Source organism: Streptomyces gilvus, assembly GCF_022513565.1.
Lineage (GTDB): Bacteria > Actinomycetota > Actinomycetes > Streptomycetales > Streptomycetaceae > Streptomyces > Streptomyces gilvus.
The window spans coordinates 1-230686 of the sequence record NZ_JAKWBE010000006.1 but is presented as its reverse complement, the minus strand read 5'-3'; the positions used below and the strand labels follow the sequence as shown (position 1 = coordinate 230686).

Sequence of the window (230686 nt, the reverse complement as noted above, 5' to 3'; positions counted from 1 at the left end):
CGCACAAGGCCGCCCCGCATCTGGACGCCCTGGTGGAGATCACCGAGACCGGCCTCGACGAGGACTCCTCCTTACGGACCCTGCATCTCGCCGGTCCCCCTGAGTTCACCGCCGAGCGGGCCCTGCCCGCCCTCACGGAGCTGACCGGCGAGGACGGCCAGGGGTTCGCCCTGCGCGCCTCTTTCGGGAACGCCGAGGAAACCCTGGAAGGACTCGCCGCGGGCCATCACGATCTGGCCATCAGTACGGCCCGTCCGCGCGGCGCGCTCCTCACGGCGACTCCGCTCTGCGACGAGGAGCACGTCCTGGTCGCCTCCCCGGCCCGGGCCGAACAGACCGGTCCCGGATCGCGCGGGAAGGCGGCGCCCGCCCTGGAGGACGTCCCGGTGATCGAGGTGCACGAGTCCCTGCCCTTCGTCTCCCGTTACTGGGCCTCCGTCTTCGACTCGCGCCCGGCCTCCCCGGGCACGGTCATCGTCCCCGACCTGCGTGCGGTCCTCGCCTGCGCCGTCGCGGGCGCCGGGCTCGCGGTGCTGCCCCGCTATCTGTGCACGGCCGCCCTCAAACGCGGGGACGTCGTCGCCCTGCACGAGCCCCCGGTGCCGCCCCTGCGGACGTACTTCCTGGTGGTCCGCACCGGCACCCTCGCGATGCCGCATATCGCGCGGGCCCACGAATGGCTGCTCCAAGCCGCTTCCGACTGGTGCTGACCAGGGCTTTTGTCGCGGTCACCGGGTGAGCTCGGCCAGTGACGTGCTGCGATGTTTCACGTGGAACCATCCGGGCCACATTCCCCCCATGACCGTCCGACCCGTGGTCAAGCGCACCGCCCGCGCCGTCCTCCTCGACGGCGACGACCTGATCCTGATCAAGCGCACCAAGCCCGGTGTCGATCCCTACTGGGTCACTCCCGGTGGCGGGGTCGAGCCCGGGGACACGACCGTCGTCGACGCCCTGCACCGCGAGGTGCACGAGGAGCTCGGCGCCAAGATCACCGACGTGGTGCCCTGCTTCGTCGACACCGTCGAGCACATCGGCGAGGACGGTGGCGCGACCGGCGTGAAGGTCCAGCACTTCTTCGTGTGCCGCCTGGAGTCGATGGACACATCCCAGCGGCACGGCCCCGAGGTGGATGAGCCGGCGGGCGAGTACGAGATCGTCCGGGTGCCGTTCACCCGTGTCGGGATCGCCTCCGTCCATCTCGTCCCGCTCTCCCTGCGGCACTACCTCGACGGCAACATCGAGGGCGTACGCGCCATGCACGCCCCCGACCTGGGCTGAGACCGGGATCAGATCCCCACGGCGACGAACTCCTCCACCGAGTCGTGCCGTATCCGCTCCGACGGAATGCCGAGACTCCTGAGGACGTCCACACCACTGCGGATCATGCCGGGCGGTCCTGAGAGATACGCGTCGTACCGGTTCCAGGGGCCGTACGACCGTACGGCGTCCGGAAGGTGGGAGTGGGCCTGTCGGTCCACGACCGCGCGGACCGAGAGCCAGGGGTGGGCCTGCTGGAGCCGGAGCATCGTGTCGAGGTCGTAGAGGCCCAGGTCGGTGCGGGCGCCGTAGAACACCTCGACGGGCCGTCGGTGGCCGTGTTCGGCGACGTCCTCGACAAGTGCCTTGATGGGCGCTATGCCAGTCCCTCCGCCCAGACAGAGCAGACCGTTGTCGGTGGTGTGGTCGACGGTCATCGAACCGGCCGGCGGCCCGAGCCGGACGACGTCGCCGGAACGGGCGCGGTGCACCAGGGCGTTGGAGACCCAGCCCGCGGGAACGGCCTTCACATGGAAGGTCAGCAGGCCGTCCGAACGAGGTGCCGAGGCGAAGGAGTAGTGCCGCCAGATCCGCGGCCACCACGGCGTCTCCACACTCGCGTACTGGCCGGCGAGGAAGGGGTAGGGCTGGTCGGGGCGGACGGTGACCACGGCGACGTCCGGCGTCCTGAGGTCGTGCGCGACGATCTCGCCGTTCCACCAGGCGGGGGCGACGAGGTGGTCCGCGGCCGAGGCGTCGATCATGACCTGTGAGATCGTCGTGTACGCCCGGACCCAGGCCGTTTCCGTCTCCGCGTCCCAGATGTCGGGGGCGTACTTGCTCAGCGCGCCGATGAGGCACTCTCCGACGGCCGGGTAGTGCTCGGGGCGGGTGCCGTACTTGCGGTGACCGCGGCCCAGGTTCTGCAGGTAGGGGACGAGGACCTCGGCGTTGTCGATGTGCTCGGCCGCGGTGAGCAGGGCTCTGAGCAGCCGGTCCCGCTGGGTGTCCATCGCCGCCGGGAACAGTGAGCGCAGTTCGGGGTGGCGAACGAAGAGCAGCGCGTAGAAGTACGAGGTGACCTTGTCGGCGATGGGAGTGACCTCGGCCATCGTCCGACGGATCAGGGCAGCGGCCGACGTGGGGGCCGGAGCGTCCATGATGTGCCTCGTCTCGAACCTTTCCGTGGACGGCCTGCTTTCCTGTTTCGTTCAGGGGCAGCACTCTCGCCGCAGCATCCCGCCCCTACGGATGCCGCGACCGGGTAACCGGAAACGCGGGTCTTCGATCTGTCCGTCCCGTTAGGCTGCATTGCCCTGCCGCGTCGCGCAACCGAGTCCGGTCCAGCGAACCACCGATTCCCTCGATTACCGGGCCTGGCGAACCAATTCATACGCTTCCCACAGATCTCCGCCCATGTACGAGTGAGTGGCGATGCCGGACAGATGACGGTCCGCGTTGACCGCGACGGAGACCGGCACCACAGCGAACAGATCCCGGTCCGAGAGGGAGTCGCCGTAGGCCACGCAGTCGGCCGCCGTCACCCCGAACTCCTCGCACAAGCGAGCGGCGATCTCGACTTTCGCCGCCGCACTCAGAACTCCGGCCGGATCCACGGGCTCGGTGAACGGCACGGCGGGAAAACGCGACCCATAGGCCGCGTGCGCCCCCCAGCCGATGAGCCTCTCCACGAAGAAGGAGGGGGAGAGCGACACCACGGCACAGTAATCGCCCCGCTCCCTGATCTCCGCCCAGACCTCGCGAATACGCTCCAGCCACGGGGCTCCTTCGAAAGCCGCCGTCACATGAGCGTCCGTGAGATCCGCCCACAAGGCGTGCACACGGGTCGCATATTCGGGAGGGGCTATCAGCCCTGTTGAGATCGCCTCGTCGAGCGCAACCGTCTCGGCTTCCAGCCCCAACTGCCGTGAGATCTCGACGGGCGACGAGGTGCCGCGCAGCAATGTGCCGTCGAGGTCGAAGAGATGAAGTCGCGCCATGGCACCGAGGCTAACCGGCTGGTGCCGGGCCGCCGTTGGGGCCGGCTGCCGGGCGATCGTCGTTGGCCTCTGTTTCACGTGAAACATCGGGTACCGGCCGCAGGCTGCGCGCCTGCCATGACATGGCCAAAAGCCCTTGTTCCTCACCGGAAAGAGGTGGACGGCGAGTACACCCGTCGGACAGCCTGACCTGCGTGCCGATTCCTTCTCTTGCAGATCTTTCCATCCGCCGTCTGGGCTTGCGCGATCTGAGCGCCTGCGCGGACCTGTCCGAGGATCGGGGGTGGCCACGCGAGGAGCACAAGTGGAGCTTCCTTCTCACGGCGGGTAAGGGATACGGCATCGACGACCCGGAGGGCGGTCTGGTCAGCGCCTGTGTCGTCACCGAGTACGGGCTGCTGGACCGACCCGATCTCGCGGCCATCGGGATGGTGTTGGTCGCGGAACGGCACGCCCGCAAGGGCATCGGGCGCCGCCTGATGCGGCATGTCGTCTCGGTGATGGGTACCACCCCGCTGACACTGCACGCGACTCCGTACGGCCGGCCGCTGTATGAGGAACTCGGCTTCAAGGTCACCGGCCGAGCCGAGATGCTGCGCGGACGCTTCACCCACGATGGGTCGGCTCTCCAGGGCGCGACACGGGCAGCAACCGCCGAGGACCTCGGCGGCATCCTCCGGCTCGACGAGGAGGTGTTCGGAACCGATCGCACTCACATCGTGACCAGGTTGCCCGCCCTCGCCGACCGGCTGTGCGTCGCCGAGGAGGACGGCAGAATCGTCGGCTACGCGGCCGCCTGGCCCAACATGGACACCCATGTCATCGGTCCGCTGATCGCACGGGACACCGAGATGGCGAAGGCGCTTCTCGCCTCCCTCGCCGCCCACACCGACCGGCCCCTGCGCACCGACATCGACGTACGCCATGAGGAATTGCTGGCCTGGGCGAAGGAACGGGGACTCGCCTCCGTCGCCATCAGCTCGGTCATGACCTACGGGATCCCGGACCTGCCCGGCGACTGGACGCGGCGTTTCGCCCCGGTCACCGTGGCGGCGGGCTGAGCCTCCCTGGCTGCCACCAGGTCTGGACTGCCCACGTAGGGTGCCGGTCATGGGAGACCTTGACATGCGGGCCGCGACGGCCGCCGATGTGCCGGCGATCGTCGCGATGCTCGCCGACGACCCCCTCGGCGCCCAGCGCGAGACTCCGGAGGACCTGGCCCCCTATCTGACCGCGTGGGAGCGCCTGGCGGCCGACCCGAACCAGCACCTGGTCGTCGCCGTTCGCGAGGGCCGGGTGATCGGCACCCTTCAGCTCACGATCATTCCCGGCCTGTCGCGCCGGGGTTCCATCCGGTCGATCATCGAAGCCGTCCGTGTCCATGCCGATGAACGGGGCAGCGGCCTGGGAACGCAGCTCATCGAGTGGGCGATCGAGGAATCCCGGCGTCAGGGCTGCCAGTTGGTCCAGCTGACCTCCGACCGGACTCGGACCGACGCACACCGTTTCTACGAGCGGCTCGGCTTCACCGCCTCACATGTGGGTTTCAAGCTGCAGCTCTGAACCGGGCGGGCCCCCGCTCCGGCTGAGAGAAGCGCCTGCGGTGCTCAACCGATCCCCCGCCACCCGTCAGGGTCCACCCCACCCGGCACAGGAGCATCCTCGTCGTACGGCTGACGCGTGAACACGAACGACTCGAGGTCCAGATGACTCACCGTCCCGTCGGACCGTCGTACGGCCCTCAGTAGCTCTCCGGCGTAGTAGCCCTCAATTCCGGTCCAGGTGCCGTCCCCGTTCGCCCGGAAGCGCGAACGGCGGCCCGAGCCGGACAACGGCTCCAGCGCCACACTCCCGTCCGACGTCAGCCGCAACGCGAACGCATACGTCCCCCAGTACCAGGGCCCGACCAACTCCAGTACGCCTGCGTCGACTTCGGTCAGCGGACGCCATGGCTCCGGGATGCGCGGCTCGGCCTCGGCGACGATGCGCACGAGATCGGCACCGACAGTGGACAGCAGCGGACCTGAGGTGCAGTTGGCCAGCACCACCGACGTGACATCCTCGTCGATGCCGATGGTCAGGTTCGCGAGAAATCCGGGCAGTGACCCGGAGTGCCCGATGAGCAGCCTGCCGTTGCGGTGCTGGATCTGCAGCCCGAGCCCGTAGGAGGTTCCGTCGGCCACGTCCGCCGCCTCCACCGGCGCCGCGGGGATCCGCATCTCCCGCACTGTCTCGGCGCTCAGGACCCGCTCGTCCCCCTGCGCCAGGAACACCGCGAACCGAGCCAGGTCGGCCGTGGTTGACCAGAGTTGGCCCGCCGGGGCCATCCGTCCGAGGTTCTCGCTGGGTTCGGGCAACAGGACGTCCGCCCAGGGGTGCACGGCCCAGCCACCCGCGTGGGGTGCCCGCGGCTGGGCGCTCGTGCCGTCGAGCCCCAGGGGCTCGAGCACTTCACGCCGCAGTACCTCCTCCCAGGGGGCTCCACGCAGCTTCTCGACGAGTGCGCCGAGCACTGTGTAGCCCGGGTTGGAGTAGTGGAAGCGGCGACCGACCGGATGCAGCAGCGGCTGCTCGCCCAGGACGTCGGCGAGTTCGGGGCGCAGCGATCCCGGGGTGCGCTCCCACCACGGGCCCGGCGACTCGGCCGCCAGTCCGCCGGTGTGGGCGAGCAGGTCGGCGATGGTGGCCTCCCCCGCACCCGTGCCCGGCAGGTGCTTCTCCAGGGGGTCTCCGAGATCGAGCAGCCCCTCGTCGCGCAGCCGCAGCACCAGGACAGCCGTGAACGTCTTGGTGATCGAACCGATGCGGTACTGCACGTTCTCGTCCGGGCCGTGTCCGTCCACCGAGGTCCGCGCCCCGTACCACACCGTCCGCCCGCCCCGGACGACCGCCGCGACCAGCGACGGCGCACGCCCTTCGGCCTGGGCCACGGCGATGCGGTGCAGCAGGGCCCGACGCGTAGCGGGAAGCAGCTCTTCCTGAGAAGTCGTCATGCCCCCCAGTCCATCCCGGGGGACGCCCGGCCGTCGAGTTCATTTGCCCCGAAGGCCCGGGCGGGCGGATCAGGTCTGCGCCATGTCCACGAAACGCGAGTAGTGGCCCTGGAAGGCGACCGTGATCGTGGCCGTCGGGCCGTTACGGTGCTTGGCCACGATCAGGTCGGCCTCGCCCGCGCGCGGCGACTCCTTCTCGTAGGCGTCCTCGCGGTGCAGCAGGATGACCATGTCGGCGTCCTGCTCGATGGAGCCGGACTCACGCAGGTCGGAGACCATCGGCTTCTTGTCGGTGCGCTGCTCGGGACCACGGTTGAGCTGGGACAACGCGATCACCGGGATCTCCAGCTCCTTGGCGAGGAGCTTGAGGTTACGGGACATGTCCGAGACCTCCTGCTGACGGTTCTCGGCGCGCTTGGAGCCGCCCGACTGCATCAGCTGGAGGTAGTCGATGACGACCAGACGGATGTCGTTGCGCTGCTTGAGGCGGCGGCACTTGGCGCGGATCTCCATCATCGACAGGTTCGGGGAGTCGTCGATGAACAGCGGTGCGGCGGAGACGTCGGGCATACGGCGGGCCAGGCGTGTCCAGTCCTCGTCCGTCATCGTGCCGGAGCGCATGTGGTGCAGGGCGACCCGAGCCTCGGCGGAGAGCAGCCGCATCGCGATCTCGTTGCGCCCCATCTCGAGGGAGAAGATGACGCTCGGCAGGTTGTGCTTGATGGAGGCGGCCCGGGCGAAGTCCAGGGCGAGCGTGGACTTACCCATGGCGGGACGCGCGGCGATGACGATCATCTGCCCGGGATGCAGGCCGTTGGTGAGCGAGTCGAAGTCGGTGAATCCCGTGGGCACACCCGTCATCTCGCCGCTGCGGGAGCCGATCGCCTCGATCTCGTCGAGCGCACCCTCCATGATGTCGCCGAGCGGCAGGTAGTCCTCACTGGTGCGCTGCTCGGTGACCGCGTAGATCTCGGCCTGGGCCCGGTTGACGATCTCGTCGACGTCGTCGTCGGCCGCGTATCCCATCTGGGTGATCCGCGTGCCCGCCTCGACCAGCCGGCGCAGCACGGCGCGCTCGTGGACGATCTCCGCGTAGTACTCGGCGTTGGCCGCCGTCGGCACCGTCTGGACGAGGGTGTGGAGATACGAGGCGCCGCCGACCTTGTTGATCTCACCGCGCTTGGTGAGCTCCGCGGCGATCGTGATCGGGTCTGCGGGCTCGCCCTTGGCGTAGACGTCGAGGATGGCCTGGAAGATCGTCTCGTGGGCCGGCTTGTAGAAGTCGTGTCCCTTGAGGATCTCGACGACGTCGGCGATGGCGTCCTTGGACAGGAGCATGCCGCCGAGAACGGACTGCTCGGCGTCGAGGTCCTGCGGCGGCACGCGCTCGAAGGACGTTCCCCCGCCGTCCCACGAGCCGTTGTCGCGGCCTCGGTCGTGCTGCTCGTCACGGCTCCGGCCTCCGTCGCCGCGTCGGCGGGAGGCGGGCAGACGATCGCTGGGCCCGCTGTCGGCCCACGGATCGTCCAAGGGCTCGGAAATGCTCACCGAGCCACCTCCTCCCGTCCGCGGAGCGGACCTAGCCATGCCCTAAGTTCTACGGCACGGCACTGACAAATGAGAGGCCCAACTCCGGTTGTGGCGCGTCGGGTTTGTGAGGGTTTTCCAGCCGACGAACGGAGCGGGCGCCGGACCACCGTAGGCCCGCGGGCACCGTCAGCCAATCTGGTTATCCACAGGCCATGTGGACGACGGCCCGGATGCTGTGGAGAACTCCGCAAAACCTGTGCACGACCCGGTGGACAGGCCTGTGAACAAGCTCTGACACCTTCTGTGAAGAACGGTCTGACCTGCGCCTTTCCCGTCCACCGGCTGTGCAGAAGAAAAACTTCCCCAGCCAGAGCAAGATCGCTTCGAACTGCGCGCGAAAGAGTGCACGACGAAGCGAGAGGTAAGGGTCACTAAGGCTTTGCATCTCTTACCTGTGGACGATTACATTGATGCTCATGACACAGGCTTCAGCGACCCCCAAGGCCACCGGGCGACAGCACGACCGAGAGATCGTCGCGCTGGCCGTGCCGGCCTTCGGCGCACTCGTCGCCGAGCCCCTGTTCGTCATGGCCGACAGCGCGATCGTCGGGCACCTGGGCACCGCCCAACTCGCCGGCCTCGGCGTCGCCTCGGCCCTGCTGACGACAGCGGTCAGCGTCTTCGTCTTCCTTGCCTACGCCACCACGGCGGCCGTGGCCCGGCGCGTCGGCGCCGGCGACCTTCAGGCAGCCATACGGCAGGGCATGGACGGAATCTGGCTGGCTCTCCTTCTCGGTGCCGCCGTCATCGCGGCCGTCCTGCCCACCGCGCCGGCCGTGGTGAACCTCTTCGGCGCCTCCGACACGGCCGCCCCCTACGCGACCACCTATCTGCGCATCTCTGCCCTCGGCATCCCGGCCATGCTCGTCGTCCTGGCCGCGACCGGTGTGCTGCGCGGCCTGCAGAACACGAAGACTCCCCTCTATGTCGCCATCGCGGGCTTCGTCGCCAACGCCGCCCTCAACGCGGGCCTCGTCTACGGCGCCGACCTCGGCATCGCGGGCTCCGCCTGGGGAACCGTCATCGCACAGTGCGGCATGGCGGCGGTCTACCTCACGGTGGTCGTCCGTGGCGCCCGCCGACACTGCGCCTCCTTGCGCCCCGACCTGGGCGGAATCAGGGCCTCGGCCCAAGCCGGCGTGCCGTTGCTGGTCCGGACCCTTTCCCTGCGGGCCATCCTGATGATCGCCACCGCGGTCGCCGCCCGGCTCGGCGACGCGGACATCGCGGCCCACCAGATCATCCTCTCCCTCTGGAGCCTGCTGGCCTTCGCCCTCGACGCGATCGCCATCGCCGGACAGGCCATCATCGGCCGCTATCTCGGCGCCGATGACGCCCAGGGAGCCCGTCAGGCCTGCCGGCGCATGGTGGAGTGGGGCATCGCTGTGGGCGTCGTCCTCGGCGCGTTGGTCGTGATCGCACGGCCGGTGTTCCTGCCGCTGTTCACGAGCGACCCTGTGGTCAGGGACGCCGCTCTGCCGGCTCTGGTGATCGTCGCCCTCTCACAGCCGATCTGCGGGGTCGTCTTCGTCCTGGACGGTGTGCTGATGGGCGCGGGAGACGGCCGCTATCTGGCAGGAGCGATGCTGGTCACCCTTGCGGTGTTCGCCCCGGTGGCCCTTCTCGTGCCGACGCTGGGCGGCGGGCTGACGGCCCTGTGGGCAGCAATGACGTTGATGATGGCCATACGCATGCTGACCCTGTGGCTCCGTGCCCGCTCGGGCCGTTGGCTGGTGACCGGCGCGACCCGTTGAGCAGCCAGTCGGCCCCCCGTATGCCCGTTTCACGTGAAACATCGCGAGCCCGGGCTCGGCGACCGCGACGCCGAGCCCGGAGACGAAGAGGGGCCGCCCCGACCAGGGCGGCCCCTCTCTCAGCTACTCGAGCCGAGCACGGCGTCAGGCCGCGACGACCTCGATGTTGACCTTGGCGGCAACCTCGGGGTGCAGACGCACGGACGTCTCGTGGGCGCCCAGGGTCTTGATCGGAGCGGTCAGCTCGATACGGCGCTTGTCGACCTCGGGGCCACCGGAAGCCTTGATCGCCGAGGCGATGTCGGCCGGGGTGACGGAACCGAAGAGACGACCGGCGTCGCCGGAACGGACGGCCAGACGGACCTTGACACCCTCGAGCTGGGCCTTCACCTGGTTGGCCTGCTCGATGGTCTGGATCTCGTGGATCTTGCGAGCGCGACGGATCTGCTCGACGTCCTTCTCGCCACCCTTGGTCCAGCGGATAGCGAACTTCCGCGGGATCAGGTAGTTGCGAGCGTAACCGTCCTTGACGTCGACGACATCGCCGGCGGCACCGAGGCCGGAGACCTCGTGGGTGAGGATGATCTTCATGAGTCGGTCACCCTTCCCTTAGCGCGCGGTGGACGTGTAGGGCAGCAGCGCCATCTCACGGCTGTTCTTGACGGCCGTGGCGACGTCACGCTGGTGCTGCGTGCAGTTGCCGGTCACGCGGCGGGCACGGATCTTGCCGCGGTCGGAAATGAACTTCCGCAGCATGTTCGTGTCCTTGTAGTCCACGTACGTGACCTTGTCCTTGCAGAAAGCGCAGACCTTCTTCTTCGGCTTGCGCACAGGCGGCTTCGCCATGGTGTTTCTCCTGTGTGATCAAGAAGTTTGGGTACGACCCGCCCTCCGGCCCGAGGCCTAGAAGGGGGGCTCGTCCGAGTAGCCGCCACCGCCGCCGGAGTTTCCACCCCAGCCACCGCCGCCGCCCTGGTTGCCACCGGCGGGAGCGCCGGTCGCCCACGGGTCGTCGGCAGGAGCGCCGCCGCCCTGCTGGCCGCCACCGGGGCCACCGCCCCAGCCGCCGCCACCCTGGCCGCCACCGCCGCCGTAACCGCCCTGACCCTGCCCACCGCGGCCGGCGGTCTTGGTGACCTTGGCCGTGGCGTTGCGCAGGCTGGCGCCGACTTCCTCGACGTCCAGTTCGTAGACCGTGCGCTTGACGCCCTCACGGTCCTCGTAGGACCGCTGCTTCAGTCGGCCCTGCACGATGACGCGCATGCCTCGCTGGAGCGACTCGGCGACGTTCTCCGCCGCCTGACGCCAGACCGAGCAGGTCAGGAACAGGCTCTCGCCGTCCTTCCACTCGTTCGTCTGGCGGTCGAAGGTGCGGGGGGTGGACGCGACACGGAACTTCGCGACCGCCGCACCGGAAGGGGTGAAGCGCAGCTCGGGGTCATCGACAAGGTTGCCGACGACCGTGATGACGGTCTCGCCTGCCATGGGGGAACCTCTCGGCGGGTTTGCTGCTGGCTGCTTGTGCTGCTACTCGAATCCCGGGATCCGACTGAGCGGGAGAGCTCAGTGGGTCTCGGGGCGGAGGACCTTGGTCCGGAGGACCGACTCGTTCAGGTTCATCTGGCGGTCGAGCTCCTTGACGACCGCAGGCTCGGCCTGCAGGTCGATGACCGAGTAGATGCCCTCGGGCTTCTTCTTGATCTCGTACGAGAGACGACGACGGCCCCAGGTGTCGACCTTCTCGACCTTGCCGTTGCCCTCACGGACGACGGAGAGGAAGTTCTCGATCAGGGGGGCGACGGCGCGCTCCTCCAGATCGGGGTCGAGGATGACCATCACCTCGTAGTGACGCATGTGGAACCCACCTCCTTTGGACTCAGCGGCCACGGTCGTTCCGTGGCAGGAGGGTTGTGATGCGTACGCAACGGTATCGGCCGCCACTGACAATCGGGGGTGACCTCGCGGTTTACCCGAGCTGGCCTGGGCAGACACCAATGCAGACGGTACAGACTACCCGCACACCGGCTTCCGGTTGAAATCCGGCCCGGGGGACCGTCAGTCTGTACACATCGGGTGTGTATGGCGCTACGATGCGCCGCCTTTCGCAGGAGGTGCCCCATGGCACAGGCATTGCGACCCAACACCGCCGGAGGCCTTTTCGCCACGGACGGCAAGCCCCACCCGCTCCAGGACACGCTGCTCGCGGTGACCCTGGTGCTCGGCGTGATCGCGTTCGTGACCGGCTTCTTCCACAACCTGCACCTGCTCAGCTCCTGGACCGGCCTGGTGGGCATCCTCACCGGCGCGTACGGGCAGTGGATCTCGGAGACGACCCGCGAGCGCTTCGGCCTGATCCTGGGCCTCGGCGCCTCCGGAGTCGGTTTCTTCCTCGGCATGGCGCACGGCGGCCTCTTCGGCGGGGTCATCAGCTGACGCCAGGGACACCGTTCTCCCTAACTCGACACAAAGCACTGCGGAACGCCTCGGCGGCCCATGAGCCGGGGCGCGGCTTCCGTACGCCCAGCCAGGGCGCTCGCAAGGCGCAGTAGGCTTCGGCGCGAGAGCCGGAGCCCCTGTACCCATGGGGACACACCAGCCCGAGGAGCGCCCCGAATGAGCCTGACCCTGAGGACGATCAGTCGCGAGCAGCATCTGGCGTACATCCAGAGCCTGCCGTCGGCGAGCCACATGCAGGTTCCGGCCTGGGCTGACGTCAAGGCGGAGTGGCGCTCCGAGAGCCTCGGCTGGTTCGACGAGCGGACCGGTGAACTCGTCGGCGCGGGCCTCGTCCTCTACCGCCAGCTGCCCAAGATCAAGCGCTATCTCGCCTATCTGCCCGAGGGCCCGGTCATCAACTGGTTCGCGCCAAATCTGACCGAGTGGCTGGAACCGATGCTGGCGCACCTCAAGCACCAGGGCGCCTTCTCGGTGAAGATGGGCCCGCCGGTGATCATCCGGCGCTGGGACGCGAACTCCATCAAGCAGGGCATCCAGAACCCGGACGTGAAGCGGCTGCGCGACATCGAGGCCGACTTCATCGAGCCGCGCGCCTTCGAGGTGGCGGACAAGCTGCGCCGCATGGGCTGGCAGCAGGGCGAGGACGGCGGCGCCGGCTTCGGTGACGTGCAGCCGCGCTACGTCTTCCAGGTGCCGCTGGCCAACCGCTCCCTGGAAGAGGTCCACAAGAACTTCAACCAGCTGTGGCGCCGCAACATCAAGAAGGCCGAGAAGGCCGGCGTCGAGGTCGTCCAGGGCGGCTACCACGATCTCGAGGAATGGCAGCGGCTGTACGAGATCACCGCCGTGCGCGACCACTTCCGGCCCCGCCCGCTCTCGTACTTCCAGCGCATGTGGACGGCCCTCAACACCGAGGACCCCAACCGCATGCGGCTGTACTTCGCCCGCCACAACGGCGTGAACCTCTCGGCCGCGACCATGCTGATCGTCGGCGGCCACGTCTGGTACTCCTACGGTGCCTCCGACAACATCGGCCGTGAGGTCCGGCCCTCGAACGCGATGCAGTGGCGGATGCTGCGCGACGCCTACGCGCTCGGCGCGACCGTCTACGACCTGCGGGGCATCTCCGACTCGCTGGACGAGACCGACCACCTCTTCGGCCTCATCCAGTTCAAGGTCGGCACGGGCGGCCAGGCGGCCGAGTACCTCGGTGAGTGGGACTTCCCGCTCAACAAGCTGCTGCACAAGGCGCTCGACATCTACATGTCGCGTCGCTGACGTCGCGTTCTTCGCTTCAATAGCTTCCATACCTCTGATACACCGCAGCGACCAGAAAGGTTCCAGGTCCGGCCATGGCGCTCACGCTCTACGTCGACACCGCGCGCTGGCGGGCGCACCACAAGCACGTGCAGGAGCAGTTCCCGGGTCTCGTCCCGGTCTGCAAGGGCAACGGCTACGGGTTCGGGCACGAGCGGCTGGCGGAGGAGGCCACGCGGCTGGGGTCGGACGTCCTCGCCGTGGGCACCACGTACGAGGCCGCGCGCATCAAGGACTTCTTCGGCGGTGACCTGTTGGTGCTGACGCCGTACCGGCGTGGCGAGGAGCCCGTGCCGCTGCCGGACCGGGTCATCCGCTCGGTGTCGTCCATCGACGGCGTGTACGGCCTCGTGGGCGCCCGGGTGGTGATCGAGGTGATGTCCTCGATGAAGCGCCACGGCATCAGCGCCCAGGACCTCCCTCAGCTGCACGCCGCCATAGAGAACGTGCGCCTCGAAGGCTTCGCCATCCACCTGCCGCTGGACCGCACGGACGGCTCGGACGCCGTCGAGGAGGTCATCGGCTGGATGGACCAGCTGCGCGCGGCCCGGCTGCCGCTGCACACGATGTTCGTCAGCCACCTCAAGGCCGAGGAACTCCACCGTCTGCAGCAGCAGTTCCCGCAGACCCGCTTCCGCGCCCGTATCGGCACCCGGCTGTGGCTGGGGGACCACGAGGCCACCGAGTACCGCGGAGCCGTTCTGGACGTCACGCGCGTGGCCAAGGGGGACCGTTTCGGCTACCGCCAGCAGAAGGCGGCCTCGGACGGCTTCCTGGTGGTCGTGGCGGGCGGTACGTCGCACGGGGTGGGCCTGGAGGCCCCGAAGGCGCTGCACGGCGTCATGCCGCGCGCCAAGGGCGTCGCCCGGGCGGGTCTCGCCACGGTGAACCGGAACCTTTCGCCGTTCGTCTGGGGCGGCAAGCAGCGGTGGTTCGCGGAGCCGCCGCACATGCAGGTCTCCATTCTCTTCGTCCCGTCGGACGCGCCCGAGCCCAAGGTCGGCGAGGAGCTGGTGGCCCATCTGCGGCACACCACCACGCAGTTCGACCGCATCGTCGATCGCTGAGCCACAGGCCGGCGCAGCCGAAAGGCCGTACACGGGCACTCCGTGTACGGCCTTTGACATGGGGCCCTAAGCTCCGTTCGCTCAGAGCGAACTGTCCCTCGGTGGTGTGGCGCCGTGACTGCCCCACTCCACCTGCGGCCCGTCGAAGGGGGCCGCGTGCTGCGGAGGATGGGCGGCGGCTCCCAGGGCGAAGACGTCCTCCGCCCCGTCGAGTACGCCTCCTGAGGGGTCGTCGTCACCCGATCGGCGCACGGGGTCCCGTTCCGGCATGAGGATGTCGCGCACGACGACGGCGCACAGGAAGAGCGTCCCCAGGATGTGTACGCCGATCGCCCACTGGTAGCCGACCTCGGGCAGGCCCTTGTGGGCGTTCCCGCTGGTCGTGTACGCGAGGTACATCCAGATGCCGAGGTAGTACACGACCTCGCACGCCTGCCAGATCAGGAAGTCCCGCCACTTGGGCCGGGCCAGCACAGCCAGGGGGACGAGCCACAGGACGTACTGCGGCGAGTAGACCTTGTTGGTGACGATGAAAACGGCGACGATCAGGAACGCGAGCTGAGCGAAGCGCGGGCGGCGGGGAGCGGTCATCGTGAGCACCGCGATGCCGATGCAGCCGAGCACCACCAGTGACGTGGCCAGGTTGTTGACCGTGTCGGTGGAGAGCGGACTGGTCGAGTGCTGGGCCAGGATCAGCCAGAAAGAGCCGAAGTCGACGCCCCGGTCATGGCTGAACTTGTAGAACTGCACCCAGCCGTCCCAGGCGAAGAACATGACCGGAAGGTTGACCACGAGCCAGGAGACGACCGCACCTGCCAATGCCTTTCCGAAGTGCCGCCACTTGCCGGCACGCCAGCACAGCAGGAACAGCGGCCCCAGGAGGAACACGGGATAGAGCTTGGCGGCCGTGGCAAGGCCCAGGAGGACGCCAAAGGCGACGGGGCGGCTCCGGGACCACATCAGCATCGCCGCGGCCGTCAGAGCGACCGCCAGGAGGTCCCAGTTGATGGTCGCGGTCAGCGCGAAGGCGGGCGCCAGGGCGACCAGCAGACCGTCCCAGGGGCGGCGGGCGTGCGTGCGGGCCACGCAGACCGCGATGACCGCCGCGCACACCATGAGCATCCCGGCGTTGACCATCCAGTACCACTGTTCCTGGTCCTGGATGCTGCCGTTGCCGGGCGTGAGCCAGGCGGCCACCTCCATGAACACGCCGGTCAGCACCGGGTATTCGAGGTACGGCATGTCGCCGGGAAGCTTGTCGAAGTACGGCACGAGCCCGTCGGCGAATCCGCGTCCCTGGTAGAGGTGCGGGATGTCCGAGTAACAGGCCTTGGTGTACTGGGAGCTGGCGCCGAAGAACCAGGCGCTGTTGTAGCAGGGCGCCTTCTGGATCATTCCGAGGGCGAACATGCCGATCGCGACGAGCGCGACGACCCGGACGGGGGTCCACCAGGACGTCCCGAGCAGGGCGCGCCGCCCGAGGGGGCCGCCGATCAGCTCGCTGCCGGTCGTGGCGACCTTGTCCTCCTTGGTCGGCCGCACCAGGTCCGCTCCGTGCACGCTCGCTTGCGTCGATTCTGCGCTGGGCATGTCGCACATCCTGCCGTACATGTCTGGGAATACGCCGAGGGCCGCCCCACCCTCTCAGGTGCGGCGGCCCCTGTTTCACGTGAAACATGTGCACGTTTCACGTGAAACACCCGTGCTGGGCGTTTTGACGGCTAGCCGCCCCCGCCTCCGAAGAGGCCTCCATTGCCGTTGCCTCTGCTGTTGCCGGTCCCGGACGTGTCCGTCGCCGTCGGCGTCGAGGTCACGCCCCCGTCCGTGCCGCCGGTGTCGGTGCCGCCCGTGTCCGTGCACTGCCAGCTGAACCGGCAGGTCTCGCTCGGCGAGGGACTCGGGCTGGTCAGCGTCTGGCTGGGCGTCGGGCTCGGGGTCGGGCTCGACTCCGGGGTGTTCTCGACCGTCGGAGTGGGGGTCGGGCTCGGCACGTCGTTGACGACCTCACCGATGGGCTCCGGCGTCGGGAAGTCCTTCGCCGGCTCGTTCGCCAGCGCCTCGGCCATGTAGTCGTGCCAGATCTCCGCCGGGAACGACGCACCGTGGATCTTCTTCTGACCACCCGTTCCGTACATCTCCAGGAAGGTGCGGTTCTTCTGGGTCTCGTCGTCGTTGTAGCGGAACATCGTGATCGCCGTGGACAGCTGCGGGGTGTAGCCGATGAACCAGGCGGACTTGTTGCCGTCCGTGGTACCGGTCTTACCGGCGACCTCGCGTCCGGGCAGCCTCGCGGCGGTACCCGTGCCCTTGTCGACCACGGTCCTCAGCACGTCGGTGACGTTGTTGGCCACCGCCGGAGTGAAGGCCTCAGTGGGCTTGTCCGTGTGGGTGAAGACCGTGCCGTCCTTACTGGTGACCTTGGTGACGGAGAAGGGGTCACGCTGCTGGCCGCTTGCCGCGAAGGTGGCGTACGCGCCCGCCATACGGATCGCACTCGGGTCGGAGATACCGATCGAGAAGGACGGGAAGCTGGTGCCGGCCAGGCTGTTCGTCTTCAGACCGGCTGCAACGGCCGCGTCCTTGACCTTGTCCAGGCCGACGTCCATGCCGAGCTGCACGTAGGCGGAGTTCACCGACTCACGCATCGCCTCACGCAGGTCGATCTGGTAGTCGGGGGGATTGCCGTACGACTCGTTGCCGTCGTTGGTCTGCAGCCATTCCTCCCCCTTCTCGTTCTTCCAGATCGTGCCGTCGTAGTCCTTGATCTTCAGCTTGTTCTTGCCGCTGTACAGACTCTTCGGAGAGACCTGCGTCCGCTCGTCCTGCGCCTGTTCCGCGCCGAGGCTCTTGTCCCGCACACCCCACTGCATGGCCGCCGCGAGCACGAACGGCTTGAAGGTCGAACCGACCTGGGCACCGGTCTGGTCGGCGTTGTCGGTGAAGTGCTTGGTCGCGTCCTCACCGCCGTAGATCGCCTTGATGGCGCCGGTCGTCGGGTCCACGGAAGCGCCGCCGAACTGGACGTGGGTGTCGGTGTCCGGTCGCTGCTTGGGCTTGATGTTGGCCTTCTGGACCTTCGTGATCGAGGTCTGGAGTTCGTTGACCTTCTTCTTGTCGAAGGTCGTGTAGATCGAGTAGCCACCCTTCTGCAGGTCGTCGGCCGTGATCTCGGTGTTGTTGATCAGGTACGCCTTGGCGAGGTCGACGAGGTAGCCGACCTGGCCGCTCAGCTTGTTGTTGGACCGGGGGTTCTGCCAGGTGGGGAGCGTGGTGTACTTGGCCCGGTCCGCGGCGCTCAGATGGCCGTACTGCACCATCTTGTTCAGGGTGTCCTGCATCTGCGCCAGGGCCCGCTTCTGGTTGGCCTCAGGGGTGGCGGCCGGGTCGAGGGACGTCGCGCCGGCCGGGTCGTAGTACGTGGCGCCCTTGAGCATCGCGGCCAGGAAGGCGCACTCGCCGGGGTTCAGGTCGACGGCGTCCTTGTTGAAGTAGGCGCGCGCGGCCGCCTGGATGCCGTACGCCCCGCGCCCGTAGTACGCGGAGTTCAGATAGCCGGCCATGATCTCGTCCTTGGAGATCGTGGTGCCCACCTTGATCGAGACGAAGATCTCCTTGAGCTTGCGGGAGATGGTCTGCGACTGGTCGTTCAGCATCGCGTTCTTCACGTACTGCTGGGTGATGGTGGAGCCGCCCTGCGTCTCACCGCCCCTGGCCATGTTGAACACGGCCCGCGCGATGCCCTTCGGGTCGATGCCGCTGTCGGTGTAGAAGGTCTTGTTCTCCTGGGAGATGACGGCGTACTGCATCTCCTTGGGGATCTGCGAAAGGTTGACGATCTGACGGTTGGTCTCGCCACCCGTGGCGACCATCTCGCTGCCGTCGGACCAGTAGAAGACGTTGTTCTGGGCCGTCGCCGTCTTCGCGAGGTCCGGAACGCCCACCATGGCGTAGGCGATGCCCGCGGCGGCCACCAGGCTGCCGAAGAACCCGATGAAGAGCCCGCTCACCAGCTTCCAGGACGGAACCCAGCGCGCGGCGCCGTACTTACCCGCACGCGGGTAGTCGATGAACCGCTTCTGGGCGGGAGCGGCTGCCCGTCCGCGCCCGGGTGCGGGTCCGCCGCGTCGACCTCCGCGGGCGGGCTCGGCCGCTCTGCGGCGGCCTCCTGCGCTTCTCTGTGCGGCGCGGCGGGTGTCGGCTCGCCCTCCGTACGACCGTTCCTCGCCACCCAACTCCTGGCCCAGTCCGTAATCGGCCGGGGACCCGGTGGCGCCTCGCGGTGCCGCACGGCGGCCGGAGGGCAAGCCGGACTGGCCGCGTCGGGCCGCGGCACGTCCGCCTCCCTGCGGCTGCGGCGGTTTGCGACGGTGCTCGCTCATCGAACGACTACTCCTCGGGCAGGCGCACCCGTGCGCGCCTGGAAACGGCGGCTGGTTTCCGGTCCCCCCGAAGTACGGATGTGGTCGATCCCGCATTCATCCGTACGGCACCCAGGACGACGACGCTCCCTCGCGTCACTCGGCTCCCGGTGGTGTGCATGGCGCACAGACTACGCACCGTCAAAACCCGCCGAGTTCCCAAGTTCGCCCTAAACCAGACAACTTGCCTCGCATGAATAAGTGGTGTGATCCCGTTCACCGTTTCCCCACTTGTCCCATCCGGACGGTCGTTCTATCGTCGTGATGTATCGAGTCGATACATCGGAGCGAGATAAAGACGAGGAGGCGAGGGGATGAGCCGCAGGTCCGGGATCCTCGAGTTCGCCGTCCTCGGCCTGCTCCGCGAGTCCCCGATGCACGGATACGAGCTGCGCAAGCGGCTCAACACGTCACTGGGCGTGTTCCGCGCGTTCAGCTACGGGACGCTGTACCCCTGCCTCAAGACGCTGGTCGCCAACGGCTGGTTGACCGAGGAGTCGGGGAACGCTCCTGAGGACGCCCTCGCCGCACCACTCGCAGGGCGTCGCGCCAAGATCGTCTACAGGTTGACGGCGGAGGGCAAGGAGCACTTCGAGGAGCTGCTGTCGCAGACGGGCCCCGACGCGTACGAGGACGAGCACTTCGCCGCCCGTTTCGCCTTCTTCGGGCAGACGTCACGCGACGTGCGCATGCGCGTGCTGGAGGGCCGCCGCAGCCGGCTGGAGGAGCGTCTGGAGAAGATGCGTGTCTCCTTCGCCCGCACCCGGGAGCGCCTCGACGACTACACACTCGAGCTCCAGCGCCACGGGATGGAGTCCGTGGAGCGCGAAGTGCGCTGGCTGAACGAGCTCATCGAGAGCGAGCGGGCCGGACGGGACCTCAAGGGTCCTGAATCCGGGGGGCCCGCTCGGCACGACACCACATCTGGAGCGCCGGGCGTCCTGCCCCGGCCCGGGGACACCCCCGGGCCGGATACGCCCGACGACACCGCCACGTGAGCGCCCGGTCAGGGCCTCACTCGTACACACAGGGAGCAACCGGAATGGGTTCGGTTCGCGTAGCCATCGTCGGCGTGGGCAACTGCGCCGCGTCGCTGGTGCAGGGAGTCGAGTACTACAAGGACGCCGACCCGGCGTCGAAGGTCCCCGGCCTGATGCACGTGCAGTTCGGTGACTACCACGTCGGTGACGTCGAGTTCGTCGCCGCGTTCGACGTCGACGCCAAGAAGGTCGGCCTCGACCTCGCGGACGCGATCGGCGCCTCCGAGAACAACACCATCAAGATCGCCGACGTGCCGCACACCGGCGTGACGGTGCAGCGCGGCCACACCCTCGACGGTCTCGGCAAGTACTACCGCCTCACCATCGAGGAGGCCGCCGAGGAGCCGGTCGACGTCGTCCAGGTCCTCAAGGACAGGCAGGTCGACGTCCTCGTCTGCTACCTGCCCGTGGGCTCCGAGGACGCGGCGAAGTTCTACGCCCAGTGCGCCATCGACGCCAAGGTCGCCTTCGTCAACGCCCTTCCGGTCTTCATCGCCGGCACCAAGGAGTGGGCCGACAAGTTCACCGAGGCGGGCGTCCCGATCGTCGGCGACGACATCAAGTCCCAGGTCGGCGCCACCATCACGCACCGCGTCATGGCCAAGCTGTTCGAGGACCGGGGCGTCATCCTGGACCGCACGATGCAGCTGAACGTCGGCGGCAACATGGACTTCAAGAACATGCTCGAGCGCGAGCGCCTGGAGTCCAAGAAGATCTCCAAGACGCAGGCCGTCACCTCCCAGATCCCCGACCGGGACCTCGGCGAGAAGAACGTCCACATCGGCCCGTCCGACTACGTCGCCTGGCTCGACGACCGCAAGTGGGCCTACGTCCGCCTCGAGGGCCGCGCGTTCGGCGACGTCCCGCTGAACCTGGAGTACAAGCTCGAGGTCTGGGACTCCCCGAACTCCGCCGGCGTCATCATCGACGCCCTGCGCGCCGCGAAGATCGCCAAGGACCGCGGCATCGGCGGCCCGATCCTGTCGGCCTCCAGCTACTTCATGAAGTCCCCGCCGGTCCAGTACTTCGACGACGAGGCCCGCGAGAACGTCGAGAAGTTCATCAAGGGTGAGGTCGAGCGCTAAGCGGCTCGCAGCGCCACGCACTGAAAACGCTCCTGCCAGGGCTCCAGAGGGTCCCCGGGCCACGTGCCCGGGGACCCTCCCCGTATGTGAGGCTGTGCCCCATGTCCGTCGTCCGCGACCTGCGCGTCCTGCTCCGCTTCCGGAACTTCCGACGACTGCTGGCCGTACGACTGCTCTCCCAGGGAGCCGACGGGGTCTACCAGATCGCGCTCGCCGCCTACGTGGTCTTCTCTCCGGAGAAGCAGACCTCGGCCGCCGCCATCGCCTCCGCGATGGCGGTCCTGCTGCTCCCGTACTCCTTGGTCGGCCCCTTCGCCGGCGTTCTCCTGGACCGCTGGCGCCGTCGCCAGGTCTTCCTCTACGGCAACCTGCTGCGCGCCCTGATGGCCTCGGCCACAGCCGTCCTGATCCTCACCCACGTCCCGGACTGGCTCTTCTACGCCTCCGCGCTCTGCGTCACCGCCGTCAACCGCTTCGTCCTCGCGGGACTGTCCGCCGCCCTGCCGCGCGTCGTGGACGAGGAACGGCTGGTCATGGCCAACTCCCTGTCGCCGACCGCCGGAACGCTCGCCGCGACCGTCGGCGGAGGTCTCGCCTTCGTCGTGCGGCTGGTGGTGGCCGACTCGGACGCCGCCGTGGTGCTGCTGGGCGCCCTGCTCTACCTGTGCGGGGCGTTCGCCTCTCTGCGCCTGGCACCCGGGCTGCTGGGGCCCGACCAGGAGTTGGTACAGCCGCGCCTCCGTACGGCACTCGCCGGGACCGCTCGCGACCTGACGGCAGCGGTACGGCACCTGACCGCTCCAGCGCGCCGGGAGGCGGCCTGGGCGCTCCTGACGATGACGCTGATGCGGTTCTGCTACGGCGCCCTCCTGGTCATGCTGCTGATGCTGTGCCGGTACGCCTTCTCCTCGGACACGGACGACGGACTGCGGCTGCTGGGACTGGCCTTGGGGACGTCCGCCGCCGGCTTCTTCGCGGCCGCCGTCGTGACGCCGTGGGCGGCGGGACGGCTCGGTCCCGGCCGCTGGATCGTCGTGTGCGCGGCGAGTGCCGCGGTGCTGGAGCCTGCGCTCGGGCTCCCGTTCGCCGTCGGTCCCATGCTCGTCGCGACGTTCGTCCTGGGTCTGACGACGCAGGGGGCGAAGATCGCGACGGACACGATCGTGCAGTCCCGCGTCGACGACGGCTTCCGCGGGCGGATCTTCTCCGTCTACGACGTCCTGTTCAACATCGCCTTCGTCGGCGCCGCCGCGGTCGCCGCACTGATGCTGCCACCCGACGGCCGTTCCACGACCGTGGTCGTCGCGGTCGCCGTTGGCTACGGAGCAATTGCTGCGACTATGGCCCGCTTTGAGCACCGTAAGTGTCACATGAAGGCCACAGAGTCCACCTGAGTCACAGCAGTGTCAGTGGCGGCCGGTAACTTACCTCCGTCTTACGCGTCTCTTATGTGCGCAGCTCATTCACTTTCAGGGGGACACCCACATGACCACTCCGCCTCAGGGCCAGAACCCGTTCGCCCAGGACCAGCAGCCCTACGGCCAGCCGCAGCCCCAGGCTCCGTACCCGCCGCACGCCGCCTACCCCCAGCAGCCGGGTCAGCCCGGGCAGCCCGGGTTTCCCCCGCCGGGGGCCGCGCCGTACGCCCCGGTTCCGGCGCAGCCTCGCCGCAAGCTGAGCTTCAAGACGATCAAGAACATCGTCATCGTCGCGGTCGTGGCCGTCGCGGCCATCGTGGGCTACATAGCCAGCCAGGACGACGCCAACACCGCCAAGGTCGGTGACTGCATGCACCGCGGCAGCACCTCCGACACCAACCCGGACCTCGAGGTGGTCGACTGCGGCTCGTCGAAGGCCCAGTACGTGGTGCTGGCCAAGGTGAAGGGGTCGTACTCCACCGAGCTCTCGGCTTCGACGAAGTGTGAGGCCGCGGCCAAGGACTTCCAGTACACGTACACCGAGTCCGGCGACAGCAGCGACTTCCTGCTCTGCCTGAAGGACTACAAGTAACGAGGGCGTGCAGCGCCGGGGCGGTGTTTCACGTGAAACACCGCCCCGGCGCATGTCGTGTGGCGGCATGTTTCACGTGAAACATGCCGCCGGTTCACAGAGGTTCAGCTCTGTTCGGCCCACCACTCCTTGAGCGCGGCCACCGCCGTGTCGTGCTCCATCGGTCCGTTCTCCAGCCGCAGTTCCAGCATGTGGCGGTAGGCACGGCCGATGACCGGCCCCGGGGCGACACCCAGGATCTCCATGATCTGATTGCCGTCCAGGTCCGGGCGGATGGCGTCCAGCTCCTCCTGCTCCTGGAGTTGAGCGATGCGCTCCTCCAGACCGTCGTAGGCGCGGGACAGTGCCGCCGCCTTCCGCTTGTTGCGGGTGGTGCAGTCCGAGCGGGTCAGCTTGTGGAGCCGACCCAGGAGGGGGCCGGCGTCACGGACATAGCGGCGGACCGCGGAGTCCGTCCATTCACCCGTGCCGTATCCGTGGAAGCGCAGGTGGAGTTCGACCAGGTGTGAGACGTCCTTCACCATTTCGTTGGAGTACTTGAGTGCTGTCATGCGCTTCTTGGTCATCTTCGCCCCCACCACCTCGTGGTGGTGGAACGAGACCCGTCCGTCCTTCTCGAAGCGACGGGTACGTGGCTTTCCGATGTCATGCAGGAGCGCCGACAGACGCAGGGTGAGATCGGGACCGTCCTCCTCCAGCGCGATCGCCTGTTCCAGGACGATGAGCGTGTGCTCGTAGACGTCCTTGTGGCGGTGGTGCTCGTCGCTCTCCAGTCGTAGGGCCGGCAGCTCGGGCAGAACGTGGTCGGCGAGGCCGGTGTCGACGAGGAGGGTCAGGCCCTTGCGCGGATTGCCGGACAGGATCAGCTTGTTGAGCTCGTCCCGCACCCGCTCCGCCGAGACGATCTCGATCCGCCCCGCCATCTCCTTCATGGCCGTCACGACCTCGGGAGCCACCTCGAAGTCGAGCTGAGCGGCGAAGCGCGCCGCGCGCATCATCCGTAGCGGGTCGTCCGAGAAGGAGTCCTCGGGAGTGCCAGGGGTACGCAGCACACGGGCGGCGATATCGGCGCGTCCATCGTGGGGATCGATGAACTTCTGCTCGGGAAGCGCGAGAGCCATCGCGTTCACGGTGAAGTCCCGCCGGACGAGATCCTCCTCGATCGAGTCGCCGTATGCCACCTCGGGCTTGCGGGAGGTACGGTCGTACGCCTCGGACCGGTAGGTCGTCACCTCGATCTGGTAGCCGTCCTTCTGCGCACCGACCGTGCCGAAGGCGATGCCGACCTCCCACACGGCGTCGGCCCAGGGCCGGACGATCTTGAGGACGTCCTCGGGGCGGGCGTCGGTCGTGAAGTCGAGGTCGTTGCCGAGCCGTCCCAGCAGCGCGTCCCGGACCGAGCCGCCGACGAGGGCGAGTGAGAACCCGGCCGCCTGGAAGCGGCGGGCGAGGTCGTCTGCGACAGGGGCGACCCTCAGCACCTCGTCCGGTGTGCTGGACGGAGCCTGGTTCAGGGCACGGGCGTTGTCTTCGTTGGCGTTCGGCACAACAGAAGAGGGTACGTGGCCCGAACGACCGTGGGCGCCTCCATTGAACGTGCACAACCCCGCGGTCCTTATACAGCCACATATGGGACGGCACGATCTTGTTCCCCGATCTTGCGGAGCAGTCCGCGGCACTTACCCTCAGCGCGCATCGTTACCATGCGTGGACGCACATTGCGACGACCACTGACGACGACGAGGGACGGGCGAGCGCGTGGCCGAGGCGGCAGACTTCCAGGGGACGAGTCCCTCACCTGCCCGCCGCTGGCTGCGGCGCTCCGGGGCGCTGCTCGCCGGGGCGCCGCTGCTGGCCGGTCTGTTGCAGCTGCCCGTCGCGGGCCACGCGGACGCCGTGGGCCGGACCGCCCTGCAGGACGCCTCCGGTTCCGGCTCGGTGGCCATCTCCCTCGACTCCCTGAGCCCGACCGCCCCCACGGACGGCGACACCCTCACCGTGTCCGGGACAGTGACCAACAACGGCAAGCAGGCGGTCACCGACGCCCATGTGGGACTGCGCGTCGGCCCCGAGCTGACCACGCGTTCCGGCATCGACAGCGCCGCTCAGAACAGCGACAGCCTCCAGGGTCCCAGCGGCACGGAGGTCGGCGGGAAGTACATCGAGGACTTCGCCAAGCTCACTCCGGGGGTCGCCGAGCCCTTCAGCATCTCCGTTCCGGTCGACAAGCTGAACCTCGGCGACGACGGGGTGTACCAGTTCGCCGTCTCGCTCTCCGGCCAGACCTCCGCCCAGCCGTGGGACCAGGTGCTCGGTGTCCAGCGGACCTTCCTGCCCTGGCAGCCCGACACCGCGGACACCAAGACGAAGACGACGTTCCTGTGGCCCCTGATCTCCGACGTCCACATGACGGCGGAGACCGGGTCGAACCAACAGCAGACGCCGGTCTTCCTCAACGACGACCTCGCCAAGGCGATCTCTCCCGGCGGCCGCCTGGACGAGATGCTCTCACTGGGCAAGAACCTCGACGTGACCTGGGTCGTCGACCCCGACCTGCTGGCCTCCGTCGACGCCATGACCGGCAGCTACAAGATCCAGACCGCGAGCGGCACCACGGCGGGCACGCACCAGGCGATCGCGAAGCAGTGGCTCGACGAGCTGCAGCAGGCGGTGGCGGACAAGGAGGTCGTCGCCCTCCCCTTCGCCGACCCGGACCTGGCCTCCCTCGCCCACAACGGCACCAGCGTCACCGGCTCGCTGAGCCACCTCAAGGAAGCCACGGACGTCGCCGCCACCACGGTGAAGACGGTGCTGCACGTCACCCCGACGACCGACTTCGCCTGGCCCGTGGACGGCGCCGTCGACCCGTCGATCGTGAAGGTCGCCACCTCCGCGGGCGCCGACCAGATCATCGCCCGAAGCGACAGCCTCCAGGAGACCGGCGGCCTGCCGTACACGCCCTCCGCTGCCCGTCCGATCGGTGGCGGCATCACGGCGGTGGTCGCGGACTCCCGTCTGTCGACGGCCTTCCAGGGCGATCTGAGCAGGGCCTCCGCGTCCACATTGGCCGTGCAGAGGTTCCTCGCCCAGAGCCTCGCCCTGAACACCCAGACGAACAAGCAGCGCACCATCGTCGTCGCCCCGCAGCGCATCCCGACGACCCGCCAGGCCCAGGCCATGGCCGAGGCCGTGACGGACCTCGAGGCCGGGAACTGGTCCCAGACCGAGAAGCTCACGGCGGCCGCGAAGGCCAAGCCGGACCCGGGCGCCACCACCAAGGTGCCGCCGGCTTCGGAGTACCCCTCCTCGCTGCGCAAGCAGGAGCTGCCGCGCTCGGCCTTCGAGCAGATCGCGGGCACCGAGGACAAGCTCGACAACTTCAGGGTGATCCTGAGCAACGAGTCGCGGGTGGTGACCCCCTTCGGGCGGGCCATGAACCGCGAGATGTCCACGTCGTGGCGCGGCCGCCGGTATGCCGCGCAGAGCTTCCGCACCGACGTGGACACCTACCTCACCGGCCTGACCGGCCAGGTCAAGCTGATCGACAAGTCCGACACCAAGCTGTCCGGACGCAGCGCCACGATCCCCGTCACGGTCCAGAACAACCTGGTGCAGGGCGTCCAGCACCTGGTGCTGCGGCTCACCTCGAACAGCCCCACCCGCCTCAAGATCGGCGACGGCGCCTACGACGAACAGCCCATCGCGGTCTCCGGCGGCCACAGCCAGACGGTGAAGTTCACCACGACGGCCAAGGCCAACGGCCAGGCGACCGTGACGGCCCAGCTGTACACGGAGGACGGCCAGAAGTACGGCGGCCCGGTCTCCTTCGAGGTCAAGGTCACCGAGTTCACGGCCACCGTGATGCTGGTCATCGGCGGCGGCTTCCTGCTGCTCGTTCTCGCCGGTTTCCGCATGTACACCCAGCGCAAGCGGGCAGCCGCCCGCGAAGCCGCGGAGAACGGTCCCGACGACGCGGCGGCCGAGGGCGGTGAGGGACCGGAGAACCCCGAGGGCCCGGACGGCCGTCTCAAGGAGGAGTCGGGCACCGATGCCCGGGCAGACGACCCGCAGCAGCCGAGTGACCCGACAGCGGACACCGCAGCGGAAAGCACGGACCCGTCCGGCACGGGTGAGAGAGTGGACCGTTGAGGATGTCGTGGCCGTGGGCCCGGGACTATGAGGTGGGGTAACCATGAACGCGCCGTACGACGGTGACCGCGGCCAGGCCGTGGGCAGCTCGGGGTACCCCGAGGGCCCGCCGCCCGAGCCCGGTCAGGTGCCGCCGCAGCCGCCCGCCGACATGTACCTCCAGGACACCTACGACCAGGACCCCTACCGCGCACAGGACCTGGCGGCGCAGGATCCCGTCGCCGAGGCGCTCTACGACCGTGCCGCGCACCCTCCGCCGCCCCCGGGCAGCTACCAGCCGCAGCAGCCGCTGTACGCCCAGCCGCCCCAGTCGCCGTACGCTCCCGACCCGCGCATGTGGGCCCGGCCCCCGGCGCCCGAGCCGGACGGCGCGACCCAGTACCTGCCGCACGGCGACGACCCCCGCACCACCCAGTACGTCGGTGTCGACGACCTGGTGACCCGGGCCGGCGAGGAGCGCCCCGAGCACGACGCGTTCGCGCATCTCTTCCGGGACCAGCAACAGGGCGCCGGGCCCCTGACCCCCGAACCCCTGATGGTGCCGGCCCCGGCGACCGCTCCGGGAGCGCAGACCCCCATGTCGGCGCCGGTCGACGACCAGACCATGAACCTCACTCCCACGCCCGCCGCACCCCCGGCCGCCGCCGCGGCTCCGGCCGTGAAGAAGGGCGGCCGGGCCTCCGGGCTGCTGCAGTCCAGTGCCGTCATGGCCGCGGGCACGATGGTCTCCCGCCTCACCGGCTTCGTCCGCTCCGCGCTGATCGTCTCGGCGCTCGGCACCGCTCTCCTCGGCGACACCTTCCAGGTGGCCTACCAGTTGCCGACGATGATCTACATCCTCACCGTGGGCGGCGGTCTCAACTCCGTCTTCGTCCCGCAGCTGGTGCGTTCGATGAAGGAGGACGAGGACGGTGGCGAGGCCTTCGCCAACCGGCTGCTGACCTTGGTGATGGTCGCGCTGGCCGCTCTCACCGTGGTCGGTGTCCTCATCGCGCCGCTCCTGGTGCGGATGCTGTCGAACCCCGTGGCGAGCGATCCCGCCGCCAACGAGGTCGCCATCACCTTCACCCGGTACTTCCTGCCCTCGATCTTCTTCATGGGCGTCCACGTGGTGATGGGTCAGGTCCTCAACGCCCGCGGGAAGTTCGGCGCCATGATGTGGACGCCGGTCCTCAACAACATCGTCATCATCGTGACGCTCGGCATGTTCCTGTGGGTGTACGGCACCTCCAGGGACTCGGGCATGAGCGTCACCACCATTCCGCCGGAGGGCCAGCGGCTCCTCGGCATCGGCGTCCTGCTCGGCCTCGTCGTCCAGGCACTGGCCATGATCCCCTACTTGCGTGAGACGGGCTTCCGGCTGCGGCTGCGCTTCGACTGGAAGGGCCACGGTCTCGGCAAGGCGGCGATGCTCGCCAAGTGGACCGTGCTCTTCGTCCTCGCGAACCAGGCGGGCGCCCTCGTCGTCACCCAGCTGGCCACCGCGGCCGTCAAGGACACGAACCTCGCCGGTACCGGCTTCTCCGCCTACGCCAACGCCCAGCTCATCTGGGGCCTGCCGCAGGCCATCATCACCGTCTCCCTGATGGCCGCCCTGCTGCCGCGCCTCTCACGCTCGGCTGCCGAGGGCGACGGCGGCGCCGTCCGTGACGACATCTCCCAGGGCCTGCGCACCACGGCCGTCGCGATCGTGCCGATCGCATTCGGCTTCCTCGCCCTCGGCATCCCGATGTGCACGCTCATCTTCGGCACCTCGGGCACCGGCGCGGCCACCAACATGGGCTACATGCTGATGGCCTTCGGGCTCGGACTGATCCCGTACTCCGTGCAGTACGTCGTCCTGCGCGCCTTCTACGCCTACGAGGACACCCGGACCCCCTTCTACAACACGGTCATCGTGGCCGCGGTCAACGCTGGGACCTCCGCCCTCTGTTACCTCGTGCTGCCGGCCCGCTGGGCGGTCGCCGGCATGGCCGCCGCCTACGGCCTCGCCTACGCCATCGGCGTCGGTGTCGCCTGGAACCGGCTGCGCAAGCGGCTGGGCGGCGACCTGGACGGCACCCGCGTCCTGCGGACGTACGCCAGGCTCGGCATCGCCTCGGTGCCCGCGGCCGCCCTCAGCGGCGCCGCCTGCTACGGGATCGGCCACACGCTCGGTCAGGGCGTCGTCGGGTCCTTCGCGTCGCTGCTGGTCGGTGGGGCGGTCCTGCTCGGGACGTTCTTCCTCGCGGCTCGCAAGATGCGCATCGAGGAGCTCAACTCGCTGGTCGGCATGGTCCGCGGGCGTCTGGGGCGCTGACGCGGGGGTACGCGCACAACCATCGTCCGCCACCGTGTGTCGTGCATAGCGGCGGACTGTGGGCACAATTGGTTTCGGCGTCGGACGGCGCGCACGGATGGCGGTCGGCGCGCGCAATGGATGGGGAGGCAGGGACGACGGTGGCGGAACGGAGCACGGCTGCCGTCGACGTGGCAGACAACAGCGGCGACGAGCCGCTGACCGCACAGGCGGACCAGTCCACGGCCGACGGGGTGGCCCAGAACCGGGAGCGGGACACGGAGATCGACGAGGCACAGGGGAGTGGCGGGACCGAAGGTTCCGGGGAGGCCTCGGCGCCCGAACTGCACAGCGGCCACAAACTCGCCAGACGGTACCGCCTGGAGGAGTGCGTCACCCGTCTGGACGGATTCAGCAGTTGGCGTGCCGTGGACGAGAAACTCCGCCGCGCCGTCGGCGTCCACATCCTGCCCGCCGACCATGCGCGGGCGCGTTCCGTACTGGCCGCGGCCCGTTCCTCGGCGCTGCTCGGTGATCCGCGCTTCGTGCAGGTGCTGGACGCGGTCGAGGAGAACGACCTCGTCTACGTCGTCCACGAGTGGCTCCCCGACGCCGTCGAGCTGACCACCCTCCTCGCGCCGGGCCCGCTCGAGGTGTACGAGGCGTACCAGATGGTCAGTCAGATCGCCTCCGCGATGGCGGCCGCGCACCGTGAGGGACTGGCCCATCTGCGCCTGAACCCCAACGCCGTGCTGCGCACGTCGACCGGCCAGTGGCGCATCCGCGGCCTCGCCGTGAACGCCGCGCTGCGCGGCATCAGCTCCGCCACCCCGCAGCGCACCGACACGGAGGCCATCGGCGCGCTGTTGTACGCGGCGCTCACCCAGCGCTGGCCGTACGAGAGCGACGCCTACGGTCTGTCCGGGCTGCCCAAGGACGTCGGCCTGATCGCGCCGGACCAGGTGCGGGCGGGTGTGCACCGCGGCCTCTCCGAGCTCAGCATGCGCGCGCTGGCCAACGACGGGGCGACCGCTTCCCGGCACGAGTCCCCCTGCACGACGCCGGAGGAGCTGGTGAAGGCGATCGGCGAGATGCCACGCATCCGCCCGCCGGAGCCGGCGTTCACCGCCCCGCCGGAGTACCAGCGCACGACCTACCAGCAGGGCACCTACGGCCGTCCGGCACCCCACCCGGGCGCCACCCAGCCCGTCCCGTCACCGCCTGCCCCGCTGCAGAGCCGTACCGGCAGGGCACTGAAGTGGGCCGTGTCGGCGCTCCTCATCGCCGCGCTGGGGCTGGGCAGTTGGCAGCTCGCGGAAGTCCTCATGGACAGCGGCAACAAGTCCGACGACACCAACAAGACCCAGACGACGGACGGCAACGACAAGAACAGCAAGGCGCCGAAGCCGGTCAGGACCCTTGCCATCGAGGGAGCGCAGGAATACGTCGCCAAGGGCGACGCACAGCACCCCAACGACGTCGACAAGACCTACGACCACGACAGTTCCACGTACTGGCGCACCGCCAGCTACAAGGACGGTCCGAACATGAACCCCCTCTTCAAGCCCGGCGTCGGTATCGTCTACGACTTCGGCTCGCAGCAGGAGGTGTCCGCAGCCTCGATAGGGCTTCTGTTCGGCGGCAACCACACGACCGTCACGCTGTACGCGACCGATTCCATGAGTTCGTCGGTTGCGCTGACGTCGATGACGAAAATGGGGTCGGTGACGACGACGGGAACGACCGCCAAGGTGACGGTCACCAAGCCGGTGAAGAGCCGGTACGTGCTCGTCTGGTTCACGGCCCTGCCGTACGCGCCGGGAGACGCGTACAGCGACGCGGGATACAAGCAGGCCATCACCGACCTGAAGTTCACAGGCTGAGCACGTCGTACACGGGAGGGGGTCCGATGGCAGATGAGAACGCATATGGCGACGCAAGTGATCAGGACCTTCTCGCCCGCCATGTAAAGGGCGACCCGGACGCCTTCGGTGAGCTCGTGCGCCGGCATCGGGATCGTCTCTGGGCCGTGGCGCTGCGGACGCTGGGCGACCGTGAGGAAGCCGCCGACGCCGTCCAGGACGCGCTGGTGTCCGCCTACCGGGCCGCCCACACCTTCCGGGGCCAGTCGGCTGTCACGACGTGGCTCCACCGCATCACGGTGAACGCCTGTCTGGACCGCGCCCGGAAGGCTGCCTCGCGCAAGACCGCTCCCGTCGACGACACCGAACGACTGGAGCAGCTGCTGGAGCCACACGAGGAGGCGTCGGCCCCTGCGGAGCGCAACGACCTGCACCGCCAGCTGCTGGAGGCGCTCGGCACCCTCCCGCCCGACCAGCGTGCTGCCCTCGTCCTCGTGGACATGCAGGGCTACCCCGTCGCCGAAGCCGCCGCCATGCTCGACGTCCCGACCGGAACCGTCAAGAGCCGCTGCGCCCGGGGCAGAGCGAGACTCCTGCCGCTGCTCACCCACCTCCGGCCGGAAGGCGCCGGCACCGGAAAAGAACAGGGTGAGAGGCGGAACCGGACTCAGGGGACATCCGTCCCACCGGCAGCGGGGCCGCCGACTGCCGGTCCACGTGATACCGGGCCAAGCGATTCAGCTGCTGTGAAGGGCGGAGGTGGGCGAGCGTGACATCCACGACGGACATGGCCGGGCACCCGGACGTCGCCGAAATCTCCGACCTCACCGAGGGTCTCCTTCCCGCGGCCCGTACCGCCGACATACGGCAGCATCTCGACGGGTGCGAACTCTGCGCGGACGTCTATGCGTCCTTGGAGGAGATCCGGGGACTGCTCGGCACGCTTCCCGGACCGCCGCAGATGCCCGCCGACGTCGCCGGTCGCATCGACGCCGCCCTCGCCGCAGAGGCACTCCTGCGTTCCACAGCACCTGACTCCGACGACACCGCTCATGTTTCACGTGAAACGTCGGCCACCGCAGATCGCCCCTCCGGGCGGGCACGGGTCTCGACGACCGGACCGGGCCGCAAGAACCGCAAGAGGGCGGGACGTCGTAGGATCGCCGTTCTCGGTGGCGTCTTCGCCATCGCCGCTCTGGGACTCGGATCCGTGCTGATCGCCACACTCGACGACGGCAAGCCCTCCAGCCCGGAGGCAGGCGGCCGGCAGACCGCGACGGCGGACACCTTCTCCGACACCCGGCTCGAGAAGCAGGTGACCGACCTCCTGGCGAAGGCGCAGACCCAGGGACGCGGTTCCTCCGCGCCGCACAGCAGCGTGGGCATGCAGAGCGACCCTGGCATCGTCTCGCCCAAGCTCGACCGTGCGCCCTCGGTGCCCCCCTGCATCCAGAACGGCATCGGCCGCAATGACGTGGCGCTGGCGACCGAGGAGGGCACCTACAAGGGCACCCACGCCCTGCTCGTCGTTCTCTCCGATCCCTCGGACAGCACCAAGGTGAACGCGTACCTCGTCGACACGGCGTGCGTCTCCCATCCGCCGACGAAGGCCAAGGTTCTGCTGAGGCAGTCCTACACCCGGCCGTAGCGCCGAGGCTTCGTCTGCGTCTCCCGTGGTATCCCGTACGGTGTCGCGTCTTCCCATGCTCCGGCGCCATGCTCCGTGTGCCCGGACACAGCGGGAATGCGCGCCCCTTAGGATCCGTTGGGTGGGGTGAGCGTTCCGAAAGGCGCTCCCGCCGGTCCAACGACGCAGACCAGAGACGAGGAACTAGCCGTGAGCGACGTCCGTAACGTGATCATCATCGGCTCCGGGCCCGCCGGCTACACGGCGGCGCTCTACACCGCGCGCGCGTCGCTGAAGCCGCTGGTCTTCGAGGGCGCCGTCACCGCCGGTGGTGCGCTCATGAACACCACCGAGGTGGAGAACTTCCCCGGCTTCCAGGACGGCATCATGGGTCCCGAGCTCATGGACAACATGCGCGCCCAGGCCGAGCGTTTCGGCGCCGAGCTCGTCCCGGACGACGTCGTCTCCGTCGACCTGACCGGTGAGATCAAGACCGTCACGGACACCGCCGGCACCGTCCACAAGGCGAAGGCCGTCATCGTCACCACCGGCTCGCAGCACCGCAAGCTCGGCCTGCCGAACGAGGACGCGCTCTCCGGTCGCGGTGTCTCCTGGTGTGCCACCTGCGACGGCTTCTTCTTCAAGGACCAGGACATCGCCGTGATCGGCGGCGGCGACACCGCGATGGAGGAGGCCACCTTCCTCTCCCGCTTCGCCAAGTCCGTGACGATCGTCCACCGCCGGGACACCCTGCGCGCCTCCAAGGCGATGCAGGAGCGCGCGTTCGCCGACCCGAAGATCAAGTTCGTGTGGGACAGCGAGGTAGCCGAGATCCAGGGCGACCAGAAGCTGGCGGGCCTGAAGCTGCGCAACCTCAAGACCGGCGAGCTGAGCGACCTGGCGGTCACCGGTCTGTTCATCGCGATCGGCCACGACCCGCGCACCGAACTCTTCAAGGGGCAGCTCGACCTGGACGAGGAGGGCTACCTCAAGGTCGACGCCCCCTCGACCCGCACCAATGTGACCGGTGTGTTCGCCGCCGGTGACGTCGTCGACCACACCTACCGCCAGGCGATCACCGCCGCCGGCACCGGTTGCTCCTCCGCTCTCGACGCCGAGCGTTTCCTCGCCGCCCTGGCGGACGAGGAGCAGGCCGAGCCCGAGAAGACCTCCGTCTGACCCCCTTCTGCCCCACCGCACACCAGTTAAAGGAGCCCCCGCCGTGGCCGACCTGAAGAACGTGACCGACGACTCCTTCGAGCAGGACGTCCTCAAGAGCGACAAGCCTGTTCTGGTGGACTTCTGGGCCGCCTGGTGCGGTCCGTGCCGCCAGATCGCCCCGTCGCTCGAGGCGATCGCCAAGGAGTACGGCGACAAGATCGAGGTCGTCAAGCTCAACATCGACGAGAACCCTGGTACGGCCGCCAAGTACGGCGTCATGTCCATCCCGACGCTGAACGTCTACCAGGGCGGCGAGGTCGCCAAGACCATCGTCGGTGCGAAGCCGAAGGCCGCGATCGTCCGTGACCTCGAGGACTTCATCGCCGAGTGACGTTGCCGAGTGACGTTTCACGTGAAACATGAGGGGCCGACCCGGACGGGTCGGCCCCTTCGCGTTGACGCGGCCTGTCAGGCCCCTCAGAGGGGACGGAGCGCCGGTTCCTTCTGTACGGCCCCCAGGAGCCGGTCGAGCGCCATCTCCACGTCTTCCTTCCAGGAGAGCGTCGTACGCAGCTCCAGCCGTAGGCGGGGGTACGTGGGGTGCGGCCGTACGGTCTTGAAGCCCACCGCAAGGAGGTGGTCGGCCGGCAGCACACACGCGGGCTCCTTCCACCGCGCGTCTCCGAAGGCTTCGATGGCCTTGAAGCCCCGGCGCAGGAGATCCTTGGCGACCGTCTGGACCATCACCCGTCCCAGCCCCTGCCCCTGGTACCCCGGCATGATGAACGCGGTCATCAGCTGTACCGCGTCCGGCGACATGGGGCTCGTGGGAAACGCGGTGGAGCGGGGGACGTACGCGGGCGGTGCGTAGAGCACGAAGCCCACCGGTACGTCGTCGACGTACACGACCCGGCCGCACGATCCCCAGTCGAGGAGGACGGCCGAGATCCATGCCTCTTTCTCCAGCGCGGCCGTGCCCGCGTTTACCGCGGCCTCACCGCTGACGGGATCCAGTTCCCAGAAGACACACGAGCGGCAACGCTTGGGAAGGTCCTGAAGGTTGTCCAGCGTGAGCGGTACGAGCCGACGCCCCATGAAGGCTGTTCCTCGCTTCCTTCGCCCGCAGCGTCACGAGCGGCTGTCAGAGCGCTCCGTTCCCTCAGCAGGCTACCGACGAAACCGCCGACCGCGCCGAGTCCAAGGCCCGCGCCCACCAGCCCGGTGCGGCTCATCGTTCGCATGGCCCCTGCCCCCTCTCAGAGGTACTGCCAGGCGGATGCGCCATACCTGAACGCATCGTATCCACACAGCCATTTCATCGATACCGCCTGAAAGCAAAGAGCGGGCCGTGTCCGTACACACCGGACACGGCCCGCCACTGACTGCCTAGGCCTCGGACTCCTCCGAGTCACCCTCCGCAAGGCCCTTCTGCAGAACTGGACCCTCGCCCGGGGCGAGCGTGTCGAGGATCCGCTCGAGGTCCTCCATGGAGGCGAACTCGACTGTGATCTTCCCCTTCTTCTGCCCCAGGTCGACCTTCACCCGCGTCTCGAAGCGGTCCGAGAGCCGAGTCGCCAGGTCGCTGAGCGCCGGGGAGACCCGGGCCCCGGCCCGGGGGCCCTTGGAGCGCTGAGCCGTCTGCGGCCGCGAGCCCATGAGGGTCACGATCTCCTCGACGGCCCGGACGGAGAGACCCTCGGCCACGATCCGGTGGGCGAGTCGGTCCTGCTCCTCCGAGTCCTCGACGGACAGCAGCGCCCTGGCGTGACCGGCGGAGAGGACTCCCGCGGCCACCCGCCGCTGGACCGCCGGCGAGAGCTTCAGCAGACGCAGGGTGTTGGAGACCTGCGGACGGGATCGACCGATACGGTCGGCCAGCTGGTCATGCGTGCAGTTGAAGTCCTTCAGGAGCTGGTCGTAGGCCGCGGCCTCTTCCAGTGGGTTCAGCTGCGCGCGGTGCAGGTTCTCCAGGAGGGCGTCCAGGAGAAGCTTGTCGTCCTCCGTGGCCCGCACGATCGCCGGAATCGCCTCGAGACCGGCCTCACGGCTGGCCCGCCAGCGCCGCTCACCCATGATGAGCTCATAGCGCGCGGGGCCGACCTGCCGTACGACGACGGGCTGGAGGAGGCCGACCTCCTTGATGGAGGTGACGAGTTCCTGCAGTGCGTCCTCGTCGAAGACGTCACGCGGCTGGCGAGGGTTCGGGCTGATGGAGTCGAGGGGAAGTTCCGCGAAGTGGGCGCCCACGGGAGGTGCGGGCGTCTCCACGGCGCCGTACAGCGACGGCTCCTCGGTTTCATGTGAAACAGGCGGCAGTGTGGCCACCTTCGCCGCCGCCACTCCGCGGTCGGTCGTCAGCACCGGAACCGATGCGGGTGACGCGGGAGCCGCGGCCGGGGCCGGCGTCCTCTCCGTCGGGGCTGCGGGGATCAGTGCGCCGAGACCACGGCCCAAACCCCTCCGTCGCTCGCTCACTGAATCCCCTCCACCATGCTCGGGTTGCTCTGGGCGCCGATATGGGCCTGCGTCGGGTCGTAGCTGACGCCGACGCCCTTCAGAGCGATTTCTCGTGCCGCCTCAAGATAGGACAAGGCACCGCTGGACCCCGGATCATAGGTCAGCACTGTCTGTCCGTAGCTCGGCGCCTCAGAGATGCGGACCGAGCGGGGAATGCTTGTCCGCAGCACCTCGTCGCCGAAGTGGGTGCGCACCTCTTCCGCGACCTGCGACGCGAGCCGCGTCCGGCCGTCGTACATGGTGAGCAGAATCGTCGAGACATGCAGGGCGGGGTTGAGGTGCCCCCGCACCAGGTCGACATTGCGCAGCAGTTGCCCCAGGCCTTCCAGCGCGTAGTACTCGCACTGGATCGGGATGAGCACCTCAGCACCGGCGACCAACGCGTTGACCGTCAGCAGGCCGAGCGAGGGCGGGCAGTCGATGAGGATGTAGTCCAGCGGATGCTCGTACGCCTGGATCGCCCGCTGCAGTCGGCTCTCACGCGCCACCAGGGACACCAGCTCAATCTCCGCACCGGCGAGATCGATGGTGGCGGGCGCACAGAAGAGTCCTTCCACATCAGGGACGGGCTGGACGACTTCGGCCAGAGGCTTGCTGTCGATCAACACGTCGTAGATGGAGGGCACTTCGGCATGGTGGTCGATTCCCAGGGCCGTGGACGCGTTGCCCTGGGGGTCGAGGTCGACCACGAGGACACGGCCACCGTGCACAGCCAGTGAAGCGGCGAGGTTGACCGTAGTCGTCGTCTTCCCCACGCCGCCCTTCTGGTTGGCGACCACGATGATGCGGGTCTGCTCGGGCCGTGGCAGGCCCTCGCCGGCGCGATTCAGCGCCTCCACCGCCAGTTGGGCAGCACGACCGATCGGAGTGTCGTCCATCGGAGGCGGTGTTTCACGTGAAACATCCTCCCCCATCGACTCGGTACGGGGACCGGGGACCGGATCGGTCATCGGTCCCGCGATGTTGGCGTCGGACCGCAAGGATTCACTCTCCTCGACTTCAGGCTCGCAATGAACAGAGCCTCCCATGTCTTCGGGGTTGTGAACCAGTGAGGCCTGTTGTTCTGTGGAGAAATCCACCTCTGTGGACAACTCCACACCCTCATCGAGTGAACCAAGAGGCTTTCGGTCGCGGGGTTCGGCCGCAGCGCGGCCCCGGCTGATGATGCCGTGCAACAGTGAGCGACGTTTCACGTGAAACACGATGCACAGCAGCGGTGATCGAACTGTCGCGACACTCCGGCGTGCGTAGGTTTGGCAGCTTGTGTGGAGTACGTCTCGTCGTCAGGACGGATCAGCGGCGTCGACGCGCGCGACCGGTGCGGGCGGCCTTCGCACGCTTGGCCGCGAAGCGCACACCGCCGGGGCTCTCCCCGACCTCGACCCGGACGACCGTGGACAAGGGATCCACCACTCCCTCACCCACATGCAGGATGGAGGTCTCCACGGCGCCGAGCTTGCTGAGCGCCGTAGCAGCGCTCTTGAGCTCTTCCTCCGCCGTATCTCCCTTGAGCGCCAGCATCTCGCCGTAGGGACGCAGCAGGGGGATTCCCCAGGTGGCCAGCCGGTCCAGCGGGGCCACCGCCCGCGCCGTCACCACATGGACCGGAGTGAGCTTGCCCATGACCTCTTCGGCGCGGCCGCGGACGACCGTCACGTGGTCCAGGCCCAGCAGCTCCACGACCTCGGTGAGGAAGTTGGTCCGCCGCAGCAAGGGCTCCAGCAGGGTGATCTTCAGGTCCTCCCGGACGAGCGCCAGGGGGATGCCCGGCAGGCCGGCCCCCGAGCCGACGTCGCACACGGTGACGCCCTCGGGTACGACCTCCGAGAGCACCGCGCAGTTCAGCAGATGCCGCTCCCACAGGCGGGGCACTTCTCGTGGGCCGATCAGACCCCGCTGCACACCCGCCTCGGCGAGCAGCTCCGCATAGCGCACAGCGTCCGCGAAGCGATCGCCGAACACCTCACGCGCATGCTCGGGCGCAGGGGGGAGCTCCGCTGCCTCCGTCACGGGGACCGTCCTTCCATACCACACCGGCGCACCGGCACCGACCACCAGAACTATCAGGCTGACAAAGACCGGCCCCGTCTGCTCAACAGACGGGGCCGGAGGGACGTGGGGGACCGATCAGGCGGGAAGCACGACGACGAAGCGCTGCGGCTCCTCGCCCTCGGACTCGCTGCGCAGGCCCGCGGCCTTGACCGCGTCGTGCACCACCTTGCGCTCGAACGGCGTCATCGGCTTCAGCTTCACCGGCTCGCCGGTGTTCTTCACATCGGCGGCGGCCTTGGCACCCAGCTCGGACAGCTCGGCACGCTTCTTGGCCCGGTAGCCCGCGATGTCCAGCATCAGCCGGCTGCGGTCCCCGGTCTCCCGGTGGACGGCCAGGCGCGTCAGCTCCTGCAGCGCCTCCAGCACCTCGCCGTCGCGGCCGACCAGCTTCTGCAGGTCTCGGCTCCCCGCGTCGCTGATGATCGAGACAGCGGCGCGGTCGGCCTCGACGTCCATGTCGATGTCGCCGTCGAGATCGGCGATGTCCAGCAGACCCTCGAGGTAGTCCGCCGCGATCTCGCCCTCCTGCTCCAGGCGGGTCAGGGTGTCTGCACCCTCGGCGGCGGCGGAGGTGGTGCCTTCCGTCACGGGATGGGCTCCTTCTTACTTCTTGGACGGGGACTTGGGGCGCTGCGGGCCTTTGCGCTGCCCGGACTGGGCCTTGCTGCGGGTGCCGGCGCCGGGCTGTGGAGCGGCCTTCTCGGCAGGGGCGGCAGGCTTGGCGTCCTCGGGCTCGTCGGACTTGCTCAGCGAGGTGGTCTCACCGGCCGGCTTGGCGCCGCCGGACTGCCGCTGGGCCTTGGTCTGACGCTTGGGCTGCTGGCGCTTGGGAACGGCGGTGCCGGTCGTCGTCGTGGGCGTACCGTCCTCAGTCTGGACCGCCACGGCGCTGTCGCTCCTCACCACGGTGCCGTCGGCCTGGGCCGCGAGGCCCGCCTTGTTCAGACCGTTGATGAACTTGCGCTCGAACTCGTTGCGGTCGCGACCCTTGGTGACGATCGCCTTGACGATCGTCTTCTCGCTGCGGCGACGGACCTTGCCGTGCTGCGTGACGTGCTTGCTCAGGCGCTCCAGGTAGGCGGCCTGGGCCTTGGAACCCGGGGTCGGGTTGTTGTGGATGACGTACATCTGCTGGCCCATGGTCCACACGTTGGTGGTCAGCCAGTAGACGAGGACACCGACCGGGAAGTTGATGCCGAAGACGGCGAACATGACCGGGAAGACGTACATCAGCATCTTCTGCTGCTGCATGAACGGCGTCTTCACCGTGGTGTCGACGTTCTTCGTCATCAGCTGGCGCTGCGTGTAGAACTGCGAGGCCGACATCAGGACGATCATGAGCGCGGTGACGACCCGCACGTCGGTGACCGTGGCGCCCAGGGCGTGGACGGTGGCGGCGCCGTCCTTGAACTTCGCGGCGAGCGGTGCCCCGAAGATGTGCGCCTTACGGGCGCTGGCCAGCAGCGAGTCGTTGATGACGCCGATGGTCTTGCCCGAGGCGATGCCGTTGAGCACGTGGTACAGGGCGAAGAAGAACGGGGACTGCGCCAGGATGGGAAGGCACGAGGAGAGCGGGTTGGTGCCCGTCTCCTTGTACAGCTTCATCATCTCTTCGGACTGACGCTGTTTGTCGTTCTTGTAGCGCTCCTGGATCTTCTTCATCTCCGGCTGGAGCGTCTGCATGGCCCGCGTCGACTTGATCTGCTTCACGAAGAGCGGGATCAGGCAGATACGGATCAGGATCACCAGGGACACGATCGACAGGCCCCAGGCCCACCCGGTGTCGGGGCCGAAGATGGCGCCGTACATCTTGTGGAACTGGACGATGACCCATGAGACGGGTGTCGTGATGAAGCTGAAGAGGCTGGCAATCGTGTCCACTAATCATGCTCCTTGGGCATGGGACGAGGTCTCTGCGGCCGGGCTCGAAGGAGGATTCTCTTCGGTGCTCGAAACAGGATTCTCTTCGGTGACCGGTTCGGCGGCGGAGGGCCCGCCCCTGCGTGCGCGCCAGGCGTCACGCAGCATTTCGTGCCACCGCGGGCGCTTGCGCTCAGGGACATGGTCCACACCGCCCAGCGACCACGGATTGCACCGCAGGATGCGCCAGGCCGTGAGCGCCGTGCCCTTGATGGCGCCGTGGCGGTCGATGGCCGTGTAGCCGTAGTGGGAACACGACGGGTAGTACTTGCACACCGGTCCGAGCAGCGGACTGATCGTCCACTGGTACAGCTTGATCAGAGCCAGCAGCGGGTACTTCATCGCGCGCCCCCTCCCAGCAGCCGCTCCAGGGCGGCATCCAGGTCTCGGGCCAGTTGGGCATGGTCGGCGTCACCCGCACCGGGCAGCGCTCGTACGACTACCAGGCTACCGGGGGGAAACAGGGCGACTCGGTCGCGCATCAGATGACGAAGCCTGCGCTTCACCTTGTTGCGGACGACCGCTCCGCCCACGGCCTTGCTCACGACGAAACCCGCACGCGTCGGGGGAGCGCTCTCCCCAGGCGCGTGCGGGTCCGTGGCACCGCTACGAAGATGGACGACGAGGGACGGGCGGCCGGCCCGGCGCCCTCGTCGTACCGCGGTCGCGAAGTCCTCGCGCCGCCTCAGCCGGTTCTCGGTGGGCAGCACGACGGCATGACCTGACCGGGATCAGGCGGACAGACGGGCGCGACCCTTGCTACGGCGGGACGCGAGAATCGCGCGGCCGGCACGGGTGCGCATACGCAGCCGGAAGCCGTGGGTCTTCGCGCGACGACGGTTGTTCGGCTGGAAGGTGCGCTTGCTCACTCGGGGGCTCCAGAAATCAAATCGGTGGTTGCGGGTGCCGTCCTGGCTGTCACCGTGCGCCCACGAGTAGCTCGCAGTTACGCCCGAGTGCACCGCTTCCCGATCACCTGACGCGATCTGTGCCCTTCGGAGGCAGGCGGCAGCAGCCATCGACAACTCGACCTGGTTACGGTACGCGCGGCTACGCCATCCGGTCAAACCAGGAGTCACGGAGAGACACTGTCCACAGCCTGGGGACAACAACTTGAACCGCACCCGTCGCCCTGACTACCGTGGCTGAACTCCGATTCGTTCCCTTGACCCCTTGTTCTTGGCTCCACCCCATTTGAATCCCGACCCGTCCCACAACCACACGTTCGTGGGACTCGTGAGAGAGCGTGCCCTGTGGCTGACGTACCTGCCGATCTTGCCGCAGTGTGGCCACGAGTACTGGAGCAGCTTCTCGGCGAGGGGCGCGGGCAGGGTGTGGAGACGAAGGACGAGCACTGGATCCGGCGCTGCCAGCCGCTCGCGCTCGTCGCGGACACCGCCCTGCTCGCCGTACCGAACGAGTTCGCGAAGGGGGTGCTCGAGGGACGCCTCGCGCCGATCGTCAGCGAGACGCTGAGCCGCGAGTGCGGCCGCCCGATCCGTATCGCGATCACGGTCGACGACTCCGCCGGCGAACCCCCGGCCCCGCCGGCGCCTCCGGTCCGCTCCCAGCCGCGCTACGAGGAACCGGAACTGCCCTCGGGCCAGTACGACGGCCCCTACGACAACCAGTACGAGGGCTACGGCCGCCACCGCGCCGACGATCGCCGCCAGACCCGCACCGAACAGCTGCCCGGCGGCGCCGGCGACCAGTTGCCGCCCCCGCGCGCGGACCAGCTGCCCAGCCCGCGCCCGGCCTACCCCTCCGAGTACCAGCGTCCGGAGCCCGGCGCCTGGCCGCGCCCCTCCCAGGACGAGTACAGCTGGCAGCAGCAGCGCCTCGGCTTTCCGGAGCGCGACCCCTACGCCTCTCCGTCGCAGGACTCCTACGGCTCCCCGCAGGACTCGTACGCCCCGCCGTCCCAGGACTACCGTCCGCAGCCGATGGAGCGGCCGCCCTACGACGGCCAGCGCCCCGACTACGACCAGCCGCGCCCGGACTACGACCGCGACGGCCGCGGCGACTACGACCGCGACGCCCGCCGGGAGCTGCCCGAGCCGCCGTCCGGCTCGGGACACGTCCACCGGGGCGGCCCCGTCGGCCCCAACCTGCCCACCACCGGCGCCCCCGGCCCGCTGGCCGCGAAGCCCGCGCCGGCCACCGGTCCCGGTGAGCCCACCGCGCGCCTGAACCCGAAGTACCTCTTCGACACGTTCGTCATCGGCGCCTCCAACCGTTTCGCGCACGCGGCCGCGGTCGCCGTCGCCGAAGCGCCGGCGAAGGCCTACAACCCCCTGTTCATCTACGGGGAGTCGGGCCTCGGCAAGACGCACCTGCTGCACGCGATCGGGCACTACGCGCGCAGCCTCTATCCGGGCACGCGCGTGCGTTATGTGAGCTCGGAGGAGTTCACCAACGAGTTCATCAACTCCATCCGCGACGGCAAGGGCGACAGCTTCCGCAAGCGGTACCGCGAGATGGACATCCTGCTCGTCGACGACATCCAGTTCCTCGCGGACAAGGAGTCGACGCAGGAGGAGTTCTTCCACACCTTCAACACGCTCCACAACGCCAACAAGCAGATCGTGCTCTCCAGCGACCGGCCGCCCAAGCAGCTGGTCACGCTGGAGGACCGGCTGCGGAACCGTTTCGAGTGGGGTCTGATCACCGACGTCCAGCCGCCCGAGCTGGAGACGCGCATCGCGATCCTGCGCAAGAAGGCGGTGCAGGAGCAGCTCAACGCCCCGCCGGAGGTACTGGAGTTCATCGCCTCCCGCATCTCGCGCAACATCCGCGAGCTGGAGGGCGCGCTGATCCGGGTGACGGCGTTCGCCTCGCTCAACCGGCAGCCGGTGGACCTGGGTCTGACGGAGATCGTCCTCAAGGACCTGATCCCCGGCGGCGAGGACTCCGCCCCCGAGATCACGGCCGGCGCCATCATGGCGGAGACCGCGCAGTACTTCGGGCTGACGGTGGATGACCTGTGCGGCACCTCGCGCGGCCGGGCCCTGGTCACCGCCCGGCAGATCGCCATGTACCTGTGCCGTGAGCTCACCGACCTCTCGCTGCCGAAGATCGGCGCGCAGTTCGGCAACCGCGACCACACGACCGTCATGCACGCGGACCGCAAGATCCGCAATCTGATGGCCGAGCGGCGCTCCATCTACAACCAGGTGACGGAGCTGACGAACCGCATCAAGAACGGCTGAGCCGGCCACTCACAGCCACGCTCACGCCGTCGAGGGCGCTCCCGGGACCGATCCCGGGGGCGCCCTTCGTCGTCCCGCGGACACCCGCTGTTCGATTACCTGCCGGGTTACGGCCTCTCTCCACAGATCCGGTGACTTTTTCCCGTCCACATCCTGGGGACCGCGAAGTTGTCCAGATCACGGTCCACAGGCAGCCTGTTGAAAGACGATCACCCCAGCTCAGGTGGTTGTGGATTCGTGGACAGAGGATCTCCACAGACTGTGGACAGGCGGAAGATCCACAGGCTGTGCATCGAGTTGTCCACCGGCAACCCACAGGCCGGACCCTGTTGTCCCCAGCGAATCGCCACTTCTCCACATGCCTGTCCACTGTTCGGCAACCCGACGCGCCTGATCACCGCGTCGAGTGAAAGGCGTCACACGAAGGTGCCGGGTTGGGCTGTGGGAAACGTGGGTAAAGCTGGGGACGGCACTGGGGAGAACTCGCCTCAGGCTGTGCACGGGGTGTGCAGAACTTTCTGTTCTCCACAGAACCCCGGAGTTGTCCACCGCCTCCGCCCACAGGGCCAGTGGACAAAATCTCGCCTCTGAGCTGGGAAAACGGGGTTATCCACGGTATCCACAGCCCCTACTACTACTCCCGACTAGAGAGAGCGAGAAGTTCGTTTCGAAGGGGGCCCTGTGCACAACTCGCCGTCCGGCTCCCGGCTGCCCCTCGTCACGACTTGACCCCGACGGGCACCTACTGTCAGTGCCGTGCGTCAGACTGTTCCCCGGTGTCCTTCCCGTCACAGGGGCCGACGACACCGAGACAGACGACGAAGCCAGGCAGGCCGTAGAAGCGCCGGCAACAGCAGGAGGCGGCAACAGTGAAGATCCGGGTGGAACGCGACGTACTCGCGGAGGCAGTGGCCTGGGCGGCGCGCAGCCTCCCGGCCCGTCCGCCGGCGCCTGTCCTCGCCGGCCTTCTGCTGAAGGCCGAGGACGGAGCCCTGAGCCTGTCCAGCTTCGACTACGAGGTCTCCGCGCGGGTGTCGGTGGAGGCGGAGGTCGAGGAGGAGGGCACGGTCCTCGTCTCCGGCCGGCTGCTCGCCGACATCTCCCGTGCGCTCCCCAACCGCCCGGTGGAGATTTCCACAGACGGTGTACGGGCGACGGTGGTCTGCGGCTCCTCGCGGTTCACGCTCCACACCCTGCCCGTGGAGGAGTACCCGTCCCTGCCGCAGATGCCGAACGCGACGGGCACGGTGCCGGGCGAGGTCTTCGCCTCCGCGGCCGCCCAGGTCGCCATCGCCGCCGGCCGTGACGACACGCTGCCCGTCCTCACCGGTGTGCGCATCGAGATCGAGGGCGACACGGTGACGCTGGCCTCCACCGACCGCTACCGCTTCGCGGTCCGCGAGTTCCTGTGGAAGCCGGAGAACCCGGAGGCCTCCGCGGTCGCCCTGGTGCCCGCAAAGACGCTCCTGGACACGGCCAAGGCGCTGACCAGCGGTGACAGCGTGACCCTGGCGCTGTCCGGCTCGGGCGCGGGCGAGGGCCTGATCGGTTTCGAGGGAGCCGGGCGGCGCACGACCACCCGACTCCTCGAGGGCGACCTCCCGAAGTACCGCACGCTGTTCCCGACGGAGTTCAACTCGATCGCCGTGATCGAGACCGCCCCCTTCGTGGAGGCCGTCAAGCGCGTGGCCCTGGTCGCCGAGCGCAACACCCCGGTGCGGCTCAGCTTCGAGCAGGGCGTGCTCATCCTGGAGGCCGGCTCCAGCGACGACGCACAGGCTGTGGAGAGGGTCGACGCGCAGCTGGAGGGCGACGACATCTCGATCGCCTTCAACCCGACCTTCCTGCTGGACGGCCTGAGCGCGATCGACTCCCCCGTCGCCCAGCTCTCCTTCACCACGTCCACCAAGCCCGCTCTGCTGAGCGGCAAGCCGGCCCTGGACGCCGAGGCGGACGAGGCCTACAAGTACCTGATCATGCCGGTCCGGCTGAGCGGCTGACGCCGGGGAGTTGTCCACAGGCCGTGGAGGAAGAACGCGCGGCCTGGGGAAACCCGCAGGTCGGGGCGTACATCTGAGCGTGTATGCCCACAGCTGTGCGTGAGCGTCCGGGTTTAGGCTCGGACGTGGGTACGAACAGGTGCCTCACACGCCACACAGCAACCTAAGGATCAACTGATGGAGCTCGGTCTCGTCGGCCTCGGCAAGATGGGCGGCAACATGCGCGAGCGGATCCGCCGCGCGGGCCACACCGTCGTCGGATACGACCGCAACCCGGACCTCGCGGATGTCCACAGCCTGAAAGAGCTTGTGGAGAGCCTCGCGGCCCCGCGCGTGGTCTGGGTGATGGTCCCGGCCGGTGCCCCCACCCAGTCGACCATCGACGAGCTGGCCGAGCTCCTCGAGCCGGGCGACGTCGTCGTGGACGGCGGCAACTCCCGCTGGACGGACGACGAGAAGCACGCCGAGGAGCTCGCGGCCAAGGGCATAGGCTTCGTCGACTGCGGCGTCTCCGGCGGCGTCTGGGGCCTGGAGAACGGCTACGCGCTGATGTACGGCGGCGACGCGGAGAACGTCGCCAAGGCGCAGCCGGTCTTCGACGCCCTCAAGCCGGAGGGGACGCTCGGAGCGGTGCACGCCGGCAAGGTCGGCGCGGGGCACTTCGCGAAGATGGTCCACAACGGCATCGAGTACGCGATGATGCAGGCCTACGCCGAGGGCTGGGAGCTGCTGGAGAAGGTCGACTCCGTCACGGACGTGCGCGAGGTCTTCCGCTCCTGGCAGGAGGGCACGGTCATCCGTTCCTGGCTGCTGGACCTGGCGGTCAACGCCCTCGACGCGGACGAGCACCTGGACAGGCTGAAGGGTTTTGCACAGGACTCCGGCGAGGGACGCTGGACTGTGGAAGCCGCCATCGACAACGCCGTGCCGCTCCCGGCGATCACGGCCTCCCTCTTCGCGCGGTTCGCGTCGCGCCAGGAGGACTCTCCGCAGATGAAGATGATCGCGGCGCTGCGCAACCAGTTCGGCGGCCACGCGGTCGAGACGAAGTAATCCACAGGGCCGCACGAGCGGTCCACAACCTGGGGGAGGTCGGCGACCGACCATGCACGTCACGCATCTGTCGCTGGCCGACTTCCGCTCGTACGCCCGGGTCGAAGTCCCGCTCGACCCGGGCGTCACCGCCTTCGTCGGCCCCAACGGCCAGGGCAAGACCAACCTCGTCGAGGCGGTCGGCTACCTCGCCACCCTGGGCAGCCACCGCGTCGCCTCCGATGCCCCCCTGGTGCGCATGGGCGCCGACCGCGCGGTGATCCGGGCGCAGGTCAGGCAGGGCGAGCGGCAGCAGCTGGTCGAGCTGGAGCTGAACCCCGGCAAGGCCAACCGGGCCCGCATCAACAGGTCCTCGCAGGTCAGACCCCGTGACGTGCTCGGCATCGTACGCACCGTGCTGTTCGCGCCCGAGGACCTCGCCCTGGTCAAGGGCGACCCCGGCGAGCGGCGCCGTTTCCTCGACGAGCTGATCACCGCCCGATCCCCGCGCATGGCCGGCGTCCGCTCCGACTACGAGCGGGTGCTCAAGCAGCGCAACACCCTGCTGAAGTCGGCCGCCCTCGCCCGGCGCCACGGCGGCCGTTCCATGGACCTGTCCACCCTTGACGTCTGGGACCAGCATCTCGCCCGCGCGGGCGCCGAGTTGCTCGCCCAGCGTCTGGACCTGATCGCCGCGCTCCAGCCGCTCGCCGACAAGGCGTACGAGCAACTGGCCCCGGGCGGCGGTCCGATCGCCCTCGACTACAAGTCGTCGGCGCCCGGTGAGGCACACACGCGTGAGGATCTGTACGGGCAGTTGACGGCGGCGCTCGCCGAGGCGCGCAAGCAGGAGATCGAGCGGGGCGTCACCCTCGTGGGACCGCACCGGGACGACCTGCTGCTCAAACTCGGCCAGTTGCCCGCCAAGGGGTACGCCTCGCACGGCGAGTCCTGGTCGTACGCGCTGGCGCTGCGCCTGGCCTCCTACGACCTGCTGCGCGCCGAGGGCAACGAGCCGGTGCTGGTCCTCGACGACGTCTTCGCCGAGCTGGACACCAGCCGCCGGGAGCGGCTGGCCGAGCTGGTCGCGCCCGGCGAACAGGTGCTGGTGACGGCCGCGGTCGACGACGACGTACCGCACGTGCTGGCGGGTACCCGGTTCTCCGTGGCGGACGGGACGGTGGAGCGCGTATGACGGACCAGGACCCCGCCCCTGACAAGCCCGCGGAGCCGAGTGGCGTCGACCTCGCGCGCGTGGCGCTCAGGGCGGCGAAGGAAGCGGCACGCGCGCGCGGGGACGCGGCGCAGCAGAAGAAGCAGGCGCGGCGCGGGGGGCTGCGCTCCGGCGCGCGCGCCGACGGACGCGACCCCATGGCGCTCGGCGCCGCGATCAACCGGCTGATCACCGAACGGGGGTGGGAGACGCCGGCCGCGGTGGGCGGGGTGATGGGCCGCTGGCCGCAGATCGTCGGCGAGGACGTGGCCAAGCACTGCGTGCCGGAGAAGTACGACGAGGACGAGCGGGTGCTCTTCGTGCGCTGCGACTCCACGGCCTGGGCGACGAACCTGCGCCTGCTGGCCCCCACCCTGGTCGCCCGGCTCAACGAGGACCTGGGACACGGCGCGGTGCGGGTGATCAAGGTGAACGGCCCCGGCGGCCCCGCCCGTCGCTACGGCCCCCTGCGTGCCCCGGGCAGCACCGGACCCGGCGATACCTACGGGTGACAGACCTCACATTCGAGCCTTCGCGGCGGTGCCGTCGTACCGCCGCGGGGCGTCCTGTCGTATGACCGCGCGCGGTCGCGCATCGCGACCTGACTCCCAAGTAGCCAGGGGTTGACAGCCGAAAGGGCTGAGTGCCTGCGTGAGCCTCTTGGAGCCCCGCTCCGCATATGGGGAGTCGGACGAGACCGGTTGAGGGCGCCACATGAGGACTCAGGTACCGGCAAACCCCCATCACTGTCGGCGCTACCGGTAGACTGGGAGCTAATCCCGCCCCATTCGTGGGGACCGTCCGGGAAAAGCTGAGCAACGCTGATCAAGGCTTACCAACGCAACATGCCGCAGCCGCTCCGGCAACCCCGCCGACGAGCCCGGCTCGTGCTGTGCCAGAAAGGGCGCTTCGTGGCCGATTCCGGCAACCCCAACGAGAACATCCCGTCCACCGACGCCGGCGAGAACGGCGCGGTGACCTCGTCGAACGGCGAGGCCACCGCCTCGTACGACGCCAGCGCCATCACCGTCCTCGAGGGGCTGGACGCGGTCCGCAAGCGCCCCGGTATGTACATCGGCTCGACCGGTGAGCGGGGGCTGCACCACCTCGTGTACGAGGTCGTCGACAACTCGGTCGACGAGGCACTGGCCGGCTACGCGGACACCATCGACGTCACGATCCTCCCGGACGGCGGCGTGCGCGTCGTCGACAACGGCCGTGGCATCCCGGTGGGCATCGTCGCCTCCGAGGGCAAGCCGGCCCTCGAGGTCGTGCTGACCGTGCTGCACGCGGGCGGCAAGTTCGGCGGCGGCGGCTACGCGGTCTCCGGCGGTCTGCACGGCGTGGGTGTCTCCGTCGTCAACGCGCTGTCGTCGAAGGTCGCCGTCGAGGTGAGGACCGACGGCCACCGCTGGACGCAGGACTACAAGATGGGCGTCCCGACGGCGCCGCTGGCCCGGCACGAGGCCATCGAGGAGACCGGCACCTCGGTCACCTTCTGGGCCGATCCGGACATCTTCGAGACCACCGAGTACTCCTTCGAGACGCTCTCGCGGCGCTTCCAGGAGATGGCGTTCCTCAACAAGGGTTTGACGATCAAACTCACTGACGAGCGCGAGTCGGCGAAGGCGACCTCCGGTGCCGACGAGGCCGGTGCGGACGAGAAGGCCGAGGTCAAGACCGTCACGTACCACTACGAGGGCGGCATCGTCGACTTCGTGAAGTACCTCAACTCCCGCAAGGGAGACGTGGTGCACAACACCGTCATCGACCTCGAGGCCGAGGACAAGGACAAGAGCCTGTCCCTCGAGGTCGCGATGCAGTGGAACAGCGGTTACAGCGAGGGCGTGTACTCCTTCGCCAACATCATCCACACGCACGAGGGCGGCACCCACGAGGAGGGCTTCCGCGCGGCCCTGACCTCGCTCATCAACAAGTACGCGCGCGACAAGAAGCTGCTGCGCGAGAAGGACGACAACCTCACGGGTGACGACATCCGCGAGGGTCTGACCGCGATCATCTCGGTGAAGCTGAGCGAGCCCCAGTTCGAGGGGCAGACGAAGACCAAGCTCGGCAACACGGAGGCCAAGACCTTCGTGCAGCGGGCGGTCTACGAGCACCTCAACGACTGGCTCGACCGCAACCCGGTCGAGGCGGCGGACATCATCCGCAAGGGCATCCAGGCGGCCACCGCGCGCGTGGCGGCCCGCAAGGCGCGCGACCTGACCCGCCGCAAGGGCCTGCTGGAGTCGGCGTCGCTGCCGGGCAAGCTCTCCGACTGCCAGTCGAACGACCCGACCAAGTGCGAGATCTTCATCGTCGAGGGTGACTCCGCCGGCGGCTCGGCCAAGTCCGGCCGCAACCCGCAGTACCAGGCGATCCTCCCGATCCGCGGCAAGATCCTCAACGTCGAGAAGGCCAGGATCGACAAGATCCTGCAGAACCAGGAGATCCAGGCGCTGATCTCGGCCTTCGGCACCGGAGTCCACGAGGACTTCGACATCGAGAAGCTGCGCTACCACAAGATCATCCTGATGGCGGACGCCGACGTCGACGGCCAGCACATCAGCACCCTGCTGCTGACCTTCCTGTTCCGCTTCATGCGGCCGCTGGTCGAGGCCGGCCACGTGTTCCTGTCGCGTCCCCCGCTCTACAAGCTCAAGTGGGGCCGGGACGAGGTCGAGTACGCCTACTCCGACCGTGAGCGCGACGCCCTGGTGGAGCTCGGCCGGCAGCGCGGCAAGCGCATCAAGGAAGACACCATCCAGCGCTTCAAGGGCCTCGGCGAGATGAACGCCGAGGAGCTGCGCGTGACGACCATGGACCAGGAGCACCGCGTCCTCGGCCAGGTCACCCTCGACGACGCCGCCCAGGCCGACGACCTGTTCTCGGTGCTGATGGGCGAGGACGTCGAGGCCCGCCGCCAGTTCATCCAGCGCAACGCCAAGGACGTCCGCTTCCTCGACATCTGAGTCGGTCTCAGCTGACCGCACCAGGAAGGATCTTCACCAGCAATGGCCGACGAGAACACTCCCCCCACGCCCGAAGAAGGCGGCGACATCGCCCAGCGTGTCGAGCCCGTCGGGCTCGAGACGGAGATGCAGCGCTCGTACCTGGACTACGCGATGTCCGTCATCGTGTCCCGCGCGCTGCCCGACGTCCGTGACGGTCTCAAGCCCGTCCACCGCCGGGTCCTGTACGCCATGTACGACGGCGGCTACCGCCCCGAGCGCGGCTTCTACAAGTGCGCCCGTGTCGTCGGCGACGTCATGGGCAGCTACCACCCGCACGGCGACTCCTCGATCTACGACGCGCTGGTCCGTCTCGCGCAGCCGTGGTCGATGCGGATGCCGCTGGTGGACTCCAACGGCAACTTCGGCTCTCCGGGCAACGACCCGGCGGCGGCCATGCGCTACACCGAGTGCAAGATGGCGCCGCTGTCCATGGAGATGGTCCGTGACATCGACGAGGAAACCGTCGACTTCATGGACAACTACGACGGCCGCTCCCAGGAGCCGACCGTCCTGCCCGCCCGGTTCCCGAACCTGCTGATCAACGGCTCGGCCGGTATCGCGGTCGGCATGGCGACCAACATCCCGCCGCACAACCTGCGCGAGGTCGCGGCCGGCGCGCAGTGGTACCTGGAGAACCCGGAGGCCTCGCACGAGGAGCTCCTGGACGCCCTGATCGAGCGCATCAAGGGCCCCGACTTCCCCACCGGCGCCCTGGTGGTGGGCCGCAAGGGCATCGAGGAGGCCTACCGCACGGGCCGCGGCTCGATCACCATGCGCGCGGTCGTCGAGGTCGAGGAGATCCAGAACCGCCAGTGCCTGGTCGTCACGGAGCTGCCCTACCAGGTCAACCCCGACAACCTCGCGCAGAAGATCGCCGACCTGGTGAAGGACGGCAAGATCGGCGGCATCGCGGACGTCCGCGACGAGACGTCCTCGCGCACGGGCCAGCGACTGGTCATCGTGCTCAAGCGGGACGCGGTCGCCAAGGTCGTCCTGAACAACCTCTACAAGCACACCGACCTGCAGACCAACTTCGGCGCCAACATGCTGGCGCTGGTCGACGGGGTGCCGCGCACCCTGTCGCTGGACGCGTTCATCCGGCACTGGGTGGCGCACCAGATCGAGGTCATCGTCCGCCGTACGCGCTTCCGGCTGCGCAAGGCCGAGGAGCGGGCGCACATCCTGCGCGGCCTGCTGAAGGCCCTGGACGCCATCGACGAGGTCATCGCGCTGATTCGGCGCAGTGAGACCGTCGAGATCGCGCGCACGGGCCTGATGGACCTCCTGGAGATCGACGAGATCCAGGCCAACGCCATCCTCGAGATGCAGCTGCGCCGGCTTGCGGCCCTGGAGCGGCAGAAGATCGTCCAGGAGCACGACGAACTCCAGGCGAAGATCAACGAGTACAACGAGATCCTGGCCTCCCCGGTCCGCCAGCGCGGCATCGTCAGCGAGGAACTCGCCGCGATCGTCGAGAAGTACGGCGACGACCGCAAGACCATGCTGGTGCCCTACGACGGCGACATGTCCATCGAGGACCTCATCGCCGAGGAGGACATCGTCGTCACCGTCTCGCGCGGCGGCTACGTCAAGCGCACCAAGACGGACGACTACCGCGCCCAGAAGCGCGGCGGCAAGGGCGTGCGCGGCACGAAGCTGAAGGAAGACGACATCGTCGACCACTTCTTCGTCTCCACCACGCACCACTGGCTGCTGTTCTTCACCAACAAGGGCCGGGTGTACCGGGCGAAGGCGTACGAGCTTCCCGACGCCGGCCGTGACGCGCGCGGCCAGCACGTGGCGAACCTGCTCGCCTTCCAGCCGGACGAGGCGATCGCCGAGATCCTCGCCATCCGCGACTACGAGGCCGCGCCCTACCTGGTGCTGGCCACCAAGGGCGGTCTGGTCAAGAAGACGCCTCTGAAGGATTACGATTCGCCGCGTTCCGGAGGCGTCATCGCCATCAACCTCCGGGAGACGGAGGACGGTTCCGACGACGAACTGATCGGTGCCGAACTCGTCTCGGCCGAGGACGATCTGCTTCTGATCAGCAAGAAGGCACAGTCGATCAGGTTCACCGCCACCGACGAGGCACTGCGGCCCATGGGGCGTGCCACCTCGGGTGTCAAGGGCATGAGTTTCCGTGAGGGAGACCAGCTGCTCTCGATGAATGTTGTTCGACCCGGTACGTTCGTGTTCACTGCCACAGACGGTGGGTACGCGAAGCGGACCGCCGTCGACGAGTACCGCGTCCAGGGTCGCGGCGGCCTGGGTATCAAGGCCGCCAAGATCGTCGAGGACCGCGGCTCGCTCGTCGGCGCGCTGGTGGTCGAGGAGACCGACGAGATCCTCGCCATCACACTGTCGGGCGGTGTGATTCGTACGCGAGTCAACGAGGTCAGGGAGACGGGCCGTGACACCATGGGCGTCCAACTGATCAACCTGGGCAAGCGCGATGCCGTCGTCGGCATCGCTCGTAACGCCGAGGCGGGACGCGAGGCGGAGGAAGTCGACGGCGACGTGGCCGTGGACGAGACCGCGGAGGGTGCCGTGACCACCGGCACGGACGAGGGTGAGGCGCCCTCGGCCGAGTAGCACGAGGAGAGAGTCATCGTGAGCGGAGCCACGGGCGCCGGATCGGCCGGTACCCCCACGGGTACGGAGACGGACGGCGGCGGCCGTGGCTCCGCCGCGCGTGCGTCAGATCCGCACACGACTCAACTGCGCAAGGTGGAGGCGGAGCCGAGCAGTCCGCCCTCCGCCGACGCGCATGGATCACAGGGGGGAACTGTGACGGACACCCAGGCCGCCGGCGGTGCGCAGCCGAAGCACCAGCCTCCGGCCCAGCCGGCTCCGCCGCAGCAGTCGACTTCACCGCTCCCCGGTGAGCGGCAGCCGCAGCAGCCCGCCGGGCCCTACCACCCGCCGCAGGCCTACCCGAGCCAGACGCAGCCGGCCACCGGCGCCGTACGCCGTCCTCGCACCGGCGCGCGCACCACGCCCCGCATCCGCAAGGCGCGTCTGCGCGTGGCGAAGGCCGATCCGTGGTCGGTGATGAAGGTGAGCTTCCTGCTCTCCATCGCGCTCGGCATCTGCACCATCGTGGCGTCCGCCGTGCTGTGGATGGTCATGGACGCGATGGGCGTGTTCTCGACGGTCGGCGGCACCATCTCGGAGGCGACCGGCTCCAACGAGTCCAACGGCTTCGACCTGCAGTCCTTCCTGTCGCTGCCGCACGTACTGATGTTCACGTCGATCATCGCGGTCATCGACGTCGTCCTCGCGACGGCGCTCGCGACGCTCGGCGCGTTCATCTACAACCTGTCCGCGGGCTTCGTCGGAGGCGTCGAGCTGACGCTCGCCGAGGACGAGTGAGCGTCCCGCTCCGCGGAGCGGGACTATCGATTTTGGGACTGCCCACGTCGTGCGCTAATCTTCAGGAGTCAGCGCGCGGGACACACACCGCAGAGCGCGGCGGGGCTATAGCTCAGTTGGTTAGAGCGCATCCCTGATAAGGATGAGGCCACAGGTTCAAATCCTGTTAGCCCCACCAGCGAAAAGACCCCCAACCGATCATGGTTGGGGGTCTTTGACATCAACGGTTGACATCAACGGCAGCGATCAGCCGATAAGCGGGTCTTCCAGGAGTTCGGCGAGCATCGAGACGGCTTCCCGCTCACTGTCGCCGACCACGTGCGTGTAGACGTCCATGGTCATGCTGATCTGGCTGTGCCGGAGGATCGCCTGAGCGACCTTGGGGTGTACCTTCAGGAAGGCGAGCAGGGTGCCGCAGGTGTGCCGGGCGAGCCGGACTGTGATGCGGCGGACGCCAGCGCGCTTGACGAGCCGATCGAAGGTCCGAGAGAAGCCGACCGGGTCGATCATCCCGCCGTGCTCCGAGGAGAAGATCAGGTCATGGTCAGGTTCCTGCGACCAGTGGGCACCAGCGATCTTCCGTTCCAGCTCTTGGAGCTCCCGGCGCTCTTCCAAGGCCCGGGCACAGAACTCAGGTAGGGGGAGCACCGCCTGTGACGACTCGGTCTTGAGGTCTTTGAGGACCAGGCCGACGCCCTTGACCCGCTGGACCTGTTTGACCGGGGTGAACTGCCGAGCCTCGAAGTCAATGTCTTGCCAGCGCAGGCCCAGAAGCTCACTGCGACGCAGACCCAGCACGAGGACGAGGACACAGGCCGCGTAGAGGCGGTGAGCCTGAGCAGCCCGAAGGAACGTGATCGCCTCACGCGCGTTCCACGCCTTGCCCTTGTCCTTGCTGACCTTGGGCATGTCGACCAAGAGGGCGACGTTGCGGGTCAGCAGCTCCTCGCGGATCGCACGGTTCAGCGCGTTGCGAAGGACGCGGAGCACCTCGAACCGGGCGGACGCGCCGACCTCTTCGCGCTTCAAGGCAGCCATGAAGGTACGAATCTGGGCGGGAGTCAGCTTGACCAGCGACTTCTTGCCGAGGTGCGGCAGCAGGTACAGCCGCACCTTCGACTCGTACTTGACGAACGTGTTGTGCTCGCGCTCCGGCTTGACGATGTGCTCAAGCCAGTAAGCCAGCCACTCGCCGAGCGTCCAGGAACGTGCCGGCACAGGCACGCCGTTTCGCTCCTGGTCCTGAAGCTTGCCGAGCTTCTCGTTGGCCTCGTCATAGGTGGCCCCGTAGACGAATTTGCGGACCCGGCTGCCGTCGGTGTCGGTGACGTAGGCAGCGCCCATGTAGCGGCCATCGCTGCGCTTCGTGATCGTTCCCCCGCCGTTAGGGCGACGCTTGGCCATCAGGCAGCCTCACCCAATCCGCGGCGGATGAAGTCCCGCACGGCCTCAGCGGGGATACGACGACAACCGTCGACCTTCAGGGAGACCAGGCGGTTCGTTCGGATCAGGTCGTAGACCTTGGTCCGGCCGACCTTGAGCCGCGCCATGACGTCCGGCACGGTCAGCAACTCGGGGGCAGCGGTAGTCACGTAGCGGCTCCTTCCAGGTCGAGCAGGGCGGGTAGTTCCTCGCGGGCGATCTCGCGGTTGTGCTGGATGTCGCGGCGGATGTTGGCGGCGAGCCAGGATTCGCCGGGGGTGTGCCCGTGTCCGGCGTAGGTCCAGTGGGCGAGGGTCAGGGTGGTCGCCTCCGGGCTGTCGTCGGGGTCGGGCAGGCCGAGGGCGGCGCGTTGCTGGGCGGCGCGGTAGTCGGCGCGGACCTGGCGTAAAGCGCCCAAGGTGGTGGAGTAGCGGCGGGACTTGGTGGAGAAGTGGCCACGGAAGCCGAGCATGTGAGCCCAGTCCCGCAGCTTCCGGTCCGGGTAGAGCGCGTGCAGGTCGAGGCACGCGGCGATGAGCCGGGCGGGGTGGTCGGGCACGTCGAGCAGGACCAGGGCCTCTTTGTTGCCGATCCGGCGGTCGACGGTGCCGGTGGTCTCGGCTGCTTTGGTGGCGTACTTGGCGACGTAGGAGGCGACCGCCTGTTCGGTGATCTCCTCGCCGTGGCCGAAGGCGCCGATCGGCTGGACGTCGAGTTGGGTGCCCCAGCGCAGGGTGCGGGCTGGGAGCTCCCCGGCGGCGGGTACGTCGACCGCGACGCGGGCAGCGGCGGCACGGATCGAGTCGCTGAGCAGATCGAGCGTGGCCCAGGCCGGAGGAGGATCGTCGGGCCCGTCCGGTCCGTCGAAGCGGATCACCGCATGGAAGTGCACGGCCCCGCGCTTCTGATACTCGGCAACCTTGCCGAAGGAGACGCGCGATTGTTCGTGGGCTGCCTTCTGCGTGAGTCCGGCCCGTCGGGCGATCTCGCGGCGCAGGTAGATCGTGAAGTAGCGCCACAGTTCGGAGGCGTGGTTGTTCCACAGCACCGCGCTCGCGTAGTCGTACGTGTCGGGGTCGAGCGGGGTGCCGAGTTCGGGCGCGTCCTCGCCGTGCCGGGTGCCGCAGCGGCAGGGCCGGGTGCCGGGCCGGTTGTGGACCGGGCCGAACGAGGGCGCGGTGAGGGTGGCGAAGACGCGCGGGTGATCCCGGATGGTGTGCGAAGTGCCCTTGTCCGGGTCGCCGACGAGCCCGGCGCGGATGAGGTGGTAGGTGTCTCCGGCATAGGTCCAGGCGCAGGCCGGGCAGCGGGAGGCACGGCGGTTGCCGCAGGCGATGCGGAGCATGCCGCCCGGCTCGGTATCCGTGGAGTACGCGTGCAGCACGGTCTTCGTGGCGGGGTCGATCGTCTTCGTACCGCCGATGAGCCGGATGGGGTCGGAGCAGCCGCCCGTGCGCTTGATCTGTTCTTGCCAGCGGTCGAAGTCGGCCGAGTTGGCCACCCTCAGCACGTCGCCGAGGGTGGCCGCATCGAGGCCCGCCAGGGTGGCGGTGTCAGTCACCTGGTCACCTCCGGTTGTGGGCGGGGCCGTGGTGGGCGGTGTAGCCCTCGACCAGTGCCTTGACCTGGGCGTCGCCCTTGGCGGTGGCGGAGGCGCCGCAGTGGCAGAGGGCCGATGCGGTGGCGGGGGTGTTCGGGGACGGCTTGCTGACGTGCAGGCCGGGGCGGTCCGGGGTCGGGGTGAGGTCAGCCATGGCTGGTCACCTCCGCCGCGTCGTCGGCCATGGCGTCCAGGGTTCCGGCAGCTTCGATGGCCGCAGCAGCGAGAGCGCGCAGCGCCTCCGAGCTGCCGACACGTGCGATCAGCGCGAGCTCGACGGAGTCACCGCCGATGCGGAGGCAGACGAAGGGGTTGGTGCGGTCGGCGAACGGGGTGACCCGGAAACGGGTGTCCGGCTCGATGTGGGCCGAGGCGGTCAGGGTCTTCACGTCGTCACCTGCCGATCCGGGCGAAGATGGCGGCGCGGGTGGTGTGGCCGGTGCCCTGGCAGGCAGGGCAGGCGACGCGGAGGGTGACGCGGGTGCCGTCGTCGTGGCGGCCGCCGGTGGTGATGGCGACGACGGGGAAGCCGTCGCAGTCGCGGCAGGCGGGTGTGTTTGAGGCGTGCTGGGGCATGATGGGGCTTCCCTTTCGGGTCCGTTGGATCTGGAAGAGGTGCAGGCGTCCGGGGCGGCGGTTCTTTGGCGAGAGAGCCGCCCCGGGGGCCGTTAGCGGTGCTTGTCGAGGTCCTTGAGCAGCGAGCGGAGGACGACCGCGACCACGGCCACGGACATGCCGGTGATGGCGAGCGCGAGCAGCAGCGAGACCAGGACCGCACCGACGACGAGGACCACGGCGCCGCCGCCAGCGGCGAGGGCGAGCGCGCTGCCGGGGGTGAGCTGGATGGTCGGCCGGTTCGAGGCCGCGGCCGCCGGAACCGGGGCCGGGGCGGACGGCTGGACGGGTGCCGGGGTGTGGGCGGCCGGCACAGGGGCTGCGGCGGGCGGGGCGGTGTCCTGGGGCGGGTACTTGGGCGTGAACACGAGGCGGTTCCCTTCTACTTGAGGACGGTGCCGAGGGCGGGGGCCAGGAAGCTTCCGGCGACGAGGTAGCCGCCGACCAGGAGCACGGCGACCAGCCACCACGGCGGGCGGGCGAGCTTGACGCCGAGCCATCCGACGACGAGCAGGGCGAGCCAGAGCGGTACGTCCATGGCTGATCTCCTCTCAGGCCTTGCAGCGGTGGGTGCGGGCGGCGAGTTCGGCGCCAGCGCGGGTGTCGTAGTCGGCGGCGAAGCCGCAGCCGGGGGCGGTGCAGGCAGCCGTGTGCTTGTCGCGGCCACGACCGTCGTAGGCAGTGGCGACCTGCACGGGGCCGATGCGAATCACGTTGCGGAAGCGGCGGTAGGCGGTCACGGGCGTTTCTCCTCTCGTCTCAGGTGAGTTGGAGTTCCGCGGCGATGGCGTCGGCCATCGGGGCGGGCAGTTGGAGCCGTGCGGACAGGGCGGCGGCGGGCATCGCAGAGCCCGTGGAGGCGCGGTGGGCATCGGCGATCTTCCGGGCGTGGTCCAGCAGCGCGGACGGAACGGCGGGGGCGGGCTGCGGCGGTGCGGGAGTCAGTTCCGGCACGGTCGCGGCGGGGGCTGGTTCGTCGGTGCGGTGCACCTCGACTTCCGGCGTCGCCGGTTCGTCCACAGCCTGTGCAGGAGCAGCCGGGGCGTCGGGCGAGTGGACCAGGAGCGTGCCGCCGAGGAAGGCCAGAGCGGGCCAGCCAGCGACGAGAATGCACAGCCAGGCGGGCACGCGGGCCAGGTCGAGGAGCCCGGCGGTCGCGATGTTCGCACCTAGCGAGGCGAACAGCGCGATCACGAACCAGATCCAGGCAGAACGGTCGCGGCGAGCCGTGCGCAGCCGACGCCAGGCAGCAACAAGAAGCAGATCGACCGAGACCGGGTAAGCCCACGCCTTCCAGCCGGTCTGCCCAGCCGCTTCGGCCAAGTCGTGCAGGTGAGCGAACGACAGCGCACCAGCGATGACGGCCTGGATGAGTACAGCGTCGAGACGGACGGAACGAGACATGCGGGGGCACCTCCCTTCAGGGGGTTGGGTCCTAGCCGGGCGCTACTCGGTGACCGGGCGGGGCTTGACCAGCGACGGACCGGACGTCGGCGCAAGAGCGGGCACGTAGGGGCGGAACGGTTCGAGGAACGGCAGATCCGGGACCAGGTGGGCGAACTCCCGGCAGACCGCCACGACTTCATCGCGGGACGTGTTCGGGGTGCGGATCTTCGACCAGCCGCCGGTAGAGTCCGCCGCGACAGCGGTACCGGGGCGATTCATCGGGATCAGGCTCGCGGCCGGCACCGCGTCCGGGGCCACGTCCGCCAGACCCATTTCGGCGGTCTGCTTGTCGTTGACGCGGTGCACCACACGGCCGGTGAGCTGAGCGCGGAGCATCGTGGCGCCCTTGCCCAGGTCGGAGCCGAAGCGCTGCCCGCAGATCTCCAGGTAGATGCCGATCGCGCGGGCCATCTGCGCGAGGCGGATCAGCGCGGTGACGATCCGCTCCCGGCGCTCCTCATCCTTCTTGGAGGAGATCAGGAACAGTTCCGCCACCTCGTCGACGAGGACGACCACCGGCACCGGCCGCAGCTCTGCGGGCAGTTCCCACAGGTCCGAGACGCCGTGACGGCTCAGCAGGTCGAATCGGTCTTCCATCTCGGCGACCAGGACGCCGAGCAGGGAGGCGGCATCGTCGGGGGTGGTGACCAACGCCGACAGGCGGGGCGCGAAGGCGGACTGTTCCACCCCGCGCTTGCAGTCGATCCCGACCAGGGCCACCGGCAGTTGCGCCAGTCCCTTGATCAGGTTGCGCTGATACATGGACTTGCCCGAGTGGTTGGCGCCCAGGGTGAGCGCCATCGGAGCCTTGCGGTAGTCCCGCTCGAACGCGGTCCCGTCCTCCCGCACCGCGACCGGAACGGCCATGTCGTGCGGCCGGGCCTTGCGGGGCATCCGCACCCGGCGCAGCACGTCATAGCCGGTCAACCGCAGCTCGACGAAACCGGGCTTCGTCTCGACCACGGTCACGGAGTGGACGCCCCACGCGTGCCGGAGCCGTTCCGAAGAGGCCATCAGGTCGGCGGGCTCCAGGCCGGCGGGAAGCCGCAGGGTCACCCGCAGCCCCGTCGACGTGCCGCGTACCCGGCGGATCTTCGGCGGGACCGGCTGGACATCACGGCGTGCGACATTGCGGGTCATGAACGCCCGCAGACCCGACGGCTGCACCGTCAGCCCGCACACGTCCATGGTCGACCGGTAGGAGAAGGTGAAGCGGCCCCAGGTGACCGGCATCCCGACCAGCGACCAGTACACGCGCGGTGCGCGTACCTTCGCGTAGCCGAGACCACCGGCACCGGCCAGGGCTCCCGCACCCTCCAGCCACATCGTCAGGTCGGTCATGGTCAGGCCGCCGGGGTGATCGCGACCGCGCGGAACGAGATCCCGTGCCGCTTCTGGCCGTTGAACTCGTTCTCCCAGTCACGCGCCTTCAGACCGATGACCTTGACCGGCATGCCCGGCGCCAGGCCCTCGGGGAGGCCGGTCTCCGGGACGGTCACCTGGTAGAGGTTGCCCTCCCCCTCGTCCGAGACCAGCAGACCCACGGTCGACAGGCTCGCGTTGGTCTCCCGGTCCACGGCCCGCTCACCGGTCTTCTTGTTGACCATCTTCGGTTCCGGCGCGGTCGCCACGAACACCACAGCAGTCGAAGTGTCGATCTTGAAAGACGGCATGAGCACATCCCTCGTTCTCGGAGGCCGCCCTACGCGACCTCTCTAGACATCTCCAATGGGAGCACATCTCTAGAGACGTCGTCAAGGGAGATGTCTAGAGAGGTTGTCGGCGAGGGATTCGGGTTACACGCACAGAGCGACCGGCCAGCCCATGGCCTAGGCTGTCTAGAGAAGAGAGGAGGGCTCCCGAATGACCACCACCGACGACGACCGTCGGCCGAAGTACCAGCGGATCGCGGACTCTCTACGCGAGGCGATCCAGTCGGGCGAGTACGGTCCCGGTGATCGGCTTCCGGGAGAGAACGACCTGATGGCCGCGCACGGCGTGGCCCGGATGACAGCCCGTCAGGCCCTGAGCGTGCTCAAGGACGAGGGGGTTGCCGAGTCCCGCAAGGGTGCCGGCGTGTTCGTCCGGTCTTTCCGCCCGCTGAGGCGCCGAGGCATCCAGCGGCTTTCGCAGGAACAGTGGGGCAGCGGTCGATCCATCTGGTCTGCGGACATCGAGAACCGGGCCCTCGTGGTGGACCAGGTGACGGTGTCGGAGGAGACCGCGCCTGCGCAGATTGGGCAGGTGTTGGGCCTGGCCGACGAGGACACTGTCTGCGTGCGACGCCGGCGGTTCGTCCTGGACGGCAAGCCCGTTCTTCTCGCAACGAGCTATCTCCCCACGTCGGTAGTCGCAGGGTCAGCGATCACCCAAGAAGACACGGGCCCCGGCGGAACTTACGCCCGTCTCGCCGAACTTGGGTACAAGCCAGTGCACTTCCGCGAGGAGATCCGCTCACGCATGCCCACGAAGCACGAAGCGGCGCAGTTGAGCATCTCCGCAGGCACACCCGTGATCCTCGTTTGCCGGACCGCGTTCGCGGATGAAGGGCGCCCCGTCGAGATCAACGAAATGACGCTCGATGCCGCCTCCTACATCCTGGAGTACGACTTCGACGCCTGACGGGTCGGCGTGGCACCTAGCAGCAAGGTGTAACCGATCATTCCTTCCATTTCGAGCCTTGCGACTCGGGGAGGCGCGAGACGCTGCTAACGTCCGCGCATGGTGAGCATTCGGATCGGCTTCCCCGGGATCTCCGTCGGGGTGGAAAACATTACGCTCCCAGCGTGGCGGAAGAAGAGGACCGATCCGGCTGGGCCGTTCCTGATCATTGCGCGCGACTGCGGGCTAGCTCTCGACACGGCGTGGCGCAACCAGCCTGGGGAAGAGCCCCACTTGTGGGCACCACATGCGGAGAGGCAGCAACTGTGGTTTCTCCGCCCGAGCGGGGTACAAGGGGAAGTGCTCATCGTGTCGGCAGATAACGGACTCGCGCTTGACTCCACACGTGACTCTCAGAGGCCAGACCTTCTGATGGGGGAGCCCAACGCGGAAGCTCACCAGCGCTGGCGGCTGAAAAAGTCGCCCGACGGGGCCGCGTTCGAAGTAGAGGCAGTACACAGCCAACGGCTACTGACGGCTGCCGGAGACTTTGTGCCAACGTGGAAGCCATGGTTTGACAAGCGCCGAGCCGTACGGGCTCAGCAATGGCTCTTTGTTCTTCCACACGGCGGCGACCCCGCCACGGTATAAGCGGACGACGCCGCTCTCACAACATCAGTGCCCTTCCCCGCTGACGCCAACGCCTGCCGGACCACCACGGAAACACGCAGCCGAGCCAGGGCTCTTGGCCATCGAGCTGTTACAGGTTTCTCTACCTCATCAAGCCCCGGCTGCGCTCCGCTCCGCCGGGCGCGCTCCCGGCTCCGCTGCGGGCGCCGCTCCTGCCTCCGGCCCGCTCCGCCCGCGCTGCGCCGACGCGCGCCCACATGTGGATAGGGCCGGTGGCCATGAGTCGATCACCGCATAGCGCGGCCCCGGTCAAGACGATGCCTCCGGCGGGGGCTCGGCCGGCACCGGGATGGAGGGGGCGCCGTTCTCGACCGCGGGTCCGTAGTGGCGTGCGCGGGGAGCTGCCATCCCGACCACCGTCGACCCAGGCAGAGCCGAGCAGACGCGGCCCCTGGCGTCCAGGTCGTTCGTGCAGTGGCGCGCTCCACCTGGACGCCAGGAACCACGCCCGCTCCACGGTGTGTGGGTCGACGGCGGACGGGATGGCAGCTGGGGTAGGTGGTAATTGAGGCAGATGGATCGGTGACGGCAACGTGAACCTTGAGGCTGTCCCGGTAGTCGCTCCACTCAATCCAATTGCTCCCTGCCTTGGATTTGAAGGCAACAGTGCTACAAACAAGTATCACAGGTTGCGAAACCAAGGTGAAGTGGCTATCTGACCTTGGAAGTTGCCCTTGCGGGGCGTGTGGGGCAAACTGGCGACCACAGGTTAAGCGACGTCGAGCGGCCATCTGTACGACTGTGCCTACCTGGATTCAGCCAAGTTAAGAATCGAGCGTCTGGGCTGGATGGGCGGTCCCACGTACCCAGCGTGTACCCAACAAGTACTCATCGTGTACCCAGCGCGGCCCCAACGATCTCTGGAGTCGGAGGAGACCGTTAGCTGGAACTGAGCGGCCGTCGAGCAGTCGGGCAGAAAGGAGCAAGGTGCGCTGCTACCGTCACAGAGCAGGGCAGAGGTTGCAGTTGGTGTTTCACGTGAAACCCTCTCTCCATGCCATCGATCCCGGAGCAAATCTCCATGCGTCATAGCCGCATAGCCTCATGGGATCTAGGGCTGGATTGCAGAATCGTGCGAGCGTCGGCGCTAGGAACAACTCCCTGACCTGCATGGATGGCCAGTAGCACCTACTGTCAAACGCGACCGGTAAGATAAGCAAAGCTACTTCACGGAGCTCTCACTGAACTACGCGTTTGGGGGCGCGAGTTCACAGCCTCCGGTCCGCTCGGGGCCGGTCTTGAGGGCGAAGGGAAGGGCTAGATGAAAGAGAACCCTAGGAAGCGGCGGCGCAGGTGGACCGGCCCCGAGAGGTGGCAGGTTGCTGTTGCAGTCGTTGGACTAGCGTTCGTGATCATCGATCACGCGGGTTGGATCCACTGACCCGTTAGACGTCCGGTCGGAGGCGACACGTGATGAGCTGTGAATGCAGCGAGTCCGGTCGGTATCAGCTCGACCGGACTCGCTAAGGCAAGGGGTTTGGTCCTGGTTGCCGCCGGGGCCAAACCCCCTCTGTCTACGGTTGTTGTTAGAAAAGCCCTGTTCAGGGCCCTATCCGGAGACAATCTGTCTACTACAATACCTCTGCTTTGACCTCGCTGGCCAGCCAGGATGGGGCTCCGTGTAGCTACACAAGGCCCCTCTCTGTAGCTACAGCCGTACAGCTCTATCTCCAATTAGGCAATCATCGTCCCCTCAGATCAGACGGGCCGGGATGTGTCAAGAGCGCCAAGACAGGCTGACATCAACGGCTGACATCAACAGGGGCGGACAGCCGCGGTCAGCGGAAGACACAGGCGCATGGTTCATCGAGGCCCAGGGCGAGTTGACCGACGTCCACGACCCCCATGATCGACCTGATAAGGATGAGGCCACAGGTTCAAATCCTGTTAGCCCCACCAGCGAAAAGACCCCCAACCGATCATGGTTGGGGGTCTTTTGCATCTCCCGGTGACACCAACGCGTCCCCGGATGAGATCGACCTGGGGCGGGTACGAAAACGCCCGGCCGCTGGCGACGGGGGATGCACCAGCGGTCGGGCTATGGCCAAGGGTAACAAGGTCGGTTGTCCGGCGGGAGCCAACTGCTCGGGGCGAACCGAGAGTTGTGATCCGGATCACCGGGTTCCGCTGTCACTGCTCCGCGCACGGAGGGTCGTACGAGAGCCGGGGCAGGTACTCGTGCCACTTCTGCGGCGTCAGTACGCCCCGGGTGGTGGAGCAGATATGGCGTACCGCCGCGTCGACGTCGAGGTTCCACAGGCGGACCGTGTCGGCGCCGCTGGAGACGCCGAGGAGGTGACTTCTGGGGCTGAAGGCAAGGAAGTTGCCGGTCTTGGCGTTCGGGCTCATCGACTGGCCTATGGGGGCCGCGTCCGAGGGGTCGCCGACGTTCCACAGCCGCACCGTGTTGTCGTTGCCGCCGCTGGCCAGGGTGCGGCCGTCCCGGCTGAACGTCAGGGACACCACCGCCTCGGTGTGACCGGTGAGCGGGGAGCCCAGGATCCTCGCCCGGGACGGGTCGGCGACGTTCCACAGGCGGACCGTGTCGTCGTCGCTGCCGCTGGCGAGGGTGTGGCCATCCGGGCTGTAGGCGAGCGTGTTGACCGGGCCCAGGTGCCCGGTGAGCGGAGAGCCGATCAGGTGCGGTCGTCGGGGGTCGATGACGTTCCACAGCCGTATGGTCCCGTCCGCGCTGCTGCTGGCGAGGGTGTGGCCGTCGGGGCTGTAGGCGAGGGCGTTGACGTAGCCGGTGTGGCCGGTGAGGGGCTTGCCCAGTCGGCGGGGGTGGGGTGGGTCGCCGATGTCGAGCAACTGGATGGTCCGGTCGTCGAAGTCGACCGCCAGCGTGCGCCCGTCGGGGCTGAGGGCCAGTGCGTCGGCGCCCGCGTACCGGGTCAGCAGTTCGACGGCCGGGCCGTACGGGACGGGATGCGCGAGGTCTGCGACGTTCCACAGCTCGACCGAGTTCGTGGTTCCCGTCAGCGCGATGAGAGTGCGGTCGTCGGGTGAGAACACCATCGAGCGGGGGGTGCGGTCCTTGGTCGCGAAGGGCTCGCCCAGCGCCACGGGGCGGGCCGGCTCCGTGACGTTCCACAGGCGGATCCTGCCGTCCTCCGCGGCGGTGGCGAGGACCTTCCCGTCCCGGCTGAACGCCCCGATCCGGCCGGTCATGTCCGACGCCGGTATCGACCACAGGCGGACCTTGCTGTCACCGCTGCCGGTGGCCAGCGTCCGCCCGTCGGGGCTGAAGCCGACGGCGTACATCTCACCGCTGCTGCCCGCGAGCGGCTCACCGACTTGCGAGGGGTAGGCGGGATTGCTCACGTTCCACAGACTCGCCGTGCTGTCGGCGCTGCCCGCCGCGATCATCGACCCGTCCGGACTGAAGGCCACGGACCAGACAGGGCCGGTGTGGCCGATCAGAGGCTCACCGAGGGAGCTCGGGTGCTCCCGGTCGGCGACGTTCCACAGGCGGACCGTGTCGTCCGAGCTGCCGCTCGCGAGCGTCCTGCCGTCGGGGCTGAAGGCGACGGAGTGCACGGTCTGGGTGTGGCCGGTGAGGGGCCTGCCCACAGAGCGTGGATCCCGCGGGTTGCTGACGTCCCACAGGCGGACCGTGTCGTCGTCACCGCCGGACGCCAGGGTCCTGCCGTCCCGGCTGAACGCGATCGAACGAACCGAGTCGGTGTGACCCTTCAGCGTGGTGAGCGAGACCGGGCGGTGAGGGTCGGTCACGTTCCACAGCCGTACGGTGTGGTCCTCGTCGGCGGTCGCCAGTGTGTGCCCGTCGGGACTGAAGGCGGCCAGGAAGATCGTGCCGTCGTGTCCCGTCACCGGCGGACCCAGCGAGCGCGGGTGGCGCGGGTCGCCGACGTCCCACAGGCGCACGGTGCCGTCGTCCCCGGCGCTGGCCAGGGTGCGGCTGTCCGGGCTGAAGACGGCGCTGCTCACCCAGCTGGTGTGACCGGTGAGGGGCTTGCCCAGCGGCTTGGGCCGGGTCCGGTCGCTGACGTCCCACAGCCGGACCGTGTGGTCGTAGCTGGCGGTGGCCAGCAGCCGCCCGTCCGGGCTGAAGGTGGTCAGGTAGACGGCGCCGGTGTGGCCCAGGAGCGGTGTGGCCAGGGGCGCGTTCACGATGGAGATCAGGCGATTGTTCGTACCGGCGTCGTCCTTTCGCAGCCGGTGGGCGACCAGGTCGAGCTGGGCCGACAGCGAGGGATCCGCGGCCTGGACGCGGTCGGCCTCGGCGAGCACCTGCTGGAAGACGGCGTCGTCGCGCTGCTGACGGGCGACGACGGCGGAGCCGACGGCCACGACGGCGAGCACGACCAGCGCCGAGACGGCGGCGCGGCTGATCAGGAGCGTGCGCTTGCGCAGCCGCACCGAGGCGGCGAGGAAGTCCACCGCGCTGCGGGTCAGGAACGTGTCGCCCGCCGATCTGGCCCAGCCGCGGGCCTGCTCCAGCCGGGAGCCCCGGTACAGCAGCGAGGAGTCGCGGGTGGAAGCCTCCCAGGCCCGACCGTCCTCCTCCAGTTGCTGGCGCAGCAGGTTGCCGTTCCTGTCCTCGTCGATCCAGTCCCGCAGTCGCGGCCAGGCGTGCAGCAGGGCCTCGTGGGTGATCTCGACGGTCTCCGCGTCCAGTGTCACCAGCCGGGCGCGTACCAATGCCTCGAGCGACTCCTCCGTCGCTTCCGGGTCCGTCGACTCCCGCGCCAGCTGGCGCCGGGTCCCGCGCCGCCGGGTGGCCTGGGTGTCCTCACCCAGCCGCACCAGCCTCAGCAGCAGCAGTCGCGCGGCCGCGCGCGCCGCCGGGTCCAGATCGGACCAGGCGCGCTCGGCGGTCGCCGCCACCGCGCCCTGGATGCCGCCGGCCGCCCGGTAGCCGACCAGCGTCAGCCGCCCCGCCTTGCGCCGCTGCCAGGTGGCGAGCAGGGCATGGGACAGGAGGGGCAGCACACCGGCGTCGTGCGCTCCACGGGGCCCGTCGGCGCTCACCTCGCGGACGATCAGCTCCGCGAGCCCCGGCTCCAGCTCCAGTCCGACCGCCTTGGCGGGACCGGTGACGGCCTCGCGCAGTTCCGTGGTGGTCAGTGGGCCGAGCACCATATGCCGGTGTTGCAGGGAGTCGGCCAGCTCGGGATGGGAGAGGCACTGTTCGTAGAAGTCGGCGCGGATGCCGAGGACCACGAGGACGGGCGCCGGTTCGTCGGGGCCCGAGGGTGAGCAGGCGGCGTCCAGGGTCTGCACGAAGGTGCGGCGGGCCGTTTCGTCCGAGCAGAGGGTGAAGGACTCCTCGAACTGGTCGACGATGACGACCGGGCGGCTCATGCCGGAGCTCTCCCGTTTGCCCCAGACCGCGACGGCTTCCCGCACGTCCCGGGTGAACTCCTCGGTCCCCGGTTCCGCCGCGGCGAGGACGTCCGCGAGCTCGGGTATTCGTCCGGTCAGCTCCCCGAGGGGGTCCGCCCCCGGCACGAACTGGACGACCGTCGTCGTGCCGATGCCGTGGTCGCTCAGCGCGCCGTTCTGCAGCGCGGGTACCAGGCCGGCATGCAGCAGGGATGACTTTCCCGCCCCGGAAGCGCCGACGAGCATGATCAGGCCGCCCGTCCGCTCCACGGCGCGGAGCTGGTCGACGAGGGAGTCGGTGCTCCGCTCCCGGCCGAAGAACCAGCGGGCGTCCTGCTCGCGATAGGAAGCCAGACCCCGGTACGGGCACACCCCGGCGATGGCGGGAACCTCGGCCGGCGGGCCTTCCTCCACGGCTGTCGGTGGGGCGGGACGCTCCCCGGCCGGGTCGGCGACGGCGCGCTCCCACAGGCGCTGCCACTGAGCCATGTCGTACAGCCCCGCAGACACCGGAGCGGGCCGGGCTCGGCGGGCCTGGGGGATCAGGATGTGCAGCACCGCGGCGAGGGCGGCGAACTGAGCCGGCACGTTCTTCGCCCGCCGCCAGTCACTGATCCGCTGGGCGGACACCCGCACGGGCCGCCCTCGCTCGTCCACTCGCTGCAGCTGTACGACCGCCTCGGCGACCCGCGTGAGGGGAGGATTTCCAGCCTCCTTGTACAGCAGCGCGAGACGTTCCGCGAAGGCTGTACGCGCCCCTGAGTCGGGACTCAAGGCCTCCACCCCTAACCTCCTCCGCGTTTGACATCCGGACCGGAAAACTCACTTTATACGGCTGACCTGCGGTTTAAGGGAGCGGCAGGTGGCCGGAATCTCCTCGTCGCCGCATCGAACTGGCAGGATCCCGACCGGGTGGCCAACCCATCACGCTTCGTCCACCCGGGCCATCGGCTCAGCGTTCGGAGGGGCGGCGCATGGCGCCATCGGTTCTCGGCCAGCTTCCGCCGGGAGATCCGGAGGGCGGCGCCGGCCCGGCCGGCTGAGTCCGAGAGATCCGTGACGTTCGGCGCCGGTCCCCACGAGGGGAGGGACCGGCGCCGAACGGCGCGGCATCCGGGAACGCCCGCCACTGTTTCACGTGAAACCGATGTTTCACGTGAAACACGGTCTGGCTCCGGGTGTCCCGCTCTACATCCACCACGGCCTGGCTCCGGGTGCCCGACCCACAGCCACCGCGCCGCGGAAGCCGCGACCACCGCGAGTTCCTCGGCTTCGTCGGCAGCCGCATTGAGCGCGATGTCTCGGCCCGCCGCTGCTCCGTCGGCCGCGACCGCTGCGGCCCGCGAGGCGGCGAGTGCGGCTCGCAATGCGGCGAGGGATCCGTCACCGTCCGCCGCTCGGGCCACCTGAGGGGCCGGTGCGGCCGTGGCGGCGACGTTCCGTGCGCAGCGGGCATCGGCGGCCGGTTCGCCGGTGCCGACGGTGAGCGCGTCGAGCGACTGGGAACAGAGGCGCAGGGCGTGGGCGGCCCGCCCGACAGGGCTCTTCGGCACGAGCTCGGTGTCGGACTGGGCCACTCCGGCGTGCCGGCATGCGGCCTGCGCGGTCGTACGTGCTCCGTGCGCGGACGCGGTGTGCCGTACGGAGTGACTCCGCGGACGTCGTCGTACCCACCTCTTCGACTTCGCTCATCTCCGCCTCCCTGTCCAGGGCGGCCACTCGACTGCCCGCGACTGCACGTGTCTGCCCGCCCCCGAAGCCGCCATCGCCGGGTGCGGGGGCCGCGGGCGCAGGCAGGGTGACACGCCGGGCATGAAGAGGACAGGCGGAGGGGCAGCCTGGTTATCTGACGGGTCGTCAGCTATGGTCACCCTGCCGTGCAGCCTCCGAAGGGGTGATTCCGTGGCGACACGTCCCGAGAGTCCTCAGCCGACCGGCGCCCCGCGCTGGGTCGCCCTCTCCTACCGGCCCGCCTCGGCCTCCTGGCAGACGTGCGCGGAATCGCCCCACCGCGCCCCCGTTCAGTACGCCCTCGGCGAGATGGCGCACACCGTACGCGCGCGTGGCGAGGACCTGACGGTGAGCCTGTGGGGCCCGAAGGACGGAGCCTGGCAGCGCTACGACGTCTCCACGGCCACAGCGCCCGTCGCGACATCCGAGACTGCTCCCGCGGGCCCGGAGAAGCCGAGCAGGCTCACGGAGCGCATGGACGACCGTCGGCAGCAGGTCATCATGGCCGGCCTGGGCAAGGCCGGACTCTACGACCTCACGCAGGAGGACTGGGCGGCCGTGGAGGCCGTCGTGGACGGGCTCGACGAGACGACCGTGCGCCGGCTCGCCCAGTGGCTCGCGTCGGCGGGACGGGCGCAGGGCGCTCAGGGCGCCGAATAGCTCCAGCCCAGGGAGGCGAGAGCACGTGCCCTCTCCTCCACCACCGCCATACGCGCCGCCCGCTCGGCCGGGTCCACATGCGCCGCCTGCCCGGTCACGTGTCCCGCCCACTTCCGGTAGAGCAGCCCCGGCTCGCGGGTGAACCAGCCCCGGCTTACGCAGTTCAGCGCCAGCAGCAGTCCCGTGTCCTCGGAGGCGGGCAGGGCCATCCATCCGCCGAGCGCCAGCAGCAGGTCGCGTCGGACGAAGAGGGTCGCGGGGTGGACCTGGGCGCGGAAGTCGTTCGCCCGCCAGAAGTCGAGCACGGTCCCGCGCTCGACGGGGCCCTCGTCGGGGTCGTCCGGGAAGCCGACGGTCGAACCGTCCGGCAGCAGGTCCAGGGCGCGTGACGTCGCCCAGCCGAGGGTCGGGTCGGCTTCGAGGGCCGCCAGATCGCGTGCCAGCGCTCCCGGCGTGAGCAGGTCGTCGGCGTCCAGCACTTTCACGTACGCGGCCTCGGTGTGCGCGAGGGCGATGGTCCGGGCGACTCCCGGGCCGCCGGGCCGCCCCTGGAGAAAGGTCACCCGCTCGTCGTCGGGTACGCGGGGGGCGCACCGCGTCCGTCCTGCCGTCCTCCTGGACCACCCAGTGCCACTCCCAGCCCTCCGGGAGCTCCTGGGCGTACAGGGACTTGTACGCGTCCTCCAATAACTCGGCCGATGGGGATGGACGGCGGTCACGACGAGTATGTGGGGCATGGGCCCAGGCCACGGGCCGCCCAACGGGGTCGATCAAGGGTGCACCACGACGTGAAGACCTCCGGCCGGCATACGGCTGGAGGTCTTCCACAGGCGGTTGTGTGTACGCAAGGTCGCCGTTACGTCGGGTGCGGTGGGGGAAGTGAAAGGGGAGCTGATTCTCAGTGCTGAGGAGGGGCGGCCGGTATCGCAGGACGATCGGCCCGTAGCGAAGAGGACCGGTGTCTCAGCGCTGGAGGGGAACGGTGGCGCGGTCCGCCGGGGCGCACAAGGAGGTGGCCTGTTCGGACAGAAGGGTCTCCGCGCTCGCGTCGGCGTCCGTGCGGGGACGGTGCCGGCAACTCGGGGACTTGCCGTGGGCCTCGGCCCTGATGCGCTGCTTCATCGTGGGCGGCAGGGCTCGTGCGAAGAACCAGGACCAGTGCTGGGACGTTGTCGGCATCGTCACGGGGTGCGCGGCGCCGCCCGTGCTGTTGCCGGTCGCCTCGGTCTGCGCTACGGCCGCGGTGGCGGTCGAGGTGGCGAGTCCGAGCGCCGCACACAGCGCGAGGAAGACGGTGACGATGGTGGTCCACAGCTTCATGACCTGGTTCCGGGCCATGGCCCCTCACTTTCGGCTTGGGCGATTTGCGTACTTTCCTCATGATGTGTATGGGGGCCGGGAAGTGGTGGACCGACGCCCGTGGCGCGTCGATCTTCGGATGAACACCACTCGGATGGGTGCAAACAGCCATAAAAGTGCAGAAGAGTCCCCTAAGGAGGATGAAAGTCACTGTCCGTGGAGGTGTGATCACCCTCAGATCGGAGCGGTCGGCTCCGGTTCTACCGCCGTACCGGGGCCGGGAGTTGAGGCCGGACGCAGGTCACCGATCGGTATCGGTCGGTGTGTATAGTCGGGCGCCAGAGGTCCCCTACGTCAAGGAAAGACGAGGTCGCGCGGTGAAGAAGCTTCTCCTGGTCGCACTGGCCGCCATCGGCGGGCTCCTCGTGTACCGCCAGATCCAGGCGGATCGCGCCGAGCAGGATCTGTGGACGGAGGCGACTGACTCCGTGCCCACGGGTTCGTGAGCACCGACATCCGATTCTGAAAAACCCCGGCCGTCAGAACGGTCGGGGTTTTGCGTTGCCCGGATGACGCGCCGTCTCCCGGGGCAGGATGGGCGACGGTCCCACGGTCCGGGCAACGACGAGGGGTGGCGCGTGATGCGGCGGCGTACGGGGTGGTGGCGCACGAGACCGGGACACGGCCGGCCTCCGGTACGCGCGCGCGTGACTGCCGCCGGAGCGGTGCTGTGCGTCTCGGTGGCGCTCACGGCGGGGCCGGCCTCGGCGGCGGACTCCTCCTACGCGTTCGCCGCGGATGCCCGGACCGTCAAGGGAGCGACGGGCACCACGGACGCCGCCCTCCTCGACGCCGGCAGAAGCTACCGCAGTTCCCTCCCCAAAGGCGCGAAGCTCTACTACCGTCTCGAACCCGACGCCTCCACCAGCGCCTACGTCGCCGTCACCGCCGTACCGCGCGGCAGCGGCAAGCTCTCCGTGAACGACGGCATCAAGGTCTCGGTGCAGAACTCCCAGGGCAACTCCTGCTCCTACGAGAGCGCCAACTTCGGGATCACCGGCAGTCCGCATCCCATCACGGCCTGGGGCGCGCGGACGACGTCCCCGCGCATGCCCCTGTGCGAGGGCGGCGGACCGTACTACGTGGTCGTCCAGCGCGCCGACGCCGACGACTCGACCTCCGGCACCTGGGACCTGGAACTGGCCACCGCCACCGAGCCGCGCCTCGCCGGGACCGCCGCGACGAACCCTCCCACGACCTGGAACTCCGCCACACCCACCCCGCTCACCGGCGAGGCCACCACCCGCCAGGGCGGCGCCGGCTTCGCCCGGGCGGCCTCCGTGAAGCAGGGCGTCTGGCGCGCCGGCATCTCGCCCGGGCAGACGCTGTTCTACAAGGTCCCCGTCGACTGGGGCCAGCAGCCGTCCGCCGTGGCGGAGCTGGGCAGCCACGATGGTGGCGACAGCAGCGGTTACGCGGTCGGCGCGCTGCAGATGACCCTCTACAACCCCGTGCGCGCCGACGTCGAGGACATCGAGATCGGTTACGACGGCAGCCAGAACACGGCCTCCCTGGCCCCGGTGCCGCCCGTCGCCTACGCCAACCGCTACGCGCCCACCGACCAGGTCAACGGCATGCGCTTCGCCGGCTGGTACTACCTCGCGATCCACCTCTCCACCGCCGTGGCCGACGACTTCGGCGCCGGGCCGTTCGGACTGACACTGCGGGTACGGGTCACGGGTGCGGCCCAGAACGGCCCCGGCTACGCCGGGCAGCCCGTCCCGCAGAACGTCTTCGGCGTCACGGCCCAGGACCGCGCGGTCGCCGGGGACGGCGGGAGCGGCGGCGATTCCGCGATGAAGGCACTCGCCGCGGGCGGCATCGGCGCGGGCACGGTGGTGCTGATGGTGCTCGGGGTGTGGACGGTCGTGGGGCGAGGGCGGGTTCGGGCCTCGTGAGGCGTCAGACGCGGGTCAGGGCCCAGAAGCCGACCGCGTAGCTGACCAGGGCGAACAGCAGGAGGGGCAGGGCCACCTTGGCGGGCGGACCGCCGGGGCGGCGGGCTCGGCGTGCGGCCCGGTGGCCTCGGCGTGCGGTGCCCGGCGCGACGCCGTCGACCGGGTGCGGAGCGATCGTGACGCCGTTGACCAGGTGCGGTGGGATTTCCTGCGCAGAAGGTGGAACCTGTCGGTCCTGAGCGGTGTACGAAGCAGTAGAGGCATCGTCGAGCAGGTGCGGAGCCGGAGGCACGGCACGGGGGGAGGACAGGACGTGCGTGGGGTCGTGGGCGGAGACGTGGGCGGGGTAGGGCTGACCGCCCTGAGGTGTCTGGCCCTGTGGCTGCTCGTGTACGGGGGGCGGTGGCTGCGGGGCGGACGGCGTCCGCGGAGCGGGAGTCCGGGGGGAAGCGGCGGAGGTGACGGTGGCCTGGGGCGGCGGCAGATGGAAGCTGCCGGTGTCCGACATGCCGGGCGGCTGAGCGGGGACGGCCGATGGGGGCTGGGAGCCGGTGTCCCGGCGCGGGTCGACGGGTGGAGCAGGTGGAGCAACACCCGTGGCGGGTACGGCTGTTGTACGGGCAACGGTCGGCACGGAATCTGTACCGGGTCCGGACGGCACGGATCCTGCGCCGGACCCGGGCGATATGGAACCAGCGTCGGGCCCGGGCGATACGGAGATTGCGTCGGACGCGGGCGGCACAGAACCGTCGCCGGGCCCGGAGGGCCGAGATCCCGTGCCGGGTGTGGACGACGAATCGCCGGGGGAGGCGCTTGCCTTGACCTCGACTCCGGGCGCCGGCTTCAGGGGCCCCTCGGCGGCGAACCCCGGTGGCAGCGGCCCGATCTGGTCGAAGATCTCGATCAGCTCGTCGTCGGGGCCGGGCTCCGGCAGCAACTCCCTGGCCGCGGCAAGCGCCTTGCGCGCCCCCGTGGCGGTCCGGAACCGCGCCCGCGGGTCCGGCTGCAGCAGGGTCGCCACGACCTGCCACAGCGGCTCGGGAACGCTCTTGGGCGCGCTCGGCGTCCCGTGCGCCGCGAAGTACTCCACGAGCGCCTTGGTGTCCGGCTTGGCGCCCTCCAGCAGATACAGCGCGACCAGGCCGACGGCGAACAGGTCCGCCGGGAAGTCCGGTTCCGCGCCCATCATCTGCTCGGGAGCGAGATAACCGGGCGTTCCCACCACGAGGTTGGTCTCCGTCAGCCGCGGCTCACCCAGCCGCATGGCAATGCCGAAGTCGGACAGCCGCAGCCGCGGCCGGCCCGTACCGGTGGCCTCCAGCAGCACGTTGGCGGGTTTGATGTCCCGGTGCACCACGTCCTCGGCGTGCACCGCGGCCAGCCCCGACAGCAGCTGGTCGAGCAGCGTGCAGACGAACGCGGGCGGCAGGGGACCGTAGTCGCCGATCAGATGGACCAGCGAGCCGCCGGCGACCAGGTCCATGGTGAACAGGACCTTGTCGTCGTCGGCGGCCCAACTGGCGGGCGCGAGCACATGGGGGTGATCGATCCGCAGAGCCTGCTCACGGACGAACCGCAGCAGGGAGTGCGCGTCGCTCTGCTGGAGCACCTTGGCGGCCACATAGCGGCGCCGGCGGTGGTCCCAGGCGCGCCACACGGCACCGACCCCTCCGCGCCCGATCGGGTCGACCAGTTCGTACCGGCCGGCGAAGACCTCACCCATGGCTGTGCGTCGCTCCTCCCCCTTCGGCTACCCCCCTTGCTTCCCCCTCGATGAGCGATACGACTCCCCCTCGTTGCCGTGGCCCGGCCGCCGAACCCCCTTCGACGAACCGGGCCGCGGGCTCAGTTCTGGTGGGACTGGTAGTGCGCGACGGCGTCGGAGGTGCGGCCGGCGCCGTACACCCGGAGGAACTCTGCCAGTTCCGGGTGGCTCGGGGCGAGGGTGTCCGCGGCCTCGATGATGTCGCCCGCGGCGGCCACGGACCGCAGCAGCGACTGGATCTCGCGGACCACCCGCTTGACGGTCGGCGCTCCCGAACTGCTGGTCGTGGTCGTGGTGTTGCTGAGCACAGAGCCCCCCTGCGACTTCTTGATCTCCTCCATGCGGTCGGTGGCCTCCGCCGCGCTGACACTGCCGTCCGCGACCTGCCCCGCCAGGTCCTGCAGCAGCTGCACCCGCTGCACGACAGCGGGATTGCCGATCTTCGCCCGCTGACCGCTCATCAGCTGCGACAGCATCGGAGCGGACAGGCCCAGAACCCCCGCGAGACGAGCCTGGTTGAGGCCGAGATCGTCTATGAGCTTACGGAAGAGCGCCCCCAGTGGCTCCCCGTACCAGTTCCGCTGCAGTTCCCGCGCTCTTGCGGTGGCTTCCTGCTGTGCGGCGTCCATTGCGTCTCCCCATCGCTTCCCCAAGTACGGTGGTTCGCTGTAGCGAACCACGCCGAGCATCTTACGGAGAGTGGTCGCCTGCGGGGACCCCCAATCTTTTTGCGAGATCCCCGGGATGACCCGGTACTCTGGTCTCCGGCGCCCGTCGGTACGCGGTTCTTCCGATGGGACGCACCACTTCCGGGGCCTTAGCTCAGTTGGTAGAGCGCTGTCTTTGCATGGCAGATGTCAGGGGTTCGACTCCCCTAGGCTCCACACCAAAACCCCTCTGACCTCGAGAAACATGGTCGGAGGGGTCTTTTCATGCCCGTCGGCCACGGCGCCGGAACGGCCCGCAGGACGCTACGAAGCTGTCCCCGGACGCGGGCTGCCGTTCGACCGTTCGCCGCTCGCCCTCGCGGCGGACACCCGTCCTCGATGCCGACCGCGTTCCAAAGCCGCGCCGGCTCCCTGCGATCGCATCCCTCCACCAGGGCTCAAGGGGTGATTCCCGGCTCCCCGCGGCCCGTGACGTGCATCACCGGGATGCATGCCCCCCGCGAACATTGCAAAAGTTTGCGCAAAGATGAGCATTCGTCAAGATCCATGCGCGGCCACCGGGGCGGTCCGTGCGGCGGAGGGGCGGTGGACGCGGGTAGAGAGCCCTTGCCCTGAGCTGGTGCGAAGGGTTCGCGGTAACCAGAAGGACGCACTCCGTAAAGAGAGTCCGTACAGGGTCCGCACATACGGGGCGTTGCAAACGTCATCGTGTGCGGTTCGGACAGCCGTGGGGCGGGAGACCGTCAAGTCTCCCGCCCCACGGACGTGGTCAGGCGCCTCGGAGGTCAGTTCCCCTCGTCGTGCTTGGCGGCCTCCTCCTCGGCCTCCTTCGCCTGGACCTCGGGGTCGAGCACCGACTGCCCGCTGCCGTCCACGGACGTCAGCCGGCTCGTCTCGGGCACCTCGGTGGCGGCGGGCGGCTCGACCAGCCAGTCCGGGTTGGCCTGCTTGTCCCACCACTTCCAGGCGGCGAAGGCGCCGCCCGCGACCGCGCTGATCACCAGCAGCATCCTGGCCGCGCGACCGGCCCGGGCCCGCCGCTCCTGCCGGCGGACCAGCTTCTGGATCTCCTTCGCCGAGACCTGGCCGCGCAGCGCGGCCAGCGCGGCGGCACCGCGCGCGGCGGCCTCGTCCGCGACGGGCACGGCCACGGCGACCGCCTGCTCGATCCTCGGCCGGGAATAGTCGGCGGCCTGCCGGGCCGCCTTGCGGGTACGGACGGCGGCCTCATGGGCGGCCTGGTCGACCTTCGGCGGCACATGGGTGCGGGCCTGTTCCAGGCGCGGCGCGACAAGGGCGTCGTACTGGACGCGGGCCTGGTCGGCCGCCAGGGACACCTTCGGCGCAAGCCGTACGCGTGCCTCGTGTGCGTAGTGCGCGGCCCTGTCCTTGGCCGTGTCGGCGTAGGGCGCCACCACTTCCGCGGCGTGCAGCACGCTGTCCTTCGCCGAACCGGTCGCGGCGCGCACGCTGTCGATGCGGGTCACGGGTTCCTCCTCCTCGGTGGCGTACGGTAATTCGACTTTCCACCCTTTTACGGATCATGCCTGTCAACGAACCCTCAGGCATGCGAGGGCGGGCATCCGGGTCATCTGAGGATGAATACGGGGCAACGAGAGCTTGTCGTCGACAATGCCACGGATCGCCGCCCTTCGCTCCGGTACCGGGGGGTACAAGACCGGTTTTCCGCATCCGGTTACCCGGGATCCGCGCCGAGAAGCGGGTGCCGGGCGACGTGGGGCGGGTACCGTGCGAGGATCGGGGGGTTACGGAAAGACAACGGAAGGCAGATCGTGGCTGAGCAGCTTTACGCCACCCTGAAGACCAACCACGGCGACATCGACGTCCGGCTCCTGCCGAACCACGCCCCCAAGACGGTCCGGAACTTCGTCGAGCTCGCCCAGGGCGAGCGTGAGTGGGTCAACCCCGCCACCGGCGCCAAGTCCACGGACAGGCTCTACGACGGCACGGTCTTCCACCGGGTGATCAGCGGCTTCATGATTCAGGGCGGTGACCCGCTGGGCAACGGCACCGGCGGTCCCGGCTACCAGTTCGAGGACGAGTTCCACCCGGACCTGTCCTTCAACAAGCCCTACCTGCTGGCCATGGCCAACGCGGGTCCGGGCACCAACGGCTCGCAGTTCTTCATCACCGTCGCCCCCACGACGTGGCTGAACCGCAAGCACACCATCTTCGGCGAGGTCACCGACGCGGCCAGCCAGAAGGTCGTGGACGCCATCGCTACCGCCCAGACCAACCCGCGCACCGACCGCCCGGTCAACGACGTCGTCATCGAGTCGGTCGTCGTCGAGACGCGCGAGGGCTGAGTCCCCGCACGGCAGGAACCAAACGCCCCGCTCATCCGTAAAGATGGGCGGGGCGGTGCTTTTGCGCACGGCACCCGTACGACGACCTAGGGGATGTCATGGACCACGCGGCAGGCAGCTCGCAGGACGCCACGAGCGTGCCCGGCTGCTACCGCCACCCGGACCGCGAGACCGGCATCCGCTGCACCCGCTGCGAGCGGCCGATCTGCCCCGAGTGCATGGTCAACGCCTCGGTCGGCTTCCAGTGCCCCGAATGCGCCCGCGGCGACTCCGGCACCGGGCACCCGCCGGCCGCGGCCCGTCCTCGTACGATCGCCGGCGGCAGCGTCGCGGCCGACCCCCGCCTGCTCACCAAGATCCTCGTCGGGATCAACGTGGCGGTGTTCATCGCCGTGCACGTACGGCCCTCGCTGCTGACCGACATGGTGCTTCTGGGCGCCTGGCCACCGGCCCCGTACACGCCCACGCAGGGTGTTGCCGGCGGTGAGTACTACCGCCTGGTCACATCGATGTTCGCGCACCAGGAGATCTGGCACATCGCCTTCAACATGCTCAGTCTCTGGTGGCTCGGCGGCCCCCTGGAAGCCGCGCTCGGCCGCGCGCGCTACATCTCCGTCTACTTCGTCTCGGGTCTGGCCGGCAGCGCGCTCGCCTATCTGCTGGCGTCCCCGACCACACAGACCCTCGGCGCATCCGGAGCCGTCTTCGGCCTCTTCGGCGCCACCGCCGTGCTGATGCGCCGCCTCAACTACGACATGCGGCCGATCATCGCCCTGCTGGCGATCAACCTGGTCATCACCTTCGGCTGGGGCGGAATCTCCTGGCAGGCCCACATCGGAGGTCTGGTCGCCGGTGTCATCACCGGCTACGGCATGGTCCACGCCCCCCGCAGGCACCGCGCCCTCGTGCAGTACGGCACCTGTGCGCTCGTCCTGGTGGTTGTCGTGGTCCTGACCCTGATCAGGACGGCTCAGCTCACCTGACGTGCCCGGTTGTCCACAGCGGGTGGCGGATCTTGTGCATGACGGACGGGAACAGCTGTGCCCCCTGTCACTGACCGTGTTTGCGCAGGTCAGGCAGGGGGTGAACAGGCTTGCGAAGAGTCATGGGATGGTCGTACCGGCGTCAATGCTCGACGGGTTATCCACAGATCGTCGTTCTTTATCCCCAGGGGTTCTGTGGATTTTTTCCGGGCTGTGGATAACTCTGCGGATAGCCGTGGGCAGAGCTGGGTTCACCCGGCCGTGGCCGGCGCGTCGACCGCTACTTCCACTGCGTGGAGACGCCGAATCCGGCGGCGATGAAGCCGAAGCCCACCACGATGTTCCAGTTGTCCAGCGCGTCGATGGGCAGCGAACCGTCGGTCACATAGAAGACGACGATCCAGGCGAGGCCGATGACGAACATGGCCAGCATCACAGGCGCGACCCAGCCGCGGCTGTTCAGCTTGAGGTTGGTCGCCTGCTTCGCCGGAGGCGGCGTGAAGTCGGCCTTCTTGCGGATACGTGACTTCGGCACGAGGGTCTCTCCTGTCGATGCGCTGCGTGGCCGCGCAGGGAACGGGGGCTGGCTCCGGGGCAGCGTACAAGGGGACTCTCAGAGCTCCCCCGGGCGTCCGTTAGCGTAGTGCTTCCGCGGTGCCGAAGGAGATAAGGGTACGTTGAGCAATTCTGCCGACTCCCCCCAGGCCGGATCCAGTCCTGGCCGGGGGCCCCGTTTCCGGCCCGTGCGGATCCTCACGGTGGCCGTCTTCGCCCTCGCGGGGCTCATTTTCTTCACCAGTTTCAATACGGCCAAGGGCACCAATATCCGTACGGACACGTCCTTGTTGAAGCTTTCGGACCTCATCCAGGAGCGCAGCCGCAAGAACAAGGAACTGGACGAGTCCAACGCCGCCCTGCGCGGGGACGTCGAGGCGTTCGCCGAGCGCGACGACGGCAGTACCAAGGCGCAGGACGAGAAGCTCGCCGGCCTGGAGAAGAGCGCGGGTACGCAGAAGCTCAGGGGCAGGGCGATCACCGTCACGCTCAACGACGCCCCGCCGAACGCCACCGCCAAGCTCCCCGGCTATCCCGAGCCGCAGCCCGACTACCTGGTCATCCACCAGCAGGACCTGCAGGCCGTGGTGAACGCCTTGTGGCGGGGCGGCGCCAAGGGGATCAAGGTCATGGACCAGCGGCTGATCTCCACCAGCGCCGTGCGCTGCGTGGGCAACACGCTGATCCTCCAGGGCCGGGTCTACTCGCCGCCGTACAAGATCACGGCGGTCGGGGACCCGGACAGGCTGAACCAGGCGATGTCGGCCTCGAAGGCGATCCAGAACTACATGGTGTACGTCAACGTGTACGGCCTCGGCTGGAAAGTCACCCAGGACGGGACGGTGACTCTTCCCGGCTACTCGGGCACAGTGGATCTGCACTACGCCCAGCCCGTGAAGTGAACTGAGCCGCTCGGGAGCTGCCGGTGCGCTTTGTCGTCAGGACCGTGAGCGAACTGTGCATCACCGTCGGCGCGTTAATAGTGCTCTTCGTCGCCTATGTCCTGTTCTGGACGGGTGTCCGGGCGGACGGCGCGATGAGCCACCAGATCGACGTGCTGCAGAACCAGTGGTCGAAGCAGACGGTGCGCCCCACGACGACGGCCGGCTCCGCGGCCACGCTCAGGAAACCGGCGCCCTACCGTCCGGGCAAGCCCTTCGCGATCATGTACATCCCGCGGCTTGGTTTCACGTGGAACAAGCCCGTGCTGGAGAACACCGCTGTGAACACCCTGAAGAAGGGCCTCGGGCACTACGCGGACACCGCGCAGCTCGGCCAGGTGGGCAACTTCGCGGTCGCCGGCCACCGTCGCACGTACGGCGATCCCTTCGTGGACTTCCCGAAACTGCGGCCCGGTGACGCGGTCGTGCTCACCGACGGGACCACCTGGTTCACGTATCGGATCGACAAAGGCCCCTACAAAACCGTTCCCACCGACGTTGAGGTGATCGACCCTGTGCCACGTAAGTCGGGGTACACCCGTCCGGGCCGTTATCTCACGCTGACCACGTGCGATCCGGAGTGGGGGCACAGCCACCGGCTGATCGTGTGGGGGCACCTGGACTCCACACAGCCTGTGGAGGCAGGCAAACCGGCCGCGCTGCGCCGTTAGTCTGGTGACGGTACGGCGTTGGACTGGTGCCGTGGGTGGAACGGAAGGGACGGCATGTACGGCTGGATCTGGCGGCATCTGCCGGGGAACGTGTGGGTGAAGGCGCTGATCTCGCTCGCGCTGGTCCTGCTGGTGGTCTACGTCCTGTTCCAGTACGTCTTTCCGTGGGCCGAACCGCTGCTTCCCTTCAACGATGTGACGGTGGACAACCAGTGAGCGCGCGCATTCTGGTCGTGGACAACTACGACAGCTTCGTCTTCAACCTGGTCCAGTACCTGTACCAGCTCGGCGCCGAGTGCGAGGTGCTGCGCAACGACGAGGTGTCGACCGGACACGCCCAGGACGGCTTCGACGGCGTCCTGCTCTCGCCAGGTCCGGGGACCCCCGAGGAGGCCGGCGTCTGCGTCGAGATGGTGCGCCACTGCGCCACGACGGGCGTCCCGGTCTTCGGCGTCTGCCTCGGCATGCAGTCCATGCAGGTGGCGTACGGCGGCGTCGTGGACCGCGCCCCCGAGCTGCTGCACGGCAAGACCTCGCTGGTCGAGCACGAGGGCAAGGGCGTCTTCGCCGGCCTGCCGACGCCGTTCACCGCGACCCGCTACCACTCGCTGGCGGCGATGCCGCCCACCGTCCCGGCCGAGCTGGAGGTCACCGCGCGCACCCACGACGGGATCATCATGGGCCTCAGGCACCGTGAACTCCCCGTCGAGGGCGTGCAGTTCCACCCCGAGTCCGTGCTCACCGAGCACGGGCACCGGATGCTGGCCAACTGGCTGGTGGAGTGCGGCGACCAGGGCGCGGTGGCGAGGTCGGCGGGGCTGGCCCCGGTGGTGGGCAGGGCCACGGCGTGACCGCGCTGCGCCCCGAGCGCGAGTCCGGCACCTCGTACGGGCAGGAGCCGCACGAGGCGTCCGGCGCGTTCGAGGACTGGACGGTGGGGCGGCAGGCGGCCTACGAGCCGCCGATCGACGAGGAGACCGTGGCGCTGCGGATCCCGGATCCGCCGCACGGGGCGTCGATATCGGCTGGACGGGCCTCTGCGGCCTCAACGGCCGCTGCCGGCACCGGAGTCACCCCGGGAGGCCGCGCGGCCCGCAGAAAGGCCGCCAAGCGCCGTCACGGGCGTCACGGGGGAACTCCGGCGACTCCTGATACTGCTGAGGCTTCTGAGACTTCTGCCTCGGACGCTTCCGGGGCGCGGGCGCCCCTGTCCCGGATGGAGGCCCGGCGCCAGGCCCGCGCGCGCAAGCCCAGTCCCGGCGTGATCGCGAGCCGGGCGATCGGTGAGCTGTTCATCACCACCGGTGTCCTGATGCTGCTGTTCGTCTCCTACCAGCTGTGGTGGACGAACGTCCGCGCCCACGCAGAGGCCGACAAGGAGACCAGCACCCTGCAGAACGACTGGGCCAGCGGCAAGCGCGCGCCCGGGGAGTTCGAGCCGGGGCAGGGCTTCGCGATCCTCCACATCCCCAAGCTGGACGTGGTGGTGCCGATCGCCGAGGGCGTCAGCAACAAGAAGGTGCTCGACAAGGGCATGGTCGGCCACTACAGCGAGGGCAAGTTGAAGACGGCGATGCCCTCCGCGAAGACCGGCAACTTCGCGCTGGCCGGCCACCGCAACACGCACGGCGAGCCGTTCCGGTACATCAACAAGCTCAAGCCGGGCGACGAGGTCGTCGTCGAGACACAGGACGAGTACTACGTCTACAAGATGACCTCGACGCTGCCGGTGACCTCGCCCAGCAACACGAGCGTGATCGACCCCATTCCCAAGGGGTCCGGTTTCACCAAGCCCGGCCGCTACATAACCCTCACCACCTGCACGCCGGAGTTCACCAGCAAGTACCGGTTGATCGTCTGGGGCAAGATGGTCGAGGAACGGCCGCGCAGCAAGGGCAAGCCGGATGCGCTCGTCGAGTAGGGACAGATGAACGTGGCAGCGACCACCGACGGCACTCAAGAGGAACAAGGGGAGACGGACGCGCCCCCGGCAGCACCGGCCCGCCGCCGCGGCACGGGCCGGATCGCCATGGCGGTCAGCGTCTTCGGTGAACTCCTCATCACCGCCGGCCTGATCCTCGGGCTCTTCGTCGTCTACTCGCTCTGGTGGACGAACGTCGTCGCCGACCGCGCGGCGAACAAGGAGGCCGACAAGGTCCGCGACACCTGGGCCCACGAGAAGGACTCCGGCCCCGGCGCGCTGGACACCAAGAACGGCATCGGCTTCCTGCACGTCCCCGCCATGAAGAACGGCGAGGTCCTGGTCGAGAAAGGCACGTCGACCGACGTCCTCAACGAGGGCGTGGCCGGCTACTACACGGACCCCGTGAAGGCGGCGCTCCCGATGACGGGCAAGGAGGGCAACTTCACCCTCGCCGCCCACCGCGACGGCCATGGCGCCAAGTTCCACAACATCGACAAGCTCAAGGTCGGCGACCCGATCGTCTTCGAGACCAGGGACAAGTGGTACGTCTACAAGGTCTACGACGTCCTCGACGAGACCTCGAAGTACAACGTCAAGGTCCTCGCCCAGATCCCGAAGGAGTCGGGGAAGACGAAGGCGGGCCACTACATCACGCTGACGACCTGCACGCCGGTGTACACGTCCCGGTACCGGTACGTGGTGTGGGGCGAGCTGGTCCGCGTCGACAAGGTGGACAGCAAGCGGACGCCGCCGGAGGAACTGCGGTGAGGTGACTGGGGTTCTGGGAGGACCCCAGTCCTCTAGCATGGCGATGGCCCGAAGCCGCAACTATCTCTTGCGACTTCGGGCCTTTGTATGTTCAGGCGCGGCTACAGGAGAATCTGAAGCGGTTTCCCGGTGCTCCACTCCTCCAGCAGGCCGCGGTGTACGGCGGTCACGCCGCCGGCGGTGGCGACTTTCAGAGCTTCACGGGTGAAGGGGCATGTCGCCACGAAGAGGGCCACATCCGAGACGTGCAGAACCCTGGCCGCCCCGACGAACTTCTGGACGTCAGAGCTGGTGATGGAGAGGCCGGGCGCGAATCTCTTGCACTGGACGGCGACGCGCCGCCTGTCGGCTGTACGGCCGGTGATGTCGACGCCTCGGTCTCCGCAGCCGCCTCGTACCACGACGTCGGTGCAGCCGTCGAGGCGCAGCAGCTCTGCGACGTGTTGCTCGAACTCGCGGCCGGACATGGCATCGATGGAGGCCATGACCTTGGTGTTGGGCCAGTCACAATGTGCTCCTTCCAGCCTCTGCAAGCGAATGCTGTGCCTTCGGAGACTCCGCTCGATGCGCTGGACTCCTGTCCGCAGTGCGATCAGTTCGCTGCGGTGCTCGCCTGACGTCTCGATCAGGGCGTTGAACAGAGGGACGACGGTCCTGCCGAGGATGTGGGTGATGCGCTGGTCGATGCGGTCGTCGAGGGAGACGACATCGCTGTGGACAGAGTTATCCACAGGCTGGGTACGTGCCAGGTACTCCATGTCCAGGAGGTACACACGCACCTGACGTGCGACTTCGCTGTCGCGGAGCAGCATGGCGATGTTGAGGACGGCTCGGCGGGAGAACAAGGCGAGGGACCTTGTGCGTGACTGGACTCCACTGAGTTCCTTGAAGGAAGTCAGTTCTGAACCTGCCAACACGCGGTAGCCGCTGGCTTCGAGTTCTTCCCGGTGATCATGTACCAGAGAAGTGATGGCGGTGAGCCCCACTTCGAAGTACGCCGCCACCATCGCCGTAGTCACATGCATTCCGTCGGGAAGCAGCGACAGCGCACAGACGTTCAGGCAGGGAGAACCGGACCGCATGCGGAACACCGGCACCAGGGCGACAAGGTCCGTGACACCTGGGCCCACGAGCCGAGCGGCCCGGGCGCGCTGGACACGAAGAACGGCATCGGCTTCCTGCACGTGCCCGCCGTGAAGAACGGCCAGGTGCTGGTGGAGAAGGGCACCTCGACGAGCGTCCTCAACGACGGTGTCGCCGGCTACTACACCGACCCGGTGAAGGCGACGCTCCGGATGACGGGCAAGAAAGGCAAATGGTGATGTGGGCAGGGCCCCTGCCGGGATGTTTCCCGGCAGGGGCCCTTACGTGTTCGAGGGCACCGTCAGCCGCTTACGCCGCCGAAGAGGTTGGTGCCGCCGTTGTTTCCGCCGTTGTTGTTGCCGTTGCCGCCGATGGTCGTCAGGTTGACCGAGGAGCCCTGGTCGACCGTGCTGCCCGGGGTCGGGTCCGAGCTGATGACGATGGCGTTGTCGTCCGAGGAGCCGCTGATGTTGCCGACCTGGAGGCCCGCCTGCGTCAGGGCGTTCTCGACGTCCTTGAGCCGCTGCCCCTGGATGCCGCTCGGCACCTGGACCTGGTTGTTCTGCTTCTGACCGATGTTGATCTGCACCGCGGTGTTCTTCTTGACCTGCGTGCCGATCGACGGGTTGGTCGAGATGGCCTTGCCGTCCTGGTTGTCGTCGGTCGTGGGGGTGTTGACGCAGTTGCCGGTCAGGCCGACGGACTGGAGCTGGTTCTTGGCGTCGTCACAGCTTTGCCCTGCCACATTGGGCACCGGGACCGTTTCCGCGGCCTTGGCGATGGTGAGGGTGATCGTCGATCCCTTCTCCACCTCCTTGCCGCCGATCGGGTTCTGGTCGAGGACCTGGTTAGCCGGCTCCGTCGACTCACGTGTCTTGGTCTCGACCTTGAACTGGTAGTCGCTGCCCTCGAGCTTCGCCTTCGCGTCGTCGAGGCTCAGGCCGACGACGCCCGGCACCTGGACCTTCGGCGCCCCGGTCGACACCACCAGGTTGACCGTGGTGTTCTTCTTGACCTTGCTGCCCGGCGTCGGGTCCGTGGAGCAGATGTTGCCCTTGGACTGGTTCTCGCAGGGCTGTTCCTTGACCGTGCCGACCTTGAGGTCGCTGTTGGTCAGCTGCTTCTCGGCGTCCGCCTTCGGCTGGCCGACGATGCTCGGCACGGCCACCGTGTCATTGCCGGTGCCGTGCCCGCTGACCACCCATCTGCCGATGAGGATCGCGCCCACCAGCACCAGGATGCCCGCGACGACCAGCAGGACCGTCGAGGTGTTGTTCTTCTTCTGGCGCCGCCGGTCGGGCCGGTCGTCGTAGCCGAAGCCGCCGTCGTCCGGGTTCATCGGCGGCAGCATCGACGTGGCGCCGGCGCCCGCGTCGGAGCGCAGGGCCGTCGTCGGCTGGTCGTCGGGGTAGCCGCCGTAGCCCACGGAACCCATCGCCGCCGTCGCCGCGACCGGCTGGCCGTCGAGGCACGCCTCGATGTCCATCCGCATCTCGTCGGCGGACTGGTAGCGGTAGTTGGGGTCCTTGACCAGCGCCTTCAGGACGATGGCGTCCATCTCGGGCGTGATCTCGGGGTCGAAGACGGAAGGCGGCTGTGCCTCCTCACGTACGTGCTGATAGGCGACGGCGACCGGGGAGTCACCGACGAACGGCGGCCGTACCGTCAGCAGCTCGTACAGCAGACAACCCGTCGAGTAGAGGTCCGAGCGGGCGTCCACCTGCTCGCCCTTCGCCTGTTCCGGCGACAGGTACTGCGCGGTGCCGATGACGGCCGCGGTCTGCGTCATCGTCATGCCGGAGTCGCCCATGGCGCGGGCGATGCCGAAGTCCATGACCTTGACCTGGCCGTTGCGCGTGAGCATGACGTTGGCGGGCTTGATGTCGCGGTGGACGATGCCGTTGCGGTGGGCGTACTCCAGGCCCTGGAGGATGCCGATGGTCATCTCCATCGCGCGCTCGGGCAGGAGCTTGCGGCCGGAGTGGAGCAGCTCGCGGAGGGTGGAGCCGTCCACGTACTCCATCACGATGTACGGGATCGAGACCCCGTCGATGTAGTCCTCGCCCGTGTCGTAGACCGCGACGATCGCGGGATGGTTGAGCGAGGCGGCCGACTGGGCCTCCCGGCGGAACCGGGCCTGGAAGGACGGGTCGCGCGCGAGGTCCGCGCGCAGCGTCTTCACCGCCACGGTGCGGCCGAGCCGGGTGTCGTGCGCGAGGTAGACCTCCGCCATGCCACCACGGCCGAGCACCTGGCCCAGCTCGTACCGGCCGCCGAGGCGACGCGGCTCTTCCATAGCTTCCTACCAGCCCTCTCCGTCGGTCCCGACCGACACGGGTGTGCGGTCGGAGGCTGCCGTCCGGGCCTACCGTACCCGGCTAGCTTTGTGTGACCTGGCCAAGCCCGTAACCCGATACAGGACCGGTATCGCAACGTGCACCGATGTGAGGAGGGCGTGAGCGGGGTCACTTCTTGGAGTTGATGACCGCCTCCATCACGCTCTTCGCGATCGGCGCCGCGAGGCCGCCGCCGGAGATGTCGTCACGGTTGGCCTGGTCGTCCTCGATGACCACGGCCACGGCGACCGGCGAGCTGCCGTCGGGGAGCTTGGCGTAGGAGATGAACCAGGCGTACGGGTTCTCGCTGTTCTCGACGCCGTGCTGCGCGGTACCGGTCTTGCCGCCCACGGTGACGCCGTTGATCTGCGCCTTGGTGCCCGTGCCTTCCTTGACGACCGTCTCCATCATCGACTGCAGGATCTGCGCGTTCTTCGAGGACAGGGGCTGGCTGAGTTCCTGCGGGTCGGTCTGCGCGATGGTGTCGAGGTTGGACGACTGCAGCTTGTCGACCATGTACGGCTTCATCAGCTTGCCGTCGTTGGCGACCGCGGAGGCGACCATGGCCATCTGCAGCGGGGTCGCGGCGGTGTTGAACTGGCCGATGGAGGAGAGCGCGGTCTGCGACTTGTTCATGTTGTCGGAGAAGACCGAGGCCGCCGAGCGGACGGGCGTGAACTGCTCCTCGTCGAAGCCGAACTTCTTCGCCTCGGCCAGCATCTTGTCGTTGCCGAGGTCGGCGCCGATCTTGCCGAAGACGGTGTTGCAGGAGACGCGCAGCGCGGTGCGCATGGTCGCGTTCTTGCAGGGGATGTTGCCCTCGTTCTTCAGCTCGGTCGTGGTGCCCGGCATGACGTACGGCAGCGGCGAGTTCGTGTTCTGGTCGGCGGACGTGTACAGCCCGTTCTCCAGCGCGGCCGCGGCCGTGACCACCTTGAAGGTGGAGCCGGGCGGGTAGGTCTCGCGCAGCGCCCGGTTGAGCATCGGGTCGTTCGGGTTGTTCTTCTTCTGCAGCGCGGTCCAGGCCTTGGAGTCCGTCGACGTGGAGTTGCCGGCGAAGCTCGAGGGGTCGTACGAGGGGTACGAGGCCAGCGCAAGGATCTTGCCGGTGGACGGGTCGAGCGCGGCGACCGCGCCCTTGCCGCCCTGGGACTTCAGACCGTTGTAGGCGGCCTTCTGCGCGGCCGCGTTGAGCGTGGTGACGACGTTTCCGCCCTGCCGCTGCTTGCCCGTGATCATGTCGAGCGTGTTGCGGAAGAAGAGCCGGTCGTCGTTGCCGGTGAGGATGCCGTCCTCGATGCTCTCCAACTGGGTGGCGCCGAAGGCCTGCGAGGCGAACCCGGTGACCGGCGCCCACATGGGGCCGTTCTTGTAGGTGCGCTTGTACTTCAAGTCGTTGAGGCCGCTCTTGCTCGTCGTGGTGGACCCAGTGATGGGGTCGCCGTCGACGATGATGTCGCCGCGCGGGGTGGCGTAGCGGGCGATGGTGACACGGCGGTTCAGGGTGTCGTTCTTCAGGCTGTCGGCCTTGACGTACTGGAGCCAGTTGTCGCGCACGAGTAGGGCGAGGACGAGAAGACCGCAGAAGATCGCGATCCGGCGCAGGGGCTTGTTCATGACGGGCGGACCACCTGGGTCATTTCGACGTCGGGGTTGCTGGCGGGGGCGGGCGCCGGGCGGCGGGCTGTGTCGCTGATGCGGATCAGGATGCCGATGAGGGCCCAGTTGGCGATGACGGAGGAACCGCCGTACGCCAGGAAGGGCATCGTCATACCGGTCAGCGGGATCAGGCCCATGACGCCGCCCGCGACGACGAAGACCTGGAGGGCGAAGGCGCCCGAGAGGCCGACGGCGAGCAGCTTGCCGAAGGGGTCGCGGGCGGCGAGGGCGGTGCGGATACCCCGTTCCACGATCAGGCCGTAGACCAGCAGGATCGCCATGAGGCCGGCCAGGCCCAGCTCCTCGCCGAAGGTGGCGAGGATGAAGTCGGAGTTGGCGGCGAAGCGGATCAGCTCGGAGTGGCCCTGGCCCCAGCCGGTGCCGAGGGTGCCGCCGGAGCCGAAGGCCCAGAGGGCCTGCATGGCCTGTTCGGAGTGGAGGATTCCGTCGTGGCTGCCGGCCTGGCTGAGTTTGTACTCGTGCAGCGGGTTGAGCCAGGCCTGGACGCGTGTCTGGATGTGCGGCTCGAAGCTGGCCACACCTACGGCGCCGACCGCGGACATGAGCAGACCGAACACGATCCAACTCGTCCGCTCGGTGGCGACGTACAGCATGATGACGAACATTCCGAAGAACAGCAGCGACGTACCGAGGTCGGTCTCGAACACCAGGATGAGGATCGAGATCATCCAGACGACGACGATCGGACCGAGGTCGCGGCCTCGAGGCAGGTACAGGCCCATGAAGCGGCGGCTGGCGAGGGCGAGCGCGTCGCGCTTCACCATCAGGTAGCCGGCGAAGAAGATCGCAAGCACGATCTTGGCGAACTCACCGGGCTGGATGGTGAAACTGCCGATCTGAATCCAGATCTTGGCGCCGTAGACGTTGGCGCCGAGGCCGGGGATCAGAGGGAGGAGCAACAGGACGAGCGCGCCCGCCATGGAGATGTACGTGTACCGCTGCAGGGTGCGGTGGTCCTTGAGGAAGATCAGCGCGACGACGAACAGGGTGATGCCCAGTGCCGTGTAGATCAACTGGTTCGTCGCCTTGCCGCCCGCGACGCCGATGGACTGCAGCAGCTTGGACTGGTCGAGCCGCCAGATCGCGACGAGGCCGAGGCCGTTGAGGAGCGTGGCCAGCGGCAGCAGCAACGGGTCCGCGTACGGGGCGAACCTTCGCACCACGAGGTGGGCGACGCCGGCGAGCAGACCGAGGCCCAAGCCATACCCGAGCAGGCCGGCCGGCACCTTGTCGTCGATGGCGAGACCCACGTTGGCGTAGGCGAACACCGGGATGACGACGGCGAACACGAGCATCGCGAGCTCGGTGTTGCGTCTGCTGGGCGCGCCGATCGCGCCGATCGTGGACGTATGGTGCGTCGGTGTGTTGGTAGTACTGCTCATCGTGTGACGGGGCCTCTCACGGCTTGCCTACTGCTTACCGCACATCGAGACGACCTTCTGCTCTTCCTCCGAGAGGCTGGGGCCGGGGCTGGGAGTGGCGGTGGTCGCGGACGGGTTCGGGGACGGGGTGGACTTCGGCTTCGTGGACGGGCTCGGTGACGACGTGGCCTTGGACGTGAGCGAGGTGCTGGTGGTTCCCGTGGTGCCACCGGCCTGCCCCTGACCGGTCTTGGCGTTGTTCTTGCTCTCGGCCGCCTGCCGCTCGGACTGCTTCTTGCACGCGGAGGCCTGCACGGCGAGCTCGTCGACCTTCCTCTGGGCGTCCGTCAGACCGCTCTCGGCGATCGTGTTCTTGACCTGCTTCTGCTGGTACGGCGGCAGGTACTTGAGTTCGATCTCGGGGTGGTCCTTCTCCACCTTGGACAGGGACACCCAGGCCAGGTCCTGGCTGATGCCCCGGTACAGCGCCACGTGCTCGCCGTTGGTGCCGACGTAGTACTGGGTCTGCGTCCAGCGGTAACCGCCGTACAGACCGCCGCCGATGACGGCGAGCGCGAGCACCGAGTAGAAGGATCTCTTCAGCCACTTGCGGCTCTTGCGCGGTTTGACGAAGTCGTCGTCGGTGTAGTCGCCGAAGCCGCCGGCCGGGATGTAGCCGGTGGTGTCGCCGGATCCGGGCGGCCCGAACTCGCCGCCTCCGCCCTGACCGGGCACCTGACGGCCGAGACCGGAGGCGCGGCCTGCGGGCGTCTGCATGATCCCGGGGTCGTGGTGCAGGTGGTTCTGGTTCTCGGCGACGGCGCCGACCACGACCGGGGTGTCGGAGAGCTGCCCGGCGAGGGTGTCCCCGGTGTCCAGGTCGAGGACGTCGGCGATGATCACGGTGATGTTGTCGGGTCCGCCGCCGCGCAACGCCAGCTGGATGAGCTCCTGGACGGTCTCCTGGGGGCCCTGGTAGCTGGCGAGGGTGTCCTCGAGGGTCTGGTGGGAGACCACGCCGGACAGGCCGTCGGAGCAGATCAGGTAGCGGTCGCCGGCCCGGACCTCACGGATCGACAGGTCCGGCTCGACGTGCTCGCCGCTGCCCAACGCCCGCATGAGCAGGGACCGTTGGGGGTGGGTGGTGGCCTCTTCCTCAGTGATGCGGCCCTCGTCGACCAGCCGCTGCACCCAGGTGTGGTCCTGCGTGATCTGGGTCAGGACACCGTCGCGGAGCAGGTACGCGCGCGAGTCGCCGACGTGCACGAGACCGAGGCGCTGGCCGGTCCACAGCAGGGCGGTGAGCGTGGTGCCCATGCCCTCCAGCTGCGGGTCCTCCTCGACCATCGCGCGCAGCTGGTCGTTGGCGCGCTGTACGGCGGCGCCGAGCGAGGTCAGGATGTCGGAGCCCGGCACGTCGTCGTCGAGGGCGACGATGGTGGAGATGGCCTCGGAGGAGGCGACCTCGCCGGCGGCGGCGCCGCCCATGCCGTCGGCGATCGCGAGCAGGCGCGGGCCGGCGTATCCGGAGTCCTCGTTGCCCTCCCGGATCATGCCTTTGTGCGATCCGGCGGCGAAGCGCAGTGACAGACTCATGCGCACCTCGCCCGTCGGCTCCGGATACATCCGCACGGTGCCCACCCTCCGGTCGGGAGCGCGCCGGGGCCCGTGGTGGGGGCCGCCGCTGCGTGCTCGCTCCGCTCGCGCCTTTTCATTGATGTAGCACTACTTCCGCAACTCGATGACTGTCTTGCCGATGCGGATCGGCGCGCCCAGCGGAATCGGCGTGGGGGTCGTCAGCCGGCTCCGGTCGAGGTACGTGCCGTTGGTGGAGCCCAGGTCCTCGACGATCCAGTTGCCGTCGCGGTCCGGGTAGATCCTGGCATGGCGGCTGGAGGCGTAGTCGTCGTCCAGCACGATCGTGCTGTCGTGCGCCCGGCCCAGGGTGATGGTCTGGCCCTGCAGGGCGACCGTGGTGCCGGTGAGGGTGCCCTCGCTCACCACGAGCTTGGTGGGCGCGTTGCGGCGCTGGCGGCCGCCGGACTGCTGGCGCTGCTGCGGAGGAGCGGCCTGCTGGCGGGCGGCTTGCTGTTGCTGCCGCCCGGCCTCTCGCCTGGACCCGCGCTGGGTGACGCGCGTACCGAACAGGTCGCTGCGGATGACCTGCACGGCCACGATCACGAACAGCCACAGTACGGCCAGGAAACCCAGCCGCATGACCGTGAGGGTCAGCTCTGACATTGCCCCCGCTTCACCCTTCGGCTTGCCGGTAAATGATGGTGGTGCTGCCCACGACGATCCGCGAGCCGTCGCGGAGCGTAGCGCGGGTGGTGTGCTGCCCGTCCACCACGATGCCGTTGGTGGACCCGAGATCCTGGATCGTCGAGGGCGTTCCGGTCCGGATCTCACAGTGCCGGCGCGAGACGCCGGGGTCGTCGATCCGCACGTCGGCTTCGGTGCTGCGGCCCAGCACCAGCGTCGGGCGGGAGATCTGATGGCGTGCGCCGTTGATCTCGATCCAGTAGCGGGTACGGCCGCCGGCCGCCGGGGCGGTCGCGGGCCGCTGGAGATAGGGAGCGCTGCCGCGGGCGCCGGGCGGCGGCGCGGCGGGCATCGGCGGGGCGCCCGCGGGGGCGGCGGCCGGCGGGTAGCCGTAACCGCCGGGGCGGCCCGCGGCCGGGGCCGCCGGAGCGGGACCGCCGGGCGCCTGCTGGCTGGTGGAGGAGGCGAGCGTACGGCTGCGCACCCGGTACAGACCGGTGTCGAGGTCGTCCGCCTTCTCCAGGTGGACCTTGATGGGGCCCATGAAGGTGTAGCGCTGCTGCTTGGCGTAGTCGCGCACCATGCCGGCCAGCTCGTCGCCGAGCTGTCCGGAGTAGGGGCTGAGCCGCTCGAAGTCCGGCGTGCTCAGCTCCACGATGAAGTCGTTGGGGACGACCGTCCGGTCACGGTTCCAGATGGTCGCGTTGTTGTCGCACTCGCGCTGGAGCGCGCCGGCGATCTCCACGGGCTGGACCTCGGACTTGAACACCTTGGCGAAGGTGCCGTTGACCAGACCTTCGAGACGCTGCTCGAACTTCTTCAGGACTCCCATGGGGCACCTCCTCCGATGTCGCTGCCGTCCTGCTTCCCGCCTGGCGGGTAATCCCTTACCTGGTACTGCTTACTGATCGTATCCACGCGCCGGTGAATCGGCTGGTTCCCCCTGCGGGCCCCGCCGACGGGTGTCGCACCCGCCCCGGTTCCCTCCGGAGGTTCCCTCCGAGGCTCCCCTTCGAACTCCTCCCGCGAACTCGTTCTGGCATGGATCGTAGAGGCGGCCGCAGACCAGTGTCCCGCACCTGACTGTGGACCCGGCCCGGCTCCTGGGGAGACGGGCCGTACCGGTACGAGGTTGATACGAGAACCGGCACTCCCTGATACGGAGTGAAGGACTCCGAGCGCCGGCCGCCGGCCGAGCGGATCGGGAGACCTCCCTGGTGGGCGGCTGCCCCCGCCAAAGCGATGTGAACCCACCCCGGCCAGCGTGCTAATGTTTTGGGTGTCGGAAGGCGCCAGCCCGAAAGGGCCGGGAGCCGGAGGACACACCCAATGCGCGGGTGGCGGAATAGGCAGACGCGCTGGATTCAGGTTCCAGTGCCCGCAAGGGCGTGGGGGTTCAACTCCCCCCTCGCGCACCAGCCGAAGGCCCCCAGGTCTCAGACCTGGGGGCCTTCGCGTTGTCCGGATCGGTGTGAGCCGTATTACCCGGTGAGGACAATCACACGGGCTCGCGGGGCTACCGTCGGGCGGGGTTTTCCACAGGTTCGGAGTTGTCCACAGGGTCTGACGCGTTCTCGTCGCCGGCTGTACGGTCGGCACGAGTTGATGTTCGTCGGCGCCCGGCGGTGGGCGTGCGTCGTGTGAGTGCGGGGGAGGCGGTCGGCGTGACCGAAAACGGAGCGGTGACGGCGGGGGAGACGACAGCGGCCCCGGCGACGGTGGCGGAGGTGACGGCGGCCCCGGCGACAGTGGCGTCGGGCGCGCGGCGGCTGCCGAGGGTGCGCGGATTCGCCGAGTGGCCGGTGGAGGGCTCGCCCAAGGAAGAGGGCAAGGCGCTGCGCAGGCTGGTCCCGCGCCGGGCGCACGCCGAGCTCGACCTCGACGCGGGGCGGCCCGCCGCGGTCGCCGTGGTGGAGGAGTCGAACCTCGGCCGCATCCCCGAGCTCACCCCGATACGGGCGGGCCGGATGGCGGCCACCCCCTTCGCGTTCCTGCGCGGCTCGGCGGGCCTGATGGCGTACGACCTCGCGCGCACACCCATGACCCGGATCCGCGCCCAGATCTGCGGGGACGCCCACGCGGCCAACTTCGGCCTGTACGGCGACGCGCGCGGCGACCTCGTGATCGACCTGAACGACTTCGACGAGACGGTGTACGGCCCCTGGGAGTGGGACCTCAAGCGGCTCGCCGCTTCCCTGGTGCTCGCGGGCCGGGAGGCTGGCGCCGACGAGACCCAGTGCCGCAAGGCGGCCTACGACGCGACCGGCGCCTACCGCCGCACCATGCGGCTGCTGGCCAGGCTGCCGGTGCTGGACGCGTGGAACGCGATCGCGGACGAGGAGTTGGTCTCGCACACCGACGCCCATGATCTGCTGGGCACGCTGGAGCGGGTCTCCGAGAAGGCGCGGGCCAACACCAGCGGGCGGTTCGCGGCGAAGGCGACGCGGCAGCACGAGGACGGCGGCCGCCGGTTCGTGGACGCGGCGCCGGTGCTGCGGCGGGTGGGGGACGAGGAGGCGGCCGCGGTCGCGGCGTCCCTGGAGAGTTACGTGGACACGCTGTCCGAGGACCGCCTCCCGCTCCTCGCTCGGCACGCGGTGCACGACGTCGCCTTCCGGGTCGTCGGCACGGGCAGCGTGGGCACCCGGTCCTATGTCGTGCTCCTGCTGGACCACCGCGGTGAGCCGCTGGTGCTGCAGGTGAAGGAGGCCCGCCCCTCGGCGCTGGTGCCGCACCTGGTGACCGCCGGTTTCGAGGCGCCGGCCGTCGAGCACGAGGGGCGCCGGGTGGTGCTCGGCCAGAAGCGGATGCAGGTCGTCAGCGACATCCTGCTGGGCTGGACCTCGGTCGACGGACGGCCCTTCCAGGTACGGCAGTTCCGCAACCGCAAGGGCAGTGTCGACCCCGCGGCACTGGCCGCCGACCAGATAGACGACTACGGCCGGATGACCGGCGCCCTGCTGGCCCGCGCCCACTCCCACAGCGCCGACCCGCGCCTGGTCGCCGGCTACTGCGGAAAGAACGAGGAACTGGACGAGGCGATCGCCGACTTCGCCGTCGCCTACGCCGACCGCACGGAGTCCGACCACGCCGACTTCCTGACGGCGGTACGGGCGGGGAGGGTGGCGGCGGAGATGGGGGTGTGAGGGGGCGGGCGCCCGTGAGGTGCCCCTCCTCGGTCGCACCGGCGGGCTCGGCCGTGCCCGTCGGTGCGGGGCAGGCCGTCTCCCTCCCGGCGTGGCCTACGCTGGTCGGGTGACGAGCCCGGAAGCTGAGCAGGGTGGGGTCGCCGGTGAGACACGGGCGACGCCCGAGGACGGTGCGCCGCGCCCCGAGGAGCGGCTGGAGCGGGCCGTGCGGGCCGCCGAGCAGGCGCTGATCGAGTACGAGATCGCGGTCGAGACCTTCCGTATCGAGGTCGAGAACTTCTCCCGGCTGCACCACCAGAAGCTCGGCCCGATGTATGCCCGCCTCGATGAGCTGGACGCGCAGATAGCCGAGGCCAGGGCCGCCCGCACCGGCGACCCTGAAGACCGCCGCAGGGCGGACGAGGCGCGTGCCCGGGTGCTGCCGATGCCGGCCGTGGAGGAGCTGTTCCACGGCTGGATGGACGGCGACGGTCTGTTCCCGGAGGCCGCCGCGATGCTCACCGAGCAGCCCGTACGCCCTCCGCAGCGGGTGCGGCCCAGTGCCGAGGCCCGCAAGCTCTACCGCGAACTCGCCCGCAAGGCCCACCCCGACCTGGCCCAGGACGACGCCGAGCGGACGCGCCGTGAGGAGTTCATCACGCGGGTCAACGGCGCCTACGCCCGTGGCGACGAGGCCCTGCTGCGTGAGCTGGCGGAGGAGTGGGCCAAGGGACCTGCGCCGGTGGAGCGCGGCCCGAGCCGCAGCGAGGAGCTGTACGCCCGCCTCGAGTGGCTCGCCCAGCGCAAGGAGATGCTGACGCTGGTGGCCAAGGAGTTGGAGGAGGGCGCGATCGGCTCGATGCTCCGGCTCGCTCCCGACGACCCGGACCGTCTCCTCGACGAGATCGCCGAACAGCTCCTGGCGGACGTCGCCCTGCGCGAACAGGAGCTGGCGACGCTGCGCGAGCAGTAGCCGGGCTGGGACCTCGGACGGCGTCCGGTAGCGTCGGGGCATGAGTTTCGGAGCTGGTGTGCCCACGGTCGGGGTCTCGGACCTCAAGGACAGCGACTTCCTGGTGGACGTCCGCGAGGACGACGAGTGGCAGGCGGGCCATGCCGAAGGCGCCCTGCACATCCCCATCAGCGAGTTCGTCGCCCGCTACGGCGAGCTGACGGAGGCCGCGCCGCAGGACGGCCGCGTGCATGTGATCTGCCGCTCGGGCGGCCGTTCGGCCCAGGTCACGATGTATCTGGTCCAGCAGGGCATCGACGCGGTGAACGTCGACGGCGGCATGCAGGTGTGGGCCGCCGCGGGCCGACCGGTGGTCACGGACGAGGGCCGGCCCGGGTTCGTGCTCTAGGTCCTTTCGTGCCCCGGCTCCGGCGGGATGGGCGTCAGGCCAGCGGGTGCGCCGCCAGCAGATCGCCCAGAGCCTCCTCGTGTGCCGCCGCCGGGCCGAGCGAGAGCTCCAGGTGCTTGGCCCAGGCGTGGTACCGGTGCAGCGGGTACTCGACGTCCGCCCCGAACCCGCCGTGCAGATGCTGTGCCGTCTGCACGATCCGCCGCATCCCCTCCGACGCCCAGATCTTGGCGACGGCGACGTCACCGGAGGCGGGCAGCGCGCCGGACGCCCCGGACGCGATCCGCCACGCGGCCTGCCAGAGCGTGGCCTCCATGGCACGGAGGTCGATGTAGCGGTCGGCGGCCTGTACCGCCACCGCCTGGAACGTGGCGATCGGATGCCCGAACTGCTCCCGCTTTCCGGCGTAGTCGCTGGTCATCTCCAGCACCCGCTCAGCCAACCCGAGCGCGAGCGCGCACGTCCCGGTGGTCAGCAGCTCCCGCAGCCACTCCCAGGCCCCGTCCGCGTCCATCACATCCCGGGCGGCGATCCGCGCCGACTCCAGCCGCAGCTCGCCGAGCCGCTCCCCCGCGGTGGAGATCTGCTCGCCGAGCACGACCCCTTCGTGGTCACGGGGCACCACGGCGAGCAGGGTCCGGTCCGCCGCCGTCCGCGCCGGTACGAGGACGAGGTCGGCGGTGTGCGCCCACGGCACCGCGGTCTGCACCCCGTCCAGCAGCCAGTCGTCGCCGTCCTGCCGGGCGGTGACGGCGAGTTCGGCCCCGTCGTGCCCGGTGCGGCCGTTCGAAGCGACGGTCAGCACCAGCTCGCCCCGCCCGGCCCGCTCCAGCAGCGCCGCCTTCAACTCCGGCCCGCCATAAGCCTGTACGGCGGCGGTGGCCGCGGCGCTCTCCAGCAACGGCACCCGCGCCAGCCCCTTCGCCGACTCGCGCAGCACCAGGCACAGCGCGATGGCGTCCAGCCCCGCCCCGCCGTACTCCGCGTCCAGCAGCAGGCTCAGCAGATCGGCTTCGGCGAGCCTGTCCCACAGCGGGCGGTCGAAGTCCTCGGCGACGGCGCCCGCGACCAGCGAGGGGGAGGGCACCGTGTCCGGCGCGACCCCGGCGAACACCCCCCGTGCCGCCTCGGCCGCCGCCTGCTGCTCCTCGGTGAAGGTGAAGTCCACGGTCCTGTCCCTCCGGAGGGTCCGCTGATCTGACGGACCGTCAAGATAGAACAGGTTCTAGAAGAAGGGAACGGGCTGCCGACGGCCAATGCGGGTGCGGCGCTGCGCCGGTGTTCACGGGTTGATGGCAGGTGCTCGGCCGGTGTTCACCGGTCGGGTCGACGTTCCGCCGGTGTTCACCGATCGGGTCGGCGCTGTGCCGGTGTTCACCGGTCGGGTCGGCGCTGTGCCGGTGTTCACCGGTCGGGTCGGCGCTCTGCCGGTATCCACCACTCTGTGGCCAACGTTCCGCCGGGATCCATCGGTCGGTCGCCACTCGCCGGTATCCGCCACTCGGTGGCGCCCGTGTTCACCGGTCGAAGTCCAGCTCCACCTTCTCCGTCACCGGATGCGACTGGCACGCCAGTACATATCCCGCCTCCGTCTCCTCCCGCTCCAGCGCGAAGTTGCGGTCCATGCGCACCTCGCCGGTGACCAGGAAGGCGCGGCACGTCCCGCACACCCCGCCCTTGCAGGCGTACGGGGCGTCGGGCCGGTTGCGCAGCACCGTGTCGAGCAACGATTCGCCGTCCTGCACGGGCCAGGTCCCGCCGCGCCCGTCGAGCCGGGCCGTGACCGTGCTGTGCGCGGGGGCGGGGGTGATGATGGTGCCGGTGACCGGCTGGGCGCTGTCCACGTGGAAGATCTCCTCGTGGATACGGGCCCGGGGGACATCGAGGCCGCGCAGCGTCCGCTCCGCCTGCTGCACGAGTCCGTAGGGCCCGCACAGGAACCACCCCGCCACCCGGTCCACCGGCAGAAGCGCGGGCAGCAACCCGGTCAACCGCTCCTGGTCCAGCCGCCCGGACGGCAGCCCCGCCTGCTGTTCCTCCCGGGACAGCACCGTGACCAGCTGCAACCGTCCCGGGTACCGGTCCTTGAGGTCGGCGACCTCCTCCAGGAACATCGTCGAGGCGGCCGTCCGGTCGCTGCGTATCAGACAGAACCGTGCCTCCGGCTCGCGCGCGAGCAGCGTCGAGACGATCGACAGCACCGGGGTGATGCCGCTGCCGCCGACGACGGCCGCGTACAGGCCGGGCGCCGGGTCGAGGGTGAAGCGGCCGGCCGGGGTCATGATCTCCAGTTCGTCGCCGACGTTGATCTCCTTGAGCGCGTACGTCGAGAAGGCCCCGCCCTCCACCAGCCGCACGCCGACCCGAAGGGTGCGCGGCCCGTCCGTGTCGGGCGCCGGGGAGCAGATCGAGTACGTCCGGCGTATCTCGACCCCGTCGACCACGCGGCGCAGGGCGAGGTGCTGTCCGGCCGCGTGCCGGTACTCCTCGCGCAGCTCGGGCGGGACGGTCAGGGTGAGGGCCACGGAGTCGTCGGTGAGCCGGTCGACCGCCGCCACCGGGAGCGCGTGGAAGCGGGCCATCACAACTCCTTGAAGTGGTCGAAGGGTTCGCGGCAGGCGAGACAGCGGCGCAGTGCCTTGCACGCGGTGGAGGAGAAACGGCTCAGCAGCTCGGTGTCGGGGGAGCCGCAGTAAGGGCAGCGGACCGGTTCGGGCTGGGGTGGGGGTTCGTCCGCGAGGGTGCGGGTCGGCCCCAACCCGACGGTCACCGGCCCGCAGTCGCGTACCGAGCGCGGTGGTGCGATCCCGAACTCCCGGAGTTTGCGCCGCCCTTCGGCCGTGATGTCGTCCGTCGACCAGGCCGGCCGCAGCACCGTACGCACCGCGACCTCGCGCATGCCGTGCGCCCGCAGCAGCCGCTCTATGTCCAGGGACATCGCTTCGATAGCTGGGCAGCCGGTGTACGTCGGGGTCAGCTCCACCTCGACCGAGTCCGCTCCGCGCACGTGCACCGCCCGTACGACACCGAGCTCCTGGAGGGTGAGCACCGGCAGCTCAGGATCGGGCACCGAGCCCGCGATCTCGAGGAGTTCGGCCTCCAGCGGAGTCGTCGTCACCATGACGCCCCCGGGTGACTGCGGTGCAGATGCTGCATCTCGGCGAGCATCCGCCCGAAGGGCTCGGTGTGCACGCCCTGACGGCCCGCGCCGGCCGACCAGGCGCCGGAGCGCGGCCCCTCCGGGAGGAGAAGAGTGGCCCGACGCAGCACGGTCTCCACGGATTCCAGCCAGGCGGTGTCCATCCGGGTCCGGTCGACGTCCAGCCCGTCCACCGGCTGGAACATCTCGCCGGTGAAGCGCCACAGTGCCGTGCACGCCCGCAGCATCCGCTCGTGGCTGGCGTCCGTGCCGTCGCCGAGTCGCAGGGTCCACTGCTCGGCGTGGTCGCGGTGGTAGGCGACCTCCTTGACGGCCTTCGCGGCGAGAGGGGCGAACGGGCCGTCCCCGGCGGCCAGTTCGGCGTAGAGCAGGTGCTGGTAGGTGGAGAAGTACAGCTGGCGGACGATGGTGTGGGCGAAGTCGCCGTTGGGCTGTTCCACCAACTGCAGGTTGCGGAAGGCGCGTTCCTCGCGGAGATAGGCCAGCTCGTCCTCGTCGCCCACCGTCGACAGCAGCACCCTGGCCTGCCCGAGCAGATCCAGCGCGATGTTGGCGAGGGCGACCTCCTCCTCCAGGACCGGGGCGTGGCCGGCCCACTCGCCCAGGCGGTGCGAGAGCACCAGGGCGTCGTCGCCGAGCGCGAGGGCGGCCGCCGTGGGAACGGTCGTCGTCACAGGTGCTTCACCCCCTCCGGGATCTCGTAGAACGTCGGGTGCCGGTACGGCTTGTCGGCGGCCGGCTCGAAGAACGGGTCCTTCTCGTCCGGCGAGGACGCGGTGATCGCGGACGAGGGGACGACCCAGATCGACACGCCCTCACCGCGCCGGGTGTACAGGTCACGGGCGTTGCGCAGGGCGAACTCGGCGTCCGGCGCGTGCAGACTGCCGGCGTGGGTGTGGGACAGGCCCCGGCGCGAGCGCACGAAGACCTCCCACAAGGGCCAGTCGGTGTTCGTCATGCCTGCTCCGCTTTCGTGTCGTCGCTGTGCTTGGCCGCGTGGGCCACGGCCGCCTCCCGCACCCAGGCGCCCTCTTCATGGGCCCTTCTGCGCTGGGTGAGCCGCTGTTCGTTGCACGGTCCGTTGCCCTTGAGGACTTCCTTGAACTCCGTCCAGTCGATCGGGCCGAAGTCGTGGTGCCCCCGCTCCTCGTTCCACTTCAGGTCCGGGTCGGGCAGGGACAGGCCCAGCGACTCGGCCTGGGGGACGCAGATGTCGACGAAGCGCTGGCGCAGGTCGTCGTTCGAGTGCCGCTTGATCTTCCACGTCATCGACTGCGCGGAGTGCGCCGACTCGTCGTCGGGCGGGCCGAACATCATCAGGGACGGCCACCACCAGCGGTCCACGGCGTCCTGGGCCATCGCGTGCTGTTCGGGGGTACCGCGGCTGAGGGCGAGCAGCAGCTCGTAGCCCTGACGCTGGTGGAACGACTCCTCCTTGCAGATGCGGACCATGGCGCGCGCGTACGGTCCGTACGAGCAGCGGCACAGCGGGACCTGGTTGGTGATCGCCGCGCCGTCCACCAGCCAGCCGATGGCGCCGACGTCCGCCCAGGTCAGCGTCGGGTAGTTGAAGATCGAGGAGTACTTCTGGCGGCCGGAGTGGAGCTTGTCCAGCAGCTCCTCGCGGCTGGTGCCGAGGGTCTCGGCCGCGCTGTAGAGGTAGAGCCCGTGGCCCGCCTCGTCCTGGACCTTGGCCATCAGGATGGCCTTGCGGCGCAGGGAGGGCGCGCGCGTGATCCAGTTGGCCTCCGGCTGCATGCCGATGATCTCGGAGTGGGCGTGCTGGGCCATCTGCCGGACCAGCGTCGCGCGGTAGGCGTCGGGCATCCAGTCCCGCGGCTCGATGCGCTCGTCCGCGGCCACGGCGGCGTCGAAGGCACGCTCGTAGGCAGCGGTGCCCGCGTGTTCCTCCTCGGTGCCGTACGCCTTGTGCGCGGCTGCTGTGGCCATGCGGTCCCCCTCGACCTGGGTTCTGTCTGGAGCCGAGCTCCCGACCGATCGTTCGGTTCGTGCGATTCCATGGTCGGTCGGCCGCCGTAAGGTGTCAACCGCTGTGGACAACCTGCGGGTGTGCCCTGTGGAAAACGCGGATCCCGCCCGCGCCGCCGGGCCGGTCCGGTAGGACGGGCCGGGCTCCGCGGGCAGGGACTGCGCCTGGCGGGACTGTGCCTCGCGGGCGGGTCTGAGTACCGTTCGCCTGCGAGTGCGGTGGTGCGGTGGGCCCGTGTGGTGCCCTGCCCGCGGCCGGGCAGCCGAAGACGGACCGGGATCGGGGATCGGGGCGGAATGGACGCGTACGACACAGGGTCGGGCGCCCGGCGTGTGCCGGACGGGCCCGACGGCGTGCCCGAGCCGGGTGAACCGGACGGGACGGCCGAGCCGCGGCCCGCGCCGCCCGAGGCCACCGCACCCGAGCAGGATCCGGCTCCCCTCGCCAGCCCTTACGCCGAGCAGGATCCGGCTCCCCTCGCCGACCCCTACGCCGAACCGGACCCCGCTCCCCGCACCGGCCCCTACGCCGAGCCCCGGACCGGTGTCGCCGCCCTCTCCCCGCGCTACCAGATAGGCGCCGCCCTCACTCTCGCCGTCGTCGCCGCCGTTGTCTGTGTGCACATCGGCATGGTGTTCCTGCACGTCGCGCCCTCGAACACGCTCACCCAGCGGCACGGCAAGGCGATCGACGAGTGGATCTACCCGGAGTTCGAACAGAACTGGAAGCTGTTCGCGCCCAACCCGCTGCAGCAGAACATCGCGGTCCAGGCCCGCGCCGAGGTGCGCGCGACGGACGGTGGGGTGAGCACCACCGGCTGGTACGACCTGTCGGCCGAGGACGGCCGGGCCATCGACGGCAATCTGCTGCCCAGCCACACCCAGCAGAACGAACTGCGCCGGGCCTGGGACTTCTTCCTCGCCACGCACGACGCCGACAACCGCCCCTCGGGCCTGCGCGGCTCCCTGTCCGAGTCCTACGTGCGGCGCATCGTGGCGCTGCGCCTCGACCGGGACGACGTGGCCGGGAAGAGCGGCTCGGTGATCCAGGTGCAGGTCCGCTCGCGCACCACCAACGTCCTGCCGCCGAAGTGGAGCGGCGAGAAGCTCTCCGAGCAGCCGATGTACCGCGTGCTGCCCTGGTGGCCGGTCTCGGCCGCCGACACCGAGGGGGGCGCGGAGTGAACCGTTTCGCTCTGGCCGTCTCGGCCGGCATCGCCCGCGTCACCGACGCGGCCCTCGGCCCGTACCAGACCGCCGTGGTCCGTATCGGCGTCAGCGCGACCTGGCTGCTGTTCCTGCTGCGCGAGTTCCCGCACCGCCTGGAGATGTACGGCCCCGACGCCCCGTGGAGCTGGGACCTGGCCCAGCGGCTGATCGCCGACAACCACGCCTTCACGGCCCTGATGTGGTCCAGTGGCCGGTTCTGGTTCGAGCTGGTCTACGCGTTCGCCCTGCTGGCGAGCGTCCTGCTGCTGCTCGGCTGGCGCACCCGCACCATGTCGGTGCTGTTCATGGTCGGTGTGCTCTCCCTGCAGAACCGCAGCGTCTTCATCGGCGACGGCGGTGACAACGTCCTGCACCTGATGTCCGTCTACCTCGTCTTCACCCGCTGCGGTCAGGTCTGGTCGCTGGACGCGCGGCGGGAACGACTCACGCGTGAGGCACGCGCGCGTGGAGAGGGCGTGGCGGACCGGATCGGCCTCGCCCTGTGGGGCGTGCTCGGGTTCGTCCTGGTCGCGGTGACGGCCGGGGGCCGCTTCGACGGCACCGACCCGACCGTGCCGGTCATCCTGTGGCTGGTGTGGGTGGCGCAGGCCGTGCGGTGGGCCGTCGCCCGCTGGGCCAGGGGGCGGGAGCCGCGGATCCTGGCGGACGTCGTGGCCAACGTCGTGCACAACGGCGCGCTGCTGGTGATCATGGCCGAGGCCTGTCTGATCTACGCGACGGCCGGCTGGTACAAGATCCAGGGTTCGCGCTGGCAGGACGGTACGGCCGTCTACTACCCGCTCCACCTCGACTACTTCTCGCCCTGGCCAGCCCTCGCCGACCTGCTGTCCTCCAGCGGCACGATGGTGATGCTGGTGACGTACGGGACCGTGATCGTGCAGGTCGCCTTCCCGTTCACGCTGTTCAACCGGCGGGTCAAGAACGTCCTGCTGGCCGCGATGATGACCGAGCACGCCGTGATCGCCGTGGTCCTCGGGCTGCCGTTCTTCTCGCTGGCCATGATCGCGACGGACGCGGTCTTCCTGCCGACGTCGTTCCTGCGCCGCCTGGGCGGCTGGGTCGCACGCGCGCGTACCCGTGCCCTGCGGGGACGTGCGGCGGTGCCCGAGCCCAGGACCCCGGAGAACCCCGAGCCCACGCACGCTGGCTCCTCGGCATGAATCCCTGGGGCACGCGCACGTAGGCTGCACGCCATGACCGACCCCGTGACCCTGTGGCGCCGGCTCGCCGGCTCCTGCGTCCTGCTCGACGGCTTCCACGCCCTCAAGCACGCTGTGCGCTTCGGAGCGGAGATCCCGGTGGCGGTCGCGGCGGACCGGGCGGCGGTGCTCGCCCTCGCCGACGAGCTGGCTCCCGACGTCACGGACACGCTGGCCGCACTCCTGACCGAGGTTCCGGAGCCGACGTACCGCGGCCTCGTCGAGCGCCCGCACCCCACCGCGGTAGCCGCCCTGGCCGTACGGCCGTCCCGCGCGGCGCATCTCGAGAGGCTGGCGCGTCGCCCGCGCACCGCCCCGGTCGTGGTCCTCGACAACCCGCGCAACCTGGGCAACGCGGGTGCGGTGATCCGTCTGGCCGCCGGTTTCGGAGCGACCGGCGTGGTCACCACCGGCACGCTGGACCCCTGGCACCCGACGGTCGTCCGCGGCGGGGCCGGGCTGCACTTCGCGACGGCGGTGGAACGGCTGACCGTCGAGGAACTGCCCGAGGGGCCGCTGTTCGCCCTGGACCCGGAGGGCGACGACATCCGGGGGACGAAGCTCCCGGACGACGCCGTCCTCGCGTTCGGATCGGAGCGCAGCGGCCTGTCGGCCGCCCTACGCGCGCGTGCCGACCATCTGCTGTCCCTGCCGATGCGCCCCCAGGTCTCCAGCTACAACCTGGCGACCAGCGTGGCGATGACGCTCTACCACTGGAGCGCCGGCGGTTTCTAGGCCTCCCGCCGCACCTCGACGACCCGGAAGCGGTTGGCGACGAAGGCCCCGTCGCACAGCGCCGCGTTGGCCGCCGGGTTGCCGCCCGAGCCGTGGAAGTCGGAGAAGGCGGCCGTCTGGTTGACGTACACCCCGCCGGTCAGGTTCAGCGACAGCTGGGCCGCCTCCTCCAGGCAGACCTCCTGGACCGCCTGCTCGACCTCGTCGTCGCTGGTGTACGCCCCGACGGTCATCGCGCCCTTCTCGCGGACCGTGCGCCGCAGCAGCTCCAGCGCGTCGGTCGTCGAGTCGACCGCCACGGCGAAGGAGACCGGGCCGAAGCACTCGCTCATGTAGGCGGCCTCGTCGTCCGGCTTGGCGCCGTCGAGCTTGACGATGACCGGCGTGCGGACCACGGCCTTCGGGAACTCCGGGTTGCTGATCTCCCTGGACGCCAGGGCGACTTCGCCGAGACCCGCGGCCGCTTCCAGCCGGGCCTTCACGTCCGGGTTGACGATGGCGCCGAGGAGCGCGTTCGCGCGGGCGTCGTCACCGAGCAGTCCGTCGACGGAGCGGGCGAGATCGGCGACGACCTCGTCGAAGGTCTTCGGCCCCTCCTCGGTACGGATGCCGTCGCGGGGGATCAGCAGGTTCTGCGGGGTGGTGCACATCTGGCCGCTGTACAGGGACAGCGAGAAGGCCAGGTTGGACAGCATCCCCTTGTAGTTCGCCGTCGAGTCCACGAGCACCGTGTTGACGCCGGCCTTCTCCGTGTAGACCTGCGCCTGCCGGGCGTTGGCCTCCAGCCAGTCGCCGAAGGAGGTCGAGCCCGTGTAGTCGATGATCCGGATCTCCGGCCGGGTCGCCAGCGTCTTGGCGATGCCCTCGCCGGGGCGCTCGGCGGCCAGGGCCACCAGGTTCGGGTCGAAGCCGGCCTGGCTCAGGACCTCGCGCGCGACCCGCACGGTGAGCGCGAGCGGCAGCACCGCGCGCGGGTGGGGCTTGACCAGGACCGCGTTGCCGGTCGCCAGGGAGGCGAACAGGCCCGGATAGCCGTTCCACGTCGGGAAGGTGTTGCAGCCGATCAACAGCGCGATCCCGCGCGGGACCGGCGTGAACTGCTTGGTGAGCGCGAGCGGGTCGCGCTTGCCCTGCGGCTTGGCCCACTCCGCCGTGTCGGGCGTGCGCACCTGCTCCACGTACGCGTACGCCACTGCCTCCAGGCCGCGGTCCTGTGCGTGCGGGCCGCCCGCCTGGAAGGCCATCATGAACGCCTGGCCGCTGGTGTGCATGACGGCGTGCGCGAACTCGTGCGTGCGGTCGCTGATCCGCTTGAGGATCTCCAGGCAGACCACCGCGCGCGCCTCCGCGCCCGCGTCCCGCCAGGTCTTCTGTCCCGCCCGCATGGCGGGCAGCAGCACGTCGACGTCCGCGTGCGGGTACTCCACGCCCAGTTCGATGCCGTACGGCGAGACCTCGCCGCCCACCCAGTCGTCCGTGCCGGGCTGGCCGAGGTCGAGGCGGGTGCCCAGGACGGCCTCGAAGGCGGCCTTGCCCGCGGCCATGTCCAGGCTGCCGTTCTCGCCGTAGGCCTTGGGGTGTTCGGGGTGCGGGGACCAGTACGCACGCGTGCGGATCGCTTCCAGCGCCTGGTCGAGGGTGGGCCGGTGCTTGGCGATGAGCTCGTGCGTGGTCAGTTCGGCGGCCATGCGGGACCAACTCCTCGTCTCAAGAGCTCTTCGTCGAGCTCATGACCTGGGCAGAAACATGGGCAGGAACAGGCGGTCAGAGTTAGAGTAACCGAACGATCGGTCGGGACAAGGGGGTCCGCCGCATCTGTGGAAAACCCCGTGCGGGAGGATCGCGCACATGACAGCACTGGACCTCAGCAGCCCCGTGGCCGTCGTCGGCACCGGCACCATGGGCCAGGGCATCGCCCAGGTCGCGCTGGTCGCCGGCCATCGCGTACGGCTGTTCGACGCCGTTCCCGGCCGGGCCCAGGACGCGGCCGCGGCCATCGGCGCCCGGCTCGACCGGCTGGTCGAGAAGGACCGGCTCACCGGCGCCGGACGGGACGCGGCACGCGCGCGTCTGCTGCCCGCCGCGGACCTCGCTGAGCTCGCCGACTGCTCCCTGGTCGTCGAGGCCGTCCTGGAGCGGCTGGACGTCAAGCAGGACCTGTTCCGGGCGCTCGAGGACCTCGTCGACGAGGACTGTCTGCTCGCCACCAACACCTCCTCCCTGTCGGTCACCGCGATCGGCGGCGCCCTGCGCAGCCCGGGCCGCTTGGTCGGCCTGCACTTCTTCAACCCCGCCCCGCTGCTGCCGCTGGTGGAGGTGGTCTCCGGGTTCGCCACCGACGTCTCGTCGGCCACGCGCGCGTACGAGATGGCACGCGCCTGGGGCAAGACGCCGGTCGCCTGCGCCGACACCCCCGGCTTCATCGTCAACCGCATCGCCCGGCCCTTCTACGCCGAGGCGTTCGCGGTCTACGAGGCCCAGGGCGCCGACCCCGCCACCATCGACGCGGTCCTGCGCGAGTCCGGTGGCTTCCGGATGGGCGCCTTCGAACTGACCGACCTGATCGGCCAGGACGTCAACGAGTCGGTCACGCACTCGGTGTGGCAGAGCTTCTTCCAGGACGTGCGCTTCACCCCCTCGCTCGCCCAGCGCCGCCTGGTCGAGTCGGGCCGGCTCGGCCGCAAGAGCGGGCAGGGCTGGTACGACTACGGGGACGACGCCGAGCGGGCCGAGCCGCACACCGCGGAGCAGGCGCAGCCGCCCGCGTACGTCGTCGCCGAGGGCGACCTGGGCCCCGCGTCGGAACTGCTCGCCCTGATCCGCGAGGCGGGCATCCAGGTCCGCGAAGAGGACGAGGACCACGGCAGCCGCCTGGTGCTGCCGGGCGGCGGCCAGCTCGCCCTCGCCGACGGGCAGACCTCGGTGGAGTTCCGGGACGTCGTCTACTTCGACCTCGCCCTGGACTACCGCCGCGCGAGCCGTATCGCCCTGTCCGCCTCCCAGGACACCTCCCCACAGACCCTCGCCGAGGCCACCGGCCTCTTCCAGGCGCTCGGCAAGGACGTCAGCGTCATCGGCGACGTCCCCGGCATGATCGTCGCCCGCACGGTCGCCCGGATCGTCGACCTCGCGCACGACGCCGTCGCCAAGGGCGTGGCCACCGAAGGGGACATCGACACCGCGATGCGCCTGGGCGTCAACTACCCGCTGGGCCCCTTCGAGTGGAGCCGCAGGCTCGGCCGGAACTGGGCCTACGCCCTCCTCGACGACCTGCACCTGCGCGACCCCTCCGGCCGCTACGCGCCCTCCCTGGCGCTGTACCGGCACGCGTACGCCTCCGACAAGCGGGAGGGCAGCACCTCATGACGACCGCCAAGCGCGACACGTACACCCCGGAGACGCTGCTGTCCGTCGCCGTCCAGGTCTTCAACGAGCGCGGCTACGACGGCACCTCCATGGAGCACCTGTCCAAGGCGGCCGGCATCTCCAAGTCGTCGATCTACCACCATGTGGCGGGCAAGGAGGAGCTGCTGCGCCGGGCCGTCAGCCGGGCCCTGGACGGCCTCTTCGGGATCCTCGACGAGGAGCACGCGTGCGTGGGGCGTGCCGCCGACCGCCTTCAGTACGTCGTACGGCGCATGGTCGAGGTGCTGATCGGCGAACTCCCCTACGTCACCCTGCTGCTGCGGGTGCGCGGCAACACCGGCACCGAGCGGTGGGCCCTGGAGCGCCGCCGCGACTTCGACCACCGGGTCGCCGAGCTGCTGAAGGCGGCGGCCGCGGACGGGGACGTGCGCGGCGACGTGGAGGTGCGGCTCGCGACCCGGCTGGTCTTCGGGATGATCAACTCGATCGTCGAGTGGTACCGGCCGGACGGACGCGGGATGAACGAGCGCGAGGTCGCCGACGCGGTGGTGCACCTGGTCTTCGGAGGCCTGCGCGAGGAGGGCTGACCCAGAAGGGCCCTAACCCTGCGGCTCCAGGTCCTCCTCCTCGAACACCAGCAGCGTGCGGGTGCTCAGCACCTCCGGCATGGCCTGCAGCCGGGTGAGCACCAGTTCGCGCAGCGCCCGGTTGTCGGGCGTGTGGACCAGCAGCAGCACGTCGAAGTCGCCGCCCACCAGGGCGATGTGGGAGGCGCCGGGCAGCTGTCTGAGCTGCTCGCGGACCGTGCGCCAGGAGTTCTGCACGATCTTCAGGGTGATGTACGCCGATGTGCCCTGACCGGCGCGTTCATGGTCGACGCGGGCGCCGAAGCCGCGGATGACGCCGTCCTCGATGAGCCGGTTGATGCGGGCGTAGGCGTTGGCGCGGGAGACGTGGACCCGTTCAGCGACCGATCTTATGGACGCCCGGCCGTCGGCCTGGAGCATCTGCAGGATGTCCAGATCGATCGCGTCGAGGGGCCGCGGCGGCGGCAGGGGGACGGTGCCCTCGGGCTCCTCGGCCATTTGTTCAGGTGCCATGTCCCCCCGCCTCCCTACCATGGACGTACTGCGTTCATTCCAGGCTGTGGAGAACCGTTTGTCCACAGCCTGAAGGGGCCTGTAGCCAAAATGTGCCGACGACCGAACAATCGGTAGGTGAGGCGGGTCACAGCCGACGCGTCTCCCGTAGCCGCTCCCACGAGGAGGTGCCGTCATGACGGTCATGGAGCAGCGTGGCGCGTATCGGCCATCGCCGCCGCCCGCCTGGCAGCCCCGCACCGATCCCGCGCCGCTGCTGCCCGACGCGGAGCCCTACCGGGTGCTGGGCACCGAGGGGGCGGCGAAGTGCGACCCCGCCCTGCTGCGCCGCCTGTACGCCGAGCTGGTGCGCGGCCGCCGCTACAACGCGCAGGCCACCGCCCTCACCAAGCAGGGCCGTCTCGCCGTCTACCCCTCCAGCACCGGCCAGGAGGCCTGCGAGGTCGCCGCCGCGCTCGCCCTACAGGAGCAGGACTGGCTGTTCCCCAGCTACCGCGACACCCTCGCCGCCGTCGCCCGCGGCGTCGACCCCGTCCAGGCGCTGACCCTGCTGCGCGGTGACTGGCACACCGGCTACGACCCCTACGCGCACCGGGTGGCCCCGCTGTGCACCCCGCTGGCCACCCAGCTCCCGCACGCCGTCGGTCTCGCGCACGCCGCCCGCCTCAAGGGCGACGACGTGGTCGCGCTCGCCATGGTCGGCGACGGCGGCACCAGCGAGGGCGACTTCCACGAGGCGCTGAACTTCGCCGCCGTGTGGCAGGCACCGGTCGTCTTCCTGGTCCAGAACAACGGCTTCGCCATCTCCGTCCCGCTCGCCAAGCAGACCGCGGCCCCCTCCCTGGCCCACAAGGCCGTCGGCTACGGAATGCCCGGCCGGCTGGTCGACGGCAACGACGCGGCCGCCGTCCACGAGGTCCTCACCGACGCCGTACGGCACGCGCGTGAGGGCGGCGGACCCACGCTGGTCGAGGCGATCACGTACCGCGTCGACGCCCACACCAACGCCGACGACGCCACCCGCTACCGCGGCGACGCCGAGGTCGACGCCTGGCGCGCGCACGACCCGATCGCGCTCCTGGAACACGAACTGACCGAACGCGGTCTCCTCGACGAGGACGGGATGCGGCACGCGCGCGATGCCGCCGAGACCATGGCCGCCGACCTGCGTGAGCGCATGAACCAGGACCCGGTGCTCGACCCGGCGGACCTGTTCGCCCACGTCTACGCCGAACCGACCCCGCAACTGCGCGAACAGCAGGCCCTGCTGGAGGCCGAGCTGGCGGCGGAACAGGGAGGGGAGCACCGATGACCACCGTCGCCGTCAAGCCGGCCACCATGGCGCAGGCCCTCACCCGAGCGCTTCACGACGCCATGGCTGCCGACCCCTCGGTGCACGTCATGGGCGAGGACGTCGGCACCCTCGGCGGCGTCTTCCGCGTCACCGACGGCCTCGCCAAGGAGTTCGGCGAGGACCGCTGCACCGACACCCCGCTCGCCGAGGCCGGCATCCTCGGCACCGCCGTCGGCATGGCGATGTACGGACTGCGCCCGGTGGTGGAGATGCAGTTCGACGCGTTCGCCTACCCCGCCTTCGAGCAGCTGATCAGCCATGTCTCCCGCATGCGCAACCGCACCCACGGCGCCATGCCGCTCCCGATCACCATCCGTGTCCCCTACGGCGGCGGCATCGGCGGCGTCGAGCACCACAGCGACTCCTCCGAGGCGTACTACATGGCGACTCCGGGGCTCCACGTCGTCACGCCGGCCACCGTCGCCGACGCCTACGGACTGCTGCGCGCCGCCATCGCCTCCGACGACCCGGTCGTCTTCCTGGAACCCAAGCGCCTGTACTGGTCGAAGGACTCCTGGAACCCCGAGCACCCGACCGACGTGGAACCGATAGGCCGCGCGGTGGTGCGACGCCCGGGCCGGAGCGCCACGCTCATCACCTACGGACCCTCGGTCCCCGTCTGCCTCGAAGCAGCAGAGGCCGCGCGGGCCGAGGGCTGGGACCTCGAAGTCGTCGACCTGCGCTCCCTGGTGCCGTTCGACGACGAGACGGTCGCGGCCTCGGTACGGCGGACCGGACGCGCGGTCGTCGTGCACGAGTCGGGCTCCTTCGGCGGACCGGGCGGAGAGATCGCGGCCCGCGTCACCGAACGCTGCTTCCACCACCTGGAGGCACCCGTGCTGCGCGTGGCCGGGTTCGACATCCCCTACCCGCCGCCGATGCTGGAGCGGCACCACCTGCCCGGCGTGGACCGGATCCTGGACGCCGTGGCGCGTCTGCAGTGGGAGGCCGAGAACTGATGGCACAGGTGCTGGAGTTCAAGCTCCCCGACCTCGGGGAGGGGCTCACCGAGGCGGAGATCGTGCGCTGGCTGGTGCAGGTCGGTGACGTCGTCGCCGTGGACCAGCCGGTCGTCGAGGTCGAGACGGCCAAGGCGATGGTCGAGGTGCCCTGCCCCTACGGCGGCGTGGTCACCGCCCGCTTCGGCGAGGAGGGCACGGAGCTTCCCGTCGGCGCCCCGCTTCTGACGGTCGCGGTGGGCCCACAGGCCTCGGACACCGCGTCCGAGGGCTCAGGGAACGTCCTGGTGGGCTACGGCACCGGAGCACCCCCGGCACGCAGGCGCAGGGTGCGCCCGATGACACCGACGGGCGGCCCGAAGGCGTCGAGGGGCGGCCCGGCGGCGACGGGCGGGCCTGCGGCACCCGGACGCGTGCCCCCGGCGGCACCGGGGCGCGGACATGCCGCCCCGGCCGACGACGGCTCCGACGGCAGGATCGCGCCGGCGGCGGGCCGGGGACCCCTGCGGCAGAACGGCACGGCCGCCGGGGGCACCACTCGCGCGGCCGAAGCACCCGGAAGCCCCCGGGGCGGGGGGCCTGTCCCCGTGATCTCCCCGCTCGTCCGCCGTCTCGCCCGCGAGCACGGCCTGGACCTGCGGGAGTTGGCCGGCTCAGGACCCGACGGGCTGATCCTGCGGGCCGACGTCGAGTACGCGCTGCGGGCCGCGGGCACCGCACCCGCGCAGGCCGCACCCGCGGCCGAGCCGCACGCACGCGTGACCGCGACGCCCGCCCCCGTGGCCCCGGCCGCCGAGCCGTCGCACGCCGCCCCCGCAGGCACCCGCATCCCACTCAAGGGCATCCGCGGAGCCGTCGCCGACAAGCTCTCCCGCAGCCGGCACGAGATACCGGACGCCACCTGCTGGGTGGACGCCGACGCCACCGAGCTGATGCGCGCGCGTACCGCGATGAACGCGGCGGACGGCCCCAAGATCTCCCTCCTCGCCCTCCTGGCCAGGATCTGCACCGCCGCCCTCGCCCGCTTCCCCGAGCTCAACTCCACGGTGGACCCGGCGGCCAGGGAGGTCGTCCAGCTCGACCACGTGCACCTGGGCTTCGCCGCGCAGACCGAGCGGGGCCTGGTCGTACCGGTCGTACGGGACGCCCACGCGCGCGACGCCGAGGCACTGACCGCCGAGTTCGCCCGGCTGACCGAGGCGGCCCGCGCGGGAAGCCTCACGCCCGGGGAACTCACCGGCGGGACCTTCACGTTGAACAACTACGGAGTGTTCGGCGTCGACGGCTCCACGCCGATCATCAACCACCCCGAGGCGGCCATGCTCGGCGTCGGCCGCATCGTCCCCAAGCCGTGGGTGCACGAGGGCGAGCTGGCGGTGCGCCAGGTCGTCCAGCTCTCCCTCACCTTCGACCACCGGGTGTGCGACGGCGGCACAGCGGGCGGCTTCCTGCGCTACGTCGCGGACTGCGTGGAACAGCCGGTGGTCCTGCTGCGCACGCTCTGACCCGGACGTTCCCTGTGATCGCGGCTCCCCCCATACTCATGGGGTGACCTCGTACGAGCGCTCGGACGTCCCCGGCACGGCGTACGACGCCGTCGTGCTCGCCGGGGGCGCCGCGCGGCGGCTCGGCGGCGCCGACAAACCCGGCCTCAGCGTGGGCGGGCGGGCGCTGCTCGACCGCGTGCTCGCGGCCTGCGCCGACGCGCGCAGGACCGTCGTCGTGGCCGAACCGCGCCCCACACCCCGGCCCGTGCTGTGGGCCCGCGAGGACCCGCCCGGCGGCGGCCCGCTCGCAGCCCTCGGCGCCGGACTGCGCCACACCAAGGCCGGCACGGTCGTCGTCCTCTCCGCCGACCTGCCCTTCCTCGCGGCGGAGACGGTACGGCGGCTGCTGACCGCCGTCGGAGCGAGCAGCGCCGACGGCGCCCTGCTCACCGACGCCGACGGCCGCGACCAACCCCTCGTGGCCGCCTACCGCGCGCCCGCGCTGGAGCGCGAACTGGCCGCCCTCGCCGAAGAACACGACGGCCTCACCGGCCTTCCCCTGCGCCGGCTGACCGCCGGCCTCGACCTCACCCGCGTCCCCGACCCCGTCGCGTCCTTCGACTGCGACACCTGGGACGACATCGCCACCGCCAGGGCACGCATCAGGGAGCATGGGCACGTGTTGGATGAATGGATCTCCGCAGCCAAGGACGAACTGGGCATCGACCTCGACGTCGACACCGGCGTCCTGCTCGATCTCGCCCGCGACGCCGCTCACGGTGTGGCCAGGCCCGCCGCACCACTGACCACCTTCCTCGTCGGCTATGCCGCCGGACTGGCCGGCGGCGGCCCACAGGCCGTCGCCGAGGCCGCCCGCAAGGCCGCCGCCCTCGCGTCCCGCTGGGCCGACGAGGCCGCCGACGCCAAGACGGACGCGGCTCCGGACGCCACGCCCGAGACCCGTCCGGACGCCGAATGACCGCCCGCTCCACCCGGACCGGCGAGGACGCCGAGGACCTGGACGTCGAGGAGGTGCTCGCGCTGGTGAACGAGCACGGTGGACCCGCGGGCGACCCCGGCGGCCGTACGGAAGGCCCCGCCCACGTCCCGGCCCCCGCCGCCCAGGGCACCCATCACAAGCCGGACGCCCACCACAGGGCCACCCCCTGGCCCGAGGCCCGCGCGACCGCCGCCCGTGCCGCCCGCGCCGGCTCCCGAGCCGCCCGCCGCGCCCCCGTCTCGGTCACCCTGGACGACGCCCTGGGCCTCACCCTCGCCGCCCCCCTCACCGCCCTCACCGACCTGCCCTCCTTCGACACCTCGGCGATGGACGGCTGGGCGGTCGCCGGGCCCGGCCCCTGGGACGTACGGGACGAGGGAGTGCTCGCCGGGCACGCCGAACCCGAGCCGCTCACCGACGGCGAGGCCGTCCGGATCGCCACCGGCGCCCGTGTCCCCCCGGACACCACCGCCGTCCTGCGCACCGAACACGGCCGCAGCGACGCCCAGGGCCGCCTGCACGCCACCCGCGAGATGCACCACGGCCAGGACATCCGCCCCCGCGGCCAGGAGTGCCGCTCCGGCGACCAGCTCCTGCCCGTCGGCGCCCTGGTCACCCCGGCGGTGCTCGGACTCGCCGCGGCCGCCGGCTACGACACCCTCACCGCCGTACCCCGCCCCCGCGCCGAAGTCCTCGTCCTCGGCGACGAGCTGCTCACCGAGGGACGGCCGCACGACGGTCTGATCCGGGACGCGCTCGGCCCGATGCTGCCGCCCTGGCTGCGCGCGCTCGGCGCCGAGGTCATCGCCGTACGCCGCCTGCGCGACGACGCCAAGGCCCTGCACAAGGCGATCACCGGCTCCACCGCCGACCTGATCGTCACCACCGGCGGCACCGCCTCCGGCCCCGTCGACCACGTCCACCCCACCCTGGAACGCATCGGCGCCGAACTCCTCGTGGACGGCGTGAAGGTGCGCCCCGGCCATCCGATGCTGCTGGCCCGCACCAAGGAGGACCAGCACCTCGTCGGCCTCCCCGGCAACCCCCTCGCCGCCGTCTCCGGCCTGCTCACCCTCGCCGAGCCCCTGCTGCGCACCCTCGCCGCGCACCCCGCCCCGGAGCCGTACGCGCTGCCGGTGCAGGGCACGGCGCACGGGCATCCGTACGACACCCGGCTCATCCCGGTCGTGCTGCGCGGGGATGTCGCCGTGCCGCTGCACTACAACGGACCCGCCATGCTGCGGGGCATCGCGGCGGCCGACGCTCTCGCCGTCGTACCGCCCGGTGGCGCACGGGCGGGTCAGGAGCTCGAACTCCTCGATCTGCCCTGGGCGTCCGCCGGCATCGGGGTGTGTTTCACGTGAAACTTCCGGGCCATGACGCGATCGCCCGCCAGGCGGACGAACATCTCGTGACCCATCGGGTGAAGCTCCCCCGGAAGGTGGTGGACCGGCCCATCCGGCAGGTCGCCAAACGCCTGCTGATGGCCCTGCTGGTCCTGGTCGCGACCGCCCTCATCGTCTTCGCCGACCACGAGGGCTACAACGACAACGCCGACGGCTCGGTCGATCTCGTCGACGCGTTCTACTACGCGACCGTCACCCTCTCCACGACCGGCTACGGCGACATCACCCCGGTCAGCCATGGCGCCCGGCTCACCAACATCCTCGTCATCACGCCCCTGCGCGTGCTCTTCCTGATCATCCTGGTCGGCACCACCCTCGAAGTGCTCACCGAACGCACCCGGGAGGAATGGCGGCTGAACCGCTGGAGGTCCGCCTTGCGGGATCACACCGTTGTCGTCGGGTTCGGGACGAAGGGGCGGTCGGCGATCCAGACCGTCTGCGCGACGGGGCTGAGGAAGGACCAGGTCGTCGTGGTCGATCCCGCCGCCAAGGTGATCGACGCGGCGGCGGCCGACGGGTACGCCGGGGTCATAGGTGACGCGACCCGCAGCGAGGTGCTCAAGCGGGCCGAGGTGCACCGGGCACGCCAGATCATCATCGCGACCCAGCGCGACGACACGGCCGTGCTGGTGACGCTGACGGCCCGGCAGCTCAACCGGGGCGCGAAGATCGTGGCCGCCGTGCGGGAGGAGGAGAACGCGCCGCTGCTGAAGCAGTCCGGTGCCGACGCGGTCATCACCAGCGCCAGTGCGGCCGGACGGCTGCTCGGCCTGTCCGTGCTCAGTCCGGCGGCCGGCATGGTGATGGAGGACCTCATCCAGCAGGGCAGCGGGCTCGACATGGTCGAACGCCCGGTCACCAAGGCCGAGACCGGCAGGGGCCCGCGGGAGACGGAGGACCTGGTGGTGAGCGTCGTACGCGGGCACCGGGTGCTCGGCTACGACGATCCGGCCGTGGGGAGCCTGCAGTTGACGGACCGTCTGATCACCATCGTCCGGGCGACCCCGGGCAATCAGGTCGCCCCCGACGTCCGCCCGATGCGGCAGGACTGAGTTCCACCGACGGCGAGGGGTAGCGTCGCCCCCATGCATGCGATCACGATTTCCGAACCTGGCGGACCCGAGGCCCTGGTGTGGGAGGAGGTCCCCGATCCCGTGCCCGCGGAGGGCGAGGTGCTGGTCGAGGTGGTGGCCGGCGCCGTCAACCGCGCCGACATCATGCAGCGCATGGGCTTCTACGACCCCCCGCCCGGAGCCTCCCCCTACCCCGGTCTCGAGTGCTCGGGCCGTATCGCCGCGCTCGGCCGCGGCGTCTCCGGCTGGGCCGTCGGCGACGAGGTGTGCGCGCTGCTGTCGGGCGGCGGTTACGCAGAGAAGGTCGCCGTACCGGCCGGACAGCTGCTGCCCGTGCCCGAGGGGCTGGACCTCAAGCAGGCGGCCGCGCTGCCCGAGGTGGTCTGCACCGTCTGGTCGAACGTCTTCATGGTCTCCCACCTGCGTCCCGGCGAGACGCTGCTGGTGCACGGCGGTTCCAGCGGCATCGGCACCATGGCGATCCAGCTGGCCAAGGCCGTCGGCGCCAAGGTCGCGGTCACGGCCGGCACCAAGGAGAAGCTGGACCAGTGCGCCGAACTCGGCGCGGACATCCTGATCAACTACCGGGAGCAGGACTTCGTCGAGGAGATGGAGCGGGCCACGGACGGCACGGGCGCCGACGTCATCCTCGACAACATGGGCGCCAAGTACCTGGACCGCAACGTCCGGACCCTCGCCGTCAACGGGCGGCTCGCCATCATCGGCCTGCAGGGCGGCGTCAAGGGCGAGCTGAACATCGGTGCGCTCCTGGGCAAGCGGGCCGCCATCAGCGCGACCTCGCTGCGGGCCCGTCCACTGGGCGAGAAGGCGGCCATCGTGGCGGCCGTGCGCGAACACGTCTGGCCGCTGATCGCCGCCGGGCACGTCCGTCCCGTCGTCGACCGTGAGATCCCGATGAGCGAGGCGAGCGCCGCGCACCGGGTGGTGGAGGAGAGCGGGCACATCGGCAAGGTGCTGCTCGTCGTGGGCTGACGGGCCTCAGGACCGGCGCAGCCGCAGCCCGATGAACGCCAGCCCCAGGCCGAGCCCGATCAGCACCAGTCCGCTGCCCAGCGGCAGGACGCGCAGGACGGGCTCGGCGGGGGGCACGGCCTGCGTGAGGGTCTGCCCCGGAGACTGCTGCGCGGGCGTGGGCGTGACCTGAACGGCCTCCTCGGACGGCACGGCCGCGTCGGCGCTCTCGGCGACGCCGTCGTCGCCCCCGTCGGCCTGCTCCGGGTCGGTGGTCGCCACGTCGGTGTCCTCGCCCTGTCCCGTAGGCGACTCCTCGGCCCGCCCCGGCCGCTCCCGCCCCACCCCGGCCAAGCTCCCGGCGCGGGACGGCTCGGCGGAAGCGGAAGCGGAAGCGGACGGGGCGGAGGTCCGCACATGATGCTCGGGCGCGGGCCGGCCATGGGAACCGGGCGCCCCCACGGTCTCGTACGCCGACGCGAGCTCATGTGCGGGCGTGTGCGGGTGCCTCGGAGTGGCGCCGGGCGCGGGCTGGGTCCGGTGCTCCGACGGGTGCTGCCGCCCGTACGCCGATCCGGAGCCATGAGCCGTCGATCCGTCCCCGTGGGCCCAGGCCGCGCCGCCCGTCATCACCCCGGCCCCCACCCCCACCAGCAGCCCCGCCGTCCGCACCGTACGCGCCCATCGAGTCATGCATCCACGGTCACACCGACGCGCGCGTCCGGCATTCCGGACTCCGCCAAAAACGCGAACCGGCCGCACAATCCGGGTATGTCGATACGTCACGGCCTGCTGGCGCTCCTGGAGGGCGGCCCCCGCTACGGCTCCCGGTTGCGCACCGAGTTCGAGGCGCGCACCTGCGGCACCTGGCCGCTGAACATCGGGCAGGTCTACACGACCCTGGGCCGCCTGGAGCGGGACGGCATGGTCGCGCAGGACGGCGAGGACGAGGGCGGACGGGCGCTGTACACGCTGACCCGGGCGGGCCGGGAGGAGCTGCGGGCCTGGTTCGGGCGGCCCGTGGAGCGGGCGAGCCCGCCGCGCGACGAGCTGGCGATCAAGCTGGCGCTGGCGGTCACCGCGCCCGGCGTCGACGTGCGCGAGGTCGTCGAGACCCAGCGCCGGCACGCGTCGCAGGCGCTGCACGAGCACGTACGGCAGCGCGCCCAGGCGCTGGCGGACTCCCCCGGGCATCCGGACGAGCTGGCGCGGCTGCTGGTCCTGGAGCAGTTGATCTGTCACGCGGAGGCCGAGATCCGCTGGCTGGACCACTGCGAGGCCCGGGTGCTGCGGCTGACGGTCACCGAGCGCGCGGAGGAGTGACGCAAACCTTCACGCCGTGCACGGTGGATCACCTCGTACGGGGGGCACCACGGTGATGAGATGCACGGGTGCGAGAGAATGGCGGCATGGAGATGCCGAGGAACGAACGGTCGCCGGAGAATCCCCAGATCCTGGTCGTGGGCCAGGACGGCATGGCGATTGGCGGCGGAGGCGACGAGGACTCCCGCGAGATTCCGGTGACGGAGCAGGTCGAGCAGCCGGCCAAGGTGATGCGGATCGGCAGCATGATCAAGCAGCTCCTGGAAGAGGTGCGGGCGGCTCCTCTGGACGAGGCGAGCCGGGCCCGGCTCAAGGACATCCACCGCAGCTCGGTCAAGGAGCTGGAGGACGGCCTCGCACCGGAGCTGGTGGAGGAGCTGGAGCGGCTGTCCCTGCCGTTCCAGGACGAGGGCACCCCCAGCGACGCCGAACTGCGGATCGCGCAGGCCCAGCTGGTGGGCTGGCTGGAGGGCCTCTTCCACGGCATCCAGACCACGCTGTTCGCCCAGCAGATGGCCGCGCGGGCCCAGTTGGAGCAGATGCGCCGCGCCCTGCCGCCGGGCGTCTCCCCGGGCGTGGGCGAGGACGGCCCCGCGGCCGGCCGCTCGGGCGGACCGTACCTGTAAGCGCTGACCACGCCCGTACCTGTAAACACGCGGACCACGACAACGAAAGGGCCCGGCGGCCGAACCGCCGGGCCCTTCGTACGTCCGAGGTCAGGACGCCGGATCGCCCGTCGAGACCTGCAGCTCGAGCTCGACCTTCTTCGGGTTGACGTCGGCGCCGGCCGCGGGGAACTGGTTGATCACCGCGCCCTGGCCGTACGTGTTCTCGTCGAGGTGGTCGATCTTCAGCTTCCAGCCCGCGGCCTGCAGGCACTCCTTGACCGAGCCGATGTACTTGAACCGGAAGTCGGGCACACGGATCTTGCCCGCCTCGTCGTACGACTCCTGAGGCTCGGTGCACTCCGTCTTGTCGATGGTCTTCGAGGTGTCCGGACCGCGATGGCCCGTCACCTCCCTCGTCGACGCCGTCGCGCTGGAACTCCCGCTCGCGCCCTTGTCCTTGTTGCCGCCGGTGTGCAGCAGCACGGCCGCGAGCAGCCCGGTGACCGCGATGATCGACACGATGACCGCGCCGACCACGACCGGCTTGTTGCTCCGGTCGCCGCCCGAGGGCACGGGCGTCGGCGGCTGCGGCGTGATGGTGTACGGCGGCGGGGTGGACGGCTGCCCGCCGTACGCGGCCGGCGCCGGATAGCCGCCCTGCTGCGGATAGCCGTACGACGGCGAGGGCGCGGGCGTGGAGTACGGGTTCGGCGTCGGCGGCTGGTACGGCGTCTGGACCGGGCCCGTCGGCCCCGCGGCCGACTGGTCGACCGGCGGGAAGACGGCGGAGCCGACACCGGCGCCGCTCTGCGCCGGGGCGCCCGGCACGATGCTCGGCGGGGCGGCCTGGAAGGACGCGGCCACGCGCAGGCACTCGTCGCGCATGGCGACGGCGTTCGGGAAGCGCTCGTTCGGGTTCTTCTTCAGCGCGCGGGCGACCAGCGCGTCCACGGCCGGGGGCAGCGCGCGGTTGACCGAGGAGGGCGCGACCGGCTCCTCCTGCACGTGCGCGTAGGCGATGGCCAGCGGGGAGTCCGCCTCGAACGGCAGCCGTCCGGTGACCAGTTGGAACAGCATGATGCCGACCGAGTACAGGTCGGAGCGGGCGTCGACGCCGCGGCCCAGGGCCTGCTCGGGCGAGAGGTACTGGGGGGTGCCGACGACCATGCCGGTCTGTGTCATGGACGTCACACCGGACTGCATCGCGCGCGCGATGCCGAAGTCCATCACCTTGACCACGCCGCGCTTGGTCATCATCACGTTGCCCGGCTTGATGTCGCGGTGCACCAGCCCCATCTCGTGGCTGATCTCCAGCGCCGCGAGCACGTCCGCGGTGACCTTGAGCGCCTTGTCGGCGGGCATCGCGCCGAACCGCCGTACGTCCTCGTCGAGCACGGAGCCGAGGGGGCGGCCCTCGACGTACTCCATGACGATGTACGGGGTCGTCATCCCGTCGAGGGTGTCCTCGCCGGTGTCGAAGACCGAGACGATGTTGGTGTGCGTGAGCTTGGCCACGGCCTGCGCCTCGCGGCGGAAGCGCTCGCGGAAGGCCTGTTCCCGCCCGAGGTCGGTGTGGAGTGTCTTGATCGCGACCTGCCGGTCCAGTGTGGCGTCGTATGCCAGGTGGACCGAGGCCATGCCGCCCTCGCCGAGCAAGTCGCGCAGCTGATACCGGCCGCCTGCGAGCGCCCGGCCCGCGTAACGGCCCTGTGCGGCGTCCTGGCTCATGTTCCGCGTCCCCCATGGGCCTTCAGGCGCCGGCCCGGCAGTCGTTGATCGAATGGCTCATTCCCGGCCAAGTCTGCCCGAGGGCACTGACACGTCAAGCGCGGTGCCCGTTCCGTGACCGTACGCGAAAGAAGCGTCGCGCGAGCGTTACAGAGGCCGTACGGCCGGTACACAGAATTTGCACGACCTCACCGGAAGACGGTTTGATGGCCGGTCCGTCTCGTGCCGGTTCCGGTCCCCTTCTCGAACCGGAGGCTTGCGTTGAGGCTGTAGCGTGGCCGACGGAGACCGTAACAACACCGCGCGCACCGCGGGCAGAAACGACGGCGAGGACTGATGGAGCAGCAGCAGCGCGCTCAGGGCCCGTCCGACCCCGAGGCGACTGGCGGCGGTATGTCAGATGCGCCGGAGATGTGGGGTAACGGCGGGCTTGTCGGGGACGGCCGGTATCGGCTGACCCGCAGACTCGGCCGAGGCGGCATGGCAGAGGTGTTCGCCGCGGAGGACGTGCGCCTGGGGCGCACCGTCGCGGTGAAGCTGCTGCGCGCCGACCTCGCGGAGGACCCGGTCTCCAAGGCCCGCTTCACCCGCGAGGCCCAGTCGGTGGCCGGCCTCAACCACCACGCGATCGTCGCCGTGTACGACTCCGGCGAGGACTACGTGGGCGGCCAGTCGGTGCCGTACATCGTGATGGAGATCGTCGAGGGCCGCACCATCCGCGACCTGCTGATCAACGCCGAGGCGCCGGGGCCCGAGCAGGCCCTGATCATCGTCTCCGGCGTCCTGGAGGCGCTCGCCTACTCGCACTAGCACGGCATCGTGCACCGCGACATCAAGCCGGCGAACGTCATCATCACGCACAACGGCGCCGTCAAGGTCATGGACTTCGGCATCGCGCGCGCCCTGCACGGCGCGTCCACGACGATGACGCAGACCGGCATGGTCATGGGCACGCCCCAGTACCTCTCCCCGGAGCAGGCGCTCGGCAAGGCCGTCGACCACCGCTCCGACCTGTACGCGACCGGCTGTCTGCTGTACGAACTCCTCGCCCTGCGGCCGCCGTTCGTCGGCGAGACCCCTCTGTCGGTGGTGTACCAGCACGTCCAGGACGTACCGGTCCCGCCCTCGCAGATCTCCAACGGGGAGTCCCCGCCGGAGCTCGACGGCCTGGTGATGCGCTCGCTGGCCAAGGAGCCGGACGACCGCTTCCAGACCGCCGAGGAGATGCGCGGACTGGTCCAGTACGGGCTGCAGATGCTGTACGACCAGGGCGGCCACACCGGCACCTGGAACACCGGCCCGGTCGGCATGCACGACGGCCGGCACACCCCGGCCGCCGGTTTCGCCGGCACCCAGGTGCTCCCGCACCCGGCCGACGGCTCCGGCACGACGCAGATCCCGCAGCCGATCCTGCCGGGCGGCTACGGCGGCGGGGACGACGGCGGCTTCGAGGGGCACGGCAACCGGGGCAGCGGCCGCGGCAAGCTGTGGATCCTGGCCGTCCTCGCGGTGATCGCCATCGCGGCGGGCGTCGCGCTGGCCCTGCAGAAGGGCGGCGGGGACGGGGGCGGCGCCGGGACCTCCCAGACGCCCACCACCTCGCAGAGCACCAAGGACGACACCAGCAGCGAGACGCCGAGCGACCAGTCGACGGACCAGTCCGCCGACACGTCCACGGACGACTCCGGTACGAGTTCCGGGTCCGGGGACTACACGCCGTCGTACACCCCGTCGTACACGCCGTCCCGGAGCGCGACCAGCGAGCCGACCAGCCAGCCGACGAACAAGCCGACGACCTCGCAACCCTCGGCCACACCCAGCGAGACGTCCCAGCCGTCGGACACCTCGGACCCCACTGGCCCCGGCGACGGTACGGACAACGGCGGCCTGACGCAGGGGATCGGCGGCTGACCCGGTCGCGTTCGATCAACCGGCACACGCGCGGGGGAGTTCGCATGCTCCCGCGCGTGTGCCGCTGACGGGGACCTTCACGCGCGCGTACCGCTCAAGAGCCCGCCCGTCACCCCGCGAACGCCTCGCACACCGTGTCGTACTCGCGGGTCCACCACACCGCGAGGGCCGAGGCCGCCGGGAACTGGGGGTCGGCTCGGGTGTCACCGCGTTCGTAGTGCCAGCGCAGCATCCAGAAGTCGTTGAGCCGCTCCCACCACACGCGGTGCACGGCCGCCGCGAGCTGGGAGGGCGTGGCGCCCGCCGTACGCCGGTACGCGCGCGCGTACGCCCGCACCTTCGGCAGGTCGAGGGTGCCCGCGGGCCGTACGAAGAAGATCGCGGCGGCCCGTACGGCCTCCTCCGCGCGCGGGCGCAGCCCCAGCCGGTCCCAGTCGACGATCGCGGCCGGCGCGTCCCCCTTGTAGAGCAGGTTGAACGGGTGGAAGTCGCCGTGCACCCAGCCCACCGAGCCGCCCCGCGGGGGACGCCGGTCGGCGTGCCGCTCCAGCAGCTCGCGTCGCTCCAGGAGACGGTGCCGGGCGAGTTCGTCGAAGGAGTCGGCGGGCCGGTGGCGGTGCACCCGGCCGAGCAGGTCGTCGATGAGGGTGAAGGTGTCGGCGGGATCGGCGCTCTCGGCGCACACGTGCGTGGCCGCCCGGTCAGAGGCGGCCGGGTCCGAGGCGCGTGCCCGCGCGCGGGCCGGCATCACGCGCTCCAGGCCGGCGTGGACGACCCCCAGCAGCGCCCCCAGCCGCTCGCACTGCCCGGCGGTGAGCTGGCCGCCGTGCCGGTGCCGTCCCTCGACCCAGGGATGCAGCGCGTACGCGCGCCCGCCGACGACGGCGACCGTGCGTCCGTCCCTGCGGGGCAGCGGGGGCGCCACCGGGACGCCCAGGTCCGCCAGGCGCTGGGTGGCCCGGTGCTGGCGGGCGATGGCGGCCGGGTCGGCGGTCTCGGGGTCGAAGTGGTGCTTGAGGAAGTAGCGGCCCCGGGTGGTGCACAGGCGATAGCCGCGGTTCAGCAGGCCCTGTTCGACGGGCTCACAGGCGAGGACGGAACCGGCGGAGTACTGACGCAACAGGACGCCCAGCGGGGGCGCGTGAGGCCCGTGGGGTGGTACAGAGGAGCGCGGCACGCGCCAGATGCTAGGGCACGAGCCGGGCCTGTGAGCTGGGCATTGTCACAGGCAGTCGCATTCGGTCACACCATGTGCTCGAAGTGGCGTTCAGGACCACCAACGGGATTTTTCCGTGCCGTGTCCGCGCAAGTGCGACACGGAAAGTCTTCCCGTGACCTCGGTCACCGATATAACGTGCCGTTGTTCCGGCCCCCTGCAAGGCTGTGACCAGGACAAGTTCCGGGCTCTCGGGATTTACTTGGAAATCCAAGCAAAAACCCAGGTCAGGAGGGGTTTCACAGAGATGTGGAGCACTGGGTAACGTGCCTTGTGCAGGGCGCTCGCCGGGGCACCTTGTCACGCCTGTTCCGGCCGAGTGGCACCCACCCCGTGCACGGGTGTCGGAACAGGTGAGCCGTACTGGTACCCGGCAACCCCGGGGGCCGGACCGACGGAGGAGCACACGTGACCGTGGAGAGCACTGCCGCCGCGCGCAAGCCGCGACGCAGCGCCGGGACGAAGAAGTCCCCGAGCACCAAGCCCGAACTCGTTCAGTTGCTGACGCCCGAGGGCGAGCGCCTGAAGAACGCCGAGTACGACAAGTACGTCGCCGGCATCACCCCGGAAGAGCTGCGCGGTCTGTACCGCGACATGGTCCTCACCCGTCGCTTCGACGCCGAGGCCACCGCCCTGCAGCGCCAGGGCGAGCTCGGCCTGTGGGCCTCGCTGCTGGGCCAGGAGGCCGCCCAGATCGGCTCCGGCCGCGCCACCCGCGAGGACGACTACGTCTTCCCGACCTACCGCGAGCACGGCGTCGCCTGGTGCCGCGGGGTCGACCCGACCAACCTGCTCGGCATGTTCCGCGGCGTGAACAACGGCGGCTGGGACCCCAACAGCAACAACTTCCACCTCTACACGATCGTCATCGGCTCCCAGACGCTGCACGCCACCGGCTACGCCATGGGCATCGCCAAGGACGGCGCCGACAGCGCGGTGATCGCCTACTTCGGCGACGGGGCGTCCAGCCAGGGCGACGTGGCCGAATCGTTCACCTTCTCCGCGGTCTACAACGCCCCGGTCGTGTTCTTCTGCCAGAACAACCAGTGGGCGATCTCCGAGCCGACCGAGAAGCAGACCCGCGTCCCGCTCTACCAGCGCGCCCAGGGCTACGGCTTCCCGGGCGTCCGCGTGGACGGCAACGACGTGCTGGCCTGCCTCGCGGTGACCAAGTGGGCACTGGAGCGGGCCCGCAGCGGCGAGGGCCCCACGCTGGTGGAGGCGTACACCTACCGGATGGGCGCCCACACCACCTCCGACGACCCCACCCGCTACCGGGGCGACGAGGAGCGGCTGGCCTGGGAGGCGAAGGACCCGATCCTGCGGCTGCGCCGGTACCTGGAGGCCTCAAACCACACGGACGAGGGATTCTTCGCGGAACTCGAGGCCGAGTCCGAGGCGTTGGGCAAGCGAGTGCGCGAGGCGGTCCGTGCCATGCCGGACCCGGACCACTTCGCCATCTTCGAGAACGTGTACGCGGACGGGCACGCGCTCGTCGACGAGGAGCGAGCCCAGTTCGCCGCCTACCAGGCGTCGTTCGCGGACGGAGAGGGGGCCTGACATGGCGGAGACCGTGACATCCAAGACGGCGACATCCAAGAACATGGCTCTGGCCAAGGCGATCAACGAGTCGCTGCGGCGCGCCCTGGACGCGGACCCCAAGGTGCTCGTCATGGGCGAGGACGTCGGCAAGCTCGGCGGCGTCTTCCGGGTGACGGACGGCCTGCAGAAGGACTTCGGCGAGAGCCGCGTCATCGACACCCCGCTCGCCGAGTCCGGCATCGTCGGCACCGCGATCGGCCTCGCCCTGCGCGGCTACCGCCCGGTGGTGGAGATCCAGTTCGACGGCTTCGTCTTCCCGGCCTACGACCAGATCGTCACCCAGCTCGCCAAGATGCACGCGCGGTCCCTGGGCAAGGTCAAGCTTCCGGTCGTCGTCCGCATCCCCTACGGCGGCGGCATCGGCGCGGTCGAGCACCACTCCGAGTCCCCGGAGTCGCTGTTCGCGCACGTGTCGGGCCTGAAGGTGGTCAGCCCGTCCAACGCCTCGGACGCCTACTGGATGATGCAGCAGGCCATCCAGAGCGACGACCCGGTGATCTTCTTCGAGCCCAAGCGCCGCTACTGGGACAAGGCCGAGGTCGACCCGGAGGCCATCCCCGGCCCGCTGCACAAGGCACGGACCGTGCGCACGGGCACCGACCTGACCCTGGTCGCGTACGGCCCGATGGTGAAGCTCTGTCAGGAGGTGGCCGACGCGGCCGCCGAGGAGGGCAGGTCGCTGGAGGTCCTGGACCTGCGCTCGATCTCCCCGCTGGACTTCGACTCGATCCAGACCTCGGTGGAGAAGACCCGCCGCCTGGTCGTGGTCCACGAGGCACCGGTGTTCTTCGGTTCGGGCGCGGAGATCGCCGCCCGGATCACCGAGCGCTGCTTCTACCACCTGGAGGCCCCGGTGCTCCGGGTCGGCGGCTACCACGCCCCGTACCCGCCGGCCCGGCTGGAGGAGGAGTTCCTGCCGGGCCTGGACCGGGTGCTCGACGCCGTCGACCGTGCCCTGGCGTACTGAGGAGAGGGTCGTGACGACGATGACGGAAGCGTCCGTACGCGAGTTCAAGATGCCGGACGTGGGCGAGGGGCTCACCGAGGCGGAGATCCTCAAGTGGTACGTGCAGCCCGGCGACACGGTCACCGACGGCCAGGTGGTGTGCGAGGTCGAGACGGCCAAGGCGGCCGTCGAACTGCCCATCCCGTACGACGGGGTGGTACGCGACCTGCACTTCCCCGAGGGCACCACGGTCGACGTGGGCACGCCGATCATCGCGGTGGACGTCTCCGGCGGTGCGGCTCCCGCCGAGGTTCCCGCGCAGGCGCCGGCCGAGACCGCGGCCTCCGCCGCCTCCGCCGCTTCCGCCGAGACCGCCGAGGAGAAGAAGCCCGAGGGGTCGGGCCGCCAGCCGGTCCTCGTCGGCTACGGCGTGGCGACGTCCTCCACCAGGCGCCGCCCGCGCAAGGGCCCGGAGGCCGTGGTCTCCCCGGCGTCGACGGCCATCCAGACCGAGCTGAACGGCCACGGCGGGACGGCGCCGGCCGCCGAGACCGCCGAGAAGCCCCGGCCGCTGGCCAAGCCGCCGGTGCGCAAGCTGGCCAAGGACCTGGGCGTCGACCTCGCGTCGGTGGTCCCGTCCGGCCCGGACGGCATCATCACGCGCGAGGACGTGCACGCGGCGGTGGCGTCGACGCAGGCGCCGGAAGCGCCCGTTGAGGCACCCTCCGCTCCCGCGGTCGCTCCCGCGCCCGTGCCGACGTACGACTCGGCACGCGAGACGCGCATCCCCGTCAAGGGTGTCCGCAAGATGACCGCGCAGGCGATGGTCGGGTCGGCGTTCACGGCGCCGCACGTCACCGAGTTCGTGACGGTGGACGTGACGCGGACGATGAAGCTGGTGGAGGAGCTCAAGCAGGACAAGGAGTTCGCGGGCCTGCGGGTGAATCCGCTCCTCCTCATCGCCAAGGCCCTGCTGGTGGCGATCAAGCGGAACCCCGACATCAACGCGTCCTGGGACGAGGCGGCCCAGGAGATCGTCCTCAAGCACTACGTCAACCTGGGCATCGCGGCGGCCACTCCTCGGGGGCTGATCGTCCCCAACATCAAGGACGCCCAGGCCAAGACGCTGCCGCAGCTCGCCGAGTCCCTGGGCGAGCTGGTCTCCACGGCCCGCGAGGGCAAGACGTCCCCGGCCGCCATGCAGGGCGGCACGGTGACCATCACCAACGTGGGCGTCTTCGGCGTCGACACGGGCACGCCGATCCTCAACCCCGGGGAGTCCGCGATCCTCGCGGTCGGCGCGATCAAGCTCCAGCCGTGGGTCCACAAGGGCAAGGTGAAGCCACGTCAGGTCACCACCCTGGCCCTCAGCTTCGACCACCGCCTGGTCGACGGCGAACTGGGCTCCAAGGTCCTCGCGGACGTGGCGTCGATCCTGGAACAGCCGAAGAGGTTGATCAGCTGGGCGTGAGGTGCCGGGCGGGCAGGGTAGGTTGAACCATGAAGGGACGGCCGCAACTTCGGATTGCGGCCGCCCCTTCATTCTTTTTGTCGCTCGGGGTCAGTTCAGCACGTAAACCGGCGCCCTGTCCTCGGAGGCACCCTGCGGGCGGATACAGGCGTGCTTGCGCAGCATCCGCAGACACTCGTTGACGCGCTGCACGGACAGCCCCGTACGGGCGGCGATCACTTCGAGCGGCTGCCGGAGTTCACCCTCCTCGACGAGCACCGGTGCGATGACCACGGCCACGGTCCACACGTCCTCCGTCACGGCCAGCCGCCGACGCCAGTCGGCCAGAACAGATTCCGTGGTCGGTGGTGCGGGGCTGTCGGCGGTGGGTGGTGCCGGACGCCGGAAGGCCAGCATGTCGATCCGGTCCGCGATGCGTTCCATGGCCTGGGCGATGGTCTGTTGTGCGGCGAGGGTGGCGCGTTGCAGATCGACCATTTCCTGCTGCGTCTCCGCGATCTTCTGTTGCGTGTCCGCGATCTCCTGTTGCAGGGCGAGCGATTTGTGCTGCGCGACTGCGAACTGTTCGTCGGCCTGAAGATTGCGTTCCTCCAGCCGCACGATCGCTTCGGCGACCTGCTCCGGCATGGCGTACGCGATGGGGGCGCCGGGTTCGGCGGACTGCACTTCGGCTTCTTCGAGGGTGTAGGAGCCCTCTCGCTGGACGGTCTCGATCACTTCGGCGACCCATTGCTTGAAGGGCGCGCAGGCCGGCTTCGTGCAGCCGTTGACCAGGATGATGAGACCCTGCAGATCGATGAGGTTCAGGTCTCGGCGCCATGACCTACCTGCGGGAATGCTGAGACCGTGACTTCCAGTCACGGTCTCGAGATTCTTTCGGTGCTCCTCCGGGACGTGGTCGAGAAGAGCTTTCCTGGGCGTGGTGTAACCGAGTTCGGTGCACACATCCACCGCCGGAAACCAGTGAGACCCGTCCGGCACCGTGAGCCGCCGCACCCTGGCCCCCGTCGCCGCGTACACGAAGTCACTGACGTCGATCGCGTCCTGTCGCTTGCCCGCGTTGGGCTGCTTGCTGGGTTCGTTCATGTGAACCACCTCCGCTGCGGAACCCAGGGCGGAGGAAATCGAATATGCCAGCTGGCTTATTGATGTTCACTTGTGCGAGCGAAGTTCGTGGTTTCCGCTTGCCGGTGGCTGCAAAGCGTGAAGGGCCCCTCGCCAGTGACGAGGGGCCCTTCGGTAGGACGGTGACTCGGGGTCAGCCGAGCTTGGCGAAGCCGTAGTTCATGAGCTTCTTCGCGTCCGCCTCGCGGTTCGGGATGGACGTGGAGGACAGCACCGTGCCGATGACCGTCTTGCCGCCCCGGGTCGCGGCGAAGACCAGGCAGTAGCCGGCCTCCGGACCCGAGCCGGTCTTGACGCCGATCGTGCCGCTGTAGCTGCTGAGCAGCCCGTTGGTGTTCTTCCACGCCGCCATCGTGCGGGTGGAGCCCGTCTTGGTGATCGTCTTCGCCGTGTACGACTTCGTCTTGACGATCGCGCGGAAGTTGGCGTTCTTCATCGCGCTGCTGGCGATCTTCGTCAGGTCGCGCGGCGTCGAGTAGTTGTTGCCGTTGCCGATGCCGTCGAAGGAGTCGAAGTGCGTGTTCTTCAGGTGCAGGTCCGACGCGGCCTTGTTCATCTTGCCGATGAACGACTTCACGCGCGCGGCCCGGGTGGAGCCGGACCCGTACGTGTCGGCGAGCGCGTACGCGGCGTCGCAGCCCGACGGCAGCATCAGCCCGTACAGCAGCTGACGGACGGTGACCTTGTCGCCGACGATCAGGTGGGCCAGGGAGGCGTGGTTGGCGACGACGTAGTCGCTGTACGCCTTCTGGATCGTGACCTTCTTGTCCAGGTTCAGGTTCGACTGCGCGAGCACGACCTTGGCGGTCATGATCTTCGTGGTGGAGCCCGTCGAACGCTTGGTGTCCGCAGCCTTGGTGTACAGCGTCGACCCGTTCGCGTTGTTCATCACGTAGCCGCCCTTGGCCACGATCGAGGGCGTGGTGACGGCCTGCGCGGGTGCCGCGGCGAAGGCCCCGGCCGCGAGAACGGCGCCGGCGGTGACACTGACCGCGGCGGCGCGGCGGAGGCGGCTGCCCTTGGTGCCGGTGATGGCGGTAATCAACTGAAATACCCCGATTGCGTTGAATGCCCCTGATATGCGGCCGAGTTGGAGGGGGAAGCGAATGGGGCCGCATGTGTGTGACACGTAAGTAGCACAGAAGGTTGTGCTGTTGTTGGGCCGGGTTCCTGTGAAGGGTGATTCGTCCGTATGTTGGACGTGATCCCTTATGCGTACGTGATGTATCTATGCTGTTCGCATGACGACGAGCCCGGGGACCCTGACCGCCAAGCAACCGCCCGCCGCCGACCGCGTCTACACCCACGTCAAACAGGGCGTCCTGGAGCGCCGCTACGAGGGCGGGACCCTCCTCACCGAGGGCGAGCTCGCCGAGGCCGTCGGAGTGTCCCGCACCCCGGTGCGCGAGGCGCTGCTGCGCCTGGAGGTGGAAGGGCTGCTCAGGCTCTACCCGAAGAAGGGCGCCCTGGTCCTGCCGGTCTCCGCGCAGGAGATCGCGGACGTGGTCGAGACCCGGCTGCTGGTCGAGGAGCACGCGGCGAGGAAGGCCGTACCGGCTCCGGCCGGCCTTGTGCAGCGGCTCGAGGAGCTGCTGGCCCGGCAGAAGCAGCAGGCCGCCGACGGCGATCTCGCCGGGGCCGCGGTCACCGACCGCTGTTTCCACGCCGAGATCGTCCGCAGCGGCGGCAACGAGATCCTCTCCCGGCTCTACGACCAGCTCCGCGACCGCCAGTTGCGCATGGGCGTCGCGATCATGCACTCGCACCCCGACCGCATCGCCAAGACCCTCGTCGAGCACGAGGAGATCCTCGAGGCGCTGCGCTCCGGGGACGCGGAGGCGGCCGTCGGGATCGTCCACCGGCATGTGGGCTGGTTCTCGCACCTGGCCCGGGGTGAGGTCCGATGAGCTCCTCCTCGACCACCCTCCCGGGCGACCCTCCGGGCGGCCGGTGCGCGATCGCCGTCTGGGGCATCGGCGTCTCCGTCTACTTCGTCGCCGTCATCTTCCGTACGTCCCTGGGCGTGGCCGGCCTCGACGCGGCCGACCGCTTCCATGTGAACGCCTCGGCGCTGTCGACCTTCTCGATCCTGCAGCTGCTGGTCTACGCCGGCATGCAGATACCGGTCGGTCTGCTGGTGGACCGGCTCGGCACCAAGAAGGTGCTGGCCCTGGGCACCGTGCTGTTCACGGCCGGGCAGCTCGGTTTCGCCTTCTCGCCCACCTACGGCACCGCCCTCGCCTCCCGCGCGCTGCTCGGCTGCGGTGACGCGATGACCTTCATCAGCGTGCTGCGGCTGGGCAGCCGCTGGTTCCCGGTCCGCCGCGGCCCGCTGGTCGCGCAGCTCGCGGGGCTGGTCGGCATGGCGGGCAACCTGGTCTCCACCCTGGTCCTGGCCCGTCTGCTGCACGGCGTCGGCTGGACGCCGGCCTTCGCGGGCAGCGCCGTCGCCGGTGTCGTCGTCCTGGTCCTGATGCTGGTGTTCCTCAAGGACCACCCCGAGGGCCAGGAGCCGGAGCCCTTCCCGCACCGGGGCGCCGCGTACGTACGACGCCAGATCGCCGCTTCCTGGCGGGAGCCGGGTACACGGCTGGGTATGTGGGTGCACTTCACGACCCAGTTCCCGGCGATGGTGTTCCTGCTGCTGTGGGGGCTGCCGTTCCTGGTCCAGGCACAGGGCCTGTCCCGCGCCACGGCCGGCGAACTCCTCACCCTGGTCGTCCTGTCCAACATGGTCGTCGGGCTGGTCTACGGCCAGATCGTCGCCCGGCACCACACGGCCCGGCTGCCGCTGGCGCTCGGCACGGTCGGGGCGACGGCCCTGATGTGGGCGGCCACGCTGGCCTACCCCGGAGAGCACGCGCCGATGTGGCTGTTGATCGTGCTGTGCACGGTGCTCGGGGCGTGTGGCCCGGCGTCGATGATCGGCTTCGACTTCGCGCGGCCGGCCAACCCGCCGGAGCGTCAGGGCACGGCCTCCGGGATCACCAACATGGGTGGTTTCGTCGCCTCGATGACGACGCTGTTCCTGATCGGCGTGCTCCTGGACGCCACGGGCGACGACTACACCGTCGCCTTCTCCACGGTGTTCGTGCTGCAGGCGCTGGGCCTCAGCCAGATCCTGCGGCTGCGGCGCCGGGTCGCCCGGCGGGAACGGGAGCGGCTGGTGGCGAGCCGGGTGGAGACGGTGCACGTACCCGCGTGACCGGGGCGGTTCGCACCGACAAGCCTTCACAGCCGATGTGTTGCTCTGTCATGGGCGTGTGACAGGGATGTCGTGAAGCGGGGACGGGCGTGACCTGCGGGGCCTTCGGCAGCTCATAGTCGTCGAACGAGCGAACGCCGTACTCGCTTCCGACGCTCCCGAAGGGACCCCGATGAACCGCCACCTGCGCAAGGCCGCCCTCGTCACCGCCGCGATCTCGGCCGGCCTGCTGATGACGGCGTGCCAGAACGGCTCCTCGCACAGCGGCGGCTCGACGGGGACCGGCAGTTCGCAGCACACGTCGACGTCCAGGACCTCGGGCACGTCGAAGGTGTCCAAGAACGGGTCCAGGACCTCGAAGAGCTCCCACGTCTCCGGCACGAGCGCCCGGAACACCTCCGGCACCGCCCGGGGCGACAGCGCGACCGTCACCGGCGGCACGGTCGGCTACCTCGCCCCCGGCAAGTACACCGTCCATGTCCCCGGCCGCACCGACCAGGCCTTCTTCACCGCCACCGACACCGAGGTGTACGGCGCCGGCAAGGTCTGCGGCAGCCCCCGCTCCGAGGCCCGTCCGCGCTGCACGCTCGCCCAGTTGGAGACGGCCACCAGGAAGGCGCCCGTCACCGCCGACGTCACGATCAGGAACGGCGTCGCCACCGTCGTCCGCGAACGCCATGACGCCGAGAGTGGCGGCACCGGTGGCTCGGGCGCGAACGCCACCTACGACGGCACCGTCTCCTACCTCGCCCCGGGCAAGTACACGGTCGCCCCGAAGCAGGGCGGCGCTCCGCAGGCCTTCTACGTCGCGAACGACACCGTCGTGCACGGCGCCGGCGGCATCTGCGGCAGCCCCATGGCGGAGTCGACGTCCACCTGCACCCTCGACCAGCTGGAGACCGCCGCCAAGAAGGGCGTGACGGCCAAGGTCGTCATCGCCGACGGCGTGGCCACCTCCGTCACCGAGGACCGCTGAACCGATCGAAGCAGTCCTACGGCGTCACCGCGAAGTGGCGCAGGACGGCCGCCGTCAGTTCCGGATCGCCCTCCGCCTTCACCCGGTCCGCCACCGCCTCCGGCGTCACCCGGCCGCAGGCCAGGCGTACGTACGTCTCCCAGTCCAGGGCGAAGGTGGCGGCGGGCCCGAGCGCGGGGGCCGTCTCCAGCGTGCCGCGGCCCTGGATGTCGACCCTTATGGTGCGCAGGAACTCCACCGGCCCGTGCACGTCGAAGACGATCGCCGAACTGCGCGGCGCGTTCGCCCGCTCGGCCACCACCGCGGGCAGTTCGCCGAGGAGCACGTCCCGCGCGATGTGCGCGCCGGGGGAGTCGAGGTTGCCGGGTCGGCCGAGAGCGGCGCGCAGGTCCTGCTCGTGCACCCACACGTTGAACGCGTGGCTCCGCATGGCCTCCTCCAGCGTCAGCTCGGTGCCGAGCGGACCGCGCACCTTGGTGCCCGGGTCGCGCGACTCGTTGCGCAGCTGGCGGTTGCGCCGGATGATCACGTACTCCAGCTCGGAGGTCATCTCCGGCGCCGTGTGGTGGCGGCGGACGTCGACCTGCATCTCCATGTAGCGCTGGTGGTCGTTGGTGACGTGGAACAGGTCCCGCGGCAGCGTGTGGATGGGGCGCGGGTCGCCGAGCATCTCGCAGTCCAGGCCCATGACATGGGAGACCACGTCCCGGACCGACCACCCCGGGCAGGGCGTGCGCCGGTTCCACTCTCCCTCCGCGAGCGGCCCCACCAGTTCGGATATCGCTTCGATGGAGTGGGTCCAGGCGTCGGCGTAGGGCTGGAGGGTGGGATGCAGACTCACGGAACGGGACCCCTCGGCGGTCGGTACACGGGCGGTGGTGGCGGCGTTGCCAGTGGGAGGTGGCGGCTGCTGTCGGCGGGTGTCTTGGAACGCTAAGTTACGCTGCTGTGAGGCACCCCGGCAGTGCTTTCGTGTGACGATCGTAGGCCCGTGTGGACGGCTCGAATGCCAGGACGGTGGTAGTGTGCGCGCCTCTCTGCTCCAGATCGACGTGAACGAGGGCGAATCGGTCGAATCTCGTCGGCGGCGGGTGGCCTCCCTGGTACGGGAGCAGGCCGGGGCCGATCTCGTCGTCCTGCCGGAGCTGTGGACCACGGGCGCCTTCGCGTACGAGCGGTTCGCCGCCGACGCCGAGCCGCTCGAGGGGCCGACGTACGAGGCCATGGCGAAGGCCGCGAGCGACGCGGGCGTGTGGCTGCACGCCGGCTCGATCCCGGAACGCGACCCTGAGGGCCCTCTCTACAACACCTCCCTCCTCTTCTCCCCGTCCGGCGACCTGGCCGCCGCCTACCGCAAGATCCACCGCTTCGGCTTCGACAAGGGCGAGGCCGTGCTGATGGGCGCTGGACGCGAGCTGGTGACGGTCCGTCTGCCCGACACCACCCTCGGCGTCGCCACCTGCTACGACCTCCGTTTCCCCGAGCTGTTCCGCTCGCTCGTCGACGCCGGCGCCGAGACCCTCGTCGTCCCGGCGGGCTGGCCGGAGCGCCGCCGGGCGCACTGGACGCTGCTGGCCCAGGCGCGGGCGGTCGAGAACCAGGCGTTCGTGCTCGCCTGTGGAACGGCCGGGACGCATGCCGGAGTTCCGCAGGCGGGTCACTCGATCGTGGTGGATCCGTGGGGCGAGGTGCTGGCCGAGGCGGGGTCCGGCGAGGAGGTCCTCACCGTCGAGTTCGACCCGGCGAGGGTGGCGGCGACCCGGGAGCAGTTCCCGGCCCTGAAGGACCGGGTCCTGGGCCTGGAGCCCCCGCACACTTTCTGAGACCGGCAGTCGGAGGGCGGAAGGTGTCAGTCCTCCTCACGTTCCTTCTCCGCCAGGTGGATCACGCACACCGTCACCGCGATCAGCAGCGCCGGGTCCGCGTCGTCGCGGACGACGTCGACGCCGTACGTCTCCCGGATGTGCAGCCAGCGGCGCGAGATGACGGCGAGCAGCTCACCGTCGTACTCGATGGCGAACTCCCGGTCGAGGATCTTGCCGCTGACGTCGAGTTCTGTGCCGTCGACGAGGGTCACCCGGTAGTGGTGGCGCAGCAGGGACAGGCGCTTGCGCTTGATCTTGGCGAGGGCCTGGCCGTCCCGTTCGATCACCATGGTGTCGCGCAGGGCGAACATCTTCTGGTGGATGTCGATCAGGACCCGCCCCTGGGTGTCCTTCAGCTCGAAGGTGTCCCTCAGGCGCATCGCCTTGCCGTCGACGAGGAAGACCTTGCCGCCGTGCTCGTCCTCGATCCAGTAGTCCTCGCCGAAGCCGAGGAGCCGGTCGCGTACCTGGAATCTCATGTCCCCACCTCTTCCCCGGGCGTCGGCCCGAAACGCCGCCGGTAGGCCGACGGGCTGAGCCCCGTCTCGCGCCGCACGCGCGCGCGTAGGTTGGCCGCGCTGCCCAGGCCGCTCCGCGCGGCGACGACGTCCAGCCGTTCCTCCCCGCGTTCGATGAGACGACAGGCGAGGGCGACGCGTTCCCCGGTGAGCCAGCCGAGCGGGGTCGTGCCCAGCTGGACGCGGAAACGGCGGTGCAGGGTCGCCGGCGACACCGCCGCGCGGGCCGCCAGGTCCGCCACCGTCAGCGGCTCGCCCAGCCGTTCCTGCGCCCAGGCCAGCAGCGGTCCCAGTGACGCGTCGGGCACGTCCGGAACGGGTCGTTCCACGAACTGCCGCTGCCCGCCGTCCCGGTGGGAGGCGAGACCAGCCGCCGGGAGACGGCGTTCGCGAGCTCCGCCCCGTGGTCCCGGCGCCAGATGTGCAGCCCGAGGCCGAGCGCCGCCGCGCTGCCGGACGCCGTGAGCAGATCGCCCTCGTCGACGAACAGCACGTCCGGCTCCAGCAGCACCTTCGGATGCGGTTCCCGGAACTGGTCGGCCCAGCGCCTGGGGGTGCCCCCACGCCCTTGAGGCAGTGGGGGAGGGTGGTGGCCCGGCGTCCGTCCAGCAGCCCGGCCTCGGCGAGCGCGAAGGTCCGGTGCAGAAGCTGACGACGCGGGCGCCACGCGCGTGCGTGCGGCGGATCGCCTCCCGTACGGCCTCCGCGCGGAACGACGTTGTCGGGCCGCCCCGGAACGACGAGGGTGTCCGCGCCGTCCACGGCGTCCAGCCCCGGCACCCCGGTCAGCGTGAAGAACCCGTGGTTCATCCGCACCTCACGCGCGGGCGCGCACACGGTCACCTCGTACAGCGGCCCCGCGAGCCCCAGTTCGGGCCGGGGCAGCCCGAACAGCTCGGTCGCCACGCCCACCTCGAAGGGGTTGGTGCCCTCGTCGACGATCACCGCGACCCGGTGCGGAGGAGGCTGAGAGGATCCTTCCTTGCGCCATATGCGATTTCTAGCACTCGCCCACCGGCCCGGCCCACCCCCACGATGGACCCATGACCACGGAACCCGTCTCCCTCTCCGCCGCGCTCGCGTCCTTCACGGACCGCTGGAGCCCGCGCATCGTCACCACCGTCAACGACTACGACGTCCGCGTCGCCAAGGTCGAGGGCGAGCACGTCTGGCACGTCCACGACCACACCGACGAGTTCTTCCTGGTCCTGGACGGCGAACTCCACATCGCCCTGCGCGAACCCTCCGGCGAACGCACGGTCGTCCTCCCGAAGGGCTCCGTCTTCACGGTCCCCCGCGGCACCCACCACAAGCCCTACGCCCCGGCCCCCACGCAGATCCTCCTGCTCGAACCCACCGGCACCCTCACGGTCGGCGACCACCACGAGGAGATCCCCGACCACGTGGACGCGACGACGGGCCACGCGCTTTCGTGACTGTCAGTGGCGGGTGGCACTCTTGAGCCATGACCGACTCCACTCCCCGACGCGTCCGCGTCCGAGCCCCCGAGCTGGTGGGCAAGGGCGGCTGGCTGAACACGGGCGACCAGCAGTACACCCTGTCCGACCTGCGAGGACGCATCGTCGTGCTCGACTTCTGGACGTTCTGCTGCGTCAACTGTCTGCACGTCCTGGACGAGCTGCGGGAGCTGGAGGAGAAGCACGCGGACACCGTCGTCGTCATCGGGGTGCACTCTCCGAAGTTCGTGCACGAGGCGGAGCACGCGGCGGTGGCCGACGCCGTGGAGCGGTACGGGGTGGCGCATCCGGTGCTGGACGATCCGGAGCTCGCGACCTGGAAGCAGTACGCGGTGCGGGCCTGGCCGACGCTGGTGGTGATCGACCCCGAGGGGTATGTGGTCGCGCAGCACGCCGGCGAGGGGCATGTGCACGCGATCGAGCGGCTGGTGACGGAGCTGGAGGCGGAGCACGAGGCGAAGGGGACGCTGCGGCGCGGCGACGGGCCGTACGTGGCACCGGAGCCGGAGCCGACCACGCTGCGTTTCCCGGGCAAGGCGCTCGTCCTGCCGGGCGGTACCTTCCTGGTCAGCGACACCACCCGGCACCAGCTGGTGGAGCTGGCGGCGGACGGGGAGACGGTCGTGCGGCGCGTCGGCTCCGGCGCACGAGGGTTCGCCGACGGCACGGCGGAGACGGCGGCGTTCAACGAGCCACAGGGCCTCGCCCTCCTCGACGACACCGCGGTCGTCGTCGCCGACACCGTCAACCACGCCCTGCGCCGACTCGACCTCGCGACCGGCGAGGTCACCACACTCGCCGGCACCGGACGCCAGTGGTGGCAGGGCTCGCCCACCTCGGGTCCGGCGCGCGAGATCGACCTCTCCTCCCCGTGGGACGTGGCCCTCTTCGGCGGCAAGGTCTGGATCGCCATGGCCGGCGTGCACCAGTTGTGGGCGTACGACCCGGCTGGGGGCACCGCCCAGGCGTTCGGCTCTGGGGGAGGGACGGTCGCCGTCACGGCCGGCACCACCAACGAGGGGCTGGTCGACGGCCCGGGACCGCAGGCCTGGTTCGCCCAGCCCTCCGGCCTCGCGGCAACCGCCGACCGGCTCTGGCTGGCCGACTCCGAGACCTCGGCCCTGCGCTGGGTGGACCTCGACGGCACGGTCCGCACCGCCGTCGGCACCGGCCTGTTCGACTTCGGTCACCGCGACGGGCCCGCCGGACAGGCCCTGTTCCAGCACCCGTTGGGCGTGACGGCCCTCCCCGACGGCTCGGTGGCCGTGAGCGACACCTACAACCACGCCCTGCGCCGCTACGACCCCTCGACCGGCGAGGTCACCACCCTCGCGACCGACCTGCGCGAACCGAGCGACGCCGTGCTGGTGGGCGAGGACATCGTGGTGGTCGAGTCGGCCCGGCACAGGCTGACCCGGCTGCATCTGCCGGAGGAGGCGGTCCGGGTGGAGTCGGTGGCCCACCGCACGCGGCGGGCCGCCACCGAAGTGGCTCCCGGCAGGCTCCTGTTGGACGTGATCTTCCAGGCCCCCGCGGGCCAGAAACTCGACACCCGCTACGGCCCCTCGACCCGCCTGCTGGTGTCGTCGACGCCCCCCGGGCTCCTGCTGAAGGGCGAGGGCGCCGACACCGACCTCTCCCGCACTCTGGAGCTCGACCCGGAGATCACGGAAGGCGTCCTGCACGTCTCCGCGATGGCCGCGTCCTGCGACGACGACACGGACAACCCCTACCCCGCCTGCCATGTCCACCAGCAGGACTGGGGAGTTCCGGTCCGCCTCACCGAAGGCGGAGCGGACCGGCTGCCGTTGGTGCTGGCCGGGATGGACGACCCGGTCGGCTGACCGGCGTCAGCGACGGCGCGGGCGCGGCGCCGGCTTGAACAGGGACACCCCTGCGGCCGTCAGGGTGGTGGCCGTGACGAGCAGCGCCATGCTGTCCATCCACATGCCCGTGGCGGCCGGCGTGGCGCCGCCGGCGCCCACCTCTTCGTTGTGGGCCGGGATCAGCACGACGAGCACCACGATCCGCAGCGGGCCGTCGAGTTCGTCAGGCGTGGTGCCCTCCGGGGGCTGCCGAGAGGTGCCTTCCGGCGTGACCCCGAGGCGTGCGGCGCTGAGCGCCCCGGGGTCTTCACCGAGTTCACAGCGAAGAAGACGCGCTGGAAGTGGAACGTTCCGTCGCGCTTACACGCCGTATCCGTCGGAGTATCCGTCCGTGCGACGGTGGCGGACCTCCTCCTCCACGACCGGTGTCGTCGGCGGTACCACGACGCGCCGGCGCCGGGCGATGCCGCTGAAGGTGCTGACGCCGATCAGGCCGACGATCATCAGGATGATCCCGACCAGGTCGAGGTTGACCCCTTGCATGTGCCAGTCGGTCGCGAACGTGAGGATGGCTCCCACGGCGATGAGGATGATGCACCCGCCGAGGCCCATGAGTGTCGCCTCCCTGTCCGGTCGTTGCGGTAGAACCCGGGTACCCGGACCGGCATCACCCATGCGCCTGGGCCCGGCTGACTACCCCTCCAGGAACGCCACCAGCGAATTCGCCAGCAGATGGGGGTCGTCCGCGCCGCACAGCTCCCGGACGCTGTGCATGGACAGGATCGCCACGCCGATGTCGACCGTCTTGATGCCGTGCCGGGCCGCGGTGATCGGGCCGATGGTCGTGCCGCACGGCATGGAGTTGTTGGAGACGAAGGACTGGAAGGGGACGTCCGCCTTCTCGCAGGCGGCGGCGAACACCGCGCGGCCCGAACCGTCGGTGGCGTAGCGGTTGTTGACGTTGACCTTGAGGATCGGCCCGCCGTTGACCCGCGGGTGGTGCGTCGGGTCGTGCCGCTCGGCGTAGTTGGGGTGCACCGCGTGACCCGTGTCGGACGACAGGCACACCGTGCCCGCGAAGGCTCTCGCCCGGTCCTCGAAGGACCCGCCCCGCGCGAACACCGACCGCTCCAGCACACTCCCGAGCAGCGGCCCGTCCGCCCCGGTGTCCGACTGCGAGCCGTTCTCCTCGTGGTCGAACGCGGCGAGTACGGGGACGCAGGGCAGGTCGGTGCCGCTGACGGCGGCGAGCGCGGCCACGCCCGCGTGCACCGACAGCAGGTTGTCCATGCGCGGACCGGCGACCAGCTCCTTGTCCCGGCCCAGGTACGCCGGCGGTTCCACGGAGTGCGTCATCAGGTCCCAGCCGGTCACCTCGCCCGCCGCGAGCCCCGCGCTCTCCTCCAGGAAGGCGATCAGATCGCCGTCGCGCACGTCGTTGCCCAGACCCCAGACCGGCAGCATGTGACGCTGTTTGTCCAGCTTGAGGCCATCCGCCGACACCGAACGGTCCAGGTGGATGGCGAGCTGCGGCACCCTCAGCAGCGGCCGGTCGACGTTGACCAGCCGGGTCGAGCCGTCCCGCAGGGTCAGCCGGCCGGCCAGCCCCAGATCACGGTCGAGCCAGGAGTTCAGCAGCGGCCCGCCGTAGATCTCCACGGCCACCTGGCGCCAGCCGTGCGCCCCGGTGTCGGGCAGCGGCTTGACCCGCAGGTTCGGGGAGTCGGTGTGCGCGCCGACGATACGGAACGGCGTGTGGGGCGCCGCACCCTCGGGGACGTACCAGGCCACGATCGCGCCGCCGCGCAGCACGTACTTGCCGCCGCTCGTCCCGTCCCAGGCGTCCGTCTCCGCGACCTGCCTGAACCCCGCCTTCTCCAGCCGCTCGGCGGCGCTCGCCACCGCGTGGTACGGCGACGGGCTCGCCGTCAGGAAGGACATGAGGTCGTCGGTGTGGCCGCGGTCGAAGCGGGGGGGTTCGCTCATGGGTTCACCTTAACGACGTACGAGGGCCCACTCCGCGTACAGGGAGCGGGCCCTCGTGAGGGCGATGTGGAATTTTGGCTACCCAGATCCGGCGGCGACGGAACCCGTGACCGGCGTGAGCGGAGCAGGGACTAGAACGCGGCCTCGTCCAGCTCCATCAGGTCCAGGTCGACGCCCTCGGCGAGCTTGCGCGCGCCGGTGACGCCCGGCAGGACGTTGGCCGCGAAGAACTTCGCCGCCGCGATCTTGCCGGTGTAGAACGCCTTGTCCTTCGCGGAGGCCGTCTCCAGCTTCTCGGCGGCGATCGCGGCGCCCTTGAGCAGCAGGTAGCCGACGACCACGTCACCCGAGGCCAGCAGCAGGCGGGTGGTGTTCAGGCCGACCTTGTAGATGTTCTTGACGTCCTGCTCGGTGGCCGCGAGGTCGGTCAGCATCAGCCCGACGATCGCCTCCAGCTCGACGGCCGCCTTCGCCAGGTGCTCACGGGCGCCGGCCAGCTCCTCGCCGCCGGTGCCCAGCGCCAGGAACTTCTTGATGTCCTCGGCGAGGGAGTTGAGGGCCGCGCCCTGGTTGCGGACGATCTTCCGGAAGAAGAAGTCCTGGCCCTGGATCGCGGTGGTGCCCTCGTACAGGGTGTCGATCTTGGCGTCGCGGATGTACTGCTCGATCGGGTACTCCTGCAGGAAGCCGGAGCCGCCGAAGGTCTGCAGCGACTGGGCGAGCTGCTCGTAGCCCTTCTCGGAGCCGTAGCCCTTCACGATCGGCAGGAGCAGGTCGTTGAGCGCGTGCTCGGCCTTGGCGTCCTCGCCGTTCGCCTCCTTCACCGCGATCGCGTCCTGGACGGAGGCGGTGTAGAGGACGAGCGCCCGCATGCCCTCGGCGTACGCCTTCTGCGTCATCAGCGAACGGCGCACGTCGGGGTGGTGGGTGATGGTGACCTTCGGCGCGGTCTTGTCCATGAAGTTCGCCAGGTCAGGACCCTGGACGCGCTCCTTGGCGTACTCCAGCGCGTTCAGGTAGCCGGTCGACAGCGTCGAGATCGCCTTCGTGCCGACCATCATCCGGGCGAACTCGATGATCCGGAACATCTGGCGGATGCCGTCGTGCTTGTCGCCGATCAGCCAGCCCTTGGCGGGGTGCTTGTCGCCGAAGGTCATCTCGCAGGTGTTGGAGGCCTTCAGGCCCATCTTGTGCTCGACGTTGGTCGCGTACACGCCGTTGCGCTCGCCCAGCTCGCCGGTCTCCCAGTCGAACAGGTACTTCGGCACGAGGAAGAGCGACAGACCCTTGGTGCCGGGGCCGGCGCCCTCGGGACGGGCCAGCACGTAGTGGAGGATGTTCTCCTCCATGTCGTGCTCACCGGAGGTGATGAACCGCTTCACACCCTCGATGTGCCAGGAGCCGTCCTCCTGCTGGACCGCCTTGGTGCGGCCGGCGCCGACGTCGGAACCCGCGTCGGGCTCGGTGAGCACCATCGTGGAGCCCCAGGTGCGGTCCACCGCGATCTGCGCCCACTTCTTCTGCTCCTCGGTGCCCTCCTCGAAGAGGATGCGCGCGAACGCCGGGCCGGAGGAGTACATCCAGATCGCCGGGTTGGCGCCGAGGATCAGCTCCGCGTACGACCAGATCAGCGAGGGCGGGGCGGTCGTGCCGCCGATCTCCTCGGGCAGGCCCAGGCGCCAGTACTCGGAGTCCATGAAGGCCTTGTAGCTCTTCTTGAAGGACGCCGGGACCGGCGCGGTGTTGGTCTCCGGGTCGAAGACCGGCGGGTTGCGGTCGGCGTCCACGAAGGACTCCGCCAGCTCGTTCTCCGAGAGGCGGGTCAGCTCCTCGAGGATGCTCTTCGCGGTCTCGGTGTCCATCTCCTCGAACGGTCCGGTGCCGTACAGCTTGTCGCGTCCGAGTACTTCGAAGAGGTTGAACTCGATGTCGCGGAGATTCGACTTGTAGTGCCCCATGGCGACGGCTCCGTAAGAGAGATCGGCGAGGCACTGGTGGATCCTCGCGCTAGTTCACGTACCAACAAGTGGCTACGATGATGCTACCCGTCGGTAATAAGAAGCAACCCCGATCCGGCCATCTGTGACCGAGCCCTCGTGCGGGGTCAGTACCCTGTGACGCATGTACGGCTACGACCAGAACGCTGGGGCCCAGCAGCAGTACGGCGTCCCGCCGCAGCAGCAGATGCCGGGCGGGTACGGCCAGCAGCCGCCGCTGTACCCCGAGCCGTCGCCGCCGTCGCTCGCGGACGCGGTGCGCGCCTTCACCACCGGGCAGATGTCGGCCGAGGACTTCCAGCAGGTCTTCGCCACCTCCAAGGTCTACTGCCCGCGCGGCGACAACCCCGGCTTCCTCGCCCTGCACAACACCCAGCAGCCGGTGATCCCGATGTTCACCTCGCTGAAGGAGCTGCGCCGGTACGCGGGCAAGGAGTCCAAGTACTTCGTGATCACGGGTGCCGAGGTCATCGACCTGCTGCCCACCGGCTACGGCTTCGTCCTCGACATGGAGGGCGAGCACCGGATGGTCTTCGACGCGAAGGCGGTCGAACAGATGGTCGACTTCGCGATGCGCAGAATGTACGGCTGAACCGCTCGCTCAGCCGGGAGCCCGGAGGGAATGCCCTCCGGGCTCTCTCTGTTGTGGGGTGGTAGAAAGTTCAACGCTCAACTAAAATGGCCGCACAAGGAGGTACCGACATGCCCGCTGTGACCGTCGAGAACCCGCTGACCCTGCCTCGCGTGGCCGCCCCGGCCGACGCCGTGGCCCGTCCCGTACTCGCCGTCACCACCGCGCCCAGCGGTTTCGAGGGCGAGGGCTTCCCGGTGCGCCGCGCGTTCGCCGGGATCAACTACCGCCACCTGGACCCGTTCATCATGATGGACCAGATGGGCGAGGTGGATTACGCGCCTGGAGAGCCGAAGGGGACCCCCTGGCATCCGCACCGCGGCTTCGAGACCGTCACCTACATCATCGACGGGATCTTCGACCACCAGGACAGCCAGGGCGGCGGCGGCACCATCACCAACGGCGACACCCAGTGGATGACGGCGGGTTCCGGCCTGCTGCACATCGAGGCCCCGCCGGAGTCCCTCGTCCTGTCCGGCGGTCTCTTCCACGGTCTGCAGCTGTGGGTGAACCTCCCCGCCAAGGACAAGATGATGACGCCCCGCTACCAGGACATCCGCGGCGGCCACGTCCAGCTGCTGACCTCCCCCGACGGCGGCGCCCTGCTGCGGGTGATCGCCGGTGAGCTGGACGGCCACGCGGGCCCGGGTATCACCCACACCCCGATCACGATGATCCACGCGACCCTCGCGCCGGGCGCGGAGATCACCCTGCCGTGGCGCGAGGACTTCAACGGCCTGGCGTACGTGCTCGCCGGCAAGGGTGCGGTGGGTGCCGAGCGACGCCCCATCCACCTGGGCCAGACGGCGGTGTTCGGCTCGGGTTCCTCCCTCACCGTGCGTGCGGACGAGAAGCAGGACTCGCACGCGCCGGACCTGGAGGTCGTGCTCCTCGGCGGCCAGCCGATCCGTGAGCCCATGGCCCACTACGGCCCGTTCGTCATGAACACCCGCGAGGAGCTCCAGCAGGCCTTCGAGGACTTCCAGAAGGGCCGGCTGGGGACCGTTCCCGCCGTGCACGGGATGACCGAGGGCGGTCTGTAGGGCCACCGTCGGCGGGCGGCCTACGCGTCCTCGTAGAGCTCGAACCAGATGCTCTTGCCCTCGCCGCGGGGATCCACGCCCCAGGAGTGGGCGAGGAGTTCTATGAGGACCAGGCCGCGGCCGGAGGAGGCCATTTCGCCGGGGCGGCGTTTGTGCGGGAGGTCGTCGCTGGTGTCGGTGACCTCGACGCGCATCCGGCGGCCCCCGGGCTCGCCCCGGACCTCGGCCTGCATCAGCGCGTCCGCGTCCGTGTGCACCAGGACGTTCGTCAGCGTCTCGGACAGCAGCAGCACCGCCGAGTCGACCTGGTCCTGGGAGGGCCAGTCGTGGAGCAGTTCGCGCAGGTGCTGGCGGGCCACCGCGACGCGCTCGGGTTCGGCCTGTGCCACGGAGAGCATCGTGCGGCGGACCGTGGGCGCCGGGGTGAGCGTGTGGTCGAGGCCGCAGCCCTCCTCGGGGCGGCACAGCAGCATCACCGCTATGTCGTCCTCGCGCCGGTCCGCGAGCGGACCCGTGGTGTGGTGGGAGGAGGGGCCGTGCACGCCCTGGACCAGGGCGTCGGCCAGTTCCTCCAGGTCGCCCTTGTGGTCCTCGAGGATCGTACGGATGCGCTGCCAGCCGCTGTCCAGGTCGTGACCGCCGGTCTCGATCAGGCCGTCGGTGCAGATCAGCATCGTCTCGCCGGGTTCCAGCGTGATGCGGGTGGTGGGGTAGTCGGCGTCCGGGTCGATGCCGAGCGGGAGGCCGCCGGCCGTGGGCCGGGTCAGCACCGTGCCGTCCGCCATCCGGATCGCCGGGTCGGGATGGCCGGCCCGGGCGATGTCGAGGATGCCGGTCACCGGGTCCGCCTCGACGTACAGACAGGTCGCGAAGCGCAGGTCGGGGGACTCCGGGTCGCCGTCGGCCATGCCGTGCAGGAAGCGGGAGGCGCGGGAGAGGACCGCGTCGGGGCGGTGGCCCTCGGAGGCGTAGGCGCGCAGGGCGATGCGGAGCTGGCCCATCAGACCCGCCGCGCGCACGTCATGGCCCTGGACGTCGCCGATGGCCAGGGCGAAGCGGCCGTTGGGCAGCGGGATCATGTCGTACCAGTCGCCGCCGACCTGGAGTCCGCCGCCGGTGGGGACGTAGCGGGCGGCGACGGTCATGCCCGGTATCTGGGGGCCCAGCGTCGGCAGCATGGAGCGCTGCAGGCCGTCGGTCAGGGCGCGCTCGGTCTCCTCGGCGCCGGCCCGGGACAGGGCCTGGGCGAGCATCCGGGCGACGGTGGTCAGCACCGAGCGTTCGTCGGGGGTGAAGGCGACGGGATAGGCGAAGGAGGCCATCCAGGTGCCCATCGTGCGGCCGGCGACCGTCAGCGGCAGGAAGGCCCAGGACTGACGGCCGAAGCTCTCGACCAGCTGCCACATCACGGGGTAGCGGGTCTTGTAGTCGGCGGGGGAGGAGAGATAGACGGCGCGGCCGGTGCGTATGACCTCGGCGGCGGGATGGTCCGTGTCCAGGGGCATGGGGGAGAACGGGTCGCCGTCGCCGGGCTGGTAGCCGTGCAGGCCGACGATGGTCAGCCGGTCGCCCTCGACGCCGAACACCGCGAGTCCGTCCGGCGAGAACCCCGGCATCGACAGTCCCGCCGCGACCCGCAGCACCTCCGCCGTGGAGCGTGCCTCGGCCAGCGCGCGGCCCGCGTCCAGCAGGAACGCCTCCCGGGAGCGCCGCCAGTCGCCCGTGACGGCGCTGCGTCCGGCCGGTGTGCCGGGCGTCGGTTCGGTCACCTCCTGGAGGGTGCCGATCAGCTGGAAGGCCTGTCGTTTTTTGTCGTAGGACGGCTTGGAGCGGGAGCGGACGACGCGGATCACCCGGCCGTGCTCGCCCATGATCCGGATGCGGACCTCGGCGAGGGTGCGTTCGGCGACGGCGAGACCGACCACGCTGATGATCTCGTTCCAGTCGACCGGGTGCAGCCGGGACCGGGCCTGGGCCTCCGTGAGGGTGGTCCCCACGGCGGGCAGGCCGAGCAGCCGTGCCGCCTCGGAGTCGACCGTGACCAGCTCGGTGGCGGTGTCCCAGTGCCACAGGCCGGTCGCGAGGGTGGCGAGAACCTCCCCCACGGGCGGCAGTGGCTCGCCAGTGCGCATTGCCCCACTTTATGAAGAGGTGATCGAGGAGTGCCACCGATCATCGACAGTTCGTGCGGTTTTATGCCGCAGGGCGACTGTAATGGTGGGGAGCCGATCTTGGGGTGCCCGGTACGCTTGGGGGGTGTTTCACGTGAAACACGGACCCCTATCCGCGAAGACTGGATGAACGACGATGCATCGGTACAGGTCCCACACCTGCGGCGAGCTCCGCGCCTCTGACGTCGGCACCGACGTCCGGCTGAGTGGCTGGCTGCACAATCGGCGCGACCTGGGCGGCATCCTCTTCATCGATCTGCGCGACCACTACGGCATCACGCAGCTCGTCGCCCGCCCGGGCACCCCGGCCTACGAGGCCCTGGACAAGGTGACCAAGGAGTCGACGGTCCGCGTCGACGGCAAGGTCGTCTCCCGCGGCGCCGAGAACGTCAACCCGGAGCTGCCGACCGGTGAGGTCGAGGTCGAGGTCGGCGAGGTCGAGCTGCTCGGCGCGGCCGCGCCGCTGCCGTTCACGATCAACACCGAGGACGGGGTCAACGAGGAGCGGCGCCTGGAGTACCGCTTCCTGGACCTGCGGCGCGAGCGCATGCACAAGAACATCATGCTGCGTACGGCGGTCATCAGCGCCATCCGTCACAAGATGACGGCGCTGGGCTTCAACGAGATGGCGACGCCGATCCTCTCCGCCACCTCCCCCGAGGGCGCCCGCGACTTCGTGGTCCCCTCCCGGCTGAACCCCGGCAAGTTCTACGCCCTGCCGCAGGCGCCGCAGCAGTTCAAGCAGCTGCTGATGATCTCGGGCTTCGACCGCTACTTCCAGATCGCGCCCTGCTTCCGTGACGAGGACGCCCGCGCCGACCGCTCGCCGGGCGAGTTCTACCAGCTCGACGTGGAGATGAGCTTCGTCGAGCAGGAGGACGTCTTCCGCCCGATCGAGCAGCTGATGACCGAGCTGTTCGAGGAGTTCGGCGGCGGCCGCCATGTCACCTCCCCCTTCCCGCGGATCCCGTTCCGCGAGGCGATGCTGAAGTACGGCTCCGACAAGCCGGACCTGCGGGCCCAGCTGGAGCTCGTCGACATCACGGACGTCTTCGAGGGCTCGGAGTTCAAGGCGTTCGCCGGCAAGCACGTGCGGGCGCTGCCGGTGCCGGCCGTGCAGGACCAGCCGCGCAAGTTCTTCGACCAGCTCGGTGACTTCGCCGTCTCGCTGGGCGCCAAGGGCCTGGCCTGGGTGCGGGTCGCCGAGGACGGTTCGCTCACCGGTCCGATCGCGAAGTTCCTCACCGAGGAGAACGTCGCCGAGCTGACCAAGCGGCTGTCGCTGGCCGCCGGGCACGCGGTGTTCTTCGGCGCGGGCGAGTTCGACGAGGTCTCCAAGATCATGGGCGCGGTGCGGGTCGAGGCCGCCAAGCGTGCCGGGCACTTCGAGGAGAACGTCTTCCGCTTCTGCTGGATCGTCGACTTCCCGATGTACGAGAAGGACGAGGAGACCGGCGCGATCGACTTCTCGCACAACCCCTTCTCGATGCCGCAGGGCGGGCTGGAGGCCCTGGAGACGCAGGACCCGCTGGACATCCTGGGCTGGCAGTACGACATCGTCTGCAACGGCGTGGAGCTGTCCTCCGGCGCGATCCGGAACCACGAGCCGGAGATCATGCTCAAGGCCTTCGAGATCGCCGGCTACGACCGGGAGACCGTCGAGGAGAAGTTCGCCGGCATGCTGCGCGCCTTCCGCTTCGGCGCCCCGCCGCACGGCGGCATCGCCCCCGGCGTCGACCGCATCGTGATGCTGCTGGCCGACGAGCCCAACATCCGCGAGACCATCGCCTTCCCGCTCAACGGCAACGCCCAGGACCTGATGATGGGCGCGCCGACGGAGCTGGAGGAGGCCCGGCTGAGGGAACTGCACCTCCAGGTGCGCAAGCCGCAGCCGAAGTAACCCGGCGGACCCGAAGGGCTCGAAACCGACATCGGTTTCGAGCCCTTTCGCATGGGTCCCCAGACGACCGACGACAAGACCTCACCGGAGGCGCACAGGGAGCCCGAGGGAGGTGCACAGAAGCCTGTCGTGTCATAGGCGGTGACATCGCAGGTGGTGCGGCCTCCGGGCCCGCCCGGGCAAGGAGGACGTCATGGGGTACGCGATCGCGCTCGCGGCGCTGTTGATCGCCGGTGCCGCCGGCGCGGTCGTCGCACTGCGGCGGTCACAGGCCGACCGCGGCACGTCCGGGCTGGACGCGGAGGCCGAGGCCAACCGCTGGCTGATCCGGCTGGCCGCCGGTCTGATCCCGCCCGGCGCCGCCACCTGGGCGAGCGCCGGCGAGACGGCGGGCCGGGCGCTCACCGAGGCCGCCGAGTGCCACCGCACCGCCCGCGCCCTGCTCGCCGAGGCCCGCACGGCGGCGGAGTACGGCCGCGTGACGCGCACCGCCCAGGAGGGACTGCGCCACGTCGACGCGGCCCGCGAGGCCCTCGGCCTGCCCGCGCACCCCTCCCCCGCCACGCCGGAGCCCCGGGTCAGGCAAGCCTTCCCCGGGGCCCTGGTCACCAACGGCTCGAATCCGACGGCGATTTCCGTCCATCCCTGAGACGGCTCAGGAAAGGGTCTTGTACGACCCCCAGCCGCTCGCGATCTTCACCCTGGCCCCGAACGACCCCTTGCCGTCACCGCTGTTGCGGTACACGGTGCCGCCGGAGTCACGGGAGACGAGGTCGGCCCGGCCGTCGTCGGTGATGTCGCCGACGCCGACGATCGCGTTGTAGGAACCGCCCCAGTTGGTGAAGAGCTTCGTCCGTGCCGCGAAGGTGCCGTCGCCCTTGCCGTTGAAGCGGTACAGGGTGTTCGAGCCGTCCTGGGCGAGCAGGTCGCCGATGCCGTCGCCGGTGATGTCACCGACGCCCACGATCTTCTTGTAGCCCTTCCAGCCGTCGTACAGCTTCACCCGGGCGGACAGCTTGCCGGTGCTGGTCGCCTTGTACAGGTACACGGTGCCGGTGGCGGAGTTGCGGGCGACCAGGTCCGCGCGGCCGTCGCCGCTGACGTCGCCGGGCGAGGTCAGGACGTCGTACTGGTTCCAGCCGCTGTTGCCGAGGGTCGTGTACGACGTCGACGGCTTGAGGGCCGCGTTGCAGCCGGGCTTGTACAGCCGCAGGGCGCCGCTGCTCAGCCGGACCAGGACGTCGTTGCAGCGGTCGCCGCTCAGGTCGCCGAACGGCACGAACCGCGCGCTGGTGGGCCAGCCGGTGCCGGTGGTCTTCTGCCCGAACTTCCCCGTGCCGGTGCCGTGCTGGTACGTCAGCCCGCCCGCGGAGTTGAGGGTGAGCAGGTCACCGCGGCCGTCGGGGCCGTCGACGCTGGCGAAGTCGTGGCGCACGGGGTTGCCCCGCTGCAGGAAGCCCTCGCCGGAGGCCACCGTGACCGGGGTGGCGGTGCCGAGGCCGGTGACCTTCAGGGTCCAGGTGAAGTCGCCGTTGGGGAAGCGGTCGCCGTTCGCGCTCTTGCCGTCCCAGCCCGCCGACAGCTGCGCCGTGACCGCCCCGCCGGTGACCGTGCGGGTGGCCCGGCCCTTCGGACCGCTCTGCACGGAGGTGAAGGTCAGGGACCAGGAGTCGACCGGACGGGACAGCAGCCACGCGCCGGTCCAGGCGGTGGAGCCGCCCGGCTGCACATAGCTGCCGGCCTCCGTGCGGAAGGCGGTCGGCGCGGACGGGGCGACACCGGTGGTGGCGACGTGCGTCTGCTCGAACCGGTCGAACCAGGCGACCAGACCCGTGTACTCGTCGACCGTCCAGCGGAAGCGGCGGTCCACGGCGAGGCCCGTGTCGGGCAGGTCGGAGGCGATCACCCGGGTGGCACCGGTCGTCGCGTCGGTGAGCACCAGCCGGTCGGCCTCGTGGTCGTGGCGGACCGTGAAGCCGTCGCCGAGCAGGACGTCACCGGGCGTCACCGCGACGGACGTGCCCGCCTTGGTGTCGTACACGCCCGCCGACGCCGTACCGCAGGCCCAGTACACCCAGCGGCCCGCCGCCTGCAGCTCGCTCGGCACGCAGGCGAGGGAGGGGACGGTCACCGTGGCGAGGGTCTTCTTCTCGGTGAGGCTGTAGGAGGTGAGCCGGCCGGCGGTGTCGGAGCTCCACAGGACGGAGCCGTTCAGGGCGGCGGCCCGGACGGACCGCTTGAGGATCTGGCCCTGGCCGAACTCGCCGACGTACTGTGCCGGCGTGGAGCCGCCGGAGTTGTAGACCGCCCAGTCGTCGGACACGTCGACGACGCTGCCGCCCGCGGTGCCGAACTCCAGGGTGTGACCGCCGATGGAGACCAGCCGGTCGGCGTTCTCCAGACCGCTGCCGCCCTCGTCGGCGTCGTAGAACGTGCCGAGGTAGACGTCCACCGGCTTGGTGCCGTCGTGCACGCCCCACAGGGCCGAGCAGGTGGCACCGGCGTACGGGCACTTCGGGCTGACGGAGGCGCTCTCCGTGGCCGCCGACGCGCTCAGCTCGGTGCCGCCGTTCGACGTGAGCGTGCGCACCGAAGTCGAGTCCGAGGTGCTCTGCGGGTTGTCCTCGGCGACGCGGAGGCTGCCGCGGCTGAGCGCCAGACCCGTCTTGGGGTTCTCGTACGGCGGGATCTTGACCAGTTTCGTCAGCTGCGGGGTGCCGTCGGCGCCGAGGGCGACCCGCTGCACCCACCAGTCGGCCGCGGTGGTGCCGCCGGTGACGAGGGCGCCGCCGTCGGGCGTGGCCAGCGGGGTGCCGTACGAGGCGCTGAGCAGGGTCTTCCTGGTGCCGTCGGTCAGGGACACGGCCTGGACGCCGGGGGCGCCCGTCAGCACCGCCCAGTTCCCGACGAGCACCGGGACCGGCTTGGGGGAGACGTCGCTCTCCTCGCCGGCCAGCGGGACCGTCTCCGTCGCCGCGAGGTCGGCGCGCGGCTTGAGGTGGAGGCCCGCGGACCGCGTGTACCAGCCGACCCGGTCGCCGGTGAGGACGACCTCGGGCACGGTGTCCCGGGTGAGGCCGGTGAAGACCGGGGTGAAGCGGGCGGCGGCGAAGTCGAGGTAGCCGACGCTGTACGTCGTGAACCGGCCGTCCGCGTCGCGGTCGGGGTAGGCGAACAGGGCGCCCTTGTCGTCCCCGGTGCGCGCGTTGTTCCACTCCCAGGTGCCGTCGGCGGGGTAGCCGGTGACCACGCGGTCGCGCTGCTCGCCGTCGACCAGGTCGACGAGGTGCAGGACGTAGCCGTCCAGCTCCTGTCCGTCGACGACGCCGTCGTACTCGACGGTGACGCTCGTCTCGCCGTACGTCCCCACCCGGTCCGCCGACTGGCTCAGGTCGACGGTGCGCAGGGCGCCGCCGCCCGGGCTCCACAGCGACACCGGGTCGCCGTAGGTGAGGTGGGGCAGCGCCACGGTGTCGGCGGCCTGCCCGAAGACGCCCGTGGCGCAGCGCATGTCGATGTCGTAGCAGCTGGTCGTGGTCGGCTTGTACACACCTGACGACCCCTCGACGGTGACCGTGTCGCCGTCGTCGTAGTCCGTCCACAGCACACCGGCGACGCCGGACTGCCGGTGCAGGAAGCCGGTCCGTCCCGCCGCGAGCAGCTGCTCGGTACGGCGGGTCTCGGTGCGCGGATCGTCCAGGACGAGCTCGGCGGTGCCGGCCGCGGCGATGGTGGCGGCCTGCGCGGCGCCCTCGTCACGCGTGCCGGAGAACAGGGTGATCGAGCCGGCCGCCAGGACGACCGCGAGCGTGGAGACCAGGGCGTGCCGACCGCCCCGTCCCAGGGCGTGTCTGCCCACGTGAGGTTCCCTCCCCGCGAGGGCCCCCGCCCTCGCACAAGTGAGCGGACTTTACCAGTCCATGATCACCGCATGGGAAGCGGGTGGGGAGCCGATGGGGAAAGAAAGGTGATCCGGTACGGCAACTTCCTTGGTCCCGGCGGCCACTTGAGGACGGAAGCACCTTCACGGGTGCTCCATGAACCGCACATGTCCCTCGACCGCTCGTAAGGAACTCCTCGTGGCCTCTGCCTCCCACCGCCGGTCCCTCCGCAGGCGGCGCACCCTCGTCGTCTCCGCCGCCGTCGTGGCCGCCGGTGTCGGTGCCGGTGTGCTCGTGATGAACGCGAACGCCGGGACGACCACCGTCGACCTGTACCACCAGACGCTCGCCGCCAAGGACGGCTGGGCGTCCTCCGGTTCCGGCACGACCGGCGGCGCGAAGGCCGACTCCGCGCACACCTTCACCGTCTCCACCCGCGCCCAGCTGGTGAAGGCGCTCGGCTCGGTGTCGGACACCACCCCGCGGATCATCAAGGTCAAGGGCACGATCGACGCGAACACCGACGCCTCCGGCAAGAAGCTGACGTGCGCGAACTACGCGTCCGGCACCGGATATTCACTGGCGTCGTACCTGAAGGCGTACGACCCCGCCACCTACGGCCGCTCCAAGCTGCCCTCCGGCACGCAGGAGAAGGCGCGGGCCGCCGCGCAGAAGAAGCAGGCCGCGAACATCGTCTTCAAGGTGCCCGCCAACACCACGATCGTCGGCGTGCCCGGCACCAAGGCCGGCATCACCGGCGGGATGCTGCAGATCCAGAAGGTCGACAACGTCATCGTGCGCAACCTGACCTTCTCCGACACCGAGGACTGCTTTCCGCAGTGGGACCCCACGGACGGCTCCAGCGGCAACTGGAACTCGCAGTACGACTCCGTCACCCTGCGCGGCGCGACCCATGTCTGGGCCGACCACAACACCTTCACCGACGCCGGCCACTTCGACAGCACGAACCCGAAGTACTACGGCCGTGAGTACCAGGTCCACGACGGGGCCATGGACATCACCAAGGGCTCCGACCTGGTGACCGTCGAGCGCAACCAGTTCACCAACCACGACAAGACCATGCTGATCGGCGCCAGCGACACCGACAGCACCGGCAAGCTGCGCGTGACGATCCACCACAACGTCTGGAAGGGCATCGTCCAGCGGGCCCCGCTGTCCCGCCTCGGCCAGATCCACATCTACAACAACGTCTACGACACGGCCACGCTGAACGGCTACGCCCTGCAGTACAGCATCAACTCCCGGGCGAAGGCGCAGGTCGTGGCCCAGAACAACTACTGGAAGATCCCGGCGGGCCAGAAGATCTCCAAGCTCCTCAGCGGCGACGGCACCGGCTCGATCAAGGGCAGCGGCAACGTCGTCAACGGCACGACGACCGACCTGGTCGCCGCGTACAACGCCGCGAGCTCGAAGAAGATCAAGACGACGGTCAACTGGACGCCGACCCTGACGGCGGGCCTGGAGTCGTCGGCGAAGAACCTGCTGACGGAACTGGCTTCGACGACGGGGGCGGGCGTGCTGTCGTGACGACGCCGTCCTGACGAGGTGAACGGGCCCGGGAAGCGTTACGGCTTCCTGGGCCCGATTCAGGACCGGAAATCCAGCCGAGTTGGGCCATATTCACTCGCGGGAGTGAGTTTGCCCGGCGGGAGGGAGGGGTGGGGTTTGGTGGGGTGCTTTATCGCCGGTGGGTGGTGCATAGGGAGCGCAGGTCGGACCGGAGCACGGGGGCTTGCGCTTCGGTGACTCCGGGTGCCGCCGCGGCACCGGCTGTGCTGTACTTGGACACAAGGAGGGCCCCCGCCCGGACCGGGTAATCCAGGCGGAGGCCCAAGCTCAGCAGGAGCGCGCCGGATGTCCCCCGCTGTGGAGGGGATATCCGGCTACCTGCTGAGCCACCAGAGCAGCCACCTCCTCGCGTGCTTCGCCGTCCGTTCCGGCACGAGCCGGATCAGACGCATGACGAGAGTCGGCTTCTGCTCCTTGTGACCGCCCATCTGGGGGCGCAGCTGGGGGAGTTGCGGAACGTGTCGATCCAGGTGATGCCGACAGACGTCGAGGAACACTTCGGCACGGGCGGGATCATCGAGGTGCTGAAGTTCCCGGACGGTACGGTGGTGGGGCGCTCCGATGGGGCGTTCAACGGCCGCCCTGTGACCGATCCGAAGCAGATCCGCATCCTTGACCTGCGCTATAGCATGATCCGGGCCCAGGCGCTCACGCCCCGAGAGTCGCGGGCGTTCATCGAGCAGCTGCTGGGAGAAACATGAGCGGCAACTCCACCTCCGGCGACGGCTCCGCGCCGGCCTGGTTCAAGAGCAGCTACAGCAGCAGCAGCGGCGACGGCAACTCCTGCGTCGAGGTCGCCACCACCCCCGGCACCATCCACGTCCGCGACTCCAAGCACCGCGACGCCGGCCCGCGCCTCGCGCTGGCGCCGCAAGCCTGGGCGGACTTCGTGGCGTACGCGTCGGGGAACTGACTTCTCAACTGCACTTGCCCCGCGCCTGGTTGTCACTGACGCGGGGCGCGGACAGAACATCTGGGTCAGGCGGCCTCGCCGCCGAAGCGCTCCTTGTAGCTCTCCAGGTCCTCGTCCGTGAGCTTGGCGAAGAGGACCGGGGGGACCGTGAAGGGGGTGCCGGCCGGGACCGAGGTCAGGGCGCGGGCCTCGTCCGCGGTGACCCAGGTGGCGGTGTCGTCGGTCAGGGTGAAGGCCTGGCGCATGGCGGCCGACGTCGTCGGGATGAACGGCTCCGAGACCACCGCGTACAGGTGGATGAGGTTCATCGCCGTGCGGAGGGTGAGGGCGGCGCCCTCCTTGTCGGTCTTGATCTCCAGCCAGGGGGCCTTCTCCTCCAGGTAGGAGTTGCCGGCCGACCACAGGGCGCGCAGCGCCGCCGCGGCCTTGCGGAACTGGAGGGACTCCATCTGCGCCTCGTACTCGGCGAGGAGCCGGGCGATCTCCTCGCCGAGCTTGCGCTCCGCCTCGCCGGGCTCGCCGCCCGCGGGCACCTCGTCGCCGAAGCGCTTGCGGGAGAAGGACAGGACGCGGTTGACGAAGTTGCCGAGGGTGTCGGCCAGGTCCTTGTTGACCGTGGCCGTGAAGTGCTCCCAGGTGAAGGACGAGTCGTCGGACTCGGGGGCGTTCGCGATGAGGAAGTAGCGCCAGTAGTCGGCGGGCAGGATCTCCAGGGCCTGGTCGGTGAAGACGCCGCGCTTCTGGGAGGTGGAGAACTTGCCGCCGTAGTACGTCAGCCAGTTGAAGGCCTTGACGTAGTCGACCTTCTTCCACGGCTCGCGGACGCCGAGCTCGGTGGCCGGGAACATCACCGTGTGGAAGGGGACGTTGTCCTTCGCCATGAACTCGGTGTAGCGGACGGTGTCGTCCGCCTCGTACCACCACGACTTCCAGTCCCGGTTCTCCGGGTCGAGGTCCGCCCACTCCTTCGTCGCGCCGATGTACTCGATCGGGGCGTCGAACCAGACGTAGAAGACCTTGCCCTCCGCCGCCAGCTCCGGCCAGGTGTCGGCCGGGACGGGGACGCCCCAGTCCAGGTCGCGGGTGATCGCGCGGTCGTGCAGGCCCTCGTTCAGCCACTTGCGGGCGATGGAGGAGGCCAGCTGCGGCCAGTCGTCCTCGTGCCGGGAGACCCACTCCTCGACCTCGTGCTGCAGCTTGGACTGGAGCAGGAAGAGGTGCTTGGTCTCGCGGACCTCGAGGTCGGTGGAGCCGGAGATCGCCGAGCGCGGGTTGATCAGGTCGGTCGGGTCCAGGACGCGGGTGCAGTTCTCGCACTGGTCGCCGCGGGCCTTGTCGTAGCCGCAGTGGGGGCAGGTGCCCTCGACGTAGCGGTCCGGCAGGAAGCGGCCGTCGGCGGGGCTGTAGACCTGGCGGATCGCCCGCTCCTCGATGAAGGCGTTCTCGTTGAGGCGGCGGGCGAAGTGCTGGGTGATCTCGACGTTCTGCTGGGAGGAGCTCCGGCCGAAGTAGTCGAAGGCCAGCGCGAAGCCGTCGTAGACCGCCTTCTGGGCGTCGTGCGCCTGGGCGCAGAACTCGGCGACGGGGAGTCCCTGCTCCTTCGCCGCCAGCTCGGCCGGGGTGCCGTGCTCGTCGGTCGCGCAGATGTAGAGGACGTCGTGGCCGCGCTGGCGGAGGTAGCGGGAGTACACGTCCGCCGGGAGCATGGACCCCACCATGTTGCCCAGGTGCTTGATTCCGTTGATGTACGGAAGGGCGCTGGTGATGAGGTGTCGAGCCATCGGGGGCTGCTCCCAGGTCGGTTTCGTTGCTGGTTTTGCGAACCTTGAAATCGTAGCCGACATGTGTATGCCGCCCGCCTCCCGTTTTGCGGGCTGAGAAGCGGGCGGCATGTGGGTGGTGCTGCTGTGCGTGCTCGTGTGCCTACGGTCGCCAGTCGATGAGGATGCCGTCGTAGAGCTCCGCGTCGGTGAGTTCCAGGGGGGTCGGGCCCGCGTGGAAGAAGGCCCTGTTGTCGGTCTTCAGTTTGCGGAGGTAGTCGAAGGCCTTGTTGTCGTGGTCGCCGAACGCGACGAAGGAGAAGAACACCGAGGGGTGGGTCTTCGCGGCGTCGGTGAGGGACTGGGTGGCGGGGGTCTTCGCGTCGGGGGCGCCGTCGGTCTGGAAGACCACCAGGGCGGGGGTGCCGGGGGTGGCGTTCTTGTCGTAGTGGGCGAGTACGGCCTCCACGGCGGCGTGGTAGCTGGTGCGGCCCATGCGGCCGAGGCTCGCGTGGGCCTCGTCGATGGCGTTCTCGGGGGAGGCGGGGGTGAGGTCGATCGTGCCGTCCACTTCTGTGGAGAAGAAGACGACGTGGACGGTGGGGGTGCCGGAGGTGTCGGGGGTGAGGTGCGTGGCGAGGGCGAGGGTCTGGTCGGCGAGAGCCTGGGCCGATCCGTCCTTGTAGTACGGGCGCATGCTCGCGGAGCGGTCGAGGACGAGGTAGACGGCGGCTCGGGTGCCGGTGAGGCTGGCCTTGGTGAGGGCGGTTGACGCGGCGTCGCCGTCGACCACGGCCTCGGCTTCGCCTTCGGCCGTCTTGCTCCCACCCGCACCAACCGTGACAGTCTCGTCGTCGGGTGCGGGTGGCCCCTGTGGGGCTTCCCCGCCGTCGGCGACCGCGGGTTCGTCCGCTGCCGCGACAGGGGCCGTGGGCTGGGGCTCGGGTTCGGCGGTCACCTCGTCAGCCGCGTTATCGGACACCTCGGATACCTCGGACGCCTCGGCAGCCGTGGCTTCCGCCACCACTTCCGGCTCAGCAGTCTCGGCCTCCGGCTCCGGCTCCGGCTCCGCAGCTTCCGGCTTCGCCGCCTCGGCGGTTTCGGGCTCCGCCGGCGTGGGCTCTTCGGCGACCGGCTCCTCAGCCGCCGGCTCTGCCACCGTCGGTTCCGGAGCCTCTTCGGCTACCGGCGCGCTCGCCTCGGGCTCTGCCGTCTCCCGTTCTGTGGCTTCCGGCTCGGCTGCCTCCGCCTTGGGCGCTTCCACCTCGGTCGCGGCCGGTTCAGGCGTGGATTCCGCCTCAGCGGCCACGGTGGGCTCAGCAACCTCGGCAGGCTCAGGGGCCACCGCGGGCTCCGCAGCCTTCGGCTCCTCCGCAGGCGCCGCTTCCGCAGCCTCGGACGGCGACTCTGCCTTCGGCGCCTCTGCCTTCGGCTCCTCCGCCACCGGCGTCTCGGCCGCCGGTGCCGCAGTCGCCACCGGCTCCTCGACCTCCCGCTCAGCAGGCTCCGTCGGCTCAGTGACCTCCCGCTCAGCAGGCTCCGTCGGCTCAGTGACCCCCGGCTCGCCCGGCTCGGTCGGCCTCGGGACCGTTACGTTGTCGAAGGCCGCCGCGACCAGTTCGTGTTCGTCGTCCTTCGGCGGTTCCGGGGTCTCCGTGCGGGGCTCGGGGACGTGGGCGGAAGGGGTCGGTTCCGGGGCCGGGGAGGGGGACGGGACCGTGGGTTCCGGTGTCTGCGAAGGCGTTTCGGCACCCTCTGCTTCGGTGGCACGCCCCTTGCGTGACCTGCCGAACGCATTCCGCAGGAGAGTGAGAATGCCCATGTGCGCAACCCTTCGCGTGAGTTGAAGCCCGTCAATCGCTGGCCAGGACGGACACGTAAGGTTAGCGGCCCTAGATGGCGATCTTGGGCAGGGGCGGGAGAGCGAAATCGTCCCGTGTCAATAGCGCAAGCTGCCGCCTACACCGACGGCAACCAGCTCGGCTCGCACGACGGACTGTTCGGCGTGGCCGCCAAGGGCAAGCGCCGGCCCGTGATCCAGGAGCGGCGTGTGCTCGTCGCCGTACAGCATCCGGGCGAGGTCGACCGCGCGTCCGTGGAGAGGCCGGTGAGCACCTGGCCGGACGGGCCCGGGAGGATCACGCGGCCCGCCGTGCTCGCCGTGCGGCGCCGGGACGGCCGCGACATCGGCGTCTGAGGCACCGCAGTCGGCTCGGTCGGCTGAAAATCGGCTACGGGAGCGCCGGGACCGGGATGCGCGGGTGCCGCGAGGCTCTCGTACCCTCCAGTTCCAGCCATTCCCGGTATGCCGGTGCCTGTCTGGCCGCCTCCCAGTACGTCTCCCAGTACGTCTCCCAGTACGCCTCCCAGTACGCCTCCTCCAGCGCGGGCAGCGCGCCGTCGAGGTCTGTCTCAGGTCGGACAAGGCCCTGGACAAGACCCTCGACACGAGTGCGCGCCAGCCTCCGCCCCCCACCCGGTGCGGGTCGCCTCCCTGAAGCGAGGCGGCCCGCACCCCGCTGTTCCGTGTCAGTGGGGTGAGGCGATGGCTCGTGCCGCCGCGACCTCCTGGCGCAGGGGCTCCAGTACGCTCCCGGCCGGTCCCGTGAGATCCGTGCGGACCGCGTACAGCACCTCGGCCTCCCGTAGTCCCTCCGTCAACTCCCGTAGTTGCAGGACCACTTGACCGACCTCGGCGGTCGAAGGGGCGGGCGCCCCGTGCCGTACGCGGACCCGGGCCGCCGTCGTCGCGTCCACGATCCGTTCCACCGCGACGACCAGCGGCCACCACGCGGCGGCCCGGCGGCCGGTCGGCGGCGGTTCGGTCAGGGCGCGCTGGAACTCGGTGCGGACGACGGACAGGTCGCGGTAGAGGCGCCGGCGCATCCGGGCGCGGGCGGCGGGTTCGGTGCCGTCGCCGAAGGCGGCCTCCACATAGCGGGCGGTGTCGGCGACCGCGTCCGCGAGCCGGTCGCCGACCCGGGTGTGCCAGCTCTCCGGCCACAGCAGATAGCCGGCGACCAGCGCGATGCCGCAGCCGATCAGCGAGTCGACCAGCCGCGGCAGCAGCAGTGCCGTGCCCTGGTGGTTGAGGACGTCGGACAGGAGCAGGATCACCGGGGTGATGGCGGCGGTCTGGTAGCCGTACCCGCGCGGAGTGAGCGCGGGGATCAGGGGGGCCAGGACGAGCAGCACGGGTACGTCCCACCAGCCCCGGGGCACCTCGGAGAGGACCGCGGCCGCGATGACCAGCCCGGCGACCGTGCCCAGCGCGCGCAGCAGGGCACGGGAGAAGACCGAGCCGAAGTCGGGCTTGAGGACGAAGGTGATGGTCAGGGCCACCCAGTAGGAGCGCGGCACCGCGACGGTGGAGACGAGTACCTGGGCGAGGCCGATGCACAGGGCCAGACGCAGGCCGTACCGCCAGGAGTTCGCGGACAGGGTGACGTTGCGGGCGGCGCGGGCAGTGCGGACGGAGAGGGCGGCGGGGCGGCCGAGGCGGTCGTCGATGCCGCGCGGGTCGACGTCCGGCACGGAGACGACCTCGGCCGCGTGGCGCAGGGCGTGGTCGACGGCCCGGGCGGTCTCGGAGGTCGGCAGGGGGAGCTTCAGGCCGGTCGGTCCCGTGTAGCCGGTTTCGACGGCGTGCGCGAGGTGCCGTACCGCGTCGGGTATCTCCGGCGGCAGGGGGCGGCCGCTGAGATGGGCGGCGGGGGCGGCCTCCACGACGGGGGTGATCGCGTTCAACTGGGCGAGCAGCCGGGTGAGTTCGGGGCTGCGGCCGTGGTGGCGGGCGCGCCGGGCGAGGATGAGGTCGTACGACTGGTTCAGGGACTGGGTGACCGCGCGGCGCGCGGCGTCGTAGTCGTCGCGGGCGCAGGCGGCGAGGAGCCGGGCCACCGTGCGGTACGTGTCCGCGACCGCCGCCCGTTCCGGCACCCCGGACCGCAACGGCCAGGCGAGCAGCGCGAGCAGCAGCACCAGCAGCCCGCCGCCGGTCATCAGGGCCGGGGCGAGCCACCAGTCGCCCGGCATGGGCAGGCCCGCGCCGACCACGCAGTTCAGAAGCAGCAGCAGTCCGGAGACGGAGGCCACCGCGCCGATCGTCGAGATCATCCCGGAGACCAGCGCCACGCCGGTGACGGTGGCGACCGCGAGCCAGCCCTGGCCGAAGACCAGGGAGCCCAGGGTCACCCCGACGGCGCCGAAGAGCTGCGGGATCGCGATGTTGAGGATGCGCATGCGGTACGCGTCCGCCGTGTCGCCGATGACGCCGGACAGGGCGCCCATTGAGGCGAGGGCGCCGTAGGCGGGGCGGCCGGCCGCGAGGCCGACGGCGAGCGGGAGGGCCATGGCGGTCGCGGCGCGGGCGAGGGCGGGCCGGTTGAGGGGCGCCTGCTGGGCTTGGAGGTTCCGGACCAGCCAGTCGGGAGGGGTGAGGCCGATGGGGAACTCTCGGGGCATGCGCCCATTATGGGCACCCGTGCTGTGTCATCCCCGCTGGTGAAGGGTGAGGTGCACCAGCAGCGCGCGGTGGTCGGTGTCGGACACGTGCAGGAACCGGGCGCCGCTCGCCGAGAACTCCTGGGAGACGAGCACATGGTCGATCTGGGCGCCGATCACCGGGGCGGTGCGGGCCGGCCAGCTGGGGGTGCGTCCGTGACCGGAGAGCCGGGCGGCGTCGCGCAGACCGGTGTCGAGGATGCGCCGGAAGGCCTCGTGGTCCTGGGAGGCGTTGAAGTCGCCGGCCAGGATCAGCGGCGTACGGGTTGCGGCGGCCACCTCCCGCAGCCGCCCGAGTTCGCGGCGCCACAGGCCGACCTGGCCGGGCAGCGGGGGCATGGGGTGCGCGAGCTGGAGCCGTACGGCGTGTCCGCGCACGTCGGCGACGGCGCCGGGCATGCCCATGGTGCCGGGGACGGGGGCCGTGCCCCGCAGCGGGAAGCGGCTGAGGATGACCGAGCCCCCGGAGCCGCCCGCCTCGACGGCCTGCCGGTAGGGGTAGGCGGCGTCGAACTCCCGGCGCAGGGTGGCCTGGCAGGTGTACTCGCACTCCTCCACGAACACGATGTCCGGTCTCCTGGCGCGGACGACGGGGACGAGGGAGCCGGTGCCACGCCCGAACTCGACGTTCGAGGTGAGCACCTCGACGTCGGCGAGCGGGGTGCCGTGCGGTTCGCCGGACGGCCCGTACGGCCGGATGAACCACGCCAGCAGGGCGAGGACGGCCAGACACCACACCAGACCGAGCCGCCACCGCGCGAGGAGGGCGAGGAACAGGGCCAGTGCGGTGGGCGCGAGGAGCCACGGAAGGAACGCGAGGACCTGGGGGATCGGCGTGACGCCGTCGGTGCCGGCGGCTCTGCAGCCCACGACGACGCTGACGCCGGCCAGCAGCAGCCCGGCGCACCAGGCGCCGAGCCGCCGGGCTGAGGAGGTCACAAACCCCGAGATTACGGGCGGTCGTCGATCCGCGCCAGGAACCCCCGCAGCGCCTCGTCGAACGCCTTGGGCCGCTCCAGGTTCGGCAGGTGGGCCGTGCCCTCGATCACGCACAGGGTCGAGTCCGGGAGGGCCGTGTGCATCGCCTCCGCCTCCGCGACCGGCGTGTACTCGTCGTCCTCGCCCACCACGACCAGGGCGGGGACGGTCACCCTCGTCAGCAGGTCGCGGTAGTCGGGGCGGGCGGCGCGGGCGCGCAGGGCCGCCGCGGCGAAGCGGGGGGACGTGCCCGTCATCATGCGGTGGACGTGCGCCTTGACCCGGGCGTCGGCGTACGGGGCGACCATCTTCTCCAGGACCTCGTCGGCGTACCCGCGCATGCCCTCGCGCAGCAGCCGGTCCGCCATGGCGTGGCGGGTGCGGACGCCCTCGGGGGTCTCGGCCGCCGGGAAGGTGTCGGCGAGGACCAGGCCCCGGACGCGGTCCGGGAACCGCCGGTAGCAGTCCATCGCGATCTGGCCGCCCATGGAGAGCCCGGCGAGCACGCAGGTCTCCACCCGCTCCCGGTCCAGCAGCGCCTCGATGTCCTCGGCGAACTCCTCGAAGCGGGTCACCTCGGGACCGGCCGGGGTGCCGCCGTAGCCGCGCAGGTCGGGGGCGATGACGCGGCGGGCGGGGGAGAACGTCTCGAGCTGCGGGTTCCACATCGTGCGGTCGAAGGGGTGGCCGTGGATCAGCACCAGGGGGATCGCCATGACCACGACCCTAGGTCGGCCCAACTCCTCGGTGCAATAAGATCTTTGCCCTCGGTGCAATCGATCCGTACAGGTCAGGGACTCGCATGGGACACGACTACCGGCGCATCGCCGACCGCATAGCCGCCGACATCGCGGCCGGCCGGCTCCGGCCCGGGGAACGGCTGCCCCCGCAGCGGGCGTTCGCCCGCCGGCACGGGGTGGCCGCGTCGACTGCGGAGCGGGCGTACGGCGAACTCGTGCGGCGGGGCCTGGTCGTCGGCGAGGTCGGACGCGGCACCTTCGTACGGGCCGCTCCCCCGCGGCCGGGCGGACGCGCGCTCACCGAACCGGCGACGACCGCCCTCGTCAACATGGAGCTCAACTACCCTTCCGCGCCGGGTCAGTCGGAGCTCCTCGCCCCGGCCCTCGCGCCGCTGACCCGGCCCGACGTCCTGACCGACGCCCTCCGCCCGGCCCCCGCCGACGGCACCGCGCGGGCCCGCGAGGCCGCGTCCGCCCTGCTCGGCCTCCCCGGCCAGGTGCTCTTCACCGGCAACGCCCGGCAGGCCATCGCCGCCGCCCTCGCCTCCCTGGTCCGGCCGGGCGGCCGGGTCGGCGTCGAGGCGCTGACGTATCCGCTGGTCAAGGAGATCGCCGCGCGCATCGGCGTCACCCTGGTGCCGCTCGCCACGGACGGGGACGGACTGCTCCCGGACGCCGTGGCCGCGGCCCACCGCAGCACTCCCCTGTCCGCCCTCTACGTCCAGCCGACCCTGCACAACCCGACCTCGGTGACCATGAGCGGCGCTCGCAGGCGTCAAGTGGCGTCCGTGGCGGTCGACTTGGACATCCCGGTCGTCGAGGACCGCATCTGGTCCTTCCTGGCGGACGGCGAGGAACCGCTCGCCGTCCACGCCCCGGGTCTCACCCATGTCGTCGACGGGCTCTCCAAGCGGGTCGCGCCCGGGCTCACCGTCGGCTTTCTCGTCGTACCGCCGCACCGGGCGGAGCAGGTCGCGGACGTGGTGCGCTCCGGGGGGTGGAGCGCGGGGCGGTTCGCCCTGGAGGCGGCGGTGCGGTGGATCGAGGACGGGACGGTGGCCGGGCTGGTGGCCGCCAAGCGGGAGGACGCGCGGCAGCGGCAGCGGCTGGTGGAGCGGTGGCTGGGCGGCTTCCGGGTGCGGTGCGATCCGCGGGCGTACTACGCCTGGTGGGACCTGCCCGCGCCCTGGCGGGCGGACACCTTCACGGCCGCGGCGGCCGGGCACGGGATCGCCGTGACCCCGGGACCCGCCTTCGCCGTGGACCCCGGCCGGACGCCCGACGCCGTCAGGCTCGGACTCGCGTCGGCTGCCCTGCCGGATCTGGAGCGGGCGCTGGCGACCCTCGCCGCCGTCGCACGAGGTGGACCCAGCGGCCGCTGAGCCAGGCGGCCAGGGCGACTGCCAGACCGATCGCGACCAGCAGCCAGGCGGCCTCGCGCAGGGTCGCGGTGAGGGCGTCGTAGACGGCGCCGGCGGCCGGACGGCGGGCCTCCTCGGGCAGGTCCGCCAGCGTGAGGTCGCGGCCGACGAGGACCGCGAGGCCCAGCAGGGCGCCGCCGAGCGCGGTGCCGAGGGCGGTCGCGGTGAGCGCGCGGCGGCGGCGGACGGCGATCGCGATGCCCGAGAGGGCGAACACGACGGCCGCGACGGGGAGCCAGAAACCGGCGACTTCCAGCACGTGGAACCCTTTCCGGAGCCGGTCCAGGTCCTGGGCCGGGAGAACGTCGACCGCCGTGTGCTCGACCGGGATACGGCTCGCCAGCGGCATGTGGTCGTCGGCCAGTCGCTGCTTGACCTGCGCGGTGACGGGCGCGAGGTCGACGGTCACATCGCCCTCGTGGTCGTCGCGCAGGGCCCGCAGCACCGCGTCGTGCAGGACCCGGTTGGCGGCGTCCCAGGCGGCGCGGAAGGCCTCGGTGCGGGTGAAGGAGCGCACCGCGTCCTGCACGAACGGGCGCACCGCCGAGCGCATCGGGCGGACGTCGGCCTGGTCGCCGACCTCGTCCATGATCCCGGCGCCCACGGTGTCCGCGACGGCGTCGCGGACGTTCGGGTCGGCGGCCAGCGGCGCCATCGTGGTGACGTACACGCCGGTGTCGGCGAGCCCGTACGCCGCCCAGGCCGCCAGCGCGCCGCAGGGCGCGAGGAGACAGGCGAGGGCGATCAGAGCGGCCGACAGGGCGCTCCTGAGGCGTGAGGGCACGCTCCCAGGCAACCGCCCGGGCGCCGGACCCGCGAGCGGAAGGACTCCGTACGGGTGTACCGGGTGTCGTCTCAGCGGATGCGGTTGCCGACGGCGTCCTCGCGTGTGTAGTAGCGGTAGAAGAACACGAGGAAGATGCCGGCGGTCACCGCCACGCCCAGCGCGGCCGAGCGCAGCACCGACTCGCCGGTCTGGCTGTAGAGGAAGCCGATCGAGGCGCCCGCGAAGGCGGACTTCACCAGGGAGTGCAGCTCCCGCCTGAGCAGCGGGGCGAAGGTCGCGACGGCGATGCACAGCACGATCCACGCCGCGGCCGTCACGAAGCCGAACAGGATGTTCCAGCCGGTGATCTCACCGCCGCCCCGGCGGTTGGCGGCCGCCCAGTAGCCGTAGAGGAGTCCGAGCACCACGGGGATGCCGTACCGCCCCGCGGTGTGGACGCGTTCGTCGAAGAGGTCGGGTGTGCGGGTGGGGCGGGCGGCCCGGTTCGCCCGGACCCGCCCCATCATCCCGCCGGACGTGGGTGCCACATGAGCCATGAGAGCGCTCCTCTCTCTCCTCGCCCCCTACCAATGCACACCTGGGGAAGGGGCCTGGCAAGTGGGAAGGGAAGGGGCAAGTCGGGGGAGGCGGGCGGAAGGGCACGTTTGCGGTCCGGAGACCCACCTTTGCAGCCGCAGCGGTTACGGTGCTGCCGTACGTGATCGACGGGGGATGGGGAGGGACCGATGCCAGGAACCGTGCTGCTGCTCGCCGCCGCCCCGGCGGGCAAGGGGTGCTTGGTGGACGCGGCCTCCGTGCTCCCCGTGCTCGCCGCCGTCCCGCCGTCGGTGCTGTCGGGCACGGACACGGCCAACGTCGTCGAACTCGCCGACCCCCTGGAGCCGCAGGCCGTGCTGACCCGGCTGCGGGCAGCCGCGGCGGCCCCGGGCCCGCTCACCGTCTTCGTCACCGGACAGCTCCAACTCGACCGCCGCCAGCGGCTTCCGCACCTCGCGCTGGCCCGGACCACCCCCGCCACGGTCCGCTACACCGGCCTGCCCTGGCACTGGATCCGGGAGGAGCTGCGGCTGCGCCCCGCCGGTGCGACGACCCTCCTGCTCGATCTGCACGCCGACGCCGAGACCTGGGAGTGGCTGCGGGCGAACGCTCTGGACTGCGGCCGCAACACCGTCGTCCACGGCCGGATCGCGCCGCCGCCCGCCCGCAGGGAGGTGGCCGTGCCGACGTACATGAAGGCGGTGGCGACCCTGCTGAGAAGCGGCCGGCGTCCGCCGCTGGACCAGCTCCACCAGCAGGCGCTGAGCCGGATCGCCGACGAGGCTCCCGGGCTGGTGCTGACCGCGCCGACGGCTCCGCCCCCGCAGTCACCGGCCGTCGACGACCCGCACGCCGCCATCTCCGCCGCCGTCCGCTCCGGACGGCACCCCGACGCCGACGCGCTCGCCGCCCGGCACGAGCATGCGGCCCTGAGGGCGTACGGCCCCGGGTCCGAGTCCGCGCTGCACTGGGCCGAGGTCCGGGCGGACCTGGCCATGTTCGCCGGGGATCCGGTGCGCAGCTGCCGCACCTGGCTGGGGGTGGCCGCCGCGCGGCTGACGGCGGGGCAGGCTGCCGACGCGCCGGAGGTCGAGACGGCGGTGGACCGGGCGCACCACCAGTGGGGGCAGATCCGGGACCCGGAGGCGGCCCGCGAACTCGGGCCCCGGCTGGCGGACCTGCGCTCACGGGTGCCCGGCCGCCGGCAGGGCGCGCTCGACCATGTCCAGCGCCAGCTGCGCCAGTTGCAGACCCAGGGCTGAGCCGCCGCCCAGGCGTCCGGTCTAACCGGCGAGATACGCCAGCGCCCCCGACACCAGCGTCCGTACGCCCGGCGTGATCGTCGCCAGGTCGGGTGCGAAGCGGGGGCTGTGGTTGCTGGGGACGGCGAGGAACTTCTCCATCAGGTCCTCGCCCTCGGCCGCGTCCCACACCTCGGCCGGCGTCGTCGTCACGAACCAGTAGTCGTACGGGATCCCGCCCTCGGCCAGCCGGGGGAAGTCCTCGCTGCCCATCACCGGGCCGAAGTCCAGCACCGTCCCCGCGCCCAGCACCTCCTCGTGCACGGCGGCCACCCGGCGGTCGGTGTCCGCGTCGTTGACGGTCACCGGGAAGGCCGCGCCCACCCGGATCTCCGGCTCGCGGGGGCAGCCGGCGGCGAGCGCCTCGCCGGCCGCGATGCGCCGGACGGCCGCGATCATCCGCTCGCGCACCTCGTCGGACTGGGTGCGCAGGTTGAGGGCGATGCGCGCCTCGGACGGGATGATGTTGTGCCGGGTGCCCGCCTCGATGCGCCCCACGGTCAGCACGGCCGACTCACGGGCGGCGATCTCGCGGGAGACGACCGTCTGCAGACGGGTCACGAGGTAGGCGGCCGTGACGACAGGGTCGACGGTCGTCTCGGGCCGTGAGCCGTGCCCGCCCCGGCCGTGCACGACGATGTCGATGTCCGTCGAAGCGGACATGACCAGCCCCGGGGTGTGGGCGTAGAACCCGACCGGGCCGGGCGCCGCGTGCTGTCCGAGCAGCACGTCCGGCCGGGCGAGCCGCTCGTACAGGCCGTCCGCCACCATCCGTGCCGCGCCCTCGCCGGTCTCCTCGGCGGGCTGGCCGACCACGAGCAGGGTGCCGCTCCAGGCGTCCCGCCCGGCGGCCAGCGCCTCCGCGGCGCCCGCGAGCCAGGTCACGTGCAGATCGTGCCCGCACGCGTGCATCACCCCGGGCACCTCGGAGGCGTACGGCAGCCCGGTCTCCTCGGTGACCGGCAGCGCGTCCATGTCGGCGCGCAGCAGGACCGTGGGCCCGTCGCCGTTCCTGAGCATCCCGGCGACGCCGGTGGCGCCGACGCCCTCCTCGACCTCGTACCCGGCCTTCCTCAGCCGCTCGGCGAACCGGGCCGCCGTGCGGTGCTCCTGGAGGGAGAGTTCGGGATGGCGGTGCAGATCCCGGTAGAAGTCGGCCAGATCGGCGACCGGGAGAGAGGCGGTGAGGTCGAGGGCGGCGCGGGCGGCGGCAGTGGTCACGTCAGGCAGCGTACGCAAGTTGGCTCACGCGTACGGGTCGAAGTCGATCCCGCTCGGCTTCGCCTTGGCGAGGTGGTCGTCGAACTTGGCGTCCTGGAGCGGGAAGTTGGCGTCGCCCCAGTCCGAGGCGTTCAGGACGGAGCGCAGGTTGGAGGCCATGTTCTCCCAGGTGAGCAGGTTCTCCTGGTGCCAGGCGCCGTCGTCGTTCTCCGGGGTCTCGCCCCACTTGGCGAACCGGAAGTCGTGGGTGGACAGACCGTCCTTCTGGTAGACGACCTGGACGCGCTGCCCGCTCATCGGCACGTCGGCCACGGCGTGGGTGTCGAAGTCGCCGTGCTGGGACGCGGACAGGTACGACGGGGTGGAGTCGCCCTGCCTGACCCAGACGACGATGCACTCCCAGTCGTGGCGGTGGCCGATGCCCGGGGAGGCCTCGTCCTTCTCGAAGTAGCTGGCGTAGACGGTGCCGCACCAGCCGTTGTCGCACTTGGTGCGCGAGTAGGTGTTGGCGTGGTCGAGATGGCCGGTGCGGCAGCTGCCGGTGACCGAACCGGTCGGCTTCAGGCCGCCGTTGAGGTTGCCGTCCGGGTCGATGGCGGCGGCGGGGTAGCAGCTGTCCGTGTCGTAGTCGTACAGCGGCTCGAAGTTCTTCTCGTATGTGGTCGCGTTCTCGGGCAGGTTCTGCAGCACGCCCGCGGAGGCGCTGCCGGACAGGGCGACGGCCAGGACGGCGGCGCTGCCCGCGACGGCCGCGGATCGGGCGAGGCGGTGGGGCATGGGGAGCTCCAGTCGACAGGGCGGACTTGCCCCGGACATGACATCCGGGCGACCGAAGACTGGCAGTCCGAGGACGCCTTGGAAAGGCTTTTCTGCGAACGTGCGCGGGCTGTTCGAGGAACTGATCAGTGCGCGTTCACAGGAAGGAGCCCCCGGCGGGACAGGACTTGGGGATGGGTGCCCCGCCGGGGGTGTCTGTGCCGGATCAGGCCGCGGCCGTCAGAGCTCGTCCTTGGGGTTGGGGTTGGCGCCGTCGTTGAGGGCGATCGCCAGCAGGGACGCCGCCTGCCGTGCGTCGGAGATGCTCGCCCCGGCGACGCTCGTGCTCGCGCCGTCGTCCGTGTGGTTGGTCTGGCCGACGAAGACGTGGCTGACACCGGCCCAGTCGCGGATCAGGGAGATCTGCTGGGAGCTGTAGTTGACCGAGTTCCCGCTGTCCAGGGAGGAGGCGACGCGGTCGGCGAGGGTACGGAAGCGGGATCCCTCCGAGATGCTGAAGATCAGGGAGAGCAGGCCGCGGGCCTGGTTGAGGCGGGTCGAGTTCGGGTTGTCCAGCTGGAACAGGGCGTTCGCCAACGGGCCGGGGCCGACGGTGACGTCGGTCAGTGCCTGGTCGGCGACCCGGGCCAGGGCGTCGTAGCCCTCCCTGCCGACGAAGAAGTTGTCGTCGCTGGAGGACTGGTTCGGGACCCCGCTGATGAGGTTGAGGACGCGGTTGCTGGGCGACCTGACGCTGTAGACGCGCACCACGTATAGGTCGCTGAGCCGCACCACGGCGTGCACGGTGGGCGCGAAGTGGCCGGGGGCGCTGATCACGATGTCCGCGAACTTGTTCGTCTTCGTGTTGTCGAGGACGGTGACCGTCACGCGGTTGCCGCGGGTGTTGACGAGCGACGCGCTCTGCCGCGCGTTGGCGGTCGAACGGGCCAGCTGGTCCAGGTCGGCGAGCATCTGGCGGTAGGCGTCGGCGCCGCCGTCGATGTTCCAGTGGATCTGCGGGAAGTTGACGTTGGCGACGGTCTCGGCGTTGATCTTCACAGGGGCGGCCGTCGTGCCGGCGGACGTGGCGGTGATCCCGTTCCCCAGCCCGGACACCGCGACTCCGAGGAGTGCGGACGCGGCGGCCGCGGTGAGGCCGATACGGCGAAGGGTGTTGCTGGGCATGGCGTGCTCCGGTTGTTCGGTGGCCGTGATGTCACCACCGACGATCGCGACCGGGGAGTTGATTCGCAGGCCCCCTCGGGGCCTCAATCAATTCCGCCCGGCCCACAGGGCGTGACACGTGTCACGCTCGCGTGCGTGACACGTGTCACTTCACCGGTCCGTCACCCGGTGTCCAACTACCGTTCCCTGCCGCGGCTTAGGATCATCGCGCCTGATGTCCCTTTCGTCAGGTGCACGGAGGTACGAGCACATGGGGCGTCCCGAAAGACCACTGGACCCCGGGTCCGGTCCCGTCCAGCGACTCGCGCACGAGCTGCGGGAACTGCGCCGGGAGGCCGGCGGGCCGTCCTACCGGGCGATGGCGAAGACGGCCGGCTTCTCCGCGACAACGCTGTCACAGGCGGCCGCGGGTGAACGGCTGCCCTCGCTCGCCGTCGTCCAGGGCTACGTCCGCGCCTGCGGAGGCGACCCGGACGCATGGGAGCCGCGCTGGAAGGACGCCGAGGCCGAACTCGCCCGGGCCTCGGTGCAGGAGGAGCCGGAGGCACCGGCGCCGTACCGCGGGCTCGCCCGGTTCGAACCCGGCGACCGGCACCTCTTCTTCGGCCGGGACCGCGTGGTCGACGAGGTCGACACGCTGGTCTGCGAACACCGCTTCGCCGTCCTGTTCGGCCCCTCGGGCAGCGGCAAGTCGTCCCTGCTGCGGGCGGGACTGATACCGCGGCTGCAGGAGGAGATCGTCCGGCGCGGCACCCCGGCCGCCCTGCGCATCCTCACGCCCGGCCCGACACCCGCCACGGCCTACGGACACCTGCTGACCCCTGCCCCCGGCGAGCCGGAGAGCTGGGTCGTCGTGGACCAGTTCGAGGAGGTCTTCACCCTCTGCCGCGACCCACGGGAGCGCTCGCGTTTCGTCGACCTGCTGCTCGCCGCCCGCGACCCGGACAGCCGGCTGCGCGTCCTGATCGCCGTACGCGCCGACTTCTACGCCCGCTGTGCCGAGCACCGCGGCCTCGCGGACGCCCTGCGCGGCGCCGCACTGCTGCTCGGCCCGATGACCGCGGAGGAACTGCGGGAGGCGGTGGTGGGGCCCGGGCAGGCGGCCGGGCTCATCGTCGAGCGCACCCTCACCGCCCGGCTGGTGGAGGAGGTCCTCGACGAACCCGGCGGCCTGCCGATGCTCAGCCACGCCCTGCAGGAGACCTGGCGCCGCCGCAAGGGCCGCGTGCTGACCCTCGCCGGATACGAGGCCGCCGGAGGGGTGCGCGGCGCGATCGCCGCGAGCGCCGAGGAGGTCTACGGCGGCCTGACCCCGCCGCAGGCCCGCGCCGCCCGCGACCTGCTGCAGCGCATGGTCGTCCCGGGCCAGGGCACCCCCGACACCCGCCGCCCCCTCACCCGCCTCGAACTGGACCAGTGGGCCGACCCCGACGTCCCCGCCGCGCTCGAACACCTCACGCGCGCCCGGCTGCTGACCGCGGACGAGGACGGCGTCCAGCTCGCCCACGAGGCCCTCATCACCTCCTGGCCCCGGCTGCACGGCTGGATCGAGGAGGACCGCGAACGCCTGCGCCACCACCGGGCGCTCACCCAGGCGGCCTGCGCCTGGCTGGAGCACGACCGCGATCCCGGCGCCCTGTACCGGGGCACCCGGCTGGCCCGCGCCGAGGAACTCTTCCCCGGCCACGAGAGCGACCCGGCCCTCACCGGACCGGAGCGCGCCTTCCTCACCGCCGCGCTGGACGCCCGCGAGGCCGAACGCCGCTCCGCCGCCCGGATCATCCGCCGGCACCGCGTGCTGACCGTGTCCCTGTCGGCCGTGCTGGCCGTCGCGCTGCTCTCGGGCTTCGTGGTCTGGCGCCAGTACGGCACGAGCGAGGTCCAGCGCACCGAGAACGCGGCCCGCCGTGTCGCCGACGTCGCCGACGCGCTGCGCACCACAGAACCGCGCGCCGCCCTGCTCCTGGGCGCAGCCGCCTGGCGCGTCGCCGAACTCCCCGAGACCCGCCGCGCCCTGCTCGGCTCCGTCGGTCAGGTGGAGACCGACACCTTCACCGATCCCTCGCCCGGCGACGGCCCCCGGCGCGCCCTGACCGACGGCGGCCGCACCCTCCTCAGCTCCGACGGCCGCACCTGGCACACCTGGGACGTGACCTCCCACCGCGCCCTCGCCTCCGGCCGGGTGCCCGCGGGCACGGTGACCGACATCGGCCCGGGCGGACGGGTCCTCGGCGTGACGGACGACAACCTGGCCGTACGGCTGTGGAACCCCGCCACCGGCCGCTGGACCGGCGGCGCGGCGCCCCTGACCGACGCCACCGACCTGCGCTTCACCGCCGACGGCCGTTCCTTCCTCGCCGTCGAGGGCGACCGGGTGCGGCTGCGTTCGGTCGGGGACGGCCGTGTGCTGTTCCAGACCCCGCCGACGGAGACGCCGCTGACCACCCTGAGCGCCGACGGACGCCTCGCGGCCGTCTGCCCTTCCGGAGGAAACCCGCAGGTCTGGGACACCGCCACCGGGCGCGAGCTGTCCGGCGCCTGGCGCGGCGACCACGTCTGCGACGAGGACCCCGCCTTCCTCGCCCTCGCCGGCCACCGCCTGGCCGCCGCCACGGCCACCGGCTTCCGCGTCTGGGACACGACCACGGGAAGGCGGACCGCCGACGTCCACGACACCGGTGTGCAGTACGCCTCCTTCAGCCCCGACGGAGCCTTCCTGGCCACCGCCGACCGCGGCGAGGTCCGCGTCTGGCGTCTCACCGACACCGGGGCCCCCGTCTTCCGCCACTCCTTCAACAACGAGCACCTCTACGGCGGCCTGTTCTGGGACGCCGACGGCCGCACCCTGCGCTACCTGGAGGGCGGCACCGTCCACACCCTCGACCTCGGCCCGGCCGTCACCACCGCCTGGCGCGACACGCCACTGGACTACGTCCGCCTCAGCCCCGACGGCCGCACCTACGCCACCGTCCAGCGCGCCGGCGACCACTACACCTTCCGTCTCCTCGCCACCGCCGACGGCCGCGTCCTGCACACCTTCCCCGCGGTCCCGGTCCCCGTCTCGGCCGACCCGGGCGAGCCCGTCGTACCCGCCTACACCGTGCCCCTGCTGGCTTTCGACGCCGACGGCACCCGGTTCGCCTACGGCGTCTCGGCGCCGGGCCGGCGTGCGGTGGCGCAGCGGATCACGGTCGCCGACGTGCCGCACGGGCGGGCCGTCGGCTCGCTGGACCTGCCCGGGGACGCGGCCGTGGAGATCGCCCTCGGACCGGCCGGCCGCACGCTGTACGTCTCCCGCGACTCGGCCACCGGGGAGGTGAGCGACGAGGTGTGGGACGTCGCCCGCGGCCGGCGCACCTCGGTCCTGACCGGCGTCACCGCCAACCACCTGGCCGTGCGCCCCGACGGCGGGCTCCTCGTCGGCGACGGCCGGGCGACACGCCTGCCACCCGCTGGCGGAGACGGCCGACGTCGGGGCGCTCGGACCAGCGTGCCCGACCTCGTGCAGGGCGAGGAGACGGGCGCGCTGGCCTTCACCGCCGACGGCTCCCTACTCGCGGCCGGCGACCTGACCGGCCGGGTCGCCCTGTGGAACGGGGACCTGGGACACCGCCTCGGCATCCTGCGCAACGTCTTCGCCGTCCCGCTCGGCACCACCCCCGAGGGGGTCAGCGCCCTCGCCTTCAGCCCCGACGGCCGCACCCTCGCCGTCGCCGGCGACGCCGGCAGCCTCCAACTGTGGGACGTGGCCACGCAGCAGCCCCTCGGCAGTCCCCTCACCACCCCCGGCGAGGAGATCGACTCGCTCGCCTTCAGCGCCGACGGCACCACGGTGTACGCGAGCAGCGCGCATGTGCCGCTCCAGCGGTACGCGGTCGATCCGGCGCGGGCCGTCGAGCGGGTGTGCGCGCGGGCGGGGGGTGTCGGTCTGACGGCGGCGCAGTGGCGCACGTATGTACCGGACGCGCCGTACCGGAAGGTGTGCGACGCGTCGGTCGCGGGCCGGTGAAAGCGGCGTTTCCCCAGGTCAAGCGATTGATTGGCGGCAGGGATCGACTGTCCGGTCAACCCCGGGAAGGCGAGCCTCCCGAGTGACGCCGGCCGCTCGACGCCGACGCACGACCAGGAGGACGACCATGAAGCTGTCGGACGGCTCGATGAAGGGCCAGTGGTACTGGGCGACCTGGAGGTGCTGACCCCGGCAGGTCCCTGTCCCGACGGCGTGGGCCGGGGCCGCGGTTCACCGGCCCGCGTCGTGGACGTGCTGTACGTGCTCGGCCCGTCCCGCGTCGTCCGCCTTCGCCGGGACCGCGTTGGAGGCCAGCAGGAGGACGGCCACCGCGACGATGGCCGCGCCGAGACCTCGGGCGTAACGCTCGGAGATGTTTCGGAGCACGGCAACCTCTCAATGGCGTTTCAACAGTGTTGTATTAAACGCGCTTAAGGTGCCGCTTAACCTAGGGGCTCCGGCGGACAACAGCAAGAGGGCCAGGGGGAGTTGGGGATGGCGGAACGTGACGATCCGGAGACGATCGGGCGCCGGGTGCAGCAGTTGCGGGGGGAACGGGGGCTGACGCAGCGGCAGCTGGCGGAGCCCGCGTACACGCCCGCCTACATCTCCACCCTGGAGGCCGGCCGGGTACGGCCCTCCGACGAGGCGCTGCGGCACATCGCCGGGCGGCTCGGCGTGGCGTACGAGGAGCTGGTCACCGGACGTCCGGCCCACCTCGCCACCGACCTGCGGCTGAGGCTGACCGGGGCGCAGCGCGCCCTCGCGGCCGGCGAGGTCGAGGAGGCCGCCGCCTGCTACACCGCCCTGCTCGCCGAGGCCGAGGAGCACGAACTGGCCGACGTCCGGGCCGCCGCGCTGCTCGGACTCGGCGAGTGCGCCCTGGAGAGCGGTGAACTGACCGCCGCCCGCGGGTACTTCGAGCGCACCGAACAGGTCCTCGCCGACGCGCCGCTGCCCGCCCGGGTGCCGGCCCTGCGCGGGCGTGCCGTCTCCCACTACCTCGCCGGTGAACTCCGTTACGCCGTCTACCTGCTGGAGTCGACCCTCGACGAGCTGAACCGGGGCGGGCTGCACGACCCCGACGCGCTGCTGCTGCTCTACGCCAGCATCATCGGCCCCTACATGGACATGGGCGTCCACGCCCGCGCCGCCAAGGCCGCCGAGTTCGCGCTCGCCCTCGCCCCGCAGGCCGGGGACCCCGCGCTGGTCGCCCGGATGCACCGCTCGGTCGCCCGCACCCTGCTCGCCGAGGGACGTATCGCCGAGGCCGACGCCTCGCTCGCCAGGGCCGCCGAGCTGTACCGGACCCTGCAACTGCGCACCGAGCTCGCCAACTGCCACTGGATGCGCGGGTACGTCTGCGCCCAGAACGGCGAACTGGAGCGGGCGGAGGGCGAGTTGCGGCAGGCCCTGACCATGCTCTCGGCGGGCCGGGCCGCCCTCTACAGCAGCCAGGCCGCCGTCGAGCTCGCCGACGTGCTGCACCGGCGCGGCAAGTCGGACGAGGCCGCCGACCTGCTGAACGAGGTGCTCAGCACCCTCAACTCCGAGCGCGGCGCCCTGCACTCCGCCGCCGCCCACCGTCTGCTCGGCATCATCGCCGAGGACGCCCGCGACACGGAGGCCGCCGAGGAGCACTACGTACGCGCCCTGAGCCTCCTGGAGCGCGCGGGCGCCGCCGGCGACCTGGCCGACCTGTGCCGTCTCCTGGGCGACCTGTTCCGCCGCACGGGCCGCGTCGAAGCGGCCCTCGACGCCTACCGCACAGGCCTCGGCCACCGCACGGCCCCCGGCACCACCACCCTGGGCCCGGCCCCGGCCCAACCTCCCCTGTGACGGTGAGGGGCACGGCACGCGGGTGTGGGTGGCGGTCACTCCTGGTGGGGGGGATGGTCATGGCGGCCGGGCTTGGTGGCGGCCAGCCCTGGTGGTGGGGGTGGTGATGGATTCGGGTTTGTGGCGGCCGCTTCTGGTGGTGGGGGTGGTCAGGCTTTCGGGTCTGGTGGGGGCCGCTTCTGGTGGTGCGGGAAAGTCATAGCTTTCGGGCTTGGTGGCGGCCAATCCTGGTGGTGGGGGGCATGGCTTCCGGGCTTGCTGGCAGCCACCTGTCGTGGTGGGCGGTGATCCTGGCACCCGGGGCGTGGGTGGCGGCCACCGCCTGGTGGTGGGCGGTGGCCGCCGGGCGAGGGCGCGCCGCTCCCCGTACGCGCGCTCGCCGGGGATGCCCCCGTGCCCGCTCGGGACGGCGGGAGACGCCCCGGTCGGCGTGGCGGTCACGGGGACGAGGGCCAGGGGGTCGGGCCGACGGTGCGGAACGGGACCGTGCGGCCGGGGCGGGGGGAGCGCTCGGTACGGGATCCGGCCACAGGTCGGTCGGCACACCGGCCGCGAACGCCCACCCGGGAGCGGCGGCACCGGGCTCGCCCTCGTGCGGCCGCTGCCTGACACGCACCACAGCCGACGGTAGCGAGCGGCGCCCGCGCTGTGAAGACCGGTCCGGGAAGCCGCTTCCCGGCCGGTTCCACGAGCCCTGGGTACTTGAGGGAGGCTTGCGTTCCCTTGCCGGGAGCGGGGCTCCGCCCCATGACGCAGCAGCGATCGGCCGGGCGACGGCGACCGGCTCCCCTACACCGCCGCCGCGAGCGACGAGCCGGCGGCGGCTCGGCGTGGGGCCGGAGCGTCTCGGACTTCGTCGGGCTTGCTCGCGAGGATCGCGCGGCTCAGACCTGGGCGCGGCCCTGTTTGCGTACGTCGGCCAGGCGTTGGAGGCCCTTCTGTACGGCCGTCGCGGTGACGTCGGGGGAGACGTCGGCGAGGCCGCCGTCGCTCACCGCGATGGTGTCCTCGCCGGACCGGACCGCGGCGACGTCCAGGGTCAGCACCGTCGGCTCGCCGTCCGCCGTCGCGCCGGTCAGCGTCACCCGCAGCCCCTGCCGCGCGTCCCCGACCTCGGGCAGCCGCGCCTGCGTGACCTGCACGCCCTGCACGGCCCCGTACTGGGTGACGGCCGTGAACCGACCGCACGTGCGCGGCAGCCCCCGCATCCAGTCCAGGGTCCGGGACACCTCCCCCGCGTCCAGCGTCAGCACCTGGTAGCGCAACTGGGCCTGGTCGACGGCGTCGTCGAGCCCCACCACGGCCCGGATCCGGGCGTCGGTGCCGAACAGGTCGTCGGTGTACAGGGCGTCCAGCAGCCGACGGCAGTCGGGCGCGTCGGTGGTCGCCTTCAGCACCCCGTCCCGCCAGGTCGCCGCCCCCTGCGTGGGCGCCCAGGGCTCCCCCAGGTCCGCGGCCGTCACCAGCGCGGCCTGCGCCTGCGCCTCGGTGAGCGCTCCGGGCGCGGGGGCGGTGGGCGAGGATTTCGCGGCCGGGGAGGCGCCTCGCACCGGCTGCGCCGCCCCGTCCGTCAGAGCCGTACAGGCACTCGCGCCGGCGAGGACGGCGGCGGCGAGGGCGGAGGCGGTGAGGACGCGGGCGCGGGTGCGGGGCATGGGGGCTCCTGACCGACGTACAGGATGGACGTACAGGGTGGGGGTACGCCTCCCACGGGACCACCGGCTGCGACGGCCCACCACCGAGCCGGGCCGTACGGGTTACGCGGTGGGGCGGTTGGCCGGTCGGTCCGCGCGTCACGAAAATCCGTTGCGCTCCCCTCCACGCCCGCGCTACGGTCGCCGCCATGCAGCGCGTCCACGCCTTTTCCACGACGACGCCGGAGAACGTCCCGGCGCGCTGAACACTGGACTGGATGTCCGAAGCCCCGGGGCGAGTGCCCCGGGGCTTCGTCATGTGCCGCCGCCCGGGTCGCCCGTCCCTCCCGAGCGAGGAGAGAGACCATGCACGACCACCGACGCCTCGGCCGTGAACTGGCCCTGTTCGACACCGATCCGCTGATGGGCGCGGGGCTGCCGTACTGGCTGCCCGACGGCGCGACCGTACGGCACGTGCTGGAGGAGTACGTACGGGGCCTGGAGCGGGCGGCCGGGTACCGGCACGTGTACTCGCCGGTTCTCGGCAAACGCGAGCTGTACGAGATCTCCGGGCACTGGGCGCACTACGGCGACGACATGTTCCCGCCGATGCGGCTGGGCGGCGAGGAGGTCGTGCTGCGCCCGAGCCTGTGTCCCCACCACGCCCTGATCTACCGTTCCCGGTCCCACAGCTACCGCGAACTTCCCTTGCGCATTGCCGAGTTGGGCGGCATGTACCGTTCCGAGCTGTCCGGGGTGCTGGGCGGGCTGACCCGGGTGCGGTCCATCCAGCTCAACGACGCCCACATCTTCTGCACCCTGGAGCAGGCGGTGGAAGAGGCGCGCGGGGCCGTGGAGTTGATCGGGCGGGCCTACGCGGACCTGGGCATCCGAGCCGCCCGCCACCGTCTCTCCCTCCCCGGCGAGGGCGGCAAGTACGTGGCGGATCCGGCCCTTTGGGAACGGGCCACCGCCCTCCTGCGCGAGGTGCTCGACGGGGCCGGCGTCGCCTACGAGGCGGTCGAGGGCGAGGCCGCCTTCTACGGCCCCAAGATCGACGTGCAGATCGCCGACCCGGCCGGGCGCGAGTCGACCCTGTCCACCGTGCAGATCGACTTCCACCAGCCCGAACGCTTCGGCCTGCACTACATCGGCGCGGACGGGGCGAAGCACCGGCCGGTCATGGTGCACCGCAGCGTCATCGGCAGCATGGAGCGGGCGGTCGCGCACCTCGTCGAACAGCACGGCGGCGCCTTCCCCGCCTGGCTCGCCCCCGTGCAGCTGGTGGTGCTGCCGGTGTCCGAGCAGCAGCGCCCCCAGGCCGAGGCCCTCCTGGCCAGTGCGGTCGCCCGTGGCCTGCGGGCAGACCTCGTCGGCCCCGAACACGGCTCCCTCGGCGCCCGCGTCCGAGCCGCCCGGCTGGTCCCCTACCAGGCGGTGATCGGCGAACAGGAGGCGACCGACGGCCTGGCGGCCCCGCGCCTGCGCGACGGAACCCGCCCGGGCGCCCTGCCGGCGGAGGAACTGCTGCGCCGCATCGACGCCCGGGTCGCGGCCAGGGGCACCGCCCTGTGGGCGTCCGCGTAGCCAGGCGAGCCCGGTCGGGGGATGTGCGCAGGGCTTAAGGTCGGTCTCGTACGTGAAGGTGCGGCGAAGAGGGAGTCCGCTGTGACCGGTCAGCCCGTTCCGGTGATCATCGACTGCGACACCGGTGTCGACGACGCCCTGGCCCTGCTGTTCGCCGTACGGCACCCGGGGATCGATCTGCGGGCGGTCACCTGTGTCGCCGGGAACACCGACGTGGACGGCGTCGTGCGCAACACCCTCACCGTGCTGGAGCAGGCCGGCGCCCCGGAGATCCCCGTCGGGCGGGGCGCCGAGCGGCCGTTGATCGAGCCGGTGCGCACGGCACGGCACGTGCACGGGGTGGACGGCATGGGCGACCTCGGTCTGCCCGCGCCGACCCGCACCCCGGCCGACGTGGACGCCGTGACGCTGCTGCGCCGCGAGATCCTCGCCTCGCCGCGCCCGGTGACGCTGGTCCCCACGGCGCCCCTGACCAACATCGCGCTGCTGCTGCGGACGCACCCGGACGTGGTCCGCAACATCGAGCGGATCGTCTTCATGGGCGGCGCGGTCGCGACCGGGAACGCCACGGCGGTCGCCGAGTTCAACGTCTGGCACGACCCGGAGGCCGCCGCCGTCCTGCTCACCGCCGGCGTGCCGATCACGATGTACGGCCTCGACGTGTTCCAGCGGGTCGTGGTGCCGGGCGCGGACGTACGACGGCTGCGGGCGAGCGCGGAGCCCGGCACCCGTCTCGCCGGTGAACTCCTCGCCCACCGGCCGTCCTCGCCCGACCCGGACAGCGACGAGACCGCCGGCGGGCTCGGTGACGCGGGCGCGGTCTGCTCCGTCGCCGACCCGGCCGGCATCACCACCAGCCTGCTCCCCGTCGAGGTCTCCCTCGCCCCCGGACCCACCCGGGGCCAGACGATCGTCGACCGCCGCGCCCGCCCCGGCGAGTCCGAGATCCACGAAGGCGCCCGCGAACAGCCCCTGGTGGACGTGGCGTTGGACGTCGACGTGCCCCGCTTCGTCAAGCTGTGGCTGTCGGCGGTGGAGAGGCCGTGACGGCGGGCCGGCCGGCGGAGACGGTGCTGATCACGGGGTTTCCGCCGGCCGCACCGACCACTTCTGTTCCACCTTCGCCACCCGCCAGTAGGTCAGCGCCGCCGCCCACACGACCACGAACAGGCCGACGATGACGTAGCCGACGTTGTCCAGGTCGAGGCCGGCGATCCAGCCCGTGACCGAGTCGGTCAGGTCGAACTTCTCGTGCAGGACCCCGACCAGCTCGATCGTGCCGATGAAGAAGGCCACGGCGATGGACAGACCGGTGATGGTCAGGTTGTAGAAGACCTTGCGGACCGGGTTGGAGAAGGCCCACTGGTAGGCGAAGTTCATGAACGTGCCGTCCAGCGTGTCGAACAGGCTCATCCCGGCCGCGAAGAGCAGCGGCAGGCACAGGATCGCGTACCAGGGCAGCCCCGCCGCCGCACCGGAGCCCGCCATCACCATCAGTGTGACCTCGGTGGCGGTGTCGAAGCCGAGCCCGAAGAGGAAGCCCAGCGGGTACATCTGGCCCGGGCGGGTGATCGACTTGGTGAGGCGGCCGAGGATGCGGTTCATGAACCCCCGGGAATCCAGGTGCGCTTCGAGCTCCGACTCGTCGTACGTCCCCGCCCGCATCGCCTTGAAGACCTTCAGGATGCCCATCAGGGCCACCAGGTTGAGCGCGGCGATGATGTAGAGGAAGGTGCCGGAGATCGTCGTACCGAGGACGCCGAGCACCTTGTGGGTGCTGGAGTTCTCGTTCATGACCTTGCCGGCGAGCGCCGTGCCGCCCGCGATCATCGCGGCCAGCAGCACGACCACGCTGGAGTGCCCGAGCGCGAACCAGAAGCCGACCGACACCGGGCGTTTGCCGTCGGCCATCAGCTTGCGGGTGGTGTTGTCGATCGCGGCGATGTGGTCGGCGTCGAAGGCGTGCCGCACGCCCAGGGTGTAGGCGGTGACGCCGAGGCCGATGCCGAAGGCCTTGGAGCCGACCTCGTAGTGGCCGGGGACGACGAGGAGGAAGAGGATCCCGAACGCGACGACGTGGAGGGCGGCGATCACCGCCACCAGCCCCGCGGTCTTGACGGTGTCCTCGCGCCGCCAGCGGAAAGAAGCAGCGTCGGTCATGTTCACGCTCCAGCACCTCGTGGATCACTTCGTGATGCCGTGGCCGGTCTCCTGGCTGACGGGTCGTGTGTCGCCGGTCCGCCTTCCCGGCCGTGGTGAAACGGCCAGTGGCTGCCCCTTGCGGGGGCGTGGACCGGTGACTTCCCGATCACAGTGGCGAGGGCCGCGTCGGCATCGCACCGACTTCCCGAACACCACGGCCCGCCCACCGTAGGGGGCTGGGTCCCCTCCTGCATAGCTGCGTACCTGTGCAGGTATCGAAGATCACAGCGCGGTGCCTGCGAGGATGGGCGCATGCATCTCGTCCCGGCCGACCGCGCGGACCGCCGCACCATCGACGGCCACCGGGTGTGCGACGCCATCGCCGCCATCGGTGACGAGGCCCATGTGCGCACGTGGGCCGACCGCTTCTCGCTGCTCGCCGACCCCAAACGGCTCGCCCTGCTGCTCGCCCTGCACCGCACCGGCCCGCTCGCCGTCTCCGACCTCGCGATCGCGACCGGCATGAACGACCCCGCCGTCTCCCAGGCCCTACGCCTGCTACGGGCGGCCGGAGTGGTCACGGGCGAGAAGGAGGGCCGCGTCGTCCGCTACCGCGTGATCGACGAGGAAACCCGCCTCCTCCTCAAACACTGCGCAGCCGACAACCCGTGAGAGCCGACAACCCGTGAGAGCCGACAACCCGTGAGAGCCGACAACCCGTGAGAGCCGACAACCCGTGAGAGCCGACAACCCGTGACAGCCGACGGCACATCACCGGTCACGGTTCTTGACCAGCCCCGCTCATGACCCGCCCCGTGCGCGACGAACGCCCCGGAGCGGGGGTCTCCGGGGCGTTCGTCTTCGGGGGTGGTTCAGGAGCGGGCGCCTCGGCGGCGCTTGCTCGCCACGACGATGGCCGCGCCGCCCGCCAGGAGGGCCGCCGCGCCGCCGGCGATCAGGCCGGAGCTGCTGCCGCCGCCGGTCTCGGCGAGGCCGCCGCCACCGCCGTTCGGCGTGGCCGCCGGGACGGTGGTGGACGCGGACGCGACCGGGGTGTCGGTCGAGGCCGGCGTCGACTCGGACGCGCTCGGCGTCGACTCGGACCCGCTCGGCGTCGGGGTGGCGCTCTCGGAGGCCGGGGGCGTCGACGGCGGCGTGGAGGCGGGGGTGGAGGCGGGCGGGGTGCTCGGGGGCTGCGACTCGGTGGTGCAGTCCTTCGTACCGCCGTTCCAGGACGCGATCAGCTTGTCCTTGATGACCGCGTGGTCCGGGCCGGCCGGCAGGTCGCCGTGCTCGAAGCCGTCCTTGGCGTCCAGCTTGCCGTCGAACTTGGTGGCGCCCCGGTAGAGGTCGATCTGCGCGAAGCAGCCCGCGTCCGGCACCGCGATGTCGAGGGAGTCGGTCTGCCCGGGCTTGACCGTCACGGTGTCGAAGTCGACGAACACCTGCTGACCCGAGGTCGCGAAGGTCGCGCCGTGGGCGAGGTAGGAGGCGAGCGAGGCGGTGCAGGTGGAGGCGTCACCGGCGGTGCGGACCTTGATGTGGACCTTGCCGTCGTCGGTGGGCTTCAGCGTCTGGTCGTCGACCTTCACCGAGTCGTAGAAGTCCGTGCCGTCCAGCGAGAACTGGCAGCGGTCGGTCTCCGTCTTGGTGCCGGCGCCGGTGCCCGGCTTGTAGGAGCCGCCGGCCTTCCAGCCGTCGCCGCCCGGAGTCCCGCCGTGGGCCCAGGCGCCGGAGGCGGCGGCGACGGTTGCGGCGCACAGGGCGAGCGACGCGGCGCCCGTCCCCATGAGGCGGCGCACGGTGACACGTCTCGCTATGGACATGCGGATCCCCATCTTGGCGTGCGTGACCCGGGCACGGCGGCGCGGGACAGCATGCGGCGGCCGGCCGTGCCGGGGAGATTGGTCTGCGAAAACACTGGGCCCATTGGTCACATGCGCCTCAGTGTGCTCACATGGTGGATCTCCCGCCGAACGCTGTCAACCTGCGGTGACGCGCCGGAAGTTCAGCGCGCCATCACGATTACGCCACAGTAGGAACGGGCGGATCCGCTTCCGCTCGGCCGCCCGAACCTCCTGTCCCGTAGGGGCCCTACGCCCCTTCCTGTGGGGGCTATCCCACCGTCGGGCTGGGGCTGGCCGCCGTGCCTCCCGCACCGCCCGTGCCGGGCGAGGACTCGCCGGGCAGGATCGGGGGCTGGGTGGTGGTGTCCACCGGCGGGGTGAGCACGACCTGGGGCTGGCCCGCGGCCGGGGGCGGCGGGGTCAGGTCCTTGGCGGGCAGCTTCGGCGGGGTGGTCTCCTGGAAGAGCACCTGGTCGAAGTTGACCAGCCCGGTCTGCTCCATGACCGTGATGTGGTCCAGGACCGTCGCGTTGGCCTGGTCGGCCAGGGCGCGCACCACCGTGTTCTTGGTCGTTGAGCGGATCTTCGCGATCGTGTTGAAGATCGAACCGTGCGTCACCCGCAGGATGTTGGCGAAGTCGATGTCGAACTGCTTGCCGCTGTCCGCCTTGAGGGTGTTGACGAAGCCCTCCTGCTGGGGGCTCGCGATGTTGGGGATCGTGATGTTCAGCATCGTGCTGATCTTGCGGCAGCTGGCGTCCAGCGCCGCGTGACCGTCGATCAGGTGCTTGCTGGCGATCTTGACCGCCTGGCTCTGGCCCTTCTGCAGGCCCAGCTGGCCGACGGGGTACTCCCACAGGCCGGCCGCGCGCACCTTGACCACGAAGTCCCGGTCCGCCTCGGTCAGCGGACCCCACTGGGTCTGTGCGACGACTCTCGTCCCTGAGGCCGACACGGTGTTCACCCCGAGCATCGCGGGATAGGCGAGCGCGACCAGAGTCAGACTCAGGGCACCGCCAACGAAGAGAGTTCCCGTCGCGTTCCGCGAAAAGCGCACCGTGCCTCCTGACCGGTCGGGGACCCGCCGGCGTGCGGCGGGGTAGGACGGTGTGGAATACGGACCGGACCCGGACGCGGAACCTTTTGGTTTGGTAAAAACCGGGGGATGTGAGCCATGTCTCCAAGGGGGTTGGAGGTCCGGCCCTTCGGTGGTCATGACAAGGCGTTGACGGAATGTTGACCCGTTCACGGGAGAGCGCGGGTCGACCCCCGACCTAGATTCGGCCCATGCCCCCACAGCCCGCGCCCAGGGTCCCCGCGGCCCTTCCCGTCCTGCCCTACCGCAAGCCCACCAAGGGCCGCGACTACTGGGTCATCGACGACGCACTGCCGGACGTGGACGCCGTACGGGAGCGCTGTCTGGCGAAGGACGACTGGGTCAAGGGCTACCCGTACACCTCGGAAACCTGGCCGGGCCTGCGCACCATGCCGGGCCTGGAGCCCGACGAACTCGCCCGCGTCGAGCGCCTGGTGAAGAAGGCGACCGGGGCGAAGGAGCTGTGGGTGCAGCAGGCGCCCGGCGGCGGCACGCTCAACCACAACTGCGTCCAGGTCGTCGGCGAGGGCGAGAGCGAGCCGCGGCCGCACACCGACTCACGGGCGCTGTGCCGGTACGCGGCCGTGCTGTACCTCAACCCCGGCGTCGGCAAGGACTGCGGCACCGCGTTCTACCGCCAGTCGCTGCCCGGCGGACGGCTCGGCGGCAACATCGTGCAGGCGCCGCACAACAACCTCGTGGAGGCGCTCGGCACCCGGTTCGTGCCCGGGGACCACTTCGAGGAGGACGTACGCGTCCCGCACAGGTACAACCGGCTGCTGCTGTACCACGCCAACCTGGTGCACAGCGCGACCGGCTACTCCGGCAGCGCGCTGGAGGACAAGCGGATGACGGCCGTCTTCTTCTGGATGGCCTGAGCCGGCCGCGCCCGCCGCGTCACTAGCGCACGCCCAGGCCGCCGCGCGCCGCTAGCGCACGCCCAGGCGCCGCGCGCCGCTAGCGCACGCCCAGGCCGCCGCTGCCGAAGGAGCCGCTGGAGCCGGGCATCCAGCGCCGTCGGTGCTGGTCCTTGCCCGTCCTGCTCGACGCGCGATGCATCTCGTGGGGCATCAGCCGCTTCCCGTCCTCGGAGAGCGGAACCTCGTCCGGTTCGCGCACCTCGCGCATCTCGCGGACGGCTCCGCCGTCGGGAAGGTGGGGCTGCTCGTCCGGGAGCGGCCGCGGCAGCTCACGGTCGCGCACCCGCATGCCGAACCAGAAGGCCCAGACCAGGGCACCGGCGATGACCAGGCCACCGATGAAGGCGCCGACCACGTGGCTTACGTCCACCGACGTGGCCGCCATGACAAACGTCGCCGTACTCATGCCTCGATTATCGACCCAAACGCCGCGAAAGGAGAGGTCGAGCACACGCATCCCCGCCTCCTCCGGTCAGCCGAAGCGGCCCGCCACGTAGTCCGCCGTGCGCTGGTCCTTCGGGGTGCCGAAGACGTCGTCCGTCGGGCCCGCCTCGACGATGCCGCCGGGGGTGCCCTGCTCGGCGAGGAAGAAGGCGCACTGCTGGGAGACGCGGGCCGCCTGCTGCATGTTGTGGGTGACGATCACGACCGTCACCTGGTCGGCGAGCTCGTGGATGGTCTCCTCCACACGGCGGGTCGAGGTCGGGTCCAGCGCCGAGCACGGCTCGTCCATCAGCAGGACCCGAGGCCGTACCGCCAACGCCCGGGCGATGCACAGGCGCTGCTGCTGGCCGCCGGAGAGCGCGCCGCCCGGTTTGCGCAGCCGGTCGCGGACCTCCTTCCACAGACCGGCCCGGGACAGCGACTCCTCCACCAGCTCGTCCTTCTCCCGGCGGCTCGCGCGGGTGCCGGTCAGCCGGAGACCGGCCACCACGTTGTCGTAGATCGACATCGCGGGGAACGGGTTCGGCTTCTGGAAGACCATGCCGATCCTGCGGCGGGCGTCCGTCAGCCGCCAGGAGGCGTCGTAGATGTCCTCGCCCTCGAAGAGCACCTCGCCCCCGAACTGCGCCCCCGGGATCAGCTCGTGCATCCGGTTGAGCGTGCGCAGGAACGTCGACTTGCCGCATCCGGACGGCCCGATGAGCGCGGTGACCCGCCCCGCGGGCATGGTCAGCGACACCTGGCTGAGCACCTGGTGCCCGCCGAACCACGCCGAGACCGACCGGGCCTCGATCGTGGCGGGGGCGCTCGCGCCGGCGGTCTCGACCGGCGGCAGGACGACCGTGTCGGACAGGGAGTCGGTCGTCACTTCGGTCACTTCGGTCACTTGGGACACCTCACAACAGGTTCGGCAGGAGTTCGGTGGTGCGCGTGGCGACCTGGAGGCCCAGCACCGCGACGAGGGGCGCGAAGACGATCCACGTCTGGTGGCGGCCCCAGCGGTGCCAGGCCCACACGGCGGCGACGGCGGCCAGCAGCAGCGCCTGCAGCCACATCACCAGCGGCCACGGCACCCCGGAGGGCCGGGCCAGCGGCTCCTCGGAGCCGGGCAGCGTGCCGGTACGGATCACCGCCGTCGGCGTCTGGAAGGGCGCGGAGACCAGGTCGGCGTCGACGCGCAGGACCCCGGCCGGCACGAACCGGGCGCCGGTCGCGGTGACCAGCACCAGCCGCCCCTTGCCGGCGGCCACAGGCGCGGGTGCCGGATCACCGGCCCGGCGCACGTCCAGCACCTGGTACGTCGCCTTGCCCTGCCCGGTGACCACGGTGATCCGGTCGCCGGACGACATCGAGCCGAGCCCGCGGAACGGTCCGCCGTAGGCCGCGGCCCGCCCCATCAGCACGCTGGTGCCGGCCTGCCCGGGCATCGGGGTGTCCCGGCGGTGGCCGGGCCCGTCCGTCAGCACCGAGGAGTCGGTGCCCTCCAGGACCACCTGCGTCGTCCCCAGCCTGGGGATGCCGACGATCGCGACCGGCGTGCCCGGCGCGAGTAGCCTGCCCTGCTGGTCGGTCTGCGCGACAGGCGCGGTCCCCAGGGCGAGTTGGCCGCGCAGCTCGTCGAAGGCGGAGTGCTGCGCGGACCGCTCCTGGATACCGCTGACCAGCAGCAGCTGGGCGGTGATGCCGAGCAGCAGGGCGGCGAGGCTGAGCAGGCCGCCCCGGGCGAGATGGCGGACGACGGTGACGCTCCGGACGCGCGTGAGCGTGAGGGGTACGGCGAGTGTCACGGCGGTCCGCCTCCTTCGGGAAGTTCGAGAGGGGGCTGCCGGGGAGGAGGGGCCCTCCCCGGCAGCCGGGGGGAGATGGATCAGGTGGACTTGATCGTGAAGACGGGGCCGGTCTTGGCGTTCACCGTCGCGGAGCCCGCGTAGGTGGCGTGCAGGCTGTGCTTGCCCCGGGCCAGCTTCGGCAGGGTGATCGTCACCTTGCCGCCGCTGAGGGTGCCGGTGCCGAGCAGCCTGGAGCCCTCGTAGACCTTCACCGTGCCGGTCGGCGTGGTGCCGGTCGCGGTGACCTTGACGGTGACCTTGGCGCGCGCGGTGTGGCTGACCGAGGCGGGCGCGGTGCTCGCGACGGAGGCGGTGGCCTTGGTGACCTTCAGGGTGGCGGTCGCCGAGGAGGAGTTCAGCTTGGCGGCGCCGCCGTAGGAGACGGTCAGCGTGTGCGTGGCCACCTTGAGGTGGTTCGACAGGGCCACGGTGACCTTGCCGGAGCCGTCGAGGGTGCCGCTGCCGAGGACGGTGGAGCCCTCCTTCACGGTGACCTTGCCGGTCGGCTTGACGCCGTGGCTGCCGGTCACGGTGACGGCGACCTTCGGGGCCTTGCCATAGGGGGTCGTGGCGACCGTGGCGGTGGTGGCGCTCTTGTACTTGACCGAGCCGGTCCAGGTGGACGCGGCACCGGTGCCGTTGAGGTTGTCACCGGTGACCGTGGCGGTGTACTTGCCCAGCGCGAGACCGGTGAAGCTGTACGAGGTTGTGGTGGCCGGCACGTTCTTGACCGCGACGACCGCGCCGCCCGCGTCGGTCAGCGTGACGCGGTAGTCGGTCAGCGGCAGCGCGGTGGCGGCCGGGGCGGTCCAGCTCAGCTTCAGGCTCGCGTCGCCGGTGGTGGCCTTCAGCCTGGGCGCGTCCGGGACGGCGGTGGAGACACCGGTCTCCTCCAGGCCGCCCTGCTTGACGTGCTTGTTGGCGAGGTTGACGTAGCCGTTGTAGGACTCGTTGACGAAGCCGAAGGCGGCGATGACCTTCTCGGCGTCGTCGGAGGCCAGGGCGGCGGTGTGGCTGCCGCTGGTGACGAAGACGTCGTAGAGGTCCTTGTCGAAGAAGATGCTCGTCGGGTCGATCGCCCGGGTCGGCACGACGTTGTAGACGTCGCGGCCGAAGGTGGCGTTCTCGTAGTAGGCGTCGACGGCGGCGAGCTTGCCGTTGACTGTGGTCACCGGGCTGGTGGCACCGGCGTCGCCCGGCAGCTGGATGGCGGCCAGGTGCCCGCCGCCCGCGACGGAGGTCTTGGTGTAGTCGGGGGCCACGCCGTTGTTCTGGGCGATCCAGCTGCCGACGGAGAACGGGACGAGGGCGCCGTCCTCGGTGAGCGCGCTGTTGCCCTGGTTCTCCTGGACCGCCTGGACGCTCGGGGCGAGGTCCGAGTCCTGCAGGCCGAGGATCGACAGGAAGAACTTACGGGTGCCCGAACCGCTCTGCGGGATCTTCGGGTGCACGGTCTGACCGTTCACCGTGGTGAGCGTGCCGACGTAGATGTCGTGCAACTGGGCCACCGTCAGGGTGTCCAGACCGGAGCCGCGCACCGCCACGCCGATCGCGTCACGCGCCATCGGGATGTAGGTGAGCGCGCTGCCGGAGAAGGACGGGCCGCTGGAGGAGCGCGCGAAGTCGACCTGCCCCTTGATGGCGACACCGGTGGAGTCCGGGAACTTGTCGCCGGTCAGCGACTCGCTCAGGGCGAGACGGCCCTTGCCGGATCCGTTCGGGCGCAGGAAGGACGGCCCGCCGGAACGGGTCGTGATGTCCGACGTGGTGGAGCCGGTGCCGGGCTCGATCGCGTCGTAGGAGGCGAGGCCGGCACCGCCCGCCGACTTCACGGCGGTGGCGGCGTAGCTCTGGCCGGCCACGGTGTCGCCGGCGAGGGCGTTGAGCACGTCCTGGGTGGTGTCGGAGCCCACGCCGACCAGCTGGCGGAAGGTCCCCGCGGGGGTGGGGTCGGCGTACGCCGGGCTCGCGAGAGCCAGGCCGCCGGCCACCACGGCTGCGGCGACGAGCGCCGCCGTAGAGCGCGTTCTGCGCATCGAGAGTCTCCGTGACTGTGCGAAGGGGTGGATCTGGCAGGGTGGTACGGGCCGTCCGCCCCGACTGCCTTTCGGGGCGGACGGCCGTCTGTGGGAGCGCGGGCCCCGCGGGGGCTCGGCTCGGAGGGGTGGGACGCGGGCCGGTGAGGGCCGCGCGCCGAGGGGCACACGCGGGCTCGGCACCGGGCGGGGTTGAAGCGGCCCGGTGTCAACTCCCGCCCGGGGGCGGGCCGATGCCCGCCTCGGCCCGTGGCACGGTGCTCACCCCCGGCCCGGCGGCAGCAGCCTGCGCAGCCGCTCCGGCAGGGTGTCCGGTACGAGCGTCACCGTCCGTCTCCCGGGGAGGGGCACGCGCAGCGGCAGGCGCGGTCGGCTGCCGCCCGCGAAGGGGGCGCCCGCGCCGGCCACGGCGCCGAGGACGGCACCGACCGGGACGGCGTAGCGCAGCGGGTCGGCCGGGTCGGCGGGGGTGTTGCCGGCGGCCGTTGTCTGGACGGCCTTTCCGCCGTCGTACGAGGCCTGCGGGCTCGGCGAGGTGCTCGCGCCCGCGCTCGGCGTACCGGCGCCGCCGTCGGTGGCCGCGCCGCCCGAGGAGCCGGCGCCCGTCGAGCCGCCCGTGCCGGTGCCGCCGGACCCCGCGGACGACCCGGAACCGCCGTCCGCGGAGCCGCCCTTGAAGTGCTCGAGCGTGGCCGCGACCTGCAGGGCACGCGCCCGCAGCCGCTGCGGCAGCGGGGCGTACCCGGCCGGCAGCCGGCCCGGGTCGGCGCCGCTGAGCTGCCCGTTGCCCGCCGCGTACCGCAGCAGGGCCGCGTAGTCCCGGCGGGCGTCGGCGGTGAGCTTGGCGGGCCGGGCGGCCGCGTAGACCAGCTGGGCCAGCGGATAGGCGTCCTTGGCGGTGGCGCCCGCGGGGGTGATCTCGGCGACCGTCTTCCCGGCGGCGCTCTTCGCGGCGGCGGTCAGGGAGTCGGTCGTCGGGGCGACGAACTCGCCCGCCGCGTTGCGCAGCTGTGCCGTCTGGAGGCCGTAGCGGGCGGCGGAGGCCGCGTCCGTGACGGTGATGACGAAGCGCGAGCCGACCATCTGCGGGCCGGGGCTCTTGAAGGCCGGCGGACTGGCGAGCGCGTCCCAGCTCGACTTCCACAGGATGTCGGCGCGCCGGGTGTGCAGGGCACCGGCGTGCATGTCGTCCACGTACGGGTGGAAGTCGGTCATGCACTGCTGGAGCGTGGCGCCGGTGCCGGGCGGGATCGTGCACCAGGGGTCGCTCTTCGGGTACTCGTCGAGGTTCGAGGGGTCGAAGGCGGCGCCGGTCGGGTTCAGGTCGGCGTTGGTGCTGTAGTACGGGTTGACCCGCATCCCGTCGTCGTCGGGGACACCGGCGAGGAACTGCCGGGCCTCCTTGTCCGCCCAGATCCACTGCCACAGGTCGTGCGCGGTGTCGCTGTGGCCGAGCGAGGTCATCAGGTCGGTGTCGGTGGCCGGGGTCTCGGCGACCGACAGATACGCGAACTCGGGGTTGAGCGCGATGAACTCGGGGTCGCTCGCCAGGCCGGCCGGGTTGTTCCGCGCCCAGCCGTACTTCTTGGCGACGGTGGAACCGACCACCGCTCCCCACGTCGAGTTGCGGTACGACTCGGTGAGCAGCTTGGCGACCAGACGGGGCGTGAGCCTGATCGACTCCACCTTCGTCCCGGCGAGCTTCGTCACCGAGTCGGGCGCCCCCGCCTTCGGTCTGCGTTCGATGGTGAAGCCGATGACGGCTCCGGAGAGCGCGACCGGGGCGTACGTCGTGGTGTCCGGGGGCGCGGCCGAACTGGCGTCGGCCCCGAGCGCCCGGGTGGTGAAGGCGAGTCCGGAGGAGCCGTCGTTGCCGAGCCGGCCCCGGGCGTCGGGCTCGCCCTGCTCGGTGTAGCTGTACACCTTCCCGGCCGGGCACAGCGCCGCCTGCCAGCTGGTCATGGCGTCGGCGGCCAGCTCGCTGCCGGTGGTGGGGCGTTCCTTGGCGCCGAGGGCGCAGTTGGTGCCGACCGAGTTGAAGTGCAGCGGGATCGCGATGCGGTTGTGCCAGTTGGTGGAGGAGACCGGGGAGCCCGCGTTGACCTGGCTGTGGTCGGTGTACGGCTTGCCGTCCACGTCGAGGTGGCCCTGCGGGACGATCACCAGCCAGCAGTCGCGCGGCTTCGTCACCCCGTTCGTCGTCACCGGTGTGCCGCAGCCCAGGTGCGGGGCCTCGTTGGCGGTCTGCACCTCGAAGTACTCGGTGCCGGTGCCGCCGGCGCCGGTGCGGGCGAAGTCGACCTCGTTGGTGGTGTTGCGGTTGAAGAACGGGTTGTTCTGGGTGTTGGTCGTGACCGTGGTGCCGTCGACCGACTTGAAGGGGACCTCGCCGGGCGCGTTGGGGTTGGCGGCGCCGTACCGGTTGTCCTGGCCGTAGTTGGTGGGGTCGGCGCTGTAGAAGACCTTGCGGGTGTCGTCGTAGTCGTTGCCCGGCCAGCTGGTGCGGTCGGTGGTCGGGGAGGCGCCGTACTGGCACTGGGTGCGCGGCGGACCGGGGTTGGACGGCACCATGCCGTCGTCGTCGCCCCAGCACTGCATGATCTGCACGAAGTCCGTGTTGAACTGCGTGCCGGCGAAGGTCGTGGGGGTGCCGCCGGTCCAGGAGACCGTGATCGCCTGGCTGGTGAGGTGGCTGGTCTGGGAGACCGTGAACTTCATGGTGCTGAACTCGCCGCGCCCCGACACCGTGACGGCGGAGGAGCTCGCAGCAGTCGCCGGCGGAGCCGACTGGGCAACGGCGAACCCGGCGAGCGCGCCGACGGTGGTTCCGGCGACGACCCTCAGCAGCAGACGTCGTACCCGGCTCATCGCGAACCCCCGTCCGAGGCGCGGCTGATGAGGCGGGAGACCAGCGAGGGCAGCAGGACCAGACTGAGCACCAGGAAGACGGCGAGCACCATCAGGGTCTGTGTGGTCGTCCAGCCGCTGTGTCCGGCCACCGCGACGGGCTGCGCGAGGGCGATGGTGCCGCCCGCGGTCGTGGCGGCCCCGGTGCCCGTTCCATCGGCGGCGATGGTCTGGCCGGTGTCGGGGTCGACGGAGGGCTGCGCGGAGGTGCCGGCGCCCCCGGCCGCCGCACCGCCCCCGCCCGTCGTGCCACCGGAGGACCCGCCGGCCGAACCGCCCGTGGACCCGCCGGTGCCGCCGCCGCCCGAACTCCCGCCTCCGCTGCCGGACTTGGCGCCCCCGCTGCCGGTCGTGCAGGGGGCCGCGCCCTGCTTGTCGCAGGCGGCGGGGTAAGGGGCCGTCTCCGCGAGCCTGTTGCGGCCGTCGGCGGTGAAGGTCGGGTTGTTGCAGCCCTTGATGTTGATGTTCTGCGTCTGCACGCCCGGGATGCGGCGGATCTGGTCGAAGCCCGCCTGCACCAGGTTGATCGGCAGCGGCGAGTAGCCCAGCTGCGGCGCCTGTTGCTGGCCCTGGCACATGAAGTAGTACGAGAACGCGCCCAGCGTCTTGCCCTTGGCCTTGGTGAAGGTGCCCTGCACCTTCAGCGGCAGGATCATGTACGAGTAGCTGGAGAGCGGGTAATTGCGCCGGTCACTGTCGGTGTAGACGCCGTCGAGCTGCTGGGTGAGGTAGTCCGCGGAGCTCTTGTCCGTGTTGATCTTCGCCTTGAGCAGCGAGACCGCCACGTTCTGCGGGGTCGGCTCGGTGTAGTAGCCGGCGTGGTTGAGGACCTTGGCGACGGGATAGTGCGCGTTGAGGGCGTAGGAGTAGTTGACGTAACCGATCGCGCCCTCGCCGTAGTTCTGCGCGACGTAGCCCGCGACGCCGAGGTCGCCGGACTGGGCGATCATGCCGGAGACGGTCGGGTAGTACGAGGTCTGCCCACACGCCCCGGAGCGGCCCACCTTGGCGCAGTACGCCTGCCACAGCGCCCTGTGCTGGTTGGCCATCCACATCGTGAACTGGGCGGTGGAGCCGGAGCCGTCGGAGCGGACGACCGGCACGACCGGGCGGTGCGGGAGCTGCAGACCCGGGTTGTCGGCCTTGATCGCCGGGTCGTCCCAGGTCTTGACGACCCCGGTGAAGATCTTGGTGACGACGTCGCCGGAGAGGCGGAGGTTGGTGACGCGCTGGCCGTTGACGGTCAGGTGATACATGAAGACGGTGCCGCCGGCGACGATCGGCATGTAGGCGTACGACCCTTGCGCGGGGCGTTCCGCCGCGCTGCCGTCGGTGGGGTGGGTCTGGAAGGGGATGTCCGAGACCGCGAAGTCGACGGTGCCGGAGAGGAACTGACGGCGGCCGTCGGAGGAGCCGGTGCCGGCGTAACTGATGCGCATGCCGTACTGGTTGACGGCCCGGCGCCACTCGTCGACGGCGTTCTCGGCCCAGGTGGATCCGGCGCCGGCGATGGGGGTGTAGCTGTCGGCAGAGGCCGGGGTGGCGGTGGTCGGAACGGCGAGGATGCCCAGCAGCGCGGCGAGGATGCCCAGCCGACGGAGGGCGTTGATGACAGGGCTGGACATCAGTGACTGTCTCCGGAGTCGTTGATCTGCTCGGTGTCGTCTTGGGAACCGCTGTCGAACAACTGCAGTGCGGCAGCGTGCAGTTCGGTGAATCTCTCCTCGTCCCGGCGGGACGCCTTCGCCGTTTTCCGGGCCTGCCGCTTGCTCTGGTGGCCCGGCCCCCGTCCCCCGATCACTCGCGCTATGGCGAACAGCACCAGGACCAGGCCCATCAACACCGCCGCCGCTCCGAAACCGCGGGCGATCATCGTGGGCTCGGGGGACCTGACGAAGGTGAAGACGGCCAGCGGGAGGGAGATCATCGGGCCGTTGGTCGGGTCGCCGTTGAGGGCCGCCGTGAAGCCCGCCGTCAGCAGCACCGGGGAGGTCTCGCCGATGCCGCGGGCCGTGCCGAGGATGACCGCGGTGGCGAGCCCCGAGCGCGCGGTGGGCAGGACGACGTGCCAGACGGTCCGCCAGCGCGGAGCGCCCAGCGCCTCCGCCGCCTCCGCCAGCGTGCCGGGGACCAGGCGCAGCACCACGTCCGAGGCCCGGATCACGATCGGCAGCATCATCACGCTGATCGCGAACCCGGCCGCGAGGCCCGACTTCTGCATGCCGAGCCCGAGGATCCAGACCGCGTAGACCATCAGGCCGGCGACGATCGACGGCAGCGCGGTCATCGCCTCGACGATGGTGCGCACGAACCGGGAGAAGCGGCCGGGGATCTGGTTGAGGTAGACCGCGCAGGCCAGGCCCAGCGGGACCGTGATGGCGAGCGCGATCGTGATCATGATGAGCGTGCCGAGCATCGCGTGCGCGATACCGCCGTGGCTCAGCGGGTCCAGGGGGCCGGCCGCCTGCATGTCCTGGGTGAAGAAGTTGCCGTGCGGCAGGGCCTCGCGGCCGCGCCAGGCGGTGAAGCCGACGACCAGGGCGAGCGCGGCGAACAGCAGCACGGCCGCCGTCCACAGCACGACCGTCATCACCCGGTCCCGTACCGCCTCCCGGTCCTCCTCCAGACCGGTCAGCACCGCGTAGATGGCGAGGAAGGCCGCGTACGCGGTGACGGTGAAGCCCAACGCGCCTGAGAACGGGGCGAGTTCACCGAACAGCAGCACGGCGACACAGAGGCCCGAGACGGCGGCGCCGGCCAGGGACAGCACCCCGGAGCGGCTGACGCCGCCGATACGGCGGGGACGGTCGGGGAGTTCGGCGCCCGGGGCGTCGGCCGCCGGGCCGTCGGCGTCCGCCCGGACGCCTGTCTTCTCTCCTCGGCCCGAGGTCAGGCCGGTCTCTTCGACGACGGTCATCTCATGCCTCGCTCTGCGCGCCGGACCGGGAGCGGGCCACGATGGAGGAGGCGGTGAAGTTGACCGCCAGAGTGAGCAGGAACAGCGCCAGGCCCGCCGCCATCAGCGCCGACATGCCGAAGGTGGACGCGTCGCCGTAGTGCAGGGCGATCAGCGAGGACACGGAGTTGGAACCGGTCTGCAGGATGTGCGGCTGGATCACGAAGACCGGCGAGATGATCAGGTACACGGCGATGGTCTCGCCGAGCGCCCGCCCGAGCCCGAGCATCGTGCCGCCGATGATGCCGCCCTTGCCGTAGGGCAGGACGACCGCGCGGATCATCCCCCAGCGTGTCGCGCCCAGCGCGTACGCCCCCTCGCGCTCGCCCGCCGGGGCCTGCGCGAACACCTCGCGCATCACCGAGCACTGGATCGGTGCGACCATCAGCGCCACCACGATCCCGGCGACGAAGGTGGAGGCGGTGTAGACGCTCTCGGAGGCGAGCGGTTCACCGGGCCGGGTGCCGTCCACCGTGAACAGCGGTATCCAGCCAAGCCAGTCGGACAGCCAGCGCGACAGACCGATCACGTGCTGCTGCAGGAAGAACAGTCCCCACAGCCCGTAGACCACGGAGGGGACGGCCGCCATCAGGTCGACCATCGTCACCAGCGTGCGGCGCAGTCGGCGCGGTGCCACGTGGGAGATGAACAGCGCGGTCCCCACGGCCAGCGGCACCGAGATCGTCACCGCGACGGCGGCGATCAGCAGGGTGCCGGTGAGCACGGCGGCGATGCCGAAGTTGTGGACGTCCGGCTGCCAGGCGGCGGTGGTGAGGAACTTCCAGCCCCGCACGCGCAGCGCCTGCGCGGCCCGCAGCAGCAGGAAGAGCCCGACGGCCGCCATGACGGTGAGGACGGCGAGTCCGGTGGCCGTGAGCTGGTACCGGAAGAGACGGTCGCCCAGGCCACGGGCCGTGAGGAGCCGGCGAGGAACGGGTCTGTCGGGCTCCGGTTCGCCGGAAGCCTCCACTGCGGACACCACTGAGGGCCCCCCAAAGGAAACGGTATTCCCCAAGCGGCCTCGTGTTCGAGCCGCGCGGGGAGAGTCAATGGCCGGTTCCTGTCGACGCGAGGCGTTGGATATGGAGGAACAGTGAACGGCTCATGTCGTTTCGGTGGGGCTGCTGTGGAGGCGGCCGTCCGGCCAACCGGACGTTCGTCACCTATGGGTTACGGATCCCTCAATCCCTGGTGGCCGGGCGGTGAGCACCGCACCATAGGCGCATGACACCGGCCCAGAAAGCCATGCGGCAGTTGGAGACGTGGCCTGACCTCAGCCCGTGTCCGGCCGACTGCGGGACGGGCCGGGCGCTGCGCTCCGCCCAGCACGAGATCGTCCACTTCCACTCCGAGCGCGATGTGGACCTGCAGCTGACCGCCCGTGCGATACAGCGGCTGCACTACGACTTCGCCGAGTCGACCGCCATCCGTCTGGTCCCCGGCTCGCGTTGGGTCACCGTCCACCTCGACTGCGACGCCGATGTGGACCTGCTGCTCGGCCTGGTGAGCGTGGCCCTCAAGGCGCACTCCGGCGGGCGGGCGGGGAGCGCGCCGAGCGAGCGCGCGGTGTGCAACTTCCGCCGGGTGACGGTGCTCGACGCCGTCACGGAAGCTCCCCACGGCTGAAATTTCCTCCACGACTGTCACAGGCATGACATAGGCTGCCGGGGCAGCCGCGCCCCGCGCGTCATCGCCGGGTGCTGCGCGGCGCACTCGCCTGCCCGGTCGTACACCGGGTTTTCCTCAGGGGGTCACATCACTGTGCGTACGCGCAGCATCTCGACCGCGACAGCGCTTGCTGTCCTGTTCTCCTCGGCGGCGCTGAGCGTCGTCGCCGCCGGCACCGCCTCCGCGGCCGCCGCCCGGGTCACCGCGCCCGGGGGCATCGTCGTCGACGACGCGCTGAAGCGGGTCTTCGTCGGCGACTCGGCGGCCGGCACGGTCACGGCTGCTGACTACTCCGGCAACGCCGCCGACTCGGCGAGCGGGGTCCCCGGCATCACCGACCTGGCGGTGTCGGACGACGGCGCCACCCTCTACGCGGCCCTGCCCGCCACCCACGAGATCGTGGCCCTGGACGCGGCCACCCTCGACATCAAGCACCGTTACCCCGTCGCCACCGACACCGGCCCGCGTCAGATCGCCGTCAGCGGCGGCAAGGTGTGGTTCACCTACGGCGACCAGTGGGACGGCGACCTGGGTTCTCTCGACCCGTCCGTGGACCCGGCCGGCGGCACCGACCCGGTGACGCTGAAGCAGTTCCCCACCGAGGGCACCGGCAACGGCATCTGGGGCCAGGGCCTGCTGGACACCGACGCGAGCCAGCCCGGCATCCTCGCCGTCGGTGAGACCGGCATCTCCACCGACTCGATGGCCGTTCTGGACGTCTCCGGCGGCACGCCGAAGCTGGTCTCCTGGTACGGGGGCGACTACACGCTCAACAGCGGCATCGGGGACATCGACCTGGTGCCCGGCGGCCAGCAGGTCCTCGTCAACGGCAAGGACCGGGACGCCTACGCGGACGGCAAGTTCACCGCGGCCGGCTCCTACCCGACGGGACAGTTCGCCGACGTCGCGCCCAACGGCGTCGTCGCCCAGGCCGACGGCCACAAGGTCCTGACGTACCGGCCCGACACCACGAAGCCGCTGCACACCTACGACCTCGGGACCTCCTACGCCGCCACCCTGCGCTGGGCGCCGGACCTCTCCCGGGTGTTCGCGCTGGTCGGCACCGGCGCGGACGGCGCCGGCTACACCCTCAAGGCGCTCACCGGCCCGACCCTGAACAACCCGACCCTCACGGTCAACGCGCCCTCCAGCGCGCCCCGCGCCAAGAAGCTGACGGTCACCGGAAAGATCTCGGCGTCCGTCGCGCTGCCGGCCGGGGTGAAGCTCCAGGTCACCCGCACCGACCTCGAATCCCCGGGCGGCAAGGCGCTGCCCGCCGTCACGGTGCGCGCGGACGGCACGTACTCCTTCACCGACACCCCGCCGGCCGGCGGCACGGTCACCTACAAGGTGTCCTACGCCGGTGACGCCGCGCACTCCGCCGTGACCGCGTCCGACAAGGTCGCCGTCTCCCGCACGGCGACCGCGCTCAGCCTGAACAACAACGGCAAGGTGTACGCGTACGGCGCCGACGTGAAGTTCACCGCGCACCTCGGCAAGACGTACAAGAACCGCACGGTGGAGATCTGGGCCGACCCCTTCGGCGCCGACAAGCCCAAGAAGCTGGTCAGGTCCGCGAAGGTCAACTCCAGCGGCAACCTCACCGTGACCGTCGACATGACCCGCGACACCGCGGTCACGGCGGTGTTCAAGGGCGACGCCCGCTACGCGCCGAAGACGGTCAAGTCGAACGGCTTCGCCAAGGTCCGTGTCTCCACGGCCGTCACCAAGCACTACAAGAAGGCCGCGATCGGCTCGCACACGTACTACTGGGTCCACAAGAACACCTCGCCGATCGTCACGACGACGATGACGTACTACCGGGGCCGCCAGCAGCGCCTCGAGCTGGAGATCTACTACCAGGGCCAGTGGTACCCGAGCGAGGACAGCCCCCAGTACTTCGCCCTCGCCACCAACGGCAAGTCGGCCGTGCGTCTCGGCGCCCCGGGCCAGTCCGGCATCAAGGCCCGTGTCCGCGCGGCGTACGTCAACGGCGCGTCGGGCGACACGGTCAACACGACGACGCTGAGCGACTGGAAGTACATCTACTTCACCAACTAGCGCCCTCGCGGCGGCTCCGGCTGTTCACGCCGGAGCCGCGCACGGACGACCCGCCGCACACCGGCGAACCGCACATCCTGCCGGGTCCCACCGGCGAGATCGCTCAACGCGTACGCCGTGTACTTGAAGCCGTCCGTCGTGTGGAACTCCGCTCCCCAGTTGCCCAGGCTCACCGCGCTGACGCGCGACCACGGCAGCCGCTGCGTGCCCCAGGGGTTCACCATGACGATCACGTCTTCATGGAGCTCGAGGCGTACGCGGAGCAGGACCCACCAGGCGAAGAGACCGAACCCCAGGGCGACGGCACTCGAAATGCCGGCGGAGGTGAAGTTCTGGGCGCTCGGGTGGATCAGAGCGCTGAACCAGGTGATCACCGCGCCCAGCGCAGGGCCGCCGGCCAGAAGGTACCCGCCGACCCGACCGGACAGGCTGACTCGCCACACGCCGAGCGGGGAGCCGGTCTCCGTCATCGTCCTACTGCTGTTCGGGCGGGTGAGGATCCCAGCCCACCGCGAAGGACCAGGTGATGTTCGGCTGCGTGGTGACGCGCAATGAGCTCGTGGAGTGCTTCGCGTACACCCCCATCTCGTTCATCACCGGCAGCACCGTGTTCTCTTCGCAGGGAATGGAAAAGGAAGTGCCGGTCGGCTGAACCTCCACGTCGAGCCGGCCCGAGCCCTGACAGTAGGTCGCGACGGCAAGCGTCTTGCCCGCCTTCATTCCGCCTGGAATCGCATACGTGGCGCTGCCTTTGACGTTCGCGCCGCTCACCACGGTGGTGACGCCGTCAGCGGAGAGTTGCGGAGCCTTCTTGACCGACGGCGCGTAAGGATCACGCGTTGTGCTGGAGGACGGGGCAGCGGGCGATGCCTTCACGGCACGCGCGGCAGTCCTGTCGACGGGAGTGCCGCCATGCTGACCGGCGGTGCAACCAGTCACCGCCAAGACCGAGACGAGCAGGAGCGAAGCAGTTGCCCACCATGCCCTTGGCCCGGAGTCGCTTGTCACCAGACGGTTGTATCCCGGCCACGGGCAGCGCACAAGATCGAGCTGCCCAGGAACCTCGACCAGCTGGGTCCGCACCCGGCCGTACGTGGTGCGTGAAACACGGGTGGAGAGCGGGTGGTTGACGGCCTGTCGTCCTGGTCAGCGGCCCCCGTCGTACGCCAGGATGCCCCCGTGAACGATCACATAGCACCACCCGCACCCGTCCCCACCCCGCGGCCCATGGACGGAGCCGCGCGGTTCGCTGTCGGGGCGCTCGCTCTCGCCGGGGCCTCGTGGGCCGTGCGGGCCATATGGGAGATACGACTGGCCGTGGCGGGGGAGCCGGCGTCGGGGCCGCCGGATCAGGGGAATGGGGCGCATCGGACGCTGACCGGGCTGGAGAACCAGTACCACCTGGTCGTCTCGGCCTGCGGGGTCGCCGTGGTCATCTGCGCGGTGGCGTTCATCGGATGGCTGGGGCGTGCGCGGGACACCGCCCGTGAGCTGTCCGGGAAGCGGCCCCGCTACTCGGGGCTGTGGGTCTACCTCGGGTGGGTCGTCCCGGTCGTCAACCTCTGGTTCCCGCGCGGCATCGTCGCCGAGGTCCACCGCGACAGCGCGCCCGGCGAGCGGCTGCCGCGGTCGGTGAACGTGTGGTGGGCGCTCTGGCTGATCGGGCTGCTCAGCGGCGTCGGGCTGATGTCCGCCGACTCCACGGACCAGATCATCGCCCGCGCCTACACCAACGTCGGGACGCTCCTGGTGTCCGACGCCGCCATCGTGGGCGCGGCCGTCGCCGGCGTCTTCGTCGTCCGCGCCCTCAGCCGGAACGTCAGCTCACGCAGATCAGGTTGAGCACGCACAGGCCCGACGGGGACGTCGAGGCCGTGCTGGTGTTCGTGCTCGTGCCGCTGCTCGTGCTCGTGCCTGTGCTGGAGGACTGGGACGACGTTCCGGACGTGCCGCTGTCACCGGCGGACGTGGACGTCGAGGACGAAGAAGACGAAGAGGACGTAGAGGACGTAGACGACGTCGACTGGTTCGACGTCGTGCCCGTGCTGGTCGTCGTCGTGGCGCCGCCCGCCGTGGTCGTCGTCCGCGGCTGCGTGCCCGGCGTCGACGTGTGCGGCGTGGAGGCGCTGTACGGCGCGGTGTACGCCGAGTCGGTGTGCGCCGCGGTCGGCGTGGTGCGACGGTGCTTGCCGCCGGTCGTGGCGGGGGCGGCGGAGCCGTCGCGTGAGGTGTGGAGCGCGGTCGGGGAGGCGGGGGTGTCCGTCGGCTCCGCCGCGGGGTGCTCCTCCGTGCCCATGCCCGTGAGGTCGGGGCCCGCCGAAGCCTGGCTGTGGTCGCCGGAGCCGCGGTCCATCGAGGCGACCGTCAGACCGCCGCCGACGAGCGCGACGGCGGTCGCCACCACCGCGCGGCGCTGGTTCTTCTTCCAGCGCGCCCGCTGGCGGCGGCGTGCCGCCCGGCCCACCGGGGCGGACGGCACACCCTCCGTGTCCTCGGGGTCCTTGGGATCGGCGAGTTCGGCGAGTTCGGCGGACGGCCCGGGGTCCGGTTCCGGCCAGCTCGCCGGTGTGGCGAGGGCCGGGGCCACCCGGCCCGCCCGGGTCACCGGCGCGATGTCGGGGGCGTAGGCACCGCAACCGGGGCACACCAGAGCGCCGTTGAGGTGCCGGCGGCACGAGGAGCAGTAGTCCATCCGCTGTCTACCTGACCATTCGCACGAGGGATCGAACGGCCAGTAACGCTAACGAGGGATTCGAAAGAGTCCATGGAGTCCTTGTGGGGCTCCTGCACGGATTCGGCGCGGAAGTTTCAGACGGTTCCGAAGGGTCGTCTCAGCGCCGGTCCGACCCCTCAGCCCCGCGTGAACCGCTCGAACGCGTGGCTGAAGTACCACGTGTCCTGGGCGATCCCGGAGCAGGAGTTGGCGCCCGCCGTGCCCACGCAGCCGCCGTTGTCCCGCTGGAGCGCCCAGAAGGAGAGGGTGTTGATGCCCTGCGCCGCGGCCCAGCGCTCCACCTTCACCGCGTCCTGCGTGGTGAACGTCTCCTCGGGGCCGAAGTCGTCGATACCGGGCATCTCCGTGACGCCGACGCGGTGCCACAGCCTGGCCGGGTCCGACTCCGGGTACAGCGCGGTGAGTTGGGTGTGCAGGCCCGTCGCGGCCGACACCGTGTCGGCGGCCATGTCGTGCGTGGCGCCGTCCCAGTAGTCGAACGTCATGATGTTCACGACGTCCACACGGGCGTGGTTGTCGACGGCGTTCTGCAGCAACGCGACCCCGCTGGGCGCGAGTCCGGTGTTCGTCGTGGGGAGCGTGTACGAGAACTGCACATGCCGTCCGGTGGACGCCGCCCAGCGCTGCACCTGCGCGATCGCCTTGTTGCGGCGGTCGATGCCGGCCGCGTTGGTGATCGAGTCGGCCTCGACGTCGAGGTCGATGCGGGTGATGCCGTACGTCGTCACCAGGCTCTCGTAGACCTTGGCGATGGAGTCGACGTCCGTGCAGCTGTCCGCGAGTTCGGTGCCCGTGGTGTCGGCGCCGTAGCCGCCGAACGAGGGGATGACGTTGCCGCCGCGTGCCTGGATGGCCGCGATGTCCGCGCCGAAGGTGGACCTGGAGATCGGCTGGGTGGTGTCGCCGTTCCAGTACGCGGTGCAGGAACCGGGCTTGTCCGTCTGGAGGAAGGCCATGGTCAGGTACTTGTTGCCGGAGGCGGCCGCCAGCGCGGCCGGGCTGTCGCCGGTCCAGGCCTCGAAGTAGGGAGCCGCCACCTGGGCGGGCAGGGGCCGGACGGGATGGGCCGGCGCCTGTTCCGCGGCGAGCGCGCCACCTCCCCCGAGGGCGACGAGACCGGCCGCGAGGCCGGTCACCGAGATACAGGACAGCAGCGCACGCAGCGCGCGAGGTCGTCTCATGCCGACCCATAGTTGGACTAGACCATTCTACTGTCAAGGTTCTTTACAGTTGCCTGACCAACCGTTCCACCGCGCCCTGCCATAAGCGGGCGGGGAGATTCCGTGGGTATTCGCGAAAAGACATCCAGATGTCTTGACCTCACCTTCACAGCGCCGTTGGCTTCTCAGTCACCGTGGCCCGCTCCCCTCCCGCCCGGAAGGCACCTCGCACGTGAACGCACGAACTCCCCGCAGAAGCACCGCACTTCGCCCCGCCCTCCCCCTCGCCGCCGCCGGTGCGCTGCTGCTCAGCGGCTGTGGTGTCGTCGACGGCGTCACCGGCGGCGGCGACTCCTCGACCCCGTCCCGGCGCGAGGACGTCAAGGTGGGCCTGCTGCTGCCCGACAAGGACACGGCCCGTTTCGAACGGTTCGACTACCCCCTCATCAAGTCCCGGGTCGCCTCCCTCACCGGCGGCAAGGGCAAGGTCGTCTACGCCAACGCCGAGGCCAGCGCCTCCCGGCAGAACAAGCAGTTCGCGCAGCTCGTCGCCGACAAGGTGGACGTGATCCTCGTCGACGCGGTGGACGCCAGGGCGATCGCGCCGGCCGTGCGGAAGGCCAAGGACGCCCGGATACCCGTCATCGCCTACGACCGGCTCGCGCAGGGCCCGATCGACGCCTACGTCAGCCACGACAACGAGCTGGTCGGCGAGGTGCAGGGGCGGGCGATCGTCGACGCGCTCGGGGACAAGGCCGCCACCAGCAAGATCGTCATGATGAACGGCTCGCCGGCCGACCCCAACACGGCGCTGTTCAAGGAGGGCGCGCTGAGCGAGCTCAAGGGCCGGGTCGTCATCGCCAAGTCGTACGACACCAGGGAGTGGCTGCCCGAGGTGGCCAAGGCCAACATGGAGAAGGCGATCGCGTCGGTCGGCCTGAAGAACATCGCCGCCGTCTACTCGGCCAACGACGGCATGGCGGGCGCCGTCATCGACGAACTGGAGCAGGCGGGCGCCGCCAAGCTGCCGCCGGTGACCGGGCAGGACGCCAACCTGGACGCGGTGCAGCGGATCGTCGCCGGCGAGCAGACCATGACGGTCTACAAGTCCTTCCTGCTGGAGGCGCAGGGCGCCGCGGAGATGGCGGTCTACAAGGTGCAGGGGCGGGACATCGCCTTCGACGCGCTGACGCAGGACACGATCGACAGCCCGACGCAGAAGGACATCCCGGCGATGCTGGTGCCGGTGGTCGCGCTCACCAAGAGCAACATCAAGGCCACGGTGATCAAGGACGGCGTCTACACCGTCAAGGACATCTGCACGGCGAAGTACGCGGCGGACTGCGCGGCGATCGGCCTGAAGTAAGGCCGCTTCTACCACTGTTCACCGGCTCCTGGCCAGCGATACGGCCGCGGCGTTCAGGTTGTGTTCAGGCTCGGGCGTCCCTCGGGCAACACACCCTCCAGAAGCGCCAAAACAATGGCAAAGGGGTCTGTGGCAGTCGTACGGCGCCATGCGATCGTGCCCGCCATGAGCACAGATCGCCTCGCCCCCGGCCGGCACGCCGGCCCCGTACGCCACGCCCTGAGCAAGGTCCCGGAAGTGACCGTCTACTTCTGGGTCATCAAGGTGCTGACCACCGGCATGGGCGAGACGGCCTCGGACTGGCTCGCCCATCTCCTCGGGCCCATCCCCGCGGTGGCACTCGGCGCGGTGGCGCTCGCGGTGGCGCTGGCCGTGCAGTTCGCGGTGCGCCGGTACGTGGCCTGGATCTACTGGACGGCGATCGTCATGGTGAGCGTCTTCGGCACCATGGCCGCGGACGTCCTGCACGTCGGCCTGGGCGTGCCCTACCTGCTCTCCACGCCCTTCTTCATGGTCGCCCTCGCCACCGTCTTCGCGCTCTGGTACGGCAGCGAGCGCACCCTGTCCATCCACAGCATCCACACCCGCCGCCGCGAGGTTTTCTACTGGGGCGCGGTGCTCGCCACCTTCGCCCTCGGCACCGCGGCCGGCGACCTCTCCGCCACGCTCGGCCTCGGCTACCTGGGCTCCGCCGTCCTGTACGCCGCCGCGATCGCCGTCCCCGCTCTCGCCCACCGCGCCGGCAGGCTGAACGCGGTGACGGCCTTCTGGTCGGCGTACGTCCTCACCCGCCCCCTCGGCGCGTCGGTGGCCGACTGGATGGCGGTCGGCCACGGCCGGGGCGGCCTCGCGTGGGGCCTGGGCCCGGTGACCCTGGCGTGGACGGCGGCGATCCTGGTCCTGGTGGCCTACCTGGCCGTGTCCCGGAAGGACGTGCAGACCGAGGGCGTTCGGGGCTGACACCCGCCGGAGGGGGCCCGCTCAGCATCCGCTCGCCCGTCCGCTGGACGTCACCGGTGGAGTTCAAGTCAGCCGGCGCAGGTCCTCCGGATACCGCAGGACCGCGGCCACCCGGCGGTCCACCCGGTCCGTGGGGGCCAGGTCGAGCTTGGCGAAGATGCTGCGGTGTGCTTGTGGACCGCGCCGTCGGTGACGACGAGGCGTTCGGCGATGGCGCCGTTGCCCAGGCCCTCGGCCATCAGGGCGAGGACGTCACGCTCGCGCGGGCTGAGCCGTTCGAGGCGGCTGTCCTGGCGGGAACGGGTGAACAGCTGCGCGACCACCTCGGGGTCGATGGCGGTGCCACCGCCCGCCACCCGGTGCAGCGCGTCCAGGAACTCCTCGACGCGTCCCACCCGTTCCTTCAGCAGATAACCGAGCCCGCCCACGCCCTCGCTCAGCAGCTCGGTGGCGAAGCTCTGCTCGACGTAGGCGGAGAGCACCAGGACGGCCAGGTCGGGCCGTCGGCGCCGGGCCCGCACGGCCGCGACGATGCCCTCGTCGGTGTGCGTCGGCGGCATCCGCACGTCGAGGATGGCGACGTCCGGCTTGTGCTCGTCGATCGCGGCGAGCGCCTCGTCGGCCGTGCCCGCGGTGGCCACCACGTCCAGGCCCTCGGCCCGCAGCAGCAGGGCGAGCCCCTCGCGCAGCAGGGGGTCGTCCTCGGCCATCACGATCCGCATGGAAGCTCCGCTTTCAGGGTGGTCGGGCCGCCCGGCGGGCTGGCCAGGGACAGGGTGCCGTCGTGGGCCGCGACCCGGCGGCGGATGCCGGTGAGCCCGGAGCCGCCGTGCTCGTCGGCGCCGCCGTGGCCGTCGTCCTCGACGCACAGGGTGAGACGGCCGCCGCGGCTGCGTGCCGTGACGGTGGCGTGCGCGGCGCCGCTGTGCTTGGCGATGTTGGTCAGCGCCTCGGCGACGACGAAGTAGGCGGTGGCCTCGACGGAGGCGGCGCACCGCGCGGGTACGTCGACGATCACGGGGAACACCGTCGCCGTCAGCAGCGACGTCGTCCGCTCGCGGGGCGCCGGGCTGGGGAAGCGGGTGCGGCTGGTGCTCGGTGACGGCACCCCGGTCGAGGCGACCGTGGTCGCCGTCTACGGGCGCGGGCTGGGCTTCGGCACGGTGGTCCTGTCCCGGGACCTGGCCGCCGGGCACACCACGACACGCCTCGACCAGAGCCTGCTGGTCCGGACCGACGGAACGGCGGCCGCGCGGCGGGCCCTGACCGCCCTCGCCGCCGCCCGGCCGGGCCTGGCGCTCGCGGACACGGCTCCCGCCTCCGGCCTGCGGAACGCCCCGCCGGAGGTGTGGATCAACCTGGCGACCATCGTGGTCCTGCTCGTCTACCTGCTGCTCAGCATCGCCAACAAACTGGTCGCCGCGACCGCCCAGCGCCGGGTCGAGCTGGGCGCCCTGCGCCTCAACGGCACGACCCCGCGCCAGATCCGCACGATGATGCGCCGTGAGGCGGCGGTGACGGCGGCGACGGCACTCGTCACGGCGCTGCTGCTGTCGGCCGTACCGCTCGCCCTGCTCGGCCAGGGCTTCCTCGGCCGCCCCTGGCCGTCCGGACCCGTCTGGCTGCTGCCCGCGCTCGCCGTCACGGTCACCGCCACGGCGTTCCTCACCACGGAACTCCCCACCCGCCAGGCCCTGCGCACCTCCGCCGGCCGACGCGATCCGGGCCCTGTGACCCCGGGGGCGGTCAGCCGCGGGGCCTCCGGGGCAGCGCACGGACCGCGAGTGCCGTGCACAGGGCGGCCATGGGCAGTTCGGCGCCCAGGGCCATCGCGACGGCCGTGGTGAGTTCGGCGCCCGGCGCCGAGGTCGTCACGTCGAACCAGGCGTCGCAGACCAGCAGGGCGGCCGTCGCCGTGGCCGTGAGGCAGAAGCGGGGGTCCCGGCGCAGCAGCAGCCGGCCGGTGGCGGCCAGACCGAGCGCCTCCAGGGCGTCGAGCCCCACCCAGGCGGTGGACCAGTGCCGGACCTGGGCCGTGTCCGGCAGGGTCTTCGCCAGGACGACGAGCCAGGGCACCATCGCGACACCGCAGCCGACGAACGCCAGGCCGAGGTGCCGGGACCGCAGCCCGACGAGTCCACGCCGCGGTGTGGGAAGGGGCGGGCGGTCCCGCACCGCCTGCCGGGCTCCCGAGTCGTCCGTGTGCGTTGTGTGCATGGCGTCCTCACCCCGTTCGTGTTCGCCAAGTGCCGCCCTCCGACGGCCTGTTCACCAGCCTGCTCGTCGGGCCGGCGACTGTCGGTAACGGCCGGGTCCGGGTTCGGGGTGGTGCCTGTTTCACCATCGATCCTGCAGACAGGTGCATGGTCCGGGCCCCACCCCGGGCTCTACGGTCGGTGCATGACGCTCCCCTCCGTACTGGGGCCGCCCGCCCGACTGCTGCGCCGCCGGATCGGGACGGCCCGGCGGGACACCGCCTTCCTCGCCGCGGGCGTGCTCCCGCACCTCGCCGCCGTACCGGCGTGGCTGTGGCTCGGCGCCAAGCCGGTCGTCCGGTCGGTCCACCTGCCGTGGGGCGTCCTCCCGGGGCTCTTCGCCGTCCTCCTGCTGCTCCCGCTCGTCGCCCTCCCGCTGACGGCGGTCCAGCGGTGGCGGTACGCCGAACTCCTCGCCGTGGACATCCCGCGCTCCCTGCCGGCCGAGGGGCCGCGCCTTCGGCGGGCGCTGCGGCTGCTGGTCTCCGCCGAGACCTGGCGGCGGACCGCCTACCACACCCTCCTGGGGCCGTTCCTCGCCGTCGCGGAGGTGCTGGTGCTCGCGGTGTGGGGCACGGGCGTCGCCTGCGCCACCATCTATGGGTGGATGTGGGCGATGCCGGCCCACACGGATGCCGCCGACGTGTACGCGGTCCAGGCGGCGTACGTCACCGCCATCGGCCTGCTGCTGCTCGCCGCCGCGCCCTGGTTCGCCGGGACGGTGACCCGGGCCGAGAGCCGCGCGGCGCGGGCGCTGCTCGGACCGAGCCGCGCCCAGCGGCTGGAACGGCGGGTCACGGACCTGTCCGTGAGCAGGGCCGACCTGGCCGACGCGGCCGACGCCGAGCGGCGCCGCATCGAACGCGATCTGCACGACGGCACCCAGCAGCGGCTGGTCTCCCTCGCGGTCACCCTCGGGCTCGCCCGGGCGACGCTCAAGGACCTGCCCGAGGAGGCCCGCCGGATCATCGACGAGGCGCACCGCGAGGCCAAGGAGGCCATCAGCGAACTCAACGACCTGGTACGGGGGTTGCACCCCGCGGTGCTCGACGACCGCGGCCTCGACGCGGCGTTGTCCGGACTCGCCGCGCGGGTACCGTTGCCGGTGCGCCTGCACGTGGACCTGGACGGGCGGCCGGCGCCCGCCGTGGAGTCGGTCGCGTACTTCGTCGTCTCCGAGGCGCTGGCCAACGTTACCAAGCACGCCCGGGCCGGCCGGGTGGAGGTGACGGTACGGCGGACCGGGAGGGTGGTGCGGGTGGAGGTCACCGACGACGGGGTGGGCGGCGCCGACGCGGCCGCCGGCACCGGACTGACCGGGCTGGCCGGACGCGTCCGGGCCGTCGACGGCACCTTCCGCATCGACAGCCCCGTCGGGGGCCCGACCACGCTGGTCGCTGAGCTGCCGTGCGGGCGGTGATCGCCGAGGACTCGGTGCTGCTGCGGGTGGGCCTGGTCCGGGTGCTGCAGACGGCGGGTTTCGAGGTGGGCGCCGAAGTGGGCGACGCGGAGGCGCTGTTGGCCGCGGTCGAGGAGCAGCGGCCCGACCTGGCGCTGATCGACGTCCGGATGCCGCCCGGGTTCAGCGACGAGGGCGTGCGCGCGGCGCTGTCGATCCGCCGCCGGTGGCCGGGGACCGCCGTCGTGCTGCTCTCCCAGTACGTCGAGGAGCGCTACGCCGCCGACCTGCTCACCGCCGACACCAGCGGCGTCGGCTATCTCCTCAAGCAACGCGTCGCCGACGTCGAGGAGTTCGCGGCGACGGTACGGCGGGTGGCGGCCGGCGGTACGGCCCTGGACCCGCAGGTCGTCGCGCAGTTGCTGCTGCGCCGGGACAGCGACCCGCTGGAGCGGCTCACCCCGCGCGAGCGGGAGGTGCTCGCGCTGATGGCGGAGGGCAGGTCCAACGCGGCCATCGCCGAGGACCTGGTCGTCACCGACAGCGCGGTCGCCAAGCACATCAACAACATCTTCGCCAAGCTCGACCTGCCCCCGGCGGACGGCCACCACCGCCGCGTCCTCGCGGTCCTGCGCTTCCTGGGCACGACCCGGGCCTGAGCCCGTCCGTCACGGCCGGGAGGGGACCGGCGCCGTCACCGGGGAGCGGGGTGGGCGGAGCGGACCCGGCCCGGGCGCAGGATGCGGATCGTGTGGCCCAGGCACACCCGGCAGGTGTTCTCGGTGAGCGGGGACGGCACCCTGAAGCCGGGTTTGACGTAGTAGTCGACCCGGGGACGCCCGGCGGCGTCCAGGGCGTGACGGATCTCGTACACGCCCTCCCAGGCGTGCCCGCAGCGCAGGCAGACGAAGGAATAGGCTTCGCGTATCGGTTCGGTCCGCATGGTCATCACCCTTGGCCCGGAGCCGTCGCGCCCGCACGGCCCCGATCTGCCACTACAGCTTACCATTGCACTCTGCAATGGTCACCAGGGGCGGCCGGCGACCGCCCGACCGTCGGCGAAGGAGAGGGGAGCGAGATGTCCCGGGGTGGGCAGGAGACGGACCGCGAGGGGACGCCCGACGTTTCCGGGGACGGCGGCGCCGACCGTGAGGCCGAGGACGTCACGCTGGCGGTCATGGCCGCCTCCCGGCTGATCGTCGCGCTCTCCGCCCGTGCCCTCGGCGCCGTCGACGTGTCGCTCACACTGCCCCAGCTGCGCTCGCTCGTCGCGCTGCGCACCTGCGGCCCGATCAAGCTGGCCGCGATGGCCGCGACCCTCGGGGTCAACCCCTCCACGGCCCTGCGCATGGTCGAACGCCTGGAGTCCCTCGGCCTCATCGACCGACGCGTCAACCCGGACAACCGCCGCGAGGTGGTCCTTCGGCTCACCCCCGAGGGGCAGGCGCTGACCGACCGCGTCCTGCAGCACCGGCGGTCGGCGATCCGCGCCCTGGTCGAACGCCTGCCCGCCCGCGAACGCGCCGGCCTCGTCCCCGCCCTGCGGGCCCTGACGGCGGCCGCCGACGACCTCGACCTGACCCTCGACCCGACCGACGAGGCCGACCGCCTCGCCGGGATCGTCGACGACCCGCTCAACCCGGCCCCGTAAGCAAATTTCCTCGATTATTGCACTCTGCCACGATTGGCCCGACCCCCGGCGGAAACCCGCTCAGTGAACCCTTTCTGTCCAGCAGTGGAGGGGGGTGGCCGTCCATGGCCACACATCCGCACATCGAACAGCACCCCGACCTGATCGCACTCCGCGCCCGGTACGCGGAGACCTCGGCCCTGCCCGTGACGCAGGCCACCGAAGGTCTGACCCTGCTGACCGGGCTCTATCTCGCGATCTCCCCCTGGGTCGTGGGCTTCAACGGCGACCCGCTGGCCGTCAGCAACCTCGTCACCGGAATCGCCCTGGCCGTGCTGGCCATCGGCTTCGGCTCGGCGTACGAGCGCACCTACGGCATGGGCTGGGTCGCCATGGCCATCGGCATCTGGGCGATCATCGCCCCCTGGGCCGTGCAGCACGCCTCCGCCACCACGGGCACCATCGTCAGCAACGTGGTGACGGGTGCGGTCGCCGTGCTCCTCGGTCTCGTGACCACGGGTATGGCGGCACGCGGCCCCCGCCGGGCCGTCACCCCGGCCCGCTGACATCCCTCCGCACGACCCGGCGACGAGGAGGCTCCGTCGCCGGGTCTCCCTTCGCCCCGACCGGGTGCCGGAACGCCGGACGGCCCGGGTGCGATGACCCGGGCCGTCCTCGTGCGGTGACGCGCGTCAGCCGTGGCGGCTCGCCTTCGCGAGGGCCGGGACGAAGCGCAGGGCGTCCACCGTGCCGACGCCGGTGGCGAGGTCGTAGCCGTTGACCGCCTTGTAGCCGGTCACGCCCTCGTAGCTGTTGTCCGTGCCGTCGTTGACGTCGACGACGCCGTTGCTCTTGGCGTGATGGGCGTAGAGGCCGTACAGGGCCTGCTGGATGTTGCCCACCCGGTGGCCGGCCGCCTGGTCGGCGAGGGCGACGATGCCCGCGAAGAGCGGGGTGGCCTCGCTGGTGCCGCCGGTGACGTCCCAGCCGACGGCGGTCGGGTCGTAGCTGGAGTAGATCCAGGCGCCGCCGTTGACCGCGGCGGCCATCGAGACGTCCGGGGTGCCGCGGCGGGCGCCGACGACCTTCTTCACACCGTTCTGGAAGGACGGGCGGGTGAACACGTGGGACTGGCCGCCACCGCCGGAGCCGTAGTCGTTGTAGACGCTGTCCGGCTTGACGCGCTGACCCTTGTCGTTCAGGTGCAGCTGGGTGCCGCCGATCGAGGTGACCAGCGGGTCCGAGGAGGGCCAGGAGTTGACCCGCTTCTTGTAGTACGTCTTGCCGTCCAGCTGGAGGTCGGTCGCGCCGCCGTCACCGGAGGCGGCCAGCACCGTCACATGCTTCTTGTCGGCGTCCTTGAAGGCGTACCGCAGCTTCTTGATGCTGGAGAAGTCGCCCTTGTCGAAGCCGGGGAAGGTGTTCTCCGTGGCACCGAAGCTCTGGCTGATGACATCGCCGACGCCGTGGTCGATCAGGTGCTTCTCGGCGTCCATCATCTCCGGCAGACCGGTGGTGCCCTCGGTCTCGGACACGGCCGTCTCCACCAGCACGATCCTGGCCGCGGGCGCCACCGCGTGCGCCATCTCGACGTCGAGCGTGCTCTCGCCGGCCCAGCCGGTCATGTCGGAGTTCTTGGGGTCGAAGGCGGGGACGTGCCCCCACTTGACCACCTGCACCTTGGTGCTGGGCAGCCCGAACTGCCTGCTGTAGACGTCGAGATCGTGCTGCACGGTCGGCGAGCCGTAGGAGTCGACGATGACGATGGTGCGTCCCTTGCCCGTGACGCCCTTCTTGTAGAGGGCGTTGAGGTCGTACGCGGTGCGGTACTGCAGCGGGTTGTAGCAGTTGATGTGCCACTTGGCCTGGCACTGCTCACTGCTGAGCGGGCTGCTCACACCGTGCACCAGGGTGTGCCCGGCGACGGCCGGTACCGCCAGGGTGTGCGGTACGGCGGCGGGCGCGGCGGTCCCCAGCGCGGTGACCGCGAGGGCGGCGGCCGACGTGGCGGCCGCGAGGCCCAGCCCGGTACGGGCTATGTGCATGGATCCCCCTGTGGTTCGGAGTCTCACGAGTGATCGCGACAATGGCCGCGACGAGGTCTCCGCGCATCCCATCGAACGGGTCATGCACATATCAAGGCCGTTGAACGGACGATGTAGAACCCTTTACCCATGACGGACCGCCGGGTGGCGCTCCCTTGACTCCGCGTCAGCCGTCCTCCCGCTTGATCCACTCACTGCCGCCCAGCGGGTAGTCGTAGCCCGGCCGGTTCGCGTCCGCGCTGGTACGGAACGGCGTTCCCGAGTTGTCGATGTGGACGGTGCCGCGGCGGCTGCCGCTGGACCAGTCCAGGGTGAGGTCCCAGCGGACGTCGTACGCCGTGGTGTGGGCGACGACGTAGAAGACCTCCGGGTCGGACTCGCTGACCTTGTACGGGAAGTCGCGCTGGCCGCCCTTGACGGTGACCGTGGGGCTGCCGCTGTCGAGGGCGATGTCGAAGGACTTGGTCTCCACGCCACCGCCGCAGCCGACGCCCATCGAGTAGTCGTTCCAGGCGAGCGGCGTGCCCTTGCTCAGGACGCGGACGTGCATCGCCTCCAGTACGACCGTCTCGGCGCCGGTGCCCTGGACGGTGAGGGCGATCTCCTGCTCGCCCGAGGAGACCGCCCCGTACGCGGCGGCCCAGCGCGGCGCGTCCTGCTCACTGGCCGGCGGACCGACCTGCGCGGGTTCGCTGTCGACCAGGAAGTGCTGGCTGCATGGACTGTCGTAGACGTAGGGCCGGGTGCCGACGGTGAGCGGTACGGCGCTGCCGGTGGCGTCGGCGGCGGGCTTCTCGGCGCCCTGTGCACCGCCGCTCTTCGGCTTCCCGGACCCCGAACTCGCGGACACGGAAGGGGAGACGGAGGCCGACGCGCTCGCTCCGCTCGGCGACGGGGTGGGGGAGGGCTTCCAGGCGTCCGCCGTGTCGTCGGCCCGCTCAGTCACCCCGGCCGGCCGCCGGGCAGCCGTGTCGTCCCCGTTGAACGGCTGCACGGCGAACACCACGGCTCCCACGACGGCCGCCGCGGCGACGGAGGCGATCAGCGCGGTACGGCGGCCCTGCCCCAGCCGACGCGGCGGCGCGGATCCGCCGGGGACGTCCACGACGACCGGCTCGTCGTCGGCATCGTCCTGCCCGTGCGGGTCCGCGTCGGCGGTGCTGTCGGAGCCCACTCCCGGATGGGAACCGGTCACCGGGCCCTGATCCGAGCCCGCCGCTGCCGCCTGGGCCCCCGTCCCCGCCTCGGCCGCCGTCCCCGCGTCCGCCGCCTCGGTCCTGCGCCCCCGCGCCGCGTCCGCCAGGATCCAGCGGCGGTGCAGCTCCACCAGCTCCTGCGGAGTCGCCCGGCAGACCCTGGCGAGGCGCTCCACCGGCGCGTACTCGACCGGCACCGCAGTGCCGTTGCAGTAGCGGTGCAGTGTCGACGTACTCATGTGGAGCCGCTTGGCGAGCACCCCGTAACTCAGCCCCGAGCGGTCCTTCAACTCCCGTAGCAGCCGCGCGAACTCCTCGGTCCGCTCGGCCTCCGTTGCTCCCGACACTCGTTCCCCTCAACCCCCGCGTTCCAGTCGCGCGTTCCAGGGCCCCTGCGTTCGCCCAGGTCGGCGCCCGTTCCGGCGTTCCGGCATCCCCAACTGCCCGCTGGGCGTGGCGGTTGGGACGGATCGCCGCACAAGCTTCGGTCATCCAATCACCACCGCCACCCGAACAACGAAGGGCTCAGACGCATGTTCAAGCTCCGCACCTCCCGCACCCGTCTCGCCGGCGTCGCCGCGACCGCCGTTCTCGCCGCGCTCTCCCTGACCGCGTGCGGTGACGGGACGGGCGCCAAGAACGAGGGCGCCGGGACGAGCGCCGCCACGAACTCCTCGTCGGACGTGGTTCCGGCCGGCTCCGTCGCGTCCCCGCACCCCACGGCTTCGGCGAGCGCGACGACCTCGACGGTCGCCAAGAACGTCTCCCGCTCGACCGGTTCCACTTCGAGCGCCGCCGGTTCGAAGCGGACCGGGCGCACCCCCGCCCCGAAGGCCCCCGCCACCTCCAGCAAGCCGGTCACCTGTGAGGGATCCAACACCCGTACGGTCGCGGCCCCGTTGACCCGGCCCGTGAACCACATGCTGCTCACCGTGACCAACACCGGCAGCAGGACCTGCTACCTCTACGGCTACCCGGCCGTCCAGTTCACCGACGCCCAGGCGGTGCCCCCGGTCATCGAGGCGTCGAAGCCGCAGGCGGTCGTCACCCTCCAGCCCGGCGAGTCCGGTTACGCGTCGGTGAGCCTGTCCGCCACCGACGGCAGCGGCGCCGACGGCCGCACGGTGAAGTCCCTCGCCGTCCACTTCTTCGGCCGCTCCCTGTCCGGGAGCGTCGGCGCCGCCGCCCACCCGGCGCTGCCCGCGAAGGGCGTCTACATCGACGACTCGCTCCAGGTCAGCTACTGGCAGCAGTCGATGGACGACGCCCTCGGCTGGTGACCCCGGCCCGGCTTCCCGCACGGTAGGGAAACAACAACCCAAACGTTTGGGCTCATGCAGACCGGCGGCCGGCGCTCTGTGTCCCGGGGCTATGTGTCCCCGGGCTCAGTGCACCGGGAAGCCGAAGGAGTAGCCCTGCTCCTTGAGCCAGGGGAGGATCCGGCGCAGCGCCTCGACGGTCTGGGAGCGGTCGCCGCCCGCGTCGTGGAACAGGAGCGTCGGACCGTTCGGCACCTCCCGCTGGACGGTGGCGACGATGGCGTCCGCGCCCGGCCGCTCGAAGTCCTTGGAGTCCACGTTCCAGCCCAGGGGCCGCATGCCCTTGGAAGCGGCCAGCTTGCGGCTGTAGGGGGTGAACGCCCCGCCGGGCGCCCGGTAGTACATCGGCCGTACGCCCCCGGACGCCTCGGTGATCATGCGTTCGGCGTCGAGAATCTCCTTCGACTGGTAGGCCTCGGGCTTCTTGTCCATCGTGGTGTCGTGCGAGACCGAGTGGTCGCACAGCCGGTGTCCGGCCGCGACCACCTTCCTCACGAGGTCGGGGTGGGCCTGCGCCTGCGTCCCCACCATGCAGAACGTGGCCTTCACCCCGTACGGCCGGAGCACGTCGAGCACCTGCGGCGTCCACACCGGGTCGGGGCCGTCGTCGATGGTGATGTTGACGCCGCGGGGGCCCTTGTCGGAGGCGTGGACGATGGTCACGGCGACCGGCCTGACCTCGGGGTTCCGCTTGGCCGACGCGTTCGTGCGCGGCGACGACCCGTTCACGGCACCGGCCTGCGCGGTCCACACCGAGGCCCCGGCAGCCAGCAGCGTCACCCCGAGCGCCGCGCCGATCACCTTGCCGTACCAGCCCCGCCCACCGACGTGCCGTGCCATGTCCGCCCCGCTTCCGCTCAGTTCCTCGCCGGCCTTCGGCCGCCCCTCGACCACCTGGCAGGACGAGCGGGGAGGACCGGCGGATGCGTCCGTTACGGATCACGGACAATTCCGGGGAGGTTCACGGACAACTCGTTCGGCCCGGCGTGCGTCCCGTCCGGAATAAACTCCTGCCATGTCGAACCCTGATGAGCTGCTCGTCGCCATCTCCGCCGCGGTGGAGTCCGAGCGGAGCAATCAGATGGCGCTCACCGTCGTCGTCGGCGGTGCCGTCATCACCGGCCGGCTGGCACCCGAGGCCGTGTGGCGCGAGCGGGTGGCGGAGGTCCTGAAGAACTCGGACCGTCTCGGCCCCTTCTCGGACGTCTTCGCCGGCTCACCGCGAGCGAAGGGCCCCGCACGCGGCGAGGCGCCCACCCATCTGCACTTCCATCTCGCCCGGATCCTGCAGGGCAGCCTCGGGATCCCGGAGACGGGAGGCATGTACCGCGTGGCGATCAAGGACGTCAGCGCATGGACGGTCGGCGACCTCACCTACACGGACCGCTGAGCCGCCCGCCCCACGGGGCCACTCGTGTCCGGAGCGGCCGGGGCGGCGGCAGGCGCTGACGAAGCCGCCCCGCTCGGCGCCGCGGCCGCTCCGGACCAGGGCGCGCGCACCCCGGGGAAGCCCTCGGCGCGGGGAGCACCGGCCTGGTCCACGGTTCGAGTGGCCCACCGCGGGGTCGCGGGGGCGCCGCGGCCTCGGGGACCAGGAATCCGGCCCGGTGAACGGGGGCGGGCCGACGCTCGCCCAGCCGTGTGGTCGGGGCGGAGGCGGGTGAGGATCCCCGTCTCGACGCACTGGCCGGACCAGCACTTCCCCGGGCAGACGCCGTCGGGGCGGCCCATTCCACACGGGCAGGCCATGACGCCCGGGAGGACGCGCTCTCCCTGGTCGCTTCCGGACGTCTCTGCCGCGGGGGACCCGGCCGGGACCCCGGGGGCGTGCGCGCGGTTGCAGGCCTGTTGTGCGGTATCCGTCGCGGTGGGGCGGGTGGGTGGTTGAACATGAGGTGTGCGATTCGACTCCGTTCCCATGCCGGCGAGCGTCGAGGCCAGGCCTCGTGACAGCCGTGGCTACCCGGTCCCCGCCATCACCCCGTGGGAGGGCGACGAGCCCCGGTTCGCACTCACCGACTACGACCGCAGCGCCGAGTGCGCACGGCGGCGTCTGTGCTCGGTGTGCGACACGCTGATGCCCAGGGGCCCGGTGTGGCGGGTCGTCGGCGCCGCCGAGAGCTCCGCGATCCGTGAGGCGCTCGCGGCGGGGCGGCCGTACCGCAACATGGCGGCGACGCTGGAGGCCCCGGGGCACCGTGCGTGCATGCTCTACGCCTCGATGGTGTGCCCGTACCTGGCCCGCCCCAACGCCCGGCGGGGGCTGAGCGCACAGACCCCGGACGACATGACCGAGCATGTCGTCCGGGGCGCCGTGCGTGGTGAGCTGGGTGCCGTGGTGGGGTTCGCCGACTACGAGTTCGCCGTCACCCCGTCCCGGGTCCTGTTCCGCTTCCTCGACGTGGTCGAGTACCTGCCGCATGACACGGCCGACCAGCACCTGGAGGAGCTGCGGGCCGAACTCGCGCGCACGGGAGGCCCGTTGGGCGGCGGTCAGCCGCGGTAGGCCGGCAGCCCGGTGTGCGTGGTGGCCTTGACCGGCTTGCCCCAGCCGTGGGCGGTCTTCGTGACCGTGTACGTGCCGGTGGGGGTGCGGAAGGCGATGGTCCTGCCGTTGGGCGACCAGGCGGGCTCGGTGTAGTCGGTGGTGGCGTGCGGGGTGATGTCCTTGGCGGCGTTGGTGCCGGCGCTCAGGTCGTCGACGAAGAGGTGGTCGTGCCCGCCGACGGAGCGCACGAAGACGACCTCCTCCTCGCCGGGGGAGAGCGCGGGCTCGGAGCCCCTGGCCAGCGCACCGCCCTGCTGACGCAGGTAGTCGTCCCGGATGTAGACCTCGCCGGTGCGGGTGTTCTCGTAGACGGACGTGCCGTACGACCCGCCGGCGTTGGGCCAGGTGTTGTTCGTCTGCGGGACGCCGCCCTCGCCCGGTTCGCCGTTCAGACCGAGCTTCGCCGGCTTGCCGTGGTCACTGGTGGCCTTGACCCGCTCGAGCACGGTGCTGCCGTGGATCTTCGCGGAGAAGATGATGTTGTTCTTCGCGGGGATGCCGTTCGTCCGGTCGGCCGCGGCGACCTGCCAGGTGGGGTGGGACCAGGTCTGTCCGCCCGGGTTGGCGGCGACGGTCACCCGGTGGCTGCCGTCGGGGTCGGAGACGTCCAGGTTGCCGTGCCCGTCGATGAAGGCGGCCTTGGTGCCGCCGGGGTTCCAGGCCAGGTCACGGACGACGGTGCCGAAGTCGATCGACCTGCCGCCGACCACGACGTGCCGGGTGCCGTCGCTGAGGGTGAGCCCCCTGGGCACGCTGAGGGTGTGGGTGGACGCGGCCGCGGCGACCATCGCGGCGCTGCCCCTGGCCTCACGGCCGGAGGACGGGAGGGCCATCGCGGTGGCGGCCGCGCCGCTCAGGGCGAGCAGTGCGGCGACACCGGCGGTGACGAGGGCTGTGGAGCTGCGGCGGTTGCGAGCGGACATCGGTTCCCCCAGGAATGTGAACGACGCTGCGGCGACGGACTCGCGGGAACCGCCTGCCGCCCCCGGGGCCCGGACCGGCCCGCTCGGCTTGCCGCTCTGCGCGATGGGAGAAGTCTTCCTCCGGGGCATCACGGAGCTGTGCGTCCGCCGTCACAGCTGTGCAATAACGGGTCGGACGAGACGAGGAAACGTCACGGACCCCGGGCCACCGGCCCGGGGTCCGTGCTGCTCCCTGCTTCGTGCTGCTGCTTCGTGCTGCTCTGTGCTGGTCCGTGCTTCCGGCGGCAGCGGTCAGTGGTGGAAGCCGACGCGGGCGGAGTCGTGCGGATGCCCCTTGTCGAGGCGCTCGATCGCCCGGCGCATGTCCTCGGCGAGGAGTTCGATCTCGTCCCGGTCGACGCCGTGCCGCACGAGCACACGCTGGATGACGGTCTCCTGGCGGTCGGGCGGCAGCGGGTACGACGGGACCTGCCAGCCGCGCATACGGAGCTGGTCGGACAGGTCGTACAGGCTCCAGCCCACCGAGCCCGGGTCGGTCAGCGTCCAGGAGACGGCCGGGAGCGCTCCGGCGCCGTCGTAGAGCAGGGTGAAGGGGCCCATGCCGGCGACCTGGCGGGCGAGGTGCTGCGCCGTGTCGGCGCAGGCCTGGTAGACGCGCCGGTACCCCTCGCGGCCCAGGCGCAGGAACATGTAGTACTGGGCGACGACCTGGCCGCCGGGGCGGGAGAAGTTCAGGGCGAGCGTGGGCATGTCGCCGCCGAGGTAGTCGACGTGGAAGACCAGGTCCCCGGGCAGGGCCGCCTTGTCGCGCCACAGCGCCCAGCCCACGCCGAGCGGGGCCATGCCGTACTTGTGCCCGGAGGCGTTGATGGAGGCGACCCGGGGCAGGCGGAAGTCCCATTCCAGGTCGGGGTGGAGGAAGGGGGCGATGAACCCGCCGGACGCCGCGTCGATGTGCAGGGGAACGTCGAGGCCCTTCTCCCGCTGGATACGGTCGAGTTCGGCCGCGATCTCCGCGACGGGTTCGTAGGTGCAGGTGTAGGTCACCCCGAGGATCGCCACGACGCCGATCGTGTTCTCGTCGACGTACTCGCGCAGCTGATGCGCCTGCAGGCCGGTCGCGCCCGGCTCCACCGGCACCTGGCGCAGCTCCACGTCGAAGTAGCGGGCGAACTTCTCCCAGCACACCTGCACCGGCCCGCACACCAGGTTCGGCCGGTCGGCCGGCAGGCCGGCGGCCCGGCGGCGGTCGCGCCAGCGCCATTTCAGGGCGAGACCGCAGAGCATGGCGGCCTCGCTGGAGCCGGTGGTGGAGCACCCCACGGCGGGCTCGGTCCCCGCACCGCCGCCGGGCGCGTGCCACAGGTCGGCGAGGATGTTGACGCACCGGGACTCGATCTCCGCTGTCTGCGGGTACTCGTCCTTGTCGACGATGTTCTTGTCGAGACACAGGTCCATCAGGCGCCGGACCTCGTCGTCGGTCCAGGTGGTGCAGAAGGTCGCGAGGTTCTGCGCCGCGTTGCCGTCGAGGAGCAGTTCGCCGCGCAGCAGCTGGAAGACGACGTGCGGAAGGGCCGGCAGGTCCGGCATGGACCGCTTGGTCAGGGGCTGCTCGCTGATGGGTGACGTGAAGATGTCGGCGGCCGGGTCGACGGCCCTTTCCTGAGCGTTGTGCAGAGCCACCGATCGCACCTCTCGCGTCGTCCTGCCGGGTCTTCTTCGGAGGCTATGGGTGGTGACCGGCACCCGACAGCGGGTGTACTCCACCCGTGGGAGCGCCCGGGAACAGAAACGTCGCCCCAAATGCCCGTTGTGCGTGATCGGCTCTGGCAGAGTCGATGCCTGTCCGGGGACGAGCACCGCGAAGGCCCCGTGAGCCCACCGACCCGGGAAGTGCCATGACCGACGTACGCGGCGACCTGTCGATTCCGCTCGCATGACCTCCGCCGAGCAACGCGCCGAGGGCGCGGGGCCGTTCACCACGCGGCTCACCTGGCGGCCGCCGGGCGGCGGCACCGCCGTCTGGGAGTCACGGCCGGCCCGGCGCCGCGGCACCATCGCGGTCCGGCCCTCCGGCGCACCGGCCGGCCGGGACGTCAGGGGCGACGCCCTCGCCCTCGCCCGGCTGCGCAGGCTCAACGCCGTCGCCGCGACCGCTTTCGTCATCGGCGGCGCGCTCTTCGCGGCCGGGGCGGGCGTCGCCCAGTTCGGCTCCGGCGACGCCACCACCTGCGCCTCGATCTACTTCGCCGGCGGACTGTTCTTCACCACCGGCGGATACGTCTCCCTGCTCCAGGTCGTCAACGCCCCCCGGCACGTACCCGGCGGCGAGGGGCGCCTGGTCACCCGCCACTGGCGCTGGTGGAGCTACGAGCCGGCGCGGGTGGACTGGCTGAGCGCGTTCGTCCTCCTCGCCGGCACGCTGGTGTTCGCCGTGGACCTGCTGGACTCCTTCCTCAGGGGGCTGAGCGTCCAGCAGACCAACCGGCTGGTCTGGGCGCCGGACATGATCGGCTGCGTGCTGTTCCTGATCTCCGGCCACCTCGCCTTCGCCGAGATCTGCCACCGCGGCCGGCCCTGTCTGCGCCGCCGCAGCCTCGGCTGGTGGATCGTCGCCGTGAACCAGTTCGGCTCCGCCCTCTTCATGGTCTCGGCGATCGTCGCCTACACCCGCCCCGCCACCGGCGCTCCGATCAACGCCGGCATCGCCGACTGGGGCACCCTCCTCGGCGCCGCGTGCTTCTCCGCGGCCGGTGTTCTGCAGCTGGGCGAGCACCCCTGAGAGCACTCCGAGAGCCGTTCCCATAGCTTCCGCATCCCATTCACCCGTTCCAAGGGACGTGTGTTTCCCCTGGTCGGAGGGTGTTTCGGCGTTCCAGCGTCCCCAACACCCCGCTGGACGTGGCGGTTGGGACGGATCACCTCGCAAGCTTCGGTCATCCAGTCACCACCGCCACCCGAACACCTGAAGGGGCACAGCGACATGACCGCTCTCCGTACCTCCCGCACCCGTCTCGCAGCCGCCGCCGCGACCGCCGTACTCGCCGCGCTCTCCCTGACCGCGTGCAACGACGGAACCGGCGCCCACGACGAGGGCGCGGCGACGACCACCTCCACGAGCACCGCGACGGGGACGGCCTCGCCGGGCGCGGACTCCGGCTCCACGGGTTCGACGGGCACGACGACCTCCCAGGGCTCCACCGGCGCCTCCGGCTCCACCGGCGCTTCCGGCTCCACGGGCTCCACGGGTTCCACGAATTCCGGTTCGACCACCGGCGGTTCGCAGCAGACCGGGCGCACCTCCGCCCCGAAGGCGCCCGCCTCCTCCGGCCGGACGGTCACCTGCGAGGGGTCCAACACCAAGACGGTCGCGGCCCCGCTGAACCGCCCCGTCAACCACATGCTGCTCACCGTGACCAACACCGGCAGCAAGACCTGCTTCCTCTACGGCTACCCGAGCGTGCAGTTCACCGACGCCCAGTCCGAGCCGCCGGTCATCGACGAGTCGCAGCCCCAGGCGGTCGTCACGCTCGAGCCGGGCCAGTCCGGGTACGCGGCCGTCAGCCTGTCCGCCGCCGACGGCAGCGGCGGGAAGGGCCGCACCGCGAACTCCCTGACCGTCTACTTCTACGGCCGCTCCCTGTCCGGGAACGTCGGCGCCGCCGCCCACCCCGCGCTGCCGGCCAAGGGCGTCCACATCGACGACTCGATCAAGGTCACGTACTGGCAGCAGTCGATGGACGACGCCCTCACCTGGTGACCCGGGCGCGAGCCCCACGGACAGCAGCCGCACAGCAGCCCACGACCCCGGAAGGCAGGCAGCCCGCCATGCGCAGCAGCACCCGCAGGATCTCCCGCTTCGTCACCGCCTACATCGGCGCGGCCTTCCAGGTCGTCGTCCTCGGCACCACCGGCCACGCGGCGACGGAGGCGGGGGTCCTCCGCCGCGACCACACGACCTGACGGCCCGAGCCGCGCACACGTAACCGATCGGCCTGCCTCGACGCAGGCCGATCGGTTTCCCGTGTGCGGGGACACGACGGCGAAGGGGCCCGACCGCCCCAAGACCCGCTCAAGAGCTGTGCCCCGCGCGGTAGCGCCGTGACCCCGTGGGGGAGTATCTGCTCAGTCATCGCCTGCCTGTGAGGGGTCGTCATGCGTTCCGTCCGCCGTCTCGTGCCGCCCGTCGTCCTCGCCTGTCTGGTGCTGGCCGGATGCAGGTCCACCTCGCTCGGCAGCTCGGCCCCGTCGGGGAGCGGCAGCCCCGCGGGAGGAGCGGCCGGTACGACGGGCTCGGGGCGGGCGATAGCGGTGGGTGCGGGGCCGCAGAAGCACTACACCGTCCAGCGGCAACCGGCGCCGGGCACCTGCCACTACCGATACGAGCACGGGGAGCCGCTGGAGGACCCCAAGTGCACCCCGGGTGCCATATCCCCGGCCGTCACGCAGGCGAACATCAAGTCGACGATATGCCGCAAGGGGGGATACACCTCGGGCGTGCGCCCCTCCGCGTACGTCACCGGCAAGGAGAAGAAACTCAACGCCGCCTCCTACGACTTCACCGGCAGCCTGCGGGAGGGCGAGTACGACCACCTCATAAGCCTCCAACTCGGCGGCGACCCCAACGACCCCCGCAACCTGTGGGTCGAACCGGCCGACCCCCACCACAGGGCGAGCCAGGGCATCAACAACAAGAAGGACCCGGTGGAGACCAAACTCCACACCGCGGTCTGCGCCGGCCGCGTCACCCTGGCCGCCGCCCAGCAGGCGATCGTCACGGACTGGACGACCGCCCTCAGCCGCCTCCACCTCCAGTGAACCCGACTGACCGCAACGAGGAACGAACGAACCGAGCACCGAACTCCCGCTCCCGGCCCGTGAACTGACGCCGCGAGATGCCGCTCGTCCGCGCTCGCGTCGTCTCCTCGCCGCAGCACGCCGCGAGAGCTCGCTTCCCGCTCAGGCCCACCGTCGCGCCGACCGGATCTCCGCGCGTGTAGCTTCACGCATGCCCTTCGCTCTCATGCTTGCTCTCGGCGTCCTCGGCACCTTGCCGCTCTGCTGGCCGTGATCAACGCCCTGCAGGTCTTCCTCGGCCGTCAGCTCGTCAAGCCTGCAGCGAGCAAGCGTTCCGCTCCACAGCTTCGAGCCGAGTCAGCCGCCGCGGCCACGGCGATGTTCGGTGCTTGCCTGCTGACATTCGGTGTCCTCATGGGCGGCCCGTGGCCCGCTGTGGGGGTCCTGGTACTGCTCCTGGGCTGGATCGCTCTCATGGTGGTTCGCAGGCGGTGCGCCGCCGAGCTGTAGCCCATGAGACTGCCACGGGCGGTGGCGGCGCAGCGCTGGCTGGTCGGAGACCCTCACCTGGCTCACCTTCAGGGCCGTACCACCTCAGGAGCGGGTGCCGTGCCGGGACGCGAAGGAGAAGCGCAGGACTCCGCCGGCGGGCACGTCGAAGACCGACAGGCCGTCCAGCGTGACGGTGCCCTCACCCGTGACGTCGCCCGTGCTGTCGGTCATGCGGAACCGGGCGGTACGGGGGCGGGCGGAACGCACCGCGACCTCGCTGTCGTGGGCGTTGACCACGAGCCAGTGCTCGGCGTCGGCGGGGGCCTCGGAGAAGGCGGGGGCGTACTGTGCGGTCACGGTGACACCGTCCCGCGCGGCCTCGACGGTGGTGTAGTCGCCGGCGATCCCCGTGACGCGCAGGCTGCCGTGCAGGAGCACGTCGCGGTACTCGTTCCACAGCCCCAGCCAGGCGCGCAGCGTCCGCAGTTGCCCGGGCGACTGCCGGTGGAGCGGCACCGAGATCTGCGGAACGCCGAACAGGCTGCTGTGCAGGTGCTGCGCCACCCGCTCCGGGGTGTCCGCCTCGCCCCACATGATGGGGTCGCTGTGGACGGCCGCGCCCCGCGTCGTCAGACGGAGGTCCACGATGCCCACGCGGTTGTTGACGGGACTGAGCGGGCAGTCGGCGACACGGAGCATCGCGGCGCGGCCGACCGTGTCGGCCGAGACATAGGGTTCCCGGAACTCGAACATCGGTGACGGGGCATACGGGGCGAGAGCGTCGTGGATCTCGTCCAGGAGGCTGAGCGCCGCCGTGGGGACGGAGACGTCCACCGCGTCGTCGGGCGGCGCGGCCGGCGTGTCGGTGGCGTACCGCTCCAGGAAGTCGATCTTGAGTCCGGCGGCGCCCGTGCCGCGCACGAGGTCCACGAGCCGGCTCACCAGGTGGTCACGGGCGCGCCGCGAGCGGGGGTCGAGGACGGCGGCCTCCATGTCCGGCTCCTCGTACAGGGTGGGCAGACCGTCGGCGTAGGCGCGTGAGCGGTGGCCCAGGAAGGGCGTTCCGATCCACCACAGGGTGCGCATGCCGAGGCCGGCGAGCGTCCGGACGAGCCCGGCCGGGTCCGCGATCTTGGCGGGGTGGACCTCCCAGTCCCCGCACGAGCCGTACCCCCGGTCGCAGTCCGCGGTCTGCCAGCCGTCGTCGACGATGAGGGTGCCGAAGCCCATCCCGGCCGCGGTCCGGGCCTCTTCCATCAGGCGCTCGGTGTCGAGCGCCTGATGGAAGGAGTACCAGGTGCACAGCACGGGCGCGTACGCGGAGGCGTCCACCGCGGGGCGGGTCATGCCGAGGGCACGGCTGATCGCGGCGACCGCCGTCTCGAAACGGTCGGAGGCCAGGTCGAGGACGGCGTCCATGGGACCTTCGGCGAGGTCCGCCTCGAAGGTCAGGAGCAGGTCGGAGGTCTCTTCGACGATGCCGGCGCGCATCCGCAGGCGCCCGTTCGCCGCACGTGCGCCGAAGGTGACGACGGGCCGGTCGTTGCGGCCGAGCAGACTGCCGAGCGCGGTGCCGGTGAACGGTGTGACGAGGGTGTCGTCCGCCCAGGACGGCGGCAGCGAGGACTGGTCCTGGGAACTGCCGGGCCGCCACAGGGCGACCGCGTCGGCGGCGGGTACGAGGAAGACGGCCATGGCCCGGCCGCTGCCTCGGAGACGAACCCGGAGGGTGGAGTCCTCCTCGTCCAGCCGGCATTCGGTGTGAACGACGGCCACGGCGTCCTCGGGGACGACATAGGCGTGAACGGTCCGTGGTACGCCGTCGGGAAGGGACAGGGGACGGATGGGCCGGAGCCGGGGCATGCCCGGGATCCAGGGGATTCCCGCGGTGGGGAGGGAGCTGGTCATTTGGTCCCAGTGAAGGAGATGCCGCCGATGATGTGCCGCTGCGCCGCGAAGAAGATGACGACGCAGGGCAGCACGACGACGATGGTGGTGGCCAGGAGAAGGGGCATGTCGGTTCCGTTGACCGAGGTGAAGCCCGCGAGCGCGAGCGGCAGGGTCTTCAGCCGGTCGTTGGAGATGTAGATCGCCGGGGCGAGGAAGTTGTTCCAGGACGCCATGAACTGCAGGACGGCGGAGGCGATGAGGATGGGTTTGGACAGCGGCAGGTAGATCGACCACCAGGTGCGCAGCCAGCCGGCCCCGTCGATGATGGCCGCGTCCGTAAGCGCGCCCGGCAGGCGGAGGTAGAACTGCCGGAACAGGAAGATGAAGAACGGTGATCCGAACACGTACGGCAGGATCAGCGGGTACAGGGTGTTCACCATGCCCAGTTCACGGAACAGGACGAACTGCGGAACGATGGTGATCTCGGCCGGGAGCAGCATCGTGCCGAGCACCACGGCGAACAGGACTCCGCGGCCGCGGGCCGGGATCCGCGCGAAGGCGAATCCGGCCAGGGACGAGACCAGGACGGTGCCGGCGACCGGGATCAGCGTGGTGAGGAGGGAGTTGCCGAGATAGCGCCAGAACGGGAACGAGCCCAGCCCCTGCGCGTAGTTGCCGAAGGCCCACTGCACCGGCCACAGGGACACACCGCCGGACGCGACGCCCTGGCGGGTGCGCAGCGAGGTGGCGATCATCCACAGGAACGGGTAGGCGAAGACGACCGACCCGGCGGTCAGCGCGGCGAACGAGGCGGCCCGGCCGGCCCGCGACTGCCGGCGTACGGAGGAGACGGGCGGCCGGCGCCCGGCGTTCTCGCGACGGGGGCGTGTGCGCCGGGGAGCCGGCGCCGGGGCTGCCTGGGAGATCTCATGAACGGACACGTGCCCTCCTGGCCCGGGGAGAGGCGGACTCGTAGTAGACCCAGAACGCGCTTCCGCGGAAGATGAGCGCGGTCAGGGCGAGGATCATGGCCAGCAGGATCCACGCGAGCGCGGACGCGTAGCCCATGCGGAAGAACTGGAAGCCGTTCTGGTAGAGGTAGTACACGAGGAACAGCAGGGAGTTGGAGGGGGCGCCGCCCGCCTGCCGGACCACGTAGCCCTGGGTGAACGTCTGCATCGCGGCGATGAGTCCGGTCACCACGTTGAAGAAGATCACGGGGCTGATCTGGGGCAGCGTGACGTGCCACAGCCGGCGCCAGCGGCCCGCGCCGTCGAGGGCCGCCGCCTCGTAGAGGTCGGGCGGTACGTCCTGGAGCCCCGCCAGATAGATGATCATGTTGCCGCCGACCGTCCACAGACTCATGAGGGCGGCCGCGGGCAGGGCCCAGTCGGGGTCCTGGAACCATGCGGGACCCTTGATCCCGACGTGGGCGAGCAGACCGTTGACGAGCCCGTACTGCGGATTGAAGACCCACAGGAACAGCACCGTCTGCGACACACCGGTGACCAGGCTGGGCACGTACCAGATGGTGCGGAACACGTGGATTCCCCGCACCTGGGCGTTCATCAGCAGGGCCACCGCGAGGGACAGCACGGTCTGCGCCGGAACGCTCAGCACCGCGTACAGCAGGGTGACCTTGACCGCCTGCCCGAGGAGCGGATCGTGAAGGGCGGCGCGGTAGTTGGCCGTACCGGCGAAGGAGGGCGGGTTGATCAGGTCCCACTTGAGGAACGACAGCCACAGGGAGTAGAGCATCGGCCCCAGGGTGAACAGGGCGAACCCGAGCACCCAGGGCAGGACGAACAGCCAGAAGGCCGCTGTGGAGCGCCGTACCCAGCGGCGCTTCACAGCGAGGGCGAGCGCGCCGGCGACCAGGGCGGCGAGCGCGCCCAGGATGATCAGGAAGACCACCAGCGGCCGGAGTCCGGGTACGAGACCGAACCGCCCGAGGAGGTCGGCCAGTTGCTGAAGGACGGGGTTCACTGTCCGGCGCCCGCGCTGTCGAGCGTCTTCTGGCACTCCTGCTGCAGCTGCGGCAGCACGGTGGCGGGCTTGTCGTGGCCCGATCCGATCGCGGTGCGGGAGAACAGCTCGTTGTTGAAGGTGGACTGGATCTGCGGGTCCTGCTTCGGCGTCGCCGTCACCGTGGACTGGTCGACGGCGTCGATGAAGACCTTCAGGTTCAGGCTGGGCGCGGCGGCCTCGAACGAGGAGACGGCCGCCTTGACGACCGGGACGCCGAGCGAGGACGTCTTCGTGGTGAGCCGCTGCTGGGCCGCGGTGTCGGTCGCCATGAACGTGGCGAACTTCTGCGCGGCGGCGGCCTGGGCGCCGGCGGCGGTCTTCGAGACGGCCAGGCCGTCTATCTCCATGGGTTCGCCGCGTCCGGGGTCGGGGACGAGGGCGTAGTCGGCGCTGTTGGACAGGGAGACCAGCTGCGCGATGTTCCACGGCCCGAAGTCGGGCTGCATGGCGAGCCGCCCGATGCTGAGCCAGTCGAACATGTCCTGCCCCTGGGCGCCGAGGTAGCTGGGGGTGAAGCCGTTCGAGGACTGGGCGCGGATGATCAGGTCGGCGGTCTTCACGGCGACGGCCGAGCCGTTGGTGCACCGGGTTCCGTCGGCGTTGTAGAAGGATCCGCCCTCGGCGGTCAGCCAGCCCTGGAACCACAGCGGTGCGGAGCCGAACACCTCCGACTTGCCGGAGCCGGAAGTGAGCTTGGCCGCGATCGTGGCGAACTGGTCGGTCGTCATCGGGGTGTTCGCGGCGGGGAGGGGGACGCCCGCCTTCTGGAAGATCTTCTTGTTGACCGCCATCGCCTTCGTCTTCACGACGAAGGGCGTGGCGTAGTACGTGCCGCCGACGCTCATGCTCCGTGCCAGGTTCGCGGAGTAGAAGTCGGAGGGACGGACGTCGGCCTTCCTGAAGGCGCCTACGAACCCCGGCAGGCTGGTGTTGGAGATCTGGGCGACCGTGGGGGCGGACCCGCCGGCGATGGACGTCTGGAGCTTCTGCTCGTAGTCCCCCTGGATCCAGTTGGACTGGACGGCGATGTCCGGGTTCGCCTTCTCGAAGAGGGCCACCATCGCCTTCAGGGTGGCGTTCTCCTCGTTGTTGCCCCAGTGGGCGAAGGAGATCGTGACCTTTCCGCCGGAGCCCGTGGTGCTGCTGCCGGAGGCGGTGCACCCTGCCAGCGCGAGTGTCGCTGCCGCTGTCGTGGCGAGGACCAGAGAACGCTTCTTCATCGAATGTCCCTTGGGTTGAGCTCGGTTGAGCAGGTG

The 230686-nt window shown here is 70.5% G+C and carries 199 protein-coding genes, 3 tRNA genes, 10 pseudogenes and 1 riboswitch (1 of these 213 cut by a window edge); of the genes and pseudogenes, 104 read left to right on the top strand and 108 right to left on the bottom strand.

What is annotated here, in order from left to right:
* Positions 1-710 carry the 3' portion of a LysR family transcriptional regulator gene (locus MKW14_RS12525; protein ID WP_240862173.1) on the top strand. Its footprint begins 193 nt before the window's first position, so only the last 710 of its 903 coding nucleotides appear in the window; the start codon falls outside the window, past its left edge; it ends in the stop codon at positions 708-710.
* Positions 711-798: 88 nt separating this feature from the next.
* Positions 799-1281 (top strand): NUDIX domain-containing protein, encoded by a 483-nt coding sequence (locus MKW14_RS12520; RefSeq protein ID WP_133048330.1) that lies wholly within the window; start codon positions 799-801, stop codon positions 1279-1281.
* A gap of 8 nt (positions 1282-1289) precedes the next feature.
* Here MKW14_RS12520 and MKW14_RS12515 read toward each other — a convergent pair whose 3' ends face one another.
* On the bottom strand, positions 1290-2420 hold the full coding sequence (locus MKW14_RS12515; RefSeq protein WP_240862171.1) for a globin domain-containing protein: 1131 nt from the start codon (positions 2418-2420) through the stop codon (positions 1290-1292).
* Between the two features lie 207 nt (positions 2421-2627).
* Positions 2628-3260 carry an HAD family hydrolase gene (locus tag MKW14_RS12510; protein WP_240862170.1) on the bottom strand — a complete coding sequence of 211 codons (633 nt, stop codon included), beginning with the start codon at positions 3258-3260 and terminating at the stop codon, positions 2628-2630.
* 194 nt (positions 3261-3454) lie between these two features.
* Here MKW14_RS12510 and MKW14_RS12505 point away from each other — a divergent pair, with 194 nt between their 5' ends.
* Entirely contained in the window at positions 3455-4321 is an 867-nt protein-coding gene (locus tag MKW14_RS12505; RefSeq protein ID WP_240862168.1) for a GNAT family N-acetyltransferase, read from the top strand.
* Positions 4322-4370: 49 nt separating this feature from the next.
* Positions 4371-4823, top strand: a complete 453-nt coding sequence (locus MKW14_RS12500) for a GNAT family N-acetyltransferase (protein WP_240862163.1) — start codon at positions 4371-4373, stop codon at positions 4821-4823.
* A 44-nt stretch (positions 4824-4867) separates the two neighbouring features.
* On the opposite strand, the gene MKW14_RS12495 is transcribed toward MKW14_RS12500, so the two are convergent.
* Both MKW14_RS12495 and dnaB read right to left on the bottom strand, forming a co-directional pair.
* On the bottom strand, positions 4868-6253 hold the full coding sequence (locus tag MKW14_RS12495) for a serine hydrolase domain-containing protein (RefSeq protein WP_240862161.1): 1386 nt from the start codon (positions 6251-6253) through the stop codon (positions 4868-4870).
* Between the two features lie 69 nt (positions 6254-6322).
* Positions 6323-7801 (bottom strand): replicative DNA helicase, encoded by a 1479-nt coding sequence (dnaB, locus tag MKW14_RS12490; RefSeq protein WP_240862159.1) that lies wholly within the window; start codon positions 7799-7801, stop codon positions 6323-6325.
* Positions 7802-8253: 452 nt separating this feature from the next.
* On the opposite strand from dnaB, the gene MKW14_RS12485 reads away from it, so the two are divergent.
* Positions 8254-9597 carry an MATE family efflux transporter gene (locus MKW14_RS12485; RefSeq protein ID WP_240862158.1) on the top strand — a complete coding sequence of 448 codons (1344 nt, stop codon included), beginning with the start codon at positions 8254-8256 and terminating at the stop codon, positions 9595-9597.
* 144 nt (positions 9598-9741) lie between these two features.
* Here MKW14_RS12485 and rplI read toward each other — a convergent pair whose 3' ends face one another.
* From rplI to rpsF, 4 genes are all read right to left on the bottom strand, one after another.
* Positions 9742-10188: a 50S ribosomal protein L9 gene (gene rplI, locus MKW14_RS12480; RefSeq protein WP_225824217.1), complete on the bottom strand. Its 447-nt coding sequence runs from the start codon at positions 10186-10188 to the stop codon at positions 9742-9744.
* Positions 10189-10206: 18 nt separating this feature from the next.
* Positions 10207-10443 carry a 30S ribosomal protein S18 gene (rpsR, locus tag MKW14_RS12475; RefSeq protein ID WP_003949403.1) on the bottom strand — a complete coding sequence of 79 codons (237 nt, stop codon included), beginning with the start codon at positions 10441-10443 and terminating at the stop codon, positions 10207-10209.
* A gap of 57 nt (positions 10444-10500) precedes the next feature.
* Positions 10501-11082, bottom strand: coding sequence for a single-stranded DNA-binding protein (locus MKW14_RS12470; RefSeq protein ID WP_240862156.1), 582 nt, complete (start codon positions 11080-11082; stop codon positions 10501-10503).
* Between the two features lie 78 nt (positions 11083-11160).
* Entirely contained in the window at positions 11161-11451 is a 291-nt protein-coding gene (gene rpsF, locus MKW14_RS12465; RefSeq protein WP_005482942.1) for a 30S ribosomal protein S6, read from the bottom strand.
* A gap of 264 nt (positions 11452-11715) precedes the next feature.
* Between rpsF and MKW14_RS12460 the strand changes: the two genes are divergently transcribed.
* The 3 genes from MKW14_RS12460 to MKW14_RS12450 all read left to right on the top strand — a co-directional run bounded on the left by MKW14_RS12460 (position 11716) and on the right by MKW14_RS12450 (position 14438).
* On the top strand, positions 11716-12030 hold the full coding sequence (locus tag MKW14_RS12460) for a hypothetical protein (protein ID WP_240862154.1): 315 nt from the start codon (positions 11716-11718) through the stop codon (positions 12028-12030).
* Between the two features lie 180 nt (positions 12031-12210).
* The gene (gene femX / locus MKW14_RS12455; RefSeq protein WP_133048339.1) at positions 12211-13332 is read left to right on the top strand and encodes a peptidoglycan bridge formation glycyltransferase FemX; all 1122 of its coding nucleotides are present in this window, start codon (positions 12211-12213) and stop codon (positions 13330-13332) included.
* Between the two features lie 74 nt (positions 13333-13406).
* Positions 13407-14438: an alanine racemase gene (locus MKW14_RS12450; protein ID WP_208780357.1), complete on the top strand. Its 1032-nt coding sequence runs from the start codon at positions 13407-13409 to the stop codon at positions 14436-14438.
* 81 nt (positions 14439-14519) lie between these two features.
* Here MKW14_RS12450 and MKW14_RS12445 read toward each other — a convergent pair whose 3' ends face one another.
* Both MKW14_RS12445 and MKW14_RS12440 read right to left on the bottom strand, forming a co-directional pair.
* Positions 14520-16028, bottom strand: coding sequence for a glycosyltransferase family 87 protein (locus tag MKW14_RS12445; RefSeq protein WP_240862152.1), 1509 nt, complete (start codon positions 16026-16028; stop codon positions 14520-14522).
* 131 nt (positions 16029-16159) lie between these two features.
* On the bottom strand, positions 16160-18817 hold the full coding sequence (locus MKW14_RS12440) for a transglycosylase domain-containing protein (RefSeq protein ID WP_240862150.1): 2658 nt from the start codon (positions 18815-18817) through the stop codon (positions 16160-16162).
* A gap of 353 nt (positions 18818-19170) precedes the next feature.
* Between MKW14_RS12440 and MKW14_RS12435 the strand changes: the two genes are divergently transcribed.
* The 4 genes from MKW14_RS12435 (at position 19171) to MKW14_RS12420 (ending at position 22991) form a co-directional block, all read left to right on the top strand.
* Positions 19171-19854: a PadR family transcriptional regulator gene (locus MKW14_RS12435; protein ID WP_240862149.1), complete on the top strand. Its 684-nt coding sequence runs from the start codon at positions 19171-19173 to the stop codon at positions 19852-19854.
* A 44-nt stretch (positions 19855-19898) separates the two neighbouring features.
* Entirely contained in the window at positions 19899-20981 is a 1083-nt protein-coding gene (locus MKW14_RS12430; RefSeq protein WP_240862148.1) for an inositol-3-phosphate synthase, read from the top strand.
* Positions 20982-21082: 101 nt separating this feature from the next.
* On the top strand, positions 21083-22375 hold the full coding sequence (locus MKW14_RS12425; protein WP_240862145.1) for an MFS transporter: 1293 nt from the start codon (positions 21083-21085) through the stop codon (positions 22373-22375).
* A 91-nt stretch (positions 22376-22466) separates the two neighbouring features.
* Positions 22467-22991 (top strand): LppU/SCO3897 family protein, encoded by a 525-nt coding sequence (locus MKW14_RS12420; RefSeq protein ID WP_240862143.1) that lies wholly within the window; start codon positions 22467-22469, stop codon positions 22989-22991.
* Positions 22992-23095: 104 nt separating this feature from the next.
* On the opposite strand, the gene MKW14_RS12415 is transcribed toward MKW14_RS12420, so the two are convergent.
* Entirely contained in the window at positions 23096-24538 is a 1443-nt protein-coding gene (locus MKW14_RS12415; protein WP_240862140.1) for a CCA tRNA nucleotidyltransferase, read from the bottom strand.
* 211 nt (positions 24539-24749) lie between these two features.
* Here MKW14_RS12415 and MKW14_RS12410 point away from each other — a divergent pair, with 211 nt between their 5' ends.
* The 7 genes from MKW14_RS12410 to trxA all read left to right on the top strand — a co-directional run bounded on the left by MKW14_RS12410 (position 24750) and on the right by trxA (position 34459).
* Complete coding sequence (locus tag MKW14_RS12410) at positions 24750-27140, top strand: DUF6049 family protein (RefSeq protein WP_240862138.1); 2391 nt, start codon at positions 24750-24752, stop codon at positions 27138-27140.
* Positions 27141-27183: 43 nt separating this feature from the next.
* Positions 27184-29439, top strand: a complete 2256-nt coding sequence (murJ, locus tag MKW14_RS12405) for a murein biosynthesis integral membrane protein MurJ (RefSeq protein WP_240862136.1) — start codon at positions 27184-27186, stop codon at positions 29437-29439.
* A 140-nt stretch (positions 29440-29579) separates the two neighbouring features.
* Entirely contained in the window at positions 29580-31301 is a 1722-nt protein-coding gene (locus MKW14_RS12400) for a serine/threonine protein kinase (protein WP_240862133.1), read from the top strand.
* Positions 31302-31327: 26 nt separating this feature from the next.
* Entirely contained in the window at positions 31328-32053 is a 726-nt protein-coding gene (gene sigM, locus MKW14_RS12395; RefSeq protein ID WP_240862131.1) for an RNA polymerase sigma factor SigM, read from the top strand.
* On the top strand, positions 32050-32928 hold the full coding sequence (locus MKW14_RS12390) for an anti-sigma factor family protein (RefSeq protein ID WP_240862129.1): 879 nt from the start codon (positions 32050-32052) through the stop codon (positions 32926-32928). The genes sigM and MKW14_RS12390 overlap by 4 nt, the downstream gene beginning before the upstream one ends.
* 189 nt (positions 32929-33117) lie before the next feature.
* Positions 33118-34086, top strand: coding sequence for a thioredoxin-disulfide reductase (trxB, locus tag MKW14_RS12385; protein WP_240862128.1), 969 nt, complete (start codon positions 33118-33120; stop codon positions 34084-34086).
* 43 nt (positions 34087-34129) lie between these two features.
* Positions 34130-34459 carry a thioredoxin gene (gene trxA / locus MKW14_RS12380; RefSeq protein WP_058924306.1) on the top strand — a complete coding sequence of 110 codons (330 nt, stop codon included), beginning with the start codon at positions 34130-34132 and terminating at the stop codon, positions 34457-34459.
* A gap of 86 nt (positions 34460-34545) precedes the next feature.
* On the opposite strand, the gene MKW14_RS12375 is transcribed toward trxA, so the two are convergent.
* The 9 genes from MKW14_RS12375 to rpmH all read right to left on the bottom strand — a co-directional run bounded on the left by MKW14_RS12375 (position 34546) and on the right by rpmH (position 41426).
* On the bottom strand, positions 34546-35163 hold the full coding sequence (locus tag MKW14_RS12375; protein WP_240862126.1) for a GNAT family N-acetyltransferase: 618 nt from the start codon (positions 35161-35163) through the stop codon (positions 34546-34548).
* A 291-nt stretch (positions 35164-35454) separates the two neighbouring features.
* The gene (locus tag MKW14_RS12370) at positions 35455-36543 is read right to left on the bottom strand and encodes a ParB/RepB/Spo0J family partition protein (protein WP_240862124.1); all 1089 of its coding nucleotides are present in this window, start codon (positions 36541-36543) and stop codon (positions 35455-35457) included.
* The gene (locus MKW14_RS12365) at positions 36540-37613 is read right to left on the bottom strand and encodes a ParA family protein (protein WP_208780343.1); all 1074 of its coding nucleotides are present in this window, start codon (positions 37611-37613) and stop codon (positions 36540-36542) included. Before MKW14_RS12365 ends, MKW14_RS12370 begins: the two co-directional genes overlap by 4 nt.
* Before the next feature lie 265 nt (positions 37614-37878).
* Positions 37879-38595 (bottom strand): 16S rRNA (guanine(527)-N(7))-methyltransferase RsmG, encoded by a 717-nt coding sequence (gene rsmG / locus MKW14_RS12360; protein ID WP_240862123.1) that lies wholly within the window; start codon positions 38593-38595, stop codon positions 37879-37881.
* Positions 38596-38712: 117 nt separating this feature from the next.
* Positions 38713-39225 carry a Jag family protein gene (locus tag MKW14_RS12355; RefSeq protein ID WP_188290077.1) on the bottom strand — a complete coding sequence of 171 codons (513 nt, stop codon included), beginning with the start codon at positions 39223-39225 and terminating at the stop codon, positions 38713-38715.
* Between the two features lie 15 nt (positions 39226-39240).
* Entirely contained in the window at positions 39241-40518 is a 1278-nt protein-coding gene (yidC, locus tag MKW14_RS12350; RefSeq protein WP_240862120.1) for a membrane protein insertase YidC, read from the bottom strand.
* 3 nt (positions 40519-40521) lie between these two features.
* A complete protein-coding gene (gene yidD / locus MKW14_RS12345; protein ID WP_208780332.1) occupies positions 40522-40899 on the bottom strand; it encodes a membrane protein insertion efficiency factor YidD in 378 nt (125 codons plus the stop codon).
* Entirely contained in the window at positions 40896-41267 is a 372-nt protein-coding gene (gene rnpA / locus MKW14_RS12340) for a ribonuclease P protein component (RefSeq protein WP_133048360.1), read from the bottom strand. Before rnpA ends, yidD begins: the two co-directional genes overlap by 4 nt.
* Positions 41268-41288: 21 nt before the next feature.
* The gene (gene rpmH / locus MKW14_RS12335) at positions 41289-41426 is read right to left on the bottom strand and encodes a 50S ribosomal protein L34 (RefSeq protein ID WP_003956500.1); all 138 of its coding nucleotides are present in this window, start codon (positions 41424-41426) and stop codon (positions 41289-41291) included.
* 384 nt (positions 41427-41810) lie between these two features.
* On the opposite strand from rpmH, the gene dnaA reads away from it, so the two are divergent.
* The 9 genes from dnaA to MKW14_RS12290 all read left to right on the top strand — a co-directional run bounded on the left by dnaA (position 41811) and on the right by MKW14_RS12290 (position 54578).
* A complete protein-coding gene (gene dnaA, locus MKW14_RS12330; RefSeq protein WP_308314594.1) occupies positions 41811-43766 on the top strand; it encodes a chromosomal replication initiator protein DnaA in 1956 nt (651 codons plus the stop codon).
* Between the two features lie 869 nt (positions 43767-44635).
* On the top strand, positions 44636-45766 hold the full coding sequence (dnaN, locus tag MKW14_RS12325) for a DNA polymerase III subunit beta (RefSeq protein ID WP_240862118.1): 1131 nt from the start codon (positions 44636-44638) through the stop codon (positions 45764-45766).
* Positions 45767-45943: 177 nt separating this feature from the next.
* Complete coding sequence (gene gnd / locus MKW14_RS12320) at positions 45944-46819, top strand: phosphogluconate dehydrogenase (NAD(+)-dependent, decarboxylating) (protein WP_240862116.1); 876 nt, start codon at positions 45944-45946, stop codon at positions 46817-46819.
* Positions 46820-46871: 52 nt separating this feature from the next.
* Positions 46872-47993 (top strand): DNA replication/repair protein RecF, encoded by a 1122-nt coding sequence (recF, locus tag MKW14_RS12315; protein WP_240862114.1) that lies wholly within the window; start codon positions 46872-46874, stop codon positions 47991-47993.
* Positions 47990-48523 carry a DciA family protein gene (locus MKW14_RS12310; protein WP_240862111.1) on the top strand — a complete coding sequence of 178 codons (534 nt, stop codon included), beginning with the start codon at positions 47990-47992 and terminating at the stop codon, positions 48521-48523. Before recF ends, MKW14_RS12310 begins: the two co-directional genes overlap by 4 nt.
* A 375-nt stretch (positions 48524-48898) precedes the next feature.
* The gene (gene gyrB, locus MKW14_RS12305) at positions 48899-50983 is read left to right on the top strand and encodes a DNA topoisomerase (ATP-hydrolyzing) subunit B (protein ID WP_240862330.1); all 2085 of its coding nucleotides are present in this window, start codon (positions 48899-48901) and stop codon (positions 50981-50983) included.
* A gap of 42 nt (positions 50984-51025) precedes the next feature.
* Positions 51026-53620: a DNA gyrase subunit A gene (gene gyrA / locus MKW14_RS12300; RefSeq protein ID WP_240862109.1), complete on the top strand. Its 2595-nt coding sequence runs from the start codon at positions 51026-51028 to the stop codon at positions 53618-53620.
* Positions 53621-53638: 18 nt separating this feature from the next.
* Positions 53639-54400, top strand: coding sequence for a DUF3566 domain-containing protein (locus MKW14_RS12295; protein WP_240862107.1), 762 nt, complete (start codon positions 53639-53641; stop codon positions 54398-54400).
* A gap of 101 nt (positions 54401-54501) precedes the next feature.
* A tRNA-Ile gene (locus MKW14_RS12290) sits at positions 54502-54578 on the top strand.
* Between the two features lie 68 nt (positions 54579-54646).
* Here the strand turns inward: MKW14_RS12290 and MKW14_RS12285 are convergent.
* The 12 genes from MKW14_RS12285 to MKW14_RS12230 all read right to left on the bottom strand — a co-directional run bounded on the left by MKW14_RS12285 (position 54647) and on the right by MKW14_RS12230 (position 61156).
* Positions 54647-55804 (bottom strand): tyrosine-type recombinase/integrase, encoded by a 1158-nt coding sequence (locus tag MKW14_RS12285; RefSeq protein WP_240862106.1) that lies wholly within the window; start codon positions 55802-55804, stop codon positions 54647-54649.
* Entirely contained in the window at positions 55804-55992 is a 189-nt protein-coding gene (locus MKW14_RS12280; protein WP_240862103.1) for a helix-turn-helix domain-containing protein, read from the bottom strand. The genes MKW14_RS12285 and MKW14_RS12280 overlap by 1 nt, the downstream gene beginning before the upstream one ends.
* Positions 55989-57383 (bottom strand): replication initiator protein RepSA, encoded by a 1395-nt coding sequence (gene repSA, locus MKW14_RS12275; protein ID WP_240862101.1) that lies wholly within the window; start codon positions 57381-57383, stop codon positions 55989-55991. The genes MKW14_RS12280 and repSA overlap by 4 nt, the downstream gene beginning before the upstream one ends.
* A gap of 4 nt (positions 57384-57387) precedes the next feature.
* Positions 57388-57576 (bottom strand): hypothetical protein, encoded by a 189-nt coding sequence (locus MKW14_RS12270; protein WP_240862099.1) that lies wholly within the window; start codon positions 57574-57576, stop codon positions 57388-57390.
* Positions 57569-57811 (bottom strand): hypothetical protein, encoded by a 243-nt coding sequence (locus MKW14_RS12265; RefSeq protein WP_240862097.1) that lies wholly within the window; start codon positions 57809-57811, stop codon positions 57569-57571. Before MKW14_RS12265 ends, MKW14_RS12270 begins: the two co-directional genes overlap by 8 nt.
* Before the next feature lie 4 nt (positions 57812-57815).
* Positions 57816-57998 (bottom strand): hypothetical protein, encoded by a 183-nt coding sequence (locus MKW14_RS12260; protein ID WP_240862094.1) that lies wholly within the window; start codon positions 57996-57998, stop codon positions 57816-57818.
* 92 nt (positions 57999-58090) lie between these two features.
* Positions 58091-58405, bottom strand: coding sequence for a SpdD protein (locus tag MKW14_RS12255; protein WP_240862092.1), 315 nt, complete (start codon positions 58403-58405; stop codon positions 58091-58093).
* Positions 58406-58419: 14 nt separating this feature from the next.
* On the bottom strand, positions 58420-58575 hold the full coding sequence (locus MKW14_RS12250) for a hypothetical protein (RefSeq protein ID WP_086083352.1): 156 nt from the start codon (positions 58573-58575) through the stop codon (positions 58420-58422).
* A gap of 13 nt (positions 58576-58588) precedes the next feature.
* Positions 58589-58777 carry a mobile element transfer protein gene (locus MKW14_RS12245; RefSeq protein ID WP_208783122.1) on the bottom strand — a complete coding sequence of 63 codons (189 nt, stop codon included), beginning with the start codon at positions 58775-58777 and terminating at the stop codon, positions 58589-58591.
* A gap of 19 nt (positions 58778-58796) precedes the next feature.
* Entirely contained in the window at positions 58797-59441 is a 645-nt protein-coding gene (locus MKW14_RS12240) for a DUF2637 domain-containing protein (protein ID WP_240862089.1), read from the bottom strand.
* Positions 59442-59483: 42 nt separating this feature from the next.
* Positions 59484-60824, bottom strand: coding sequence for an FtsK/SpoIIIE domain-containing protein (locus tag MKW14_RS12235; RefSeq protein ID WP_240862087.1), 1341 nt, complete (start codon positions 60822-60824; stop codon positions 59484-59486).
* Positions 60825-60826: 2 nt separating this feature from the next.
* The gene (locus MKW14_RS12230) at positions 60827-61156 is read right to left on the bottom strand and encodes an SCO3933 family regulatory protein (protein WP_043433451.1); all 330 of its coding nucleotides are present in this window, start codon (positions 61154-61156) and stop codon (positions 60827-60829) included.
* Positions 61157-61346: 190 nt separating this feature from the next.
* On the opposite strand from MKW14_RS12230, the gene MKW14_RS12225 reads away from it, so the two are divergent.
* Positions 61347-62105, top strand: a complete 759-nt coding sequence (locus MKW14_RS12225; RefSeq protein ID WP_240862085.1) for a GntR family transcriptional regulator — start codon at positions 61347-61349, stop codon at positions 62103-62105.
* A gap of 99 nt (positions 62106-62204) precedes the next feature.
* On the top strand, positions 62205-62735 hold the full coding sequence (locus tag MKW14_RS41540; RefSeq protein ID WP_374116561.1) for an RICIN domain-containing protein: 531 nt from the start codon (positions 62205-62207) through the stop codon (positions 62733-62735).
* A gap of 2169 nt (positions 62736-64904) precedes the next feature.
* On the opposite strand, the gene MKW14_RS12220 is transcribed toward MKW14_RS41540, so the two are convergent.
* Positions 64905-68906, bottom strand: a complete 4002-nt coding sequence (locus MKW14_RS12220) for an nSTAND1 domain-containing NTPase (RefSeq protein WP_240862084.1) — start codon at positions 68904-68906, stop codon at positions 64905-64907.
* Between the two features lie 1119 nt (positions 68907-70025).
* Between MKW14_RS12220 and MKW14_RS12215 the strand changes: the two genes are divergently transcribed.
* Positions 70026-70514, top strand: a complete 489-nt coding sequence (locus tag MKW14_RS12215; protein WP_240862082.1) for a hypothetical protein — start codon at positions 70026-70028, stop codon at positions 70512-70514.
* On the opposite strand, the pseudogene MKW14_RS12210 reads toward MKW14_RS12215, so the two are convergent.
* Together MKW14_RS12210 and MKW14_RS12205 are read right to left on the bottom strand one after the other, a co-directional pair.
* Positions 70499-71251, bottom strand: a pseudogene (locus MKW14_RS12210) (glycosyltransferase family 2 protein). The gene MKW14_RS12215 and the pseudogene MKW14_RS12210 sit on opposite strands and share 16 nt — an antisense overlap.
* 226 nt (positions 71252-71477) lie before the next feature.
* Positions 71478-71852, bottom strand: a complete 375-nt coding sequence (locus MKW14_RS12205) for a DUF6344 domain-containing protein (RefSeq protein WP_240862081.1) — start codon at positions 71850-71852, stop codon at positions 71478-71480.
* 338 nt (positions 71853-72190) lie between these two features.
* Between MKW14_RS12205 and MKW14_RS12200 the strand changes: the two genes are divergently transcribed.
* Together MKW14_RS12200 and MKW14_RS12195 are read left to right on the top strand one after the other, a co-directional pair.
* Complete coding sequence (locus tag MKW14_RS12200) at positions 72191-72319, top strand: DLW-39 family protein (protein WP_003999697.1); 129 nt, start codon at positions 72191-72193, stop codon at positions 72317-72319.
* Positions 72320-72520: 201 nt separating this feature from the next.
* Positions 72521-73771 carry a hypothetical protein gene (locus MKW14_RS12195; RefSeq protein ID WP_240862079.1) on the top strand — a complete coding sequence of 417 codons (1251 nt, stop codon included), beginning with the start codon at positions 72521-72523 and terminating at the stop codon, positions 73769-73771.
* 4 nt (positions 73772-73775) lie between these two features.
* Here the strand turns inward: MKW14_RS12195 and MKW14_RS12190 are convergent, their stop codons facing one another.
* Complete coding sequence (locus MKW14_RS12190; protein ID WP_240862076.1) at positions 73776-75494, bottom strand: serine/threonine-protein kinase; 1719 nt, start codon at positions 75492-75494, stop codon at positions 73776-73778.
* 122 nt (positions 75495-75616) lie between these two features.
* Positions 75617-76165 carry a helix-turn-helix domain-containing protein gene (locus tag MKW14_RS12185; RefSeq protein WP_133048376.1) on the bottom strand — a complete coding sequence of 183 codons (549 nt, stop codon included), beginning with the start codon at positions 76163-76165 and terminating at the stop codon, positions 75617-75619.
* 182 nt (positions 76166-76347) lie between these two features.
* Here MKW14_RS12185 and MKW14_RS12180 point away from each other — a divergent pair.
* Positions 76348-76420 (top strand) — tRNA-Ala (locus MKW14_RS12180).
* 569 nt (positions 76421-76989) lie between these two features.
* On the opposite strand, the gene MKW14_RS12175 is transcribed toward MKW14_RS12180, so the two are convergent.
* Positions 76990-77691 (bottom strand): DUF5324 family protein, encoded by a 702-nt coding sequence (locus tag MKW14_RS12175; protein ID WP_240862074.1) that lies wholly within the window; start codon positions 77689-77691, stop codon positions 76990-76992.
* Between the two features lie 306 nt (positions 77692-77997).
* Between MKW14_RS12175 and MKW14_RS12170 the strand changes: the two genes are divergently transcribed.
* Positions 77998-78531, top strand: a complete 534-nt coding sequence (locus MKW14_RS12170) for a peptidylprolyl isomerase (RefSeq protein WP_208781654.1) — start codon at positions 77998-78000, stop codon at positions 78529-78531.
* A 98-nt stretch (positions 78532-78629) separates the two neighbouring features.
* Positions 78630-79514, top strand: a complete 885-nt coding sequence (locus tag MKW14_RS12165) for a rhomboid family intramembrane serine protease (protein WP_240862071.1) — start codon at positions 78630-78632, stop codon at positions 79512-79514.
* Positions 79515-79794: 280 nt separating this feature from the next.
* Here the strand turns inward: MKW14_RS12165 and crgA are convergent, their stop codons facing one another.
* On the bottom strand, positions 79795-80049 hold the full coding sequence (gene crgA / locus MKW14_RS12160) for a cell division protein CrgA (RefSeq protein WP_240862070.1): 255 nt from the start codon (positions 80047-80049) through the stop codon (positions 79795-79797).
* Between the two features lie 142 nt (positions 80050-80191).
* On the opposite strand from crgA, the gene MKW14_RS12155 reads away from it, so the two are divergent.
* The 6 genes and pseudogenes from MKW14_RS12155 to MKW14_RS12130 all read left to right on the top strand — a co-directional run bounded on the left by MKW14_RS12155 (position 80192) and on the right by MKW14_RS12130 (position 84373).
* Positions 80192-80971, top strand: coding sequence for a DUF881 domain-containing protein (locus MKW14_RS12155; protein WP_240862068.1), 780 nt, complete (start codon positions 80192-80194; stop codon positions 80969-80971).
* A 23-nt stretch (positions 80972-80994) separates the two neighbouring features.
* Positions 80995-81681 carry a class E sortase gene (locus MKW14_RS12150; RefSeq protein WP_240862066.1) on the top strand — a complete coding sequence of 229 codons (687 nt, stop codon included), beginning with the start codon at positions 80995-80997 and terminating at the stop codon, positions 81679-81681.
* A 23-nt stretch (positions 81682-81704) separates the two neighbouring features.
* Positions 81705-81897 (top strand): annotated as a pseudogene (locus tag MKW14_RS12145) (hypothetical protein).
* Positions 81894-82532 carry an aminodeoxychorismate/anthranilate synthase component II gene (locus MKW14_RS12140; protein ID WP_240862064.1) on the top strand — a complete coding sequence of 213 codons (639 nt, stop codon included), beginning with the start codon at positions 81894-81896 and terminating at the stop codon, positions 82530-82532. Before MKW14_RS12145 ends, MKW14_RS12140 begins: the two are co-directional and overlap by 4 nt.
* A complete protein-coding gene (locus tag MKW14_RS12135) occupies positions 82529-83602 on the top strand; it encodes a class E sortase (RefSeq protein ID WP_240862061.1) in 1074 nt (357 codons plus the stop codon). The genes MKW14_RS12140 and MKW14_RS12135 overlap by 4 nt, the downstream gene beginning before the upstream one ends.
* 12 nt (positions 83603-83614) lie before the next feature.
* Positions 83615-84373, top strand: a complete 759-nt coding sequence (locus tag MKW14_RS12130) for a class E sortase (RefSeq protein ID WP_374116560.1) — start codon at positions 83615-83617, stop codon at positions 84371-84373.
* A 101-nt stretch (positions 84374-84474) separates the two neighbouring features.
* Here the strand turns inward: MKW14_RS12130 and MKW14_RS41255 are convergent, their stop codons facing one another.
* The gene (locus MKW14_RS41255; RefSeq protein WP_240862057.1) at positions 84475-85392 is read right to left on the bottom strand and encodes a restriction endonuclease; all 918 of its coding nucleotides are present in this window, start codon (positions 85390-85392) and stop codon (positions 84475-84477) included.
* Between the two features lie 78 nt (positions 85393-85470).
* Between MKW14_RS41255 and MKW14_RS12120 the strand changes: the two are divergent.
* Positions 85471-85692: pseudogene (locus tag MKW14_RS12120) on the top strand (class E sortase); the annotation flags it as partial.
* 65 nt (positions 85693-85757) lie between these two features.
* Here the strand turns inward: MKW14_RS12120 and pknB are convergent.
* The 6 genes from pknB to MKW14_RS12090 form a co-directional block, all read right to left on the bottom strand.
* The gene (gene pknB / locus MKW14_RS12115; protein WP_240862055.1) at positions 85758-87752 is read right to left on the bottom strand and encodes a Stk1 family PASTA domain-containing Ser/Thr kinase; all 1995 of its coding nucleotides are present in this window, start codon (positions 87750-87752) and stop codon (positions 85758-85760) included.
* A gap of 169 nt (positions 87753-87921) precedes the next feature.
* A complete protein-coding gene (locus tag MKW14_RS12110) occupies positions 87922-89409 on the bottom strand; it encodes a peptidoglycan D,D-transpeptidase FtsI family protein (protein ID WP_240862053.1) in 1488 nt (495 codons plus the stop codon).
* Positions 89406-90854, bottom strand: coding sequence for an FtsW/RodA/SpoVE family cell cycle protein (locus MKW14_RS12105; RefSeq protein WP_240862051.1), 1449 nt, complete (start codon positions 90852-90854; stop codon positions 89406-89408). Before MKW14_RS12105 ends, MKW14_RS12110 begins: the two co-directional genes overlap by 4 nt.
* A 27-nt stretch (positions 90855-90881) precedes the next feature.
* On the bottom strand, positions 90882-92459 hold the full coding sequence (locus MKW14_RS12100; RefSeq protein WP_240862328.1) for a Stp1/IreP family PP2C-type Ser/Thr phosphatase: 1578 nt from the start codon (positions 92457-92459) through the stop codon (positions 90882-90884).
* A gap of 99 nt (positions 92460-92558) precedes the next feature.
* Positions 92559-93074, bottom strand: a complete 516-nt coding sequence (locus MKW14_RS12095) for an FHA domain-containing protein FhaB/FipA (protein ID WP_133048391.1) — start codon at positions 93072-93074, stop codon at positions 92559-92561.
* Between the two features lie 10 nt (positions 93075-93084).
* Positions 93085-93927, bottom strand: a complete 843-nt coding sequence (locus tag MKW14_RS12090; protein ID WP_240862049.1) for an FHA domain-containing protein — start codon at positions 93925-93927, stop codon at positions 93085-93087.
* Positions 93928-94426: 499 nt separating this feature from the next.
* Between MKW14_RS12090 and MKW14_RS12085 the strand changes: the two genes are divergently transcribed.
* From MKW14_RS12085 to MKW14_RS12070, 4 genes are all read left to right on the top strand, one after another.
* Positions 94427-94513, top strand: a tRNA-Leu gene (locus tag MKW14_RS12085).
* A 300-nt stretch (positions 94514-94813) separates the two neighbouring features.
* Positions 94814-96241 carry a DUF2252 domain-containing protein gene (locus MKW14_RS12080; RefSeq protein ID WP_240862326.1) on the top strand — a complete coding sequence of 476 codons (1428 nt, stop codon included), beginning with the start codon at positions 94814-94816 and terminating at the stop codon, positions 96239-96241.
* 109 nt (positions 96242-96350) lie between these two features.
* The gene (locus MKW14_RS12075) at positions 96351-97196 is read left to right on the top strand and encodes a J domain-containing protein (RefSeq protein WP_240862047.1); all 846 of its coding nucleotides are present in this window, start codon (positions 96351-96353) and stop codon (positions 97194-97196) included.
* A 58-nt stretch (positions 97197-97254) separates the two neighbouring features.
* Positions 97255-97584: a rhodanese-like domain-containing protein gene (locus tag MKW14_RS12070; protein ID WP_208785366.1), complete on the top strand. Its 330-nt coding sequence runs from the start codon at positions 97255-97257 to the stop codon at positions 97582-97584.
* A 34-nt stretch (positions 97585-97618) separates the two neighbouring features.
* On the opposite strand, the gene MKW14_RS12065 is transcribed toward MKW14_RS12070, so the two are convergent.
* From MKW14_RS12065 to paaA, 6 genes are all read right to left on the bottom strand, one after another.
* Entirely contained in the window at positions 97619-98752 is a 1134-nt protein-coding gene (locus tag MKW14_RS12065) for an acyl-CoA dehydrogenase family protein (protein WP_240862044.1), read from the bottom strand.
* Between the two features lie 349 nt (positions 98753-99101).
* Positions 99102-100166, bottom strand: coding sequence for a 2Fe-2S iron-sulfur cluster-binding protein (locus MKW14_RS12060; RefSeq protein ID WP_240862043.1), 1065 nt, complete (start codon positions 100164-100166; stop codon positions 99102-99104).
* Positions 100166-100705 (bottom strand): 1,2-phenylacetyl-CoA epoxidase subunit PaaD, encoded by a 540-nt coding sequence (gene paaD, locus MKW14_RS12055; protein ID WP_240862041.1) that lies wholly within the window; start codon positions 100703-100705, stop codon positions 100166-100168. Before paaD ends, MKW14_RS12060 begins: the two co-directional genes overlap by 1 nt.
* Positions 100699-101418, bottom strand: coding sequence for a 1,2-phenylacetyl-CoA epoxidase subunit PaaC (gene paaC, locus MKW14_RS12050; RefSeq protein WP_240862039.1), 720 nt, complete (start codon positions 101416-101418; stop codon positions 100699-100701). The genes paaD and paaC overlap by 7 nt, the downstream gene beginning before the upstream one ends.
* The gene (paaB, locus tag MKW14_RS12045; protein ID WP_057606276.1) at positions 101415-101702 is read right to left on the bottom strand and encodes a 1,2-phenylacetyl-CoA epoxidase subunit PaaB; all 288 of its coding nucleotides are present in this window, start codon (positions 101700-101702) and stop codon (positions 101415-101417) included. The genes paaC and paaB overlap by 4 nt, the downstream gene beginning before the upstream one ends.
* On the bottom strand, positions 101699-102694 hold the full coding sequence (paaA, locus tag MKW14_RS12040) for a 1,2-phenylacetyl-CoA epoxidase subunit PaaA (RefSeq protein WP_240862036.1): 996 nt from the start codon (positions 102692-102694) through the stop codon (positions 101699-101701). The genes paaB and paaA overlap by 4 nt, the downstream gene beginning before the upstream one ends.
* A 336-nt stretch (positions 102695-103030) precedes the next feature.
* On the opposite strand from paaA, the gene MKW14_RS12035 reads away from it, so the two are divergent.
* From MKW14_RS12035 to MKW14_RS12025, 3 genes are read left to right on the top strand one after another with little or no spacing between them, the layout of a single operon-like run.
* Positions 103031-103918, top strand: coding sequence for a DUF5819 family protein (locus tag MKW14_RS12035; RefSeq protein WP_240862034.1), 888 nt, complete (start codon positions 103031-103033; stop codon positions 103916-103918).
* Positions 103915-105123 (top strand): HTTM domain-containing protein, encoded by a 1209-nt coding sequence (locus tag MKW14_RS12030; RefSeq protein ID WP_240862032.1) that lies wholly within the window; start codon positions 103915-103917, stop codon positions 105121-105123. The genes MKW14_RS12035 and MKW14_RS12030 overlap by 4 nt, the downstream gene beginning before the upstream one ends.
* Before the next feature lie 33 nt (positions 105124-105156).
* Positions 105157-105897, top strand: a complete 741-nt coding sequence (locus MKW14_RS12025; protein WP_240862030.1) for a TrmH family RNA methyltransferase — start codon at positions 105157-105159, stop codon at positions 105895-105897.
* On the opposite strand, the gene paaN is transcribed toward MKW14_RS12025, so the two are convergent.
* Positions 105894-107585 carry a phenylacetic acid degradation protein PaaN gene (gene paaN, locus MKW14_RS12020; protein ID WP_240862028.1) on the bottom strand — a complete coding sequence of 564 codons (1692 nt, stop codon included), beginning with the start codon at positions 107583-107585 and terminating at the stop codon, positions 105894-105896. The genes MKW14_RS12025 and paaN overlap by 4 nt on opposite strands.
* A gap of 160 nt (positions 107586-107745) precedes the next feature.
* Here paaN and MKW14_RS12015 point away from each other — a divergent pair, with 160 nt between their 5' ends.
* Both MKW14_RS12015 and MKW14_RS12010 read left to right on the top strand, forming a co-directional pair.
* Positions 107746-109263 (top strand): 3-hydroxyacyl-CoA dehydrogenase, encoded by a 1518-nt coding sequence (locus MKW14_RS12015; protein ID WP_240862026.1) that lies wholly within the window; start codon positions 107746-107748, stop codon positions 109261-109263.
* Positions 109260-109850, top strand: coding sequence for a TetR/AcrR family transcriptional regulator (locus MKW14_RS12010; protein ID WP_240862024.1), 591 nt, complete (start codon positions 109260-109262; stop codon positions 109848-109850). The genes MKW14_RS12015 and MKW14_RS12010 overlap by 4 nt, the downstream gene beginning before the upstream one ends.
* A gap of 12 nt (positions 109851-109862) precedes the next feature.
* Here the strand turns inward: MKW14_RS12010 and MKW14_RS12005 are convergent, their stop codons facing one another.
* The gene (locus tag MKW14_RS12005; RefSeq protein WP_240862324.1) at positions 109863-110348 is read right to left on the bottom strand and encodes an Lrp/AsnC family transcriptional regulator; all 486 of its coding nucleotides are present in this window, start codon (positions 110346-110348) and stop codon (positions 109863-109865) included.
* Positions 110349-110538: 190 nt separating this feature from the next.
* Here MKW14_RS12005 and pdhA (MKW14_RS12000) point away from each other — a divergent pair, with 190 nt between their 5' ends.
* Genes pdhA (MKW14_RS12000) through MKW14_RS11970 form a run of 7 tightly spaced genes read left to right on the top strand, consistent with a single transcriptional unit; the run spans position 110539 to position 118635 of the window.
* On the top strand, positions 110539-111675 hold the full coding sequence (pdhA, locus tag MKW14_RS12000) for a pyruvate dehydrogenase (acetyl-transferring) E1 component subunit alpha (protein ID WP_240862020.1): 1137 nt from the start codon (positions 110539-110541) through the stop codon (positions 111673-111675).
* Positions 111672-112676 carry an alpha-ketoacid dehydrogenase subunit beta gene (locus MKW14_RS11995; RefSeq protein ID WP_240862018.1) on the top strand — a complete coding sequence of 335 codons (1005 nt, stop codon included), beginning with the start codon at positions 111672-111674 and terminating at the stop codon, positions 112674-112676. Before pdhA (MKW14_RS12000) ends, MKW14_RS11995 begins: the two co-directional genes overlap by 4 nt.
* A complete protein-coding gene (locus tag MKW14_RS11990; RefSeq protein ID WP_240862015.1) occupies positions 112676-114181 on the top strand; it encodes a dihydrolipoamide acetyltransferase family protein in 1506 nt (501 codons plus the stop codon). Before MKW14_RS11995 ends, MKW14_RS11990 begins: the two co-directional genes overlap by 1 nt.
* Before the next feature lie 43 nt (positions 114182-114224).
* Entirely contained in the window at positions 114225-115142 is a 918-nt protein-coding gene (locus MKW14_RS11985; protein ID WP_240862013.1) for an NTP transferase domain-containing protein, read from the top strand.
* Positions 115139-116527: a molybdopterin molybdotransferase MoeA gene (locus tag MKW14_RS11980; RefSeq protein WP_240862011.1), complete on the top strand. Its 1389-nt coding sequence runs from the start codon at positions 115139-115141 to the stop codon at positions 116525-116527. The genes MKW14_RS11985 and MKW14_RS11980 overlap by 4 nt, the downstream gene beginning before the upstream one ends.
* Positions 116524-117621: a potassium channel family protein gene (locus MKW14_RS11975; protein ID WP_240862009.1), complete on the top strand. Its 1098-nt coding sequence runs from the start codon at positions 116524-116526 to the stop codon at positions 117619-117621. Before MKW14_RS11980 ends, MKW14_RS11975 begins: the two co-directional genes overlap by 4 nt.
* A 33-nt stretch (positions 117622-117654) precedes the next feature.
* Positions 117655-118635, top strand: a complete 981-nt coding sequence (locus MKW14_RS11970) for an NAD(P)H-quinone oxidoreductase (protein WP_240862007.1) — start codon at positions 117655-117657, stop codon at positions 118633-118635.
* 6 nt (positions 118636-118641) lie between these two features.
* Here the strand turns inward: MKW14_RS11970 and MKW14_RS11965 are convergent, their stop codons facing one another.
* On the bottom strand, positions 118642-119307 hold the full coding sequence (locus MKW14_RS11965; protein ID WP_240862006.1) for a hypothetical protein: 666 nt from the start codon (positions 119305-119307) through the stop codon (positions 118642-118644).
* Between the two features lie 78 nt (positions 119308-119385).
* On the opposite strand from MKW14_RS11965, the gene MKW14_RS11960 reads away from it, so the two are divergent.
* Both MKW14_RS11960 and MKW14_RS11955 read left to right on the top strand, forming a co-directional pair.
* Positions 119386-119937 (top strand): PadR family transcriptional regulator, encoded by a 552-nt coding sequence (locus tag MKW14_RS11960; RefSeq protein WP_240862004.1) that lies wholly within the window; start codon positions 119386-119388, stop codon positions 119935-119937.
* A gap of 86 nt (positions 119938-120023) precedes the next feature.
* A complete protein-coding gene (locus tag MKW14_RS11955; RefSeq protein ID WP_240862003.1) occupies positions 120024-120563 on the top strand; it encodes a bacterial proteasome activator family protein in 540 nt (179 codons plus the stop codon).
* A 90-nt stretch (positions 120564-120653) separates the two neighbouring features.
* Here MKW14_RS11955 and MKW14_RS11950 read toward each other — a convergent pair whose 3' ends face one another.
* A complete protein-coding gene (locus MKW14_RS11950) occupies positions 120654-122273 on the bottom strand; it encodes a protein kinase domain-containing protein (protein WP_240862001.1) in 1620 nt (539 codons plus the stop codon).
* A gap of 336 nt (positions 122274-122609) precedes the next feature.
* On the opposite strand from MKW14_RS11950, the pseudogene MKW14_RS11945 reads away from it, so the two are divergent.
* A pseudogene (locus MKW14_RS11945) lies at positions 122610-124184 on the top strand (protein kinase domain-containing protein).
* Between the two features lie 109 nt (positions 124185-124293).
* Here MKW14_RS11945 and MKW14_RS11940 read toward each other — a convergent pair.
* Positions 124294-125361: a phosphotransferase gene (locus tag MKW14_RS11940; RefSeq protein ID WP_240861999.1), complete on the bottom strand. Its 1068-nt coding sequence runs from the start codon at positions 125359-125361 to the stop codon at positions 124294-124296.
* A gap of 447 nt (positions 125362-125808) precedes the next feature.
* On the opposite strand from MKW14_RS11940, the gene pdhA (MKW14_RS11935) reads away from it, so the two are divergent.
* Genes pdhA (MKW14_RS11935) through MKW14_RS11925 form a run of 3 tightly spaced genes read left to right on the top strand, consistent with a single transcriptional unit; the run spans position 125809 to position 129419 of the window.
* Entirely contained in the window at positions 125809-126960 is a 1152-nt protein-coding gene (gene pdhA / locus MKW14_RS11935) for a pyruvate dehydrogenase (acetyl-transferring) E1 component subunit alpha (protein WP_240861997.1), read from the top strand.
* Between the two features lies 1 nt (position 126961).
* Positions 126962-127969 carry an alpha-ketoacid dehydrogenase subunit beta gene (locus MKW14_RS11930; RefSeq protein WP_240861996.1) on the top strand — a complete coding sequence of 336 codons (1008 nt, stop codon included), beginning with the start codon at positions 126962-126964 and terminating at the stop codon, positions 127967-127969.
* Positions 127970-127979: 10 nt separating this feature from the next.
* A complete protein-coding gene (locus MKW14_RS11925; RefSeq protein WP_240861993.1) occupies positions 127980-129419 on the top strand; it encodes a dihydrolipoamide acetyltransferase family protein in 1440 nt (479 codons plus the stop codon).
* Positions 129420-129509: 90 nt separating this feature from the next.
* Here MKW14_RS11925 and MKW14_RS11920 read toward each other — a convergent pair whose 3' ends face one another.
* Positions 129510-130505 (bottom strand): BRO family protein, encoded by a 996-nt coding sequence (locus tag MKW14_RS11920; protein ID WP_240861991.1) that lies wholly within the window; start codon positions 130503-130505, stop codon positions 129510-129512.
* A 172-nt stretch (positions 130506-130677) separates the two neighbouring features.
* Positions 130678-131589, bottom strand: coding sequence for a D-alanyl-D-alanine carboxypeptidase family protein (locus MKW14_RS11915; protein ID WP_240861989.1), 912 nt, complete (start codon positions 131587-131589; stop codon positions 130678-130680).
* 196 nt (positions 131590-131785) lie between these two features.
* Here MKW14_RS11915 and MKW14_RS11910 point away from each other — a divergent pair, with 196 nt between their 5' ends.
* The 3 genes from MKW14_RS11910 to MKW14_RS11900 all read left to right on the top strand — a co-directional run bounded on the left by MKW14_RS11910 (position 131786) and on the right by MKW14_RS11900 (position 134725).
* Positions 131786-132451: a GntR family transcriptional regulator gene (locus MKW14_RS11910; RefSeq protein ID WP_240861987.1), complete on the top strand. Its 666-nt coding sequence runs from the start codon at positions 131786-131788 to the stop codon at positions 132449-132451.
* Entirely contained in the window at positions 132448-133749 is a 1302-nt protein-coding gene (locus MKW14_RS11905) for an MFS transporter (RefSeq protein ID WP_240861985.1), read from the top strand. Before MKW14_RS11910 ends, MKW14_RS11905 begins: the two co-directional genes overlap by 4 nt.
* Before the next feature lie 172 nt (positions 133750-133921).
* Positions 133922-134725, top strand: coding sequence for a hypothetical protein (locus MKW14_RS11900; RefSeq protein ID WP_240861983.1), 804 nt, complete (start codon positions 133922-133924; stop codon positions 134723-134725).
* Between the two features lie 16 nt (positions 134726-134741).
* Here the strand turns inward: MKW14_RS11900 and MKW14_RS11895 are convergent, their stop codons facing one another.
* Positions 134742-135566 carry a maleylpyruvate isomerase family mycothiol-dependent enzyme gene (locus MKW14_RS11895; protein WP_240861982.1) on the bottom strand — a complete coding sequence of 275 codons (825 nt, stop codon included), beginning with the start codon at positions 135564-135566 and terminating at the stop codon, positions 134742-134744.
* Between the two features lie 184 nt (positions 135567-135750).
* Here MKW14_RS11895 and MKW14_RS11890 point away from each other — a divergent pair, with 184 nt between their 5' ends.
* Complete coding sequence (locus MKW14_RS11890) at positions 135751-136548, top strand: carbon-nitrogen family hydrolase (protein WP_240861980.1); 798 nt, start codon at positions 135751-135753, stop codon at positions 136546-136548.
* A 26-nt stretch (positions 136549-136574) separates the two neighbouring features.
* Here MKW14_RS11890 and MKW14_RS11885 read toward each other — a convergent pair whose 3' ends face one another.
* Entirely contained in the window at positions 136575-137069 is a 495-nt protein-coding gene (locus tag MKW14_RS11885) for an LURP-one-related/scramblase family protein (protein WP_240861978.1), read from the bottom strand.
* Positions 137066-138101: pseudogene (locus MKW14_RS11880) on the bottom strand (helix-turn-helix domain-containing protein). The gene MKW14_RS11885 and the pseudogene MKW14_RS11880 overlap by 4 nt, the downstream one beginning before the upstream one ends.
* A gap of 50 nt (positions 138102-138151) precedes the next feature.
* Here MKW14_RS11880 and MKW14_RS11875 point away from each other — a divergent pair.
* Positions 138152-138544 carry a cupin domain-containing protein gene (locus tag MKW14_RS11875; protein ID WP_240861976.1) on the top strand — a complete coding sequence of 131 codons (393 nt, stop codon included), beginning with the start codon at positions 138152-138154 and terminating at the stop codon, positions 138542-138544.
* A 29-nt stretch (positions 138545-138573) separates the two neighbouring features.
* Positions 138574-140430, top strand: coding sequence for an NHL domain-containing thioredoxin family protein (locus tag MKW14_RS11870; protein WP_240861974.1), 1857 nt, complete (start codon positions 138574-138576; stop codon positions 140428-140430).
* Between the two features lie 6 nt (positions 140431-140436).
* On the opposite strand, the gene MKW14_RS11865 is transcribed toward MKW14_RS11870, so the two are convergent.
* The 4 genes from MKW14_RS11865 to MKW14_RS11850 all read right to left on the bottom strand — a co-directional run bounded on the left by MKW14_RS11865 (position 140437) and on the right by MKW14_RS11850 (position 144356).
* The gene (locus MKW14_RS11865; protein WP_240861972.1) at positions 140437-140610 is read right to left on the bottom strand and encodes a hypothetical protein; all 174 of its coding nucleotides are present in this window, start codon (positions 140608-140610) and stop codon (positions 140437-140439) included.
* A 162-nt stretch (positions 140611-140772) separates the two neighbouring features.
* Positions 140773-141024, bottom strand: a complete 252-nt coding sequence (locus MKW14_RS11860) for a DUF6458 family protein (RefSeq protein ID WP_115907000.1) — start codon at positions 141022-141024, stop codon at positions 140773-140775.
* A gap of 81 nt (positions 141025-141105) precedes the next feature.
* Positions 141106-142398, bottom strand: a complete 1293-nt coding sequence (locus MKW14_RS11855) for a M18 family aminopeptidase (protein ID WP_240861970.1) — start codon at positions 142396-142398, stop codon at positions 141106-141108.
* A gap of 131 nt (positions 142399-142529) precedes the next feature.
* Positions 142530-144356, bottom strand: coding sequence for an acyl-CoA dehydrogenase (locus tag MKW14_RS11850; protein ID WP_240861968.1), 1827 nt, complete (start codon positions 144354-144356; stop codon positions 142530-142532).
* 163 nt (positions 144357-144519) lie between these two features.
* Here MKW14_RS11850 and MKW14_RS11845 point away from each other — a divergent pair, with 163 nt between their 5' ends.
* Together MKW14_RS11845 and MKW14_RS11840 are read left to right on the top strand one after the other, a co-directional pair.
* On the top strand, positions 144520-144987 hold the full coding sequence (locus tag MKW14_RS11845; protein WP_240861966.1) for an SseB family protein: 468 nt from the start codon (positions 144520-144522) through the stop codon (positions 144985-144987).
* A 110-nt stretch (positions 144988-145097) separates the two neighbouring features.
* Positions 145098-146069 (top strand): pirin family protein, encoded by a 972-nt coding sequence (locus tag MKW14_RS11840; RefSeq protein WP_240861964.1) that lies wholly within the window; start codon positions 145098-145100, stop codon positions 146067-146069.
* A gap of 20 nt (positions 146070-146089) precedes the next feature.
* On the opposite strand, the gene MKW14_RS11835 is transcribed toward MKW14_RS11840, so the two are convergent.
* Positions 146090-148201, bottom strand: coding sequence for a SpoIIE family protein phosphatase (locus MKW14_RS11835; protein WP_240861962.1), 2112 nt, complete (start codon positions 148199-148201; stop codon positions 146090-146092).
* Between the two features lie 175 nt (positions 148202-148376).
* Between MKW14_RS11835 and aspS the strand changes: the two genes are divergently transcribed.
* Positions 148377-150140 (top strand): aspartate--tRNA ligase, encoded by a 1764-nt coding sequence (gene aspS / locus MKW14_RS11830; RefSeq protein ID WP_240861960.1) that lies wholly within the window; start codon positions 148377-148379, stop codon positions 150138-150140.
* A gap of 193 nt (positions 150141-150333) precedes the next feature.
* Entirely contained in the window at positions 150334-150789 is a 456-nt protein-coding gene (locus MKW14_RS11825) for a hypothetical protein (RefSeq protein ID WP_240861958.1), read from the top strand.
* Positions 150790-150795: 6 nt separating this feature from the next.
* Here MKW14_RS11825 and MKW14_RS11820 read toward each other — a convergent pair whose 3' ends face one another.
* The gene (locus MKW14_RS11820; RefSeq protein ID WP_240861956.1) at positions 150796-153999 is read right to left on the bottom strand and encodes an FG-GAP repeat domain-containing protein; all 3204 of its coding nucleotides are present in this window, start codon (positions 153997-153999) and stop codon (positions 150796-150798) included.
* Positions 154000-154219: 220 nt separating this feature from the next.
* Between MKW14_RS11820 and MKW14_RS11815 the strand changes: the two genes are divergently transcribed.
* The 3 genes and pseudogenes from MKW14_RS11815 (at position 154220) to MKW14_RS11805 (ending at position 156524) form a co-directional block, all read left to right on the top strand.
* A complete protein-coding gene (locus MKW14_RS11815) occupies positions 154220-155569 on the top strand; it encodes a pectate lyase family protein (protein ID WP_240861954.1) in 1350 nt (449 codons plus the stop codon).
* 479 nt (positions 155570-156048) lie between these two features.
* Positions 156049-156312, top strand: a pseudogene (locus MKW14_RS11810) (Scr1 family TA system antitoxin-like transcriptional regulator); the annotation flags it as partial.
* Entirely contained in the window at positions 156309-156524 is a 216-nt protein-coding gene (locus MKW14_RS11805) for a DUF397 domain-containing protein (RefSeq protein WP_240861952.1), read from the top strand. The pseudogene MKW14_RS11810 and the gene MKW14_RS11805, both read left to right, overlap by 4 nt.
* Positions 156525-156589: 65 nt before the next feature.
* Here the strand turns inward: MKW14_RS11805 and metG are convergent, their stop codons facing one another.
* On the bottom strand, positions 156590-158305 hold the full coding sequence (metG, locus tag MKW14_RS11800; protein ID WP_240861950.1) for a methionine--tRNA ligase: 1716 nt from the start codon (positions 158303-158305) through the stop codon (positions 156590-156592).
* A gap of 142 nt (positions 158306-158447) precedes the next feature.
* Positions 158448-160106: a VWA domain-containing protein gene (locus MKW14_RS41785; protein WP_240861948.1), complete on the bottom strand. Its 1659-nt coding sequence runs from the start codon at positions 160104-160106 to the stop codon at positions 158448-158450.
* 141 nt (positions 160107-160247) lie between these two features.
* Here MKW14_RS41785 and MKW14_RS11790 point away from each other — a divergent pair.
* Positions 160248-160481, top strand: a pseudogene (locus tag MKW14_RS11790) (phosphatase); the annotation flags it as partial.
* Between the two features lie 332 nt (positions 160482-160813).
* Here the strand turns inward: MKW14_RS11790 and MKW14_RS11785 are convergent.
* From MKW14_RS11785 to MKW14_RS11775, 3 genes are read right to left on the bottom strand one after another with little or no spacing between them, the layout of a single operon-like run.
* Positions 160814-162748 (bottom strand): FUSC family protein, encoded by a 1935-nt coding sequence (locus tag MKW14_RS11785; protein WP_240861946.1) that lies wholly within the window; start codon positions 162746-162748, stop codon positions 160814-160816.
* Positions 162749-162775: 27 nt separating this feature from the next.
* A complete protein-coding gene (locus MKW14_RS11780) occupies positions 162776-163726 on the bottom strand; it encodes an endonuclease/exonuclease/phosphatase family protein (RefSeq protein ID WP_240861945.1) in 951 nt (316 codons plus the stop codon).
* Positions 163727-163737: 11 nt separating this feature from the next.
* The gene (locus MKW14_RS11775) at positions 163738-164481 is read right to left on the bottom strand and encodes an alpha/beta fold hydrolase (protein WP_240861944.1); all 744 of its coding nucleotides are present in this window, start codon (positions 164479-164481) and stop codon (positions 163738-163740) included.
* 86 nt (positions 164482-164567) lie between these two features.
* Here MKW14_RS11775 and MKW14_RS11770 point away from each other — a divergent pair, with 86 nt between their 5' ends.
* Positions 164568-165887: an aminotransferase-like domain-containing protein gene (locus MKW14_RS11770; RefSeq protein ID WP_240861942.1), complete on the top strand. Its 1320-nt coding sequence runs from the start codon at positions 164568-164570 to the stop codon at positions 165885-165887.
* Here the strand turns inward: MKW14_RS11770 and MKW14_RS11765 are convergent.
* Together MKW14_RS11765 and MKW14_RS11760 are read right to left on the bottom strand one after the other, a co-directional pair.
* Positions 165793-166710 (bottom strand): hypothetical protein, encoded by a 918-nt coding sequence (locus tag MKW14_RS11765; protein ID WP_240861941.1) that lies wholly within the window; start codon positions 166708-166710, stop codon positions 165793-165795. The two genes, MKW14_RS11770 and MKW14_RS11765, sit on opposite strands and share 95 nt — an antisense overlap.
* Positions 166711-166781: 71 nt before the next feature.
* Positions 166782-167249 carry a hypothetical protein gene (locus MKW14_RS11760; RefSeq protein ID WP_240861938.1) on the bottom strand — a complete coding sequence of 156 codons (468 nt, stop codon included), beginning with the start codon at positions 167247-167249 and terminating at the stop codon, positions 166782-166784.
* Between the two features lie 189 nt (positions 167250-167438).
* On the opposite strand from MKW14_RS11760, the gene MKW14_RS11755 reads away from it, so the two are divergent.
* Positions 167439-168512, top strand: a complete 1074-nt coding sequence (locus tag MKW14_RS11755; protein WP_240861936.1) for a hypothetical protein — start codon at positions 167439-167441, stop codon at positions 168510-168512.
* Positions 168513-168533: 21 nt separating this feature from the next.
* Here MKW14_RS11755 and MKW14_RS11750 read toward each other — a convergent pair whose 3' ends face one another.
* The 3 genes from MKW14_RS11750 to MKW14_RS11740 form a co-directional block, all read right to left on the bottom strand.
* Positions 168534-169772 (bottom strand): amidohydrolase, encoded by a 1239-nt coding sequence (locus tag MKW14_RS11750; protein WP_240861934.1) that lies wholly within the window; start codon positions 169770-169772, stop codon positions 168534-168536.
* 24 nt (positions 169773-169796) lie between these two features.
* Complete coding sequence (locus MKW14_RS11745; RefSeq protein WP_240861932.1) at positions 169797-170549, bottom strand: NPP1 family protein; 753 nt, start codon at positions 170547-170549, stop codon at positions 169797-169799.
* Between the two features lie 219 nt (positions 170550-170768).
* Entirely contained in the window at positions 170769-171713 is a 945-nt protein-coding gene (locus MKW14_RS11740; protein ID WP_240861929.1) for a ribosome-inactivating family protein, read from the bottom strand.
* A 250-nt stretch (positions 171714-171963) separates the two neighbouring features.
* Here MKW14_RS11740 and MKW14_RS11735 point away from each other — a divergent pair, with 250 nt between their 5' ends.
* Positions 171964-175722 carry an nSTAND1 domain-containing NTPase gene (locus MKW14_RS11735; RefSeq protein ID WP_240861928.1) on the top strand — a complete coding sequence of 1253 codons (3759 nt, stop codon included), beginning with the start codon at positions 171964-171966 and terminating at the stop codon, positions 175720-175722.
* A gap of 231 nt (positions 175723-175953) precedes the next feature.
* Here MKW14_RS11735 and MKW14_RS11730 read toward each other — a convergent pair whose 3' ends face one another.
* Complete coding sequence (locus tag MKW14_RS11730) at positions 175954-176109, bottom strand: hypothetical protein (RefSeq protein ID WP_240861925.1); 156 nt, start codon at positions 176107-176109, stop codon at positions 175954-175956.
* Positions 176110-176217: 108 nt separating this feature from the next.
* Between MKW14_RS11730 and MKW14_RS11725 the strand changes: the two genes are divergently transcribed.
* Complete coding sequence (locus tag MKW14_RS11725; protein WP_240861923.1) at positions 176218-177561, top strand: helix-turn-helix domain-containing protein; 1344 nt, start codon at positions 176218-176220, stop codon at positions 177559-177561.
* Positions 177562-178445: 884 nt separating this feature from the next.
* Here MKW14_RS11725 and MKW14_RS11720 read toward each other — a convergent pair.
* A complete protein-coding gene (locus MKW14_RS11720; RefSeq protein WP_240861921.1) occupies positions 178446-179216 on the bottom strand; it encodes a hypothetical protein in 771 nt (256 codons plus the stop codon).
* A gap of 339 nt (positions 179217-179555) precedes the next feature.
* On the opposite strand from MKW14_RS11720, the pseudogene thrS reads away from it, so the two are divergent.
* Together thrS and MKW14_RS11710 are read left to right on the top strand one after the other, a co-directional pair.
* Positions 179556-180782: pseudogene (gene thrS / locus MKW14_RS11715) on the top strand (threonine--tRNA ligase); the annotation flags it as partial.
* An 81-nt stretch (positions 180783-180863) separates the two neighbouring features.
* On the top strand, positions 180864-181829 hold the full coding sequence (locus tag MKW14_RS11710) for a nucleoside hydrolase (RefSeq protein WP_240861918.1): 966 nt from the start codon (positions 180864-180866) through the stop codon (positions 181827-181829).
* A gap of 30 nt (positions 181830-181859) precedes the next feature.
* On the opposite strand, the gene nicT is transcribed toward MKW14_RS11710, so the two are convergent.
* Positions 181860-182942 carry a Nickel transporter NicT gene (gene nicT / locus MKW14_RS11705; protein WP_240861915.1) on the bottom strand — a complete coding sequence of 361 codons (1083 nt, stop codon included), beginning with the start codon at positions 182940-182942 and terminating at the stop codon, positions 181860-181862.
* Positions 182943-182966: 24 nt separating this feature from the next.
* A riboswitch (cobalamin riboswitch) is annotated at positions 182967-183156 on the bottom strand.
* Positions 183157-183236: 80 nt separating this feature from the next.
* Here nicT and MKW14_RS11700 point away from each other — a divergent pair.
* On the top strand, positions 183237-183596 hold the full coding sequence (locus MKW14_RS11700) for an ArsR/SmtB family transcription factor (RefSeq protein ID WP_240861912.1): 360 nt from the start codon (positions 183237-183239) through the stop codon (positions 183594-183596).
* Positions 183597-183796: 200 nt separating this feature from the next.
* Here the strand turns inward: MKW14_RS11700 and MKW14_RS11695 are convergent, their stop codons facing one another.
* Positions 183797-184750 carry an LAETG motif-containing sortase-dependent surface protein gene (locus tag MKW14_RS11695; protein WP_240861911.1) on the bottom strand — a complete coding sequence of 318 codons (954 nt, stop codon included), beginning with the start codon at positions 184748-184750 and terminating at the stop codon, positions 183797-183799.
* Between the two features lie 289 nt (positions 184751-185039).
* A complete protein-coding gene (locus MKW14_RS11690; RefSeq protein WP_240861909.1) occupies positions 185040-185828 on the bottom strand; it encodes a DUF4142 domain-containing protein in 789 nt (262 codons plus the stop codon).
* A gap of 230 nt (positions 185829-186058) precedes the next feature.
* On the opposite strand from MKW14_RS11690, the gene MKW14_RS11685 reads away from it, so the two are divergent.
* Complete coding sequence (locus MKW14_RS11685; RefSeq protein ID WP_240861907.1) at positions 186059-186745, top strand: DUF6445 family protein; 687 nt, start codon at positions 186059-186061, stop codon at positions 186743-186745.
* Between the two features lie 79 nt (positions 186746-186824).
* Here MKW14_RS11685 and MKW14_RS11680 read toward each other — a convergent pair whose 3' ends face one another.
* The 8 genes from MKW14_RS11680 to pstC all read right to left on the bottom strand — a co-directional run bounded on the left by MKW14_RS11680 (position 186825) and on the right by pstC (position 197938).
* On the bottom strand, positions 186825-187193 hold the full coding sequence (locus MKW14_RS11680; protein WP_240861905.1) for a DUF6479 family protein: 369 nt from the start codon (positions 187191-187193) through the stop codon (positions 186825-186827).
* 66 nt (positions 187194-187259) lie between these two features.
* Positions 187260-188024, bottom strand: coding sequence for a phosphate ABC transporter ATP-binding protein PstB (pstB, locus tag MKW14_RS11675; RefSeq protein ID WP_308314595.1), 765 nt, complete (start codon positions 188022-188024; stop codon positions 187260-187262).
* 103 nt (positions 188025-188127) lie between these two features.
* On the bottom strand, positions 188128-189018 hold the full coding sequence (locus MKW14_RS11670; protein WP_240861903.1) for a sortase: 891 nt from the start codon (positions 189016-189018) through the stop codon (positions 188128-188130).
* Positions 189019-189098: 80 nt separating this feature from the next.
* Positions 189099-191096 carry an Ig-like domain repeat protein gene (locus MKW14_RS11665; protein WP_240861901.1) on the bottom strand — a complete coding sequence of 666 codons (1998 nt, stop codon included), beginning with the start codon at positions 191094-191096 and terminating at the stop codon, positions 189099-189101.
* Positions 191097-191357: 261 nt separating this feature from the next.
* Entirely contained in the window at positions 191358-193964 is a 2607-nt protein-coding gene (locus tag MKW14_RS11660; RefSeq protein WP_240861897.1) for a hypothetical protein, read from the bottom strand.
* Complete coding sequence (locus tag MKW14_RS11655; RefSeq protein ID WP_240861895.1) at positions 193961-195628, bottom strand: substrate-binding domain-containing protein; 1668 nt, start codon at positions 195626-195628, stop codon at positions 193961-193963. Before MKW14_RS11655 ends, MKW14_RS11660 begins: the two co-directional genes overlap by 4 nt.
* Positions 195628-196920, bottom strand: a complete 1293-nt coding sequence (gene pstA, locus MKW14_RS11650) for a phosphate ABC transporter permease PstA (protein WP_240861893.1) — start codon at positions 196918-196920, stop codon at positions 195628-195630. The genes MKW14_RS11655 and pstA overlap by 1 nt, the downstream gene beginning before the upstream one ends.
* Before the next feature lies 1 nt (position 196921).
* Positions 196922-197938, bottom strand: a complete 1017-nt coding sequence (pstC, locus tag MKW14_RS11645; RefSeq protein ID WP_240861892.1) for a phosphate ABC transporter permease subunit PstC — start codon at positions 197936-197938, stop codon at positions 196922-196924.
* 245 nt (positions 197939-198183) lie between these two features.
* Here pstC and MKW14_RS11640 point away from each other — a divergent pair, with 245 nt between their 5' ends.
* Together MKW14_RS11640 and MKW14_RS11635 are read left to right on the top strand one after the other, a co-directional pair.
* A complete protein-coding gene (locus tag MKW14_RS11640; protein ID WP_240861890.1) occupies positions 198184-198585 on the top strand; it encodes a luciferase domain-containing protein in 402 nt (133 codons plus the stop codon).
* 135 nt (positions 198586-198720) lie between these two features.
* Complete coding sequence (locus tag MKW14_RS11635) at positions 198721-200688, top strand: NHL repeat-containing protein (protein ID WP_240861887.1); 1968 nt, start codon at positions 198721-198723, stop codon at positions 200686-200688.
* On the opposite strand, the gene MKW14_RS11630 is transcribed toward MKW14_RS11635, so the two are convergent.
* Both MKW14_RS11630 and MKW14_RS11625 read right to left on the bottom strand, forming a co-directional pair.
* Positions 200685-201158 carry a PH domain-containing protein gene (locus tag MKW14_RS11630; RefSeq protein ID WP_240861886.1) on the bottom strand — a complete coding sequence of 158 codons (474 nt, stop codon included), beginning with the start codon at positions 201156-201158 and terminating at the stop codon, positions 200685-200687. The two genes, MKW14_RS11635 and MKW14_RS11630, sit on opposite strands and share 4 nt — an antisense overlap.
* 4 nt (positions 201159-201162) lie before the next feature.
* Positions 201163-201696, bottom strand: a complete 534-nt coding sequence (locus MKW14_RS11625; RefSeq protein WP_240861884.1) for a hypothetical protein — start codon at positions 201694-201696, stop codon at positions 201163-201165.
* A 171-nt stretch (positions 201697-201867) separates the two neighbouring features.
* Here MKW14_RS11625 and MKW14_RS11620 point away from each other — a divergent pair, with 171 nt between their 5' ends.
* Complete coding sequence (locus tag MKW14_RS11620) at positions 201868-202530, top strand: DUF4328 domain-containing protein (RefSeq protein WP_374116559.1); 663 nt, start codon at positions 201868-201870, stop codon at positions 202528-202530.
* Here the strand turns inward: MKW14_RS11620 and MKW14_RS41780 are convergent.
* Positions 202508-203380, bottom strand: coding sequence for an SCO2400 family protein (locus MKW14_RS41780; protein ID WP_441349305.1), 873 nt, complete (start codon positions 203378-203380; stop codon positions 202508-202510). The genes MKW14_RS11620 and MKW14_RS41780 overlap by 23 nt on opposite strands.
* 158 nt (positions 203381-203538) lie before the next feature.
* On the bottom strand, positions 203539-204603 hold the full coding sequence (locus MKW14_RS11610; RefSeq protein WP_308314592.1) for a chitinase: 1065 nt from the start codon (positions 204601-204603) through the stop codon (positions 203539-203541).
* Between the two features lie 211 nt (positions 204604-204814).
* On the opposite strand from MKW14_RS11610, the gene MKW14_RS11605 reads away from it, so the two are divergent.
* A complete protein-coding gene (locus MKW14_RS11605) occupies positions 204815-205948 on the top strand; it encodes a sugar ABC transporter substrate-binding protein (RefSeq protein WP_240861880.1) in 1134 nt (377 codons plus the stop codon).
* 165 nt (positions 205949-206113) lie between these two features.
* On the top strand, positions 206114-206908 hold the full coding sequence (locus MKW14_RS11600; protein WP_240861878.1) for a COG4705 family protein: 795 nt from the start codon (positions 206114-206116) through the stop codon (positions 206906-206908).
* Positions 206909-206971: 63 nt separating this feature from the next.
* Here the strand turns inward: MKW14_RS11600 and MKW14_RS11595 are convergent.
* A pseudogene (locus tag MKW14_RS11595) lies at positions 206972-207630 on the bottom strand (response regulator).
* A pseudogene (locus MKW14_RS11590) lies at positions 207618-207926 on the bottom strand (sensor histidine kinase); the annotation flags it as partial. The pseudogenes MKW14_RS11595 and MKW14_RS11590, both read right to left, overlap by 13 nt.
* Between MKW14_RS11590 and MKW14_RS11585 the strand changes: the two are divergent.
* A complete protein-coding gene (locus tag MKW14_RS11585) occupies positions 207880-208755 on the top strand; it encodes an FtsX-like permease family protein (RefSeq protein WP_441349304.1) in 876 nt (291 codons plus the stop codon). The pseudogene MKW14_RS11590 and the gene MKW14_RS11585 overlap by 47 nt on opposite strands.
* Here the strand turns inward: MKW14_RS11585 and MKW14_RS11580 are convergent.
* A complete protein-coding gene (locus MKW14_RS11580; protein ID WP_240861876.1) occupies positions 208655-209125 on the bottom strand; it encodes a hypothetical protein in 471 nt (156 codons plus the stop codon). The genes MKW14_RS11585 and MKW14_RS11580 overlap by 101 nt on opposite strands.
* A 183-nt stretch (positions 209126-209308) precedes the next feature.
* On the opposite strand from MKW14_RS11580, the gene MKW14_RS11575 reads away from it, so the two are divergent.
* Positions 209309-210583: a sensor histidine kinase gene (locus MKW14_RS11575; RefSeq protein ID WP_240861874.1), complete on the top strand. Its 1275-nt coding sequence runs from the start codon at positions 209309-209311 to the stop codon at positions 210581-210583.
* Positions 210571-211221 (top strand): response regulator, encoded by a 651-nt coding sequence (locus tag MKW14_RS11570; protein WP_240861872.1) that lies wholly within the window; start codon positions 210571-210573, stop codon positions 211219-211221. The genes MKW14_RS11575 and MKW14_RS11570 overlap by 13 nt, the downstream gene beginning before the upstream one ends.
* Before the next feature lie 35 nt (positions 211222-211256).
* On the opposite strand, the gene MKW14_RS11565 is transcribed toward MKW14_RS11570, so the two are convergent.
* Positions 211257-211505, bottom strand: coding sequence for a hypothetical protein (locus tag MKW14_RS11565; RefSeq protein WP_240861870.1), 249 nt, complete (start codon positions 211503-211505; stop codon positions 211257-211259).
* A 135-nt stretch (positions 211506-211640) separates the two neighbouring features.
* Here MKW14_RS11565 and MKW14_RS11560 point away from each other — a divergent pair, with 135 nt between their 5' ends.
* Together MKW14_RS11560 and MKW14_RS11555 are read left to right on the top strand one after the other, a co-directional pair.
* Positions 211641-212213, top strand: a complete 573-nt coding sequence (locus MKW14_RS11560) for a MarR family winged helix-turn-helix transcriptional regulator (RefSeq protein ID WP_374116558.1) — start codon at positions 211641-211643, stop codon at positions 212211-212213.
* 104 nt (positions 212214-212317) lie between these two features.
* Positions 212318-212758 carry an SPW repeat protein gene (locus MKW14_RS11555; RefSeq protein WP_240861868.1) on the top strand — a complete coding sequence of 147 codons (441 nt, stop codon included), beginning with the start codon at positions 212318-212320 and terminating at the stop codon, positions 212756-212758.
* A gap of 126 nt (positions 212759-212884) precedes the next feature.
* On the opposite strand, the gene MKW14_RS11550 is transcribed toward MKW14_RS11555, so the two are convergent.
* Together MKW14_RS11550 and MKW14_RS11545 are read right to left on the bottom strand one after the other, a co-directional pair.
* On the bottom strand, positions 212885-214237 hold the full coding sequence (locus MKW14_RS11550; protein WP_240861866.1) for a S53 family peptidase: 1353 nt from the start codon (positions 214235-214237) through the stop codon (positions 212885-212887).
* Positions 214238-214403: 166 nt separating this feature from the next.
* Entirely contained in the window at positions 214404-215780 is a 1377-nt protein-coding gene (locus MKW14_RS11545) for a helix-turn-helix domain-containing protein (RefSeq protein ID WP_240861865.1), read from the bottom strand.
* Between the two features lie 186 nt (positions 215781-215966).
* Here MKW14_RS11545 and MKW14_RS11540 point away from each other — a divergent pair, with 186 nt between their 5' ends.
* Positions 215967-216713 (top strand): DUF4232 domain-containing protein, encoded by a 747-nt coding sequence (locus MKW14_RS11540; RefSeq protein ID WP_240861863.1) that lies wholly within the window; start codon positions 215967-215969, stop codon positions 216711-216713.
* A gap of 105 nt (positions 216714-216818) precedes the next feature.
* On the opposite strand, the gene MKW14_RS11535 is transcribed toward MKW14_RS11540, so the two are convergent.
* A complete protein-coding gene (locus MKW14_RS11535; RefSeq protein WP_240861861.1) occupies positions 216819-217592 on the bottom strand; it encodes a polysaccharide deacetylase family protein in 774 nt (257 codons plus the stop codon).
* Between the two features lie 175 nt (positions 217593-217767).
* On the opposite strand from MKW14_RS11535, the gene MKW14_RS11530 reads away from it, so the two are divergent.
* Both MKW14_RS11530 and MKW14_RS11525 read left to right on the top strand, forming a co-directional pair.
* Positions 217768-218142, top strand: a complete 375-nt coding sequence (locus MKW14_RS11530) for a GvpU-like protein (protein WP_240861859.1) — start codon at positions 217768-217770, stop codon at positions 218140-218142.
* Between the two features lie 528 nt (positions 218143-218670).
* Complete coding sequence (locus MKW14_RS11525; RefSeq protein ID WP_240861857.1) at positions 218671-219258, top strand: hypothetical protein; 588 nt, start codon at positions 218671-218673, stop codon at positions 219256-219258.
* Here MKW14_RS11525 and MKW14_RS11520 read toward each other — a convergent pair.
* Entirely contained in the window at positions 219246-220223 is a 978-nt protein-coding gene (locus MKW14_RS11520) for a TolB family protein (protein ID WP_240861855.1), read from the bottom strand. The genes MKW14_RS11525 and MKW14_RS11520 overlap by 13 nt on opposite strands.
* A 291-nt stretch (positions 220224-220514) precedes the next feature.
* Positions 220515-221906, bottom strand: a complete 1392-nt coding sequence (gad, locus tag MKW14_RS11515) for a glutamate decarboxylase (protein ID WP_374116557.1) — start codon at positions 221904-221906, stop codon at positions 220515-220517.
* 253 nt (positions 221907-222159) lie between these two features.
* Between gad and MKW14_RS11510 the strand changes: the two genes are divergently transcribed.
* The 4 genes from MKW14_RS11510 to MKW14_RS11500 all read left to right on the top strand — a co-directional run bounded on the left by MKW14_RS11510 (position 222160) and on the right by MKW14_RS11500 (position 225041).
* The gene (locus MKW14_RS11510; protein WP_240861853.1) at positions 222160-223005 is read left to right on the top strand and encodes a hypothetical protein; all 846 of its coding nucleotides are present in this window, start codon (positions 222160-222162) and stop codon (positions 223003-223005) included.
* Between the two features lie 201 nt (positions 223006-223206).
* Positions 223207-223983, top strand: coding sequence for a DUF4232 domain-containing protein (locus MKW14_RS11505; protein WP_240861851.1), 777 nt, complete (start codon positions 223207-223209; stop codon positions 223981-223983).
* A gap of 68 nt (positions 223984-224051) precedes the next feature.
* Entirely contained in the window at positions 224052-224186 is a 135-nt protein-coding gene (locus tag MKW14_RS40875; protein ID WP_276619265.1) for a hypothetical protein, read from the top strand.
* Between the two features lie 192 nt (positions 224187-224378).
* Positions 224379-225041 carry a hypothetical protein gene (locus MKW14_RS11500; protein WP_240861849.1) on the top strand — a complete coding sequence of 221 codons (663 nt, stop codon included), beginning with the start codon at positions 224379-224381 and terminating at the stop codon, positions 225039-225041.
* Between the two features lie 573 nt (positions 225042-225614).
* On the opposite strand, the gene MKW14_RS11495 is transcribed toward MKW14_RS11500, so the two are convergent.
* Genes MKW14_RS11495 through MKW14_RS11480 form a run of 4 tightly spaced genes read right to left on the bottom strand, consistent with a single transcriptional unit; the run spans position 225615 to position 230650 of the window.
* Entirely contained in the window at positions 225615-227420 is a 1806-nt protein-coding gene (locus MKW14_RS11495) for an alpha-amylase family protein (RefSeq protein WP_240861847.1), read from the bottom strand.
* Positions 227417-228343 (bottom strand): carbohydrate ABC transporter permease, encoded by a 927-nt coding sequence (locus MKW14_RS11490; protein ID WP_240861845.1) that lies wholly within the window; start codon positions 228341-228343, stop codon positions 227417-227419. Before MKW14_RS11490 ends, MKW14_RS11495 begins: the two co-directional genes overlap by 4 nt.
* A complete protein-coding gene (locus MKW14_RS41245) occupies positions 228330-229388 on the bottom strand; it encodes a carbohydrate ABC transporter permease (protein ID WP_240861843.1) in 1059 nt (352 codons plus the stop codon). Before MKW14_RS41245 ends, MKW14_RS11490 begins: the two co-directional genes overlap by 14 nt.
* Positions 229385-230650 carry an ABC transporter substrate-binding protein gene (locus MKW14_RS11480; RefSeq protein ID WP_240861841.1) on the bottom strand — a complete coding sequence of 422 codons (1266 nt, stop codon included), beginning with the start codon at positions 230648-230650 and terminating at the stop codon, positions 229385-229387. Before MKW14_RS11480 ends, MKW14_RS41245 begins: the two co-directional genes overlap by 4 nt.
* Positions 230651-230686 lie beyond the last annotated feature (36 nt).

Bases quoted from the DNA above. Each gene is read 5' to 3' on its own strand.
- MKW14_RS11480 (WP_240861841.1), bottom strand. From the start codon at position 230,650: ATGAAGAAGCGTTCTCTGGTCCTCGCCACGACAGCGGCAGCGACACTC.
- MKW14_RS12445 (WP_240862152.1), bottom strand. From the start codon at position 16,028: ATGCCCAGCGCAGAATCGACGCAAGCGAGCGTGCACGGAGCGGACCTG.
- MKW14_RS11845 (WP_240861966.1), top strand. From the start codon at position 144,520: ATGTACGGCTACGACCAGAACGCTGGGGCCCAGCAGCAGTACGGCGTC.
- MKW14_RS11785 (WP_240861946.1), bottom strand. From the start codon at position 162,748: ATGCCCCGAGAGTTCCCCATCGGCCTCACCCCTCCCGACTGGCTGGTC.
- MKW14_RS11905 (WP_240861985.1), top strand. From the start codon at position 132,448: ATGAGCTCCTCCTCGACCACCCTCCCGGGCGACCCTCCGGGCGGCCGG.
- MKW14_RS11530 (WP_240861859.1), top strand. From the start codon at position 217,768: ATGTCGAACCCTGATGAGCTGCTCGTCGCCATCTCCGCCGCGGTGGAG.
- gnd (WP_240862116.1), top strand. From the start codon at position 45,944: ATGGAGCTCGGTCTCGTCGGCCTCGGCAAGATGGGCGGCAACATGCGC.
- MKW14_RS12015 (WP_240862026.1), top strand. From the start codon at position 107,746: ATGACAGCACTGGACCTCAGCAGCCCCGTGGCCGTCGTCGGCACCGGC.
- MKW14_RS11510 (WP_240861853.1), top strand. From the start codon at position 222,160: ATGACCTCCGCCGAGCAACGCGCCGAGGGCGCGGGGCCGTTCACCACG.
- MKW14_RS12375 (WP_240862126.1), bottom strand. From the start codon at position 35,163: ATGGGGCGTCGGCTCGTACCGCTCACGCTGGACAACCTTCAGGACCTT.
- MKW14_RS11575 (WP_240861874.1), top strand. From the start codon at position 209,309: ATGACGCTCCCCTCCGTACTGGGGCCGCCCGCCCGACTGCTGCGCCGC.
- MKW14_RS12260 (WP_240862094.1), bottom strand. From the start codon at position 57,998: ATGCCCCAGCACGCCTCAAACACACCCGCCTGCCGCGACTGCGACGGC.
- MKW14_RS12190 (WP_240862076.1), bottom strand. From the start codon at position 75,494: ATGGGTGAGGTCTTCGCCGGCCGGTACGAACTGGTCGACCCGATCGGG.
- MKW14_RS11580 (WP_240861876.1), bottom strand. From the start codon at position 209,125: ATGCACACAACGCACACGGACGACTCGGGAGCCCGGCAGGCGGTGCGG.
- MKW14_RS41780 (WP_441349305.1), bottom strand. From the start codon at position 203,380: ATGGACTACTGCTCCTCGTGCCGCCGGCACCTCAACGGCGCTCTGGTG.
- MKW14_RS41540 (WP_374116561.1), top strand. From the start codon at position 62,205: ATGGTGAGCATTCGGATCGGCTTCCCCGGGATCTCCGTCGGGGTGGAA.
- MKW14_RS11965 (WP_240862006.1), bottom strand. From the start codon at position 119,307: ATGACTCGATGGGCGCGTACGGTGCGGACGGCGGGGCTGCTGGTGGGG.
- MKW14_RS11980 (WP_240862011.1), top strand. From the start codon at position 115,139: ATGACCGCCCGCTCCACCCGGACCGGCGAGGACGCCGAGGACCTGGAC.
- MKW14_RS12100 (WP_240862328.1), bottom strand. From the start codon at position 92,459: ATGTATCCGGAGCCGACGGGCGAGGTGCGCATGAGTCTGTCACTGCGC.
- MKW14_RS11610 (WP_308314592.1), bottom strand. From the start codon at position 204,603: ATGAGACGACCTCGCGCGCTGCGTGCGCTGCTGTCCTGTATCTCGGTG.
- MKW14_RS11990 (WP_240862015.1), top strand. From the start codon at position 112,676: ATGGCACAGGTGCTGGAGTTCAAGCTCCCCGACCTCGGGGAGGGGCTC.
- MKW14_RS12005 (WP_240862324.1), bottom strand. From the start codon at position 110,348: ATGGCCGAGGAGCCCGAGGGCACCGTCCCCCTGCCGCCGCCGCGGCCC.
- MKW14_RS11850 (WP_240861968.1), bottom strand. From the start codon at position 144,356: ATGGGGCACTACAAGTCGAATCTCCGCGACATCGAGTTCAACCTCTTC.
- MKW14_RS12420 (WP_240862143.1), top strand. From the start codon at position 22,467: ATGACCACTCCGCCTCAGGGCCAGAACCCGTTCGCCCAGGACCAGCAG.
- MKW14_RS11860 (WP_115907000.1), bottom strand. From the start codon at position 141,024: ATGGGCCTCGGCGGGTGCATCATCCTCATCGCCGTGGGAGCCATCCTC.
- MKW14_RS11745 (WP_240861932.1), bottom strand. From the start codon at position 170,549: ATGCCCCACCGCCTCGCCCGATCCGCGGCCGTCGCGGGCAGCGCCGCC.
- paaD (WP_240862041.1), bottom strand. From the start codon at position 100,705: ATGGTGACGACGACTCCGCTGGAGGCCGAACTCCTCGAGATCGCGGGC.
- MKW14_RS11930 (WP_240861996.1), top strand. From the start codon at position 126,962: ATGGCGGAGACCGTGACATCCAAGACGGCGACATCCAAGAACATGGCT.
- MKW14_RS11630 (WP_240861886.1), bottom strand. From the start codon at position 201,158: ATGACGGAGACCGGCTCCCCGCTCGGCGTGTGGCGAGTCAGCCTGTCC.
- MKW14_RS12205 (WP_240862081.1), bottom strand. From the start codon at position 71,852: ATGGCCCGGAACCAGGTCATGAAGCTGTGGACCACCATCGTCACCGTC.
- MKW14_RS11655 (WP_240861895.1), bottom strand. From the start codon at position 195,628: ATGTCCAGCCCTGTCATCAACGCCCTCCGTCGGCTGGGCATCCTCGCC.
- paaN (WP_240862028.1), bottom strand. From the start codon at position 107,585: ATGGCCGCCGAACTGACCACGCACGAGCTCATCGCCAAGCACCGGCCC.
- MKW14_RS11535 (WP_240861861.1), bottom strand. From the start codon at position 217,592: ATGGCACGGCACGTCGGTGGGCGGGGCTGGTACGGCAAGGTGATCGGC.
- MKW14_RS11995 (WP_240862018.1), top strand. From the start codon at position 111,672: ATGACCACCGTCGCCGTCAAGCCGGCCACCATGGCGCAGGCCCTCACC.
- MKW14_RS11665 (WP_240861901.1), bottom strand. From the start codon at position 191,096: ATGCGCAGAACGCGCTCTACGGCGGCGCTCGTCGCCGCAGCCGTGGTG.
- MKW14_RS12010 (WP_240862024.1), top strand. From the start codon at position 109,260: ATGACGACCGCCAAGCGCGACACGTACACCCCGGAGACGCTGCTGTCC.
- yidD (WP_208780332.1), bottom strand. From the start codon at position 40,899: ATGAAGTACCCGCTGCTGGCTCTGATCAAGCTGTACCAGTGGACGATC.
- pstA (WP_240861893.1), bottom strand. From the start codon at position 196,920: ATGACCGTCGTCGAAGAGACCGGCCTGACCTCGGGCCGAGGAGAGAAG.
- MKW14_RS12060 (WP_240862043.1), bottom strand. From the start codon at position 100,166: ATGGCCCGCTTCCACGCGCTCCCGGTGGCGGCGGTCGACCGGCTCACC.
- MKW14_RS11835 (WP_240861962.1), bottom strand. From the start codon at position 148,201: ATGCGCACTGGCGAGCCACTGCCGCCCGTGGGGGAGGTTCTCGCCACC.
- MKW14_RS11505 (WP_240861851.1), top strand. From the start codon at position 223,207: ATGACCGCTCTCCGTACCTCCCGCACCCGTCTCGCAGCCGCCGCCGCG.
- MKW14_RS11685 (WP_240861907.1), top strand. From the start codon at position 186,059: ATGCCCCCACAGCCCGCGCCCAGGGTCCCCGCGGCCCTTCCCGTCCTG.
- MKW14_RS12250 (WP_086083352.1), bottom strand. From the start codon at position 58,575: ATGGACGTACCGCTCTGGCTCGCCCTGCTCGTCGTCGGATGGCTCGGC.
- gyrA (WP_240862109.1), top strand. From the start codon at position 51,026: ATGGCCGACGAGAACACTCCCCCCACGCCCGAAGAAGGCGGCGACATC.
- MKW14_RS11775 (WP_240861944.1), bottom strand. From the start codon at position 164,481: ATGGCGATCCCCCTGGTGCTGATCCACGGCCACCCCTTCGACCGCACG.
- MKW14_RS11770 (WP_240861942.1), top strand. From the start codon at position 164,568: ATGGGACACGACTACCGGCGCATCGCCGACCGCATAGCCGCCGACATC.
- nicT (WP_240861915.1), bottom strand. From the start codon at position 182,942: ATGACCGACGCTGCTTCTTTCCGCTGGCGGCGCGAGGACACCGTCAAG.
- paaA (WP_240862036.1), bottom strand. From the start codon at position 102,694: ATGGCCACAGCAGCCGCGCACAAGGCGTACGGCACCGAGGAGGAACAC.
- MKW14_RS11725 (WP_240861923.1), top strand. From the start codon at position 176,218: ATGGCGGAACGTGACGATCCGGAGACGATCGGGCGCCGGGTGCAGCAG.
- MKW14_RS12460 (WP_240862154.1), top strand. From the start codon at position 11,716: ATGGCACAGGCATTGCGACCCAACACCGCCGGAGGCCTTTTCGCCACG.
- MKW14_RS11695 (WP_240861911.1), bottom strand. From the start codon at position 184,750: ATGTCCATAGCGAGACGTGTCACCGTGCGCCGCCTCATGGGGACGGGC.
- femX (WP_133048339.1), top strand. From the start codon at position 12,211: ATGAGCCTGACCCTGAGGACGATCAGTCGCGAGCAGCATCTGGCGTAC.
- MKW14_RS11910 (WP_240861987.1), top strand. From the start codon at position 131,786: ATGACGACGAGCCCGGGGACCCTGACCGCCAAGCAACCGCCCGCCGCC.
- rplI (WP_225824217.1), bottom strand. From the start codon at position 10,188: ATGAAGATCATCCTCACCCACGAGGTCTCCGGCCTCGGTGCCGCCGGC.
- MKW14_RS12235 (WP_240862087.1), bottom strand. From the start codon at position 60,824: ATGACCGACCTGACGATGTGGCTGGAGGGTGCGGGAGCCCTGGCCGGT.
- recF (WP_240862114.1), top strand. From the start codon at position 46,872: ATGCACGTCACGCATCTGTCGCTGGCCGACTTCCGCTCGTACGCCCGG.
- MKW14_RS12270 (WP_240862099.1), bottom strand. From the start codon at position 57,576: ATGGCTGACCTCACCCCGACCCCGGACCGCCCCGGCCTGCACGTCAGC.
- aspS (WP_240861960.1), top strand. From the start codon at position 148,377: ATGCATCGGTACAGGTCCCACACCTGCGGCGAGCTCCGCGCCTCTGAC.
- MKW14_RS11840 (WP_240861964.1), top strand. From the start codon at position 145,098: ATGCCCGCTGTGACCGTCGAGAACCCGCTGACCCTGCCTCGCGTGGCC.
- MKW14_RS40875 (WP_276619265.1), top strand. From the start codon at position 224,052: ATGCGCAGCAGCACCCGCAGGATCTCCCGCTTCGTCACCGCCTACATC.
- MKW14_RS11550 (WP_240861866.1), bottom strand. From the start codon at position 214,237: ATGCACATAGCCCGTACCGGGCTGGGCCTCGCGGCCGCCACGTCGGCC.
- MKW14_RS12485 (WP_240862158.1), top strand. From the start codon at position 8,254: ATGCTCATGACACAGGCTTCAGCGACCCCCAAGGCCACCGGGCGACAG.
- MKW14_RS12225 (WP_240862085.1), top strand. From the start codon at position 61,347: ATGACCACCACCGACGACGACCGTCGGCCGAAGTACCAGCGGATCGCG.
- MKW14_RS11600 (WP_240861878.1), top strand. From the start codon at position 206,114: ATGAGCACAGATCGCCTCGCCCCCGGCCGGCACGCCGGCCCCGTACGC.
- MKW14_RS12230 (WP_043433451.1), bottom strand. From the start codon at position 61,156: ATGCCGTCTTTCAAGATCGACACTTCGACTGCTGTGGTGTTCGTGGCG.
- MKW14_RS11525 (WP_240861857.1), top strand. From the start codon at position 218,671: ATGCCGGCGAGCGTCGAGGCCAGGCCTCGTGACAGCCGTGGCTACCCG.
- MKW14_RS12240 (WP_240862089.1), bottom strand. From the start codon at position 59,441: ATGTCTCGTTCCGTCCGTCTCGACGCTGTACTCATCCAGGCCGTCATC.
- MKW14_RS11755 (WP_240861936.1), top strand. From the start codon at position 167,439: ATGCCAGGAACCGTGCTGCTGCTCGCCGCCGCCCCGGCGGGCAAGGGG.
- MKW14_RS12035 (WP_240862034.1), top strand. From the start codon at position 103,031: ATGGACGCGTACGACACAGGGTCGGGCGCCCGGCGTGTGCCGGACGGG.
- MKW14_RS11970 (WP_240862007.1), top strand. From the start codon at position 117,655: ATGCATGCGATCACGATTTCCGAACCTGGCGGACCCGAGGCCCTGGTG.
- MKW14_RS11855 (WP_240861970.1), bottom strand. From the start codon at position 142,398: ATGAGCGAACCCCCCCGCTTCGACCGCGGCCACACCGACGACCTCATG.
- MKW14_RS12495 (WP_240862161.1), bottom strand. From the start codon at position 6,253: ATGACGACTTCTCAGGAAGAGCTGCTTCCCGCTACGCGTCGGGCCCTG.
- MKW14_RS11885 (WP_240861978.1), bottom strand. From the start codon at position 137,069: ATGAGATTCCAGGTACGCGACCGGCTCCTCGGCTTCGGCGAGGACTAC.
- MKW14_RS12430 (WP_240862148.1), top strand. From the start codon at position 19,899: ATGGGTTCGGTTCGCGTAGCCATCGTCGGCGTGGGCAACTGCGCCGCG.
- MKW14_RS12520 (WP_133048330.1), top strand. From the start codon at position 799: ATGACCGTCCGACCCGTGGTCAAGCGCACCGCCCGCGCCGTCCTCCTC.
- metG (WP_240861950.1), bottom strand. From the start codon at position 158,305: ATGGCTCGACACCTCATCACCAGCGCCCTTCCGTACATCAACGGAATC.
- MKW14_RS12510 (WP_240862170.1), bottom strand. From the start codon at position 3,260: ATGGCGCGACTTCATCTCTTCGACCTCGACGGCACATTGCTGCGCGGC.
- MKW14_RS12435 (WP_240862149.1), top strand. From the start codon at position 19,171: ATGAGCCGCAGGTCCGGGATCCTCGAGTTCGCCGTCCTCGGCCTGCTC.
- MKW14_RS11680 (WP_240861905.1), bottom strand. From the start codon at position 187,193: ATGAGTACGGCGACGTTTGTCATGGCGGCCACGTCGGTGGACGTAAGC.
- MKW14_RS12025 (WP_240862030.1), top strand. From the start codon at position 105,157: ATGACCGACCCCGTGACCCTGTGGCGCCGGCTCGCCGGCTCCTGCGTC.
- MKW14_RS12165 (WP_240862071.1), top strand. From the start codon at position 78,630: ATGGACCACGCGGCAGGCAGCTCGCAGGACGCCACGAGCGTGCCCGGC.
- MKW14_RS11960 (WP_240862004.1), top strand. From the start codon at position 119,386: ATGTCGATACGTCACGGCCTGCTGGCGCTCCTGGAGGGCGGCCCCCGC.
- MKW14_RS12440 (WP_240862150.1), bottom strand. From the start codon at position 18,817: ATGAGCGAGCACCGTCGCAAACCGCCGCAGCCGCAGGGAGGCGGACGT.
- MKW14_RS12515 (WP_240862171.1), bottom strand. From the start codon at position 2,420: ATGGACGCTCCGGCCCCCACGTCGGCCGCTGCCCTGATCCGTCGGACG.
- MKW14_RS11540 (WP_240861863.1), top strand. From the start codon at position 215,967: ATGTTCAAGCTCCGCACCTCCCGCACCCGTCTCGCCGGCGTCGCCGCG.
- MKW14_RS12365 (WP_208780343.1), bottom strand. From the start codon at position 37,613: ATGGGAGGCTCTGTTCATTGCGAGCCTGAAGTCGAGGAGAGTGAATCC.
- sigM (WP_240862131.1), top strand. From the start codon at position 31,328: ATGGCAGATGAGAACGCATATGGCGACGCAAGTGATCAGGACCTTCTC.
- MKW14_RS11520 (WP_240861855.1), bottom strand. From the start codon at position 220,223: ATGTCCGCTCGCAACCGCCGCAGCTCCACAGCCCTCGTCACCGCCGGT.
- MKW14_RS11555 (WP_240861868.1), top strand. From the start codon at position 212,318: ATGGCCACACATCCGCACATCGAACAGCACCCCGACCTGATCGCACTC.
- rpsF (WP_005482942.1), bottom strand. From the start codon at position 11,451: ATGCGTCACTACGAGGTGATGGTCATCCTCGACCCCGATCTGGAGGAG.
- MKW14_RS11565 (WP_240861870.1), bottom strand. From the start codon at position 211,505: ATGCGGACCGAACCGATACGCGAAGCCTATTCCTTCGTCTGCCTGCGC.
- MKW14_RS11560 (WP_374116558.1), top strand. From the start codon at position 211,641: ATGTCCCGGGGTGGGCAGGAGACGGACCGCGAGGGGACGCCCGACGTT.
- MKW14_RS12105 (WP_240862051.1), bottom strand. From the start codon at position 90,854: ATGAGCAGTACTACCAACACACCGACGCACCATACGTCCACGATCGGC.
- MKW14_RS12500 (WP_240862163.1), top strand. From the start codon at position 4,371: ATGGGAGACCTTGACATGCGGGCCGCGACGGCCGCCGATGTGCCGGCG.
- MKW14_RS11870 (WP_240861974.1), top strand. From the start codon at position 138,574: ATGACCGACTCCACTCCCCGACGCGTCCGCGTCCGAGCCCCCGAGCTG.
- MKW14_RS11700 (WP_240861912.1), top strand. From the start codon at position 183,237: ATGCATCTCGTCCCGGCCGACCGCGCGGACCGCCGCACCATCGACGGC.
- MKW14_RS11920 (WP_240861991.1), bottom strand. From the start codon at position 130,505: ATGAACGAACCCAGCAAGCAGCCCAACGCGGGCAAGCGACAGGACGCG.
- MKW14_RS12425 (WP_240862145.1), top strand. From the start codon at position 21,083: ATGTCCGTCGTCCGCGACCTGCGCGTCCTGCTCCGCTTCCGGAACTTC.
- MKW14_RS11660 (WP_240861897.1), bottom strand. From the start codon at position 193,964: ATGAGCCGGGTACGACGTCTGCTGCTGAGGGTCGTCGCCGGAACCACC.
- MKW14_RS11640 (WP_240861890.1), top strand. From the start codon at position 198,184: ATGACACCGGCCCAGAAAGCCATGCGGCAGTTGGAGACGTGGCCTGAC.
- MKW14_RS12095 (WP_133048391.1), bottom strand. From the start codon at position 93,074: ATGTCAGAGCTGACCCTCACGGTCATGCGGCTGGGTTTCCTGGCCGTA.
- rpsR (WP_003949403.1), bottom strand. From the start codon at position 10,443: ATGGCGAAGCCGCCTGTGCGCAAGCCGAAGAAGAAGGTCTGCGCTTTC.
- pdhA (WP_240862020.1), top strand. From the start codon at position 110,539: ATGACGGTCATGGAGCAGCGTGGCGCGTATCGGCCATCGCCGCCGCCC.
- MKW14_RS11760 (WP_240861938.1), bottom strand. From the start codon at position 167,249: ATGGCTCATGTGGCACCCACGTCCGGCGGGATGATGGGGCGGGTCCGG.
- MKW14_RS12110 (WP_240862053.1), bottom strand. From the start codon at position 89,409: ATGAACAAGCCCCTGCGCCGGATCGCGATCTTCTGCGGTCTTCTCGTC.
- MKW14_RS11950 (WP_240862001.1), bottom strand. From the start codon at position 122,273: ATGAGCCAGGACGCCGCACAGGGCCGTTACGCGGGCCGGGCGCTCGCA.
- MKW14_RS12310 (WP_240862111.1), top strand. From the start codon at position 47,990: ATGACGGACCAGGACCCCGCCCCTGACAAGCCCGCGGAGCCGAGTGGC.
- pknB (WP_240862055.1), bottom strand. From the start codon at position 87,752: ATGGAAGAGCCGCGTCGCCTCGGCGGCCGGTACGAGCTGGGCCAGGTG.
- MKW14_RS11740 (WP_240861929.1), bottom strand. From the start codon at position 171,713: ATGCCCAGCAACACCCTTCGCCGTATCGGCCTCACCGCGGCCGCCGCG.
- MKW14_RS12285 (WP_240862106.1), bottom strand. From the start codon at position 55,804: ATGGCCAAGCGTCGCCCTAACGGCGGGGGAACGATCACGAAGCGCAGC.
- MKW14_RS12450 (WP_208780357.1), top strand. From the start codon at position 13,407: ATGGCGCTCACGCTCTACGTCGACACCGCGCGCTGGCGGGCGCACCAC.
- paaB (WP_057606276.1), bottom strand. From the start codon at position 101,702: ATGACGAACACCGACTGGCCCTTGTGGGAGGTCTTCGTGCGCTCGCGC.
- MKW14_RS12470 (WP_240862156.1), bottom strand. From the start codon at position 11,082: ATGGCAGGCGAGACCGTCATCACGGTCGTCGGCAACCTTGTCGATGAC.
- MKW14_RS11825 (WP_240861958.1), top strand. From the start codon at position 150,334: ATGGGGTACGCGATCGCGCTCGCGGCGCTGTTGATCGCCGGTGCCGCC.
- MKW14_RS11900 (WP_240861983.1), top strand. From the start codon at position 133,922: ATGAACCGCCACCTGCGCAAGGCCGCCCTCGTCACCGCCGCGATCTCG.
- MKW14_RS11720 (WP_240861921.1), bottom strand. From the start codon at position 179,216: ATGCCCCGCACCCGCGCCCGCGTCCTCACCGCCTCCGCCCTCGCCGCC.
- MKW14_RS11805 (WP_240861952.1), top strand. From the start codon at position 156,309: ATGAGCGGCAACTCCACCTCCGGCGACGGCTCCGCGCCGGCCTGGTTC.
- MKW14_RS12090 (WP_240862049.1), bottom strand. From the start codon at position 93,927: ATGGGAGTCCTGAAGAAGTTCGAGCAGCGTCTCGAAGGTCTGGTCAAC.
- MKW14_RS11955 (WP_240862003.1), top strand. From the start codon at position 120,024: ATGGAGATGCCGAGGAACGAACGGTCGCCGGAGAATCCCCAGATCCTG.
- MKW14_RS11500 (WP_240861849.1), top strand. From the start codon at position 224,379: ATGCGTTCCGTCCGCCGTCTCGTGCCGCCCGTCGTCCTCGCCTGTCTG.
- MKW14_RS41785 (WP_240861948.1), bottom strand. From the start codon at position 160,106: ATGGGCATTCTCACTCTCCTGCGGAATGCGTTCGGCAGGTCACGCAAG.
- MKW14_RS11495 (WP_240861847.1), bottom strand. From the start codon at position 227,420: ATGACCAGCTCCCTCCCCACCGCGGGAATCCCCTGGATCCCGGGCATG.
- MKW14_RS12185 (WP_133048376.1), bottom strand. From the start codon at position 76,165: ATGGACGCCGCACAGCAGGAAGCCACCGCAAGAGCGCGGGAACTGCAG.
- murJ (WP_240862136.1), top strand. From the start codon at position 27,184: ATGAACGCGCCGTACGACGGTGACCGCGGCCAGGCCGTGGGCAGCTCG.
- MKW14_RS11875 (WP_240861976.1), top strand. From the start codon at position 138,152: ATGACCACGGAACCCGTCTCCCTCTCCGCCGCGCTCGCGTCCTTCACG.
- MKW14_RS11735 (WP_240861928.1), top strand. From the start codon at position 171,964: ATGGGGCGTCCCGAAAGACCACTGGACCCCGGGTCCGGTCCCGTCCAG.